The organism is Streptomyces sp. NPDC048462, assembly GCF_043200175.1.
Classification (GTDB): domain Bacteria; phylum Actinomycetota; class Actinomycetes; order Streptomycetales; family Streptomycetaceae; genus Streptomyces.
In genome coordinates, this window is record NZ_JBICXG010000006.1 from 1 (window position 1) to 163357 (window position 163357).

The following is a 163357-nucleotide window of genomic DNA, read 5'->3' on the forward strand; positions in this document are numbered from 1 at the left end:
CGACATCTGCCCACCCCAAACACAACGTCGGCCTGACCCACCAACGAGATGGATCAGGCCGACGTCACGACGAAGGGGCATTCGCCAACAGCATCCCATGTGCGGTGGGGGCGCCCCTCTCACGTTGGGACGGATGCGGTGCGGTGCGGCACTCAGCCGGCCGCGGCGATGCGGCCCGCCGCGCCGGATGCCTTGAGCTCGGCCTCGCGCCGCCGGCGGCGGGCGAGGGCCACGCGGCGTTCGGCAGCGGTGAGGCCGCCCCACACCCCGTACGGCTCGGGCTGCAGCAGGGCGTGTTCCCGGCATTCGACCATGACCGGGCAGCGCGCGCAGACCCGCTTCGCGGACTCCTCACGGGAGAGCCGGGCAGCGGTCGGCTCTTTCGACGGGGCGAAGAACAGCCCGGCTTCGTCCCGGCGGCACACCGCCTCCGAATGCCAGGGGCCTGCCTGGTCCTCCCGAGCGGGATTCCGCTGGGAAGGAACGGCGGCGACCTGCAGGGGCTGATGCGGCAGTTGCAGCACGGTCCACTCCTGACGACGGCTTCGCGGGCGAGAAGACGATGCAGCTCTCCCTACCCGCTGTGCGCGTGCCTATGCACTGAGTGGCACTCAGGTCCGGTCCGCGAAATTGCGGTCGATCGCGGTTTCGGCTGAAATCAGTTCCTCCCGGGACCGCCTCTCCGTCAGTGACCGAGGTGTTTGCGCAACCGGTCCTGGAGATCCGCGATGAACTTGCCGCGCTTGGGCTTTGCCTCGACGCTGCCGAACACCGAATAGCCGTTGACCACCACCACGGGCGCCTCCGGATCTCCGGATTCCAGCGTGACGACTTCGAAATTCCCGAAGATTCCCGTTCCGCTGCCGCGCAGCGAGATGTTCTCGGGAACCCGGATCTCGACACTTCCGAAGATGGAGGTCGCGTTGATCACGGTCAGACGCTGTCCGAAAAGCGCCTCGGTCAGATCGATCTCCACACTGCCGAACAGCGAGAACGCGTTCGTCCGGCCGCCGACCCGCCAACGTCCCCTGCGGGTGGAACTGCTGAAGACCGCGATCAGGTTGTCCGCCGGGCCCGCCGTCTCCTCGGAGCCGTGGGCGTACTGCGCGGTGGCGGGCCTGGTGGCCGCGCCGCCCGGGGCGGGCAGATCCCGTACCAGCGGCTCCAGTTCGCCGACGGTCTTGGCGCGGTAGACCGCGTCGACCCGCTCGCCGTGCTCGTCGGCGGTGAGCCGGCCCTCGGCCATGGCTTCCCGCAGGATGTCCGCGATCCGGTCCCGGTCGGCGTCGGAGGCACGGATACCGTCGGGTTCCGCCGGCGCGGTGGGCTGCTGGGGGTGCTTTTCGAGGTCCACCGGCCCAGCGTACCCAAACGCGATAGATCGCGACTAGGGTCTTTGCATTGACGGCGGGGCGCGGGGCCGTTCCCGGTGAGCCTTACCTCACAGGCTTAGCGCGCCTGCGGGGTCCTACCCTGGTGGGTGCGCTGTCCAAGGGAGGCCAGCCGCTGTCACCGAGTGAGGAATGGCCGTAATGCCAGAGTTTGCGTACTCCGATCTGCTCCCCCTGGGAGAGGACACCACGCCGTACCGTCTGGTCACCTCCGAGGGTGTCTCCACCTTCGAGGCCGACGGCCGTACGTTCCTCAAGGTCGATCCGGCGGCGCTGCGCACCCTGGCCGCCGAGGCCATGCACGACATCTCGCACTACCTGCGGCCCGCGCACCTGGCGCAGCTGCGGCGGATCGTGGACGACCCCGAGGCCTCGTCCAACGACAAGTTCGTCGCGCTCGACCTGCTGAAGAACGCGAACATCGCCGCCGCGGGCGTACTCCCGATGTGCCAGGACACCGGCACCGCGATCGTCATGGGCAAGCGCGGGCAGAACGTGCTCACCGAGGGCGGTGACGAGGAGGCGCTGTCGCACGGCATCTTCGACGCGTACACCAAGCTCAACCTGCGCTACTCGCAGATGGCGCCGCTGAACATGTGGGACGAGAAGAACACCGGCTCGAACCTCCCGGCCCAGATCGAGCTGTACGCGACCGACGGCGGTGCGTACAAGTTCCTCTTCATGGCGAAGGGAGGCGGCTCGGCCAACAAGTCGTTCCTCTTCCAGGAGACCAAGGCGGTCCTCAACGAGGCCTCCATGATGAAGTTCCTGGAGGAGAAGATCCGCTCCCTCGGTACGGCCGCGTGCCCGCCGTACCACCTGGCGATCGTGGTCGGCGGCACGTCGGCCGAGTTCGCGATGAAGACCGCGAAGTACGCCTCCGCGCACTACCTGGACGAGCTGCCCGCCGAGGGCTCCCCCACCGGTCACGGCTTCCGGGACAAGGAGCTGGAGGAGAAGGTCTTCGAGCTGACGCAGAAGATCGGCATCGGGGCGCAGTTCGGCGGCAAGTACTTCTGCCACGACGTACGGGTGGTCCGGCTGCCCCGCCACGGCGCCTCGCTGCCCGTCGCGATCGCCGTCTCCTGCTCGGCCGACCGCCAGGCCACCGCGAAGATCACCGCCGAGGGCGTCTTCCTGGAGCAGCTGGAGAAGGACCCGGCCCGCTTCCTCCCCGACACCACCGACGAGCACCTCGACGAGGCCGGTGACGTGGTCAGGATCGACCTCAACCGGCCGATGGACGAGATCCTCGCCGAGCTGACCAAGTACCCGGTCAAGACCCGGCTCTCGCTGACCGGCCCGCTGGTGGTGGCGCGCGACATCGCGCACGCCAAGATCAAGGAGCGCCTCGACGCGGGCGAGGAGATGCCGCAGTACCTGAAGGACCACCCGGTCTACTACGCGGGACCGGCCAAGACGCCCGAGGGTTACGCCTCCGGTTCCTTCGGGCCGACGACCGCCGGCCGGATGGACAGCTATGTCGCCCAGTTCCAGGCGGCCGGCGGCTCCAAGGTGATGCTCGCCAAGGGCAACCGGTCCAAGCAGGTCACCGACGCGTGCGACGCGCACGGCGGCTTCTACCTCGGCTCCATCGGCGGCCCGGCGGCGCGGCTGGCGCAGGACTGCATCAAGAAGGTCGAGGTCGTCGAGTACGAGGAGCTCGGCATGGAGGCGGTCTGGCGGATCGAGGTCGAGGACTTCCCGGCGTTCGTCGTCGTCGACGACAAGGGCAACGACTTCTTCACCGAGCCCGCCCCGGCACCGACCTTCACCAGCATTCCGGTACGCGGCCCCGGCCTGGCCTGACGGTCGCGCGGGTGAGGGGCCGCCCGGCCGGGCGGCCCCTCACCCGTCGAGCAGGCCCGAGGTCGCGACCAGGTAGCCGAGCTGGGCGCGGCCGGTGCTGCCGAGCTGCTCGGAGACCTTGCGCATGTGCTCCGCCACGCTGCGGCGGCTCATCCCGATCCGGCGGGCTATCGCGGCGTCCGTCTCGCCGTTGACCACCGCCCGCAGGATGGCGCGCTGCAGGTCGGACGTGATGACGGGGGTGCGCAGCGGCGCCCGCTCCGGGCGGACCGGCACCGCGCGGGCCCAGGCCTCGTCGAAGGCGCGGGCCAGGAACCGCACCAGCGACGGGTGCTGGACGCGCAGGGCGTGGTGCGGTTCGTCGGAGAACGGGACGAACGCCAGATCGCGGTCGAACACGATCACCCGGTCGACCACCTCGGCGAGGGTCCTGACCTCCGCTCCCGCCTCGGTCACCTGCTCGATGTACGCGAGCGTCGTACGGTCCGAGCGGACGGTGTGCTGGTAGATCGTCCGCTGCCGGACCCCGCGCCCCAGGTTGTCCAGGTCCCGGGTCAGCACCTCCTGGAGCACGCGTGCCGGGCGGCCGCCGCCGGGGTGCGCGGTGCGGACCTGTTCCCGGCAGCCGCCCACCGCCGCTTCCAGCGCCCTGCTGATGACCGCCTCCCCGGACAGCCGGGTGAGCGCGGGCTGTTCGCTGCGGTGCACGTCCGCGTACAGGGCCTCGAAGACGGAGAGCGTGGCGCGGGTGGCACGCAGCGCCCGGCGCCGGTCGAGGAGTTCCTCCTGGAGCGGGGCGAGCGCGGTGTAGGACGCGGTCTCCGGCGGTACGGGGACCATGAATCCCGGTGAGCCCCGGTCGGACACCATCAGGTGCAGGTCCCGCAGACAACCGGCCACCTCGCCCTGCGGAAGGCATCCCGTCACCAGTGCGCGCCGGTACGTCGCGAGCGCGCTCTCGCAGGGCCGTTCCGGACCGGCCCCGGCCCCGGTCCGTGCGCAGCTGCCGGCCGACGATTCGCGGCAATCGCATGCCGGTGGGCTGGAATGATCGTCCTTCACAAGTATGCAGATTACCTTTGTGCACAAGGGATGACGGCGGGGAGTTCGACGGTTCGGCAACTATGAACGGGTGACGCCCGGCCCCGACAACACCCTCAGCCGGCCGGACGCCGAATCGGCCGACTCGCGCTACGGAGTACGGCGATATCGATTCCTCGTGACCGGCTACGCCATCTCTTCGTACGGCACCTTCCTGAATATGGTGGCGCTCAATCTGTTCGTCTATGAGACGACCGGACGGGCTCTCGCCATGGGGCTGTTCATGGCGGTGCGACTCGCGTCGGGATTCGCCGCCGGGCTGACGGCCGGGGGTCTGCTCGCCCGATTCACGGCGAAGAGCGTGATGCTCTGGACGAATATCGCGCAGGCGTCGGTGATGCTGCTGCTGGTTCTCGCGCCGGACGGGCTGCGGACCGCCGCGCTGATCGCGGTATCCGTGGTCGTGGGCTCCTGCGGGACGCTCTTCATGGTGTCCCTGCGCAGCTCCATACCCGAGATGGTCGGCGAGGACCGCCGGTCGTGGGCCAACTCTCTCTCGATCACTGGTCGTTCGCTGGCCATGGTGGCCGGTTTCGCTTCTGCGGGCGTCGTCGTCTCGCTCGTCGGGTACACCGCCGCCTTCGTGGTGGACACGGCAACCTTTGCAGTCTGCGCGGTGACGGTGGCCCTGCTTCCCATCCCGGGCGGCGGCAAGCAGCGCGCCGGGGACGGGAGTACGGACCGGAGCGGGAAGGAACCGGGCGCGGCAGCCGGTGCGGAACCGGGGGACGGTGCGCCGGCCCGTCGGCGCGGGCCCGCCGCGCTCGCCGCACTGGCCGCCGCGCCCGGTCTGGCGCTGATGGTGGCGCTGCGAGGGGTGGACGCGCTGGGCTCGTCCTCGCACAACGCGGCGCTTCCGGTCTACTCCAGCGAGCTCGACGACTCGCGCCCCGCCGTGTTCGTCAGCGCCTTCTGGTGCCTGTGGGCGCTCGGCAACATCGTGGTGCAGCAGCTGATCCAGCGTCACGCTCGCCGTACCGCGCGGTCGGTGGGGGCGCTGGGCTTCGGCTGGGGCACCTGTCTCATGTCGGCGGCGTTCATCCTGGCGTTCGCGGGGTTCCCGCTGGTGGCCACGGCCGCGATCGCGCTGGTCGCGGGGGCCGCCGACGGGCTCACGGAGGTCTCGTACACCTCTCATCTGCAGACCCTGCCGGCCGGGCTGCGCGCCCACGCCTTCGGGCTCTCAGCCACGGTGGAGAACCTCGGCTTCGGCGCCGGAATGATCCTGGTCGCGGCCGCGCTCGACCGCTACACCCCGCTGACGGTCGTGGGCTGGTCCCACGGTGTCGCGCTCGTGGTCGCCGCGGTGTTCCTGATCCGGGTGACGGGCCTGCGCAAGTCCCCGCCGGTCCCGTCGCCGCCGTGACCGGGTCCGGCGCCGGGGCGCGTGCCGGTGCCGCCTGCGTACGGCCGAATTCAGCCAATTACGCGGGGGCCTGCGCCACGTCCCCGCGACGCCTCCCGCGCACAGGCGACAGCACGGGTACGGCTGTTGGCCGCACGCCGGTCACCGTTCCGGTGCCGGCCGGGCCGTCCCGCCGGGCCCCGCGGCCGCAACTGCCGGCCGAGGGCAACGGCGCCGCACCGCCGCATTCACGCAGCGGGCCGCCGACCGGGCTTGCGGGGTGCCCGGCAGATGCGGTGAGTTGTCCGCGTCGCAGGAGGATCCGCCCCGCCCGGCCCCACCTCGCGACGCCTCCCCGACCCGGGCATCCCGGCCCGGACGTCCAGAGCCGTGCCACCAACCCCGTACGCCCCACCCCGCACCACCGAACACCTTCACCGTCCCACACCGGAAAGGCGGAGACCGCATGACGCCGGTCCACCACCGCAGCCACGTCGATGATCTGCTCTCCTTCATCAGGGCCAGCCCCTCCCCGTACCACGCCGTCGCGAGCGCCGCCCAGCGGCTGGAGAAGGCCGGCTTCCGTGAACTGCGGGGCACGGACGACTGGACGGGCACCACGGGCGGCAGCTTCGTCGTCCGGGGCGGCGCGCTGATCGCCTGGTACGCCCCCGAGGGCACCCCCGCACACACGCCCTTCCGGATCATCGGCACCCACACCGACTCACCGAACCTGCGGATCAAACCCACCCCGGACACCGGCTCCGCGGGCTGGCGGCAGATCGCGGTGGAGATCTACGGCGGAGTGCCGCTCAACACCTGGCTCGACCGGGACCTGGGCATCTCCGGCCGGCTCGCGCTCCGAGGCCCCGGCGGCACGACCGACTCCCGGCTCGTCCAGATCGACGAACCGCTCCTGCGCGTGCCGCAGCTGGCCATCCACCTGGACCGGACGGTCAACGAGGGCCTGTCCCTGGACCGGCAGCGCCACATCGCCCCGGTCTGGTCGCTCGGCGCCGCCGAGGAGGGGGCGCTGCTGCGCCGGGTCGCGGCGGCCGCGGAGGCCGATCCGGAGGAGGTGCTGGGGTGGGACCTGATGCTCCACGACATCCAGCCGCCCGGATACCTGGGCGCGGAGCAGGAGTTCGTGGTCTCCTCCCGGCTGGACAACCTGGTGTCGGTGCACGCCGGGGTCACGGCGCTGGCCGCGACGGCGACGGCCGCCGAGGAGCAGCCCGCGTACATCCCGGTCCTGGCGGCCTTCGACCACGAGGAGGTCGGCAGCGGTTCCGACACGGGTGCGCAGAGCCCGCTGCTGGAGCGCGTCCTGAGCCGTTCGGTGACCGCGCGCGGCGGCAGCCCGGAGGACTTCTCGCGGGCGCTGGCCGGTGCCTTCTGCCTCTCCGCCGACATGGCGCACGCCGTGCACCCCAACTACGCGGAGCGGCACGACCCGGACCACCGCCCGCTGCCCAACAGCGGCCCCACGGTGAAGGTCAACGTCAACCAGCGCTACGCCACCGACTCGACCGGCATCGCGGTGTTCGCGTCGGCCTGCGAGCGGGCGGGCGCCCCCTGGCAGCCGTTCGTCTCGAACAACGCGATGCCGTGCGGTACGTCGATCGGCCCGCTCACCGCGGCCCGGCTGGGTGTCCCGACCGTGGACGTGGGAGTGCCCGGCCTTTCGATGCACTCGGCGCGTGAGCTGTGCGGGGCGGACGACCCGGGTCACCTGGCGGCGATCCTGGGCGCGTTCGTGACGTCCGGCTGACCCGGGGGCTGCGGGGAGGGGCGCGGTATCGCCCCTCCCCGCAGCCCGGGAGAACGGACCCGCTAGGCGAAGCGCTGGCTCGCGCCGCCGTCGCAGGGCTGGAGCCTCAGCGGGTCGTGGGCGCCCGCCAGGGTCGCGCACAGGCCCGTGGAGGCGGCCGGGCGCAGGGTGCCCGACTGCTGGGCGAACTTCTGATTGGCCGCGCCGGAGCAGTTGTAGAGGATGAGGGCGGCGCCCGCCCTGTAGTCGGCGCCCGGTACGTCCAGGCAGCGGTCGTGGCTCAGTTCCGTACGGACGGTCTTGGTGCCTGCGTCGTACCACCAGTCCTGGTTGCGGCCGCCGTGGCATTCCCAGCCGCTCACTCCGGTGTTGTTACGGGTGACCGAGGCGGGGGCGTCCAGGCAGGTGCCGGTGGCCCCGTTCTTCAGCGGCTTGAAGACGTCGTCCCAGGCGGTGGCCTGCAGCACGGGCTTTCCGGTGCTCGCCGGGTCGGCGCAGCTCGCCTCGCGCAGGCCCGAGTTGTAGATCTGGGTCAGGCAGGAGGCGAAGGCGCCGTGGCCGGCCGCGTTCGGGTGGAAGGACTGCCGCAGCGAGTTGGAGTCCGGCGGGAAGTGCGAGAGGTCGATGTAGAGGCCGCGGGCCCAGGTGGACTCGCTGCACACCTCGTGGCCGTGGAAGAGCCGGGAGTTGTCGAGGTAGACGGCTCCGGTGTCGGCGGCGGCCCTGCGCATGCCGCGCTCGAAGGCGGGGACGGCGGTGTTGCGGCCCCAGGCGGCGTCGGAGTCGTATCCGGCGCAGCCGCCGGGAAGCTTGCCGGGGAAGTTCGGGTTGTCGTAGAAGTCGGGGCCGATCGGGCTCGGGTAGCCCATGACGACGAGCTTGTAGTCGCCGTTGGCGTATCCGGCGTTCGACATGACGGTGCGCAGGTCGCCGACGGCCTTCTCGACCTTGGGGACGAGTCCGTCGACGCGGGCCTGCCAGCCGCCGGCGTACTTGGGCTCGCAGGTGCCCTGGAGGAGGACCCAGCGCTCGACGCAGTCCGTCATGACCGGACCGAACTGGAGGTCGTCATTGGCACCCGCCACCAGCACGATCATCTTGATGCGGGTGTTGCGCGCCTTGATGGCGAGGTTGTCGCTCTGCACCAGCTCGTCGGCGTACTGCTTCGAACCGCCGATGACGATGTTCCCGGTGTACGCGCCGGAGCAGGAGACGTTGTACGTGACGTCGGCCGGGATGCCGGTGCGGTGGATGGCGGAGTCGGGCGAGCGGTGGCACCAGTTGTCGGGGCCGTTGGTGCCCGCCTCGTACGTGCCGACGCCCTCGCCCGAGATCTCGCTGTCGCCGAGCGAGATCAGCCCGGTCTTGCGGTCGGTGAGCGGGCGCTCGGCGGGGTCGCCGTACAGCTGGGTGGCCTCGGCGGCGCGGACGGCCTCCAGTTCGGGCGGCAGTGCGGTGGATGAGGTGGTGCTGGTACCGGACTGTGCCGCGGCCGCCGGTCCGGCGGCCGCGGTCATCCCGCCCAGGGCCGCCGCCGTGGCGGCGACGGCCGCGACGGTACAGCGGAGTCTGAACCTTGTGCGCCTCATTGCGCCTCCCGAGATTGTTGTTACCCCCGGTATTTACTGGTCGGTAGCCGACTTGGGAATACATAGAACAAGACAAGTGCTCATCTTTTTCGCTTCCGCCCACCACTTCCAGGGCGGTCCTATGGAGGTTGAACGATGACGGACGAGGGAAAGACCGCAGCCGGCACCGAGGGCTACCGCGTCGAGCACGACTCGATGGGCGAGGTCAGGGTGCCCGCGGACGCGAAGTGGCGGGCCCAGACGCAGCGGGCCGTGGAGAACTTCCCGGTCTCCGGGCAGCGCCTGGAGCGGGCCCACATCGAGGCGCTCGCCCGCATCAAGGGCGCGGCCGCCAAGGTGAACGCCGAGCTGAAGGTGCTCGACCCGGACATCGCGCGGGCCATCCAGGACGCCGCGGCGGAGGTCGCCGGGGGCAGCTGGGACGCGCACTTCCCGATCGACGTCTTCCAGACCGGCTCCGGCACCTCGTCGAACATGAACACCAACGAGGTGCTGGCCACCCTCGCCACCGAGCGTCTGGGCCGCGAGGTCCACCCCAACGACCACGTCAACGCCTCGCAGTCCTCCAACGACGTCTTCCCGTCCTCCATCCACATCGCCGCCACGGGCGCGGTGACCGGCGAGCTGGTCCCCGCCCTGGACCACCTCGCGGCCGCCCTGGAGCGCAAGTCCGTCGAGTTCGCGACGGTCGTGAAGTCGGGCCGCACCCATCTGATGGACGCGACCCCGGTGACCCTGGGCCAGGAGTTCGGCGGGTACGCCGCACAGATCCGCTACGGCATCGAGCGGCTGTACGCCTCGCTCCCCCGCCTGGCGGAGCTGCCGCTGGGCGGCACCGCCGTCGGCACCGGGATCAACACCCCGCCCGGCTTCTCGGCCGCCGTGATCGCGGAGGTCGCCCGGGTCACCGGGCTGCCGCTCACCGAGGCCCGCGACCACTTCGAGGCGCAGGGCGCGCGGGACGGCCTGGTGGAGACCTCCGGCCAGCTCCGTACGATCGCGGTCTCCCTCACCAAGATCTCCAACGACCTGCGCTGGATGGCCTCGGGGCCGCGCACCGGTCTGGCCGAGATCAGCCTCCCCGACCTGCAGCCGGGCTCGTCGATCATGCCGGGGAAGGTCAATCCGGTCATCCCCGAGGCCGTGCTGATGGTCGCCGCGCAGGTGACGGGGAACGACGCGACGGTCGCCGCCGCAGGGGCCGCGGGCAACTTCGAGCTGAACGTGATGCTCCCGGTCATCGCGAAGAACCTGCTGGAGTCCGTACGCCTGCTCACCAACGTCTCCCGGCTGCTCGCCGACCGCACGGTCGACGGGATCACCGCGAACGTGGAGCGGGCCAGGGAGTACGCGGAGTCCTCGCCGTCCGTCGTCACCCCGCTGAACAAGTACATCGGGTACGAGGAGGCGGCGAAGGTCGCCAAGAAGTCCCTGGCCGAGCGGAGGACCATCCGCGAGGTGGTGCTGGACTCGGGGTACGTCGAGCGCGGGGACCTCACCGTGGAGCAGCTGGACGAGGCGCTGGACGTGCTGCGGATGACCCGCCCGTGACGCGCGTCGCTGCGGTGGGGCGGCTCGCTCACTAAGATCCCTCCATGACAGGTACCGGAGGGACCGAGCGCTGGGCGCCGGGTGATCAGATCCTGTGGCGCTACCGCGGCAACGGACCGGTGCGGCACGGTCCCGGGCCCGGCGGGGCGCGGAACCCGGTGCACATCTGCCGCCCCGTCACCGTCGTCCAGGACACCGAGGACCTGCTCGCCGTCTGGGTGGCGCCCGGCACCGAGTGCGTGAAGCCGGTCCTCGCGGACGGCACCGACGTGCACGCGGAGCCGCTCGCCACCCGGTACACCTCGCCGCGCACCACCGCCCGTTCGCCCTGGCTGGGCAACGGGGTGCTGAAGCTGGCCCGGCCCGGCGAGCCCTGGTCGGTCTGGCTGTTCTGGGAGCGCGGCTGGGAGTTCCGCAGCTGGTACGTGAACCTGGAGGAGCCGCGTACCCGCTGGGCCGGCGGCATCGACTCCGAGGACCACTTCCTGGACATCTCGGTCTACCCGGACCGCAGCTGGCTCTGGCGCGACGAGGACGAGTTCGCCCAGGCCCAGCGGGTGGGCCTGATGACCCCCGCGACCGCTCGGCGGGTCCGGGAGGCGGGGCGCGCGGCGGTCGGGGTGATCCTCGACTGGGGGGCACCGTTCCGGGACGGCTGGGAGGACTGGCGGCCCGATCCGCGGTGGCGGGTACCCGCGCTTCCGGACGACTGGGACCGGCTTCCGGATGACTGGGACCGTACCCCCTCCGCCATGCCGTCGTGAGACCCTTGATGCACCCCAGGGGGACGAACCCTGGATCGTCCCGAGGAGGGACGGTCCGCCCCACCCCGCGGGCGCCGCACACGAGCTGACCGTAAATCATCGAGTCATCGCACTGGTTGCACGCTTCATGACCGCATCAGTCGTATGAGTCGCACGAGTTGCCCGAATCGCATGAGCCACTACGAGGGGGTGGAGACGTGCTCACTGTCCGCCGCCCCACCGCCGAAAACGTTGTCACGGCTCCCGCTCACGGACGTCCGGTTTCGGCCCGGTGTTCCGGGGCATGCGGTGTCAGCCGTTGTTATTGCCGCTCATGCCGGGGCACAGTAGCGCCCCACAAGGTGATTGCCTCATACAACCGGCCCGGACGGACGGAACCCCAAGCGTGACGGAGCACCCCACCTCCCACGAAGGCCGGCAGCCTCTCGCCGCCCGGCCGCAGGAACGCGCCCGGCCGCGGCAGCGGGATGCCGCGTCGGCGGCCGCCGCTGCCGCCACGGCGATCCCGGGCCCGGCCAAGGGCCCCGGCCCCGGCACTGCCGGAACAGGCCAGGCGGCAGGACCGGACCCCCAGGCGGCGGCCCGCCGCGAGGGCGACCGGCTGCGCTTCGTGGGTGCCGCGACCCGCCGGATCGCCCGCGGGATAGATCTGGACGAGATCGTCCTCGGCCTGTGCCGGGCCAGCGTGCCGACGTTCTCCGACGCCATACTCGTCTACCTCCGCGACCCGTTGCCGGTCGGCGACGAGCGCCCCGTCAACCCGTTCGTGCTGCGGCTGCGCCGCTCCGACCGGCTGCGGCTGAGCGAGGAACTCGCCGACGGGCTGACGGAGAGCGAGCGGCTCCGGCCGGCCGCCATCGATCCGCAGACCGATCTGACGCCCGCCGCCGAACTGTGCGAGGTCCGCCCCGGCGGTGCGCTGGCCGAGGTGCTGCGCGGGGTGCGGCCGGTGTTCGGTGACTCCGCCGCGGCCCGCGCCGCCCTGCCCGAGCTGCTCGGCGCCGGCCGCACGGTGCCGTCCGGGCACCGCGCGATCCTGGCCCCGCTGCGCGGCCGGCGCCGGGTGATCGGCGCGGCGGTCTTCCTGCGCGGCACCGAACGCCCGCCGTTCGAGGCCAACGACCTGCTGGTCGCGGCCCAACTGGCCACGCACACCGCGCTCGGCATCGACAAGGCCGTGCTGTACGGGCGCGAGGCCTACATCGCGGACGAGCTCCAGCGCACCATGCTGCCCGACTCGCTGCCGCAGCCCACCGGGGTGCGGCTCGCCTCCCGCTACCTGCCGGCCGCCGAGACGGCCCGGGTCGGCGGCGACTGGTACGACGCGATCCCGCTGCCCGGCAGCCGGGTCGCCCTGGTCGTGGGCGACGTCATGGGCCACTCCATGACCTCCGCCGCGATCATGGGCCAGCTGCGCACCACCGCGCAGACCCTGGCCGGGCTCGACCTGCCCCCGCAGGAGGTCCTGCACCACCTCGACGAGCAGGCCCAGCGGCTCGGCAGCGACCGCATGGCGACCTGCCTGTACGCGGTGTACGACCCCGTCGCGCACCGCATCACCATCGCCAACGCCGGTCACCCGCCGCCCGTGCTGCTCCACCTCGGCGGCCGCGCCGAGGTGCTGCGGGTGCCGCCCGGGGCCCCGATCGGTGTCGGCGGCGTGGACTTCGAGGCCGTCGAGCTGGACGCGCCCGCGGGCGCCACCCTGCTCCTCTACACCGACGGCCTGGTGGAGTCCCGGCTGCGGGACGTGTGGACCGGCATCGAGCAGCTGCGCGAGCGGCTCGCCACCACCGCCCGGCTGACCGGGCCCGACCACTCGCCGCCGCTGGAGGCCCTCTGCGACGACGTGCTGGACATGCTCGGCCCCGGCGACCGGGACGACGACATCGCCCTGCTGGCCGCCCGCTTCGACGGGATCGCGCCGAGCGACGTCGCGTACTGGTTCCTGGAGCCGGAGGACTCGGCTCCGGGCCGGGCCCGCAGGCTGGCCCGCCGCGCCCTGAGCCGCTGGGGTCTGGAGGACCTGTCGGACTCGGTGGAGCTGCTGGTCAGCGAGGTGGTGACCAACGCCGTGCGGTACGCGGAGCGGCCGGTGACGCTGCGGCTGCTGCGGACCGACATCCTGCGCTGCGAGGTCGGTGACGACTCCCCGCAGCTGCCGCGCCAGCGCCGCGCCCGCGACATGGACGAGGGCGGTCGCGGACTGTTCCTGGTGAACCGGCTGGCCCGGCGGTGGGGCGCGACGCGCCTGTCGACGGGCAAGGTCGTCTGGTTCGAGATGCCGACCCGGGGACAGTAGCCGGAGCAGCAAGCGGGCGCGGCAGCCGGGCACACTGGCCCGGCGAACGTCCGGCGTCGAACATTTCCGGCCATCTCCTGACCCGGACCGCGCACAACCGGAACAGCGGAAGGGGCGGTGTACGAGGAGTCTTCCTCGTACACCGCCCCTTCCGGCGTTCCGGAGCCGGATCAGCGTGTCACTGCGTCAGGCTGTTGTCGCCGTTCGGCCGGTCGGCCCCGGGGTCCACCGGCAGTTCGGCCGAGTCGCTGGGGTCCGGATCGGGCGGCGGCTCGGTGGTCGGGTCGCCCGACGGGTCACCCGACGGAGAGGGCGGCGCATCGGACGACGGGGACACGCTCTCCTTCGGCGGATCCGAGGTCGGGGGCGCGCTGGTCGTCGGGTCGTCCGAGGGCGAGACCGTCTCGGAGGGCGTGATGGACGGGCTCGGTGAGGTGGTCGGGCTCGGCGGGGTGACCGCGGCCCCCATGTCGGTGTCGAGGTCGAACTCGCCCGGGTCGCCCATCGCCTGGGCGGTGAAGCTCGCCCAGATGTCGGCGGGGAAGCCACCGCCGTTGACCCGGCCGCCGCCGCCGGCTCCCTTCAGGGGCACCTGGGCGCCCTTGCCGATCTTCTTGGCGTCGTCGTCGGTGCGGGCGTAGGCGGCCTCGCCGAAGAGGCCCACCGAGGTGACCAGGCGGGGGGTGTAGCCGGTGAACCAGGCGGACTTGTTGTCGTCCGACGTGCCGGTCTTGCCCGCGATCTGCTGGTCGGCCAGCCCCTCGGCGTTGCGTACCGCCTCGTGGGCCGTACCGTCGTCGACCACACCGGTCAGCACGGAGGTCACGGAGTCCGCGGCCTGGCGCTTGATCACCTGGCCACCGATCGCCTCGGGCAGCTCGATCGGCTGCTCACCCTGCTTCTGGGCCGACTTCACGATCTGCGGCGTGACCTTCTTGCCGTGGTTGTCGAGGGTCGCGTAGACCCCGGCCATCTCCATCGGGCTCGCGCCCATGGAACCGAGGGTCTGCGCCGGCACGGCCGGGAGCCCCTCGACGTCCATGCCGAGTTTGCCGGCGGTCTGCATCACGCGGTCCATGCCGACGTCCACGCCCATCTGCGCGAAGACGGAGTTGATGGACTTGTTCATCGCGGTCTGGACGGTGACCTGGCCGTAGTCCCGGTCGTCCTCGTTCTCCGGCGCGAACGCGACGTCGCTGCCCTTGACCGGACGCTTGCTGGTGCCGTCGTAGCGGGTGTCGGCGGTGATCTGCTGGTCGTCCTGGGTCTGCGACTCCTGGTCGAGCGCCGCCGCGAGGATGACCGGCTTGAAGGTGGAGGCGGGCTGGTAGTCGCGCCGGGTGGCGTTGGAGATGTAGTGCTCGGTCAGTCCGCGTCCGCCGTACATGGCGAGCACCCGGCCGGTCTTCGGGTCGACCGAGACCGCACCGGCCTGGACGTCCTGGTCGAGCTTGCGCCCCTTGGTGTCCAGCTTGTCGGTCAGCTTGGCCTTGACCGACTTCTCCAGCTCCTGCTGCTTCTTCTTGTCGATGTTGACGGTGATCGTCCAGCCGCCGGCGTCGAACTGCGCGTCGGTGATGTGCTCCTGCTTCTGCACCGCCGCGCGCGCCGAGGCCACGATGTAGCCCTTCTGGCCGGAGAGCCCCTCGGACTGCTTGGGGGCCTGCGGGGCCTTGAACTTCAGCCCCTGGCGCTCGCCGGCGTCCAGCCAGTGCTCGTCGACCATGTTGTCGAGCACGTAGTTCCAGCGCTCCTTGACGAGCGCCTTGCCGTGGTCGGTGGCGACGGCCCAGTCGTACTGGCTGGGCGCCTGGAGCAGAGCGGCGAGGTAGGCGCCCTCGGTGACGTCCAGGTCCTTGGCGTCCTTGCCGTAGTACGCCTGCGCCGCGGCCTGGATCCCGTAGGCGCCGCGACCGTAGTAGCTGGTGTTGATGTACCCGGCGAGGATCTCGCTCTTGGACCGCTTCTGGTCGACCTTCAGCGAGATGACCAGCTCTTTGAGCTTGCGGGTGACCGTCTGGTCGGCGTCGAGGTAGTAGTTCTTGACGTACTGCTGGGTGATGGTCGAGCCACCCTGCTTGCCCTTGCCGGAAACGGTGTTGACCAGGCCTCGGGCGGTACCTTTGAAGTCGACGCCCTGGTCGTGGTAGAAGGACTTGTTCTCGGCGGCCACGAAGCTCCGCTGAACGTCCTTGGGCACCTCGGCCAGGCTCACGATCTCCCGGTTGACCTCGCCCGTCCGGGCCAGCAGTTTGCCGTCGGAGTACTTGTAGACGTTGGCCTGGAGCTTGGCCTGTGCGTTGCCCTCCGGCACCTGCACGACCATGTAGAGCACGGCGAAAGCGCCCATGCCCAGCAGACAGAGCCCGAAGGCCGCGCCCAGTAGTTTTCGCCAGGTGAAGAGTCTGCGTATGCCGCCCCTCTTCACGGCCCGCCGCGACCCGCGCCGCTGGGCTCGTCGCGCATCCGCTCGACCCATTGCTGTGTTGCTCCCGCTTCTCTGCTCGACCGGATCAGCTCGGACCTGCCAGCTAACACCCCTGGCAGGGACAGAAGCCCAGCGATCCGCCCTTTTCCGGGCGTGACAATCAGCACCCGCTTTCAAGGGAACCGACTCACGAGAGGTGCGCAGGGTTGTCACATGAGTTAATGTGTAATCACATTGCTAGCGCTGAGCTAGCCCGCACAAACGGGGGATTCCATGACTGATCCACACGTCTCGGCCACGCCCGCCACACCGACGCCGGACCTCACGCCGGACGCGCCGCAGATGCCGGAACCGCAGGTCCGGGAGACGACGGCGCACAGCATCCCGGGCGGCATCGGCCTGCTGCTCACGGTGATCGGGGTGATCGTCGGCGTCGGTCTCGCCATCGTCGGCGGTGTCATCGGGTCGAACGGGAACAACGGCGTCGGCATCCCGCTCTGCATCCTCGGCGTGCTGCTCGCCATCGCCGCGTTCTTCTGCATGGGCGGTGTGAAGATGGTCGCACCGGGCGAGGCCCGGGTCATCCAGCTCTTCGGCCGCTACGTGGGCACGATCCGCGCCGACGGCCTGCGCTGGATCAATCCGCTGACCTCCAGCCGCAAGATCTCCACCCGGGTCCGCAACCACGAGACCGCGGTCCTCAAAGTCAACGACGCCTACGGCAACCCGATCGAGCTGGCCGCGATCGTCGTCTGGAAGGTCGACGACACCGCGCAGGCGCTCTTCGAGGTCGACGACTTCCTGGAGTTCGTCGCCACCCAGACCGAGGCGGCCGTCCGGCACATCGCGATCGAGTACCCGTACGACGCCCACGACGAGGGCGGCCTCTCGCTGCGGGGCAACGCCGAGGAGATCACCGAGAAGCTGGCCGTGGAGCTGACCGCACGGGTGCAGGCCGCAGGCGTCCGGATCATCGAGTCGCGATTCAGCCACCTCGCGTACGCCCCCGAGATCGCCTCCGCGATGCTCCAGCGCCAGCAGGCGGGCGCCGTCGTCGCGGCCCGGCAGCAGATCGTGGAGGGTGCCGTCGGCATGGTCGAGATGGCGCTCACCCGGATCGCGGAGCAGGACATCGTCGAGCTGGACCCGGAGCGGAAGGCGGCCATGGTGAGCAATCTGATGGTGGTGCTGTGCGGTGACCGCGCGGTGCAGCCGGTCCTCAATACGGGCACGCTCTACCAGTGACCGAGGAATCGCCGCGGCGCAGGCCGCAGCAGTCGCAGCAGCGCAAGCAGATGCTGCTGCGGCTGGATCCGGCGGTGCACGACGCGCTCGCGCGCTGGGCGTCGGACGAGCTGCGCAGCGCGAACGCGCAGATCGAGTTCCTGTTGCGGCGGGCCCTCGCGGAGGCGGGGCGACTGCCGGGCGGGGCGGCGCCGATCCCGCGCCGGGGACGACCACCGAAGTCCCCCGAACCGCAGTGACGACAGCCCCGCGGGGGCCCGGACATCCGGGCCCCCGCGGCCGTCGGCCCCAGCCTCACCAGCCCGGACCCGTGTCCCGCACGGGCTCCGGCGGCGATGGAACAGCCGGTATACATGCCAGGTATACACACCGTGTACAGTGCGGCGCATGTCTATCGGCCACACCCTGCTCGGGCTCCTTGAGTCCGGCCCCCGCCACGGTTACGACCTGAAGCGGACGTTCGACGAGAAGTTCGGTCACGACCGCCCGCTGCACTACGGACAGGTCTACTCGACCATGTCCCGGCTCCTCAAGAACGGCCTCGTCGAGGTCGACGGAGTGGAGACCGGCGGCGGCCCGGAGCGCAAGCGCTACGCCATCACCGACGCCGGCATCACCGATGTCGCCACCTGGCTGGCGCAGCCCGAGAAGCCGGAGCCCTACCTCCAGTCGACCCTGTACACCAAGGTCGTGCTGGCCATGCTCACCGGCCGCAGCGCCGCCGACGTGCTGGACGCCCAGCGCTCCGAGCACCTTCGCCTGATGCGCATCCTCACCGACCGCAAGCGCCGCGGCGACCTCGCCGACCAGCTGATCTGCGACCACGCCCTGTTCCACCTCGAAGCGGACCTGCGCTGGCTGGAACTGACCGCCGCACGCCTCGACAAGCTCGCCGAGGTGGTGGCCCCGTGACCCCCGCCGGCTCCCTGCTCAGCGCGCACGACCTGCACAAGACCTACGGATCGACCCCGGCGCTCGACGGCGCCTCCTTCTCCGTCCACCCCGGCGAGGTCGTCGCCGTGATGGGCCCCTCCGGCTCCGGCAAGTCCACCCTGCTGCACTGCCTCGCCGGAATCATCACGCCCGACTCCGGCACCATCACCTACGCCGGCCGGGAGCTGTCCGCGATGTCCGACGCGGAGCGCAGCGCCCTGCGCCGCAGCGAGTTCGGCTTCGTGTTCCAGTTCGGCCAGCTCGTCCCCGAACTGACCTGCGTGGAGAACGTGGCCCTGCCGCTGCGGCTGAGCGGCGTCCGGCGCAAGGCCGCCGAGCGCACCGCCCTGGAGTGGATGGAGCGCCTGGAGGTCGACGACCTCGGCGCCAAGCGTCCCGGCGAGGTGTCCGGCGGCCAGGGGCAGCGCGTCGCCGTGGCCCGAGCGCTGGCCGCCTCCCCGAAGGTGATCTTCGCGGACGAGCCGACCGGCGCCCTGGACTCCCTCAACGGCGAACGCGTCATGCAGCTGCTCACGGAGGCGGCCAGGTCCGCCGGTGTCGCCGTGGTCCTGGTGACCCACGAGGCCCGCGTCGCCGCCTACTCCGACCGCGACGTCACCGTCCGCGACGGCCGGGCCCGCGACATGGAGCACGCCGTATGACACTGCTCGACCGGAAGGAGACCCCGGCCGCCCCGGCGGAGCGGTCCGGGCCGCCCCTCTCCCGCACCCCCGCACTGCTGCGCGACCTCGGGTTCGGCATCCGCTTCGCCGTCGCCGGCGGTCGCGAGGGCTGGACCCGCACCCTGCTCACCGCGGTCGGCGTCGGCCTCGGCGTGGCGCTCCTGCTCGTCGCCTCCTCCGTACCGCACCTGCTCGACCAGCGTTCCGCCCGGGACCAGGCCCGCAGCGAGACCAAGATCTCGGAGTCCCCCGACGCCTCGGCGCCGAAGTCGGACAGCACGATCGTGGTGGTCAACGCCGGGACCGAGTACCACACCCGGTCCATCGACGGCTTCCTCATGCGCGCGGACGGCAGCAGTCCGGTCGTCCCGCCGGGCATCGGTGAACTCCCCGCCCCAGGCGAGATGGCGGTCTCCCCCGCTCTCGCGGACCTCCTCGACGCCCCGGAGAACGCGCTGCTCAAGGAGCGCCTCCCGTACCGGGTGACCGGCACGATCGGCGACGCCGGTCTGGTCTCCCCCGGGGAGCTGCGGTTCTACGCCGGCAGCGACACCCTCACCACCGCCGCGGGCGGCCACCGGCTGGCCGGATACGGCGATCCGGGGCCGGGCAAACCGCTGCAGCCGCTGCTCGTCCTGCTGATCGCGATGGTCTGCGTGGTGCTGCTGGTGCCGGTGGGGATCTTCATCGCCACCGCCGTGCGCTTCGGCGGTGACCGCCGCGACCGGCGGCTGGCCGCACTGCGCCTGGTCGGCGCCGACATCCGGATGACACACCGGATCGCGGCGGGCGAGGCCCTCTTCGGCGCCGTGTGCGGTCTGGCCGTCGGAACCGCGCTCTTCCTGGTGGGGCGCCGGTTCGTCGGGTCCGTCGAGGTGTGGGACGTCAGCGCGTTCCCCTCCGACCTGGCTCCCGGCCCCTGGCTGATCCTGCTGATCGCCCTCGCGGTGCCGCTCACCGCGGTGCTTGTCACCCTGACCGCCATGCGCTCCGTGGTCATCGAACCGCTCGGGGTCGTCCGTCACAGCCGGGGCCGCAGGCGCCGCCTGTGGTGGCGGCTGCTGCTGCCGGCCGCGGGACTCGCGGTGTTCGGGTTCACCGGCAAGGTCGACCTGTACGACGGTGTCAACACCTACGCGGTCGCCGTCGGCGCCGTGCTGGTCCTGGTGGGGCTCGCCCTGCTCCTGCCGTGGCTGGTCGAGGCCGGCGTGAAGCGGCTGCGTGGCGGACCGGTGCCCTGGCAACTGGCCACCCGCAGGCTCCAGCTGAGCAGCGGGGCCGCGTCCCGCGCCGTCAGCGGCGTCACCGTCGCGGTGGCGGGTGCGGTGGCCCTGCAGATGCTGTTCGCCGCGATGAACGACGACTTCAACAGGGTGACCGGGCAGGACCCGAGCCGGGCCCAGTTCTACGCCTCGTCCGAGCACGTCACCGGTGATGCGGCCCTGCGCACCATCAAGGAGTTCCGCGCCACCAAGGGCGTGAAGAAGGTCATCGGCACGGTCGAGGCGTACGCCACCAAGCCGGGGACGTACAAGGACGACGAGATCCAGCCCACCACCTCGTTCAGCATCGGCGACTGCGCGACCCTGCGCGAGCTCGCCCGGATCGGCTCCTGCCGGGACGGCGACACCTTCGTCGTCCACCCGGCCGACAAGGAGATGGCCGGCTGGGTCGACGAGACCGCCCGCAAGGGCAAGGTGCTCGAATTCGACTCCTACGGCCGGAGCAAGCCGCTGCACTGGACGCTGCCCGCCGACTCCCGGACCGTCAGGAGCCGCACCGACCCGTTCGGCGAGGACCACTGGGGCATCATGGCCACCCCGGGAGCCATCGACGCGGGCACCCTGCCGGGCGCGACCACCGTCTCGCAGATCCGGATCGACAAGAGCGTCCCCGAGGTCGCCGAGTACGTGCGCAACACGGCGGCCCGGATCGACCCGGGCATGCGCCTGGTCACGCTGAACTCGGTCGAGCGCGACCGGCGTTACGAGAGCGTCCAGACCGGCCTCCAGGTGGGCGCGACCGCCGTCCTGATGCTGATCGCGGCGTCCATGCTGGTCTCCCAGCTGGAGCAGCTGCGTGAGCGCAAGCGGCTGCTGTCGGTGCTGGTGGCCTTCGGCACCCGCCGGGTCACCCTCGGCTGGTCGGTGCTGTGGCAGACCGCGATCCCGGTGGTCATCGGGCTGCTGATCGCGGTGGCCGGCGGCCTCGCGCTCGGCGCCACGCTGACCTGGCAGATCGACAAGCAGGTCTCCGACTGGTGGCTGTTCCTGCCGATGACGGGAGCGGGCGGGGCGCTCATCCTCGTGGTGACCCTGCTCTCGATGCCGCCGCTGTGGCGCATGATGCGCCCCGACGGGCTGCGCAGCGAGTAGCTCCCCCGACGGCCGGCCAGACCCGCGATCAGGTCCGGCCGGCCGTCGCCACGCGCACCGGCAGCGCCGCCATCGCCCCGCGCAGCGCCGCCGCGAACTCCTCGAACTCCTCGTGCCTGGCCGCCCCGGTCCGCATGCCGAGCGCCACCCGCCGGGCGGGCGCCGGGTCCGCGAAGTACCCGGTGGTGAGGGCCTCGTTGCGGGCGGTCTCGACCGTCACCGCGGTGCGCGGCAGCAGCGTCACCCCGAGCCCGCCGGCCACGAGCTGCACCAGGGTGGAGAGCCCGGCGGCGGTCGTGGTGACGGGGGCGCCCTCGGTGCGGCCCGCCTCCCGGCAGATGTCGAGCGCCTGGTCGCGCAGGCAGTGCCCCTCGTCGAGCAGCAGCAGCGGCAGCTCCCTGAGCGCCTCGCGCGGGACGTCGGCCCGTCCGCCGAGCCAGTGGCTGCGCTCCATCACCAGGACGAAGTCCTCCTCGAAGAGCGGGAGCTCGCTCACTCCGGGCACCCCGAGCGGCACCGCGAGCAGCAGCAGGTCGAGCCGCCCCGCCGCGAGCCCCTCCAGCAGCGAGGACGTCTGCTCCTCGTGCACCTGGAGGTCGAGGTCGGGGTAGCGGTCGTGGACCAGCCGCAGCACGGTCGGCAGCAGGTACGGGGCGACGGTCGGAATCACGCCGAGCCTGAGCACCCCGGTGAAGGGCGCGCGCACGGCCTCGGCCTCCTCCATCAGCTCACCGACGGCCTCCAGCACGACGCGGGCCCGCACCGCGAGCCGCTCCCCGGCGGGCGAGAGCAGTACCTTGCGCGTCGTACGCTCGATGAGCTGGACACCCAGTGCCTCCTCCAGCGCGGACACGGCCCCCGAGAGCGCCGGCTGACTCATCCCGATTGCTGCCGCGGCGTCCCGGAAGTGCAGATGTTCCGCCACCGCCGTGAAGGCGCGAAGCTGCGAGAGGCTGGGCTGTTTGGGCCGGTTGCCCTGGTTCATCTGCGCCACTGATAGGCACCTCCGATCATCACGACCGAGTGTAGCTATTTCCGTGATCAATGCACTCTGTGCCATGGTGAGGGCCGTCCAACCCTCAGGAACACCCCCAAAAAGGGTCTTCCTATGCTGCAAGGAGAGCGCGTGCTCACTGTCGGTGACAAGTTCCCCGAGTTCGACCTGACCGCTTGTGTTTCGCTGGAGAGCGGCAAGGAGTTCGAGCAGATCAACCACAAGACCTACGAGGGTCAGTGGAAGATCGTCTTCGCGTGGCCGAAGGACTTCACGTTCGTCTGCCCCACCGAGATCGCCGCGTTCGGCAAGCTGAACGAGGAGTTCGCCGACCGCGACGCGCAGGTTCTCGGCTTCTCCGGTGACTCCGAGTTCGTGCACCACGCCTGGCGCAAGGACCACCCGGACCTGACCGACCTGCCCTTCCCGATGCTGGCCGACTCCAAGCACGAGCTCATGCGGGACCTCGGCATCGAGGGCGAGGACGGCTTCGCGCAGCGCGCCGTCTTCATCGTCGACCAGAACAACGAGATCCAGTTCACGATGGTGACCGCCGGTTCCGTGGGCCGTAACCCCAAGGAGGTCCTGCGGGTCCTCGACGCCCTGCAGACCGACGAGCTGTGCCCCTGCAACTGGACCAAGGGCGAGAACACCCTCGACCCGGTCGCGCTCCTCTCGGGCGAGTGAGCTGATACCGACATGGCACTCGACGAACTGAAGGCCGCCGTTCCGGACTTCGCCAAGGACCTGAAGCTGAACCTCGGTTCGGTCATCGGGAACAGCGACCTGCCGAAGCAGCAGCTCTGGGGCACCGTCCTCGCCTGCGCGATCGCCTCGCGCTCGCCGAAGGTGCTGCGCGAGCTGGAGCCGGAGGCGAAGGGCAACCTCTCCGCGGAGGCGTACACCGCCGCGAAGTCGGCTGCCGCCGTCATGGCGATGAACAACGTCTTCTACCGGACCCGGCACCTGCTGTCGGACCCGGAGTACGGGACGCTCCGTGCGGGCCTGCGGATGAACGTGATCGGCAATCCGGGCGTGGAGAAGGTCGACTTCGAGCTGTGGTCGCTCGCCGTCTCGGCGATCAACGGCTGCGGCCAGTGCCTGGACTCCCACGAGCAGGTGCTGCGCAAGGCCGGCGTCGACCGTGAGACCATTCAGGAAGCCGTCAAGATCGCCTCGGTGATCCAGGCGGTCGGCGTGACGCTCGAGGCCGAAGCGGTCCTCGCGGAGTAACACCAGCGGTACCCACGTACGAGAAGGGCCCCGAGGACGACCGACCGTCCCCGGGGCCCTTCTTACGTGTCCGGGCCCGGGCCCTTCGTACGTGTCCGGACCGGGCCCTTCGTACAACTTCCTACGTGTCCGCCCGTACGGACTCCCGCCCGCTCAGGGTTCCTTCGGCGCGTCCGCCACCGGCTGCTCCTCGTCGCTGCCGTCGTCGACCGGCTCCGGCGGCGATCCGGGCGCCGGGGTCGGCGCCGTGTCCAGGGCCGTCGAGCCGTGCGGCGGCGGCGAGTGGCGCCGGGACTCCTCCTGGCCGTACGCCCGCAGATAGCCGACCACCGTATTGGTCACCGCCACCAGCGGCACCGCGACGACCGCACCCCCGATGCCCGCGATCATGCCGCCCGCGGCGACCGAGAGGACCACGGCCAGCGGGTGCACGCGCACCGCGCGGCCCAGGATGAACGGCTGCAGGATGTGGCCCTCGATCTGCTGCACCGCCAGGACCACCACCAGCACCATCAGCGCCGTGAACACGCCCTCGGTGACGAGCGCGACCACCACGGCCAGTGCCCCGGAGACCACCGCGCCGACGAGCGGGATGAAGGCGAAGAGGAAGATGAAGACGGCCAGCGGTACGGCCATCGGCACATTGAGGAAGTAGATCCCGAGGCCGATGAAGATCGCGTCGATCAGCGCGACGATGACGGTGCCCCGTACGTAGGCGGTCAGCGTGCGCCAGGCGCGCGGACCCGCTCCGGCGACACCCGGCCGCGCCTGCGCGGGCACGAGCTTGAGCACCCAGTGCCAGATGCGCTTGCCGTCGTACAGCAGGAAGAGCGTGGAGAACATCGCCAGCAGCATCCCGGTGAGGAGCTCCACCATCACGGTGACGCCCTGGAGTCCGGCCGAGGTGATCGCCTCGGTGTTGGTGCCGACGGTGTCGCTGAGGTTCTTCGCGACGTCGTTGATCTGCTTGTCGGTGACGTGGAACGGGCTGTCCAGCAGCCAGTTCTTGAGGTCCGCGATACCGTCCTGAATCTTGTCGGACAGGGTGTCGAGGTTGTCCATCACCTGCCACACCACGAACCAGCCGACCAGGCCCATGATGATGAAGCCCAGGACGGCCGTGACGGCGGTCGCCAGCCCGTGCGGCAGCCCGTACCGCCTCAGCCGGGCGACCGTCGGCTGGAGCATCGCGGTGACGAGCAGCGCCGCGACGAAGGCCAGCACCACGAGTTGCACAGCGCTGATGACCCGCATGAGCACCCACAGGGTGCCCGCGAGCACGAGCAGCCGCCAGCCGGCCTCCGCGGCGACCCGCATCCCCCAGGGGATCGCCGCGACCGGATCGGGGCGCGCGGCGACCGCGGGGGCGTAGTCGGGCGGCGGCGGCACATGGTCGGCGGCGCCCTTCTCGGCCCCGCTCCCCGGCAGTGCGCCGGCCGTCGCGGACGAACCCTCGCGCGCCGCCTTCTCGTCCTCGTCATCGGCCTCGACGCGACGTTCCTCCAGGCGCTCACCGATCTTGGTGAGTTCGGCCCCCAGCTGTCCCAGCCATCCCGGCAGTTTCGACATAACGTTTCCTCTACCCCCGTCCACTCTCCCCACCGCTCCCCCCGGGAACGGTCCCGCACGACCGTACATGCGCGAAGCCCCTCACCGTAGGACGGGGAGGGGCTTCGCGTGGTTGAGAACTGAACTGAACCTCGGGAGGTTCTAGTACCAGCTGTTGGCCTGCCAGAAGGACCAGGCGCCGCACGGGCTGCCGTAGCGGCTGTCCATGTAGTTGAGGCCCCACTTGATCTGGGTGGCCGGGTTGGTCTGCCAGTCGGCACCGGCTGACGACATCTTCGAGCCGGGCAGCGCCTGGACAAGGCCGTAGGCGCCGGAAGACGGGTTGCTCGCCCGGTAGTTCCAGGTCGACTCGTGGTTCACGATGTTGCTGAAGCACTGGAACTGGTCGCCAGGAACCATCTGACGAGCCATCGCCTGGACCTCGGCAACGGAGTACGAGCCCTGGGTGGCGAAGGCGGAGGCACTGCGGACCTCGGAACGGCTGGCGCGTTCGGCAGCGTCCTTCTTGTCCTGCTCGGCCTTCCGCTCCTGCACCAGCCGGTCCTCGGCCGCCTGCTTCTTCGACTTGGCGTCCTTGGCGGCCTGGATGCGGGCCGATTCCTCCGCGGACTTCTTCGCCGTCGCGTCGGCCGCGGACGCCTGGGCGTCGGCCTGCTGCGTCAGGGAAGCGGTCTGCACCTGGGCCTGCTGGCCCGCGGGGATGTCTGCGAGCAGCGTGGTGTCGGCTGCGGTGGCCTCGAAGTTGTTGTCGTCGACAGCAGGCGTACTGCCCGCTGCAACTCCCACGACGGCGCCTACGGTGGTTACCGCTGTGGCAGATGCCACGGCGAACCCCCGGACCGAGATCCGGCTCACACGGTGTCCTTCCAGCATCGCCCGCTTAGGTGACCTCGCGGGCGCAATCGTGCCCCTGACACTGGCCTCCCTACTGCTTGGGTCACGGGAGGCACGGGCCCGGTGGGCGACTCCCCGGAGGAAGCGCCGCGTGGTACTCGCGGGCGGCATACGGACGGCGATTGTTGAGTTGTCTGGTGCGTTGCACCTCTGGTGGTGCGGGTGTGCCGTATGCGGGGCCTGACGGAAGCAAGACTCTGCCGGAACGGGACACCACGAAGCAATTCTCTGTTGCGTGTGAAAGCTCACACCCCGTTTGGAGCACGTGAATTACGGAAATGCCACCGCAACGCAGTGCCGCCCGGCTAAGCTCCTTCGCTCGCCGGGCGGCACCAACTGTCCTATCCCGTGTCAGATCTGGCCTTCCTCCAGCATTTCGGTCACCAGTGCGGCGATGGGCGAACGCTCGGACCGGGTGAGCGTGGTGTGGGCGAAGAGCGGATGGCCCTTCAGTTTCTCCACCACGGCGACCACTCCGTCGTACCGGCCGACCCGGAGGTTGTCCCGCTGGGCCACGTCATGCGTGAGCACCACCCGCGAATTCGCCCCGATCCGGGACAACACGGTCAGCAGGACGTTCCGTTCGAGGGACTGGGCCTCGTCGACGATCACGAAGGCGTCGTGGAGGGACCGGCCGCGGATGTGGGTGAGCGGCAGCACCTCCAGCATCCCGCGCCCCAGGACCTCCTCGATGACCTCGCGCCCGGCGACCGCCGAGAGCGTGTCGAAGACCGCCTGCGCCCAGGGGCCCATCTTCTCGGCCTCGGAACCGGGCAGGTAGCCGAGGTCCTGCCCGCCGACCGCGTACAGCGGACGGAAGACCATCACCTTCTTGTGCTGCCCCCGCTCCAGCACGGCCTCCAGACCGGCGCAGAGCGCCAGTGCGGACTTGCCGGTGCCGGCCCGGCCGCCCAGCGAGACGATGCCGACGTCCTGGTCGAGCAGCAGATCCAGTGCGATGCGCTGCTCGGCGCTGCGGCCGTGGATGCCGAAGGCCTCCCGGTCGCCCCGGACGAGCCGGACGTTGCCCTCCGGCGTCACCCGGCCGAGCGCCTTGCCGCGCTCGGACTGGAGGACCAGCCCGGTGTGCACCGGCAGATCGGCGGCCTCGGGGACGTACAGCGTCTCCTCGGAGAAGAGGAGGTCCACCTGCTCGGCGGAGAGGGACAGCTCGCCCATCCCCGTCCAGCCGGCGTCGGTGATGGCGAGCTCGGCGCGGTACTCCTCGGCGAGGAGACCGACCGACGACGCCTTGATACGGAGCGGCAGGTCCTTGGAGACGACCGTGACGTCGTACCCCTCGGCCTGCAGATTGCGCGCTACCGCGAGAATCCGTGAGTCGTTGTCCCCCAACCGGTAGCCGGCGGGAAGTACGCCGGGATCGGAATGGTTGAGTTCGACGCGCAGCGTCCCGCCCAGATCCCCGAGGGGGATCGGGGCATCCAGCCGGCCGTACCGGACCCGGAAGTCGTCCAGCAGGCGCAGGGCCTGCCGGGCGAAGTACCCGAGCTCCGGATGGTGCCGTTTGGCCTCCAGTTCCGTGACCACGACGATCGGGAGCACTACTTCGTGCTCGTCGAACCGGGACATGGCGTTCGGATCGGCCAGCAGGACGCTGGTGTCGAGAACATAGGTGCGCCTGTCGGGCATGCGGCGCTTTGTGCTGGTCACCACGGAAGGACGTACCCCCTCGGACGAGGTTGGGGTGCGACGGCGTCGCGGAGCATCCCAAAGGGAGAGGACGGACCGGGCTTCGGCCACCTTGCGCGGGCCGAGCGCCGGCCCTCGACGTCAGCCGCACTGTATGTACGGTCCTTCGTGTGCAAAGGGCCTCCCGGGCGAGCGGACTCCATGCCGCTCACTTGGTGACGACATCCGCCTGGTTCCTGACCGGACGTCGACCTGACAGGGGTATGCCCTCGAACACGCGAAGCCATGCAGCCCGAGCCGCTCAAGCCCGTCCGTCCTCGTGGACGTCACCGGTACGGAAGGGGGCGGCGAGCTGGGCGGCGAGCTGGGCGGAATGCGGTGTCAGCCCCCGTAGCGGCGGTGTCGGGCCGCGTAGTCGCGCAGGGCCCGCAGGAAGTCGACCCGGCGAAAAGCGGGCCAGAAGACCTCACAGAAGTAGTACTCCGAATGGGCGCTCTGCCAGAGCATGAAGCCCGACAGACGCTGTTCGCCGCTGGTCCGGATCACCAGGTCCGGATCGGGCTGGCCGCGGGTGTAGAGGTGCTCGGAGATCAGGTCGGTGGAGACGATCTCGGCCAGGTCCTCGAAGGAGGTGCCCTTGGCGGAGTGGTCGAGCAGCAGCGAGCGCACCGCGTCCGCGATCTCCTGGCGGCCCCCGTAGCCGACGGCGACGTTGACCAGTATTCCGTCGACCCCGACCGTGGCCTGCTCGGCCTCCTTGAGGACCGTCTGGGTGTGCGCGGGCAGCAGGTCGAGCGTGCCGACGTGGTGGACCCGCCAGCGGCCGTCGGCGACGAGGTCGCGCACGGTGTTCTCGATGATGCCGAGGAGCGGGATCAGCTCCGACTCGGGCCGGTCGAAGTTGTCCGTGGACAGCATCCAGAGGGTGACGACCTCGACGTCGGTCTCACTGCACCAGCCGAGGAGCTCCTTGATCTTGTCCGCACCCGCCTGGTGGCCCTCCGCGGCCGTGCCGCCGGAGGCCTTCGCCCAGCGCCGGTTCCCGTCGAGGATGACCCCGATGTGCTTGGGCACCTGGGCGTGATCGAGGCGGGCCTCCACCCGGCGGGCGTAGAGCCCGTACACCAGGTCGCGCAAGTTCACTGAGTCCACCTCTCGGTTCCGTGCGGGCCCGCCCGCCGCCTCGCCCGGGGCTGTCCCCCTGGGGATCGTCGCACCGGTAAAGGGCCGATCGCCCCGCCGTGCCGTGGCAGTCCCGAAGCGGCCACATTACTGCGCAGGCGCCGCACCGGCCCAACCCGGCCTGTCACAAGTCCGTGATAAAGAGGGAAACGTGACTGAATCCTCTTCCTATTACCTGGCCGCCGGCACGCGCTACGACTCCATGGAGTACCGGCGCACCGGCCGCAGCGGCCTCAAGCTCCCGGCCGTCTCGCTCGGCCTCTGGCACAACTTCGGCGACGACCGCGCGCTCGACTCGCAGCGCGCCATCCTGCGCCGCGCCTTCGACCTCGGGGTGACCCACTTCGACCTGGCCAACAACTACGGCCCGCCGCCCGGCTCCGCCGAGCTCAACTTCGGGAAGCTCTTCCGGCAGGACTTCGCCCCGTACCGCGACGAGCTGGTGATCTCCACCAAGGCCGGGTACGACATGCACCCCGGCCCCTACGGCGAGTGGGGTTCGCGCAAGTACCTGCTGTCCTCGCTCGACGCCTCGCTGAAGCGGATGGGCCTCGACCACGTCGACATCTTCTACTCGCACCGCTTCGACCCGGACACCCCGCTGGAGGAGACGATGGGGGCCCTGGCCTCCGCCGTGCAGCAGGGCAAGGCGCTGTACGTAGGGGTGTCCTCGTACAACTCCGAGCAGACCGCCGAGGCGGCGCGGCTGCTCAAGGAGATGGGCGTACCGGCCCTGATCCACCAGCCGTCCTACTCGATGATCAACCGCTGGACCGAGGAGGACGGTCTGCTGGACACGCTGGAGGCGGCCGGCATGGGCTGCATCTCCTTCGTGCCGCTCGCCCAGGGGCTGCTGACCAACAAGTACCTGAAGGGCATCCCGGAGGGTTCGCGCGCCACCCAGGGCAAGTCCCTCAACCCGGACCTGCTCTCGGACGAGGTGGTGCGCCGGCTCAACGGGCTGAACGACATCGCGCACGGGCGCGGCCAGTCGCTGGCCCAGCTGGCCCTCAACTGGGTGCTGCGCGACAGCCGTATGACGTCGGCCCTGATCGGCGCGTCGAGCGTGCGGCAGCTGGAGGAGAACGTCGCGGCGCTGGCCGGTCCGGCCCTGACCGCGGCGGAGCTGAAGGAGATCGACACCTTCGCGGTGGACACCGCCGGGACCAACATCTGGGCCGGACGGGCCTGACGGATCCGAGAGGCCTGCGGGGCCCGGCGGGCCCCCGGGGAGGCGGTCCCGCGTCGCGTCAGCGGGCACCGCGCCCCCGTTTGCGCCGGGGCACAAAAAAACGGGCCGGTCCGTGGGGGGGGTTACGGACCGGCCCGAGGGGGGGTTTCCACCATAACCCTTCGTAAGTGCTGCTGCGTGCATCGCCGCCAAATAATTACTCTCCGAATGTGCGGGGCTCCGTTGTGAGCACGGAATACGGGCCTCCGGCCCCCTTCGACCTGCACGGACGTCCGGTGGCGTCGCCTTGACGCCCGAACCGCCCACGAGACATGCACAGGACGTGCACATTCCGGCTGCGGGCGGCCGGCCGCCCCGGTTCGCGGCACCGGCCGCAGCCCGCCGTCAGGTCGTGGACGCCGCGCCCCGGTGGCCCCGGGTGAACCTGATTCCCACGGTGTCCCCGCCGATGACCACGAAGCGGCCGCCCTCGCAGCGGATGACGGCCTCGTGGACCTCGCCCCGGTCGTCCCGGCGCTCCTCGGTGCTCAGCACCGTCCAGCCGCCGTCGGGCGGCTGCGGCAGATTCGCCATCGTGGCGAACTCCCACTGGGCAGCCGGTACACACCAGTCGGGGAGGTGCGGCCAGGTGCCGGAGCCGACGTGCAGGGTGCCGTCCGAGGCGCAGGTCAGAAGCACCGACTGGCTGTCGGACAGCAGGAATTCGACGGCCTCGGGCTCCCCCATCCGGCCCTCGGGCCGGTAGAACACGCCGAGAACGCCGACGATCCGGGCGCCTCTGAGCCATTCGGCGTTCCCCTGCCGAGGGCCGCTCGTGGCTTCCTCGTCGCTGCCGACCCTCATGGCGTGGCTCCTTCCCCGTGCGCTCAGCGACCAGAGTGCCATCCTTCGGGCTCGGGAAGGGGCTACGCGGGTGAGACCGGCCGCCCGGGTTTGCGGGCCTCGATCAGAAAGCGGGTGGTGTGGGCGACGAACGGCCCCTCGTTCTCGATCAGCCGGTGCAGTGCGGTGAGTTGCGGCCGGTACCGCTCGACGGTGAAGCCCGGCACCATCCAGATCACCTTGCGCAGGAAGTAGACGACGGCGCCGATGTCGAAGAACTCGGTGCGCAGCCGCTCGAGCCGCAGGTCGACGACTTCGAGACCGGCCGCCTCGGCGGCGGCGCGGGCCTGTTCCGGGTCGCGGCTGCCCCGTACCTCCGGCGGCTGCGGGCCGAGGAAGTACTCGACGAGTTCGAAGACGCTCGCGGGGCCGACCTGTTGGGAGAAGTACGTGCCGCCGGGTGTCAGGACCCGGGCGATCTCGTCCCACCAGGTGGTCACCGGATGCCGGCTGACGACGAGGTCGAACGCCGCGTCGCCGAACGGCAGCGGCGGCTCGTCCTCGTCCGCCACGACGGCCGCACCGAGCGGGTGCAGCAGGGCGGTGGCGCGGGCGACGTTCGGCGGCCAGGACTCGGTGGCGACGGTCAGCGGCGGCAGCTTCGGCGCGGCGGCGAGCACCTCACCGCCGCCGGTCTGGATGTCGAGCGCGGCGCTCGCCCGGCCCAGCCGCTCCCCCATGGCACGGGCGTAGCCCCAGGAGGGCCGCTGCTCGGTGGCGCGGCCGTCGAGCCAGGAGAAGTCCCAGCCCGCGACGGAGACGGTGTCCGCCTCGGTGACCAGGGCGTCGAACCGGGCGCGCCGGGCCATCTCCTGTGCCGACTGTGCGGCCTGGGCCGCGCTGGTGTCTTCGGGTGTTCCGGGCATACGGAGATCGTCTCAGCCGGACCCCGCCGCACGCGACCGTAATAGCGGCGGCCCGGCGGCCCTCAGGCGGCCAGTCCGCCGAGGAGGATTCCGAGCAGCGCCCCGGCGATCATGAACGGGCCGAACGGGATGCCCGTCCGGCGCCCGGCGCGGCGGGTGATCATCAGCGCCAGTCCGTACACCGCGCCGAACAGGAACCCGGCGAAGCCGCCGGCGAACACGACGGCCCAGCCGTACCACCCGAGCACGACGCCCAGCGAGAGCGCGAGCTTGACGTCTCCGAAGCCCATTCCGTTCGGGTTGACGAGGAAGAGCAGGAGGTAGAAGGCGCCGAGGCCGGCACCGCCGAGCAGCGCGGACAGCCAGGAGCCGCCGTGTTCCGGCAGCAGGGCGGCGATGCCCAGGAGGACGGCGGCCGCCCCGGCGGCAGGCAGCGTCAGGCTGTCGGGCAGCCGGTGGACGCGGTGGTCGACGGCCGCGAGGAGCACGGCGACGGGGACGAGCAGCAGCCACACGGCGAGCTCGGGGCGGATCCCGGTGGTCGCGGCGACCGCGGCGCAGCCGAGGGCGGAGACGACGGGCAGGAGGAGGGCGGGCGCGTATCGCGGTCCGCCCCGGCCCGGCGGCGTCGGGCGGGAGGAAGTGTCTGGGTGGGGGTGGGTGGCTGCGTGCGGGCCGGGGTCCGTCTGTCCGGTGACTGCCGCCTCCGCCGTTGCGCAGGCCGTGCAGAGGGTGGAGCCGAGCCAGCCGCGGGCCGGGCCGGTGAGGGCGTGGCCGGCCGGGCAGGCGTCGCGCCACGCGTCCTCGGGTTCGACGGAGAACCGGTAGGCGGCGCGCGGGACCAGCAGTCCGGCCGAGGCGCCCCAGAGGGCGGCGACCGCTATCAGCGTGGCGTACACCTCACCGAGCCTAAGGGCTCTCCCGGTGTCCACAGGACTCTGTTCCGGCCCGACCGGAGGCAGTTGGGGCTACCGTCGTGAACATGGCCCGATGGCGCAACGGCAGTGGAACGCTCACGTTCACGAACTCGGAGGGGGAGCGGGAGACGGAGATACCGCTGCGGATCGCGGCCTCGTACCGGCACCGGAGCCGTGGGCTGCTCGGGCAGGACGGCATCGACGGGGCGCTGCTGATCACGCCGTGCGGGAGTGTGCACTCCTTCCGTATGCGGTTCACGATCGATGTGGCTTATCTGGACCGGAAGTTGCAGGTGGTGGCGGTCCGCACGATGAAACCGGGACGGCTCGGGCTCCCCCGCCTCCGCGCCCGGCACGTGATCGAGACGGAGGCCGGCGCGATGGCCGGTTGGGGCCTGCGGCCGGGTGTGCGGGTGGCGATCGCGCAGGGCGACGGCTCCCCCGGTCACGGCGCGGGCAGCGTCTCCGATCACCTTCCGGGGAAGCCCTGAGCACGCCGTCCGTCGGGAGCGGCGCGGCCCCCTGCGCCCTGCACGGGCTGAGGTCCGCGCAGGTACTGGAGGTGTCCGGCGCACCGAACGGACCGTACCTCGGCCTCGGCCTGACCGGCGGGGCCCGGCTCACGGTCCTCGGGCCGGTACGGATCACGCACGGCCCGGCCGCCCCGTTCAGGAGCGGTTCACTGCGGCTGATGTCCAGTAGCGGCCATCACCTGAGCGTGCCGGGCAGGTGATGGCGCCGGCGCCCGCCGCCTCATCGGCGGGCGCCGACCGCCCGGTTCAGCGAACCCGGTCGTAGACCACGGCCATCTCCCCCAGCTCACCGGTCTCCTGGTGGCTGAGCTTCCACTTCGAAGCCGGCAGGCCGTCGTCGAACAACCGCTCCCCGCCGCCCGTGATCTCAGGCAGGATCAGGAGGTACAGGCGGTCGACCAGATCTGCCGCAAGCAGCTGCTTGATGACGCTCGGGCAGCTGTTGACGAGGATGTCGCCCTCGCCGGTGGCCTTGAGTTCGGCGACGACGTCTGCCGCCGGGGCGTTCACCACGCGGGTGCGTTCCCACGGCGCTTCGGTCAGCGTGGTCGAGAGGACCACCTTCTCCGTGTCCACCAGCCATTTCGCGTATCCGCGATCACGCGGGTCGGCGTTCTCGTCCTCGGCGACCGACGGCCAGAACCCCAGGAATCCCTCGGCACTGATTCGGCCGAGCAGTGCCGTCGTCGCGTTCTCCCAGGTGCGGGTGAGCTGGCCCCGGGCGACCTCGGAGGTCACGTAGGGCACGAACGTCCCGAAATCGCTCGGCCCGCCAGGACCGTGGTAACGCCCGTCGAGGGAGAGGCTCAGGTTCGCAGTCACCCTGCGGCCGGTCGAGTCAGTCATTTCGCGCTCCTCGTGTCGGTGCTGTCGGTGCTGCCGGCGCGCTCTGCGCGCTCTGCGTGCTCTGGGCGCTCTGGGTGCTCTGTGCCCTTGGTGTCGGGCCGCGTTTCCGCCGCGAGGTTCGCCGCCAGCTTGTCGAGGCTCTGGCCGAAGCCGATCTCGATGCCCGCTATGAAGTCGGCGGAGTCGACGGAGCTTTCGGCGATCCGCCAGTGCACGTCGAGGTCGGTCCCGGTGCCGGCGGGCCGCAGCCCCAGGTCGACGTGGGCGGTGAAGGCGAGGCTGCCGTCGGGGAGAACCGGCGAGAGCCGGTAGACGAGGCGCTCGGCAGGACGTATGTCCTCGACGGTCCCCTCCGCGCGCCCGACGACCTCGTCGGAACCGTCGGTGTCCTCGGCGTCGCGGTACTCCTGGACGATCCGCCCGCCTTCTCGGGCCTCGAAGACGAACTCGGATATGCGCAGGTCGTCGGGCGCCCACCACCGGCAGAGCAGGGCGGCTTCGGTGAGGTGGGGCCAGACCAGCTCGGGCCGGGGTGCGAGCGACCGGCGGAACGTGAACCCCCGGCCGTCGGCCCACCCTCGCTCCGCCGCCGCGGCCCGCTCCGCGATGACCTTCGCCGCGTAGTGATCGTGGGTTTCCTGGGGGCCGCCGGGCAGGGTCGCGGCGTCGGCGAGCCGGCCGAGCGCGGCCGCCAGCTTCCGCAGGGGGGCGGACCGGAGTGCGTAGACGCGGCGCTGGCCGCTGCGCCGGGAGGTGACGACCCCGGCGCGTTCGAGCGTCTGCAGGTGCTTGGTCGTCTGTGGCTGACGGGCCCCGGCGAGCTCGGCGAGAACGCCGACCGGGCGGGGCCGTTCAGCCAGCAGGCTCACGAGCCGCCAGCGCGTCGGGTCCGCCAGTGCGGCGAGGAGTGCGTCCATGAACAGAAGTATTCTCCATGACGCATATTCGTGTCAAGGAATACATGTCAGGGAGTATGGAGTACTGATCAGGTGCCGGTCACCCGGCTCACGGCGGGCCGGAGCCGAGCAGCGTCCACGCCCCGTACGCCGCCGAGGCCGCGGCGAGTGCCGCCAGGACCGTCGCCGTACGGGCGGCGGAGCGCAGCCGCAGCAGCGCGACGGCGGGTGGCAGGAGGAGCGGGAAGGCGGGCATCATCAGCCGGGGCCGGGAGCCGAAGTAGCCGGAGCCGATCAGCGAGATGACGACGACGGCGATGCCGTAGACGATTAAGGGGAGCGGCTGGCGCTGCCGCACGCACAGGTACACCAGCCAGCCGAGACCGGCCAGCGCCACGCACAGCCCGAGCGCCCCCGGCAGCGGAAGGCCGAGGATGAACCCGGCGAGGGCGGCGCCGCCGTCGATGCTGTTGCCCCACTGGGCCTGGACGTCGAAGTAGGCGAACGGGCTGCCTTCGCGTACGGCCACGAACACCACGTACCCGAGCCAGCCCAGCGGCGCGAGGGCCACTCCGGCGAGCATCCGGCCGTTGCGGCGGACGATGCCCTCGGTGGCACCGGCCCGGTACTCGCGTACGAGCGTGACGGCCGCGGTGATCGCGAGGGCGGCGATGAGCGCGGCGGCGGACGGGCGGGTGAGACCGGCCAGTACGCACAGCGCGCCGGCCACGATCCACCGCCGGGTCAGCGCCGCGTACAGCGACCAGGCGGCGAGCGCGGTGAACAGGGTCTCGGTGTACGCCATGGACTGGACGAACGCCGTCGGGTACGCCCCCCACAGCGCGGCCAGCACCACCCCGGTCCGGCGCCCGTGGAGCCGTGCGCCGACGGCGAAGATCCCCCAGGCCGCGAGGAGACCCGCCACCCACGCGACCAGCAGTCCGGCTCCCGCGACGCCGGGCGGGGTCACCTCCGCGATGCCGCGCTCCAGTGCGGGCAGCAAGGGGAAGAAGGCCAGGTCGGAGTGGATGCCGCCGTCGGGAAGGGTGACGGTGTACACGTATCCGTGTTCGGCGACCCGCTGGTACCAGACGGAGTCCCAGCGCTCGGCGAGCAGGTGGAAGGCGTCCTTCCCCGCTACGGACGCGGCCGCCCAGAAGACGACGAGCCCGACGAGCCGCACGGCCGCGTAGGCGCCGAGCGCCGGCGCCGCCGGGGCGAGCACGGCAAAGGCGCGGGCCCGGACCGGCCGGTGCTCCCGGGAGGGCTGCGGATGCGGATGCGGCCGGGAGCGGGTGGCCTGCGGGGAGGGTTCTGCGGACATACGGCCGATTATCGCCGTTCCGGGGTTCTCACCCGTGGCCGCCCCGGTCCGGGCCCCCTCGTCCGGCGGGCCCGGCTCACCCGGCGGGGCGGATCCGCGCGAATCCCGCCGCCAGGGCGGGGCCGAGCTCCTTGGTGAGACCGTGCCCCGGGCTGCCGGGAAAGGGCAGGTACCCCAGGAAGGAGGTCACCACGACCTCGTCGATCCCCGCGATCCCCCGAGTGAACTGCTCCTCCAGGAATCCCAGGGTGCGGCGCCAGTCCGGGGCGCCGACAGCTCCGTCCCCGTCCGCATCTCGGTCTCCGTCCACGTCCGCTTCCGCGCCCAGGTAGGACCGTACGGTCTCCCGCGTGACGTCCCAGAAGAAGACGTGCGGCAGCACCGTGTCCTCGTTGAAGACGTGCGCCTCGTACGGATCCCGGAACCCCGGGACCCGCTCCACCAGGTCGGTCACCAGTCGCACACCCTCGGCCCCGCGCCCTCGCGGTGCCTCAGTCACCCGGGCTCCTTCCGTAGAAGGGCCTGACGGTTCCGGCCAGCTTCCGCTGCACCGAGCGCAGCATCCGGATGGTCGGCTCGTCCGCGAGTCCGGTGGTCGTCGGCCATTCCACGCCGGTGCCCGCGAGGTCGCTGACGAAGACGAACTCCGTGGCCAGCAGTACGCGCGCCCAGTCGGCCGGGGCGAGCGGGCGGTCGGCGCCGAGCGCGTCGCGCAGCAGATGGGCCCGGTCGACGAGGTCCTGGGCATCCGCGAACCCCATGCCGACGGCGAGCCGGTCGCCGCACCGGGCCGGACCGCCCCATTCGAGGAGTGCCCGGCGCAGCAGCCGGGTCTCGTCCTCGGTGAGCAGCTCGCTCGCCGCCGCTCCCCGGCCCCCCGGCACCGGTACGACCGGAACGGCCCCTCCTGGATTCCCGTCTGCCTCGCGCCCGTTCACCTGCTGGGCACCTCACTGCCGTAGACGACCCAGGGCGCCTGCTCGAAGGAGCCCACTCCGAACAACTGCGGTTGCATGGAGGCGACCTCGGACCGCACGGCCAGGGTGTCCGGCCAGCAGTCGAAGTACACCGACCCCTTCACGATGAATCCCCGCCAGTCCGTCGCCGCCGACGCGCCCTCGCGGTCGAGCACGAAGCCGATACAGAGCACCGAGGCCCTGCCTATCGCCTCCCGTATCGCGCGCACGGCCGCTTCCCGTTCCTCGGGTCCGAGCGCGCCGAGGGCGAACTGCAGCGCGACCGTGCCGTCGTCCGTCCGCCGGACCCGGGTCGGGATCTCGGCTCCGCTGCTCACCCAGAGCAGGAAGTCGACCTGGTCCAGCCGCTGCAGTCCGGCCAGGAGCACCAGCTGGTCCCTGGTCACCCACGACTGGGTGCCCGGTGGTTCGGCTCCCGGGCTGACGAGCGTGATGCGCCGCGTGGCCGGGTGGGCGGGGCTTACGCCGGCCGCCTCCAGGTCCCCGAGCAGCGATTCCGCGTCGGGGCGGCTCCAGCCCACGTGATACGAGTAGAAGAATCCGTCACTCATGACACCGCACCCCATTTTAAGTGTGGCCACCCGCCCACCCGGACAGGCCGGTTGACGAGTGACCGCCCTACAGGTCAGGTAGAGCGTGAAGATCCCTGCGCACCGGAACACGCCCGATCGGCCACCTGGCGGCGGCAGTTGCGGACGGCTCGCGGTCGGTCACTCACGAGCCTAGTCAGCCCGGCCGCCGGGTGCATGGGTCCGGGGGCCCACACATGGGTCCAAGGGCACCGAGGTGGCATCAGCTCGCGCCGGACCGGCGGTAGCGGAGAGAACAGAGACCGGAGTCGCGTGGTGACAATGTGGGTCCAGCCGGTCAGCAGGGCCGAGGTGATGGCGTACGCGGACGGAATCCGGCGCGTGTACGCGGAGGCCTTCGCAGAGCCCCCGTGGCACGAGGACCCTGCCATGGCCGACGGCTACGCGGAGCGGCTGGCCGGGGACGCCCGCCGCCCCGGATTCGTGGCCGCGCTCGCCCTGAGCCGGGACGATCGCGCGAAGGGCGGTGCCGAGCCGTACGGCGATACGTACGGCGAGGGCGAAGGTGGCACGGTGGTGGGGTTCGCGACGGCCTGGACCACGCCCGCCCCGTACCCCGCCACCCGTGGCTACCCGCGTATCAGCGCCGCGCTGGGGGCGGAGCGGACAGCCGCGTGGCTCGTCGGCGCCCTCGAAGTGGACGAACTCGCTCTCGGTCCGCGAGCCCTCGGGGCCGGTCTCGCGGCGGCGCTCCTGGAATCCGTCACCGCACCCGCGGTGGACGGCCGTTGCTGGCTGACCACCTCGGCGCGCGCCGAACCCGCACTGCGCCTCTACCACCGGCTCGGCTGGCGAGCGGCGTTCGTTCCCCCGGAGGACTCCGACCTCGTGGCCTTCCTCGGACCACTGCACCCGCGCCCCGGGCCCTGATCCGCCCGGTCCACGGTCGATATACGGTGGACGGGCCGCCGGCGAGCCATCAGGCTGTACCGCGATGACACGCACCGATTCGCCTCCCGCCTGGGACGAGCGCACACAGCTGACCACTTTCCTCGACTACACCCGAACGACCGCACTGGCCAAGTGCGAGGGTCTCGCGCAGGAGGATGCCCGCAAGGCGCCGCTGCCGGGTTCGCCCCTGATGACGCTCGCGGGCGTGGTCAACCACCTCCGCTGGGTCGAGTACTACTGGTTCGAGGTGGTGTTCCTGGGCGGGGAGGACGAGGGCCCGTGGACCGACGAGGACCCCGACCGCGAGATGCGCATCGCCGTGGACATGCCGCTCGCCGACGTGCTGGCGGAGTACGAGGAGCAGTGCGCCCGCTACCGGGAGCTCGTCGCCGCCAACGACCTGGACACCCCGGCAACGCGTCCGCACAGCGACGGCCACCACCCCGATCTGCGCTGGATCCTCCTGCACCTCATCGAGGAGACCGCCCGGCACAACGGCCACCTCGACATCATCCGGGAGATCGTCGACGGCAGCACTGGCTCCTGAGAGCCCTCCCGCGGCCGAGTGGCTCCCGTGTCCGGACGGGGCAGGGTCGCAGTCGACGCCGGGAAACCCGCGTCAGGAAGTCCTCGCGTCGTGCTCCTCACGGTTGGCGAGGACTTCGTCCATGTGGGACTGCGCCCAGCTCCTCAGCCCGCGGGTCAGATGGTGGAGCGAGAGGCCCAGCCCGGTCAGGGCGTAGGTGACCGTGACGGGGACCGTGGGGGTCGCGGTGCGTATGAGCAGACCGTCGCGTTCGAGCGCCCTCAGGGTCTGGGTCAGCATCTTCTGGCTGACACCGGCCAGCAGTCGGGAGAGCTCGGAGTAGCGCATGGGCTTCGGGGCGTTCGACGCCCCGGCCTGTGCGGGTGTGTCCCCGCCAAGCGCGCACAGGATCAGGACAACCCATTTGTCCGAGATCCGGTCGAGGAGCAGGCGGACGAGGCCTAAGCACCACTGGGCGGGGAACCACCGGGCGGGGAACCACCAGTCGGGGAACCACCGGGCGCGGCGTCCGCCCCGAAGGCGTCCCCGGTCTCGTCACTCCGGCCACTCCGGCCACTCCCGTCGTGACCGTCACTCCCCTCGTGACCCTCATGGCCATCGCGGTTGTCGTCGCCGTCCGTACGGGGTCCGGTGCCTCCGTGCCGTACGCGGCCCAGCTCCACGTTGAACTGGGCGCCCGTCAGCAGCGCCAGGTTGGTGAACCACACCCAGATCAGGAACACCACCAGCCCCGCCAGCGACCCGTACAACCGGCTGTAGGAGCCGATGTACGTCGCGTACAGCGCGAATCCGGCCGAGGCCACCAGCCACAGGAGCGCCGCCAGCACTCCTCCCGGCAGTGCGCGGCGCGAGCCGCGTGCCGATGCGGGACCGGTCCGGAAGAGGACCGTGATCAGGCAGGCCACGAGGCAGAGCAGCACGGGCCACTTCAGCACCTCCCACACCGCGTCCCCCAGATGCGCCAGGCCGATCCGGTGCCCGAGCCAACGGGCAAGCGGGCCGGAGAGCACGAGGGCGAACGCACTGGCCATCAGGAGCAGCAGCAGCCCGATCGCCGCCGCCACGATGATGTGCGCCTTGCGCAGGGCGGGCCGGGTGTCCCGGACCCCGTGCATCGCGTGCAGCGCCCGCCGGAACACCGCCAGATAGCTGGAGGCGGACCAGACCGCGCTGAGGGTCCCCGTCGCGACCAGCAGCCACACCGCCGTCCGCTGCTCCGTGGCCGCCACGAGGGGCTGGCGCAGCGCGGCGCCGGACTCCGCAGGTGCGAAGGCCGTGATGTCCGCGATCAGCGCGTCGGTGGCCCGGGGATTGGCCAGCCCGATGACGGACACCGTGACCAGGAGCGCCGGGAGCAGCGCGAGGATGGCGTAGTACGTCAGGGCCGCCGCCCAGTCCGACAGGTCGTCGTTCCACAGGGAGACGGGAGTCCGCCGCAGCGCGACGGACCAGCGCCGCGCGGGCCCGGGGTGCCCGGCGGCCCGGGGCGGCGCCCCGGTGGCGGTGTCGCTGGTCTTGCTGAACACGGATGAGTCTCCGGGGACGTAGGGGACGTAGGGGACGTAGGGGACGTAGGAGGGTGGGCAGGCACAGCCGGGGCGCCTCCCGCCGCGCGGACGCGGGGGGACGCGGGAGACGCCCTGTGCTGCCTATCCTCTTCTGCTCCGGTTCGCCGCCGATACTCCGGTGGCCCCTCTCGCTCCCTCGCACTCCCCCTCACTCCCGCTCGGCTCAGCGGTGGCCGCGCCCGCCGCTCTCCTCCGCGACCCAGCGCGCCAGGGCGGTCAGGGTCGTCTCGGCGCTGTCCGCCATGTGCGCGAGCAGCGCGTCCAGCTCCGCGCGGGTGGTACCCAGCACGGGGTCCAGCCGCAGCAGCTGCCAGGACTGTTCCGCGACGGTGCCGGTTCCGAGCGGGCGGAAGGTCCAGCGCCACCGCACGACCTCCTCGACGACGAAGGAGAACGTGTCGCCGGGCTCGGCCTCCAGCACCTGTGAGCGGCTGGTCCACTCACGGCCGCCGCGCCGGTTGCGTCCGCCGAACCGGGCTCCGGGGTGCGGGCCGGAGCCGGCGTCGTAGTGCACCTCGCTCGCGCTCGGGCTCCAGGTGCCGATCATCTGCACGTCGCTCACGAGGTCGTAGGCGCGCGAGGGGGTGGCGGCGATCCACGCCTTCCTGGTGAAGCGGTAGTCCGCCGGGTCGAGGTGTCCCAGTGCGGTGCGGTCGGGAACGGTGGTGCTCATGGCACCTCCCTGGGCGGGGGCCCGACGGTCGCCGGGCCCCGTCGCGGCGGTCCGTCAGTGGTGGTCGTGGATGCGGGCGGTGAGCAGGTTGGGGTCCTGGCCGGTGAGATACGCGGCCGAGGTCACGTACGCGGTGTCGCCGCGCACGGCGACGGCCGTGGGGTTCTGCAGCCCGTCCCGGGCGCTGAGCACGATGGTGTGGGTGCCGTCGGGCTCGATCAGGGCGACCTCGTCGGTCTGGTTGAGGGCGGCGAGGATCCGGTCGCCGCGCCCGCTGAAGGTGAAGTCGTCGATTCCGGGCAGCTGTTCGGCCATGACCCGGGCGGCCCCCGCCGTGCCGTTCCGTCGCACCGGGTACCGCAGGACGGTGCCGCGGTCCAGGTTGGACACCCAGACGGCGCCGTTGTGCACCTTCAGCCCGTTGGCGCCGAGGAAGTTGTCCGGGGCCAGTTCGGCACCGTCGGCCCAGACCGTCGCGCGGCCGCCGGCCGCCGGTACGCGCCAGATGACGCCCCGGACCGAGTCGGTGACGTAGAGGCGGCCGGAGTCCAGCGCGAGACCGTTGGGCAGGCCGTCGGCCGGCAGTGCGGCGATGCGTTCCGGGTGGCCGCCGGGGGTGAGCCGCCAGACGCCGGTGAGGTCGTCGGTGCCCGTGGCGTACAGGAAGTACAGCGTGCCGTGGGCGTCCCTGACCAGGCCCGTGACCAGGGAGAAGCCGAGCGCGGGGGTGTGTACGCCGTCATCGGCCGGTACGGGCAGGGTCGCCAGCACCCGCACCTTGCCGTCGCGGGTCACCTGGGCGATCCGGCCCGCCTTGGAGAGGGACAGGTCGAGGTCGCCGTCGGGCTCCGCGACGATGTTCTCCGGCATCTGCCCGGCGTCCAGGTCGAAGTGCCCGGTGATCCTGGCGTGCGACAGGGGTGCGGTGGAGGCCGTCGCCGAGCCTGCCCAGCCGACGGTGAGGGTGACCGTCGCGATGGCGACGGCCAGTGCGTTGCGTGCGGACTTCGCGGACTGAGCGTACTTCGCTGACACGTTGATTCCTTGCGTGGTGGGGTCTGGACGAGCGGCATGGAGTGGGCGGGCGGGATGGGTACGGGACCCGGTCCTGTCGTCCGTCGACCGGGCCGGCTCGTGGCCCCACTGTGTGTCCGGGCTGCGGTGGGCAACCAGCCCCGGCTCTGCCTATCCCTGGCGGGGGCAGGCTGCGCGGGGTCCTGACCCCGGATACTCGGAGCCATGGACGCTCACGGACAGCTCGGCGCCTTCCTCCAGGCGCGGCGGGCGCAGTTGCAGCCTCAGGACGTCGGCCTGCCGACCTACGGGGACCGCCGCCGGGTGCCGGGACTACGGCGTGAGGAGCTGGCCCTGCTGGCGGGTGTCAGCGCCTCCTACTACACCCGCCTCGAACAGGGGGCCTCCTGCCACGCCTCCGTCGAGGTGCTGGACGCGATCGCCCGCGCCCTGCGCCTGGAGGAGACCGAGCGGCTGCACCTGCGCGACCTGGCCACCGCCTGCCGGCACCGGGTCACGGCCCGGCGCCCCCCGGCCGAGCGACCGGCCCAGGCCGTGCGCGACCTGGTGCGGTCCCTGGGCGAGGTGCCCGTCGTGGTGACCGGGCGGCGCAGCGACGTACTGGCCTGGAACGCCGCGGGGCACGCGCTGCTGGCCGGGCACGTGGACCCGACCGGTCCCGAAAGCCCGGCGGACCGCCCGAACATGGCGCGTCTGGTCTTCCTGGACGCCCACATCCGTGAGCTGTACGTCGACTGGGCGGCGAAGGCCCGGGCCGTGGTCGGCAATCTGCGACTGGTCGCCGGGCGGCATCCGCAGGACGCCCGGCTGACCTCGCTCATCGGTGAACTCACCACGCGGAGTCCCGAGTTCGCGGGGATGTGGGCCGATCACCGGGTCCGGGCGTGCGACAGTGCCGAGTACGAGCTGCGGCATCCGCTCGTCGGTTTCCTGACGGTCACTCAGCAGACGCTGACGGCGCCGTCCGAACCCGAGCAGTCCCTGGTCATGGTGACCACCGCCGCCGGATCGGCCTCCGAGGCGGCACTGAAACTCCTCGTGCAGGCCACGACGGCCGGGGCGTCCGCCTCGCGCCCGTCGGACTTCAGCGCCCCCGGTAGTGGTCCGCGACGGCGGTGAACGCGGCCTTCGGCTCCCACGGCAGCCCCGGCCCGGCCGCGTCGAGGCGGTCCTCGTACACCTTGACGATGCCGTAGCCGGCCAGGTCCAGATCGTCCCGGGGGTCGCCGTCGGGGCGGTGCACGTGGTCGTACAGGGCGAAGGTGAACACGAAGGCGCTGTCGACGCCCCCGGCCTCGAAGACCTCCAGCAGTTCGCTCAGGTAGGCGGCCTGGCCGGCCTCGTCGCGGGCGTACTCACCGTTCAGCCGGACGGGGCGACCGTCCTCCCCGTACTCGACGATCTCCAGCCCCTCCGCACCCCGGGCCCCCGCGCCCCGGTATCCGGCCGAACCGAACTCCGTGATCGCGACGAGCTTCCCCTGCGCCACGAGGTCCCGGACGCTGTCGGCGAACTGCCCGGCTGTCGCGGCGGACCGGTAGAGGTCCAGGGAGACGATGTCGAAGGGCGCCCAGTCGACGCATTCGAGCGGCACGGCGGCGTAGGTGACCCTGCCGCCGAAGCGCTCCCGGACGAGCGCCGCGGCCCGGCCGAGGAACTCGTTGACCCGAGTGCTCAGCGCCCCGAGGTGCTCACGCGGGAAGTCGGGCCTGCGGAGCGCGGCAACCCGCTCATCGAGGCTGCCACCGGGCAGGAACCCCGCATTCATCAGGCTCAGTTCGGCTCCGCAGACGAACACCACCTCCGCTCCCCGCAGCCGGAGCCGTTCCGCCCGCTCGGCGCAGTCGGCGAAGAGCGACAGCATCTCGTCGGCGGCCAGTTCGAGCGGATACGGGGAGAACCAGACCTCCAGGCCGAGATCTGCGGCATACCCCGCCGCGAGCTCCACCCGGTCCGGATCACCGCCCATGACCCGCACCGCGTTGCAGTGCAGCTCGTCCCGGATGACGCGCAGCTCGCGCTCGACCGTCACCGGGTCGAAGGACGCCCGGGACGTCACTCCGTTCCTGACGAAGCCGGTGTCGTAACTGATCCCTCTGGCCCGCATACGTCGCTCCCTCGCCACTTTCCTTCACCGCTACGGTACTGAACGTACCCTATTTGCGGCTGTGCTGAAACGGCAAGCAAAATGGGAGGGTACGAGCGGTACCGTCAGCGGGAGGCGCGATGGCAGCGGACGCGGTGGGGCAGCCGGTCACCGGGCAGACCCGGCGACGCGGAGCCGTCCTGGAGCAGGCGATCCTGCGCGCCGCGGCGGCCGAGCTGACCGAATCGGGGTACGCCGCCCTGACCATGGACCGGGTCGCCGCCCGCGCGGGCACCAACAAGAACGCCATCTACCGCCGCTGGCCGAACCGGCTCGCCCTCGGCATCGCCGCCTACCGGCAGCTGTCCACGACGATCCAGCCGCCCGACACCGGCTCGCTGCGCGGGGACGTCCTGGAACTGCTGCGCCGGGCCAACCGCAACTGGAGCTCGCCGTTCGGCACGATCCTGCGCGAGCTGATCTCCGCGGCGGGCGGCGCGTCCGAACTCCTGGCGCAGCTCCAGGACCAGTCCGGCGACGCCGCGGCCGCCCCCTGGCTGACGATCCTGGGCCGCGCGGTGGCCCGGGGCGAGGCCTCCCCGGAGGCGCTGCACCCCAGGGTCGCCACCGTGGCCATGGTGCTGCTGCGCAACGAGTTCGTCGTACGCGGGGTCCCCGCCGCACCGGACGACGTCCTCGTCGAGATCGTCGACGAGGTGTACCTGCCGCTGGTGCGGCGACGGGACCCGGCGACGCCGGGCTGACCAGAGGCCTCAGCCCAGGCCGGCCCGGACAAGCCCACACCGGCTCACATCAGCTGCCGTCAGCTCGCGTTCGCTGGAGGGGCCGGCGGCCAGGGCACGTCGGCCAGGAGGGGGACGATCGTCTCCTCCTCGTAGTCGAGGTGGGCGTTCAGCTCCGCCGACATCCGCGCCAACTCGACGCGGAAGCTGCCCGGTTCAGCGATCGCGATACCGGCGAGCAGCTCCACCAGCGCCGCCTGGATCCGGGCGACGGTGCGGTGTTCCGCGTCGAGCCGGGCGAAGGTGTCGCCCAGGTCTGGGTGGTACCGCGCGATCCCGGGGAACAGGTGCCCGTCCTCGCTGGTGTGGTGGAACTCAAGGGCCTGGCAGAACGCCAGGCAGCGCTGCCTGATCTGCAGCCCGAGGCCCGGCGCCGGCGGCTCGCCCGGTCCCTGGTGAGTCGCACGCTCGGCGAAGTGGGCGTCCGCCTCGGCCGCGACCTGCCGCAACTGGCCGCGAAGCCAGGTGTGGACCTCCATGACCTTGTCGGCCAGGGTGCGGACCTCGCCGGGCCGCCAGCCGTCGGGGTCGGCGCGCTCCAGCACGACGACGGGCAGCACCCGGTCGGTCCGGGCCTGGTAGTCGCCGTATCCGGGGGCGGACTCCACGGCGTGCGCGAACAGTTCGTCACGCCGCTCGCCCTCGGCGGGGACCGCGAGGGCCTGGAAGACGCTGGTGCCGATCTCCACCCGCACCACCGGGTGGGCGAGCAGGTTGTGGTACCAGGCGGGGTGGCTCGGTGCGCCGAGGTTGGAGCCGACGAGCAGGATCAGCTCGCCGTGGCGGACGTAGCCGAGTGGGGTGGTCCGCTCGATCCCCGACCTGGCGCCGGTGGTCGTCAGCAGGAGGAGGTCGCCGCCCGCGAAGGGGCCGCCGACCTCGCCCCCGTTGGCGCGGAACTCCTCGATGATCGTTTCATTGAAGGACGTGGGCATACGGATGCGTGTCTCCGGAGCTTCGGTGATGTCCGCAGTGACTGCGGGTCATGGCGTGTGGTGACGTGCCCAGGACGAAGCGGCCGCACAGCCTCCCGAACGGGGCGCGCGTGGGCGCCGGGCGGCACGGGAGAGGTAATATGCGCGGCCTCGCCGCGTCAGCCGCAGGGCGCGGAGTGATGACTCATGACGGACCCCTGGGTGAAGGGTGTTCGCCCGATCACCGGCCGGCCCACTGCTCTTTGGCCGGCGTCACGCGACACCGCCTCCATTACACGTAGCCGCCCGCCGCCTGTCAACGCGGCCTTCTGCCGTCGAGCGGCTTCACCGGACACCGAAGCTCACCCACCGCCCGGCGCGGGAGGGCGTGCCTGCCTGACTACTACGTCATCAACTCGATGTGGGGATGCTCGGGCGCAGCTGGGCAGACGAAGAGCTGCTGCCTGTAGCCGCTGCCGATCTGGACCGAACTGGGCTGGCTGGCGTCGAAGCGGGCCGTGCCGGGCGACGGTTCAGCGGCAGGCTCCTCGTACGGGGACCAGCTGCCCGCCTCGTCGTCCCCCTCTTCGAACGTGGCGATGGTCAGCAGGACTTCCATCCCGGTACCGCATTCGGGGCAGGGGCCGCGGGGTGGGGTCGGTGGAGTTCCAGGCGGGCCAGCCGCCGACCTTCCAGCCGGGTGCGCTGGACAGCACACAGTCGTAGTACGTCGACGGCTCCATGTCCTCTTCGTCCGCCTGTGGCACGCTCCACTGCCTGAGCTGCTCCTGCAGCTCCGTACTCAGTTCCAGGTGGTCGGGGTATTCGGTGACCTGTTCCGGGCGGAGCAGGCACGGGTCGGGCAGGTAGCCGACGAACTGCATCGCGGGTGGCTCAGGTGGCGCGCTGAGGATGTCGGTGACCGCGGCTGCCGACCGCCAGAACAACACGGTCCTGGGCATGATCGGATGGCCGAAGGGGCACCACAGGACCTGCAGCAGATCGACCCCCTCAGGCGTGCGCAGATCGGGCACATCCCGCGCGTACAGCTGAGCGACGGGCAGCATCGCCATTGAGTCGTCGTACTGCCGGTCCTCCGGCCTCAACGGATACTTCCGAGGCGGCCTGATTCGCTCAAGGGCCTCCCGCTCCTCCGGCCTCATGTCCCTCTCGCACGAGGCGGCATGGATCAGTCGCTCCAGCCGCACATCTGCCGGGAACAGGGCCGGGTTCATTCCGTCCACTTCATGAGGGCCTTCGCAGTGGGGCCACGGCTCGCCGGCGGGCCACAGCAGCGGCCCGCCGATCGAGCTGTCGTGCCACGTCGGCACCGCGGGGCGAGGGTGCAACCGGGTCGCCGTGCGCGCCAGCGGGGCCGGCTGAGGGAAGACCGCGGCAACATCGATCGGCCTTGGCGGAGTGACAGGCGTGACGTTCATGGCCACGATCCTGCCAACCCCCTCTGCCAACCGCCGGGCGCGTACCGCCTCAGCGCGGCAGCACCACCCAGGACTTGTTGCCGAGCCGCTCCGGTTGCGGAGCCTCGCACGTCCCCCACTCGCCTCCCCAGTCGTCCACAACGGCGGCCAGCATCCAGAGCGCACGCCGCCTCCGCACCTCGCAGAGCGCGGCCGTGTCCGGTTCGGCATGGTGCGGGTGCTGGTCCCAGACCAGGAGGCGGACCGCGTCGTCGCGGTGGCGCAGCGACACGTACAACTCCTTGCCCGGAGTCATCCTCGCGCCCACCGCGAGGAGTTCGGACACGGCGTGCGTCGCGGGCCAGACGTACCGGGCGAGCCCATGGGCCTCCAGGGCCGCTCCGACCGCCGTCCGGCCGATGACCGCGCTGCGGGTGCTGCCGGGCAGCGTGAGACTCAGCGTGATCCCGGCCCCGTCCCGCCCGGCGCGACTCCTCGGGCGCAGGTGGGGCCGCGGGCGCTGTTCCGCTGGGGCGAGGGCCGGACAGAGTGCGGCGAGTGGAGATGAGTACACGTTTGACTCCCCTTTTACGGGTGCGAGTTGACGGCGTCCCTCTTCCTCATGGGTGCGCACGAATGGCTTACGCCTTACGGACGAACAGTGGCCTGTCTCCCTGGCGCGGCCCCGCCCTTCCCAGGGAAGGAGGTAGCGGGCAGGCCCGCGCGATGCACTTCCGGCTCGTCGCTGCGTGAGCGGTGCGTTACTGAATGTAGCGCGTCAGGGGTCATATTGGCCACCAAGGTCGGAAAAAATGCCCCTCGCACACTCAGGTCGTCATCTACACGGCAGACTTCAAGCAGATGGCCACGGAAGGACTGACATGTCATCGCGAACCTCACCGACCGAGCGTCAGAGGCGCTTGGGGCGCGAACTCCGCAAGATGCGCCTGGCAGCCGAAGTCTCCGCCGAGACAGCCGCCGGTCTCCTCGGGGTCGACCGGTCCAGACTCTCCAACATCGAACAAGGCATCCGAGCCATCAGTGAGGACCGCGTGCTCACCCTGGCCCGCGCATGTACCTGCCAGGACCAGCCGTACGTCGAGGCGCTGGCCGCCATGGCGAGGCGCGCGAGGAGGGGCTGGTGGGAGCGGTATCGCGACTCACTCCCTGACGGCCTGCTCGACATCGCAGAGCTGGAGGCCCATGCGCTCCGCATGCGGAGTGCGCACTCCGTCCATATCCCCGGAATCCTCCAGACCAGCGATCACGCCCTGGCCGTCTTCCGAGTGGTCGTCCCAACCCTCCCGGAACACGAAGTCGCTCTGCGACTCGCGCACCGTGTGGAACGACAGGAGGTTCTGGAGGGCACAACGCCGCCCGAGTACACGGGTGTCATACACGAGGCCGCGCTGCGCATGCAGTTCGGTGGCCGCAAGGTCGCCCGCGTGCAGCTCGATCATCTGCTCACCGCATCAGAGAGCCTCCACGTCACCCTGCGGGTAATCCCCTTCGAGGCGGGCGCGTTTCCGGGTGCCGGTCAGACGGTCAACTACGCGGAAGGGCCCACGCCTCAGCTGGACACAGTGCAGGTGGACAGCACCCATGGCCCCGAATTCCTGGACGGGGAAGAACAGTTGGCGAAGTATCGTTCCCATCTCGACTGGATGGAGCGGATCGCTCTGTCGCCCCGGGAGTCACGGGACTTCATCCATGGCATCGCACGCCACCTATGAGGGAGCCACCATGCGGGACGTCACGTGGGAAGAGCCCTACTGCGGCGAGGGCGCCAGCTGCTTCAGGCTCGGCACGGACCAGGAGGGCAACGGGTACATCGCCGTCCTCGGCTCGGAGGAGCACTTCCTCACCGACAGCCGCGAGGCGCTCCAGCAGTTGATCCGCGACATCAAGGCCGGCAAGGCGGACCACTTGCTGTGACAGCGGGGGCCGATGCGACCGGGCCCGCCGCCGCCGGCAACGGATCAGCGGGTCTCGTCACTCACTCTTCGACGACAGGGGCGCCCAGGTGTAGCGGACGCGTACGCCCCGGTCCTGGAGCCAGGCGGTCTCGCGGCGGCGGAGTTCGGGCGCGGACTCCGGCGCGATGGCGCTGGGCCAGCGGACGAGTACCGCGGTGACATGGCCGGTTCTCACCAGCTGTCTCACTCGCCGCCACCCCCGGCGCTGGGCCGGGTCGGGCTCGCCGTAGGTGTCGGTGACGACCTCGGCGATGGTCAGCCCGCGCTCCTGCGCGAACGCGTGGCCCTCTGTCCGTGCGCGCTGCGTTGCCGCCCCGGGCGCGCGGGGGGCCCTGTCCGCGCATACGTACAGGACGACGGGAGACGCGGTTTCACCGTGGGGGGTCATGGGTGCCTTCTGTAGATGCATCGAGGAACGGGGATTCCTCGCCGCGCGAAGGAGGCGTAGCGGGGCCGTACGGTTTCGATCGGGGTTTCCGCCGTTGAGCGGGGAGACCGGCCCGGTGCGCGGCAGGCGGGGCCTGTCCGCGCCGCGTTCGGGGGGTCGCCGCCGGGGCGGGCGCCGCACTCGGCGCCGGCCCGCACCCATGTCGTCAGGAGTTGGCCGTCAACTCGACCCAGACGACCTTGCCTTCCGCACGCGCCGAGCGTGCGGAGCCCCAGCGGTCTGCGAGTTGGGACACGAGGAGTAGGCCTCGCCCGTTCTCCTCGTCCGGGCCGGCGAGATGCTCGGGCGCACGGACCGGGGTGTGGCCCTCGTCGTGGAGTTCGATACGCAGGCGCCGCTCGTCGTCGGTCAGCGTGAGGCCGCACAGGACCCGGCCGCTGCCGGTGTGCAGTACGGCGTTCGTGGTCAGCTCGGAGACCAGCAGTACCGCGTCGCAGCACGTGTCGCCCGGCACCTTCCAGGCGCGGAGCCGGTCTCGCACGGTGTCGCGGGCGGCTCTCGCGCTGGTGCGCAGGGCGGGCAGGCCGAACCAGTACTCCCGACAGGGCTCGGTCGCGGCTAAAGCGGAGGTCGCGGGCGGGGCCGGGGCCGGGGACGTGTACAGAGTCACGGATGTCGCCTTCCAGTGCCTTCCGGGGGGCAGGCGCGGTGTGGGGGTGCGGGCTGCGGCCCGATGAGAAAGAGGCGCGTGCCGAGGCAGGCCCCCTGCGGTGAGGTGCCGACGACGGCATCGGCATCACGCGTCCTGTCCGGACCGGATGCCGCGTCAGAGCTGCGACTTGACCACTCACATGTCAACTATCGCGTGATAGGACTCACGCTGCAACCGACTCCCTGATAATTTCAGCAGTGCCGGTATCACCCTGGCGTCGTCTTCAAGCCACTGTAAGAATGGTGTTGTTGATGAACTCTCAGGAGGTTGGGCGTGAGCGAAGCCCGTTCCGGCACCAGCGCGCCGACAGTCCTGCGCATGATCCTCGGGCGTCGGCTCCAGGACATGCGGCTCGGAGTCGATGCGTCGCTGGAGGACGCGGCGAAGGCTCTGCGCGTGACACCCCTGACGATCCGGCGGCTCGAGAAGGCCGAGGTCGCCCTGAAGCCGCTGTACGTCGAGAAGCTTCTGGAAACCTTCGGGGCGGACCGCCAGGAGATAGACGAGTTCGTCGACCTGGCCGAGCAGGCCAACGAGCCCGGCTGGTGGCACTCCTACCGCGACGCCGTGCCGAGCTGGTTCACCGCCTATGTCAGCCTGGAGACCGGCGCCCAGACCCTTCGCACCTATGAACCCCAGTACGTGACCGGCCTTCTGCAGACTCCCGACTACGCCCGCGCCGTCCTGCGCGGCGGGCTGCCGAACGGCAGCGACGAGGAGCTCACGCGCCGCGTGGAACTGCGGCTGCGCCGCCAGAGCCTGCTGGAGCGCGAGGACGCCCCCACGTTGTGGGTGGTCATGGAGGAAGCCGTCCTGCACCGGTCGGTGGGCGGCTCCGACGTGATGCGGGAGCAGATCGAGCGACTCCTCGACGTGTCCGAACTCCCGCATGTCAGCCTGGACATCGTCTCGTTCGACGCGGGTGCGCACGTCGGGGCGTGCGCCCCGTTCACGTACTTCCGGTTCGCGGAGCCCGAGCTGCCGGACATCGTCTACAGCGAAATCCTGTCCGCCTCCGTCTACCTGGACCAGCGGGTGGACGTCGTCGCCCATCTTGAGGCGCATTCCCGAATGGCGCTGCTGACGTCGTCCGAGGACAGCAGAGCGCTCTTGAACCACATGCGCAAGGAGTACTCGTGACGATCACCGACAAGTGTGTCTACAACGGAATGTCGGCCCGCGATCTCGGGGAACAGGGCTGGGAGCGCCCCTGGAGCGGGCCGAACGGCGGTCAGTGCGTCGAAACGAAGAAGCTCGCTGACGGCCGGGTGGCCGTACGGCAGTCGACCGACCCGGCCGGACCGGCGCTGATCTACGCGCCGGAGGAGATCGCCGCGTTCCTGCGCGGGGTCAAGGAGGGCATGGCCGATCATTTGGCCGCCGGGTGAACCGGCGGCGGACAGCAGGAACGCCGACACCGGTCCCGTTCCAGGCCTGCGGGCTGACAGACACACGGACGAAGGGGAGCACATGACCACCAGGCAGGCCGGCCGGGACCTCGACACGAGCAGGCCGCACTCGGCCCGGATGTACGACTACTTCCTGGGTGGCAAGGACCACTTCGAGATAGACAAGGAGGCGGCCCTGGTCGCCGCCGAGGCCCACCCCGGCCTCTTCGTGACCGCCCGCGAGAACCGGGCGTTCATGCACCGGGCCACCCGGGTCCTGGCGCAGGAGCACGGCATCCGCCAGTGGCTGGACATCGGCACCGGCATCCCGACCGAGCCCAACCTGCACCAGGTCGCCCAGTCCGTGGTGCCCGAGGCCCGGGTCGTCTACGCGGACAACGACCCCCTCGTCCTCAAGTACGCCGAACGCCTCATGCGCAGCACGACGCAGGGAAGCACGACCTACATCGAGGCCAACGTCAAGGACCCGGACGCGTTGCTGGACGCCGTGCGGGCATCGGAGGTCCTGGACTTCGACAAGCCCATCGCCCTCTCCCTCAACGCGCTCATGCACTTCATCACCGAGCCGAGTGATCCGTACGACGTCGTCCGCCGGCTCCTCGACGCACTTCCGGTCGGCAGCGCCCTCGCCATGAACCACTGCACGCCCGACTTCGACCCCGTCGTCTGGAACAAGGTCGCGGAGGTCTACACCAGCTCCGGGACTCCCGTGGAGTTCCGTTCACACAAGGACATCAGCCGCTTCTTCGACGGCCTCGACGTGATAGCCCCCGGCCTGTGCTGCTGCCACCGCTGGCGCCCCGCCGGACCCGCCGACGGCACGGAGCCCGCGGACGCCCAGATCGGCCTGCTGGCGGGCGTGGGCATAAAGCGCTGATGGGGTCGGCCGTGCCCTGGCCACCCCCAGCGGGCGGGGTGGCCAGGGAAACCCGGCCCTCGCAGGCCAGGGTGGTGGCCATGCTCGCCAACCTCCGCCGCGGGAAAGCTCACTTCATGCTCCGGCCCTGCTGCGTGAGCGGTCGGGGCGCATGCGAGCGTGGTGACCATGACCACCGACACACCAGCAGATGAGCGAGTCACCCGGGCATGGAGCCGGATCGTGGAGTGGCTGGCCGAGTACACCCCGCCGTCGTACGCGGCTCTCAGGCCCGGCGCCTCCGATGCCGACGTCGCGGCTCTGACAGAAGCTCTCGGCGTGAGCGTTCCGGAAGAGCTGGAGGCGCTGTGGCGGCTGTCCGCCGGTGAGGACGGCGTAGCGGGTTCGGGGCTCATGCTGGGCGACTGGGCCCTGATGCCGCTGGACGCCGTGATCAGGACCCACCGGATGCAGATGGAGATTCAGGAGGCGCACGGCGAGGGCGACGACGCCTTGGTGCTGTGGAAGCCGTCCTGGATACCGTTCTGCTCGTTCAGCCCCCACGACACCGTCCACGGCCTCTACCTCAACGGTGAGACCGGGGAAGTCTGCAAGTGGACCAGATACGGGGAGCGCGAGCAGGAGTACGAGTCGCTGCCCGCCTACCTGGAACTCATGGCGGTCAGCCTGGAAGCCCCTCTGGCGACGGCCGGCCCGGAGAAGCCCGGCATGAGCGGCGGCGCCCTCGTGTGGGGGCCGCCTCCCGACGAGGTGCGCGGGGAGCAGTGGCAGCACCACCTCGGTCAGGCCCCGCCGCGCCATCCCGCGAAGACGCCCGGTGCGATCCGGGAAGCCCTGCCCGTCGATGAGCGTGCGGAGTTCGATGCGCAGCGCGACGCGCTCGACCTGGCCGACCCCGAGCGCGTCACCGCCTTCCGGGACCACTGGTGGGAGCGCGCCGTGCGGGCCCAGGAGGAACTGGAGGACGCTGTCGCGGACGCGCTGGGCGGGAACGTCATGGTGGCCCCCGGCCGCCGGCTGGCGCCGGAGTACGAGGCCATGCTCCCGCCCGCTGTCCGCCACCGTCCGCCCTCCCTCGACGACATCCGGTCCGCCCTGCGCCACGAGAGCATCCGCGCGCGGTTCGACCGGGACCATATGGGCGCGATCCCGCCGCACTATCCGGCGCTGCTGCTGCGGTGGTGGGACCTCGCCCGCCTCCTGGCCGACCCTCGCGGAGAGCGGGCCGTACGCGCTGTCGTCCATGGCCGCCGCGTCTCCGGGTGACCGTGGCGGCGGTCACCGCTGTCGACGGGGCCGCTTGGCCGTCTCCTCGGAGATGGCCAAGCACTCGGCGAGCGTGACCCTGTAGTCCCTCGGTCGTGCGGTCGTGCGGTCGTTTAGGGTCTCGCGGCGCACGTCATAGCGCGTCGCGCTGACCAGCTGTTTCTCGGGAGGTCTCACGCAGTGACCGGGGGCTCTCGTCTCAGGATGAGCGGCATTTCCTCACGACCGCCCTGGCGCTCATGACGGTCGGCCGACGATGTGCTGACGGGCGTTCTTCCAGACCTCTTCGAATTCCTCGGAGGTGAGCGGCAGCGGGTCGTGGCCTTCCCACTCAGAGATGGGCAGTTCGGCAGTGATCCCGAATCTGCTGTCGTACTCGTCAAGGCGGCCCGCGTCGTGGGCTCGCTGCCATTCCTCGAGGGAAGCAGCCGCGATCGGGGTCAGCGCAGGCCCTTCGAGCTCGATCTGCCGGATCACCCAGCCTTCGGCATCGACCTCGAAGTAGAACCAGGTGTCTTCCTCGTCCCAGTAGCAGCGCATCCATGTCGTCACCGGTCAATGATGACGAGGTCCTCCGTCTGATACCGAGTCGGTGTCAGAGCCGTGTTGGAGAATCCGGCCATGCTGATTGCAACTGATGAGGTGGGGCGCGTGGTGAAGAAGCCCACGAAGCCGGCGATAGGCAGGATGCTGGCCAACCTGCAGCGGGGGAACGCGCATCTGGTCCTGGAGCGCGCGGAGGAGGACATCGAGGGCAACTGGTACATCCAGGTGCTGCTGCGCGACGACAACACGTACCAACTCGAGTTCCGGGACGGTGCAGCGGCCGAGCACTATCAGACGCGGACCATCTCCGAGGCGAAGATCCTTACCGCCTTGCTCGGCTGGGCTGCTGGCAGGACGGAGTGGAGAAGCGACTTCATGTGGAACAACATCGGCTCGGAGTTCGCGGACTGAGCGCTTGCCCCTCGATTCGCAGTGGCACTGCGCGTTGCCGCGTCCGAACCATGCCGGAAGATGAGGGCGTGCTGCCCTACGTCTATCGCGTCACCAAGTACGACCCCGCCGACCGTGATGAACACGGAAACTACACCGGTGCCGAGGACACGATCAGCGACCACGGTCAGGTCGAGGGTGCCTACCTTCAAGCGATCGCGGCGTTCGCCTCGGACACTGGCGTCGAGCGCCTGGCCGTGCGCGAGCCGCACCTCCCGGTGCCGTTCGTGAGCTTCGGACTGGAGCCACCGATGGACGGCTTCGGGCTGGACGGTCTCTTCCCGACCGGGCCGGATGGATTTCACGATGGTGCGGAGGTGTCGGTCGGCACCGCGATGGATCTTGTACGGATCATGCTGCGCGACGGTGGCGCCTGGTGCAGGCTGGAGGTGGAGGACACCTTCACGGTGCACGTGGGCTGGGACCAGTACCTGTACATCGGCAGCAGTCGCCCCTGCGAAACCGCGGTGGCCCGGACCCGCGCGCTCGGGTTGTTCCCGGGGCGGATCGACGCCTCTCCGTACGATTTCGAACCCGAGGACGAGGGCCCCCAACGGCCGGCCGACGACGAGTTCTGGGAACATCTGCGCTGGTCGATGCAGTGGGACAACTCCAGAGTCCTGGAAGAGCAGTCCGCGTACAACTCCGCGCGTTGGCACCGCGTCACCCCCGACAACCTCGACACGGTCCGCGCCGGGCTCGCTCCCCGAGCCCGGCTGGCCATCTGGCCGGACCTGTCCTCCGACATCGACGCGGTACTCGCCACGCTCCCCGCCGAGGGCCACGTCGAGTGTGTCTGGCAGGACAGGGACGGGCGGATGCACAGCGCCGACGCTGACGAAGACGAGTTCCCGGAGCTGGCCACCCGTCTCTCCGACGCTTCCGCCGCGATGATCCTGCCCATGGACGCCGACGAACGCGTCCCGCTGCTCGCCGCCGTCCTACCCGACAGCGACGGAGTGGTACGCGCCCGCTGGGAGATCGACCCCACCCCCAGCACCCGCAAATGGGCCTTCCTCAAGACCCTTCACCGAGGTGCGATCATCACCGGCCGGGTGACTCGGATCTCCGATTCCTGGGTCACCTTCGTGGACATTGGCGGCTTCGAGGCGTTCATCAATATCCCCGAGCTGTCGTGGCGGCCCGTCCGCCACCCCTCAGCCGTCGCTGCCGTCGGCCAGGAGATCAGCGCCGAAATCCTCCACGTGGACCCGATTCGCGAACGCGTGTCGCTGTCGCTCAGGGCCCTGCACGAGGATCCGATGCCGCTGCTCGCCGGGCGGGTCGGTCAGACCGTCGTCGGCCGCGTCACCAAGCTCGTGCCGTTCGGCGTGTTCGTACGCATTGAAGAGATGGAGAACGGTTTCGAGGGGCTGGTGCACAACACCGAACTGGGCGACGGACACCTAGACCAACCGCAGTTGGGCGTCCAGGTCGGCGACGCACTCCCCGTGAAGATCCTGGACGTCGACCCGGCCCAGCGCCGCATCACCCTCTCGCACCGGCAAGCGGTCTCCCCCGGCCAGGACGAACCCGGCGCCTGATACGCGCGTACCCCGCAGCTGGAACGCACAGCGCGTCTTCCTCCCCTGATTCCCACGTTCCTGGCCCAACACCGCGCACACGACAGGCTCGGCCAGAACGAGATCACGACGCCGACCGGTTACCATCCGAATCGTCGGAATCGAGCGACGTGGCAGCAGTCAGACGCTCAACGAACGCCTGGAAGTCCACGGCCAGCGAGAGCTCCGTGCCGCCGTCCACGTCGAACCACGTCACGGACGGCTCTCCGCGCTTCCCGCACACCCGATAGTCGAGAGTGATCCAGCAGTGACCATCACCGGACAACAGAACCAGAGGGGACGGAAGACCCCACTCCTGGACCAGATAGGCAGTGTCCAGCAAGGACGACTGGCCACCGTGGCCGATGCCCATCATGTCGTCAAGGGGAACGTGTTTCTCGCTCCACGACGTCGGGACATCGGTCGGGAACGCATTCCACAGCTCCGCCACCGCACCGCCGTTCCGGACCCGCAGGATCTCCAGCAACGAAGCCGGCAGACGGACGCCGAGCTGGCGCTCGGCATCCTGAACGACCGCGTCGGTCAACGGCGGCTGAACCCCGTACCGGCCCTCGCCCCAGAACGTCGCCTTGACCTCTTCGAATCGCGCCACGAACGCATCCTATGAACCCCGCCCACGGGCTTGACGATCTATAGGAGCTTCGACGGCTCCTCTTGGGGTGGACGGCCTTCATCGTGATCACGGTGGAGGCCGAGCCGACCCTGTATTCCGAGTCCCATCAGAATCACGGTGCGGATAGCCAGCCAGTTGCGGCCCTGACGACCCGCTTGCCGAGTGGCGTGAGTTTCATGGGGCGGCCTCGTTCGGCTCGTTCGAGCAGTGGGCCACCCAGTTCGCGGGCCAGCCGGTTGATCTGAGTGACGAGGGTGGGCCCGTTGACCCCCATGTCCCGGGCTGCCACGCCGAGGGTGGGGTAGGCGGAAGCCTTCACGAAACGCAGGAGTCGCTCTTCGGCGGCAAGGCCGTTGAGTGCGGGTTGCAGCAAGCGGGGAGCCTGCCTGGCCTTGTCCTCGATGCGGAGGCTCTCGTCATGGCTTGCGCCGCCGCGAGGACGCAAGGGGATCTTGTGCATCCTGGCCCACTTGGCGACGTTCGACATGGTCATGCCGGTCTCTTCAGCGATGTCAGCGAGGGTGCGACGGCGTGTGACGTACTGCTCGTGGAGCCATTCCCGGGTGATCTCCTGGCGGTGTCGGTACTCCTTCGGTGTGCGGATCGGGATCCTGTACTCGTCGGCGATACCTCTGACCACGTCGACCTTGACGCCGTAGAGCTCTCCGATGGCGCGCAGGGACATCCGCTGGTCGATGTAGAGCCGCGTGAAGGTGGCTGGGTCAAGGGCTGCGCGGACGGCATCGGAGACAGGAGCGGGCCACGAGCGTCGTTCGCTTGTATCGCGTGCCGGGTGCCGGTCGAGGAGGCAGCGCACGACGTCGATCGTCGTATGCAGGCGGGCGGCGGCCTGGGTGGCCGTCATTTCTTCGTGGCGGATCAGCCTGTGCAGTTCCTTGATGTCGATCTCGGAGGGGCGATGTCCGGGCAGGCTGAGGTCGTGGAGGAGATTGTCCGGCGGGTACCAGGTCACTGGTTCGTCGGTGATGCGGTTGCGATGTAGGAACTCCTCGGCCGCATGGTCGAGATGCACGAGGAGTTCCGGCGTCAACCGGCGGTATCGCATGGCGTGTTGGGCGCGGGCCGAGTCGTTTTCGGGGGCGCAGGTGGGTGGTGCCATTCGGGCTGGCAGGCCACTGATACGCAGGAACAGGTAGCTCCTGAAGAGCCGGGCAAGCGTGCCCGTGCCGCGGACGACGTCGCATTCTCTAGCGATATCGGCCCACTGTTCATCGGGGAGCAGGAGGCTGTAGTCGATGCGCTGGCGCCGTTGGTAGTCGATCGGGGCCGGGTGGGTGTCGAAGTAGTCCGCAATGTGGATCAGTGCGGCTTGGATATCCGGCCACTGCTGATGCTCTCGCAGGTGACCGAGCAGGCGGGAAGCCATGAATCCGGTCGTGGCCTTGCCCAGGCGTTCGGCGATGACGTCAATGGACTGGCGGTTGCCGACAAGTCCGAGGAGACAGGACAGGGCCGGCCTCATGATCCGGTAGTCGTGGAGCTCGAGCGGTACGAGTGAGTCTCCCCTCGTAGCGTGGAGTCCGTGACTGCAGGGGAAGTTGAGAGTCATGGCGGAGAAGCGAAGGGTGTTCAAGCCGGAGTTTCGTGAGGGGGCTGTACGGATCGTGACGGAGACCGGGAAGCCGATCCCCGAGGTCGCGCAGGACCTGGGGATCAACGAGACAACGCTGGCGAGCTGGGTCTCGCGGGCCAAGCGGGCCGGCAACGGCCGGAGCGAGAGCGAGGCCGAGGAGCTCGCCCGGCTGCGGGCCGAAAACGCGCGGTTGAAGAAGGACAACAAGGAACTCGGCATGGAGCGTGATGTCCTCAAACGCTGCATGGTCCTGTGGGTGAAGTAGCTGCCGCGGACCCGGCCGTCGTGGCCGGGGTCATCAGCGACCAGAGGACCGAGCACCACATTCCGCATACCGTGGCCTGCCGTGCACTGGGCGTGAGCGAGTCATGGTTCTACAAGTGGCAGACCCGCAAGCCCACCAGCCGCGAGCTGCGACGGCAGCAGTTGACCGACGAGATCAGGGAGATCTTCAAGGAGTCCGGCGGCACTTACGGATCACCGAAGATCTTCATCCTGTTGGTCCGTAAGGGCTGGCGCATCTCGGTGAACACCGTCGCGAGGCTCATGGCCGAACTCGGCCTGATCGCCCGCGTAGTGAAGCACCGCAAGGGCCTGACCAGGCAGGGGAAGCGGCCCGCTGCCCCGGATCACGTGAAGCGGGACTTCACGGCCGAGGAACCCGACCTCGTCTGGGTCGGCGACATGACCGAGATCGTCACCGCCGAGGGCAAGATTTACCTCGCGACGGTCATCGACCTGTTCTCGCGACGCCTGCTCGGCTAAGCGATGGACGCCCACCACGACGCGGACCTGGTGGTGGCCGCACTGAACATGGCCGGGGCCACCCGGGGCGGAGACGTGCGCGGAGTGATCTTCCACAGCGACCGCGGCTCGGAATACACGTCTCGGAAGTTCGGCCGTGCCTGCCGCAAGCTCGGCGTCTTCCAGTCCATGGGCCGCGTCGGATCATGCTTCGACAACGCGGTGAGCGAGGCGTTCAACAGCGTCCTCAAGGTTGAGTACGTCCACCGGCGCACCTTCGCCACCCGGGCCGAGGCCCGGATCAGGATCGCCACCTGGATCACCGACTTCTACAACACCCGTCGGCTACACAGCGTGTGCGACTTCAAGAATCCGATCGACTACGAACGCGAGTACTGGGCCGGCCTCACCGTGAGGCTGGCTGCATAGGAAGGACTCCACAGTTCGAGGGGATTGACACCCTTGAACCAGCGGAACGTTCGCCACGGCGTCGCCGATGCAAGGAGCTCGACGGGCACCTCGCTCCAGGCCCGGTCCTCGACCACCGCGCGCCCCTCGGGACGGACGCTCACAGACGCAGCGAATTCCCCCACCGCACACCCCCCAGCCACAGATCAACTTTCTGTGCAGCCAAGGTGCCAGCGCAGCGAACGCAGGCGGGATAGATCACCGTTCTCGTCACCCGAATAGGTGACGCTCCGACCTGCGAGTCTCACGGCGACGGCATAAATGCCGCCGCCGTGCAATTCTCACTGAGATTATGCAGCGAGTTTTGAGACCCTACAGGTCGTGCGGTCGTGCGGTCGGGTCAGGAGGAGCCTCCGCGCGGGAAGGAGACCTCGACGCGGCGGTTCTTCTTCCGGCCCTCTTCCGTGGTGTTGTCGGCGATCGGGTACTGCTCGCCGTAGCCGCGGATCTCGAAGGTGATGTCGGGCCCGAGTTGCTTCGACAGGACTCCGTTCACAGCATCGGCACGCTGCTTGGACAGAACATCTCCGTGAGCGGAGGACCCGAGGTCGTCCGTGAAGCCGAACACACGGACCTTGGTGGCATTCTGCTTCTCGATCTCGGCACTGATGGCAGCGATACGGGAGTTCGCCTCGGGGCTCAGCTTGGCGCTGTCCTTGCCGAAGAGCACCTCCGCCTGGAGCGCGAACTTCACACTGGCATTCGAATCCTCGCGGCGCTCCTGGCCTCCCTCATCCTCGACCACCTGAATGATGTCGAGGACTCTGGCCGGAGCCAGGGTGCTGCCCTCCGGCATCTTGAGGTCGGGGTCGTTCCCGTCCACCGCGACCGGTGGCGTTTCCGAGGCTTCCGTCCCCGGGGGCACGCTCGGGCCGTCATCCGCCTGGGCCGTCGGCGCGCCGAAGACCGACACACAAGACAGCAGGAAGGCAGTGACAACGACTGTTCCTGCAATCTGCCTCGGCTGACGCGGTGATGTGTGAGTCATGTCAGACATCATCCAGAGATCTTCAGCGAAGTGGTCGCAAACGTCGGCAGGGTGAGGTCGACCTCGGTCGTCGTGCTCGGTGGCGCCGGGAACTGCATGAACACCGGGGTGGACTTGCCAGGCTGGACCGCCGACATGTCCGAGGTGCACAGACACCGGCCGTCTGTGTCACGAAGGATGTAGTAGCGCTTCTTACCAGTCTTGTCCACCAGCGTCGCACCGGCGACGGAGTTTAGATTGCTGTTCACGATGGTGCTTTCGGTGCCGACCCAAGCTGAAGGGTTCACAGGCGTGTCGCCCTTGTTCGTCAGCTCACCCTGCACGGTGACGAACCCGCCCGAGTCGCGTTTCACCTGATTGATCACCAGCAACATGCCCTTGTCGCCCCTGGCTTGAGCCAGATTTGCATTCGGGTCCACTGGGTCCCCGGCGGCGGTGTCCTGCTGCGCCCCCTTGTCGCCGTCGGTGCCCCTTTCCGCAGGCTTCGAGGGCGCGGACGCTCCGGCGTCCTTCGCTCCCCCAGCGTCGTCCCCACCGCAACCAGTGACGATGAGGGCCAAGGCAGCCGCCATCGAGGCGGCCGCCACTGCCCTTTGGGACTTCGTGGTGCGCCGAATGCTCATGGGCTCAGAATCCTCTACTCGTCTGCTCATTGTTCGCTGTCAGTCGTCGGTCAGGTGCACGGCAAAGAGCAACTTGCCCAGTTCAGGGATAGGGCTCTTATCGGTCAGGTCGATCGTGACGTCCTGACCCCCATCACAACGGAACTCAAACGGCCCGAGTGCGCCGTTCGCATCGTCCTTACCCTTGTCGCCGTCGTCCTCGTCACTGCTCTCGCCCTGCCCGGGGTCAGGCACTTGAGGAGCGGACTTCAAGGTGCACCGAAACTCGATCACCGCTGTGGCCGATGCCGTGGCGTGAGCGTTCTTGGTCGAAGGGATCACCGAAGAACCCACTGTGTAGCGAGTCCTGACCTTGGCAGTGACTCTGTCCTGCCAGTACCCCTGTCGCCAGTAGAAGTCGGTCAAATCCGAACGATTCCTGGATGCAAGCCGAACGGCTTCGGACTCCCCCGCTCCGAAGTACTGATAGCCCCCCAAGAAATCATCGAGACCGTCAGGTTCCCGAAGCGCCTGGAGGAACGGCACTGTCAGGTCGTCGCGCGCCTGCTGGGCAGCAGCGAGTGCGGCAGCGTCGGCAGCACCCTGGGCCCCATTGCGTGCGGCCGCGGCCTGACCGACTGCGAAGAAGGCAAAAGCGAGAAAGAGCAGGCCCGTCACCATCACGATGTAGATGGGGAAAGCCTGCCCTGCCTCTCTGCGGTGCCTCGCAGCCACTAGCCTGCCTTGACCTGGGACACCAATGCAGTGATGCGAGTAGTGATCGCCGCGCCGATGCCCGAAGCCACCATGCCTCCGATGATCGCGACGATCACCAGGATGATCCCGAGGTACTCGAACGCCGTCTGGCCGCGGTCCGCGGTCCCGTAGCGCTTCTGGAGCCTCGATACCGCCGTGTTGGCCCAGCCGTTGACACGGGCGGCGGCCTTCAGAGTGATGTTCGACATGGTGTTCCCCTCCGGATTCGGCCAACCGATTGCCGGTGGGCGCGCAAGTTCCTTCGCTGCCAACCCCGTTACCGGCTTCCTCCCGGCCTCTGCCAAGGGTGACATGAGAAACATACGGCGGAACACCAATTGCGCCAGAGGGTCTCAGGGCCCTTTCCCGGGCCCATTCAGCCATTCGGGTACCGCTCCGCCCCCGCATGGCTACCTTCCCCGCTGCGGGCCGGGGCCCTGGGCGGGGGCCGTGCCCGGCCGGCGGGTGATCGATTCGCTTCGGCCGGCCCTGTGCGGCTTGGTGGAGATCCGGTTGAGGTGGCTCTTCGCGGTCTTCTCGCGGACGAAGCAGGTGGCGGCAATTTGCTGGTTGCTCATTCCTGACGCGATCAGCTCCATGAGCTCCACCTCCCTCGAACTATGCCTGTAGTAAAGCCTGTTACGGGTAACAGCCGCCCCCCGGTCACAGATGACTGTCCCATACCCAATTGCAAATGCGAAAGACCCTGTGATGCCCGTACGGAGCGATTCGCGGACGAGCACCTGGGAGGGCTGGGCGTGGCAGTGTGCTCATCCGCCTCATCCGGCTCATCCGGCTCATCCGGCTCATCCGCCGAGGAACGAGAAGTCGACGTCGGCCCCGTAGACGAATCCGACCGTGAGCAGCAGCAGGGTGCCGGGGAGCAGGAAGGTGGTGACCGCGAAGGTCGCCTTCGGGACGGCCTTGGCCGCCTTGCGGCGGGCGTTCTGGGCGTCGGTGCGGCGCATGTCGTTGGCGATCTGGATCAGCGTCTCGACGATCGGCGCGCCCAGTTCCTCGCCCTGCTGGAGTGTCGTGACGAACATCGCGACCTGCTCCGAGTCATTGCGTCTGCGGAGTTCCTCGAAGGCCTCGCGGCGGCTGACGCCCATGTCCATCTGGCGCAGGGTGATGCGGAGTTCGTCGGCCCAGGGGCCCTCGTACTTCTCCGCCACGCGTTCCAGTGCCTGCCGGAATCCGAGGCCCGCCGAGACGACGACGGCGAGGACGTCGAGGAAGTCGGGGAGGGTGCGCTCGATGTGGTCCCGGCGGACCCGGACGGCCGACCAGATGCCGACCTCGACCCAGAAGACGCCGAAGGCGACCAGCAGGACGGCGAGGAAGATCTGGCCGCGCATCAGCATCGTCAGGGCGCCGAACGCGCCGAGCGCCCCGTAGACGGCGCGGCGGGCGGCGTACCGGTCGATGGTGAGGCCGCCGGGGTTGCCGGCCATGTCGATCTGGCGGCGCTTCTTGCTGACGGCCTTGGCGCCCATCATCCTGAGCACCGCGGGGGCCCACCGCATGCCCATCCGGTCGATGACGGAGCCGACCGCGCCGGTGCGGGTGGAGCCGACCTCCAGGGCGATGGCGAGGTCGCCCGGGAGCTTGGCGTCGGCCCGGTACATCCGGATGCCGGCGATCGCGCCGTACACGGCGAGACCCACGACGAGTGCGAGCAACAGGTCCATGTCCGCTCCTCCCCTCAGACGTCGATACGGGACAGGCGGCGGATCACTACGAATCCGATCGCGTACAGGATGAGCGCGACGACGACCGCGGCCTGGCCGATCAGCGCGCCCGTCATCCGGTCGAGCGCGCCGGGCATCACGGCGTTCATCAGGAGCATGGCGGCGAAGCCGAACCCCGGGACGGCGTAGGCCGTGACGGTCACCTGGGAGAGCTGGGTCCTGACCTCGCGCCGGGTCTCCTTGCGCTCCTCCAGCGTCTCGGTGAGGTTGCGCAGCGAGCTGACGACCATGCCGCCGGCCCGGTTGGACAGGACGAGGGTGGTGACGAGGACGACGAGTTCGCGCGACGGCAGCCGGTCGGTCAGCTCGCTCAGGGCGTCGTCCAGCGATTCGCCCACGTCGAGCCGGCGCACGACCCGGGCCAGCTCCTCGCCGGCCGGGTCGTCCAGTTCCTCCGCCGCCATGGCGAGCGCGGTGCGCAGGGCGAGTCCGGCCTGGGTGGCGTTGGCGAGGATGCGGGAGAGCTCGGGGAGCTGGTTGATGAAGCGGTCGGTGCGCTTGGTCCGCTGCCAGTTCAGGAAGGCGTTGGTGCCCCAGAGGCCGATCAGGGCGGCCACGGGGCCGAAGAAGGAGGCCAGGACCGAGGAGGCGGCCAGCCAGAGCCCGGCCATGGCGATCAGTGCGTAGACGAAGAACTCGCCCGGCGTGATCTCCAGCCCGGTGGCCGTGAGCTTCAGCTCGATCCTGCGGCCGAGACCCGTCGTGCGCAGCCTGCGGTCGATGCCCTGGAAGCGGCGGTGGCGTCCCCCGGACGGCAGTTGGCCCGGGTGCGAGAGACGGTCGAGGAGTGCGTCGCGGTCGGCCTTCCCGCCGGCGTACGCGTGCAGACCCACGACGCCGAGTACGCCGCAGACGAGGGTGACGCCAATCGTGAGGAGGGCGGGATTGGTCATGGCGCGGTACCTACTTGGCCTCTCGGGTGGCGAGCTGTTCTTCGGACGTGGCGACCCCGAAGGCCTGCGGGATGGGCTGGCCGGCCATGTAGAGGCGCTCGGCGGCCTTCCGGGGCAGCGGGAGGTACTGGAACAGGCCGTGGACCCGGCCGTCGGCGGCCATCGGCCGGGCGTTGAAGCGGGCCACGCTGACGATGCGGTAGTTGTCCCGGCCGTGCGAGTCGAGCATGGCGATCTCGGTGACCTTGCGGGAACCGTCGGCGTGCCGGGTGAGCTGGACGATCACGTCGACGGCGCTGTTGATCTGGTCGTGCAGCGCCTCGAAGGGGATCTTGATCTCCGACATCGAGGCCAGGGTCTGCAGCCGCATCAGCGCGTCCTCGGCACTGTTGGCGTGCACGGTGGCGAGGGAGCCGTCGTGGCCGGTGGACATCGCCTGCAGCATGTCGAGCGACTCGCCGCCGCGGACCTCACCGACGACGATGCGGTCGGGGCGCATGCGCAGGGAGTTGCGGACCAGGTCGCGAATGGTGACCTGGCCCTTGCCCTCGACGTTCGCCGGGCGGGACTCCAGCCGGATGACGTGGTTCTGCTGCAGCTGGAGCTCGGCGGAGTCCTCGATGGTGACGATGCGCTCGTGGTCCGGGATCAGCCCGGAGAGCGCGTTGAGGAGGGTGGTCTTACCGGTACCGGTGGCGCCGGAGACGATGATGTTCAGCTTGGCCTGGACGAGCCCCGAGAGCAGCAGCAGCATCTGCTCGTCGAGCGAGCCGAAGCCGATCATCTCCGGGAGGGTGAAGGACCTGGGGAACCGCCGGATGGTGAGCGTCGCGCCGGTCAGCGAGAGCGGCGGAATGATCACGTTGACGCGCTCCCCGCTGGGGAGTCGGGCGTCGACCATCGGATTCGACTCGTCGACGCGGCGGTTGACGGTGGAGACGATGCGTTCGATGGTCTGCATCAGCTGTTCGTGCGAGCCGAAGCGCATCGGGAGCTGTTCGACCCTGCCGCCGCGCTCCACGAAGATCTGGTCGGGTCCGTTCACCATGATCTCGGTGATGGACGCGTCCTCCAGCAGTGGTTCGAGGATGCCGAGGCCGAGTGCCTCGTCCACGACCCGGCGGATCAGCTGGGCGCGTTCCACGGTCGACAGGACCGGGCCCTCGCGGCTGATGATGTGGCCGAGTACGCGCTCCAGGCGGGCCCGCCGGTCGGCGGCGGCCAGCGAGGACATCTCCGCGAGGTCGATCTCCTCGAGCAGCTTGGCCCGGTAGGAGGCGACCATGTGGCCGTCCTCCCGGCCCCCGCGGTGCTCATCGGGGGCGGTGATGCGTGCCCGCAGACTCATGGTGCCAACTCCTCGGTCCGGGTTGCTGGTGGTGCGGGGCTCAGTCGCGCGGCATGGTGGAGCTGCGGGTGGCCGTCCCCAGTGAGGAGAGGCCGGGGATGACGCTGGGGATGTCCACGTCGGCGGTGTAGGTGACGTCGCCGCCGCCGCCCGACGAGCTCCAGCTCAGGCCGTCCGCGAGCCAGCCGCTGATCGCGTTCGAGCCCGCCTGTTCGGGCGATCCGGCCTCCGGTTCGTCCTGCCCGGCCGTCCGGGCCGCGACCCGCGCGGCGGTGCCCGCCTGGTTCACGGTGTACGCGGCGATGCCGAGCTGGATGGCGCAGAGGCCGACCAGCAGCAGCAGCGGGATGAACCCCAGGTACTCGATGGCGACCTGGCCGCGCTCACGACGGGGCCTTCGTACGTTCCCGGTCATCGATCAGCCCTCCTTCACCGAAGCCGCTTCACCGGTGACCGTCGGCCCCCAGTCGAGTACGCCGGGCACCAGGACGGGCACGTCGAGGTGGACCCTGGCCCGGTACAGGCCGGGGCCGCCGTCGCCGCAGTCGATGGAGCCGCCCCGCCAGGCGTCGGGCAGGTCCTCGTCGGCCGCCTGATGGCAGGCGCCCGCGCGGTCCCCCTGCGATCCGCCTCCCGCCCGTGCCCCCATGTCCGCCGCGTTGCTCGCCAGGCTGAACGTGTAGCCGAACAGGGCGCACTGCCAGAGCGCGACGAGCAGCAGAATGATCAGAGGCGTCACCCCGACGAACTCGATCGCGGTCTGCCCCCGGTCGCGGTCACGCCTCCCGGCCGGGCCAGTGCCCGAGCCCGGCCCCGTGCCCGCGCCTATGCCGGCTTCCGCTGCCGCTGCCGCCGCCGTCCGCGTGGTTGCCATGGATCCGCCCGCCCCTCAGTCGGTTCTGCCACGGCCGGCGAGATCGCCGCGCCTGCGCGGACGGCCGACCGAGCCCCGGTCGGCCCGGTACTTCTCCTTGCCCGCCGGGGCGGCGGGGAGCTTCACCAGGCCCAGTTCCCCCGCCAGTGCCCAGAGCGCCTGCTTCACCACGCTCTTCTGGTCGAGTTCGTGCATCCGCCCGGCATCGACGGCGCTCTGGAGCTCCTTGAAATTGGCGGGGATCGCCGTACCGGCCATACGGGTCCCGGTGATCTTCCGGATCAGCTGCGGCTGGATCTCGGTGTTGCGGTTGAAGCGGTTGACGACCGTCGTCGTCTCCTCGGCCTTGCGGATCTGCAGCCGGTCCCACATCCGTACGATCCGCTTCGCGCCGCGCACCGCGACCACGTCCGGGGTGGTGACCAGGAGCGCGGTGTCGGCCATCTCGATGGCGGCGGCGTTGGCACTGCTCATCTGGCTGCCGCAGTCGATGACCACGGTCTCGTAGCGCGAACGCAGTGCGGTGACGATCTGCCGGGCCGCGCGGTCGCTGACCTCTTCGCCGCGCTCCCCCTCACCGGGGGCGAGGAGCAGCGCGACTCCGGTGCTGTGGCTGAACAGCGCGTCGGCCAGGACGCGCGGGGAGATGTCGCTGATCGCCGCCAGGTCGACGATGGAGCGGCGGAACTGCACGTCCAGGTACGAGGCGATGTCCCCGGACTGGAGGTCCATGTCGACCAGGGCGACCGTCCGTCCCGAGGCCTGGGCGGCGAGGGCGAGCTGCACGGCCGCGACGGTGGTTCCCACCCCGCCCTTGGCACCGCTGACCGTCACGACGGTGCCGCCCGGCCCGGTGAAGACGTCGCCGCCGACGCCGAGGTGCCGGCGTACGCCGACGGACCACTGGGCGGCCGACTGGACCCGGTTGGCCAGTTCCTCGTAGCCCAGCGGCAGGGTGGCCAGGCCGCGCGCCCCGGAGTCCATCGCGGCGGAGAACAGGCTGGCGCTCGCGTCGGCGGTGATGAGCACGACCCCGACGGCGGGGAAGCGCAGGGACACCTCGCGGATCAGCTCCAGGGCCGGTACCGGTCCGATCCGCTCGTGGACCAGTACCACCTCGGGCAGCTCGTCGAGCGACTCGCCCGCGAGACGCGCGAGTGTGTCGATGAGCTGGGTCGAGTCACCGACCGGAGCCGCTGGTTCCGCGTCGGGGAGCTGGCTGAGCAGGGTGGTGACGGACCTGGCCGCGTCGGCGTCACCGACGGCCGGGAGGATCCTCGTGGTCATCCGATCCTCACTTGTCCTTGTCGAGCGTGTAGGTGCGGTCGCCCGGACGGATCTTGCTGTCGCTGCCGGGGGCGACGAGCGCGAGGCGTACGTGCTGCGCGAACGATTCCGCGTACGCGATGCGCTGGGTGTCGAGGGTGTCCAGCGCGAAGGTGATCGGCACCGCCTCGGTGGCCTGGCTGCCCTTGCTGTCGCGGCTCGGGTCCAGCGGGGTCAGCTTGCCCACGTCCAGGACCTTGGCGTTGGAGACGATGACCTTGGACTGGGCCGGGTCGCCCTCGCGTTCGCCCGCGAACGTGGCGTAGACGTTGACCGTGGCGCCGGAGGTGATCTTCCCCGCCACGCCGGTGGCGGCGTCGATCATGATCGCGATCTCCTGCTCACCGGGCTTCAGGGCGGGGCGGGACTCCATCATGTCGGACTGGAGCAGCGAGCCCTTCTTGAGCGTGGTGAGGGCGATCTTGCCGTTGACGTCCGAGATGTCGGTCACCGCGTTGGCCGAGAGCCACCGCTTCGGCATCGACACCTTCTCGAACCTGTCCGGAGTCAGGCCGGTGAAGGGGGCTATGTCGCTCTTCAGCCGGTAGGCCGAGACCTCGGGTCCGACCTTCGAGTTCACGTCACTGATCACCGAGAGCACACCGGCGAAGGCGCCGAAGGCGCACAGGACCGAGAGCAGCAGGAGTATCACGCCACGGCGCTGTCGGGAGTTCATGGGCCGGACAACCTCGTTCGGGTCGGATGTGTGGGGGCGGACGGAGGGAAAGCGCGGGGGCGGGCTGTCTCGGCGTCGGGAGGCCGGGGCGCCGGGCCGGTCCGGGTGTGCGGTGCGGACGGGCGTCCGGACCGCGCGGGGGATCCGCGGAGGGGGAATCCGTGGCGGCGGGATCCCCGGCCGCTACGACCGCGGCGGTGCGGGCGCCCCTTGGTTCATGACACCCGACGACAGCATTCGGGTCTCGGCGACGGGAAGGGGTGAGGAACAGAAACCGCAACGATCACCGATCAGCTCCATTCCGCACCAGTGACAAGTCACTCGCCTTACTGAGGACACGAGTTGATACAGGACGGAGATATCCGGAAGGTAGGCGGCGAATTCGATCAGCTTCCCGGTTCCCCACCAGCGGGGCGATTCCGCGGGAAGTTTCGCTTCCTGAATCGCCTGCACCTTCCAGGCGGGCGCCAGGGTCTGCCGCACCCAATCGGACTGCAACTGCCCCACCGCCACCTGGAGATGGGTACCGAACTGGGGGCCGGCCAGTCGCTCGGCCGCCGGGCCGACCTTGACGAGCTGGGGATTGAGTCCCGCGAGTACGGCGAACTGGGAGCCGGGAACCCAGGAATGGGCGTGGGTCTTCAGGCTGACGGGGACGCGGTCGAGCCTGGCCACCGAATTCAACAGGGCGCCCGCGTGGATGTAATGGGACAGAAGCCGCACGGAGGAGGCGATCACTCCGGGGCTGAAGTCGCAGACGGACAGCTGCCGTAACTGCCTGACCAGCACCGCCACGCCCAGCGGCGGCAGATCCACCTTGAGCAGCGCGATGCGATCGCTCTCCAGCACCGACCGGACGGCATGGAGCCGCCGTTCGTGCGCGAGTGCGATTCCTGTCGGGTACACAGCGATTACGTACCCGTGCCGCTCCAGCATCATGTGCATGTCGCCGATCGCCAGGTCCATCGCCTGGGCATCGGGCGCCTGCAGTACGGCCGCTGTCGGCGTCTGCTGGTCTGTAGGCGGCAGGACCAGATCGGCACTGGTCACTGCTATTGCGGTCGGCACGCTGTTCCCCGTTCGGCTCCGGTCGGCGTCGCCTTGACGTCGGCCGCAATCGCTGCTGCGCCGCGCTTCCGCCTCAGCCCCTCCTCCAGCACTTTAACCGTGTCCTACACGGCAGAGAACACCCAAAGGAACCCGGTACAGCAGCACTCTCGCGCGGGCCGCACAACGCGCGGGTACGAAATCGGACCAAACCGAAGGTTGTTAACTCCCGTACCACTGCGGAGGGTTACTGTCAGGCATTCCCATTTCCGTACCGCTGGAATTCATTTGCGCACGTCACTGTGGATCTTGACATGTTCTCGCCACATCAGAACCCCTTGAGAACCGTTACTGTCCGGCCCCGCCGCCGACGTCACCCGTGAGTGGGTACGCACGCCGGGCGGCCGGTTGCCTTCCTCGGCCGGCGGGGTGCGCGAACAGCTGCCGCTGCCAGAGGTCTTGACAACTTGATTGGTCTGGACCAGTTTATCGGCCAGCGGTGGCCACCGTTCCTCGATTCCACACCCCCGACATCCCCGTGTCGCTCTCCCGCCATCCCCAACTCCCCCACGGAGGCAGCAAGTGGAACGTTCCCCCGTAACCAGCCGAAGAGGGCGCCGCACCCGTCAGGGGCTGGGCGCCGCCGTGGCCGTCGTCGCCGCGGGCGCCCTGAGCATCACCGGCCTCACCGGCAGCGCGCAGGCCGCCGACGTCAACGTGGCCAAGAACGCGGGCTTCGAATCGGGCCTCGCCAACTGGACCTGTTCCGGTGGCTCGGGCGCCACCGTCTCCTCCCCCGTGCACGGAGGCACCTCGGCCCTCAAGGCGACGCCGGCCGGGCAGGACAACGCCCAGTGCACCCAGACCGTCGCGGTCAAGCCCAACTCGACCTATGCGCTGAGCTCCTGGGTCCAGGGCGGGTACGCCTACCTGGGCGTCACCGGTACCGGCACCACCGACGTGTCCACCTGGACCCCCGGCTCCAGCAGCTGGTCCCAGCTGAAGACCAGCTTCAAGACCGGGGCGAACACCACCTCGGTCACCGTGTACACACACGGCTGGTACGGCCAGTCCGCCTACTTCGTCGACGACCTCTCGGTGAGCGGCCCCGACGGCGGCGGCGGAACGGACCCCGGCCCGGCCATCCCCGCGGCCCCGGCCGGTCTCGCGGTCGGCGCGACCACGGCCTCCTCCGTCTCCCTGTCCTGGAACGCGGTGTCCGGCGCCACCGGCTACACCGTCTACAAGGACGGCGCGAAGGCGACCACCACCACCGGGAACTCGGCCACCGTCACCGGGCTCACGGCCAACACCGCGTACCAGTTCACGGTGAGCGCCACCAACGCGGCCGGTGAGTCCGTCAAGTCCGCGACCGTCAGCGGCCGTACGGCCGTCGGCGGCGGCGGGACCGACCCGGGCGTGCCGTCCACCTCGGTGCCCAAGCACGCCGTCACGGGCTACTGGCAGAACTTCAACAACGGTGCCACCGTCCAGAAGCTCAGCGACGTGCCCGCGAACTACGACATCATCGCGGTCTCCTTCGCCGACGCCACGACCACGCCCGGCGCGGTCACCTTCAACCTGGACTCGGCGGGTCTGAACGGCTACACCGTCGACCAGTTCAAGGCCGACATCAAGGCGAAGCAGGCGGCCGGGAAGAACGTCATCATCTCGGTCGGCGGCGAGAAGGGCTCGGTCTCGGTCAACAGCGACGCGTCCGCGACCAACTTCGCCAACTCCGTGTACTCGCTCATCCAGGAGTACGGCTTCAACGGTGTCGACATCGACCTGGAGAACGGCGTCAACTCCACGTACATGACGAAGGCGCTGCGCTCGCTGTCACAGAAGGCGGGCTCCGGCCTCGTCATCACGATGGCGCCCCAGACCATCGACATGCAGTCGACCGCCGGTGAGTACTTCAAGACGGCGCTCGGCATCAAGGACATCCTGACCGTCGTCAACATGCAGTACTACAACAGCGGTTCGATGCTCGGCTGCGACGGCAAGGTGTACTCGCAGGGTTCGGTGGACTTCCTCACCGCCCTGGCCTGCATCCAGCTGGAGGGCGGCCTCGACCCCTCGCAGGTCGGCCTCGGCGTCCCCGCCTCCACCAGTGGCGCGGGCAGCGGCTACGTGGCCCCCTCGGTCGTGAACGCGGCCCTGGACTGCCTGGCCAAGGGCACCGGCTGCGGCAGCTTCAAGCCGTCGAAGACCTACCCCGGTGTGCGTGGCGCGATGACCTGGTCGACGAACTGGGACGCCAAGTCGGGCAACGCCTGGTCCAACGCGGTCGGCCCGCACGTGCACGGCCTGCCGTAACCCCGCCCGTCCTGCATCCATGACGCAGCAGCGCCGCCGCTCCCCCGGCGGCGCTGCTGTGTGTCAGGGAGCGCCTTTCAGCGCCGCCTAGTGCCGCGTCAGTCAGGGTTTGCCCGTCAAGGAGCGGCGTCAGGTGCGTGCTCTCGGCGTGCCGGCCGGAAGCCCTTGTACTGGATGTACTTGGGTTTTCGGCCGGTGCGGCGAGAGTGCGTGCCGGGCGTCGCGACGGGGCGGACCTTGGCTGCCTCGGCCCTAGATCACCAGGCTCAGCAGCGCCGCGACGACGAAGCCCGCCACGGACAGGACCGTCTCCAGCACCGTCCAGGACTTCAGGGTGTCGCGCTCCGAGATGCCGAAGTACTTCGACACCATCCAGAAGCCGCCGTCGTTGACGTGCGAGGCGATGATCGAACCGGCCGAGATCGCCATGATGATCAGCGCCAGGTGCGGCTGCGACATGCCCTGGCCCTCGACCAGCGGGACGACGATGCCCGCGGTGGTGACGATGGCGACCGTCGCGGAGCCCTGGGCGATGCGCAGCACCGCGGAGATCAGCCAGGCCAGCAGGATGACCGGCAGGCCGACGTCGTTGAAGGTGTCCGCGAGGGCGTCCGCGATGCCGCTGCTCTTGAGCACGGCGCCGAAGATCCCGCCCGCGCCGACGACCAGCAGGATGTTGCCGACCGGCTTGAGGGACGAGGTCGACACCGACTCCAGGGACTTGCGGGACCAGCCGCGCCGGATGCCGAGCAGGTAGTACGCCAGCATCAGCGCGATCGTCAGGGCGACGAACGGGTTGCCGAAGAACTCGACGACCGAGCGGAGCGTCGAGGGGTCGAGCGCGATGGAGGAGAACGTCGCGGCGAGGATCAGCACCAGCGGGGTGCCGATGATCGCGAGTACGGTGCCGAGCGCGACCGGGGCCTCCTGCGGGGTGACTCCGGCGGCGCGCTGTTCCGCGACGACCGCGGCCTTGGCCTCCTCGGCGGCCTCGACCATGTCCTGCGGGACGTCGACGAAGATCCGCTTGCCGATCCAGGCGGCGTAGACCCAGGCGGCCAGCACGGACGGGATGCCGACGACGGCGCCCATCAGGATGACCCAGCCGAGGGAGACGTGGAAGAGGCCTGCGGCGGCGACCGGGCCGGGGTGCGGCGGCAGGAAGGCGTGGGTCATGGACAGACCCGCCAGGAGCGGCATCGCGTACAGCAGGATCGACTTGCCGGAGCGCTTGGCGGCGGCGTACACGATCGGTGCGAGGACGAAGATGCCGACGTCGAAGAAGACCGGGATACCGAAGATCAGACCGGTCAGGCCCATGGCGAGCGGGGCGCGCTTCTCACCGAAGGCCTTCAGCAGACGGCCGCTCAGCACCTCGGCTCCGCCGGAGACCTCGAGGATCGCGCCGAGCATCGTACCGAGGCCGATGATGATCGCGATGTGGCCGAGGATGCCGCCCATGCCCGATTCGATGACCGAGACGGCGGCGGACTTCTGCACCGTGCCGAAGAGCTCCGTGACGGAGAGTCCGGCGCCCAGGCCGACGGCTATGGAGACGGCGAGCAGCGCGACGAACGGCTGCAGCCTGACCTTGATGATCAGGAAGAGGAGGAGCGCGATTCCGAGTACGGCGACGGTCAGGAGACCGGCCGTCCCGTCTATGAGGAGGAGGAGTCCACCGGTGTGGGGTGGCGTCTCGACCGGTGGGGGGCTGGCGGCGAGCTGCATGGGTAACTCCGTTGTCGTCCATGGGGCTTCGGGTAGGGAGGAGCGGGGGGCGGCCCCCGGCGGGGGGGGGGGGGGCGGCCGTGCTGGGGGGGTAGGGGGGGGGGCGGGGGGGGGGGGGGGGCGGGGGCCGCCCCCCCCCCCCCCGGGGGGGGGGGGGGGCCCCCCGCCCCCCGCGGGGTGGTGCGGTGGAGCGGGTGCGGCAAGGGGATCAGGCTCAGGCGGTCGGTATCAGCCGAGGACGGCGAGGGCGTCGATCTCGATGAGCAGGCCCTTGGGCAGTCCGACGTAGACCGTCGTACGGGCGGCGGGGGCGGCCTTGAGGTTCTGCTCGCCGAAGTAGGTGTTGTAGATCTCGTTCATCTCGGCGAAGTGGTCGACGTCGGTGAGGTAGACGCGCATCATCATGACGTCGTCCCAGCTCGCGCCGCCCTCCTCCAGGATCGCCTTGACGTTGGCGAAGGTCTGGAGGGTCTGCTCGCGCAGGGTGGGACCGGCCGGGGTGGGCGCCTGGCCCTCGACGGCGGGCAGGAAGCCGACCTGGCCGGCGACCTGGAGGATGTTCCCCTTCTTCACCCCGTGCGAGAACTTCGCGGGCGGGGCGGTGTGGGTGCTCGGGGTGAGTGCGGTCTTGTCGGTCATCGCTGATCAGGCTTTCTTGGGTCGGGTGGTGCCGGAGTACTCCCGGCTGATGGAGTCGGCGGTGCGCCGGACCAGTGGGAGCAGGGTGAGGAGTTCCTCTGCCGTGACGACCACGTTCGGTGCGGAGACCGACATCGCGGCGACGACGCGCCCGTCGGCGCCGCGAATGGGGGCGCCGACGCAGTTGATGGACTCCTCGTGGCCACCGAGATCGGTGGCCCAGCCCTGTTCGCGTACGGCGGCGAGTTCCTTGAGGAACGCGCCGGCGCCGGGGGTCGAACGGGACGTGTACATGGGGTAGTCGAGCTTCTCGGCGACGGCGCGCCGTTCCGGCTCGGTCAGGTCGGCGAGCAGGAGCTTGGCCACGGCGGCGACGGTGATCGCGACGGGCTTGCCGATCCGGGAGTACATCCGGACCGGGTAGCGGCTCTCGACCTTGTCGATGTAGAGGACCTCGTTCTCCTCGTACACCGCGAGGTGGACGGTGTGTCCGCAGCTCTCGTTGAGTTCGGCGAGGTGCGGGTGGGCGATCTCACGGACGTCGAGGTTCTCGACGGCCTCCTGGGCGAGCGCGAAGAGGCGGGCGCCGAGCCGGTAGCGCTGGTCCTGCTGGCGGTAGACGAGTCCGTGCTCGTGGAGCGTGCGCAGCAGCCGCAGCGCGGTGGACTTGTGGACGCCGAGCCGCTCGGCCACCTGCCCGAGGTCGGCGGGTCCCTGCGCGAGCAGCGGCAGGATGCTGAGCGCCCGGTCGACGGTCTGGCTCATTGCGTACGTACCTCCGTGTCGTCCCCCGTCCAGCCGGGGCCGAGACGCAGTCTCCCCCAGGCGGCGTCGTCGAGGGCCACGAGGTGGTCGGCCCGGTCGCGCGCGGGCGGGTCGGTGAGGTCGCCGGGGACGGTGAGGGCGGCGGCGGCCATCAGGTGGCCGTGCCGGGCGCGGTCGCGCACGGGCAGTCCGCGCAGGGTGGCGGAGAGGAACCCGGCCGCGAAGGCGTCACCGGCGCCGACGGGCGCGACGACGTCGACGCGCAGCGCGGGGACGTCGGTGACGGTGTCGCCCTCGATGACCGTCGCACCGTCGGCGCCGCGCTTGACGACCAGCACGGCCGGTTCGGGAAGCGCCGCGCGGATCGCCCCGGTACCGGTGATCCCCCAGGCCTCCTCCGCCTCGTCCTCCCCGACGAAGACGAGGTCCGCGCCCCGGGCCAGGTCCAGCAGGACGCGCGGGGAGGCGTCGCCCTCGCGCCAGAGTCCGGGCCGGTGGTTGACGTCGAAGGAGACGAGCGGGCGGCCGGGGCGCGGGGCGGTCAGCTCGCGCAGCAGCGCCAGGCAGTCGGCGGAGAGCGCGGCGGTGATGCCGGACAGGTGCAGGACCCGGCCCGCGAGCAGGGCCTCGTGGGGGACGTTGGCGGGGGACATCGCGGAGGCGGCGGAACCGGCCCGGTAGTACGCCACCTCGTGGATGTCGGCCGCGCGGTCGGTGGCGGTGCGGAAGTAGATGCCCGTGGGCCGGGCGGGGTCGCGCCGCACGGCGGAGGTGTCGACGCCGTAGCCGGCGATCGTGTCGACGAGGTGGTCGCCGAAGCCGTCGGCCCCGACCCGGCTCACCCAGGCCGCCCGGTGCCCCGCCCGGGCGAGCGCGCAGGCAACGTTGGACTCGGCGCCCCCGATGCCCCGCCCGAAGGACGGCACGTCGGCCAGTCGCCCCGGCTGCGAGGGCAGGAACGTCACCATGGACTCACCGAGGCACACGACATCTGTGGTCGCGGCGTCGGCGGCGGTCCTGGCCGGGGTTCCGGACACTCGGGGCTCCTCTGGGTCTGCGGGCGGCACCGGTTCTCACCATTGACCGGGCGTCGGCTCGGATGTTAGACAGCCCTGAGCGATATACGCAATGGGTGTTGCATATGCTGCAACGCAATACAGTACAGATGACCGACGACGACCCAAGACGATCTACTTCGATCGAGGAGGCCCCCATGGCTGCCGAGGCTGCCGACCGTCCCGTGGCCGGACTGGCCGGACTCGCTGATGAGCGGGTCGACCACCGGTTCAAGGCGCTCCCGCCCGACGCGCAGGGGCTGACCGTCGCCGAGCTGGCCGCCGAACGCCGCGACCTCTTCACCGGCGGGTTCACCACTCCCGTGCTCGCCCTGTCGGCCGAATCCGTCGAGCACAACCTCGCGCTCCTGGAGACGTACGCGCGCCGCCACGGCCTCGCGTTCGCCCCGCACGGCAAGACGTCGATGTCCCCGCAGCTGTTCGCCCGCCAGCTGGAGCACGGCGCGTGGGGCATCACCGCGGCCGTCCCGCACCAGGCCCGCGTCTACCGGGCCTACGGGATCCAGCGCATCTTCCTCGCCAACGAGCTCGTCGACGCCGCCGCGCTGCGCTGGCTCGCGGGCGAGCTGGACGCCGACCCCGGCTTCCGGTTCGTCTGCTACGTCGACTCGGTGCGCGGCGTCGAGCTGATGGACGAGGCCCTGCGCGCGGCCGGCGCCTCCCGCCCGGTCGACGTCGTCGTGGAGCTCGGTGCCGGTGAGGGCGCCCGCACCGGCGCCCGGACCGGGGCCGACTGCGCCGAGGTCGCCGACGCGGTGGCCTCGGCCGGGAGCCTGCGCCTGGTGGGCGTGGCCGGTTACGAGGGCGAGGTGCCCGAGGCCTCCGGCGAGCGGGTACGGGACTGGCTGCGCCGGCTCGTCGCGCTGGCCGCGTCCTTCGACGCGCAGGGGCGGTTCGCCGCGCTGGAGGCCGGTGAGCAGATCGTGATCAGCGCGGGCGGCAGCGCGTGGTTCGACGCGGTGGCGGACGTGTTCGCCGAGATCCCCGAACTGTCTTCCCCCGTATGCAAGTTGCTCCGCTCGGGGGCGTACGTCTCGCACGACGACGGCCACTACCGCCACCTGACGCCCTTCAACCGGGTCCCCGAGGAGGGCGCGCTGCAGCCCGCCTTCCGGCTCTGGGCGCAGGTCGTCTCCCGCCCCTCCCCCGGGCAGGCGTTCCTCAACGCGGGCAAACGGGACGCCGCCTACGACCTGGACCTGCCGCAGGCGCAGGTCGTGCGGTCGGGGCGGGACGGATCGGTCCGCGAGGCCTCCGGGATCGAGATCACCGGACTGTCCGACCAGCACGCGTGGGTACGCACGGCCGAGGGGGCCGAACTGGAGGTCGGGGACTGGGTCGGAATGGGCCTGTCGCACCCCTGCACCAGCTTCGACAAATGGCAGCTGATTCCCCTGGTGGCGGCGGACGGCACGGTCACCGACTACATCCGCACGTTCTTCTGATCCCGAAGACCGCCCTACCCGGCCCCTCGGGCGACCGAGGGGCGGGGGGTGCCGGGGGCCGGGCCCCCGTACTCCCCTGAAAGGCACTCCCATGGACCTGGTCATCCGCGACACCCGCGTCATCGACGGCAGCGGCACCCCCTCCTACCGCGCCGATGTCGCCGTACGCGACGGCCGCGTCGCGGAGATCCACCGCGAGGACTCCCCGGGCCCCCGCCCCTCCGCCGCCCGCACCCTGGACGCCGACGGGCTCGCCCTCGCCCCCGGCTTCATCGACATGCACGCCCACAGCGACCTCGCGCTGCTCCGCGACCCCGACCACAGCGCCAAGGCCGCACAGGGCGTCACCCTCGAAGTCCTCGGCCAGGACGGGCTGTCGTACGCCCCCGTCGACGACCGCACCCTCGCCGAGGTCCGCCGCTCGATCACCGGCTGGAACGGCGACGGCAGCGACATCGACTTCGACTGGCGCACGGTCGGCGAGTACCTGGACCGGCTCGACCGCAACTTCGGCGGCCGGGGCATCGCCGTCAACGCCGCCTACCTGATCCCGCAGGGCACCGTCCGGATGTACGCGGTCGGCTGGGACGACCGGCCCGCCACCGACGCCGAGCTGACCCGGATGAAGCAGCTCGTCGCCCGGTCCATGGCCGAGGGCGCGGTCGGCATGTCCTCCGGACTCACCTACACCCCGGGCATGTACGCGGACGACGCCGAACTCACCGAACTCTGCCGCGTGGTGGCCGAGCACGGCGGCTACTACTGCCCGCACCACCGCTCCTACGGGGCGGGCGCGCTGCGGGCGTACGAGGAGATGGTGACGCTCACCCGCACCGCGGGCTGCGCCCTGCACCTCGCCCACGCCACCATGAACTTCGGCGTGAACGAGGGGAAGGCGCCGGAGCTGCTCACCCTCCTGGACCGGGCCCTGGACGCGGGCGCCGACATCTCCCTCGACACCTATCCGTACACCCCGGGCTGCACGACGCTGGTCGCCATGCTGCCGAGCTGGGCGAGCGAGGGCGGCCCGGAGTCGATCATGGCCCGGCTGGCCGACGACGCGACGGCCGCCCGGATCCGCCACGACATGGAGGTCGTCGGGGCCGACGGCTGCCACGGCGTGCCGATCGAGTGGGACCGCATCGAGATCTCCGGCGTCAGCGTGCCCGGCCACGAGGCCTACGTCGGCCGTACGGTGGCCGAGTCCGCCCGGCTGCGCGGCGAGGAGCCCTGGGTGACCGCACGGCGGCTGCTCGTCGACGACCGGCTCGGCTCCACGATCCTCCAGCACGTGGGCCACGAGGACAACGTCCGGCAGATCATGCGCCACCGCGTCCACACCGGCGGCAGCGACGGCATCCTCCAGGGCGACAAGCCGCATCCGCGCGCCTACGGCACCTTCCCGCAGTACCTCGGCCGGTACACCCGGGAGCTGGGCATCCTCTCCCTGGAGGAGTGCGTCGCCCACCTCACCTCCCGCCCGGCCGCCCGGCTGCGGCTGGCCGACCGGGGCCTGGTCCGCGAGGGCTACCGCGCGGACCTGGTGCTGTTCGACCCCTCGACGGTGGCGGCCGGCTCCACCTTCGACAAGCCGCGCACCCTGCCGTTCGGCATCCCGCACGTACTGATCGACGGCCGTTTCGTCATCGAGGACGGCAGGCGGACCCAGACCCTGGCCGGCCGTTCGGTGCGCTCCACACCCCGCACCTAGGACCTTTCGTTTGGATCAGGCGCCCGCCGCCCGCTCCCGCGCCCAAGCCAGGTCCTCCTCGGTGGGGGCGTCGTCCTGGGTGAGCGCGCGGCGCCAGTAGCCGCTGAACTCGACGGCGGACCTGGGCAGTCCGCGCTCCTCGACGAGATGGCGGCGCAGCGCCCGGACCGTGCCGGCCTCCCCCGCGAGCCAGCCGGCCACGCCCTCGCCGGGCAGCGCGGCCGACCGGACCGCGTCCAGCAGCGACTCGCCCCCGTCCCGGTGCACCCAGCGCACCGTCACCTCGGCCGCGCTGTCGAACCGCTGCTCCTCGGCGGCGTCGGCCACCTCGGCGCAGACCGTCGCCCGCGCCCCGGCCGGCAGGGCTTCGAGGATCGTCCCGATCGCCGGGAGCGCCGACTCGTCACCGGCCAGCAGCAGGTGCCCGGCCTCGGGCAGCGGCCGGGCGTACGCCGAGGACGGGCCGACCATGCCGACCACGTCCCCCGGCTCGGCGGCGCGGGCCCAGCGGGTAGCGGGCCCGTCGTCGCCATGGAGCACGAAGTCGACGGCCATCAGGCCGGAACCGGGGTCGTACGAGCGGACGGTGAAGCTCCGCATGAGCGGCCGCTCCGCCTCGGGGATCGCGAGGTACGCCTCGTACCAGCGCATGCCGTAGGTGTCCTCGGCCTCCGGCTCCGGCAGCCTGGGCACGCGCTGTCCCGGCCGGGGGAAGCAGAGCTTCATCTGCTGGTCGGGCCGGTCCTCCATGAGTGCCGCCAGCGCGTCCCCGGAGAAGCTGATCCGCAGCATCCGCGGGCTGATCCGCTCGACCCGCGCTACTCGCACGTACGAAACAGCCAACGCCTGCACCACCACGGCCACACCACACCTCTCATCGGACCGGAAACCTCACGCTCGACACCCACGTTTGATACTTTACGTCGTAAGGATTTGCCGGGCCGAAGTTACTTTATGGCGTAAGGAGTCGCAAGTGGTGGTCTATGCCGGGCAGGGCGACGCCCGCCGGTCGATGTCACTGCTGTGGCGCTCGGCCGCACCGCCGGAGCCGGGCCGCACCGCCGGTCCCGGCCCGAGGCCGGGGCTGACGGTCGACGCGATCGTGACCGCCGCCATCGCCGTGGCCGACGAGGACGGCATGGCCGCGCTCTCCATGCGGGCGGTCGGCGAACGGCTCGGGCGCACGGCGATGGCGCTCTACACCTACGTCCCCGGCAAGAGCGAGCTGCTGGACCTGATGTACGACGCGGCGCACGCCGAACTACCCGCCGGCCGCGCCCCGGGCGGCGAGTGGCGGACGGACCTGACGGGGTGGGCGCGGGACACGCTCGCGTTCTACCTGCGCCACCCCTGGGTGCTCCAGGTCTCCCAGGCCCGTCCGGTGCTGGGCCCGCACGAGTACGCCGCACTGGACGCGCTGGTGCGCCTGCTGCGCGGCACGGGGCTCGACGCCGGGGTGCTCCGGCGCCTGGTCGGGACGCTGTTCCACTTCGTGCGGGGCGCCGCGCAGACCGTCGCCGACGCGCGCGAGGCGGCGTCGGCGACGGGGCGGCCGGACGAGGAGTGGTGGTACGCCCGCTCGGCGGCGCTCATCGAGCTGGTCCCGGACTTCGCGGACCGTTATCCGGAACTGAGCCGGATGGAGCGGGACTCGGCGCCGCCGCAGCCGGCCACCGACGACACGGTGCCGTATCCGGAGCGGGAGGCGCGGGAGATGTTCGACGCGGGCCTCGGCGTACTCCTGGACGGCGTCGAGGCGGCGGTCCGGCGGGGAGCCGGGCGGGCGGACCCGCCCTGACTCCCCCGCCACGCCATCGGTACCGGCTTCACCACCGGTACCAGCGGCCGCGACTGGTGCCGGACCCCGAACGCAGGAGGAAGCCGAGCAGCCACAGCACAAGCACGATGCCTGCGATCCACCAGAGCAGATTGAGCGCGAACCCGGCACCGAAGAGCAGCAGGACGATCAGAAGAACCACGAGCAGGGGAACCATGTTTATCAACCTCCGGAGACCCGGGTGCCCGGGTCCCGACGGTCCACACCTCGGCGCCTGAGCTCCTTCCCGACCGGGGCGGAATCGTTTCCCGGTCGCTTTGCCGGGCAACCGGAGGACATGAATACATCTGCGGCAGCACAAAGAGGCAAAGGGAAGGCCCGCCAGGCCGGCGACAGCAAAGCGGTCGAGGTGGGCGGACGCGCGGGGTTCATCGCTCGCGGAGTGATCTATTTCCTGGTCGGTTTCCTCGCGCTGCGGATCGCCTTCAACGGCGGCGGCAGCAAGAAGCAGGCCGACCGCGGCGGCGCCCTCTCTGAGATAGCCCAGAAGCCCTTCGGCTCGGTCCTGCTGTGGGTGCTCGGGACAGCCGTGGTGGGCATGGCCCTGTGGCGGCTGTCCGAGGCGCTGTTCGGGGCCCCCGGGGAGGACGGGGACAAGGCCACCAAGCGGCTCACGTCGGCGGGCCGGGCCGTGTTCTACGGTTTCGTCGCCTACTCGGTCCTGTCCTTCGCCGCGGGCAGCAAGAGCAGTGGCAGCGGTTCCAGCGACTCGAAGTCCCAGGACGTGACGGCGAAGGTACTGGACCTGCCGGGCGGCCGCTGGATCGTGGGCGTGGCCGGTGTCGTCGTGGTCGGCGCGGGCCTGTGGATCGCGGGCCGAGCCGTGATGCGCAAGTTCCACAAGCGTCTGCGGATGGAAGCCATGTCGCGGGTGCAGCGGCGCGGGGTCGACGTGGTCGGAGTCTTCGGTGGCCTCTCGCGAGGGATCGTCTTCGCGGTCGCCGGTGGATTCGCCGTGTCCGCCGCGCTGAAGGCCCGTTCCAGCGAGGCCAAGGGCATGGACGACACCCTGCGCTCCTTCGCCTCGACCCCCGCCGGGCCGTGGCTGCTGGCCCTGATCGCCGTCGGACTGGCGGCCTTCGGCCTCTTCTCCTTCGCGAACGCCCGCTGGCGCAAGATCTGAGATACGGGTGGGGCGGGGTGTCAGCTGCCGCCCGCCCCGCCCCACCCGGTCCACCTGACCGCCCGGCCGTCCCAGGCCGGGCGGTTCGTCGTGTCCGGGCCGTTACGGCTTGGGCAGCTCACAACCCGCTGCGTCCAGGTCGAACTTGTTGCCGGCACCGATGCACGGCACGATGCCGTAGGTCTCCTGGGCGTAGTTGATGCCCTCGCGGACCGTCACCTGGCCGTTCTCGTCGACCTCGCACGGGTTGTTGTCCGTGCACTCCTGCCCGTCCTCGTTACCGGTGTTGTTGACGGCGACGACCTTGCCGGTGGCGTCGTCGATCACCGGCGAGCCGGACGTGCCGCCGATGGTCTGGCAGGCGGAGGTGTAGCGGACCGAGTCCTTCCAGGTCCACTCACCCTCCTTCAGCCGGTAGACGAACCCGTCGACGTCGCAGCTGTAGGTGCGCTTCCAGTACCCGGACGCCACGGTGATCGCGGCGCCCTGCACCGGGTGCGCCGTGTTGAGCTCCAGCGCCTCGATCCCGTAGTCGCTCTCGATCTCGGCGTAGGTGGAGGTGAGTTGGTACACCGATATGTCGGTGTCCGTCATCGTCCCGTACGCGATCTTGCTCGCCCACACCGTGCCGAGGTCGCCGCCCGCGTTGTCCAGCAGGGTGAAGCTGCGGGTGGACGGCTGGTCGATCACGACCTCGCCGGGCCCGGGGAAGCCGGACTCCATGCAGTGCCCGTTGGAGAGCACGAGCGCGGGATCGTCCGGCTGGGAGCCGGGCGTACGGACCACCGATCCCGAACAGTTGCTGAGCGCCACGGTGCCGGCGAAGCCGACCGCCTTGGTCCGGGCCTTCGCCCGGACCGCCGTGTGGCTCGATGACGCCGCCGCCCTGACCGTGCTGGGCGCTGTCGCGTCGTGGCTCGTGGCCGCGGTCGCGGGTGCGGTGCCGGCTCCGAGGAGCAGCACGGCGAAGAGCGCACCGACGAGAGGCTTTTTCATGTGGGGGTCCCCTCAAGTGACCTGCGCAGAGCGTGTGGGGCCTCTGCGACCGGAGTTCTTCCGGTTTTGACATGCGCATGGTGGCGCATTGCCGGAAGTCGCACAAGGGGCGGATCAGGTCACCGGGCCCTGCCGGCAGGCGTGGACGACCGCCCGGACACGGTTTCGCGGCTGCGGATCCGGGCGGCTGTCAGACCCGTCTGGGAGGCTTGCGCCATGACTGACGCAGTGAAGGGCCCCGCGAGCTATTTCCCGTCGATCGAGCAGAAGTACGGCCGTCCGGTCGCGGAGTGGAAGGACCTCATCCGCGCCTCGCCGCTCACCAGGCACATGGAGATCGTGGTGTGGCTCAAGTCCGAACACGCGATGGGGCACGGCCATGCCAACGCCCTGGTCGCGCACACGCTGGCCGAGGACAAGGGCGAGTAGCCGGGACGCGGGCACGGGCCCGTCCCGGCTGCGTACCGTCTGGGTATGACTTCCGATCACGAGCACGTTCTCGACCTCGACGCCTACCTCGCCCGCATCGGCTGGAGCGGGGAGCGCCGCCCCACGGCGGCCGTGCTGCGCTCGGTGCACCGCGCGCACGCGCTGGGCATCCCGTTCGAGAACGTGGACCCCGTCCTCGGCACCGTGCCCTCGCTCGCCCCGGCCGATCTGGAGGCGAAGCTCGTCCGGGGTGATCGCGGCGGCTACTGCTACGAGCACAACACCCTGCTCACCGCCGCGCTGCGGGCGCTCGGCTTCGAGGTCACCCTGCTCTGCGCCCGGGTCGTGCTGGGCGCGCGCCCGGGGGACGTCCGGCCCCGGACACACATGCTGATGCGCGTCGGGGTGCCGGGTGAGCCGACGCCGTACCTGGCCGATGTCGGCTTCGGCGCGATCGGCTCGCTGCTTGAGCCGATCGCGCTGGCCACCGGGACCGAGCTGGAGGACGGCCCGCGCCGTCACCGGCTCGCGCACCCGCCGCACGACGGGCCGCTGGAGCTGTGGGAGCTCCAGGCCGCGACGGACGGCGGGGCGTGGCAGGCGCAGTACGCGTTCACGGTGGAACCCTTCGAGGCGCCCGACTTCGAGGTCATCAACTGGCACATCGCGACCAACCCGCGTTCGCCGTTCGCGCGGGTGCTGTACGTCCAGCGCACCACCGAGGACGCCCATCTGGCGCTCACCGGCCGCACCCTCGTGGTGACGGCGAACGGGGGCGGCCGCGAGGAGCGGGAGCTGGCGGACGGGGCCGAGGTGGAGCGGGTCCTCGCGGACGCCTTCACGATCAGGCTGCCGGAGGGGGCCCGACTGCCGGAGTGACGGCCGGGTGCTGGAGTGACGGTCGGGTGCCGAGTACCGGTCGGGTGCCGGAGCGAGGCCCGCCCGACGCCTCCGTGGCGCATCTCACCCGCCCCGCCCGCTCGCACCCCGGCCCCACACCTTTCCAAGCCCGTCCCCCGTCCGCGCCCCGGGTTCCCACGGTTCGCGGGCGGTGGGCGCATGGGATGGAAGCCGGGCGGGGCGGGCCGGACGACCCGGCTGGGTCAACCTGCGGGGAAAGGCCGGGCACCCCGCGAAACACAGTCGTAAGCTCGCAGACATGCAGGTCATCCAGTCCACGAAGCTCGCCAACGTCTGTTACGAAATCCGGGGCCCCGTGCTGGAGGAGGCGATGCGGCTGGAAGCGGCAGGCCATCGCATCCTCAAGCTGAACACCGGCAACCCCGCCGCGTTCGGCTTCGAGTGCCCGCCGGAGATCCTCGAGGACATCCTGCGCAACCTCTCCGGGGCGCACGGCTACGGCGACGCGAAGGGGCTGCTGTCCGCGCGGCGGGCGGTGATGCAGCACTACCAGACCAAGGGGATCGACCTCGACGTCGAGGACGTCTACCTGGGCAACGGCGTCTCCGAGCTGATCCAGATGTCGATGCAGGCGCTGCTCGACGACGGCGACGAGGTGCTCGTACCGGCCCCGGACTACCCGCTGTGGACGGCGTCGGTCTCCCTCGCCGGCGGCACGGCCGTGCACTACCGCTGCGACGAGCAGTCCGACTGGATGCCCGACCTCGCCGACATCGAGCGGAAGATCACCGACCGCACCAAGGCCATGGTGATCATCAACCCGAACAACCCGACGGGTGCGGTGTACGACGACGAGATGCTGCGCGGGCTGACGGAGATCGCCCGCCGCCACAACCTGGTTGTCTGCTCCGACGAGATCTACGACCGGATCCTGTACGACGGAGCGACCCACACCCCGACCGCCGCCATCGCGCCCGACCTGATGGTGCTCACCTTCAACGGGCTGTCCAAGAACTACCGGGTGGCCGGCTACCGCTCCGGCTGGATGGCGGTCTGCGGCCCGAAGGCGCACGCCTCCTCGTACATCGAGGGGCTGACGATCCTCGCCAACATGCGGCTCTGCGCCAACATGCCCTCGCAGCACGCCGTGGCGACCGCGCTCGGCGGGCGGCAGTCGATCAACGACCTGGTACTGCCGGGCGGCCGCATCCTGGAGCAGCGGGACGTGGCGTACGACCTGCTGACGCAGATCCCGGGCGTGACGTGCGTGAAGCCGAAGGGTGCGCTGTATCTCTTCCCTCGGCTCGACCCCAAGGTCTACAAGATCAAGGACGACCGGCAGATGGTCCTCGACCTGTTGCGGGCCGAGAAGATCATGGTCGTGCAGGGGACGGGGTTCAACTGGCCGGAGACCGATCACTTCCGGGTCGTGACGCTGCCCTCGACCGAGGACCTGACGGACGCGATCGGCCGGATCGCCCGCTTCCTGGACGGGTACTGCCAGGTGTAGACGGCAGGCGGAGCCAGTGCGGACGCGGCCGTGGCGAGGGTTCGCACCGGCAGATCGCGAATCTGGACAACTTTAGACTGAATCCAAGCTAGGATGGTTCCACAGCAACACCAGGAGGCCATCCATGTACGAACCGATCCGCACCAAATCGGTCCACACACCGGCCGACCACGCCGACTTCCCGCACCGCAGCCGCGAGGAGGAGCTGGACATCCAGCTCGCCGGACATCTGGCCGCACTGCTCGCGGTCACCGATGAGCTGGGACTCGGCGAGGCGGGCGACCGCATCGCCGAACAGGTCGCACGGCTGCGCGGCACACCGCCCGCCCGGCACGCCGGCCTGACCGAGGCCCCCGCACCGGCCCTGCACCGCCGCGCCCACGCCCTCGCGGGCCGCGCGCTGGTGGTGGCGGCGTCCCGCGCCGACACGGCCGCCGCGATCCTCTCGGCCGAGCGCATGGACGCCCACGCGGCGGCGGCCCCGGTCGCCACCGGCCCGTCGCACCTGGTCGGCGCCCTCTAGACGGCCCCGGTCCACGTGCCGTAGAGGCGTGTGGACCGGGTGCCACCGCACAACACCGACGGCCCGGCCTGTTCCGCAGTTCACGCGGAACGGGCCGGGCCGTCGGTCTGTCAGTGCCTGCTTGCCGTCACTGCCTGTCAGTGCTTGCCGCGGGTCCGGAAGCGGACCATGGCGAGACCGGCCAGGACCAGCAGTCCGGCGGCGATGCCGATGCCGGTCGTGGCGCTGCCGGTGTCGGCGAGGTCACCCGGGTGACCGGGCTTCCCGTGGTGCGTCGGGTGCGGGCCGGGACTCCAGGTCGGACCGTCCGAGTGCGTCCAGGTGGGAGCCGGGCGGGGCGAGTGCGTCCAGCTCGGGTGAGGGTGGGGCGAGTGCGTCCAGCTCGGGTGCGGGGTCGGCGTCGGGCTCGGGCTCGGGCTCGGGACCGTCACCGGGACCTCCACCTCGCAGGGCAGGTCGGGGGCGTCCTGCGCCGCGCAGCGCGCGCCGGGGGTGTCGGAGGTGACGGCGTTGCGCAGGACCGCGTCGCCGCTGTCCGGGTCGTCGACGGTGACCGTGTAGGTGATCGTCGCGGTGGCGCCGGGGGCCAGCTCACCGGACCAGTCGAGGGTGTTTCCCGTGACCTCCGCCGTGCCGGTGCTCGCGGTGGGGCCGGCGGTGATCTTCGCGTCGTCGAGCACACCGGACAGGTCGTCGGTGAGGTGCGCGGGGCTCAGGGTGGTCTCGCCGGTGTTGGCGGCGGTCACCGTGTAGGTGACGGTGTCGCCGGGCTCGGCGCTCGTCGGCGTGGCGCTCTTGGAGAGCTCCAGCACCTGCTCCTGGCGCTTCACGGGCACGGAGGCCGAGGACTCGTTGGAGACGACATCGTCCCCGTCGTGGTCTCCCTGCGCCGTGGCGGTGTTGGTGAAGGTGTCGCCGTTGACGACGTCTTCCTCGGTCAGGACATGGGTTCCCTCGCACACCATGGACGAGGTGCTGGAACCCATCACCCCGAGGGTGTCGCGGGGGCAGGTCACGTCGGTCACCGACGGGTCCACCACATGGACCCCGTCGAGCTGCGTGGTCCCGGTGTTGGTGACGAGGAACTGGTAGTGCACCGTGTCACCGGCCTCGAAGGGCTCCGTCGCCGCGTTGTCCGGCGGCGCCACCGTCTTGACCAGGTTCAACTGGTCCAGCCCGACGACGGAGTTGGCCTTGAGCCCGCGGATCAGGTGGGTGTCGATGCTGCCGCCGGTGGAGCCGGAGAAACCGAACTTGTACGTGGGCGGCGCGTCGGCCGTCATCTGCGTCGACAGGACGGGCTGGAAGCCGGCGCCGTCGTTGAAGTCGATCTCGACGTCCACGGTCGGCCGGGCGTCCGGGCTGACCATGATGTGCACGGTGCGCTTGGCGGGCAGCGGATCGGTGCCCTGGTGGCGGAGGCTGCCGGGCAGCGTGGAGCGGAAGCCCGACTCCTGGGTGTCGTCCGCCGCGATGGTGGAGTCGAGGTAGCAGTAGCCGTCGTCGCCCTGCCCGGGTCCGCGCAGGGTGACGGTGTCCGTCACCGGGAGCCCGCTGGTGACCGGTGAGCGCTGGGATTCGGGGCAGCCGTTGCCGCGCAGCTCCTCGTCGTTGGCGAAGTTGCCGTACGCGTCCAGGCCGACGCCGAGGTAGCCGCCGTTGACGCCGGGATCCAGATTGCGCTGGGCGTAGCCGAGCGAGCCGCCGTCGGCGCCCGCGTCGGTGAGGTCCACCGAGCCGTCGACCAGGAAGAAGCCGATACCGTCGGCGCCCGAGTCGTTGGTGCCGTACTGGTACTGCTCGAAGGTGACGTCGAGGCCGCCGTTGCCCGGGAGCGGCCGGTTGTAGAGCATCCCGCCGACCCGGTAGTTGGCGTGGTCGGTGAGCTGGAGCCAGCCGGGGGTCTCACCCGGGGTGGGCACCGGCGGGGTCGTCTGGGTGGCGGGGTCGTCGCACGGCCCGACCTGGGACTCGCCGGCGGGCGGCTCCGCCGAGGCGCCGGTCAGACAGGCGTTGTCCAGGGGGACGAAGCCGGGGTCGGGCACGGAGCTGCCGGTGAAGTCCTCGTCGAGCAGCACCGATTCGCCCACCGCCCGCGGCGAGGGCGGCGCAGCTGCGGTCGGAGCCGCAGCCAGGAGCAGGCCCAGGGCCGTTCCGGCGGACGCCATGACGGCGAGCGATGGGGCACGCCGCAGACGTTCATATCTTTTCATTACATTACGTTAAAAAAAGCCGCACAGAGTCCTAGTTGCGCACGTCGCCGACACGCCGCAACGGCGACCGAATGGCGGCGCCCTCCGAAGTGCGTCCGGATCAGGGCGCGGCCGAGGCGGACGTCCGGGCGGCCAGGGCGGTCGAAGGAACATCCCAGGACGGGAAGCGCAGGCCCTCGTGGTTCTCCCCCCAGGCGTGGAAGAAGGCCGCCACCAGAGCGACCGGGGACAGCACCAGCAGCGAGACCGTCACCACGATCAGGGTCACCGCCCAGCGCGGCATGCCGGTGCGCCGCCGCCGCGGCATGCGGGTGTGCTGATCCGGATACGGCGGTATCGCCGACAACGTCATGGCCCCCCACAACCCCCGCACCCCCCGGCACGGTCGGGTCCAACGTAGGCCGGGGCCCATCCCGCCGACAGCTCCGGCTGGTCACAGCCCGACTACGAACAGGGCCTGCCGGTCCACGCGCGGCAACCGCCTCCACGGGGGCGGCCCCCGGAACCGCATGCCGGTTCCGGGGGCCGGGGCCGTGTTCGTGCACGTCCCCACCGCGGCAGGCCGTTGACTCCACAGGTCGGGGCGGATGTCGGGAGCCGGGCCGCGGAGTTCGAAGGGCGGGCTCAGCCCAGGCGCTGGACCAGGGCGCGGTACTCGTCCCACAGCTCCTTCGGCGTGTGGTCGCCGAAGGTGTTGAGGTGCTCGGGGACCAGCGCCGCCTCCTCGCGCCAGACCTCCTTGTCGACCTTGAGCAGGAAGTCCAGGTCCGACTCGGAGAGGTCCAGGCCCTCGGTGTCGATGGAGCCCTTGGCCGGCAGGATGCCGATCGGGGTCTCGACGCCCTCGGCCTTGCCCTCCAGGCGCTCCACGATCCACTTCAGGACGCGGCTGTTCTCGCCGAAGCCGGGCCAGACGAACTTGCCCTCCTCGTTCTTGCGGAACCAGTTCACGTAGTAGATCTTCGGCAGCTTCGACTGGTCCGGCTTGTCCGCGCCGACCTTGATCCAGTGCTGCATGTAGTCGCCCATGTTGTAGCCGCAGAACGGCAGCATGGCGAACGGGTCGCGGCGCAGCTCGCCGACCTTGCCCTCGGCGGCGGCGGTCTTCTCGGAGGCGACGTTGGCTCCGAGGAAGACCCCGTGCTGCCAGTTGAACGACTCGGTGACCAGCGGTACGGCCGAGGCGCGGCGGCCGCCGAAGAGGATGGCGGAGATCGGCACGCCCTTCGGGTCCTCCCACTCGGGCGCGATGATCGGGCACTGGCCGGCCGGGACGGTGAAGCGGGCGTTGGGGTGGGCGGCGGGCTCGGGGGACTCGGGGGTCCAGTCGTTGCCCTTCCAGTCCGTGAGGTGCTTGGGCAGTTCCTCGGTCATGCCCTCCCACCAGACGTCGCCGTCGTCGGTGAGGGCGACGTTGGTGAAGACGGAGTTGCCCCACATGGTCTTCATGGCGTTGGCGTTGGTGTGCTCGCCGGTGCCGGGTGCGACGCCGAAGAAGCCGGCCTCGGGGTTGATCGCGCGCAGCCGCCCGTCCTCACCGAACCGCATCCAGGCGATGTCGTCGCCGATGGTCTCGACGGTCCAGCCGGAGATCGTGGGCTCCAGCATGGCGAGGTTGGTCTTGCCGCAGGCGCTCGGGAACGCGGCGGCGACGTACTTCGACTCACCGCGCGGCGGCGTGAGCTTGAGGATCAGCATGTGCTCGGCCAGCCAGCCCTCGTCGCGCGCCATGACGGAGGCGATGCGCAGCGCGTAGCACTTCTTGCCGAGCAGGGCGTTGCCGCCGTAGCCGGAGCCGTAGGACCAGATCTCGCGGTCCTCGGGGAAGTGCGAGATGTACTTGGTGGAGTTGCAGGGCCACGGAACGTCCTCCTGGCCCTCCTCAAGGGGCGCGCCGAGCGTGTGGACGGCCTTGACGAAGAACCCGTCGGTGCCCAGCTCGTCCAGGACCGGCTGTCCCATGCGCGTCATGGTGCGCATGGAGACGGCGACGTACGCGGAGTCGGTGATCTCGACGCCGATCGCGGAGAGCGGCGAGCCGACGGGGCCCATGCAGAAGGGCACGACGTACATGGTGCGGCCGCGCATGGAGCCCCGGAAGACGCCCTGGTCGCCCACGAAGATCTCCCGCATCTCGGCGGGGGCCTTCCAGTGGTTCGTCGGACCGGCGTCCTCCTCCTTCTCGGAGCAGATGAACGTACGGGTCTCGACCCGTGCGACGTCGCTCGGGTCGGAGGCGGCGTAGTACGAGTTCGGGCGCTTGATCTCGTCGAGTTTGGTGAACGTGCCCTTGGCCACGAGCTCCCCGCACAGGCGCTCGTACTCGGCCTCGGAACCGTCGCACCAGACCACTCGGTCCGGCTCGGTGAGGGCTGCGATCTCGTCGACCCAGGAGACGAGCTCCCGGTGATTGGTGGGAACAGTGAGGGGAGCCGCGATGTCGCGCGCCACGATCGCTCCTTGATGAGGGTGGGTGTTTGGTAGTTGCCCCGTGGGGGCCGCGACCCGGATGCTTCTACCCCTTCGAATTTCCCCTGGCGCTCATCCGGTGCCGACCGCACTCATTTGATCATCCGACCGTTCCGCCCATATGTCCAGAGGGCCGCCCACGTGAGCATCGCCACTCATATCCGCAACCTACGGTGGCGTAGGTACGATGCGGGAATGACTGCTGCCGCCGCCGCCGCGCCCGAACCCGCCGGGCTGGAACCAGCCGGAACCGATGCCGTCGAGCTGAAACCACGGATGCGCGGCTGGCTGCACGCCGGCATGTTCCCGGCGGTCGTCGTCGCGGGCATCGTGCTCATCGCCCTCACGGACACCACCCGCGGCCGGATCGCCTGCGGCATCTACATCCTGACCGCGTGCCTGCTGTTCGGCGTGAGCGCCGTCTACCACCGCGGCACCTGGGGCCCGCGCGGCGAGGCGGTGCTGCGCAGGCTGGACCACGCCAACATCTTCCTGATCATCGCGGGCACCTACACCCCGCTGACCCTGCTGCTCCTGCCCCGCTCCACCGGGACCCCGCTGCTCTGGGCGGTCTGGGGCGCGGCGGTCGCGGGGATCGCCTTCCGGGTGTTCTGGGTCGGCGCCCCGCGCTGGCTCTACACGCCCTGCTACATCGCGATGGGCTGGGCCGCGGTCTTCTTCCTGCCGGACTTCATGCGCACCGGCGGGATCGCGGTGCTCGTACTGGTCGTCGTCGGCGGACTGCTGTACAGCGCCGGCGGCGTCATCTACGGCATCAAGCGGCCGAACCCGTCGCCGCGCTGGTTCGGGTTCCACGAGGTCTTCCACTCACTGACCCTGGCGGCGTTCGTCGTGCACTACGTGGGCATCTCCCTGGTGGCGTACAGCCAGAGCTGACCCCTCACCGCCCCCACCCCCTTCCCTCTCATGGCCGCGACTCCCGAGTCACGGCCATGACGCATGTCAGGACACATTCGACGCCCTCGATTGACACTAACAACCTTTTGAGAGTTACTGTCACTTGACTGCAACTCTCAAAGGAGTAGGACATGAACCGACGCTGGTGGGCCCTGGGCGCGCTGGTGGCGAGCACGCTCGTCCTCGGCTTCGATATGACGATCCTCAACGTGGCGCTGCCGACGATGGCCGGTGAGCTGGGCGCCGGCACCGGAGCACAGCAGTGGATGGCCGACGCGTACGTCGTCGTGTTCGCCGCGCTGATGCTTCCGGCGGGACTGCTCGGCGACCGCTTCGGCCGCCGCCGGATGCTCATCGCCGGGCTCGGCGTCTTCCTCGTCGGCTCGGTCCTCGGCGCACTCGCCGGTGACGTGTCCACGGTGATCGCCGCCCGCTGTGTGATGGGTGTCGGCGGCGCACTCGTGATGCCGCTCGCCATCGCCGTACTGCCCTCGCTGTTCGGCGAGCCGAAGGACCGGATGAAGGCCATCGGAATCGTCTCGGCCGCCTCGGCGCTCGGCCTGCCGCTCGGCCCGATCCTGGGCGGCTGGCTGCTCGACCACTTCTGGTGGGGCTCGGTCTTCCTGGTCAACGTCCCGATGGTCGGCATCGGCATAGCCGCCTGCGTGTTCCTGCTCCCCGAGACCCGCGACCCGGCCTCTCCCCGGGTCGACCCGGTCTCCACCGCGCTGACCGCGACCGGCCTCGGCACGCTGATCTACGCGGTCATCGAGGCACCGGGCCGCGGCTGGGGCGACCCGCTGATCCTGGCCGTACTGGCCGCGGGCGCGGCCCTGATCGCCGCGCTCGTCATGCGCGAGCGCAAGGCACCCCGCCCGATGCTCGACCTGCCCCTGCTGCGGCAGCGGACGTTCCTGCTCAGCACGCTCGCCGCCACGCTCGTGATGTTCGTGCTGGCGGGGCTGATGTTCATCCTGCCCGGCTACCTCCAGGCCGTGCTGGGCAACGACGCCTTCGGCACCGGCTTGCGGATGCTGCCGATGATGGGCGGGCTGATCGTCGCCACCAGGGCCGGCGGCCCGGTCAACGCGCGCTTCGGGCCCCGCGCCGCGATGTCGGCGGGGCTCGTCGTGCTCGCCTTCGCCGCGTTCCTCGGCAGCCGCACGACGGTCGACAGCGGCTACGGCTTCACCGCGCTGTGGCTCTCCATCGCCGGGGCCGGCTTCGGCTTCGCCGTCGTCCCCGCCATGAACGCCGCGCTGGCCGCCCTGCCCCCGGACCGCTCGGGCAGCGGCTCGGGTCTGCTGATGACCGTGCGCCAGACCGGCAGCGCGCTCGGGATCGCCCTGCTGGGCAGCCTGCTCGCCGGTGCCTACGGCGACCGCCTCGACACGACGGGGCTGCCGGCCGCCGCCGCGGACACCGCCGGGGACTCGGTCGTCGCCGCCCACGCCGTCGCGGCGAAGCTCGGCGCACAGCGCCTCGCGGAGTCCGCCGACGCCGCATACCTGCACGGCATGAGCCTGGTCCTGCTCGTCATCGGCGCCACCGCCCTGGTCAGCGCCCTGCTGGTGGCGGCCCTCCTGCCCGGCACGAAGCCGGGACGCGACGAGCCCGCCGACGTGGCCGCCACCCCCGTCGATGCCTGACAATGGCGACCATGGCCGCCACTCCCCGTACCCCTTCCCTCACCGAGCCCGGCGCGCAGCCCCCGCTGGGACTGCGCGAGCGCAAGAAGCTCAGGACCCGGGTCGCCATCCGGCAGGCGACGTACCGGCTGATCGCCGAGCAGGGGTACGACGCGACGACCATCGAGCAGATCGCGCAGGCGGCGGAGGTGTCGCCGAGCACGGTGTTCCGGTACTTCGCGACCAAGGAGGACATCGTCCTCACCGACGAGTACGACCCGGTGATGGAAGCCTCGCTGCGGAGCCGGCCGGCCGATGAGGCGCCCCTGCTGTCGGTGCGGCTGATGATGATCGAGTCACTGACGTCGTTCATGGAGACGGAGAACGAGGAGCTGCGCCAGCGCACCCGGCTGATGGTGGAGGTCCCCGCCATCCGGGCGCGGATGACGGAGACCATGTCGGACACGGCGAAGATCCTCGCCCAGGTCCTCGCGGACCGCACCGGCCGCAGCGCCGACGACCTGAAGATCCGGATCTTCATCGCGGCGGTGCTCGGCGCGCTCCGCGAGGTGACCCTCTACTGGGGCGAGCACGACCAGGAAGGCGACCTGATCGCCATGATCAACGACGCTCTGGACACCCTGGAGGGCGGCCTGCTGCTCTAGGCCCTCTCGTTTGGATCATGCCCCGTCATCCCCGAGGGCACGGGCCAGCACCGCCGGGTCGGTCGTCGGCGCGTCGCACACGAAGTGCCTGCACACGTACGCGGTCGGCGCTCCGCCCAGCATCGGACGACCCGCCAGCAGCGGGAACTCCGAGCCCGACGTCTCCCCCGCCGCGACCACCGCGCCCGGCGCCCGTCCCAGCAGCGCCGTACGGTGCAGCTCACCGCCGACCGGCCCGGCGACGGCCACCTCGCGCGGGCCGTCGAGCAGCGCCTCGGCCACCGCGAGCCCCCAGCCGATGAACCGCGGCGCCTTCGGCCCGAGTGCCTTCACCACGCCCAACGCCTGCTCGGCGGCCGCGCGGTGGGGTTCCGATCCGGTGTACGCGGCGTACGAGAGCAGCGCCCCGGCCGCCGCCGTCCAGCCGGCCGGGGTGGCGCTGTCGGTGGGGTCCTGCGGGCGGCGGATCAGCTTCTCGGCGTCGTCCGCGGTGTCGTAGAGCTGACCGCCCTCGCCGGTGAAGTGCTGGAGCACGATGTCCAGCAGGAAGCCCGCGAACTCCAGCCAGACCCCCTCGCCGGTGACCGAGGCCAGCGCGAGGAAGCCCTCCGCCACATCGCCGTAGTCCTCCAGCACACCCGTGTGCTCCCCGGCGCGCCCGTCCCTGGACGTCCGGACCAGCCGGGCGACCGGGCCCATGTGGAGCCGCACCAGCAGGTCCGCGGCCTCGGTGGCGCGCTCGATCAGGTCCGGGCGGTCGAAGTAGGCGCCCGCCTCGGCCAGGGCGGCGATCGCCAGCCCGTTCCACGCGGCGACCACCTTGTCGTCCCGCCCCGGCCGGGTACGCAGCTCCCGGGCCGCGAGCAGCCGGGCCCGTACGTCGGCGGCCCGCGCCTCGTCCACCACCTCACCGGTGCGCGGCGGGTGGTGCGGTCCCTTCGGCGGCAGCTGGAGCACCGAGGACCCCTCCTCGAAGGTGCCCTCCTCGGTCACCCCGAAGTGCTCGGCCGCGAACGCGGCGTCGTCCTCGCCCAGCGCCTCGCGCAGCTGCGCCGGCGTCCAGACGTAGTACGCGCCCTCGACATGCTTGCCCTGCCCGTCCTCGCTGTCGGCATCGAGCGCGGAGGCGAAGCCGCCCTCGGCCGTACGCAGCTCCCGGACCATGAAGTCGGCGGTCTCCAGAGCCACCCGCCGGGCCAGTTCGGAGCCGGTCGAGCGCCACAGGTGCGCGTACACCCGGCACAGCAGCGCGTTGTCGTAGAGCATCTTCTCGAAGTGCGGCACGATCCACTCGCGGTCCACCGAGTAGCGGGCGAAGCCGCCGCCGAGCTGGTCGTACATCCCGCCCCTGGCCATCGCCTCGCAGGTGTCGGCCGCCATCTGGAGCGCACCGTCCGCGCCGGTACGGGCGTGGTGGCGCAGCAGGAACTCGATCACCATCGACGGCGGGAACTTGGGCGCGCCGCCGAAGCCGCGGTTCTTCTCGTCGTACTCCCGGGTCAGCCCGAGCAGCGCCTGCGCCAGCTCCGACTCGGCCGGCAGCCCCTCGCCGCCGTGCGCGAGGGAGCGCTGCGACAGGTCGTGGACGATGCGCCCGGCGACCTCCCCGACCTCGTCGCGCCGGTCAGTCCAGGCCGCGACGACGCCTTCGAGCACCTGCCGGAAGGAGGGCAGGCCGTGGCGGGACTCGGGCGGGAAGTACGTCCCGAAGTAGAAGGGTTCCGCGTCGGCGGTCAGGAAGACCGTCATCGGCCAGCCGCCCTGCCCGGTCGCCGCCTGCACGGCCTCCATGTAGACGGCGTCGACGTCGGGACGCTCCTCCCGGTCGACCTTGACCGGCACGAAGTGCTCGTTCAGATACGCCGCGACGTCGTCGTCCTCGAACGACTCATGGGCCATCACATGGCACCAGTGACAGGCCGAGTAGCCGACGCTGAGCAGCACCGGAACGTCCCGCCTGCGCGCCTCCTCAAAGGCTTCGGGCGACCACGGCCACCAGTCGACCGGGTTGTCGGCGTGCTGGAGGAGGTACGGGGAGACGGTCTGCGCAAGTCGGTTGGCCATGGCCCCAATCCTCGCGCACCCTCCCCCAGGACACCCGCGCGCCACGGGACGACGGGCGAACGGGCAGGTGAAGCGGGTGGTGCGCCCTGCCGAAGTCCGGCGGCCTACCGTCGGCCGACGGTAGGCTGACCCCAGCAGCGCCGGGACTGCCGAGGCTCCTCGAAGGAGGTACGCCATGACCGCCGAGATGGTGGCGCCCGCGTGGATGCACACGCAGATCAGCGCGGAGCAGTACGACTCCTGGTCCGAGGAGCAGTGCGCCGGCATCGAGATCGTGGACGGGATGGTCGTCGTGAGCCCGAACGCCTCCAAGCGCCACAACCGGCTGGCCCGCATCCTGGCCAACGCCCTGGACGCCGCCGCGGGCCCGGACTGGAACGCCGACACCGACTTCGACGTCCGCCTTCAGGACGTCCCCCTCACCAACCGCCGCCCCGACGTCATCGTCTACCGGGCGGAAACCATCGACCTCACACCTACCCGCCCCGAGCACGTCCTCCTGGTCGTCGAGGTCGTGTCGCCCGGTTCGGAGACAACCGACCGGATCGTGAAGGTGGACCAGTACGCCAAGGCCGGCATCCCCTTCTACTGGAGGGTCGAGCAGGCCGCCACCGGGGTTCCGATCGTGTACACCTACGTCCTCGATCCCGCCACCAAGGCTTACCGGGACGGCGAGATGTTCACCGGCACGGTGAGGGCCACCGCACCTTTCCCCATCACGGTCGATCTCGGGCTCTTGTAAAGTACCGATAAGCCGCCACGCTACCGACTCTGGACCATCCGCACTCGCCTCACGGTGTTTCGCCGACTCATCAGGGCATTCTCCGGCTGCGGATCGGATGTACCACGTGCGAATGCGACTCCAACTCGCACACGATCGCTTAGCCGCGCCCTGTTAAGAACTATTCAAGGGCACGTGGGCGGACGGACGCCAATAGGGAAGCCCTCCAAAAAAAGCGAGCCAATTCCTGTTATCCAGTTGCGGTTCATCAACCGTAACGGGCTGACATCACCGTCGGCGGCGATACAGGAGGGAACGGAAAGGTAGGCCGACCCTTACAAGTCGAGCGGAGAAGCTCGTGTGATGATCCTGGCTGTGCGGGACAGTGGAGGGGCATCCCGCACAGCCATGTCGGTTCAAGCAGAGCTCAGGTATGTGCTGATCGCCATGCTGGCCGCTCCAGGGCGGGAAAGCCGCGTTTGCGCCTTTGAGGCTACACAAGCCTGGACTCGCTGCCAGAGGAGGGTGATCGGCAGACCGCGTCGGCCACACCTGACGCGACGTCAGGAACCGACTCACGCGTCTCCGCCTCGGCCTTCCTCAGCTACCCCGTGGAGGGTGCGGTGATAGGCGAGCGCCTCCCTGTCGATCCGGTGTTCAGCGGTCTCGCGGAGGACGCCGAGCACGCTGCTGTCCGCCCGGCTCACGACGGTGAGGTCGTCGTTGATGACCAGCGCCCCCCTGTCCATGAGCACGTGGCAGTTGGGGCACAGGCACAACACGTTGCCGATCGTGTCCGCGCCTCCGTGTGGGCTTGGCAGCGACCGGATGTGCGCGGCTTCGGCATACGCGCTACCGGCGCTCAGCTGAAGGCGAACTCCGCAGACCTGGCACCTGAAGTCGTGGATCCGCTTGACGAGGTTGGCGACAGCCGTGCTGCGGACGACGCGCTGGATCGAGAGGGGCGACCGCACAGCGCCGACCGACCCCGGCCCGTCGGCCTCATCGGGTTGCGGACCGTCCGCCACACCCTGCTCGGCGGGCACCCGTCGGACGAGGCGGAACCGCCACACGCGTCGCCCGTCCGGACTCTGCTCGGACCAGTAGTCCTCAACCGTGTAGAGCCCGTCGTAGAGGTAGGCCCGGCCGCCGGCGGCGGTCGCGATCGGGCGCACCACACGGACGGGGGCCCGCGTGGACGCACTCGTCGCCAGTGCGGCATTGCCGCTGGTGAGTTGCTGGTCACCCGTCGCCCCCTCACCGGTGAGGACGATGACGTCACCGTGGTCCTCGTCGCGGGAGTGCTCGTCACTCAGGACGACCGACTCGGCTCCGCGTTTGCCGCCGCCCGCGATGGCGCTCATCAACTGCCGATGGACCCCGGCCCGGACCAGGCCTGCCCAATCGTCGAACCGACGCCCCGGGAGAACGCCCGGCACCAGACCGAACCCTGCGGAGGAGGACGGCATATCCCGCTCCGGCCCCGACTGCCCGGCGGGCAGGGCCGTGGCCAGTTCACGGACCCTGGCGCGTTCCGCGGATCTTCGCGCAGGAGTGGGGCCGCGGGGTCAGACGGCCGACCAGCCGTCGTCCACGGGGAGGATCGCGCCGTTGACGAACGAGGCGGCGTCGGAGGCGAGCCAGACGATCGCGGCAGCCTGTTCAGCGGCGGAACCGAGGCGGCCGATGTTCGTACCGATGAGCCGGCCGATGAGCGCGGGGCCGTGCGCGTCAGGGCGGCTGTCGACACTGATGCCGGTCGCCGTGGGGCCGGGGGCGATCATGTTGGTCCGGATGCCCTGCCCCCGGTACATCACGGCCAGGTTCTTCACCAGCCCGGTGATCCCGTGCTTGGCGGCGGTGTACGCGGCTCCTGCGGCTCCGCCGCGCAGGCCCGTCTCCGAGCCGGTGAAGACCAGACATCCGGTGCCGGCGGCCAGCATGTGCGGGAGCACTGCGCGGGTCAGGAGGAAGGGAGCCGTGAGGTCGATCCGCAGTACCCGTTCCCACTCCGCGTCGTCGGTCTCGTGTGCCGCCGACATGCGGTCCATGATGCCCGCGTTGTTGACCAGGACGGCGATCCCGCCGAACTCGTCGACCGCACGAGCCACCAGCGCGTCCACCACCCGCTGCTCCCCCAGGTCGCCGACGGCGGCGAGGGCGACACCCCCGGCGGCCGTGATCATACGGACCGTTTCCTCCGCGCCCTCCGTGTGGACGTCGGCGGCCAGGACGCGGTCGCCCCGGGCGGCGAAGGCCAGGGCGGCGGCCCTGCCGATTCCGGAGGCGGCTCCGGTGACGATGACGCTCCGGGGTGCGTGGGGGGCGGTGCCCGGCTCGGCTGGGGGCGTGGTCATGGGTGGTCCTCCAGAGGTGTGGCGATGAGTGGGGCCGGGGTGCCGGGAAGGGCCGGCATGAGGGCCGGCAGGCACCCCGTACGGCGACGGTATTTCGCCGGGCGCTGTCGTGCGTTGTGGGGCCCACCGGTGGGTCCGGGTCAGGCGCGAGGAGTGGTCCCCGGCCGGAGGACTTCGCCCATCGAGGTGTCGCGCCACTCCTTCAGCAGCTGGTGGAAGGCGACCGCGCCGTGCGGGTAGCCGCCCGGACCGTTGCGCCGGCCGCGGCCTTCCGCGTTGTAGTAGCCGGGGGTGCATTCGGCGTGGAACCACTCGTGGTCGGGGGCGTCCGCGGCCAGAGTGGCGAGCCAGGCGTCCTCGGCCTCGCGGGACGGCTCGATGCGGGCACCCGCTGCCTCGGCGGCGGCGACGAGCGCTGCCGCGTGCACCGCCTGCTCGTCCAGGATGTGCGAGAAGTTGACGCTGCTGGCGTTCTGCAGGGGGCCCAGCTGGATCAGGTTGGGGAAGCCGTTGCTGGTGAGGCCGTGGAGTGTGCGCGGGCCCTGCCGCGCCCAGCGGTCCAGCAGTTGGACGCCGTCCCGGCCGTGGACGGGGAGCCTGCCGGAGTGGATGCCGGAGGTCCCGACATTGAACCCGGTGGCGAAGACGAGGCAGTCGAGTTCGTACACCGTGTCGCCGACCACGACTCCGTCCGCGGTGACGCGCTCGATGCCGTGGGTGTCCGCGGTATCGACCAGCGTGACGTCGGCCCGGTTGAACGCCGGGTAGTACAGGTCCGAGAAGGTGGGGCGTTTGCAGGCGTAGCGGTACCAGGGCTGGAGCCTGTGGGCCGTCTCCGGGTCGGTGACCGTCTGCTCGACGCGGGAGCGGAGTTCGTTCATCTTGGCGGCGTCGGACGCCTCGTAGGCGGCTTCGAAGGGCTCGCGGTCGCCCTGGCGCCGGAAACTGGGCAGGAGCTTCTCCAGCAGTCCCGCCGAAGCGGTCCAGGCGTCGGCCACGAGGTCCGTCTCCGCGCTCTCACCGGAGACGATCCGGAGGTAGTTCTCGCGCCGTTCGCGGGCCCAGCCCTCGCGGTCGGCACCGACGTCCCCGGGGGTCGTGCGGCGGTTGCCCCGAACGTCCACGGTGGAGGGGGTGCGCTGGAAGACGTAGAGGTGTGCGGCGTCCTGGGCCAGCATCGGAATGACCTGGACCCCGGTGGCCCCGGTGCCGACGATGCCCACCCGCTTGCCCGCGAGGCCGCTCATGCCGCCCTCGGGGGTGCCTCCGGTGTAGGCGTAGTCCCACCGGGAGGTGTGGAAGGTGTGGCCCTTGAAGTCCTCGATCCCGGGAATCCCGGGAAGCTTCGGGTCGGTGAGGGTACCGGTGGCGGTGACGACGTACGTGGCCCGGAAGGTGTCGCCGCGGTCCGTGGCCACGATCCACTCCCCCGAAGCCTCGTCCCAGGTCAGGCCGGTGACTCCGGTGGAGAACAGTGCGTCCGCGTAGAGGTCGAACTTCCGCGCGATCCGCATCGCGTGGCGGCGGATCTCGTCGCCGGGGGCGTACTTCCACTCCGGCACGTACCCCGTCTCGTCGAGCATCGGCAGGTACACGTGCGCCTCGATGTCGCAGTGGACACCCGGGTACCGGTTCCAGTACCAGGTGCCCCCGAAGTCGCCGCCCTTCTCGACGACCCGGACCCGTTCCACCCCCTGCTGCCGCAGCCGCGCCCCGGCGAGGATGCCGCCGAACCCTCCGCCGATCACAGCGACGTCGACGGTGTCCTGGAGCGGGGCGCGCTCCACCGGTTCCTCGATGTAAGGGTCCGCGGCGTAGTAGCCGAACTCGGCTTCGGTGTCGCGGTACTGGGCGGCACCGTCCGGACGGACCCGCCGTTCGCGTTCGAGGCGGTAGCGGCGCCTCAGCGCGGCGAGATCAGGGGGGACCGGCTCGTGAGCATGCGTCAGGTGAGGGTTCGTCATGTGGGGTCTCGTTCCTCAGCGGTTGGGTCGTTCCGTCCAAGCGGACATCCGCTACGGTAACAACACCGGACAGCATTGTCCGGTTGGGTTCCGGTGCCTCGTCGGCATGCGGCCAGGGCGCGTTGGCGTCCCGGCGCGTCATGGGACGTCGGCTGCGCGACCCACGCGGCGGACAGGAAGAGTGATCCCCATGCAACGGCATACGGCCCGGTCCCTGGCCGCGCTCGCCACGATCGGCACGCTGGTTCTCACGGGCTGCGGCACGGAGAGCGCGGGCTCCGCGCCTGCGGCGGAGGCACCCGCCGGCGCGGGCAGGACCATCCACGCGCAGAAGTTCATGCAGCTCGCCCGGGTGCCCGGCGACACCGGCAGGGCGCTGCTGGAAGGCCCCACGTTCGGCAAGGACGGCGGCCTCTTCGTCGTCGACGTCACCGCGCCCGCCGGCGGGCCCAAGGTCATGCGGGTCGACGTCGGGAGGAGGACCGTCCGGACGGTCCACACAGACGACCGGGGGGCCTACACCTCCGCACAGTTCAGCCCCTACGACGGCCGGCTCTACCTCAGCGACTTCGCCCACGGCGAGATCGTGAGCCTGGCCCCCGGCGGCGGCGACAGGCAGACCTTCTTCTCCGGCAAGGTCGACGGGGCCCCGATGAACCCCGACGACATCGCCTTCGACGAGGCGGGCAATCTGTACGTCAGCGACGCACGCGGCATGTCCGAGGGCGAACCGGACGGACGGGTGGTGCGGATCAGCCGCGACGGCACGCGAGCCACCGTCCTGGCCAAGGGCCTCGCCGCGCCGAACGGGATCTCGTTCGACCTGGACTACGGCGGGCTGTGGTTCAGCGAGCTCACCGAGAACCGGATCTCCTACCTGCTCCTGGACGGGGAAGGGAAAGCGGCATCCCGTCACACCGCCATCCGCGTCGACGGCGGGATCGCCCAGACCGACTCGATCGCTGTGGACGCCGACGGCAACCTGTACCAGGGGCTGCACGGCCGGGCGGCGATGGCCGTGTACGACAGGCACGGCGACCGGCTGGCGACGATCGAGATCCCCTCGCGCGACAAGGGACTGGAGTCGGCGACGAACGTGGCCATCACGCCCGGCGGGACCAAGGCGTACGTGACGGTGAGCGGCCCGGCCGGCGGGTACCTCTACACCTTCGACGCACTCGCCGCCGGAATCCGGCAGTCCAACGGCGGCTGATCCCGGCCCTCAACCGCCGTAGGGCCGCACCGCTCCCACATCCACGCCCAGCAGCCGCCACGCCGCCAGCGCCCGCCGCTCCCGCTCCTCACGAGTGACGCCGGTGACGGCCGCGGAGACCATGGCGACCGAGAGCACCAGGTCGTCCCCGGCGCTGAGCCGGTGCCCGGCGGGCAGGTGTCTGCGCAGGGCGCTCTCGACGCGGGCGGACAGGGCCAGGGCGTGGGCCCGGATGCCGGACCGGTCGCCCGCCCGGACGGCGTGTAACAGGCCGATGAAGGCCGCCGACTCCGCGAGGTGCCACGTGAGCACGCCGAGGACATCGGCGAAGGCCACTCCTTCGGTGCCGGCCGTCTGCTCGACCTGGCGCACGTTCTCCTCCAGGACCGCGGCCACGGCGGCGGTCCGGTCCGGGAAGTGCCGGTAGAGAACGGCCTGCCCCACCCCGGCCCTGCGGGCGACCGCGGACAGCGGTGCCTCCAGGCCGTGCTCCGAGAAGATCTCCCGGGCGGCGGCGACCAGAGCGGCCCGGTTGCGGGCGGCCGCCTTCGGCCCGTCGTTCGTGGGCCGCCGCCCCTCCTGCCCGGTGTGCTCCGTCACCCCGGAAGAGTACCGGCCGGGCGGACGGGCCACCGGGGAGGCAAGTGGCCGGGCAGGTGGTCGTGGAGAAGTGGGCCGCTGGTCACGGAAGACGGCGTCGGCGGCCGCTGTGTCACGCGCCCTCGCGCTGTTCCTCCGCGATCTCCCCGGGCTCCGGTACGCGGACGCGGGCGGCGGGGTCCCGGTCGACGAGCCGGGGGCGTACGCAGGCGAGAGCCACGACCAGTGCCGCCGCTCCGCAGAGGCAGGTCAGCAGGAAGGCGCTGTGGTGACCGGAGCGCTGGGCCCACTGTCCGGCAGCCAGCGCGGCGACGCCCTGGCCGAGGATGAGGCCGCTGCCGAGGAGCGCCATGGCCTCCCCCATGCGCTCCATCGGGGCGACGCGTTCCGCCAGGGTGAACAGCACGATGAGGTGCGGGGCCACGGCGCAGCCGATGGCCGCGAGGGCCGCTGTCGCGCCGAGGAAGCTGCCGACGCCGAGGAGGGCCGGCAGCAGGAGCGCCTGCGCGGCGACGGCGAGGCGCAGTTGGAGGGTCAGCTCCAGGCTGCTCGGCCGCATCGTCATGAGCAGGCCGGCGAGTGAGCTGGTGACGGCCATGGCGCCCCAGACGAAGCCGGCCGTGCCGGTGTCGCCGAGGTGCGCGGCGAGCGCGCTCGTACCCGCGTTGGCACTTCCCAGGATCATGCCCTGGAGCAGTGCCATGGTGAAGAGCGCCAGCAGGGCCGGGAGGAGCAGCCGGGCGCCGGCGGCGTCCTTGGCGGGTGTTCCCCGGGGCGCGGTGGGATGCAGGGCGAAGAGTGTGCCGAACACGGCGATGAGCACTCCGGCCAGGACGAGTCCGGCCACGGGGTGGATGAGGACGACCATCACGCCGCCGAGGGCCGGTCCCGCCATGAAGCTCACTTCGTCGACAGCCGTGTCGAAGGAGAGTGCGCGACGGGTCAACTCGGCCCTTCCTGAGGTGTTCTCGCCGGCTGCGGGTTCTGTCAGGACCACCCATCGCGTACGGGAGAGCGGACCGATCTGCGGCACGGTGAGGCCGACGACGGCGGCGAGCGCGGCCTCCACCGCGAGCGGCATCGCGGCCAGTGCCGAGGCGACGAAGGCGGCGATGGCCACGGCGTTGGCGACGGAGGCGGCCAGGATGACCGGGCGGTGGCCGCGGCGGTCGGCGTACCGGCCGAGGAACGGCCCCCCGACGGCCTGCCCCGTCCACAGTGCTCCGGCGGCGACGGCCGCGGTGCCGATGCCGTTGAGCTCGGTGAGCATGAGGAGGGTGGCGGTGGGACAGATCGCGGCGGGCAGACGTGCCGCGAACGAGATCGCCGGAAGGGCGGGACCCGCGATCCGGGTAACTGTGCGAGGAGCCGGTACTGCTGACACGTGGGCACTCCCTTCTCAGGGTGCCGCGCCGCTCTTCACGCACGTCACCTGTGGCCAGGGCGCAGGCGGCCCGGCCACAAGGGGGCCGGCCGGGGCGGCGAGCGAACGAGGCGTCGCTCAACTCGGCTGTCAGGCAACCCTGTTCGGTCTGGCGAACCTAACCGGAGCCGTTCCGGTGGTGATGCCTCAGCCGCCGAATATCTCAGAGTGCGGACAATCTGGGAGGAGGACACAAATACCGGCTCCGTTCGCGGGCCGATCTTCGTCAGTTGTGTTCCTGTTGCGCGCGGCCGCCGCACCCTCGCGCTGACGGACCCCAGGCAGGACACTTGGCGGCGACGGCCGCCGAGCCTGGGGCGGTCGCCGTATCCGGAGGGGGACACACATGCGGGACAGCCATCGCGCGGATGCCGAAAGGCTGTTGGTACGGGCCGTGGAGGAGGAGGCCAGGCGCACCGGCGGCCGGACGGACTCCGACGTGCTGATGACGCGGGCGCGGGGCGCCCTGGACTCCATGGCCGCGGGGGCGGCCGAGGAGTACGCCTCGTACGTCCAGGCGCTGGACGCCGAGACGGCCGGGAAACAGAAGTTCAACCGGGCGGCGCTGGGAACCCCGCTGCTGGTGACGGGCGTTGCCGCCACGGCCGCCTTCGGGGCGGACCTGGCGCTCGGTACGGCGTCGGGTCTGGCGCTCGGCGCGGGAGCCGTCGTCGCCGTCGCGGGCGCCACCGCGACCGTCGCCAAGGTCACCGCCGCGCACTGGCCGGCCGCATCGCGCCGGGCGGGGGCACTCGGACAGCCGGGCGGGACCGAGCAGTTGCGGCTCCAGTGGCTGACGGCACTGGAGGTACGGGGCATCCGCCCGTTCCTCGACCAGCAGCGGATGCTGACCGCCTCCTCGCGCACCCCGGCGAAGAAGGCCGCCGCCGTCAAGGCCCGCACCGCGCCGGCCCTGCGCGGCGGGGACCGCAGTGCGGCGGCGCGGATGCGCTCGCTCCTGGAGCAGTCGTTCGGCCATCTCCCCTCACCGGAGGCCAAGTTCGCCGGCCGCCGGGCGGAGCTGGCCCGGATCGCCCAGTGGGTGCACGCGGCCCGTGCGTCGACGGAGACGAAGCCCACCGTGGTCGTGCTGCACGGCCCGCCGGGCGCCGGGCGCACCACGCTGGCCGTGCGGGCGGCCCATGACCTCAAGGACCAGTTCCGGGGCGCGTGCGTGGTGGACCTGCGCGGCGGCGCGGACGGCGAGCCGCCGCTGCCGACCCGGGACGCACTGCTCCACCTGCTGAACCGGCTGGGCGCGCCGCGCGAGCAGCTGCTGTTCCGGGACGGGGGCTCCGCAGGACGGTCGGCGGGGTCGTCCGCCGAGCAACAGGTGCGCAGGCTGAGCGAGTTGTACCACCAGCACCTGACCGGGACGCCGGTGACGGTCGTCCTCGACGACGCCGGCGACGCGGAGCAGGTCCGCACCCTGGTCCCGGAGCGTTCCGACAGCCTCGTCCTGGTCACCGCCCGCGAGCCGCTCGACCTGCCCGGGTCCCTCCAGGCGTGGGTGTACCAGCTGGAGGTCGGGGCGCTGGACCCGGCGGGCGCGGAGGAGCTGCTGCGCGAGGCCTCCCAGAACGAGGCCCCGGGGCCGTACGACTACCCGTCCACCGAGGCGATCACCGAACTGTGCGGCGGGCTGCCGCTGGCGCTGCGGATCGCGGGTTCCTCGCTCGGGGAGCGCGGCCCGAGCGCGCTGGCCGCCGATCTCGGCGCGTACGGACCGGTGACGCCGGTCGAGCGGGCACTGTGGCTGCGGTACACCGACCAGTCCGAGCCGGCGCGGCGGCTGCTGCGGCGGCTCGCGCTGGCCGGGCGGGCCAGTCTGGGCGCGGCGGCCGCCGCCGCGCTGCTCTCGGCCGACGAGCAGGAGGCCGGGCGGCTGCTGACCGCCCTGGCCGGGGCCGGGCTGCTGGACCACGTGCGCGGCTCCCGCTACCGGCTGCACGACCTGGTGCGGGGCTTCGCCCTGGCCCGGCTGCTCGACGAGGAGGAGCCGGCCGAGCGCACCGCCGCCCAGGAGCGGCTGATCGTGAACTACGCGGAGCTGGCCGGTGCGGTGATCCGGATGGTGGACGGCAAGATGTCCACCCGGGCCGGGCAGTTCGGCCCGCACGGCTTCACCTCGCTGGACGCGGCGCTGCGCTGGCTGGACGAGGAGTCGAGCTTCATCACCTCCGCGCTGCGGCACGCCGAGGGCGTCGACCAGGCGGCGGTGCTCGATCTGCTGGGCGCGCTGTGCGACTACTGCCTGCTGCGCGGCGACCTCTACCGCCTGGGCGAGATCAGCGAGTTGACGCAAGCCGTCGACCAGGGACTGCTGGAGCGGTCGGTGCAGTGGCGGACCGGGATCGCGGCCCGTCAGCTGGGCGAGCTGGACAAGGCCCGCACCACGCTGTCCTCCGTCGTCGGCCTGTACCGCGAGGCGCAGAACGACTCGGGTACGGCGCTGGCGCTCTGTTCGCTCGGCATCACCCTGCACCACCAGGGCAATCTGAGGGAGGCGGCGGCGCGGCTGCGGGAGGCGCTGGAACTGCAGACCTCCGAGGCCCAGGCCGCGGACCGGGCCTGGTCGATGCACGCGCTGGCCGCGGTGGAGCGCGACCGGGCCCACCCGGCCGAGGCGCTGGCGCTGCTGGACACCGCGCTGGTCCTGCACCGCGAGGGCGAGTCGCTGCACGGGGAGGCGTGGACGCAGTTCCAGCTGGGTCAGGTGCTCCTGCGGATGGGCGATGTGGAGCGGGCCGAGCTCGCGCTGCGTACGGCCCTGGATCTGTACGGGCGCACCCGTGACGAGCGCGGCGAGGCCTGGGCGCTGACCCAGCTGGCCCGCGCCCGGCTGCTGGACGGCGATCCGGTCCCCGCGGTCGAGCAGCTGAACGCCGCGCTGTCCCGGCACCGCGACAACGAGGACGCGCGGGGCGAGGCGTGGACGCTCTACTACCTGGGCCAGTCCCTGGAGGAGAGCGGCGAGACCGATTCTGCGGTGCGGCAGCTGGAGCGGTCGCGCACGATGTTCTCCCGGATGCGGGACGTGTACGGGCTGGCCTGCGCCCGGCACCACTCGGGCCGGGTCACCCGCGACCAGCGGGCCGCCCAGACGGGCAACCTGCGCAACTCCGGGTTCGCCCGCCAGCTCCTGGCGGACGCGCGGGCCGACTTCCGGCGGATCGGGGTCGCCCACGGGGAGGCCTGGACGTGTCTGGAGCTGGCCCTGATCGACGCGGGCAACCATCGCGCGCCGCAGGCGCTGGACCTGTGCGGCGAGGCGGCCGAGCTGTTCGACTCGTACGGGGACGGGCGCGGCGCGGACTGGGCCCGCTTCCTGCGCTGCACGCTGCTGCCGTACGCGTCCCCGGGCGGCATCGAGGTGGGCACGGTGGTGGCCCAGCAGGAGCTCGCCGACCTGGCCGCGGCCGGCCACCCCACCCGGGACGGCAAGCTGGAGGAGTGCGCGGAGGCGTTCCGGGTGGTCCTGAACCGGGGAGTCGACCTGGAGGACGGCTGGCAGGCCTGGCGGCTGGGCCTGACCCCGACCCGCCATGCCCGGGAGATCATGGGCGTCGCGGTTCCGGCGAGGCCGTGAACCGGCCGGCCGTGCCAGGCCCGCCCGGCCAACCCGAGCCCGCCCGGCGATTGAGAGCACCCCTCAGCCCGCCCGCCGCTCGGTGGCGGAGCGGCCACCGGGCCCCGGTGCCGCCCCGCCCGTCCCCGCTGTCCCGCCGCTACTTCCGCTTCGCGGAGCCCGGGGACCGCGAGGCGCCGGACGCCTGCGCTGTCCCCGGAGCCTCCGGGGCCTCCTCGAAGTCGACCTTCCCCATGTGCCGGTTCATGGACTTCATCAGCAGCCACACGCCGACGGCGAGCGCGGCGAAGACGATGAAGCCGAGGACCCCGGGGGTCACCTTGTTCTTGTCCAGTTCCTCGGCGAGCGGGACGAGGTGCGGCAGTGCCTGAGTCGCGTACATATCAGGCATTGTCGCGGATGCCCGCGAAGAGGTCGCTCTCGGGGAGGGAGGTATCGACGAGAGACTTCGCCAGCTCGTACTCCTCGGTCGGCCAGACCTCCTGCTGGATGTCCATCGGAACCCGGAACCAGCCGCCGTCCGGATCGATCTGCGTCGCGTGCGCGATCAGCGCCTTGTCGCGGATCTCGAAGAAGTCCGCGCACGGAACATGCGTGGTCAGCGTGCGTTCGGCGCGCTCGAACTCCTTCCAGCGCTTCAGCCAGTCCTCGTACGGGGACTCCAGGCCGCGGGCCAGCAGCGCCTCGTGCAGGGCCACCGTGCGCGGCTTGTTGAAGCCCTGGTTGTAGTAGAGCTTCTGCGGCGCCCAGACCGGGCCGTACTCCGCCTCGGGGAACCTCTCGGCGTCGGCCGCGCCCTCGAAGGCGATCATGGAGACCGTGTGGGTCATGATGTGGTCGGGGTGCGGGTAGCCCCCGTTCTCGTCGTACGTGGTGATGACCTGCGGCCGGAACGCGCGGATCTTCGCGACGAGACGCCCCGCCGCCGTCTCCTCGTCCTCCAGCGCGAAGCAGCCCTCGGGCAGCGGCGGCAGCGGGTCGCCCTCGGGCAGTCCGGAGTCGACGAAGCCGAGCCACTCCTGCTTGACGCCCAGGATCTCGCGGGCCTCGTCCATCTCCTTCCGGCGCACCTCGTGGATGTTCTCCTCGATGTACGCGTCACCCTGGAGTTTCGGATTGAGGATGGAGCCGCGCTCACCGCCCGTGCAGGTGACCACCAGCACGTCCACCCCCTCGGACACGTACTTGGCCATGGTGGCCGCGCCCTTGCTCGACTCGTCGTCGGGGTGGGCGTGCACGGCCATCAGTCGAAGCTGCTCAGTCAAGACTCGTTCCTCAGTGATTCGGTCGCCATCAGGTGCCGTCCCGCAGGGACGTCGGTGTGGGGTGGCGGTCGGGTGGCGGGTGGAGGCTTCTATAGTGACCGAACCGGGGGGCGGAAAATTCCTTCGATCCCCGGCACGGGAGGAACGATCATGACCGCGGTGCGCGAGGCGCCCCCCGAGAACCGCTACGGCCGCTCCGCGGACCAGCGTGCGGACCGCAAACTCAAGATCATCGGCTCGGTGCTGGGCGTTGCCCTGCTCGGCGTGATCGGCTGGATCGGCTACGACTACGTCTCGGGCCAGGGTGTCAGCGCCGAGGTGATCAAGTTCAAGGTCGTCTCGGACTCCCGGGTCGAGGTGCATCTGGAGGTCCGAAAGGACCCGGACGCCAAGGGCTACTGCACGATCCGCTCGCAGCGCGAGGACGGCACCGACGTCGCCCGCAAGGACTTCCGTTTCGACGAGAGGACCGACCGGATCGACCGCGTCCTCTCGCTGCGTACGACGTCCAGGGCGACCAGCGTCGAGCTGCTGGGCTGCACGGACGACGACGGGGCGTCGGGTTGACCGGCGCACGCACGTCCTGACCCGCTCTTGACGCCGCTGACCTGCGGCTCGACAGGATCGGTCAGTATCCTTCTCCCCCTTTTCCCGGCGAATTGTTAGGCTCGTGGTTTCGCCCACCCGTGGAAGCGCATGCTTCGGGGTAGGGCGATGCTTTGTATTCCCAGTACCGACGAGGAGCACCCTGTGACCCAGACCAGCGAAAACGTCACCTGGCTCACGCAGGAGGCGTACAACCAGCTCAAGGCCGAGCTGGAGTACCTGTCTGGTCCCGCGCGCACGGAGATCGCCGTAAAGATCGCGGCGGCCCGTGAGGAGGGGGACCTGCGTGAGAACGGCGGGTACCACGCGGCCAAGGAGGAGCAGGGCAAGATGGAGCTCCGGGTGCGCCAGCTGACCCAGCTCCTGGAGCACGCGAAGGTCGGCGAGGCGCCGGCCGACGACGGTGTGGTCGAGCCCGGCATGGTCGTGACGATCGCCTTCGACGGCGATGACGACGATACGACGACCTTCCTCCTGGCCTCCCGTGAGTACGCGAGCGCGGACATCGAGACGTACTCCCCGCAGTCCCCGCTCGGGGTGGGCGTGAACGGCAAGAAGATGGGCGAGACCGCGGACTACGAGCTGCCGAACGGCAAGACCGCCACGGTGAAGATCCTTTCGGCGAAGCCGTACTCCGGCTGATCCGCACAGCCCGGCAGAGAACAGCGGGCAGAGAACGAGAGCCCCGGCCGCAAGCGGCCGGGGCTCTCGCGCGTACTGCGGGCTCAGACAGCGACCGAGCGGTACTTGCGCACCGCCAGGGTCCGGAAGAACACGATGATCAGCACGGACCAGATCAGCGACGCCCAGATGGGGTGTTCCATCGGCCAGGCCCCCGTCACGGACTTCGGGACGCCCTCGATCGTGTTGCCGAACAGCTGGCGGGCCGCGGCCACCGTGGCGCTGAACGGGTTCCACTCGGCGACGTACTGCAGGAACCTCGGCATGCCGTTGACCGGAACGAACGCGTTCGAGATGAAGGTCAGCGGGAACAGCCAGATCAGACCGCCCGAGGTGGCCGCCTCCGGGGTGCGGACGGAGAGGCCGATCAGGGCGCCGATCCAGGTGAACGCGTAGCCGAGGAGCAGGAGCAGGCCGAAGCCCGCGAGCACCTCGCCGATGCTCTCGTGGGTGCGCCAGCCCACGAGCAGGGCGACGGCCGCGAGTACCGCGAGCGTGATGGCCGTCTGCACCAGGTCGGCCAGGGTGCGCCCGGTCAGCACCGCGCCCCGCGCCATGGGCAGCGACCTGAACCGGTCGATGAGCCCCTTGTGCATGTCGTCCGCGATGCCCGCGCCGGCGCCCGCGGTGGCGAAGGTGACGGTCTGCGCGAAGATGCCGGCCATCAGGAATTCCTTGTAGGCACCGGCACTGACGCCCGCGCCCGGGATGGCGATCGAGCCGCCGAATACGTAGGTGAACAGCACCACGAACATGACCGGCTGGATGATCCCGAAGAGGATCATCTCGGGAATCCGGGTCATGCGGATCAGGTTTCGCTGGGCGATGACCAGCGAGTCCCGGACGGACTGTCCGATGCCGCCGCTCGCCCGGGGGGCGCGGGTGGGGGCCGCATCGCTGAGGGCGCTCACTTCACGGCCTCCGATCCGGCGGCCTCGGCCTGTTCGTCCGCACCGCCGCCTTCGTTCTTCTCCTGTTCGGCGACATGGCCGGTGAGGGAGATGAACACGTCGTCCAGGGTGGGGCGGCGCAGCCCGATGTCGTCGATCTCCACGCCTCGGCTGTCGAGGTCGCGGATGATCTCGGCGAGGAGCTTGGCTCCGCCGTCGACCGGGACGGTCAGTTTCCGCATGTGCGGGACGACGGCGACCTCGCCCTTGCCCAGGCCGGCCAGGACCGCGCGGGCGGGGTCGATCTGGTCGGGCTGGTGGACGACGACCTCGACGCGCTCGCCGCCGGTGCGGGCCTTGAGCTGGTCGGAGGTGCCGCGGGCGATGACCAGGCCGTGGTCGATCACACAGATGTCGTGGGCGAGGCGGTCGGCCTCCTCCAGGTACTGCGTGGTCAGCAGCAGTGTCGTGCCGCCTGCCACGAGTTCCTCGATGACCTCCCAGAGCTGCTGCCGGTTGCGCGGGTCGAGGCCGGTGGTCGGCTCGTCCATGAACATGACCGGCGGGGAGACGACGAGCGCCGCCGCCAGGTCGAGGCGACGGCGCATACCGCCGGAGTACGTCTTGGCGGGCCGGTCCGCCGCGTCGGCCAGGTTGAACCGCTCCAGCAGCTCCGCCGCCCGGACCTTCGCGTCGCGCCGGCTCATCTGGTAGAGCTGGCCGACCATCTGCAGGTTCTCGCGGCCGGTCAGGTATTCGTCGACGGCGGCGAACTGGCCGGAGAGCCCGATCGAGCGCCGTACCTCGTTGGGTCTCTTCAGTACGTCGATGCCCGCGACGAAGGCGCTGCCGCTGTCGGGCATGAGCAGCGTCGTCAGGACGCGCACGGCGGTCGTCTTGCCGGCCCCGTTGGGGCCGAGAAGTCCGAGGACGGTGCCTTCGGGAACGTCGAGATCAACACCCCCGAGTGCTCGTACGTCGCCGAAGGTCTTCACCAGACCTTCGGCGTAGATGGCGCCTGGCATATGGGGCTCCCCCGGTGCGTTTGGGTGGCTTCCTCACAGATCCTAGATTTGCCCGTCCCCTCTTGCCCGGCGAACACCCGAAGCGAACGCGTGTACACCGACGGGCCAGGCGATGGCACAGTAACGCGATACATCGCGATACACAAGGTGTTCAGTTCAGTACGAGGTACCCCGCGTCGCGCAGCGCCGCCGCGACCTCCTCGCAGTGCTCCGGGCCCTTCGTCTCCAGATGCAGCTCCACCTCGGCCTCGGTGAGGCCGAGGTGGGGGTCGGTCCGCACGTGGCTCACGTCCAGGACGTTCGCGTCGGCCACCGAGAGCACGCCGAGCATCGTCGCCAGCGCGCCGGGCCGGTCCGTCAGCCGCAGCCGCAGGCTCAGGTAGCGGCCGGCCGCCGACATGCCGCGGGTCAGGATGCGCTGCATCAGCAGCGGGTCCACGTTGCCGCCGGAGAGCAGCGCCACCACCGGCCCGCGGAACGACTTCGGGTCGCTCAGCAGGGCGGCCACCGGGCTCGCCCCGGCCGGCTCCACGACCATCTTCGCCCGCTCAAGGCAGAGCAGCAGCGCGCTGGAGAGCTCGTCCTCGGAGACCGTACGGACCTCGTCGACCAAGTCCCTGATCAGCGGGAACGGGACATCGCCGGGGCGCCCCACCTTCATGCCGTCCGCCATCGTCTGGAGCGAGCCGATCGACACCGGGCGGCCGGCGGCCAGCGAGGGCGGGTAGGCGGCGGCGCCCGCCGCCTGCACACCGACGATCCGCACGTCGGGCCGGACCGCCTTCACCGCCACCGCGATCCCCGCGGCGAGGCCGCCGCCGCCGATCCCGACGACGATGGTGCGCACCTCGGGGCACTGCTCCAGGATCTCCAGCCCCACCGTGCCCTGGCCGGCGATGATGTCCGGGTGGTCGAAGGGGTGGATGAAGACCGCGCCGGTCCGCTCCGCGTACTCCTGCGCCGCCGCCAGCGTCTCGTCGACGACCTGGCCGTGCAGCCGCACCTGTGCCCCGTACTCGCGCGTCGCGGCGACCTTGGGCAGCGGCGCCCCGACCGGCATGAAGACCGTCGACCGTACGCCGAGCAGCGCGGACGCCAGCGCGACACCCTGCGCGTGGTTCCCGGCGCTCGCGGCCACCACGCCCGCCGCCCGTTCCACCGGGGAGAGCCCGGCGATCCGTACGTAGGCGCCCCGCAGTTTGAACGAGCCGGTCCGCTGCAGGTTCTCGCACTTGAACTGGACGGGAGCGCCCACCAGCTCGGTGAGATGGCGGCTGCCCTCCATGGCGGTGACCCTGGAGACACCGGAGAGCATCTTCTGCGCCCCCTTGATGTCGTCGAGGATCAGCGGGGGGAACTGGGTGGCCGGCGGGAAGTTCATACCGCAAGTCTTGCAGCCGGCGGGGGTGGCGGCCGCCGCGAGGATGCCGTCCTGCGCCGATGTCCGCAGGTTTGTGCAGCGCTGGTACGCGTTGCCCCGGGGCCGCGTACTCTGTCCCCCACCCATCCGACACCGCACGAAGAGAGCCCCAGGCCATGCCCCCTCAGGACATGACGACTGCCGCGTCTCCTTCCGGGGGCGCAGCCCCGGAGAACCCGGGTCCCGACCACCTCCTCGACGCCCTGCAGCACCAGGTGGCGGTCTTCGCCCGCCGTGCCGAGCAGACCCGCCTCGGCGGTGTCGGCCAGGTGCGCAACTCCATGGACCGGGCCGCGTACCTGCTGCTCAACCGGCTGGACCGGGAAGGCCCGATGGGCGTGAAGGCGCTGGCCGCCGGGATGGGGATCGACTCCTCGACTGTGACCCGGCAGGTCGCGCCGCTCGTGGACACCGGCCTGGTCAAGCGGACCTCGCACCCGGAGGACGGCCGGGCGGTCGTGCTCCAGCTCTCCCCGCGCGGCCAGGCCCGCCTGGACGAGGTCCGGGCCTCGCGGCGCGAGCTGATGTCCCAGGTGACGGGCGACTGGGACGCGGAGGAGCGGGACACGTTCTGCGCGCTGCTCACCCGCTTCAACGCGGCGCTGGCCGCCCGGCAGAGCGCGAACCAGCCGCCCGCCGCTGAATAGGACGCCCCGGCGGATCGGGGCGGTCCGGAACCGGGACCGTACCCAGGCCTTGACCGGGGGCCCGTGGAGCGCTCGGATAACAGGGTGCGAGAGCGCCAGGCGGGCCGACAGCGGCGCCGCGCCCAGGAGTTCGAGGCCTTCGTGGCGGGCGCGGCCGGCCGGCTGCTGCACGCCGCCACCCTGCTCACCGCCGAACCCGCCCGGCCGCCGGGTGCCAACGAGCGCGCGCTGCGGCTGCTGACGGCCGCGCTGGCACGCACGTACGCGGACTGGGACCGGCTGCACGGCGAGGACCCGTACGACCGCACCCGGCAGGAGCTGGCGGGCCGGTTCGCGCGGGAGGCCTGGCGCCACCACCACCCGCGCGGCGGGCTGCTGGACGGGCTGACCCCGCAGGAACGGCTGGTCCTGGTGCTGCGGCTGCACGAGGGCGTCCCCGAGGAGCAGACCGCGGCGCTGCTCGGACTGCCCGCGGACCGGATCCGCGCGATCTGCAACCGCTCGGTGGCCACACTGCGCGGCACCCGCGGCCCCACCGTCCGGCGGGAGGCCACGTCATGAGCGGGGCCGGCCGCAAGGAGGACGAGGTCCGGCGGATGCTGGAGGGACCGCATCCGCAGGTGCCCGCCGATCTGGCGGAACGGGCGGCGGAGCTCGGCGGCCGGGTGCTGCGCCGGCGGCGGGCGCTGCGCCGGCTGGGGCTGCTGGCGCTGATCGCCGCGGTGGCGGTGTTCACGGTGTGGGCGCTGATGGTCCAGCCCTGGCAGGCGCCGCCGGCCGAGACGACGCCGCCGCTGGGCGGCTGGTAGCCCCGGCCGGTGGGCCGTGCCGGATCTATCCTGGAGGGAAGCGGCCGGCGCCAGACAGGACCGGCCCGGAAGGCCGTCATGACCAGGAAGACCGCTGACTGTCGCAAGTATCCGAGCGAGTCGAACTGCTCGCTGACCATCTCCGGCGAGGAGGACGAAGTCGTGCGGGCTGCGACGGAGCACGCCGTCTCCGTCCACGAGCACGCCGACGGCCCCGAACTGCGTGAGCAGGTCCGGGCCATGCTGGAGGACGAGCGGGCCACCGTCTGAGACGGGTCCGACGCACCGGGGCGGGGCCGGAATTCCGGCCCCGCCCCAGGAGTGCCCGCGCGCCGTGGAGTGCCAGGCGTCGCCACGCGGACGGGACACTCGGGACACGCCTAGGGCCTCTCGTTTGGATCACGCCGGGCTCGCGGTGTCCGGCACGCACATCTGCGGCGTTGTCGTCGGTCGCCAATGCTCCGCATTCACTCCCTCCTCCGCCTTGCAGCCGCACGCACCGGACACCGCTCCCTGATCCGGCCTGATCCAAACGAAAGACCCTAGCCGAGCGCCTGCGTCAGGTCGGCCAGCAGGTCGTCGCCGTTCTCGATGCCGACGGAGAGCCTGACCAGGTCGGCGGGGACCTCCAGGGGCGATCCGGCCGCCGAGGCGTGCGTCATCCGGCCCGGGTGCTCAAGCAGCGACTCGACGCCGCCGAGGGACTCACCGAGCGTGAAGAGCTTCGCCCGGTTGCAGACGTCGACCGCCGCGCTCTCGCCGCCCGCGACCCGGAACGACACCATGCCGCCGAACGCCTTCATCTGCTTGGCGGCGACCTCGTGCCCCGGGTGGTCGGGCAGTCCCGGGTACAGGACGTGGGTGACCTTGGCGTGCCGGGTCAGCAGGTCGGCGACCTTGGTGGCGTTCTCGGTGTGCCGGTCCATCCGGACGGCGAGGGTCTTGATGCCGCGCAGCACCAGCCAGGCGTCGAAGGGGCCGGCGACGGCGCCCATCGCGTTCTGGTGGTACGCCAACTCCTCCGCGAGTTCCGGGTCGTTGACGATCAGCGCGCCGCCGACGACGTCAGAGTGGCCGCCCATGTACTTGGTGGTGGAGTGCACCACCACATCGGCGCCCAGCGCGAGCGGCTGCTGGAGGTAGGGGCTGGCGAAGGTGTTGTCGACGACCAGCCGCGCACCCGCCGAGCGGGCGACACCGGCGACGGCCGCGATGTCGGTGATGCCGAGCAGCGGGTTGGAGGGGGTCTCCACCCAGATCGCCTTGGTGCGCGGCTGGATCGCGGCGCGTACCGCCGCCACGTCCGAGGTGTCCGCGACCGAGAACTCCACGCCCCAGCGCGAGGCGACCTTCGCGAACAGCCGGAACGTGCCGCCGTAGGCGTCGTTCGGGATGACCACGTGGTCGCCGGGCGTCAGCAGTGTACGGAGCAGGCAGTCCTCGGCGGCCAGACCGGACGCGAAGGCGAGCCCGCGGCGGCCGCCCTCCAGGGCCGCCAGGTTCTCCTCCAGTGCGGTGCGCGTCGGGTTGGCGCTGCGGCTGTACTCGTAGCCGCCGCGCAGCCCGCCCACGCCGTCCTGCTTGTACGTGGACACCTGGTAAATGGGCGGAACAACAGCGCCGGTGAGGGGATCGGCGGTGTTTCCCGCGTGGATCGCGAGAGTCTCGAAGCTGTGCTGGTCGCTCATGGGGCCCGAGCGTAGTTCGTCACGAGGGCGCTCACTGAGCACCGGGGCCGTCCGGGGACAATGGGGGCATGGAGATTCTCTGGTTCCTGCTCGCGCTGTGCCTGCTCGCCGCCGTCGCCGGCCCCTACCTGCTGCGGCGCCGCGGCGGTATCCGGCAGGTGGCGCCCGGTTCCCCGGACGCCGCGGACCCGGACACCTACGGCTTCGCGCGCCAGGAGGAGCTGGACATCCGGATGCCCGGCCCCGACCAGGACCTCCTGGACGTCCTCGATGTCGTCCAGGGCACCCAGGAGTGGCGGGCCGCGTCCCAGCTGCTGTCCGGGACGCCGAAGGAGGGCGAGGTGCGGTGGCAGCGGGTACAGGCGTTCGCCGGGGCAGCCTCGCTGGAGCTGGCGCAGCGGCCGGGCGAGGGCGGGGCGTGGCTGCGCAAGTGGCGGGCCGAGTCCCCGAAGGACGCGGGCGGCGCGGCCGTGCACGCCGAGTTCCTGGTCCAGCAGGCCTGGCGTTCCTCCACCGTCGGCACGGACGACTTCCGGATCATCCTGGAGGAGGCCCGTACGGTCGTCGGCGAGGCGGCCCTGCTGGCCCCGGGCGACCCGGTGCCGTACCTGGTGGAGCTGGCGGCGGCCCGCGGGCTCGGCTACTCCCACGAGGAGTTCGACCAGCTCTGGGCGAAGATCATCGACCGGGCGCCCGCGCACATGGGCGCGCACATCGCGGCGCTGCACTTCTGGTGCGAGAAGTGGCACGGCTCCCGGGAGGAGGCCGACCGCTTCGCCACCTCGGCCGCGGCCCGCGCCCCGCAGGGATCGCTGCTGGCCGCGCTCCCGCTCTTCGCGCTGTACGAGCACCTGCCCGAGGTCAACCTGGTGCGGGGCTTCTACCAGAGCCAGTCGGTGACCAAGGCGGTCGAGGGCGCCCTGTACGCGGTCCACTCGGCCCGCCCGGACGACCCGATGCTCGCCCACGCCCGCCACCTGCTGGTCCTCTTCCTGGTCCGGATGGAGCGCTGGTCGGAGGCGATGAACCAGTTCGTCCACATCGACGGCCACGTGGGCGCGCTGCCGTGGACGGAGAGCTCCGACCCGGCAGCCGAGTACACCGTGTACCGGGCCCTGGCGGTGGCCGGCTACGAGGCGAACGGCGGCAGCCCGGCGACGCTGCCGCGATAGGGCGCCCGGCACGGCGGGTGTGCGACGGTGGGCAACGACACGGCGACCGACCGACTGACTGATGGGACCGGTACACCTCATGGCCCGACTGATACCCCTGATCCTGATCGGCCTCGGCCTCTACTTCTGGTTCAAGGCCCGCAAGCGGACCGCCGCCTACGTCGAGGACGCGGAGTCCGAGAACGGCACGCCCCGCCGCTGACCGTGGACGGCGCGGACAGCTGCGGGCGGCGGCGGAATCCTCGGCGCTCCGGGTGCGTTGTACGGACAGCACGCCGACCCTTGAGGAGCCCCCGCATGTTCCTGCACCGCCGTACCCCGCAGCTCCCCACTCCGCAGGAGGCGCTGCGCGGACGCCCCACCCCCGAATTCACCGTCCCGTCCCGCCACACGGTCCTGGCCAACCCCCTGCTGGGCCCGTACCCGGACGGCCTGGAGGTCGCGGACTTCGCGATGGGCTGTTTCTGGGGCGCCGAGCGCAAGTTCTGGCAGACGGAAGGCGTCTGGACGACGCTCGTCGGCTACCAGGGCGGCTACACGGAGAACCCCGCGTACGAGGAGGTCTGCTCCGGCCTGACCGGCCACACGGAGGCCGTCCGCGTCGTGTACGACCCGAGCGTCGTCACGTACGAGCAGCTCCTGAAGCTCTTCTGGGAGTCCCACGACCCCACCCAGGGCTTCCGCCAGGGCAACGACGTGGGCACCCAGTACCGCTCCGCCGTCTACACCCACTCCCCCTCCCAGGCGGCGACCGTGGCGGCGTCCCGCGAGGCGTACCAGAAGGTCCTCACCGGCTCCGGCCACGGCGAGATCACCACGGAGATCCTGCCCGCGGAGGGCCGCCCCTTCTGGCCGGCGGAAGCAGCTCACCAGCAGTACCTGGACAAGAACCCGGCGGGCTACTGCGGAATCGGCGGGACGGGCGTCTCGTGCCCGATCGGGGTGGCTCCGGCCGGAGAGTGACGCGCCTCCCCCTGCGCGAGGCGATACGGCCTCGTACAACCAAGCCCCGGCAGAGATCAGCCGGGGCTTGTCGCTCGTCTGGTGGCTCACAGGCTCCAGCACCGATGACTGGGGTACCTCACGCACAGTTCAGACAGACGCCTTCGCGCCGCCGATGAAGTCGTCCCAAGCACGAGTACCGAAGCTGAGGACCGGACCAGCAGCGTCCTTGCTGTCTCGGACGCCGATCCCGTCATCGAAGCGGGCGGTCTCCACGCAGTTGCTGTTGGCTCCGCTGTAACTCGACTTCTGCCAGTCAATGATTACAACCTGGAGGCCGGGGGGCAAGGTGTTCACTGATGCTCTTCCTTCTTGCTGGCGATGAGGGACATCGACTTGTTGAACGGCAACGCGGCTGCGGTCAACCGTTCGTACGCCTCGGAGTACCGAGCAACGTCCGCCTCTTCCTCGATATAGAGGCTGCTATCAAGGTGTTCGAGCAAGGTGACGTCGAGCGCCCGTTGACCGAAGCCCAGGATGGTGAAGCCGCCCGTTGTCCCAGGATGCAATTCAGCTTCCATCGGCAGCACCTGAATTCTGACGTGCGGATACTCGGCTACGTCCAGGAGGCGTTGCAGTTGATCGCGCATGACCCCAGCGCCCGGGACCCGTGCGGTGAGGGCTGCCTCGTGAATGATGGCTCGAAACGTCAGGGGCCTGGGTCGGCTGAGCACCGCCTGTCGCGCGATTCGTACCTCAACAAGAGGGTTGATCTCATCCGGCGTCGCGGACATGCTGATAGCCGTGATCGCTGCGCGGGCGTACGCGGCGGTTTGTAGCAGGCCAGGAATGAGCAACGGTTCGTAGGAGTTCATGGACGCCGCGTCGGATTCCAGGCTGATGAGGTCTGCGTATACCGGGGCCAGATCGTATGTCTGCCACCACCCACGCTTGCCCCCATCGCGCGCCAGGGTGAGAAGGAACGACCTGACGTCGTCGTCCTCAACGCCGTAAACGCTCATGAGTAGTTCAACGTCCGTTGGGCGTGCACCTCGGGTGGCACTTTCCAAGCGCGAAATCTTGGATGCGCTGAGCCCGGACCGGGTCTCGGCTTCATCCAGCGTGAGCGCAGCTTGTTCGCGCAATCGACGTAGACCTGATCCAAGTCGACGACGTCGCACGGTGGGCGCGGTCATGCCGTACCACCCCTCTGGTCCTTCTCCGGCAGTGCTACATGCTCGCACACGGGCCCGATCCCCCCACTCCGTCGAGTGTCAATATTGCCAACCTAGGCGACATGCTTGCCGATTCATCCGGCTAGGGTCACACTGAGTTGGCAAGCATCACCCGATTCTCGGTGTGAGCGACATGCCTGTGTCCGGTGCGCCCGGACGCAATGCAAAGCCCCGGCAACGGCTGTAACCGTCCCGGGGCGTGGCCAACGCTTTGAAGGAGCGTCCGCATGCATAATCTTATCGCCCGGTTACTCGAACGGGTGTGCCTACTTCTCGGCTTACGTCGCCGGGAGTTGCCGGCTGAGAGGTTGGCCCCTCGGGCGAACTTTCGGCCCGCGAGAATCGGCCCCCGCCGCCTTGTGATGTGCCGCTCCGCGATGCCGAAGAGCATGGTTCCGCGTCCACCCAACGGCCCGTACTCACAGGCCGCGTACGACCGTTGGGAGCGTGCGGAGATCCGGATGCGCCGAGAGGCGGCGGCGCGCGTTCTGGCTGACGTCGCACGGGATCGATGTGGGGCCCCGCGTCATCCACGGCGCGGCGAGGCGCTGATGGACTCCGCACTACCCCAAGGCGCCGACTACCCGGCACACAAGTCGCCGCTCACGTTCCCTCCGTGCGACTGCGGAGCCCCCGTCTGCCCGGATCGCCGCACTCCGCCCTACCCCGAGGAGTCGCGTCCCGCTCGCCCTGTCCCCAGGCCCGACAGCCCCCTCCTGCTCGGCCTCCGCTCACGAATCCGCGAGGAGAACCAGTTCCGCGCCTGGTTCCGGGAGTTGGGATGAACACCCCACGGCCGAGGGCCCCGACCCCGGCATCGGACCGCCCCTCCCCGACTGAGGCCACCCGCCCCAAGAGGCCATTCGTCCCGGCGGGCCTGCGGCCGGGGCAGGTCATGTACGAGCGGGTGAAGGGCATGCCCTGCATGGTGATCAGCGCGACTGGCACCCGCGTGCGCGTCGTACGGCCCGGGGGCCGGCCCTGGGAGACGGAGCTTAGGTTCCTCTTGCCGGGCACCGCCTACCACTGCCGACAACTCGACGCATTGGCGCGGCACGTCGCCTACCAGCGGCGCGGCGAAGAGCGCCCTTAGCGAATCGGCCCACAGCGCTTGTCGACTTGTCTCGGGACCACTTGCTGATCGTTGGGGCCGTGCGTGTCGACGCGAAGTGACCGCACGACTGGCTCAGTCCCACCGACGGGCGGGCCTCCGGGTTCGGCGGCTGATTTCCGCCAGCGCGTCGCCTTCCGCACTCCTACGGTGCCGCCATGTCATACCCCTTCGTCGGCATCATCGACCGCTATCTGCTCTCCGGCTCCGAGTTCGCCCACAGGCTGCGGACGGTACGGGCCGAGCAGTGGACGGCGCCCACCCCCTGCGCGGAGTGGGACGTACGCCAGCTCGTCAACCACATGACCCGGGGAAACCTCAACTACATCTCCCTGGTGAATGGTGGCCCGGCCGCCGACTTCCTTAGGCTCCGGGACGAGGACGCTCTGGGCGGCGATCCGGTGGGCGCCTACATCCGGTCGGTACGGGAGTGCGCCGACGCGTTCCGGAGGCCGGGCGCCCTCCAGCGGACTCTCGACTACCCTCTCGGCCCGGTGACCGGAGAACAGGGCCTCGCGGTCCGCACCACGGACGCGACCATTCACACCTGGGACCTGGCCCGAGCCGTCAACGCTCCCGAGATGCTCGATCCGGGGCTCGTCGCCTGGATCGAAGAGCATCTCGCCGAAATCTACGCCGGCTTGGCGGAGTCACCCGTCGCCGACGACACCACCCACCGCTTCTTCGCCGCGCCAGAGGCTCCGCCCCTGGCCGGGGAGGCCCGCCAAGCCCGGTTGCTGCGCCTGTTCGGCCGCTGAGCGACGGGCAAGGCAAGCTCGGCCTTCGGCATCTGCGGCCTGCCCAGCGTTTTTCACCGGCCCATGATCATCGCGCTCCAGTTCGAGGCAACCCATGGCGGGGATTCACTGGGCGCACCGCGCCCAGGTCAAGGCGGCCGCGGCACCTGTCGAGGAACGGGCTCGCTCTGGCCCGACTCCGTGAATCGCGGCCCATTCGGAGCCCCGATCCCGCCGGTGACCGGCCTGCGGGTGATCACTGGCTGATAGTGCATCAGCCGTGATGCACAGCGGCGCATGGTATGACAATAAGCTTTTTGGGTCTGTGGATACGGGGGACATAGTTGTGGCTGTCACAGTGCCGGATTGGGCGGACACGCTGCTGGATCTGATTGGTGTCGCGTGGCCGAACGTTGACGAGGATGCCTACCGGGACATGGCTGACGCGCTGCGCGAGTTTGCCGAGGATCTTGAGGACGACGGACAGGTCGCCAACAATCACGTCTCACGTTTGCTGTCGTCCGGGACCGGTGAGTCCATCACCGCTCTGAACGATCACTGGAGCAAGGTCAAGGGCAAGCACATCAGGGAAATCGCTGATGCGGCCCGGACGATTGCCAGTGCATTGGATCTGGCAGCGGGTGCGGTCGAAGGTATGAAGCTTGCCGCAATCGTGCAGCTCGGCTATCTGGCCTCGGAAGCCGGCATCGCGCTCTCATTGATCCCCGTGACCGGCGGACTGTCACTGCTCGTTGGCGCGGGGGCGATGCGGGCCACGCAGGAAGTCGTCAAGCGGTTGATCAAGGAGTGTGTCGAGGAAGCCGTCGGATATGTGGTGAGTGCGATGACGGAACCGGTGGTGGCCGCTCTTGAAGAGATGGCCGCAGACCTTGTCGTCCAGCTCGGCTCAGTGGCCATCGGGCTGCAGGACAATGTAGACCTCGGCCAGACCAAGGATGCCGGAACCGGCGGGTTCAAGGAGGGGGTGCAGTCGGGGAAGAACTCGATGCACCTTGCTTCTGCGGACGGCTCACCGGGAAGCGGTAGCGGGCTCAAGGATCTGCATATCGAGCACAGTGAGCATGATCGTGCCGCGACTCAGCTCAATGGGGTCAGTGTCTCCATCCATGGCAAGACCGCAGGGAAACTCACCAAAGCCAGGACTGCGCACGGCCGCACGCGTGGCCGGGACTCCATCGCCAGCGCCATCGATCCGGTCGCGGACAAGGCACTGGAAGCCCTGGGCAAGGCCACCAAGGCGATGGGCGAGCACGTAGGCACCACCCTTCCCAAGGCCGTCAAAGAGATATCCACCGCTCACAAGGCGACGGATGACGACATCCGTGACCGCTTGGCGCGCCTCCATCAGCGTGACAAGGGGCCCGGCACCGCAGCGGGCGGAACAGCCTCGGGAGCCGATCACCGCAAGAAATCAGCCGATTCCAGGGCCAAACCGGAGCCGCTCGACAAGGCCAAAGCCGACCCGCGACGCCACTCCATCCCCGGATCGAGCAAGACGTGCAAAAACGACCCGGTCGACGTCGCGACCGGCGAGATGATCCTGACCCACACCGACCTGTCGCTGGCAGGTGTCCTGCCGCTGATTCTGGACCGGACGCATCTGTCCAACTACCGCCACGGTCAATGGTTTGGACGCACCTGGGCTTCGACTCTCGACGAGCGTATCGAGGTCAATCACATATCCCCTGGAGCCGTCTGGGCCCGCCAGGACGGCTCCCTGCTCATCTACCCTCGCGTTCCGCAGCCGGGCGGCGATCCTGTTCTGCCTGCCGAAGGCCCTCGTCTCTCACTCGCCTACGACCAACAGGATGAGGACAAGACCACCTACGTCGTGGCCGACTCCCGCACCGGCACCACCCGTTACTTCACTGGCAGCCCCTACCAAACGTCGAGCGCGTACTGGCTGACCGGCATCGAAGACCGCAACGGTAACCGGATCACCATCACGCGGAGCTCCGACGGCGCCCCGGCCACGGTTAGTCACGACGGTGGTTACACCGTCCAGGTCACCACCAGCGGCGAGCGGATCACCGCACTTCACCTCCTTACGCCCGACGGTCTCTGCGAGCTACGACGATTCCGCTTCAATGGCGACGGTCACCTGAGTGAGATCGTTAATTCCTCCGGGCTGCCACTACGCCTCACCTACGACCACGACGGCCGCGTCACCTCCTGGACTGACCGCAACGACTCAACCTTCCGCTACGTCTACGACGCCGCGGGCCGCGTCTGCGCCACAGAAGGACCAGACGGAATCCTCTCGTCGTCCTTCCATTACGGCGGCGTGGACAGTCAGACCCGGCACCGCATCACCCGCTACACCGATTCCACTGGTGTCACCAGCGTCTTCCACATCAACGAAGCCTTCCAAGCCGTCGCGGAGACAGACCCCCTCGGCAACACGACTCTCTTCGAGTTCAACGCCCAAGACCAACTCCTGGCACAGACCGATGCCCTCGGCCGCACCACACGCTTCGAGCGCGACAACCGAGGAAACCTCACCGCCCTCCTCGCCCCCGACGGCGTGCGCACCACCGCCACCTACAACGTCCTGGGCCAGCCCCTCACCATCACCGAGCGGGGTGGCATCACCCGCCGCTTCACCTACGACGAGCACGGCAACCGCACCAGCGTCACCGAACCCGACGGCGCCACCACCAGGTACGAGTTCGATCTCTACGGTCACCTCACCGCCATCCACAGCCCCTCCGGCACGACCTCCCGGATCGTGAACGACAACGCAGGCCTTCCCCTGCGGATCACCGCGCCGGACGGCGCCCAGGCTCTCTGCGCACGCGACCCCTTCGGCCGCCTCACCACCGTCACCGATGCCCTCAACAACACGGTGCGCATGGGATGGACCACCGAAGGCGGACTCTCCTGGAGAGAACTGCCCGACCTCACCCGCGAGGAGTGGACGTGGGACGGGGAGAACAACCTCGTCACACACACCGACCGCATGGGACGCACCAGCACCCACACAGCCACCCACTTCGACCGCCGGTCCTCCACCCACACCCCAGAAGGAACCGACTACAAGTTCACCCACGACACGGAACTACGCCTGACGAAGGTCACCAATTCCCAGGGGCTGGACTGGAACTACACCTACGACGCAGCCGGCAGGCTCGTCTCCGAATCAGACTTCGACGGCCGCACCCTCACCTACGAGCACGACGCGGTCGGTCGCCTGACACGCCGCACCAACGCAGCCGGACAGAGCCTCACCTACGAACGCGACGTCCTCGGCCGCGTCATCCGGCTCCTCCACGACGACGGCACCGCCTCCACATTCACCCACGGAGAGAGCGGACACGTCACCCGCCTCACCAACGCCCACACCGACATCACCCTCGATCACGACCCCACAGGCCGCATCGTCACCGAGACCGTCAACGGACGGTCGCTCTCCTTCGCATACGACTCGGTCGGCCGCCGCACCCACCGGCGTACCCCCTCAGGCGCTCGGAGCACCCTTACCTACACACCGCACGGCCTTGCCACCCACAGCACCGGCAACCACACGTTCCACTTCACGCGCGATGCCCTCGGCCGCGAGACAGCCCGCACACTCGACTCCCACGTCACACTCCGGCAAGTCTGGGACAGCGTCGGCCGTCTCGACCGCCAGTCCCTCACCACACCGGAAACAGAGATCCTGGAACGGACCTTCACCTATCAGGCCGACGGCACGCCACTCACCGTCAGCGACAGCAGCGCCGGAACCCGCACCTACACCCTCGACACCGCCAGCCGCGTCACCGCCGTCCACGCCCACGGCTGGACCGAGCAATACGCCTACAACACCAACGGCGACCAAACCAGCACGGCCCTCCCGGCACAGGCACCCCATCAGGAAGACGCCGGCACCCGCCGCTACAACGGCACCCGCCTCACCCACGCCGGCCGCACCGACTACACCTACGACGCACAGGGCCGCATGACCCGGCGTACCACCCGCACCCTGAGCGGGAAGACCCTCTCCTGGCACTTCACGTGGAACGCCGAGGACCGGCTCACCCAGGTCCTCACCCCGGACACCGACACCTGGCACTACCTCTACGACGCGCTCGGGCGCCGTACAGAAAAGCAGCGCACAAGAGTCGACGGGACGCTCACGGAACGGATCACCTACTGCTGGGACGGAGCCCAACTCGCAGAGCAGAACAACGGCACCACCACCATGGTCTGGGACTACGCCGGACTCCGACCCCTGGCGCAAAGAGAATCCAAACACTCACGGGACGAGACCGACCGGCGCTTCTTTGCCATGGTCACCGACCTGGCCGGCAGCCCCAGCGAACTCGTCGACCCCGATGGCCACATCGCATGGAAGGCCCGCAGCACCGCCTGGGGAGCCACCCAGTGGAACCGCGGCAGCATCGCCTACACGCCGCTGCGCTACCCGGGCCAGTACTTCGATGCCGAGACGGGCCTCCACTACAACGTCAACCGCTACTACGACGCCGGCCTCGGCCGCTACATCACCCCCGACCCCCTGGGCCTAGCTCCCGCCACCAATCACTACGCCTACGTCCCCAACCCCTTCACGATGGCCGACCCTCTCGGCCTGGCCGGATGCACGGCCGACCCCACCTGGGGCGGAAGAGTCACGTTCACACGGGACGAACACGGCCGCCCCTTCGAAATGAACGCGACGGTCACCCGGGACATGCTCGACGAGGGAACCGACGCCCGCCAGGCACTCCATCCGCCAGGCTTCCTCGGCGGGGTACACAACCAAGCCCGCGGACACATGCTGGCCAACCGGCTCGGCGGCTCGGGAGACACCCTGGACAACCTGTTCGCTATTACACAAAACCCTACGAACACTCCCGACATGCGCGGCTACGAGGACGTGGTCTACCGGGCCGTGAAGAAGGACGGAGTCGCCACCTATAACGTCTACCTCGAATACAGCGACGACCAGAAGGACTCCGTCCCCAAATACATACAACTCGAGGCCTTCGACAAGAAGGGCAACCTCATTGTTGATAAAATCCTGGACAATCCCGCTCATGGCCAGCAGCAGAGACATCGCCGAGGACTAGTCCCATGACCCTTATTAGCAACCTCACCCAGCTCTCTCCTCCGCCTTCCACCACACCGCCCCCCAGCAACTGGCCGGAAGTGGAGGGCGTCCTCGGAGTAAGCCTGCCCGCCGACTACAAGGAGATCGCCGACACCTACGGGCCCGGAGCCTTCTGCGGTTACCTCCACCTCTACCACCCCGCCGGGGCAACAGAATGGGTCAGCCTCACCGGGCCCATGCCCGCCACCATCCGCACCCAGCTCGAACAATCACGAGCCCAGGGCGACCCATCCGTCCCCTGCGACCCGCAGGACCTGTTCGCCATCGGAGTCACCGACAATGGCGAATACCTCTTCTGGATCACCGACCCCACCGACGCTCCGGACACCTGGCACGTGGCCGTCAACGAAGCGCGCGGCACGCGCTGGTACATCCACGACGGCAACCTCACCGACTTCCTCACCACCGTGCTCAGCAGCCGAGCCACCATCCCCATGTTCCCCAAAGACCTCCTCGACCACGGTCCTGTCTTCACCCCGACCACGCCCGCCACCCACCAACCGGCTGCCACGCAGCCGCAACACCCCACCACCGAGCCGAATACCGCCCCCCAGACCCAGGACGTCCGCACCTGGGCCCGCGCTCACGGCTACGACCTTCCGGAACGCGGACGCGTCCCCGCAGACATCATCGACGCATGGAAGAATTCGAACCCGTCGAGTTGCTGATCGTTCCAGAACAATGTTCTAGCGCGTGTGTTTTCCCAGCACCCTCCGGTGCCGCATTCCTCTGGTGGTCATACGGGTGATCTCCTACGGGGCGTGCCACTTCACGCGTGGTGGATGGAGCACGTCCGTCGGGCCGGAGTGACGGCTGCGTGCCCGTCGGCTCGTTGAATCCGCGGGCGGCCCGGCTCCGGACCGAGCAGCGGAGCTCAGCGGGTCGGACCCGGCTCGGGCGACGGCTGCCACTCCCGCCTGATCAGCCCGTAGACCCACGAGTCGGAGACCTCGCCGTTGACGACGCAGTCCTCCCGCAACGTCCCTTCCCGCACGAATCCGAGCTTCTCCAACACGCGGGCGGAAGCCATGTTGCGCGTATCGGCCTCGGCTTGTACGCGATTGAGGTCGAGGGTGTCGAACGCCCAACGCAGCAGGGCGTGGGCGGCCTCGGTCGCGTAGCCGTGGCCCCAGGCCGCTTCCTCGAAGCAGTAGCCGAGTGACGTGCTGCGGTATTCCGGATTCCAGTTGTTCAGGCTGCACCAGCCGATGAACGCCCCGACGGACACACGGTCCACGGCCAGTCGCGCGCCGGTGCCCTCCTGTGTCATCTGTCGGCAAGCCGTGATGAACTTCGCGGCTCGCGCGCGTTCGCTCCATGGTGAAGGCCGTGGTGCTCGGCGGCGGCGCCTTCGGGCTGTACCGGGTGGGCCATCCGGTCGCCGCGGTGGTCCTGGCCGTCGTGATGGTGGCGAACACGGGCCTCGCGGAGACGTTCCGGCGAGGACCCGGAACGCCCTGAGGCCCGGCCCCACCGTGGGCCGGGCCTCGGGAGCGGGCGGGATCAGATCAGGCCCTGCGCCAGCATCGCGTCCGCGACCAGCTCGAAGCCGGCGATGTTGGCGCCGACCACGTAGTTGCCGGGGCAGCCGTAGCGCTCCGCCGTGGTGTAGCAGGAGTCGTGGATGTGACGCATGATCTCCGCGAGGCGCTCCTCCGTGTGGGAGAAGGTCCAGGAGTCGCGCGAGGCGTTCTGCTGCATCTCCAGGGCGCTGGTGGCGACGCCGCCCGCGTTGGCCGCCTTGCCGGGGGCGAAGGCCACGCCCGCCTCCTGGAGGACGCGGACGGCCTCGGGGGTGGTGGGCATGTTGGCGCCCTCCGCGACGGCCTTCACGCCGTTGCGTACGAGGGCCAGCGCGTCGGCCTCGTGGAGTTCGTTCTGCGTGGCGCAGGGCAGAGCCACGTCGCAGGGGACGTTCCAGACGCCCGCGCCCTCGACGTACTTCACGTGCGCGCCGCGTCGCTCGGCGTACTCGGAGATGCGGCCCCGGCCCTGCTCCTTGATCTCCTTGAGCAGGTCGAGGTCGATGCCCTTGTCGTCCACGACGTAACCGCCGGAGTCCGAGCAGGTGACCACGGTCGCGCCGAGCTGCTGGGCCTTCTCGATCGCGTAGATCGCGACGTTGCCCGAGCCGGAGACGGCGATGCGCCGGCCGTCGAGGGACTCGCCGCGGCTGCGGAGCATCTCGGCGGTGAACATGACGCAGCCGTAGCCGGTCGCCTCCGTACGCACCAGGGCGCCGCCCCAGCCGAGGCCCTTGCCGGTGAGGACTCCGGACTCGAAGCGGTTGGTGATCCGCTTGTACTGGCCGAAGAGGTAGCCGATCTCGCGGCCGCCCACGCCGATGTCCCCGGCGGGAACGTCGGTGTACTCGCCCAGGTGGCGGTGGAGCTCGGTCATGAACGACTGGCAGAACCGCATGATCTCGGCGTCCGAGCGGCCCTTCGGGTCGAAGTCCGAGCCGCCCTTGCCGCCGCCGATGGGCATGCCGGTGAGGGCGTTCTTGAAGATCTGCTCGAAGCCGAGGAACTTCACGATGCCCAGGTTGACCGAGGGGTGGAAGCGCAGTCCGCCCTTGTACGGGCCGAGCGAGCTGGAGAACTCCACCCGGAAGCCCCGGTTGACGTGGATGTCGCCCGAGTCGTCCGACCACGGCACCCGGAAGATGAGCTGGCGCTCCGGCTCCGTCATGCGTTCGATGATCCGGGCGTCCACGAACTCCGGCCGCTGGGCCAGCACCGGGCCGAGCGTTTCGAGAACCTCCCGTACCGCCTGGTGGAACTCCTTCTCGCCCTGGTTGCGGCGGAGGATCTCCGCGTACAGCGGCTCGATGACGCGGTTCTCGGCGGCGTGCGGGATTGCTGAGTCAGGGGTGGCCGTCATCTGATCAAGACCTTCCATGGGTCGGCTCGCCACGGCACCCCGTCCCGGAGGGCACCAGGTCCCCCTCCATGCCGAGGGCGTCACCTGGACAGCACGCGTACCGCGCCCATGACTGCGACGTGCAGGACCGTTATGGCTTCCCGAGTGTCCCAGTGGGACCGCCGAATCCTCCATGCCCATCCACATAGTGAATTCCGCCGTACCCGTTAAAGGCCGGTCGCGGAAGCCTTGCTCCGGGCCGGTTCCGAGCGGAACGACCGGGTCGGGGGGTATGCCCGGACACTCCCCGAAGTGGTGAACCTCACAACACCCCGGCCTCGGCTGTGAGGTCCGGGTGCCCGGCCCTCAGTACTCGCGCGGGGTGCGCCGCATCCACAGGCCCACGCCCGACACCAGGACGACCACGCCCGAGACGACGCTCAGGGCGATGTGCAGGCCCTCCTGACCGTCCATGAGGTTGAGGGAGACGTTCGCGACGAGCGCGAGGAGGAGCAGGGTCCAGAGCAGCGGCTTCACGGGGTTCCTCCAGGGGAGACGGGTCACGGGGCGGCCGGGTCGGCGTCCGGCCGCGTCACCCATCCTTCCGGGCGGCGGGCTCCGGAACGAGGGCGCCCGCACCCCGACCGTGGGTGTAGCGGGCTACACCATCCCCGGGCCGCTAAGGCGTGTTTCGCAGCGCCGCGGCGGTCGTCCGCGCGTCGTAGTCCCGTGCGACGCCGTCCACCAGCACCAGGTCGCCCGCCATGTTCCGGGTCCGCAGCGGGGCCAGTTCCTGGTAGGCGGGCGAGGCGAACCAGGTGCGGGCCGCCTCGATCGCGGGGAACTCCAGGACGACGAGGGCGCCGCGCCAGTCACCCTCCATGACCTCGACCGGGGTGTTGTGGACGAGGAAGCGGCCCCCGTACGGGTCCATCGTCGACTGGATGCGCTCGATGTACTCCAGGACCTCCTCGTTGGGCGGGCCGTCGGGGTGCAGGTGTGCGATCGCGTACGCGGTCATGGTCACGTCCTCCGGTCTTCCGTCCGCTGGTGCACACCATGCTGCCGGGAGCGGCGGGGAGCGTCGATTACCCGTGAGGTAAGCGGGCGGGCGGCCGGTACGGACACCGCCTGTACGGACCGGGCCCGCCGTGACGGGCGATCAGACATGATGCCGTCATGAAGACTTCACGGGGGAACCACGGCGGCCACGGGCCCGGCCGGCAGCCCTACGGGCCCGCGTCACCGGCCGGCACCACGCTGCTCGGACACGGGCAGCCGAGGCCCCCGCACATACCCGGCCGGACCGGGCGGTCCGGGTATCGCACACCGCCCCGGGCCGGGGAGACGCGCCGCTATCTCGCCGTGGGCCTCGACTGCTATCTCTGCCTGGTCACCGCCGGGTTACTGGCCCGGCCGCTTGTGGCCTCGGCGCCCCTGCCCGGGGATGTCGCCCTGCTACTGGGGCCGGTGCTCGCCATCTCCTTCCTCAACCAGGTCGTCCTCACCGCGCTCGTCGGCGCCGGCGCCGGAAAGCTGATCATGGGCATCCGGGTGGTGAGCCTGCCGGACGGCGGCCGCCCGGGGCCGGGCCGGCTCGTACGGCGCTGGCTGCACGGCCTGTGCTGGCTGCCGCTCCAGCCCTGGTACGGGCTGCGCGCCCGCCTCGCCCGCGGCGACGACGGCCCCGGACCCGCTCCGCGCGGCTGCGAGGAGGGCGATCCGTACGCGGAGCCGTACGCCGACCCGGCCGGGGTGCGCCAGGTCCGCCGCAGCGATCTGGCCGCGCACCGCCGGGCCGCAGCCGGACGGGCCGCCCGAGGCTGACCCGCCCGCCCACAACCGGCTTACGCGCGAGGGGCGTTCACGCCGCCGCGTTCTCCGTGATGGTGACCTTGCCCTTGCGGATGGTCGCGAGCCGCGGGGCACGGCGGGCGATCGCGCTGTCGTGGGTGACCATGACGAACGTGAGCCCGTGCTCCTTCCACATGGTCTCCAGCACCTCCATGATCTCGTCGCGCATGGACTCGTCGAGGTTGCCGGTGGGTTCGTCCGCCAGCAGCACCTTGGGCTGCTTGACCAGGGCCCTGGCTATCGCCACCCGCTGCTGCTGACCACCGGACATCTCGCCGGGCAGATGTCCGAGCCGCTCGCCCAGGCCGAGCCCCGACGTGACGACGAGCGCCGCCTCCCTGTGGCGCTTGCGCCGGAGGTAGGTGAAGAACGTGACTCCTCCTCGCCCTGGAGGGCGGGGCTTTTCGCTATGCCGTGTTGACGTGGCGACGGACCAGCCCGGCCCGTAGGACGTTGAGTGCCCCGACTTCGTCGGCATGAGCCCGGTGGCCGCAGTCGACGCAGTGGAACTTCTCCTGTGTGGGCCGGTTCTCCTTGGCGGTGTGCCCGCATGCGGGACACGTGCGGGAGGTGTTGCGGGGGTCCACGGCCATCACTTCCCGCCCGGCACTCTCAGCCTTCGCGTTCAGGATCGTCAGGAACACCCCCCAACCGGCATCAGCGATCGAACGGTTCAGCCCGGCCTTGGCCGCCGCCCCGTTCGGCAGAAACGCGCCCGCAGTTTCGGGGTCGGGCCTCGGCGCGGGGGCCTTGCTCATGCTGCGGATCCTGAGGTCTTCGTGCGCGATGAAGTCATGCGCGCGGACCAAGCCGAGCGCGGTCTTGTGCGCGTGATCGAGCCGCTGACGCCGCACTTTGCCGTGCAGGGCCCCCACCCTCGCCACCGCCCGCTGGTGATTGCGGGTTCGGTCCCTGGCCCTGCACCGGGAGAACCGGGACAGGGCCCGCTGCGCGGCCTCCAGTTTGCAGGCGGCCCTGCGGGCATGGCGCGGGTTGGGGATGTGGGTGCCGTTGGAGTCGGTGAGGAACGAGGCGATCCCGAGGTCGATGCCGATGTTCGAGCCGGTCGCGGGCAGTGGTTCGGGCAGGGGCTGTTCCGTGGTGATGACGACGAACCATTTACGGCCCTCGCGTTTCACGCTGACGGTCTTGACCGTGCCGGGCACCGGGCGGTGCTGGTTGACCTTGACGTGACCGACGCCCTGGAAGCGGACCCGGGTGACCGGGTCGTGCGGGGTGGAGTTCCAGCGGCAGCCGTCGCCGTCGCGGGGGAAGTCCACCGTGTCGAACCAGTTCACCCCGCGAAAGCGCGGGTAGCCGGGCTTGTCTCCAGCCTTGACCCGGCGGAAGAACGCCGTGAACGCCTTGTCCAGGCGGCGGAGTGTGGCCTGCTGGGAGCTGAACGACCAGCGGCCCTGCCGTTCGGGGTCGAAGACCCGGATGTCCTTGAGCTGCCCCGACTGCATCCCGTACCTGATGCTCGTCCTGGACGGGTGGCGGTAGGCGTCGCGGCGTTCCTGCAACGCACCGTTGTAGAGCGAGCAGTGATCACGCAGCATCTCACCGAGCGCGACCGCCTGCCCCACGGTGGGCCGCAGAAGAAACTTGTACGCACGAATCAACCAGCCCACCCCCTCCAACCGGCGCCGGAGAACCAACGTACCGGCGGCGAACATCAACACGACGGAAACCAAAACCGCTTCACTCGCAGGAGTGACAACGCCTGCCAGCCCTTCGAGGCAGAGTTGCCCGAGCGCCGTGACGACCTCCTGAAGACCAGCTGCCGTTTCCTTCCTCCGGGCCTCTGCCCCACCGGGTTCACCGATCTCATCAACCCGGCGGTCACGCGCGGCTGCTATGGAGCGGTTGTGATGACGGGTTCAAGGCCACGATGAGAGACGGATGAGAACGCTCCGCATACGCCGCAGGCGGCGGCACCCGTGATCCGTGGGGATCGGGTGCCGCCGCCTGCGTCGAGGGGGGCCGGGGGTGGGCCGGGCGTCCGCTCAGGCTCCGGAGCCCGCCGTCCACTGGGCCCAGCTCATGTTCCAGCCGTTGAGTCCGTTGTCGGGCTGGATGGTCTTGTCCGGGGAGTTCTTGATGACGACCACGTCACCGATCATGGAGTTGTTGTAGAACCAGGCGGCGGGCTGGCCGGCGTCGCCCGCGCCCTTGACGTCGGCGAGGCCGACGCAGCCGTGGCTGGTGTTGGCGGTGCCGAAGATGCCCTTGCCCCAGTAGTTGCCGTGGATGAAGGTGCCGGACGTGGACAGCCGCATGGCGTGCGGCACGTCCTTGATGTCGTACTCACCCTTGCCGTCGTCGTCGGTGAAGCCGACCGTGGAGCCGTCCATCCGGGTCTCCTTGTACTTCTCGGAGATCACCATCTGTCCGTTGTACGTGGGGTTCTCGGGCGATCCGGCGGAGATCGGGATGGTCTTGACCGTCTTCCCGTTCTGGGTGACGGTCATCGTGTGCGTCTTGGCGTCCACGGTGGAGACCTGGTTGCGGCCGACCTTGAAGGTGACCGTCTTCTGCTGCACGCCGTAGACGCCGTCCGCGCCCTCGACGCCGTCCAGCGCCAGCTTCAGCGTGACGGTGGAGCCGCCCTGCCAGTAGTCCTCGGGGCGCAGGTCCAGGCGCTGGGCGTTGAACCAGTGGCCGACGACCTGCTGGCCGCTGCTGGACGTCACGGTGATGCCGTCCAGGACGGCCTTCTTGTCCGTGATCGCCTTGTTGAAGTTGATCGAGACGGGCATGCCGACGCCGACGGTGGAACCGTCCTCGGGGGTGAAGTTCCCGATGAAGCTGTTGGCGGGCGACACGGTGGTGAACGAGGAGTTCTCGTGCGCCTCGCGGCCCTTCGAGTCCTTCGCCGTGGCGTTGATCTTGTACGTGGTCGAGCGCTCCAGCTGGGCGTCCGGCTTCCAGGTGGTGCCGTCGGCGGAGAGGGTGCCCTTGACGCCCGCACCTGCCGCCGTGGTCATCGTGACGACCGTCAGCTTGCCCTTGGCGACGGTGACCTTCGCGTCGTTGTTGATGCTCGCGTTGGTCGCGCCGTTCTTCGGGGAGATCGCTATCTGCGCCTCCGAGGTCTCCTCGGCCGCCGCCTTGTCGACCTCGGCCGCCTGTGACTTCTTCGAGCTGTCGGGGCTTGCGCCCTTGTCGCCGTCGTCGCTGCAGGCCGTGAGCACCAGCACGCCGCCGAGCAGTGCGGACGCGGCCATGAGGCCCTTGCGCCGCTTGCTGTCCGTCATCACACGCTTCTCCATCGTTGCCGAAATCCCCAAAAACCCCGAGCCAGGCCGTTGACCGGCGATACCCGTCAATGTTCCAAGAACCCCCTGAAAGGGTTACCCGTTCCACATCCGCTGGAGATGTGGGGAACACCACTCATCGACGTACGGGTCTCCACGGTGGTTCCCGTGCTCCACCGCGTAGGTGCCGCCGGTGTCCGGCCGGTTGCGCGGCAGCTTCGCGATCCGGTGCGCCGGCTGTCCTGCCCACCGGCCCCGGCCCGCCGGAGACGGGCCGGGGCCGGTGGTTGTCCACCCGCTACGCCCGTCGCTCCGCGCCGCCGTCGTCGTCGTTCTCCTCCCCATTGTGCGGGACGCCGACGGCGTCCACGTCGCCGTCGTCCCCGTCCTCTTCGTCATCGTCGTCGTCGAGGTCCCATCCGTCCGGGTCCTGCGGGTCGTAGGCGATGCTCTCGCTGCTCCAGGAGGCCTGGGTCAGCTCGACCCCGGGCACCTCGCTGACCAGGTCGAACGGATCGATCAGCGAGGCAAGGGCCTCCGCACCGTCTTCCCGGACGGCGCTCTCGGCATGCGTACGCTCCTCGGCGGAATCCCCGCCGGGCTCGCCGTACTCGGCCGCGAGGCTCTCCAGAGCGGTTCCGCTCAGGGCATCGGCGTCGGTGATCTCCAACACCATTTCGACCCGAAGGCGAACATAACGTGATGTCTCAGAAGTGCTCATGTGCCGGAGCGTAAGCTCCCGGCCGCCTCGGCTTTCCTGCGACCCGCTGCTTTCACTAGCATCGGTCGCAGGCCTAACTCACGGCTGTCACAAGGGGGATCGATTCCGTGGCCAGCACCCGCCGCCCGCTCCTGACCGCCACCGCCGCGGGGACGCTGCTGTGCGCCCTCTGGTTCGTGCCGACAGCCACCGCGACCGGCGATACGGGCGGTGACCGGGGCACCCCGGACCGGACGGCCGCCATCGACGCCATCGACGCCATGGGCGCCACCGGCGCGGACGGCGCGAGGCTCGCGGACACCGGGACCGGCACCGACACGACCCCGTACCTGATCGGGGGCATGGCGTTCCTGGGCATCGGCGCGGGCTTCGTCACCTACTCCGTACGCCGCACGGGCCCGCTGCCCGCGCACTGACAGTCACGCGGCAGCGGGCGCCGGGCCGCTCCTGGCCGGCCACGGCAGGGTCTTTCGTTTGGATCAGGCGAGCGGCCCCGTCACCGGCTCCACCGCCGCGACGAGCCCGCCCGCGCGCACGAACGCGTCGGCGGCGGCCAGGTCCGGCGACAGGAAGCGGTCCGGCCCCGGGCCCTGGACGCCCGCCGCCCGCAGCGCCTCGATGGCCGCGAGCGAGGCGGGCGCCGGAGTCAGCCCCTGTGCGGCACGCAGCTCGATCGCGCGGGTCGCCGCGTACAGCTCGACGGCGACGATCCGGGCGAGGTTGTCCACGGCGGTACGGAGCTTGCGCGCGGCCGACCAGCCCATCGAGACGTGGTCCTCCTGCATCGCGGAGGACGGGATCGAGTCCGCCGAGGCCGGGACGGCGAGCCGCTTCATCTCGCTGACCAGGGCCGCCTGGGTGTACTGGGCGATCATCAGGCCGGAGTCGACGCCCGCGTCGTCCGCCAGGAACGGCGGCAGCCCGTGCGAACGGTTCTTGTCCAGCAGCCGGTCGGTGCGGCGCTCGGTGATCGAGCCGAGGTCGGCGGCGACGATCGCGAGGAAGTCCAGGACGTAGGCGACCGGCGCCCCGTGGAAGTTGCCGTTGGACTCGACCCGTCCGTCGGCGAGGACCACCGGGTTGTCCACGGCGGCGGCGAGCTCGCGGTCGGCGACCGTCGCGGCGTGCGCGACGGTGTCCCGGCCCGCGCCGTTGACCTGGGGGGCGCAGCGCACCGAGTAGGCGTCCTGGACGCGCGGCGCGTCGCCTGTGACCTCGGCGTGCCGCCCCGTGAGGCCCGAACCGGCCAGTACCCGCAGCATGTTGTCCGCACTGGCGCCCTGGCCCGGGTGCGGGCGGATGGCGTGCAGTTCGGGGGCGAGGACCTTGTCCGTGCCGAGCAGGGCCTCCAGGGAGAGGGCCGCGGTGATGTCCGCCGAGGTGTAGAGGCTCCGGAGGTCGGCGATGGCCATCACGAGCATGCCGAGCATCCCGTCGGTGCCGTTGAGGAGGGCGAGGCCCTCCTTCTCGCGCAGCTCGACCGGGGTGATGCCGTGGGCGGCGAGGAGCTCGCCGGCGGGGCGCACGGTGCCGTCGGGGCCCTCCGCGTCGCCCTCGCCCATCAGGGTCAGCGCGCAGTGCGAGAGCGGTGCCAGGTCGCCCGAGCAGCCGAGCGAACCGTACTCGTGAACGACGGGTGTGATCCCTGCGTTCAGGACGTCGGCCATGGTCTGCGCGATCTCGGGCCGCACGCCCGTGTGGCCCGAGGCGACCGTCTTGAGCCGGAGGAACATCAGCGCCCTGACGACCTCGCGCTCGACCCTCGGGCCCATGCCCGCGGCGTGCGAGCGGACGATGTTGCGCTGGAGCTGGGCGCGGAGCTCGGGGCTGATGTGGCGGCTGGCGAGGGCACCGAATCCGGTGGAGACGCCGTAGACCGGCTCGGGTTTGGCGGCGAGGGCTTCGATGACCTCGCGGGCCGCGGCGAGAGCGCCCACCGCGGCGGCGGAGAGCTCGACGCGGGCGTTGCCCCGGGCCACGGCGATGACGTCCTGGGCGGTGGTACCGGACGTCCCCACCACGACTGTATGCATATCCATATTCAGAAGCGTACGGATTGAATCTCTTCATGTCACTAGTGGTCGCCGGGTTGACCCCTTACCGACCGGACCTCGCGGCTCAGGGACTCAGCCGCTCAGGGACGGTTGCCGCGCAGCCGGCGGCGGTCGTGGGCGGCCTTGGGCGGGGAGTCGGCCAGCCGGATCACCTCGCCGTCGCGCCCCGCCACCACGGGCCGCAGCGAGCGGGCCGCCTTCGCCCGGTACTGGGCCGCGTCCGCGAGCCGGAACAGCCGCCGGGCGGAGACCACCGGGCCGATCGGGTCGCCGGTGGAGGCGATCCCGCAGGCGACCCCGTTGCCGAACTCCAGCTCGGCCGCCCGCTCACAGAGCTCGGTGGCCACCGCGACCACCTCGTCCGCCGTCGGACCCACCGCCAGCAGGCAGAACTCGTCCCCGCCGAGCCGGGCCGACAGCGCCCCCGGCAGCATCGCGCCGCACCGCGACAGCACCGAGCCGAAACGTTCCAGCAGGCGGTCGCCGACCGCGTGGCCGTGAGTGTCGTTGACCGCCTTCAGCCCATTGAGGTCACAGACGGCCAGGCTCACCACCGAACCGTCCACCCGGTGCCGCTCCACCGCCTCGTCCAGGCGCATGTCGACGGCCCGCCGGTTGGCGAGGCCGGTCAGCGGATCGGTGAAGGCGAGCTTGCGCACCTCCTCCAGCCGCTCCGTCTGGGAGATCCCGGCGGCCACGACGGCGGCCAGCACGGTGGCGAAGTCCGCGTCCGCCCGCCCGAACACCGGCTGCCCCACCGGCCGCGCCACGTACAGCTCGCCCCAGGCCCGGCCGTGCAGCACGATCGGCGCCACCACACAGCAGCCGCGCCCGCGCCGGCGCAGGGCCGCCACCCGCTGATGGCAGTAGCCGTGCCCGTAACCGCGCGCACCCGCCGCCCCGGCACCCCGCCCGCCGCCCGAGGGCTCCGGCTCCACCGGGCCGTCGGCCGTCTCCACCCAGGCGTCCGGCTCACCGCCCCCGGCCCACCGCTCATGGAGGAACTCGGTGATCTCCGGGAACTGGTGCACCGGGTAGGTCTCCTCGTCGGGGAACTCCTCCTCCCCCTCCGCCCGGTCGCCCGCGTTCACCAGGACCCGCAGCCGGCCGCGCCCGCGCTCCCAGACCGACAACGCGGCGAAGGAGCCGCCCAGCGCCTCGCACGCCCCCAGCGCGGCCGCCCGCCAGCATCCCCGCGGGGTGTGCGCCGCCGCCATCGCCTGTGCAAGCGAAACCACGGCCCGGAGCCGCGCATCATCACCACCCATCACCCCAGCCTATGTAGATTTGTGGTGATTTGATCAGTTTGCGGTGACGATCATGCGCGTTGCGTCGCCATGCGATCACTCAACGTGACGCATGCGTCATTCTCCGGGCCACTGCGGCTTCCGCTTCTCGTTGAACGCGGCGACGCCCTCCGCACGGTCCCCGGAGAAGGCCACCGACCGCCACGCGGAGTCCTCGACGTCCAGGCCCGCCCGCAGATCGAGCCCGTGCCCCAGCCGCAGCGCCCGCTTGGCCGCCCGCAGCCCCACCGGGGAGTTGCCCGCGATCCGCCCGGCCAGCGCCAGCGCCTCGGACCGGTCCTCGCCCGCCGCCACCAGCTCGTCCACCAGCCCCAGCTCCCGGGCCTCGGCCGCCGCCACCCGGCGGGCGGTGAAGATCAGCTCGGCGGCGCGCGCCGCCCCGATCCGGCGCGGCAGCAGCTGGGTGCCGCCGCCGCCCGGGATGACCCCGACCGAGACCTCGGGCAGGCCCACCAGGGCCGTGGCGTCGGCCACGATCAGATCGCAGGACAGCGCCAGCTCGAAGCCGCCGCCGAGCGCGAAGCCGTGCACCGCGGCGATCGTCGGCATCGGCAGTTCGAGGACGCCGGTGTAGGCGGCGCGCGCCGTGGGCCGCTGCCGCACCAGGTCCGCGTCGGTGAAGGAGTTCCGCTCCTTGAGGTCCGCCCCCACGCAGAAGGCCCGTTCGTGGCTGGAGGTGAGGACGGTGACCCGCACGTCCGGGTCGGCGGCGAGCGCGGCACAGGCGGCGCCGATCGAGCGGGCCATGTCCGTGGACACCGCGTTCATGGCCTTCGGCCGGTCGAGGACCAGCTCGGCGACGTGCTCCAGTCCCTCGTGACCCCGTACGACGACGAACTCCCCGAACCGCTGCTCGGACGTGACGGTCATGGCTGCACCCCTGTCGGTTAACGAGCGTTACCGGAGGGATCCTAGGGCCCGTCTTCAAACTGCCGTCGTCGCCCGAAGGGCGGCCGGGCGGCGTCAGGTGCGTGCTCTCGGCGTGCCGGCCCCAGGCCCCTGTACTGGACGTACCGGGGTCTGGGGCCGGTGCGGCGAGAGTGCGTGCATGGCGCCGCCCGGCAGACGGCAGTTTGAAGACGGGCCCTAAGGCTCTGCCGGGGCAGCCCGTCAGGGGCGGGTCAGGAGCTGCCGCGGCGGGCCAGCAGCCACGGTTCGACGACACCGAGGCCACGCACCGGGCGCTGCCACATCGGCTGGAGCCCGTAGCGGTACTTGGGTACGGGCCTCGGCTCCTCGCCCTCCGCGCCCTCCCGGCCGGCGCGCTCGGCGGCGGCCGCGGCCTCCTCGGCGGCCCGCGCCTCGGACGCGGGGGCGTCGCCGGTGCGGGTCAGCTCCTCGGCGAACGCCCCGTCCACCAGGACGGCGTCCTTCGGCGCTATCGAGGTGAGCCGGCTGGCGAGGTTCACGGTGGTGCCGAACACATCGCCCATCCGGGTGGTGACCGTGCCGAACGCGATGCCGACGCGCAGTGCGGGCATCGACTCGTCCAGCGTCATCGCCTCGACGAGGCGCAGCGCGATCTCGGCAGCGGTGCCCGCGTCGTCGGCGGCGTAGAGGACCTCGTCACCGAGGGTCTTGATGAGCCGGCCGCCGTGGGCGGCGACCAGGTCGGCGCAGGTGGTCTCGAAGGCCTCGACGAGTTCGCCGAGCTCCTCCTCCTCCAGGCGGCGAGTGAGCCGGGTGAAGCCGACGAGGTCGGCGAAGCCGACGGCAAGGCGGCGGTCGACCATCTCGTCGTCGTCCGCCGCCTGCACGACCCGGCCGGTGGCGGCGGCGAGCTGGCGCCGCCACACGTAGACCAGGAACTCCTCCAGCTCCGGCAGGAGCAGCTCGACCAGCGGGTAGGTGACCTCGGTGCGAGTCATGCCGGGCTCGGGCGGCTCGGTCAGGCCCTCCAGGAAGGAGTCGATCTGCCACTCCGCCAGCCGGGCGGTGGTCTGCCCGGTGGACCGGGCGACCTGGATCGCCATCGGCTCGCTCAGCAGCCCGGCCTCGACCAGACCGGACAGCCGGCGCAGCGCCAGCACGTCCGCCTCGGTCAGCGCCTTGGCCTGGCCGATGTCGGCGAAGCCCATGGCCCGCCAGAACCGGGATGCCAGGTCCATCGAGACGCCGGCGGTCCGGGCGGCCTGGAACGGGGTGTAGCGCCGGTCGGCGCCCAGGATCAGCGCTTCCAGCCTGATCGCGAGGGGATCGTCGGTCGGCTCGGCCGTGTGGTCGACTTCGTGATGGGGTGTCGCGTGGACCGATGGGTCCGACGAGGGCTCCGAGTCATCGCCGGAGGTCGTGTCGTCGACGGTCACCAGCCGCCTCCTGCCCGTTCCCTGCGCACTGCCCTGCCGATCTGTCGGTGGATCGCCTCAACGATACGGCAGGTGTGCCCTGCCTCACGTCCTCAGGCCGTCTCGACCTGGGGCGCGCCGCTCAGAAGCTGTTGTCTTGCTCCGGTTGGATCAGGCCGAGGGGGGTGGTGCCTTCGGATCCAAGGCGGAGGAAGACAACAGCTTCTCAGGTCAGACCGCCCCCGGCTCCCCGCAGGTGGACGATGTCGCCCGCCGAGACCGGCTCCTGGAGGCCGTCGCCGGCCGACAGGACGAGGCGCCCGTCACCGTCGATCGCCACCGCCTCCCCGGTGAGCGTGCGGTCGCCCGGCAGCTGGGCGCGCACCGTCCGCCCGAGCGTCGCGCAGCCGGCCGCGTACGCCTCCTGGAGGCCGCTCGCGGCGGCGTCCCCGTCCGCCGCGCGCCATTTGCCGTACCACTGCTCCAGTGCGCGCAGCACGCCCCTGAGCAGCGTCTCGCGGTCCGTGGAGACCGCTCCGGCCAGGGCGAGCGAGGCGGCCGTGGGGGCGGGGAGCTCGTCCTCGCGCAGGGAGACGTTGAGGCCGATGCCGATGACGACGCCGTCCCCGGCGCGTTCGGCCAGGATGCCGCCCGCCTTGCGCTCCTCGGCCCCGACGGTGACCAGCAGGTCGTTGGGCCACTTCAGTGCCGTGTCGACGCCCGCCGATCTCGCCAGGCCGGTCGCCACCGCGACCCCGGTGAGCAGCGGCAGCCAGCCCCACCGCTGGACGGGGACCGCGCCGGGCTTCAGGTAGACGGAGAAGAACAGGCCCGAGCGGGCGGGCGCGGTCCAGGTCCGGTCCAGGCGGCCCCGGCCGGCGGTCTGCTCCTCGGCGACCAGGACGGCGCCCTCGGTCAGCCCGGCCGCTCGCGCCGCGAGGTCGGAGTTGGTGGACCCGGTCGAGTCCACGACGTCGAGGGCGCTCCACAGGCCGTCCGGCCGGAGCAGACCGCGGCGCAGCGCGGGGACGTTCAGGGGCGGCCGGTCCAGGTCCGACCAACGGCTGTGAGACGCATCCGAGGGTGTCATGCAAGCCACCCTAGGTGTGTCAAACGACGCACTGCCGAACCGTATCCGCGCCGATACGCTACGGGGCAGTAGCTGTTCATCCGCTGATCAGCAGCACAGTCGTCCCCGTGACCAGGCAGGGAGCCGCAACCCGATGTCCGAGCCGGAAGAGACCGACATCCACACCACCGCGGGCAAGCTCGCGGACCTGCAGCGCCGTATCGAGGAGGCGACCCACGCGGGGTCCGCCCGCGCGGTGGAGAAGCAGCACGCGAAGGGCAAGTTGACGGCGCGCGAGCGCGTGGACCTGCTGCTGGACGAGGGCTCCTTCGTCGAGCTCGACGAATTCGCCCGGCACCGCTCGACGAACTTCGGGATCGAGAAGAACCGGCCCTACGGAGACGGTGTCGTCACCGGGTACGGCACAGTCGACGGCCGCCCCGTCTGCGTGTATTCGCAGGACTTCACCATCTTCGGCGGCTCGCTCGGCGAGGTCTACGGTGAGAAGATCGTCAAGGTGATGGACTTCGCGCTGAAGACCGGCTGTCCGGTCATCGGCATCAACGACGGCGGCGGCGCCCGCATCCAGGAAGGTGTGGCGGCGCTGGGCCTCTTCGCGGAGATCTTCCGGCGCAATGTGCACGCCTCGGGTGTCGTCCCGCAGATCTCGCTGATCGTCGGACCGTGCGCGGGCGGCGCGGTCTACTCCCCCGCGATCACCGACTTCACGGTCATGGTCGACCAGACCTCGCACATGTTCATCACCGGCCCCGACGTCATCAAGACGGTCACCGGTGAGGACGTCGGCTTCGAGGAGCTCGGCGGCGCCCGCACCCACAACACCACCTCCGGGGTGGCGCACCACATGGCGGGCGACGAGAAGGACGCCATCGAGTACGTCAAGTCGCTGCTCTCCTACCTCCCGTCGAACAACCTCTCCGAGGCCCCGGCCTTCCCGGAGGAGGCGGACCTGGCGGTCACCGACGAGGACCGCGAGCTGGACACGCTCATCCCGGACTCCGCGAACCAGCCGTACGACATGCACACCGCGATCGAGCACGTGCTGGACGACGGTGAGTTCCTGGAGACCCAGGCCCTGTTCGCGCCGAACATCCTCACCGGCTTCGGCCGGGTCGAGGGCTATCCGGTCGGCATCGTCGCCAACCAGCCGCTGCAGTTCGCCGGCTGCCTGGACATCAACGCGAGCGAGAAGGCCGCGCGCTTCGTCCGCACCTGCGACGCGTTCAACGTGCCGGTGCTGACCTTCGTCGACGTGCCCGGCTTCCTGCCCGGCGTCGACCAGGAGTACGGCGGCATCATCCGGCGCGGCGCCAAGCTGATCTACGCGTACGCGGAGGCGACGGTCCCGCTGATCACGGTGATCACCCGCAAGGCGTTCGGCGGCGCGTACGACGTCATGGGCTCCAAGCACCTGGGCGCCGACATCAACGTCGCGTGGCCGACCGCCCAGATCGCCGTCATGGGTGCGCAGGGCGCCGTCAACATCCTGCACCGGCGCACGATCGCCGCCGCGCAGGACCAGGAGGCGACCCGCACCGAGCTGATCGCGGACTACGAGGACGCGCTGCTCAACCCGTACGTGGCGGCCGAGCGCGGCTACGTGGACGCGGTGATCATGCCGTCCGACACCCGGGCCCACGTGGTCAAGGGACTGCGGCAGCTGCGGACCAAGCGGGAGTCGCTGCCCCCGAAGAAGCACGGCAACATCCCTCTCTAGAAAGGGCTCTGGCCATGATCAAGGTCGTACGGGGCAATCCGACCCCGGAAGAGCTGGCAGCCGCGCTCGCGGTCGTCCAGGCGCGCGCCGCCGCGGTGGCCGCCGTGTCGTCCGGAGCGCCGGAGCTGCCCGCGCGCTGGTCCGACCCGGGCCGGGTCGCCCGGCGCGGCCGCCATCTGCCGGGGCCGCGCGCCTGGGCACGTACGTACTGGCCCGGGTAGCCGGGTACGCCCGGGGCGGTTGTTGAGTACTCGTACTCAGGCGCGGGCCCGGTCCGCCGCAGCAGGATCGGAAGCATGCTGTGGTCCGATCCCGAGAACAAGCCGCCGAAGGAACTGCGCGACGCCCAGGACATGATGCGGCGCGTGGGTCTGGTGCTCGCGCTGGCCATGGTGGTCGCCATGTTCGTGAGCGGCACCCGCTGACAGGGCGGGCACCCTCCCCTGGGGGCACCGTGCCGGGGCCACCCGCACCGGCTGATTTGTACGATGGCGCGCATGACTGATCCCGCGCCCCGCCGCCTCGTGCTCGCCTCCGCCTCGCCCGCCCGCCTCGGTCTGCTCCGGCAGGCCGGGTTCGCTCCCGAGGTGATCGTCAGCGGGGTGGACGAGGACGCGCTGAGCGCCCCGACCCCCGCCGAGCTGGCGCTGGTGCTGGCCGAGGCCAAGGCCGCCGCGGTGGCGGCGCTGCCGGAGGTCGCGGGGGCCCTGGTCATCGGCTGCGACTCGGTCCTGGAGCTCGACGGCGAGGCGCTCGGCAAGCCGGCCGACGCCGAGGAGGCCACGGCCCGCTGGAAGTCGATGCGGGGCCGGTCCGGGGTGCTGCGGACGGGTCACAGCCTGACGGACACCGCGGCCGGGCGGACGGTCTCACAGACCGCGTCCACGACGGTCCGCTTCGGTGAGCCGACGGACGCCGAGATCGCCGCCTACGTGGCCTCCGGCGAACCGCTGCATGTGGCGGGCGCGTTCACCCTCGACGGGCGCTCGGCGCCGTTCGTGGACTCCATCGACGGCGACCCGGGCAACGTCATCGGACTCTCGCTGCCCCTGCTGCGGCGGCTGCTCGGCGAGCTGGGGATCACGGTCACCGAACTCTGGGCCTGAGCGGGGGCGGTCCGGCCGGGTCCGGGGGTCGTCTCCGGGCCGGAGAGGGGGCCGTCCGTCAGGCCGGGGCCGGGGCCACCGGCTTCTCGGCCTCCGCCCCGGCGGCCGGTGCGTCCCGGCCGGGGCTGTACGCCACCAGCGTCAGCACGATCAGACCGAGCACCACCATCATGAACACGAACGCGGTCCAGCCGATCAGTCCCACCGCGAGCGCACCCAGCACCCCGTGGATGACGGCGCAGCAGATGAGGACGATCCTGGCGATCCGGCCCGGGGCCCGGTCGCGGATGCCGCTCAGCAGGAGCAGCACGCCGCACAGCAGCAGGAAGAGCCCGGAGACCCCGCCCAGCACCCAGGCTCCGTTGGCCATGAGATCGGGATCCGTCCCCGCGAGGGACATGTCCTGGTTCTCCACGAACGTCGCCATGACACCGTTGACGATCACGATGCCCACGGCCTCCGCGAACAGCACGATCGCGGATATGTATGCCACCGTCCGTCGCATCACGGCGCTCACCCCCTGTTACCTGCAGTACGTGCGATAGCGCGGACCCTACTAACCGGTAATGCTCGGGACAAGGGGTTCGACCGCCTTCGCGTCCCGGCGGCACGCGCGGGGGCCGCCAGTTGCGCGAGCCGCCGGCCGCCGGGCAAAGAAACGCGCGGCCGTTAGTGGGAATCAGACAAAGAAACACCGGGCGTCGCTGCCCTTACCGACAGAGACCTGGACCACACCTCGTGGCTACTGTGCGGTTATGGTTCCCGGCGTACCGTGGTTCCACAAGGGATTTCGCGACTTGAGCAGGCCTCGAATCACACTCCGTGTGGGCAAGCTCACCGTTGGGGACGGGTCGTAGGGCCGTGTCGGTAGTCCCTAAACTCAGCTTGTTTCAAGGAGGGAGCCATCGTGCGCAAGGTGCTCATCGCCAACCGTGGCGAAATTGCTGTCCGTGTTGCCCGAGCTTGCCGGGACGCGGGAATCGGGAGCGTGGCCGTCTACGCGGACCCGGACCGCGACGCGTTGCATGTACGTGCGGCCGACGAGGCATTCGCGCTGGGCGGTGACACCCCGGCCGCCAGCTACCTGGACATGGCCAAGGTGCTCCAGGCTGCCAAGGACTCCGGGGCGGACGCGATCCACCCGGGATACGGGTTCCTTTCGGAGAACGCCGAGTTCGCGCAGGCCGTGCTGGACGCCGGGCTGACGTGGATCGGTCCGCCGCCGCAGGCGATCCGGGACCTCGGTGACAAGGTCGCCGCCCGTAACATCGCCCAGCGTGCCGGTGCCCCGCTCGTCGCGGGTACCCCCGACCCGGTCTCCGGTTCCGCCGAGGTCGTCGCGTTCGCCGAGGAGAACGGGCTGCCGATCGCGATCAAGGCCGCCTTCGGCGGTGGCGGGCGCGGGCTGAAGGTCGCCCGGACCCTCGATGAGATCCCGGAGCTCTACGACTCCGCGGTCCGGGAGGCCGTCGCGGCGTTCGGGCGCGGCGAGTGCTTCGTGGAGCGCTACCTCGACAAGCCCCGGCACGTGGAGACCCAGTGCCTGGCCGACACCCACGGCAACGTGGTCGTCGTCTCCACCCGTGACTGCTCGCTCCAGCGCCGCCACCAGAAGCTCGTCGAGGAGGCCCCGGCCCCCTTCCTGTCCGAGGCGCAGAACGCGGAGCTGTACGCGGCGTCCAAGGCGATCCTGAAGGAGGCCGGCTACGTCGGCGCCGGCACGGTCGAGTTCCTGGTCGGCGTGGACGGCACGATCTCCTTCCTGGAGGTCAACACCCGCCTCCAGGTCGAGCACCCGGTCACCGAGGAGGTCACCGGCATCGACCTCGTGCGCGAGATGTTCCGCATCGCGGACGGCGAGGAGCTCGGCTACGACGACCCCGCGATGCGCGGGCACTCCTTCGAGTTCCGGATCAACGGCGAGGACCCGGGCCGGGGCTTCCTGCCCGCCCCCGGCACGGTCACCCTGTTCGCCCCGCCGACCGGCCCCGGGGTCCGCCTCGACGCCGGCGTCGAGTCCGGCAGCGTGATCGGCCCCGCGTGGGACTCGCTCCTCGCGAAGCTGATCGTCACCGGCGCCACCCGTGAACAGGCACTGCAGCGCGCGGCCCGCGCCCTGGCCGAGTTCACCGTCGAGGGCATGGCCACCGCCATCCCCTTCCACCGCGCCGTCGTCGTCGACCCCGCGTTCACCGCCGACCCGTTCACCATCCACACCCGGTGGATCGAGACCGAGTTCGTCAACGAGATCCCGGCCTTCGCCGCGCCCGCCGAGGCCGACGCGGACGAGGAGTCCGGCCGCGAGACCGTCGTCGTCGAGGTCGGCGGCAAGCGTCTCGAGGTCTCGCTGCCCTCCTCGCTCGGCATGAGCCTGGCCCGCACCGGTCTCGCGGCGGGTGCCAGGCCCAAGCGCCGCGCGGCCAAGAAGTCCGGCTCGGCGGTCTCCGGCGACACCCTCGCCTCCCCGATGCAGGGCACGATCGTGAAGATCGCGGTGGCGGAGGGCCAGGAGGTCAAGGAGGGCGACCTGATCGTCGTCCTGGAGGCCATGAAGATGGAGCAGCCGCTCAACGCGCACCGCTCCGGCACGGTCAAGGGCCTGACCGCCGAGGTCGGCAGCTCGCTGTCGTCCGGTGCCGTGATCTGCGAGATCAAGGACTGACCCCCGCTCCTCGCGTTCCCCGGCGCCCCCGTCATGTCGTACGACGTGACGGGGGCGCCGGCCGTTGTCCGCCCGGAGCCTGCGGGCTCCCTGGCCACTGGGCCGGACGGGCGATGGCATCCTGGACCCCCGCGGCGGAATCAGGGAGGACTGCGCGATGGCGACGAGCACAGCAGCGACACCGGCCCGGCCCATGCGCGCCGACGCGCGCCGCAATTACGACCGGCTGCTGGCCGAGGCCCGCACCGCCTTCGCGGAGCACGGCACGACGGCGTCCCTGGAGGATGTCGCGCGGTGCGCGGGGGTGGGGATCGGCACCCTGTACCGGCACTTCCCGACCCGGCACGCGCTGATGAGCGCCGTCTTCCAGGAGGCGGTGGCCGACCTCATCGCCCGCTCCCGCGAGCTGGCCGGGGCGGAGCGGCCGTGCGACGCGCTGGTGGAGTGGCTGGGCACGATCATCACTCATGCGGGTGAGTATCGCGGGCTGGCCCAGGCCCTCATGTCGACCTGCCGGGACGAGACTTCTGCGCTGTCGCGGTGCAATGTGCCGATGCGCCGTGCGGGTTCGGTCCTGCTGGCCCGTGCGCAGACGGGCGGGGCGGTGCGGGCGGACGTGTCCATCGACGACCTGATGCAGCTCACCAACGCGATCGCGCTGGCCGCCGAGCAGTCGCCCGACGATCCGGGCCTGGCGGACCGGCTGCTGGCACTGACGGTGCAGGGACTGGGCGCGGCACATCCGGGCCCCTCAGCGGCCTGAGGAGCGGCGGTACGGGGGCAGCGCCCCCGACACCCGGACCTCCGCCGAACCCGCTACCGGCGGCGCAGGTCCGCCACCCGTGCCCGGTCCGCCTGGCCCTGCTCCGCCAGCACCGAGGAACCCCGCAACGGCTGCGGCCCGCCCCCGTGCGTGCGCCGCTGACCCGGCAGGGGCATGTCCCGGCGGTTGCCCCGCCCGGATGGCCCCTGGTCGGACGAGGCCGGGGCCGGGGCGCCCGAGGGGCCCGCCACCGCGATCTGCACCCCCTGGTCCGCCAGGGCCTGCAGCTCAGCCGCCGCACGGTCGTCGTGCGCGGCCGGCTCGTCCGTCACGAGCCGGGTGATCAGGTCGGTCGGCACCGTCTGGAACATGGTGTCGGAGCCGAGCTTGGTGTGGTCGGCCAGGACCACCACCTCCCCGGCCGCCTGAACCAGCGCCCGGTCCACGCTCGCGGAGAGCATGTTGGACGTGGAGAGCCCGCGCTCGGCGGTGAGGCCGCTCCCGGACAGGAACGCGCGCGAGACCCGCAGGCCCTGGAGCGACTGCTCGGCCCCGCTGCCCACCAGCGCGTAGTTGGAGCCGCGCAGGGTGCCCCCGGTCATCACCACTTCCACCCGGTTGGCATGGGCCAGGGCCTGGGCGACGAGCAGCGAATTGGTGACCACGGTCAGACCGGGGACCCGCGCGAGCCGGCGGGCCAGCTCCTGCGTGGTCGTACCGGCGCCGACCACGATGGCCTCGCCCTCTTCGACGAGACCTGCGGCCAGATCGGCGATGGCCGTCTTCTCCGCGGTGGCGAGATGGGATTTCTGCGGAAAGCCAGACTCCCGCGTAAAACCGCCCGGCAAGACCGCACCGCCGTGCCGGCGGTCGAGGAGTCCTTCTGCCTCCAGTGCCCGCACGTCCCGCCGTACGGTCACTTCGGAGGTCTGGACGACGCGGGCGAGCTCACGGAGCGATACCGCCCCGTTGGCGCGCACCATTTCGAGGATCAATTGACGACGTTCTGCAGCGAACACGAAACTGACAGTAACGCCATCGCCCGATAGTTCTCAGCAGTTTGCGCTGAATTGCAGAAGTTGTTCATACAAGGGGCCGCCAAGTGGTATAGGCGGCCCCGTTGTTGTTCCCTACTGATCGCGGGTGGTCGCGGAACCGCCCGAGTTGCCGGAGAATGCCGGGCCCGCCGGGGGTTCCGCAGCGCGGTTACGCCTCGCCCGCCTGCTTACGGGTGTGCAACTGGCGGGCCACTTCCGCGATCGATCCCGACAGGGACGGATACACAGTGAAGGCGTTTGCGATCTGTTCCACCGTCAGATTGTTGTCGACCGCGATCGAGATGGGGTGGATCAGTTCACTCGCCCGGGGCGCGACCACGCAGCCGCCGACCACGATGCCGGTGCCGGGGCGACAGAGTATTTTGACGAAGCCGTCCCGGATGCCCTGCATCTTGGCGCGCGGGTTGCGCAGCAGCGGCAGCTTGACGACCCGGGCGTCGATCCTGCCCGAGTCGACGTCGGACTGGCTGTAGCCGACCGTGGCGATCTCCGGATCGGTGAAGACGTTCGAGGAGACCGTCTTCAGGTTCAGCGGGGTGACCGCGTCACCGAGGAAGTGGTACATCGCGATCCGGCCCTGCATCGCGGCGACCGAGGCGAGCGCGAAGATCCCGGTGACGTCACCGGCCGCGTAGACACCCGGGGCGCTGGTGCGGGAGACCTTGTCGGTCCAGATGTGGCCCGAGTCCTTGAGCCGGACCCCGGCGTCCTCCAGGCCCATTCCCGCGCTGTTCGGGATCGCGCCGACCGCCATCAGGCAGTGCGAGCCGGAGATGACCCGGCCGTCGGCCAGGGTGACCTCGACGCGGTCGCCGACGCGCTTGGCGGACTGGGCGCGGGAGCGGGCCATCACGTTCATGCCCCGGCGCCGGAACACGTCCTCCAGGACGGCGGCCGCGTCCGGGTCCTCGCCCGGAAGCACCCGGTCGCGGGAGGAGACGAGCGTGACGCGCGAGCCGAGGGCCTGGTAGGCGCCGGCGAACTCCGCGCCGGTGACGCCCGAGCCGACCACGATGAGCTCCTCGGGGAGCTCGTCGAGGTCGTAGACCTGGGTCCAGTTCAGGATCCGCTCGCCGTCGGGGAGCGCGTCCGGGATCTCCCGGGGGTGGCCGCCCGTCGCGATCAGCACGGCGTCGGCGGTGAGCGTCTCCTCCGTGCCGTCCGCGGCGGTCACGACGACGCTGCGCGAGCCGTCGGCGGCCTGGAGGCCCTCGAGGCGGCCCCGGCCGCGCATCACCCGCGCGCCGGCACGGGTGACGGAGGCGGTGATGTCGTGGGACTGGGCGAGCGCCAGGCGCTTCACCCGCCGGTTGACCTTGCCGAGGTCGACGCCGACCACCCGCGCGGCCTGCTCCAGGTGCGGGGTGTCGTCCGCGACGATGATGCCGAGCTCCTCGTACGAGGAGTCGAAGGTGGTCATCACCTCTGCCGTCGCGATCAGGGTCTTCGAGGGCACGCAGTCGGTGAGCACCGACGCGCCGCCGAGGCCGTCGCAGTCGACGACGGTCACCTCCGCGCCGAGCTGGGCGCCCACCAATGCCGCCTCGTACCCGCCGGGTCCGCCGCCGATGATCACGATCCGGGTCACGAAAAGTCCGCCTCGCGTTTCGTCCCGCGGCCGTCTGCTGCCCCGGCCGGGGTCCAGGGGGTCGCCCCGGGTGAATGCAGTACGTACTTCATTGTCCCGCACGCGCCAAGGTGCTTCGCCCCGGGGCCCTCCATACGTGCGCCGGGCCGCCGGGGCGGGGGCCGGGCCGAGCGCGGCGCACCCCCCGAGCGGGCGTCTTCCTCACCGGAATCGACCTCACCGGTGCCACCTCCCGTACCCTCGACCCCATGTCGCTCTACGCCGCATACGCCGGCAACCTCGACGCGCGGCTGATGACGCGCCGCGCACCGCACTCGCCGCTGCGCGGAACCGGCTGGCTGAACGGCTGGCGGCTGACCTTCGGCGGGGAGCAGATGGGCTGGGAGGGCGCGCTGGCCACGGTGGTCGAGGCGCCGCGCTCGCAGGTCTTCGTCGCCCTGTACGACCTGGCCCCGATGGACGAGGACTCCATGGACCGCTGGGAGGGCGTCGGCCTGGACATCTACCGGCGGATGCGGGTCAGGGTGCACACCCTGGACGGCGAGGAGCCGGCCTGGATGTACGTGCTGAACGGCTACGAGGGCGGGCTGCCCTCGGCCCGCTACCTCGGCGAGATCGCGGACGCCGCAGACTCGGCGGGCGCCCCGCACGACTACGTGATGGAACTCCGCAAGCGCCCCTGCTGACCCCCGCCGGCCGGGCCTTCTGTGCGAAAGCACGAACGGATGCCCCGAGTCTCTGTGCGGGAACATCTACGCGCGTAGGGAATCAGCGGTTACGCTCATCCGCGTGAACGCATCAGTTATTCCGGACCACATCCAGGGCGACCCGCGCGCCGCCGCCGCCGACGCCGCCGCCCGCCTGCGCGAGCTGACCGGTGCCGAGACCCACGACGTCGCACTCGTGATGGGCTCCGGCTGGGCACCCGCGGGCGATGCGCTCGGCATCCCGGAGGCCGAGTTCCCGGTGACCGCACTGCCGGGCTTTCCCGCCCCCGCCGTCCAGGGGCACGGCGGCACGATCCGCTCGTACCTGATCGGTGAGAAGCGCGCCCTGGTCTTCCTGGGCCGCACGCACTTCTACGAGGGCCGCGGCGTCGCCGCCGTGGCGCACGGAGTACGCACCGCCGTCGCGGCGGGCTGCAGGACCGTCGTCCTGACGAACGGCTGCGGCGGGCTGCGCGAGGGCATGCGCCCCGGGCAGCCGGTCCTGATCAGCGACCACATCAACCTCACGGCGGCGTCGCCGATCATCGGCGCCAACTTCGTCGACCTGACCGACCTGTACTCGCCGCGGCTGCGCGCGCTGTGCAAGGAGGTCGACGAGACCCTCGAAGAGGGCGTGTACGTGCAGTTCCCCGGCCCGCACTACGAGACGCCGGCCGAGATCAACATGGTCCGGACGATGGGCGGCGACCTGGTCGGCATGTCCACCGTCCTGGAGGCCATCGCGGCCCGGGAGGCCGGGGCCGAGGTCCTGGGCATCTCCCTGGTGACGAACCTGGCCGCCGGGCTCAGCGGGGAGCCGCTGAACCACGAAGAGGTGCTCCAGGCCGGCCGCGACTCCGCGACCCGGATGGGCTCGCTGCTGGCCCGCCTGCTGGACCGCATCTGAGCGGCTGCCCGTTCCCCGGCCCCCGGGCCCCCGCTCCCCGACAGCCGGAGGGGCTCGTCGCGCCCCACCCCCCGAAAGGCGGACCACCGTGACCACGCAGGACCTCATCGCGCGGGCCAGGACCTGGCTCGACGAGGACCCCGACCCCGAGACCCGCGAGGAGCTTGCCAAGCTCATCGAGACCGAGGACCTCGACGAGCTCGCCGGCCGCTTCGCCGGCACCCTCCAGTTCGGCACCGCGGGCCTGCGCGGTGAGCTGGGCGCCGGCCCGATGCGGATGAACCGCGCCGTCGTCATCCGCGCCGCCGCCGGGCTCGCCGCCTACCTGAAGGACCAGGGGCAGGCGGGCGGCCTCGTCGTCATCGGCTACGACGCCCGCTACAAGTCCACCGACTTCGCCCGCGACACCGCCGCCGTGATGACCGGCGCCGGACTGCGCGCCGCGGTGCTCCCCCGCCCTCTCCCCACCCCCGTACTCGCCTACGCCATAAGGCACCTGGGCGCCGTCGCGGGTGTCGAGGTGACCGCGAGCCACAATCCGCCGCGCGACAACGGCTACAAGGTCTACCTCGGCGACGGCTCGCAGATCGTCCCCCCGGCGGACGGTGAGATCGCCGCCGCGATCGCCGCGGTCGGCCCGCTCGACACCGTCCCCCGTCCCGACGACGGCTGGGAGACCCTCGGCGACGAGGTGCTGGACGCCTACCTGGCGCGTACGGACGCGGTACTGGCCGCAGGCTCGCCCCGTACCGCCCGCGTCGTCTACACGGCCATGCACGGCGTCGGCACCTCGGTGCTCACCGCGGCCTTCGGCCGGGCGGGCTTCCCCGCCCCGGTCCTCGTCACCGAACAGGCCGAGCCGGACCCCGCGTTCCCCACCGTCGCCTTCCCCAACCCGGAAGAGCCCGGCGCGATGGATCTCGCCTTCGCCACCGCGCGCCGCTCGGACCCCGATCTCGTCATCGCCAACGACCCGGACGCCGACCGCTGCGCCGTCGCCGTCCCGGACCCGGCGGCCGAGGGCGGCTGGCGGATGCTGCGCGGCGACGAGGTCGGCGCGCTGCTCGCCGCGCACCTCGTCGGACGCGGTGTCACCGGCGTCTTCGCCGAGTCGATCGTGTCCTCGTCCCTGCTCGGCCGGATCGCCGCGAAGGCGGGTGTCGGCTACGAGGAGACGCTGACCGGCTTCAAGTGGATCGCCCGGGTGGACGGTCTGCGCTACGGCTACGAGGAGGCGCTCGGCTACTGCGTCGACCCGGACGGGGTCCGCGACAAGGACGGCATCACCGCCGCGCTGCTCGTCGCCGAACTCGCCTCCGTCCTCAAGGAGCGGGGCCGCACCCTGCTCGATCTGCTGGACGACCTCGCGGTCGAGCACGGGCTGCACGCGACGGACCAGCTGTCGGTGCGGGTCGATGACCTGTCCCTCATCGCGGACGCCATGCGCCGGCTGCGAGTGCGGCCGCCGGCCGCACTCGCGGGCCTGGCCGTCACCTCGGCCGAGGACCTGTCGAACGGCACCGAACTGCTGCCGCCCACCGACGGGCTCCGCTACCGGCTGGAGGGCGCCCGGGTGATCGTCCGCCCGAGCGGCACCGAGCCCAAGCTCAAGTGCTACCTGGAGGTCGTGGTGCCGGTCGCCTCGGCCGACGGGCTGCCTGCGGCCCGCGCGAGGGGCGCCGAGTTGCTGAGCGGCATCAAGCGGGACCTGGCGGCCGCCGCCGGGATCTGAGCCGGGAGGGGCGGCGGGAAGGCCGGACGCCTCCCGCCGCCCCTCTCCGGCTGTGTCCGTACGCCCGCTCAGCCGGCGAAGCGGGCCATCCACGCCTCGACGTCGTCGGCCGACCTCGGCAGGCCGCCGGACAGGTTCTCGTGGCCGTCCTCGGTGACGACCAGGTCGTCCTCGATCCGGACGCCGATGCCGCGCCACTCCTCGGGCACGGTGAGGTCGTCCGGCTGGAAGTACAGACCGGGCTCGACGGTGAGCACCATGCCCGGCTCCAGCACGCCGTCGACGTACGCCTCGTTCCGGGCGTGCGCGCAGTCGTGGACGTCCAGGCCGAGCATGTGCCCGGTGCCCGCCATGGTGAAGCGGCGCTGGAGGCCGAGTTCGTAAGCGCGCTCGGCCGGACCCTCGATGAAGCCCCACTCGACCAGCCGGGCCGCGAGGTGGCGCTGGGACGCCTCGTGGAAGTCCCGGTAGGCGGCCCCCGGCTTCACGGCCGCCATGCCCGCCTCCTGCGCCTCGTACACCGCGTCGTACACCTTGCGCTGCAAGGGGGTGAAGGTCCCGTTGATCGGGAGGGTGCGCGTGACGTCGGCGGTGTAGAGGGTGTGGGTCTCCACGCCCGCGTCGAGCAGGAGCAGGTCGCCGGGGCGCACGGGGCCGTCGTTGTCGGTCCAGTGCATGATCGTGGCGTGCTCGCCGGCCGCGCAGATCGAGCCGTAGCCGACGGCGTTGCCCTCCAGGCGGGCGCGGCGGAAGAAGGTGCCCTCGATCCACCGCTCGGACGAGGCGACCGCGCGGGAGAGTTCACCGATCACGTCGGTGAATCCGCGCACGGTGGAGTCGACGGCCTTGCGGAGCTCGGTGATCTCCCATGCGTCCTTGACCAGGCGGAGGTCGCTGAGCGCCTCCTCCAGTTCGGCGTCGCGCTCCTCGTCGGTGGTGACGGCGTCCTGAAGGGACGGGTCGATGCCCCGGACGATCCGGGTCGGCGCACCGGTCCCTGCGGCCAGCGTGTCGGCCGCGGTGCGGACGTCGCGGCAGGGCAGGCCGAGTACGCGCTCCGACTCCGCGAGCGAGCGGCGCCGGCCCATCCACAGCTCCGCCGTGGGGCCGGTCCAGAACTCGTCGTTGTCCCGGCTGTCGCGGGGCAGCTGGAAGCAGTAGGCGTCGTGGCCGCCGTCCGCGCGGGGTTCGAGGACGAGGGCGCCGTCCCGGGCCAGGTCGCCGGCCATGTGCGCGTAACCGGTGTAGGGCCGGAACGCGTAGCCGTCGTCGTTGGAGCGGACCTTGAGGTTCCCCGAGGGGATCACGAGGCGCTCGCCCGGGAAGCGCGCGGAGAGCGCGGCACGGCGGCCGGCGGCGTACGGGGCCTGCTCACCGAGCTGGAGGTCGTGCCGCTCGGTGTCCGCCCAGCCCGTCCGCATCAGGGCGGACAGCTCATCGGAGATCCCTGCGTAGAGACGGTTCTTCCGGCCTTTCGCCACGTCGTGCACCTTCTTCCGGTGGGTTCCTCGGCGGCGGGGGACGTGCCGGCCCGGTGCGGCCGGGCCGCCCTCGCTGCCCGCCGGTCGTCGGCGGCATCCGGACGCTATCGCCCACCGCGCACCGCCGGGGCCAAGGAGTGCCACTGGCACGGATCGGCCATTCGCCGGCCGGGCCCGTTGGACAATGGGGGCATGACGAACGAGAAGCTCGGTGCGGCGCTGCGGCTCCTCGGGCTCGGTCACCCGGCGGCCGAGGTCTATCTCGCGCTCCTGGGCCTGGCCCCCGCGCCACTGGCCGCCGTCGGCGCGGCGGCCGGCCTGGCGGGCCCGGAGCTCGACGCGGCGTACGGCGCGCTGGTCGACGCCGGCCTGGCGAGCGCCGCCGGGGACGACGGGGACGTGGTGGCCCCGGTGCCGCCGGCCGCGGGGCTGGAGATCCTCGCCCGGCACCGGGCGAGCGAGGTCGAGGCGTCACGCATCGCCGTCGGGGGCGCGTTCGACTCGTTCCGGCGCCAGCGGCTGGCGGCGTACAACGACCACCTCGTCGAGGTCGTCACCGGCGACGCCGTCGGCCCCAGGATCCGCCGGGCCTGGGCGAGCGCCCGCGAGCAGATCCGGCAGTTCGAGTCACCGCCCTACTTCCCGCTGCCCGCCGCCACGGACGACGCGCTGGCCACCCTGGCGCGCGGTGTCACCCAGCGCGTCGTGTACTCGCGGGAGTCACTGGAGCACCCGGGCCATCTGAAGGACGTCATCGAACCGTGCGTCAACGCCGGCGAACAGGCCAGGGTGCTGCCGTCCGTGCCGGTCAAGCTCGTGATCATCGACGACGCGTACGCGCTCGTGTCGCTGTCGATCAAGGAGGCCGATGTGCACAACACCATGCTGGTCGTGCAGCCGTGCGGACTGCTCTCCGCCCTCATCGCCCTGTTCGAGCAGTCCTGGCAGAACGCCCTCCCCTTCCACGGCAGCACCGCCCGCCCCGGCGGCCTCCCACCCGCCGACCGCCGCCTCCTGTGGCTCCTGGCGGGCGGCGCGAGCGACGAGACCGTCACCCGCGAACTGGGCATCAGCCGCCGCACACTGTTCCGCCGCATCCAGGTCCTGATGGCCCGCCTGGGCGCCGCCAACCGCTTCCAGCTGGCCCTGCAGGCCCAGCGCAACGGCTGGCTGTGAGGGGCGGGTCACCCCGGCCGGAAGCGCCCGCTCAGCCCGTCGCGCCCAGCACCACCAGGAGCACCGCGCCCACAACTGCCGGTGCGATGACCTCGTACGCCCAGCGCACCGAGGAGACGACGTCGCCCGCCACGGGCTTGTCGCCCGCGCGTTCGGCCAGTTCGCGCAGGTCCACCACGGCCTGGTCGGCGCCCGCGGTCAGCGCCTTGGTGGCGCGGACATCGGCGGTCACCGATGTCCGGCCGTACGGGTCGTCCGTCGCCTGGCGGGACTGGAGGCGGGCGGCCTTCTTCCGCCGGCGCAGGGAGACCGGGACCGCCCAGAGCTGGTACTTCGTACCGGTCTGCGTGAACAGCTCGCTGGAGTAGCCCGCGCGCACGTTCGCCACGTCGGTCCACGGCAGCGTGATCGTGCGGAACGGGTTGCGGATCCGGATGCGCCGGTCGTTGGCGAACACCACGGGGCGCACGGTGAAGGCGATCACCAGGGGCACCGCGGTCAGCAGCCCGGCCAGCGCCAGCCACGGCACCCGGCCCTCGCCCCGGATCGCGGCGTCCAGACCGATCCAGAGGATGAGCAGGAGCAGCAGGGCGCCCCCGACCAGCCCGGCGGGCGACCGGAAGGTCCGGTCGGCGTAGGTGGGCTCGGCGGGTGGCGTGGGGCTCGTCATGAGCCCGATTCTGCCTGACGGGCGCAAGGGATGCGGGGGCGGCTTCCCGACCGCCGGTCGCCCGGCGCGGCCGAGCCGGGCGATACGCGAACGGCATGGGCCCCTGTACAGGCCGCTACGCGCGTAGATATGCTCATCTGGTGACCATGCCCACCACTGCACCTTCATTCGTCGACGCGACGGCGTCCGACAGTGCGCTGCGCCGCTTCCTGCACGGGCTGCCCGGCGTCGACGCCGTCGGCCTCGAAGCGCGCGCCGCCTCGCTCGGAACCCGTTCGGTCAAGACGACGGCCAAGGCGTACGCCATCGACCTCGCCATCTCGATGATCGACCTGACGACGCTGGAAGGCGCGGACACCCCGGGCAAGGTCCGGGCGCTCGCCGCCAAGGCCGTCAATCCCGATCCCACCGACCGCACGTCGCCGCGCACCGCCGCCGTCTGCGTCTATCCCGACATGGCGGCGACCGCGGTCGCCGCCCTGGCCGGCTCCGGCGTGAAGGTGGCGTCCGTCGCGACGGCCTTCCCGGCCGGCCGGGCCGCACTCGACGTGAAGCTCGCGGACGTCCGCGACGCCGTGGCCGCCGGGGCCGACGAGATCGACATGGTGATCGACCGGGGCGCCTTCCTCTCCGGCCGCTACCTGAAGGTGTACGAGGAGATCCTCGCCGTGAAGGCGGAGTGCGGCTCCGCCCGGCTGAAGGTGATCTTCGAGACCGGTGAGCTGTCCACGTACGACAACATCCGGCGGGCCTCCTGGCTCGGGATGCTGGCGGGCGCGGACTTCATCAAGACGTCGACCGGCAAGGTCGGGGTCAACGCCACCCCCGCGAACACCTTGCTGATGCTGGAGGCGGTGCGCGACTTCCGGGCGCAGACCGGTGTCCAGATCGGCGTGAAGCCGGCCGGCGGCATCCGCACTTCCAAGGACGCGATCAAGTTCCTGGTCCTGGTGAACGAGACGGCGGGCGAGGACTGGCTGGACAACCACTGGTTCCGCTTCGGCGCCTCCAGCCTGCTGAACGACCTGCTGATGCAGCGCCAGAAGCTCAGCACCGGCCGTTACTCCGGCCCCGATTACGTGACGGTGGACTGATACCCATGGCATCCGCATTCGAGTACGCACCCGCCCCCGAGTCGCGCTCCGTCGTCGACATCGCGCCCTCGTACGGCCTGTTCATCGACGGTGAGTTCACCGAGGCCGCCGACGGCAAGGTCTTCAAGACCGTCTCGCCGAGCAGCGAGGAGGTCCTCTCCGAGGTCGCCCGCGCCGGCGCCGAGGACGTGGACCGGGCCGTGAGGGCCGCCCGTCGCGCGTTCGAGAAGTGGTCGGCGCTGCCCGGCTCCGAGCGCGCCAAGTACCTGTTCCGGATCGCCCGGATCATCCAGGAGCGCTCCCGCGAGCTCGCCGTCCTGGAGACCCTGGACAACGGCAAGCCGATCAAGGAGACCCGCGACGCGGACCTCCCGCTGGTCGCCGCGCACTTCTTCTACTACGCGGGCTGGGCCGACAAGCTGGAGCACGCGGGGTTCGGCCGGAGGACGACAGACGGGCACGCCGGCGCGAACCCGCGTCCGCTCGGTGTGGCCGGCCAGATCATCCCGTGGAACTTCCCGCTCCTGATGCTCGCGTGGAAGATCGCCCCGGCGCTCGCCACCGGCAACACGGTGGTCCTGAAGCCCGCCGAGACGACCCCGCTCTCCGCACTCTTCTTCGCGGACATCTGCCGCCAGGCCGGGCTGCCCAAGGGCGTCGTCAACATCCTCACGGGCTACGGGGACGCCGGACAGGCCCTCGTCGAGCACGGGGACGTCAACAAGATCGCCTTCACCGGCTCGACCGCCGTGGGCAAGGCCATCGCCCGGAGCCTCGCGGGCACGGACAAGAAGGCCACTCTGGAGCTGGGCGGCAAGGGCGCCAACATCGTCTTCGACGACGCGCCGATCGACCAGGCCGTCGAGGGCATCGTCACCGGCATCTTCTTCAACCAGGGCCAGGTCTGCTGCGCGGGCTCGCGGCTCCTCGTCCAGGAGTCCGTCCAGGACGAGGTGCTGGACGCCCTCAAGCGCCGGCTGACCACGCTGCGCCTGGGCGACCCGCTGGACAAGAACACCGACATCGGCGCGATCAACTCCGCGGAGCAGCTCGCCCGGATCACCTCGCTCGTCGAGACCGGCGAGGCCGAGGGCGCCGAGCGCTGGTCCGCCCCCTGCGAACTCCCCTCCTCGGGGTACTGGTTCGCGCCGACGCTGTTCACCGGCGTCACCCAGGCGCACACCGTCGCCCGCGACGAGATCTTCGGCCCGGTGCTCTCCGTGCTGTCCTTCCGTACGCCGGACGAGGCGGTCGCCAAGGCCAACAACAGCCAGTACGGCCTGTCGGCCGGCATCTGGACGGAGAAGGGCTCCCGCATCCTCGCGGTGGCCAACAAGCTCCGGGCGGGCGTCGTCTGGGCCAACACGTTCAACAAGTTCGACCCGACCTCGCCGTTCGGCGGGTACAAGGAGTCGGGCTTCGGCCGCGAGGGCGGCCGACACGGTCTGGAGGCCTACCTCGATGTCTGACCAGCGACTGAGTGTCTTCAAGACCTACAAGCTGTACGTCGGGGGCAAGTTCCCCCGCTCCGAGAGCGGCCGGGTGTACGAGGTGTCGGACTCCAAGGGCAAGTGGCTGGCCAACGCGCCCCAGTCCTCCCGCAAGGACGCACGCGACGCGGTCGTCGCCGCCCGCAAGGCCTTCGGCGGCTGGTCGGGCGCGACCGCGTACAACCGGGGCCAGGTCCTCTACCGCGTCGCGGAGATGCTGGAGGGGCGCCGCGAGCAGTTCGTCCGGGAGGTGGCGGAGGCCGAGGGACTGTCGAAGTCCAAGGCCGCAGCCGTCGTGGACGCGGCGGTGGACCGCTGGGTCTGGTACGCGGGCTGGACCGACAAGATCGCCCAGGTCGTGGGCGGGGCGAACCCGGTCGCGGGGCCGTTCTTCAACCTCTCGACGCCCGAGCCGACCGGTGTCGTCACGGTCCTGGCCCCGCAGGAGTCCTCGTTCCTGGGCCTGGTCTCGGTGGTCGCCCCGGTGATCGCGACCGGCAACACCGCGGTCGTCATCGCCTCGGCCGACGCCCCGCTGCCCGCCCTGTCACTGGGCGAGGTGCTGGCCACCTCGGACCTGCCGGGCGGGGTCGTCAACATCCTGTCCGGGAAGACCGCGGAGCTCGCCGCGCCGCTCGCCTCCCACCAGGACGTGAACGGCATCGACCTCACGGGGGCCGACGCGGATCTGGCGAAGGAGCTGGAGATCGCGGCGGCCGACAACCTGAAGCGCGTCTCCCGCCCGCCCGTGCCGGGCGCCGACTGGTCGGCCGACCCGGGCACGCACCGGCTCACCGCGTTCCTGGAGACCAAGACGGTCTGGCACCCGACGGGCGCGCTGGGCGTGTCGGGCTCCTCGTACTGACACGCTGACGTACACGCGGGAGTGGGGGGGGGGGGCGCGCCCGCCCGGGCCCCGGCGCCCCCCCGGGGGGCGGGGGGGCCGCCGCCCGCGCGGCCCCCCCCCCGCGCCGGGGCGGCAGGGGGCGCCCGCC

159 protein-coding genes and 2 pseudogenes are annotated in these 163357 nt (G+C 70.7%); 74 read left to right on the forward strand and 87 right to left on the reverse strand.

Features of this window, described 5'->3' with window-relative positions:
- Positions 1-152 precede the first annotated feature (152 nt).
- Positions 153-524, reverse strand: coding sequence for a WhiB family transcriptional regulator (locus tag ACGFU6_RS12790; RefSeq protein ID WP_123523830.1), 372 nt, complete (start codon positions 522-524; stop codon positions 153-155).
- 161 nt (positions 525-685) lie between these two features.
- On the reverse strand, positions 686-1354 hold the full coding sequence (locus ACGFU6_RS12795; RefSeq protein ID WP_393610328.1) for a DUF1707 domain-containing protein: 669 nt from the start codon (positions 1352-1354) through the stop codon (positions 686-688).
- Positions 1355-1532: 178 nt separating this feature from the next.
- Here ACGFU6_RS12795 and ACGFU6_RS12800 point away from each other — a divergent pair, with 178 nt between their 5' ends.
- Positions 1533-3200, forward strand: a complete 1668-nt coding sequence (locus tag ACGFU6_RS12800; RefSeq protein ID WP_393610329.1) for a fumarate hydratase — start codon at positions 1533-1535, stop codon at positions 3198-3200.
- A gap of 39 nt (positions 3201-3239) precedes the next feature.
- On the opposite strand, the gene ACGFU6_RS12805 is transcribed toward ACGFU6_RS12800, so the two are convergent.
- Positions 3240-4262 (reverse strand): LuxR C-terminal-related transcriptional regulator, encoded by a 1023-nt coding sequence (locus ACGFU6_RS12805; protein ID WP_393610331.1) that lies wholly within the window; start codon positions 4260-4262, stop codon positions 3240-3242.
- Positions 4263-4419: 157 nt separating this feature from the next.
- On the opposite strand from ACGFU6_RS12805, the gene ACGFU6_RS12810 reads away from it, so the two are divergent.
- Together ACGFU6_RS12810 and ACGFU6_RS12815 are read left to right on the forward strand one after the other, a co-directional pair.
- The gene (locus ACGFU6_RS12810; protein ID WP_393610789.1) at positions 4420-5667 is read left to right on the forward strand and encodes an MFS transporter; all 1248 of its coding nucleotides are present in this window, start codon (positions 4420-4422) and stop codon (positions 5665-5667) included.
- Positions 5668-6112: 445 nt separating this feature from the next.
- Positions 6113-7417: a M18 family aminopeptidase gene (locus tag ACGFU6_RS12815; protein ID WP_393610332.1), complete on the forward strand. Its 1305-nt coding sequence runs from the start codon at positions 6113-6115 to the stop codon at positions 7415-7417.
- A 62-nt stretch (positions 7418-7479) separates the two neighbouring features.
- On the opposite strand, the gene ACGFU6_RS12820 is transcribed toward ACGFU6_RS12815, so the two are convergent.
- Positions 7480-9006 carry a ricin-type beta-trefoil lectin domain protein gene (locus ACGFU6_RS12820; protein WP_393610334.1) on the reverse strand — a complete coding sequence of 509 codons (1527 nt, stop codon included), beginning with the start codon at positions 9004-9006 and terminating at the stop codon, positions 7480-7482.
- Between the two features lie 135 nt (positions 9007-9141).
- Here ACGFU6_RS12820 and ACGFU6_RS12825 point away from each other — a divergent pair, with 135 nt between their 5' ends.
- The 3 genes from ACGFU6_RS12825 (at position 9142) to ACGFU6_RS12835 (ending at position 13623) form a co-directional block, all read left to right on the forward strand.
- Positions 9142-10557: a class II fumarate hydratase gene (locus ACGFU6_RS12825; RefSeq protein ID WP_393610336.1), complete on the forward strand. Its 1416-nt coding sequence runs from the start codon at positions 9142-9144 to the stop codon at positions 10555-10557.
- A gap of 44 nt (positions 10558-10601) precedes the next feature.
- Positions 10602-11321, forward strand: coding sequence for a DUF402 domain-containing protein (locus ACGFU6_RS12830; RefSeq protein WP_393610337.1), 720 nt, complete (start codon positions 10602-10604; stop codon positions 11319-11321).
- A 385-nt stretch (positions 11322-11706) separates the two neighbouring features.
- A complete protein-coding gene (locus ACGFU6_RS12835) occupies positions 11707-13623 on the forward strand; it encodes a SpoIIE family protein phosphatase (protein WP_393610338.1) in 1917 nt (638 codons plus the stop codon).
- Between the two features lie 178 nt (positions 13624-13801).
- Here the strand turns inward: ACGFU6_RS12835 and ACGFU6_RS12840 are convergent, their stop codons facing one another.
- Positions 13802-16102 (reverse strand): transglycosylase domain-containing protein, encoded by a 2301-nt coding sequence (locus ACGFU6_RS12840; protein WP_393610340.1) that lies wholly within the window; start codon positions 16100-16102, stop codon positions 13802-13804.
- A 222-nt stretch (positions 16103-16324) separates the two neighbouring features.
- On the opposite strand from ACGFU6_RS12840, the gene ACGFU6_RS12845 reads away from it, so the two are divergent.
- The 5 genes from ACGFU6_RS12845 (at position 16325) to ACGFU6_RS12865 (ending at position 21287) form a co-directional block, all read left to right on the forward strand.
- On the forward strand, positions 16325-17296 hold the full coding sequence (locus ACGFU6_RS12845; protein ID WP_393610341.1) for an SPFH domain-containing protein: 972 nt from the start codon (positions 16325-16327) through the stop codon (positions 17294-17296).
- Positions 17293-17535 (forward strand): hypothetical protein, encoded by a 243-nt coding sequence (locus ACGFU6_RS12850; protein ID WP_393610342.1) that lies wholly within the window; start codon positions 17293-17295, stop codon positions 17533-17535. Before ACGFU6_RS12845 ends, ACGFU6_RS12850 begins: the two co-directional genes overlap by 4 nt.
- Positions 17536-17683: 148 nt before the next feature.
- Entirely contained in the window at positions 17684-18208 is a 525-nt protein-coding gene (locus ACGFU6_RS12855) for a PadR family transcriptional regulator (protein ID WP_123523842.1), read from the forward strand.
- Entirely contained in the window at positions 18205-18891 is a 687-nt protein-coding gene (locus ACGFU6_RS12860) for an ABC transporter ATP-binding protein (RefSeq protein WP_393610344.1), read from the forward strand. Before ACGFU6_RS12855 ends, ACGFU6_RS12860 begins: the two co-directional genes overlap by 4 nt.
- Entirely contained in the window at positions 18888-21287 is a 2400-nt protein-coding gene (locus tag ACGFU6_RS12865) for an ABC transporter permease (protein WP_393610346.1), read from the forward strand. Before ACGFU6_RS12860 ends, ACGFU6_RS12865 begins: the two co-directional genes overlap by 4 nt.
- A gap of 28 nt (positions 21288-21315) precedes the next feature.
- Here ACGFU6_RS12865 and ACGFU6_RS12870 read toward each other — a convergent pair whose 3' ends face one another.
- Complete coding sequence (locus ACGFU6_RS12870; RefSeq protein WP_393610347.1) at positions 21316-22281, reverse strand: hydrogen peroxide-inducible genes activator; 966 nt, start codon at positions 22279-22281, stop codon at positions 21316-21318.
- A gap of 132 nt (positions 22282-22413) precedes the next feature.
- Here ACGFU6_RS12870 and ACGFU6_RS12875 point away from each other — a divergent pair, with 132 nt between their 5' ends.
- Both ACGFU6_RS12875 and ACGFU6_RS12880 read left to right on the forward strand, forming a co-directional pair.
- On the forward strand, positions 22414-22968 hold the full coding sequence (locus ACGFU6_RS12875) for a peroxiredoxin (protein WP_103759525.1): 555 nt from the start codon (positions 22414-22416) through the stop codon (positions 22966-22968).
- A 12-nt stretch (positions 22969-22980) separates the two neighbouring features.
- Complete coding sequence (locus tag ACGFU6_RS12880) at positions 22981-23514, forward strand: alkyl hydroperoxide reductase (RefSeq protein ID WP_393610349.1); 534 nt, start codon at positions 22981-22983, stop codon at positions 23512-23514.
- Positions 23515-23667: 153 nt separating this feature from the next.
- Here ACGFU6_RS12880 and ACGFU6_RS12885 read toward each other — a convergent pair whose 3' ends face one another.
- The 4 genes from ACGFU6_RS12885 to ACGFU6_RS12900 form a co-directional block, all read right to left on the reverse strand.
- Complete coding sequence (locus ACGFU6_RS12885; protein WP_393610351.1) at positions 23668-25083, reverse strand: AI-2E family transporter; 1416 nt, start codon at positions 25081-25083, stop codon at positions 23668-23670.
- A gap of 141 nt (positions 25084-25224) precedes the next feature.
- Entirely contained in the window at positions 25225-25938 is a 714-nt protein-coding gene (locus ACGFU6_RS12890; RefSeq protein ID WP_393610353.1) for a transglycosylase SLT domain-containing protein, read from the reverse strand.
- Between the two features lie 390 nt (positions 25939-26328).
- Complete coding sequence (locus ACGFU6_RS12895) at positions 26329-27651, reverse strand: PhoH family protein (protein WP_024492152.1); 1323 nt, start codon at positions 27649-27651, stop codon at positions 26329-26331.
- Positions 27652-28008: 357 nt separating this feature from the next.
- Positions 28009-28770 (reverse strand): isoprenyl transferase, encoded by a 762-nt coding sequence (locus ACGFU6_RS12900; RefSeq protein ID WP_389687628.1) that lies wholly within the window; start codon positions 28768-28770, stop codon positions 28009-28011.
- A gap of 190 nt (positions 28771-28960) precedes the next feature.
- Here ACGFU6_RS12900 and mgrA point away from each other — a divergent pair, with 190 nt between their 5' ends.
- Positions 28961-30001, forward strand: a complete 1041-nt coding sequence (gene mgrA / locus ACGFU6_RS12905; RefSeq protein WP_393610355.1) for an L-glyceraldehyde 3-phosphate reductase — start codon at positions 28961-28963, stop codon at positions 29999-30001.
- A gap of 384 nt (positions 30002-30385) precedes the next feature.
- Here the strand turns inward: mgrA and ACGFU6_RS12910 are convergent, their stop codons facing one another.
- The 3 genes from ACGFU6_RS12910 to ACGFU6_RS12920 all read right to left on the reverse strand — a co-directional run bounded on the left by ACGFU6_RS12910 (position 30386) and on the right by ACGFU6_RS12920 (position 32648).
- Entirely contained in the window at positions 30386-30844 is a 459-nt protein-coding gene (locus ACGFU6_RS12910; RefSeq protein ID WP_123523849.1) for a hypothetical protein, read from the reverse strand.
- Positions 30845-30906: 62 nt separating this feature from the next.
- On the reverse strand, positions 30907-31749 hold the full coding sequence (locus tag ACGFU6_RS12915) for a class I SAM-dependent methyltransferase (RefSeq protein ID WP_393610357.1): 843 nt from the start codon (positions 31747-31749) through the stop codon (positions 30907-30909).
- A gap of 62 nt (positions 31750-31811) precedes the next feature.
- Positions 31812-32648 carry a prepilin peptidase gene (locus ACGFU6_RS12920; RefSeq protein WP_393610358.1) on the reverse strand — a complete coding sequence of 279 codons (837 nt, stop codon included), beginning with the start codon at positions 32646-32648 and terminating at the stop codon, positions 31812-31814.
- Between the two features lie 83 nt (positions 32649-32731).
- On the opposite strand from ACGFU6_RS12920, the gene ACGFU6_RS12925 reads away from it, so the two are divergent.
- On the forward strand, positions 32732-33157 hold the full coding sequence (locus tag ACGFU6_RS12925) for a DUF192 domain-containing protein (RefSeq protein WP_393610359.1): 426 nt from the start codon (positions 32732-32734) through the stop codon (positions 33155-33157).
- A 71-nt stretch (positions 33158-33228) separates the two neighbouring features.
- Entirely contained in the window at positions 33229-33399 is a 171-nt protein-coding gene (locus ACGFU6_RS12930; protein ID WP_393610360.1) for a hypothetical protein, read from the forward strand.
- Between the two features lie 46 nt (positions 33400-33445).
- Here ACGFU6_RS12930 and ACGFU6_RS12935 read toward each other — a convergent pair whose 3' ends face one another.
- From ACGFU6_RS12935 to ACGFU6_RS12960, 6 genes are all read right to left on the reverse strand, one after another.
- Positions 33446-34045, reverse strand: a complete 600-nt coding sequence (locus tag ACGFU6_RS12935; RefSeq protein WP_393610361.1) for a dihydrofolate reductase family protein — start codon at positions 34043-34045, stop codon at positions 33446-33448.
- Positions 34042-34962, reverse strand: coding sequence for a metalloregulator ArsR/SmtB family transcription factor (locus ACGFU6_RS12940; RefSeq protein ID WP_393610362.1), 921 nt, complete (start codon positions 34960-34962; stop codon positions 34042-34044). The genes ACGFU6_RS12935 and ACGFU6_RS12940 overlap by 4 nt, the downstream gene beginning before the upstream one ends.
- An 88-nt stretch (positions 34963-35050) precedes the next feature.
- The gene (locus ACGFU6_RS12945; RefSeq protein ID WP_393610364.1) at positions 35051-36265 is read right to left on the reverse strand and encodes a hypothetical protein; all 1215 of its coding nucleotides are present in this window, start codon (positions 36263-36265) and stop codon (positions 35051-35053) included.
- A 76-nt stretch (positions 36266-36341) separates the two neighbouring features.
- Entirely contained in the window at positions 36342-36764 is a 423-nt protein-coding gene (locus tag ACGFU6_RS12950; protein ID WP_393610366.1) for a hypothetical protein, read from the reverse strand.
- A complete protein-coding gene (locus ACGFU6_RS12955) occupies positions 36757-37149 on the reverse strand; it encodes a hypothetical protein (protein WP_393610368.1) in 393 nt (130 codons plus the stop codon). The genes ACGFU6_RS12950 and ACGFU6_RS12955 overlap by 8 nt, the downstream gene beginning before the upstream one ends.
- 50 nt (positions 37150-37199) lie before the next feature.
- On the reverse strand, positions 37200-37793 hold the full coding sequence (locus tag ACGFU6_RS12960) for a hypothetical protein (protein ID WP_123523854.1): 594 nt from the start codon (positions 37791-37793) through the stop codon (positions 37200-37202).
- A gap of 300 nt (positions 37794-38093) precedes the next feature.
- Here ACGFU6_RS12960 and ACGFU6_RS12965 point away from each other — a divergent pair, with 300 nt between their 5' ends.
- Together ACGFU6_RS12965 and ACGFU6_RS12970 are read left to right on the forward strand one after the other, a co-directional pair.
- The gene (locus ACGFU6_RS12965; protein WP_393610791.1) at positions 38094-38702 is read left to right on the forward strand and encodes a GNAT family N-acetyltransferase; all 609 of its coding nucleotides are present in this window, start codon (positions 38094-38096) and stop codon (positions 38700-38702) included.
- A 64-nt stretch (positions 38703-38766) separates the two neighbouring features.
- Complete coding sequence (locus tag ACGFU6_RS12970; RefSeq protein WP_393610369.1) at positions 38767-39270, forward strand: DinB family protein; 504 nt, start codon at positions 38767-38769, stop codon at positions 39268-39270.
- A 72-nt stretch (positions 39271-39342) separates the two neighbouring features.
- On the opposite strand, the gene ACGFU6_RS12975 is transcribed toward ACGFU6_RS12970, so the two are convergent.
- The 4 genes from ACGFU6_RS12975 to ACGFU6_RS12990 form a co-directional block, all read right to left on the reverse strand.
- A complete protein-coding gene (locus ACGFU6_RS12975) occupies positions 39343-39699 on the reverse strand; it encodes a winged helix-turn-helix transcriptional regulator (RefSeq protein WP_393610792.1) in 357 nt (118 codons plus the stop codon).
- Between the two features lie 11 nt (positions 39700-39710).
- A complete protein-coding gene (locus tag ACGFU6_RS12980; RefSeq protein ID WP_393610371.1) occupies positions 39711-40796 on the reverse strand; it encodes a YihY/virulence factor BrkB family protein in 1086 nt (361 codons plus the stop codon).
- Positions 40797-41001: 205 nt separating this feature from the next.
- Complete coding sequence (locus ACGFU6_RS12985) at positions 41002-41511, reverse strand: SRPBCC family protein (protein WP_393610373.1); 510 nt, start codon at positions 41509-41511, stop codon at positions 41002-41004.
- Between the two features lie 54 nt (positions 41512-41565).
- Positions 41566-42546 (reverse strand): SMP-30/gluconolactonase/LRE family protein, encoded by a 981-nt coding sequence (locus tag ACGFU6_RS12990; protein ID WP_393610375.1) that lies wholly within the window; start codon positions 42544-42546, stop codon positions 41566-41568.
- Between the two features lie 204 nt (positions 42547-42750).
- Here ACGFU6_RS12990 and ACGFU6_RS12995 point away from each other — a divergent pair, with 204 nt between their 5' ends.
- Positions 42751-43665 carry a helix-turn-helix domain-containing protein gene (locus tag ACGFU6_RS12995; RefSeq protein ID WP_393610377.1) on the forward strand — a complete coding sequence of 305 codons (915 nt, stop codon included), beginning with the start codon at positions 42751-42753 and terminating at the stop codon, positions 43663-43665.
- Here the strand turns inward: ACGFU6_RS12995 and ACGFU6_RS13000 are convergent.
- Entirely contained in the window at positions 43631-44653 is a 1023-nt protein-coding gene (locus tag ACGFU6_RS13000) for a hypothetical protein (protein ID WP_393610379.1), read from the reverse strand. The genes ACGFU6_RS12995 and ACGFU6_RS13000 overlap by 35 nt on opposite strands.
- A gap of 119 nt (positions 44654-44772) precedes the next feature.
- On the opposite strand from ACGFU6_RS13000, the gene ACGFU6_RS13005 reads away from it, so the two are divergent.
- Positions 44773-45396 (forward strand): TetR/AcrR family transcriptional regulator, encoded by a 624-nt coding sequence (locus tag ACGFU6_RS13005; protein ID WP_393610381.1) that lies wholly within the window; start codon positions 44773-44775, stop codon positions 45394-45396.
- Between the two features lie 59 nt (positions 45397-45455).
- Here ACGFU6_RS13005 and ACGFU6_RS13010 read toward each other — a convergent pair whose 3' ends face one another.
- The 3 genes from ACGFU6_RS13010 to ACGFU6_RS13020 all read right to left on the reverse strand — a co-directional run bounded on the left by ACGFU6_RS13010 (position 45456) and on the right by ACGFU6_RS13020 (position 48341).
- Entirely contained in the window at positions 45456-46370 is a 915-nt protein-coding gene (locus ACGFU6_RS13010) for a nitroreductase/quinone reductase family protein (protein ID WP_393610383.1), read from the reverse strand.
- Positions 46371-46882: 512 nt separating this feature from the next.
- Positions 46883-47422, reverse strand: coding sequence for a hypothetical protein (locus tag ACGFU6_RS13015; RefSeq protein ID WP_393610385.1), 540 nt, complete (start codon positions 47420-47422; stop codon positions 46883-46885).
- A 415-nt stretch (positions 47423-47837) separates the two neighbouring features.
- Positions 47838-48341: an ATP-binding protein gene (locus ACGFU6_RS13020; RefSeq protein ID WP_393610387.1), complete on the reverse strand. Its 504-nt coding sequence runs from the start codon at positions 48339-48341 to the stop codon at positions 47838-47840.
- Between the two features lie 307 nt (positions 48342-48648).
- Between ACGFU6_RS13020 and ACGFU6_RS13025 the strand changes: the two genes are divergently transcribed.
- Both ACGFU6_RS13025 and ACGFU6_RS13030 read left to right on the forward strand, forming a co-directional pair.
- A complete protein-coding gene (locus ACGFU6_RS13025) occupies positions 48649-49500 on the forward strand; it encodes a helix-turn-helix domain-containing protein (RefSeq protein ID WP_393610389.1) in 852 nt (283 codons plus the stop codon).
- A gap of 10 nt (positions 49501-49510) precedes the next feature.
- Positions 49511-49702 carry a hypothetical protein gene (locus tag ACGFU6_RS13030; RefSeq protein WP_393610391.1) on the forward strand — a complete coding sequence of 64 codons (192 nt, stop codon included), beginning with the start codon at positions 49511-49513 and terminating at the stop codon, positions 49700-49702.
- 57 nt (positions 49703-49759) lie between these two features.
- On the opposite strand, the gene ACGFU6_RS13035 is transcribed toward ACGFU6_RS13030, so the two are convergent.
- Both ACGFU6_RS13035 and ACGFU6_RS13040 read right to left on the reverse strand, forming a co-directional pair.
- A complete protein-coding gene (locus ACGFU6_RS13035; RefSeq protein ID WP_393610392.1) occupies positions 49760-50131 on the reverse strand; it encodes a hypothetical protein in 372 nt (123 codons plus the stop codon).
- Positions 50132-50336: 205 nt separating this feature from the next.
- A complete protein-coding gene (locus tag ACGFU6_RS13040) occupies positions 50337-50801 on the reverse strand; it encodes an ATP-binding protein (protein WP_393610393.1) in 465 nt (154 codons plus the stop codon).
- Between the two features lie 315 nt (positions 50802-51116).
- Between ACGFU6_RS13040 and ACGFU6_RS13045 the strand changes: the two genes are divergently transcribed.
- The 4 genes from ACGFU6_RS13045 (at position 51117) to ACGFU6_RS13060 (ending at position 54395) form a co-directional block, all read left to right on the forward strand.
- Complete coding sequence (locus tag ACGFU6_RS13045; RefSeq protein ID WP_393610395.1) at positions 51117-51983, forward strand: helix-turn-helix domain-containing protein; 867 nt, start codon at positions 51117-51119, stop codon at positions 51981-51983.
- Entirely contained in the window at positions 51980-52231 is a 252-nt protein-coding gene (locus ACGFU6_RS13050) for a DUF397 domain-containing protein (protein WP_371630424.1), read from the forward strand. Before ACGFU6_RS13045 ends, ACGFU6_RS13050 begins: the two co-directional genes overlap by 4 nt.
- Positions 52232-52313: 82 nt before the next feature.
- Positions 52314-53129, forward strand: a complete 816-nt coding sequence (locus tag ACGFU6_RS13055) for an SAM-dependent methyltransferase (protein ID WP_393610397.1) — start codon at positions 52314-52316, stop codon at positions 53127-53129.
- A gap of 168 nt (positions 53130-53297) precedes the next feature.
- Positions 53298-54395 (forward strand): SMI1/KNR4 family protein, encoded by a 1098-nt coding sequence (locus tag ACGFU6_RS13060; protein WP_393610399.1) that lies wholly within the window; start codon positions 53298-53300, stop codon positions 54393-54395.
- Positions 54396-54632: 237 nt separating this feature from the next.
- On the opposite strand, the gene ACGFU6_RS13065 is transcribed toward ACGFU6_RS13060, so the two are convergent.
- Positions 54633-54935 carry a hypothetical protein gene (locus ACGFU6_RS13065; RefSeq protein ID WP_393610794.1) on the reverse strand — a complete coding sequence of 101 codons (303 nt, stop codon included), beginning with the start codon at positions 54933-54935 and terminating at the stop codon, positions 54633-54635.
- Between the two features lie 81 nt (positions 54936-55016).
- Here ACGFU6_RS13065 and ACGFU6_RS13070 point away from each other — a divergent pair, with 81 nt between their 5' ends.
- Positions 55017-55352, forward strand: a complete 336-nt coding sequence (locus ACGFU6_RS13070; protein WP_393610401.1) for a hypothetical protein — start codon at positions 55017-55019, stop codon at positions 55350-55352.
- A gap of 50 nt (positions 55353-55402) precedes the next feature.
- A complete protein-coding gene (locus ACGFU6_RS13075) occupies positions 55403-56935 on the forward strand; it encodes a S1 RNA-binding domain-containing protein (RefSeq protein WP_393610403.1) in 1533 nt (510 codons plus the stop codon).
- A 103-nt stretch (positions 56936-57038) separates the two neighbouring features.
- Here the strand turns inward: ACGFU6_RS13075 and ACGFU6_RS13080 are convergent, their stop codons facing one another.
- Positions 57039-57566 (reverse strand): SMI1/KNR4 family protein, encoded by a 528-nt coding sequence (locus ACGFU6_RS13080; protein WP_393610405.1) that lies wholly within the window; start codon positions 57564-57566, stop codon positions 57039-57041.
- 133 nt (positions 57567-57699) lie between these two features.
- Positions 57700-59070, reverse strand: coding sequence for a LysR family transcriptional regulator (locus ACGFU6_RS13085; RefSeq protein WP_393610407.1), 1371 nt, complete (start codon positions 59068-59070; stop codon positions 57700-57702).
- An 85-nt stretch (positions 59071-59155) separates the two neighbouring features.
- Here ACGFU6_RS13085 and ACGFU6_RS13090 point away from each other — a divergent pair, with 85 nt between their 5' ends.
- From ACGFU6_RS13090 to ACGFU6_RS13100, 3 genes are read left to right on the forward strand one after another with little or no spacing between them, the layout of a single operon-like run.
- Entirely contained in the window at positions 59156-59446 is a 291-nt protein-coding gene (locus ACGFU6_RS13090; RefSeq protein WP_393610409.1) for a transposase, read from the forward strand.
- The gene (locus ACGFU6_RS13095; protein ID WP_393610410.1) at positions 59434-59946 is read left to right on the forward strand and encodes an IS3 family transposase; all 513 of its coding nucleotides are present in this window, start codon (positions 59434-59436) and stop codon (positions 59944-59946) included. Before ACGFU6_RS13090 ends, ACGFU6_RS13095 begins: the two co-directional genes overlap by 13 nt.
- A 3-nt stretch (positions 59947-59949) precedes the next feature.
- Positions 59950-60354 carry a transposase gene (locus ACGFU6_RS13100; RefSeq protein ID WP_393610412.1) on the forward strand — a complete coding sequence of 135 codons (405 nt, stop codon included), beginning with the start codon at positions 59950-59952 and terminating at the stop codon, positions 60352-60354.
- 379 nt (positions 60355-60733) lie between these two features.
- Here ACGFU6_RS13100 and ACGFU6_RS13105 read toward each other — a convergent pair whose 3' ends face one another.
- From ACGFU6_RS13105 to ACGFU6_RS13165, 13 genes are all read right to left on the reverse strand, one after another.
- Entirely contained in the window at positions 60734-61393 is a 660-nt protein-coding gene (locus ACGFU6_RS13105; protein WP_393610414.1) for an OmpA family protein, read from the reverse strand.
- Positions 61390-62004 carry a hypothetical protein gene (locus ACGFU6_RS13110; RefSeq protein ID WP_393610415.1) on the reverse strand — a complete coding sequence of 205 codons (615 nt, stop codon included), beginning with the start codon at positions 62002-62004 and terminating at the stop codon, positions 61390-61392. Before ACGFU6_RS13110 ends, ACGFU6_RS13105 begins: the two co-directional genes overlap by 4 nt.
- Before the next feature lie 39 nt (positions 62005-62043).
- Positions 62044-62664, reverse strand: a complete 621-nt coding sequence (locus ACGFU6_RS13115; RefSeq protein WP_393610796.1) for a pilus assembly protein TadG-related protein — start codon at positions 62662-62664, stop codon at positions 62044-62046.
- Positions 62665-62717: 53 nt separating this feature from the next.
- Positions 62718-62948 carry a hypothetical protein gene (locus ACGFU6_RS13120; RefSeq protein ID WP_393610416.1) on the reverse strand — a complete coding sequence of 77 codons (231 nt, stop codon included), beginning with the start codon at positions 62946-62948 and terminating at the stop codon, positions 62718-62720.
- A 201-nt stretch (positions 62949-63149) separates the two neighbouring features.
- The gene (locus ACGFU6_RS13125; protein ID WP_393610417.1) at positions 63150-63338 is read right to left on the reverse strand and encodes a LuxR C-terminal-related transcriptional regulator; all 189 of its coding nucleotides are present in this window, start codon (positions 63336-63338) and stop codon (positions 63150-63152) included.
- Between the two features lie 207 nt (positions 63339-63545).
- Positions 63546-64430: a DUF5936 domain-containing protein gene (locus ACGFU6_RS13130; RefSeq protein ID WP_393610419.1), complete on the reverse strand. Its 885-nt coding sequence runs from the start codon at positions 64428-64430 to the stop codon at positions 63546-63548.
- Between the two features lie 14 nt (positions 64431-64444).
- Positions 64445-65383 carry a type II secretion system F family protein gene (locus tag ACGFU6_RS13135; protein ID WP_393610421.1) on the reverse strand — a complete coding sequence of 313 codons (939 nt, stop codon included), beginning with the start codon at positions 65381-65383 and terminating at the stop codon, positions 64445-64447.
- Positions 65384-65393: 10 nt separating this feature from the next.
- Positions 65394-66731, reverse strand: coding sequence for a CpaF family protein (locus tag ACGFU6_RS13140; RefSeq protein WP_393610422.1), 1338 nt, complete (start codon positions 66729-66731; stop codon positions 65394-65396).
- A gap of 40 nt (positions 66732-66771) precedes the next feature.
- A complete protein-coding gene (locus tag ACGFU6_RS13145) occupies positions 66772-67146 on the reverse strand; it encodes a TadE/TadG family type IV pilus assembly protein (RefSeq protein WP_393610424.1) in 375 nt (124 codons plus the stop codon).
- A gap of 3 nt (positions 67147-67149) precedes the next feature.
- Entirely contained in the window at positions 67150-67605 is a 456-nt protein-coding gene (locus tag ACGFU6_RS13150; RefSeq protein WP_393610426.1) for a TadE/TadG family type IV pilus assembly protein, read from the reverse strand.
- 15 nt (positions 67606-67620) lie between these two features.
- Positions 67621-68892, reverse strand: coding sequence for a CpaE family protein (locus ACGFU6_RS13155; protein WP_393610428.1), 1272 nt, complete (start codon positions 68890-68892; stop codon positions 67621-67623).
- A 7-nt stretch (positions 68893-68899) separates the two neighbouring features.
- Complete coding sequence (cpaB, locus tag ACGFU6_RS13160; RefSeq protein WP_393610430.1) at positions 68900-69607, reverse strand: Flp pilus assembly protein CpaB; 708 nt, start codon at positions 69605-69607, stop codon at positions 68900-68902.
- 183 nt (positions 69608-69790) lie between these two features.
- Entirely contained in the window at positions 69791-70657 is an 867-nt protein-coding gene (locus ACGFU6_RS13165; protein ID WP_393610432.1) for a hypothetical protein, read from the reverse strand.
- A gap of 579 nt (positions 70658-71236) precedes the next feature.
- Between ACGFU6_RS13165 and ACGFU6_RS13170 the strand changes: the two genes are divergently transcribed.
- Positions 71237-72973, forward strand: coding sequence for a chitinase (locus tag ACGFU6_RS13170; RefSeq protein ID WP_393610434.1), 1737 nt, complete (start codon positions 71237-71239; stop codon positions 72971-72973).
- Between the two features lie 252 nt (positions 72974-73225).
- Here ACGFU6_RS13170 and ACGFU6_RS13175 read toward each other — a convergent pair whose 3' ends face one another.
- The 4 genes from ACGFU6_RS13175 to ACGFU6_RS13190 all read right to left on the reverse strand — a co-directional run bounded on the left by ACGFU6_RS13175 (position 73226) and on the right by ACGFU6_RS13190 (position 77142).
- Positions 73226-74701: a GntP family permease gene (locus ACGFU6_RS13175; RefSeq protein ID WP_393610436.1), complete on the reverse strand. Its 1476-nt coding sequence runs from the start codon at positions 74699-74701 to the stop codon at positions 73226-73228.
- A gap of 228 nt (positions 74702-74929) precedes the next feature.
- A complete protein-coding gene (locus tag ACGFU6_RS13180) occupies positions 74930-75340 on the reverse strand; it encodes a RidA family protein (protein WP_024493266.1) in 411 nt (136 codons plus the stop codon).
- 6 nt (positions 75341-75346) lie between these two features.
- Positions 75347-76105 (reverse strand): IclR family transcriptional regulator, encoded by a 759-nt coding sequence (locus ACGFU6_RS13185; protein WP_393610438.1) that lies wholly within the window; start codon positions 76103-76105, stop codon positions 75347-75349.
- The gene (locus ACGFU6_RS13190) at positions 76102-77142 is read right to left on the reverse strand and encodes a sugar kinase (RefSeq protein ID WP_393610440.1); all 1041 of its coding nucleotides are present in this window, start codon (positions 77140-77142) and stop codon (positions 76102-76104) included. The genes ACGFU6_RS13185 and ACGFU6_RS13190 overlap by 4 nt, the downstream gene beginning before the upstream one ends.
- Before the next feature lie 176 nt (positions 77143-77318).
- Here ACGFU6_RS13190 and ACGFU6_RS13195 point away from each other — a divergent pair, with 176 nt between their 5' ends.
- Together ACGFU6_RS13195 and ACGFU6_RS13200 are read left to right on the forward strand one after the other, a co-directional pair.
- Complete coding sequence (locus ACGFU6_RS13195) at positions 77319-78626, forward strand: amino acid deaminase (protein WP_393610441.1); 1308 nt, start codon at positions 77319-77321, stop codon at positions 78624-78626.
- 91 nt (positions 78627-78717) lie between these two features.
- Positions 78718-80337: an amidohydrolase family protein gene (locus tag ACGFU6_RS13200; protein ID WP_393610443.1), complete on the forward strand. Its 1620-nt coding sequence runs from the start codon at positions 78718-78720 to the stop codon at positions 80335-80337.
- 15 nt (positions 80338-80352) lie between these two features.
- Here the strand turns inward: ACGFU6_RS13200 and ACGFU6_RS13205 are convergent, their stop codons facing one another.
- On the reverse strand, positions 80353-81192 hold the full coding sequence (locus tag ACGFU6_RS13205) for a siderophore-interacting protein (protein ID WP_393610798.1): 840 nt from the start codon (positions 81190-81192) through the stop codon (positions 80353-80355).
- A 118-nt stretch (positions 81193-81310) separates the two neighbouring features.
- Here ACGFU6_RS13205 and ACGFU6_RS13210 point away from each other — a divergent pair, with 118 nt between their 5' ends.
- Positions 81311-82135, forward strand: coding sequence for a TetR/AcrR family transcriptional regulator C-terminal domain-containing protein (locus ACGFU6_RS13210; protein ID WP_393610445.1), 825 nt, complete (start codon positions 81311-81313; stop codon positions 82133-82135).
- Positions 82136-82163: 28 nt separating this feature from the next.
- Here ACGFU6_RS13210 and ACGFU6_RS13215 read toward each other — a convergent pair whose 3' ends face one another.
- Positions 82164-82331: a hydrophobic protein gene (locus tag ACGFU6_RS13215; protein WP_393610447.1), complete on the reverse strand. Its 168-nt coding sequence runs from the start codon at positions 82329-82331 to the stop codon at positions 82164-82166.
- A gap of 120 nt (positions 82332-82451) precedes the next feature.
- On the opposite strand from ACGFU6_RS13215, the gene ACGFU6_RS13220 reads away from it, so the two are divergent.
- Positions 82452-83297: a DUF1206 domain-containing protein gene (locus tag ACGFU6_RS13220; RefSeq protein ID WP_393610448.1), complete on the forward strand. Its 846-nt coding sequence runs from the start codon at positions 82452-82454 to the stop codon at positions 83295-83297.
- 102 nt (positions 83298-83399) lie between these two features.
- Here ACGFU6_RS13220 and ACGFU6_RS13225 read toward each other — a convergent pair whose 3' ends face one another.
- Positions 83400-84293 (reverse strand): serine protease, encoded by an 894-nt coding sequence (locus tag ACGFU6_RS13225; RefSeq protein WP_393610450.1) that lies wholly within the window; start codon positions 84291-84293, stop codon positions 83400-83402.
- A 216-nt stretch (positions 84294-84509) separates the two neighbouring features.
- Between ACGFU6_RS13225 and ACGFU6_RS13230 the strand changes: the two genes are divergently transcribed.
- The 4 genes from ACGFU6_RS13230 (at position 84510) to ACGFU6_RS13245 (ending at position 87616) form a co-directional block, all read left to right on the forward strand.
- The gene (locus ACGFU6_RS13230) at positions 84510-84722 is read left to right on the forward strand and encodes a DUF4287 domain-containing protein (RefSeq protein WP_393610451.1); all 213 of its coding nucleotides are present in this window, start codon (positions 84510-84512) and stop codon (positions 84720-84722) included.
- 45 nt (positions 84723-84767) lie between these two features.
- Positions 84768-85601, forward strand: coding sequence for an arylamine N-acetyltransferase (locus tag ACGFU6_RS13235; protein WP_393610453.1), 834 nt, complete (start codon positions 84768-84770; stop codon positions 85599-85601).
- A 280-nt stretch (positions 85602-85881) separates the two neighbouring features.
- Positions 85882-87093 carry a pyridoxal phosphate-dependent aminotransferase gene (locus ACGFU6_RS13240; protein WP_393610455.1) on the forward strand — a complete coding sequence of 404 codons (1212 nt, stop codon included), beginning with the start codon at positions 85882-85884 and terminating at the stop codon, positions 87091-87093.
- Between the two features lie 124 nt (positions 87094-87217).
- Positions 87218-87616 carry a hypothetical protein gene (locus ACGFU6_RS13245; protein WP_123523912.1) on the forward strand — a complete coding sequence of 133 codons (399 nt, stop codon included), beginning with the start codon at positions 87218-87220 and terminating at the stop codon, positions 87614-87616.
- Positions 87617-87753: 137 nt separating this feature from the next.
- Here the strand turns inward: ACGFU6_RS13245 and ACGFU6_RS13250 are convergent, their stop codons facing one another.
- From ACGFU6_RS13250 to ACGFU6_RS13260, 3 genes are all read right to left on the reverse strand, one after another.
- Complete coding sequence (locus ACGFU6_RS13250; protein WP_393610456.1) at positions 87754-89784, reverse strand: hypothetical protein; 2031 nt, start codon at positions 89782-89784, stop codon at positions 87754-87756.
- 145 nt (positions 89785-89929) lie between these two features.
- Positions 89930-90136, reverse strand: a complete 207-nt coding sequence (locus ACGFU6_RS13255) for a hypothetical protein (RefSeq protein WP_393610457.1) — start codon at positions 90134-90136, stop codon at positions 89930-89932.
- 317 nt (positions 90137-90453) lie between these two features.
- Positions 90454-92280 (reverse strand): phosphoenolpyruvate carboxykinase (GTP), encoded by a 1827-nt coding sequence (locus tag ACGFU6_RS13260; RefSeq protein ID WP_393610459.1) that lies wholly within the window; start codon positions 92278-92280, stop codon positions 90454-90456.
- A gap of 213 nt (positions 92281-92493) precedes the next feature.
- On the opposite strand from ACGFU6_RS13260, the gene ACGFU6_RS13265 reads away from it, so the two are divergent.
- From ACGFU6_RS13265 to ACGFU6_RS13275, 3 genes are all read left to right on the forward strand, one after another.
- Positions 92494-93195 (forward strand): hemolysin III family protein, encoded by a 702-nt coding sequence (locus ACGFU6_RS13265; RefSeq protein ID WP_393610460.1) that lies wholly within the window; start codon positions 92494-92496, stop codon positions 93193-93195.
- A gap of 152 nt (positions 93196-93347) precedes the next feature.
- A complete protein-coding gene (locus tag ACGFU6_RS13270) occupies positions 93348-94865 on the forward strand; it encodes an MFS transporter (protein ID WP_393610462.1) in 1518 nt (505 codons plus the stop codon).
- Between the two features lie 11 nt (positions 94866-94876).
- Positions 94877-95509, forward strand: coding sequence for a TetR/AcrR family transcriptional regulator (locus ACGFU6_RS13275; RefSeq protein WP_393610463.1), 633 nt, complete (start codon positions 94877-94879; stop codon positions 95507-95509).
- A gap of 15 nt (positions 95510-95524) precedes the next feature.
- Here ACGFU6_RS13275 and ACGFU6_RS13280 read toward each other — a convergent pair whose 3' ends face one another.
- Positions 95525-97573 (reverse strand): thioredoxin domain-containing protein, encoded by a 2049-nt coding sequence (locus ACGFU6_RS13280; RefSeq protein ID WP_393610465.1) that lies wholly within the window; start codon positions 97571-97573, stop codon positions 95525-95527.
- Between the two features lie 175 nt (positions 97574-97748).
- On the opposite strand from ACGFU6_RS13280, the gene ACGFU6_RS13285 reads away from it, so the two are divergent.
- A complete protein-coding gene (locus ACGFU6_RS13285) occupies positions 97749-98315 on the forward strand; it encodes a Uma2 family endonuclease (protein WP_393610467.1) in 567 nt (188 codons plus the stop codon).
- Positions 98316-98869: 554 nt separating this feature from the next.
- Here ACGFU6_RS13285 and ACGFU6_RS13290 read toward each other — a convergent pair.
- The 3 genes from ACGFU6_RS13290 to ACGFU6_RS13300 all read right to left on the reverse strand — a co-directional run bounded on the left by ACGFU6_RS13290 (position 98870) and on the right by ACGFU6_RS13300 (position 102615).
- Positions 98870-99763: a YDG/SRA domain-containing protein gene (locus tag ACGFU6_RS13290; protein ID WP_393610469.1), complete on the reverse strand. Its 894-nt coding sequence runs from the start codon at positions 99761-99763 to the stop codon at positions 98870-98872.
- 99 nt (positions 99764-99862) lie between these two features.
- Positions 99863-100651 (reverse strand): SDR family NAD(P)-dependent oxidoreductase, encoded by a 789-nt coding sequence (locus ACGFU6_RS13295; RefSeq protein ID WP_393610471.1) that lies wholly within the window; start codon positions 100649-100651, stop codon positions 99863-99865.
- A gap of 140 nt (positions 100652-100791) precedes the next feature.
- A complete protein-coding gene (locus ACGFU6_RS13300; protein WP_393610473.1) occupies positions 100792-102615 on the reverse strand; it encodes a flavin-containing monooxygenase in 1824 nt (607 codons plus the stop codon).
- A gap of 190 nt (positions 102616-102805) precedes the next feature.
- On the opposite strand from ACGFU6_RS13300, the gene ACGFU6_RS13305 reads away from it, so the two are divergent.
- Positions 102806-103828, forward strand: a complete 1023-nt coding sequence (locus ACGFU6_RS13305; RefSeq protein ID WP_393610475.1) for an SMP-30/gluconolactonase/LRE family protein — start codon at positions 102806-102808, stop codon at positions 103826-103828.
- Positions 103829-103837: 9 nt separating this feature from the next.
- Here the strand turns inward: ACGFU6_RS13305 and ACGFU6_RS13310 are convergent, their stop codons facing one another.
- Positions 103838-104428, reverse strand: coding sequence for a TetR/AcrR family transcriptional regulator (locus tag ACGFU6_RS13310; RefSeq protein ID WP_393610476.1), 591 nt, complete (start codon positions 104426-104428; stop codon positions 103838-103840).
- A 112-nt stretch (positions 104429-104540) separates the two neighbouring features.
- Positions 104541-105812, reverse strand: coding sequence for an MFS transporter (locus ACGFU6_RS13315; RefSeq protein WP_393610478.1), 1272 nt, complete (start codon positions 105810-105812; stop codon positions 104541-104543).
- 385 nt (positions 105813-106197) lie between these two features.
- On the opposite strand from ACGFU6_RS13315, the gene ACGFU6_RS13320 reads away from it, so the two are divergent.
- Positions 106198-109440: a tetratricopeptide repeat protein gene (locus tag ACGFU6_RS13320; protein WP_393610480.1), complete on the forward strand. Its 3243-nt coding sequence runs from the start codon at positions 106198-106200 to the stop codon at positions 109438-109440.
- 139 nt (positions 109441-109579) lie between these two features.
- On the opposite strand, the gene ACGFU6_RS13325 is transcribed toward ACGFU6_RS13320, so the two are convergent.
- Positions 109580-109822 (reverse strand): hypothetical protein, encoded by a 243-nt coding sequence (locus ACGFU6_RS13325; RefSeq protein WP_393610481.1) that lies wholly within the window; start codon positions 109820-109822, stop codon positions 109580-109582.
- 1 nt (position 109823) lies between these two features.
- Positions 109824-110705: a mycothiol conjugate amidase Mca gene (mca, locus tag ACGFU6_RS13330; RefSeq protein ID WP_393610483.1), complete on the reverse strand. Its 882-nt coding sequence runs from the start codon at positions 110703-110705 to the stop codon at positions 109824-109826.
- A gap of 150 nt (positions 110706-110855) precedes the next feature.
- Here mca and ACGFU6_RS13335 point away from each other — a divergent pair, with 150 nt between their 5' ends.
- Both ACGFU6_RS13335 and greA read left to right on the forward strand, forming a co-directional pair.
- Positions 110856-111272 carry a DUF4307 domain-containing protein gene (locus ACGFU6_RS13335; RefSeq protein WP_393610485.1) on the forward strand — a complete coding sequence of 139 codons (417 nt, stop codon included), beginning with the start codon at positions 110856-110858 and terminating at the stop codon, positions 111270-111272.
- A gap of 183 nt (positions 111273-111455) precedes the next feature.
- Entirely contained in the window at positions 111456-111953 is a 498-nt protein-coding gene (gene greA, locus ACGFU6_RS13340) for a transcription elongation factor GreA (protein WP_024488974.1), read from the forward strand.
- A gap of 83 nt (positions 111954-112036) precedes the next feature.
- On the opposite strand, the gene ACGFU6_RS13345 is transcribed toward greA, so the two are convergent.
- The 3 genes from ACGFU6_RS13345 to ilvA form a co-directional block, all read right to left on the reverse strand.
- Complete coding sequence (locus tag ACGFU6_RS13345; RefSeq protein WP_393610487.1) at positions 112037-112903, reverse strand: ABC transporter permease; 867 nt, start codon at positions 112901-112903, stop codon at positions 112037-112039.
- Positions 112900-113907, reverse strand: coding sequence for an ATP-binding cassette domain-containing protein (locus tag ACGFU6_RS13350; RefSeq protein ID WP_393610489.1), 1008 nt, complete (start codon positions 113905-113907; stop codon positions 112900-112902). Before ACGFU6_RS13350 ends, ACGFU6_RS13345 begins: the two co-directional genes overlap by 4 nt.
- 151 nt (positions 113908-114058) lie before the next feature.
- On the reverse strand, positions 114059-115288 hold the full coding sequence (gene ilvA / locus ACGFU6_RS13355) for a threonine ammonia-lyase (protein ID WP_393610491.1): 1230 nt from the start codon (positions 115286-115288) through the stop codon (positions 114059-114061).
- A 155-nt stretch (positions 115289-115443) separates the two neighbouring features.
- On the opposite strand from ilvA, the gene ACGFU6_RS13360 reads away from it, so the two are divergent.
- From ACGFU6_RS13360 to ACGFU6_RS13375, 4 genes are all read left to right on the forward strand, one after another.
- Positions 115444-115974: a MarR family winged helix-turn-helix transcriptional regulator gene (locus tag ACGFU6_RS13360; RefSeq protein ID WP_123523929.1), complete on the forward strand. Its 531-nt coding sequence runs from the start codon at positions 115444-115446 to the stop codon at positions 115972-115974.
- Positions 115975-116058: 84 nt separating this feature from the next.
- Entirely contained in the window at positions 116059-116535 is a 477-nt protein-coding gene (locus tag ACGFU6_RS13365) for a sigma factor-like helix-turn-helix DNA-binding protein (protein WP_393610493.1), read from the forward strand.
- Positions 116532-116783, forward strand: coding sequence for a hypothetical protein (locus tag ACGFU6_RS13370; protein ID WP_393610495.1), 252 nt, complete (start codon positions 116532-116534; stop codon positions 116781-116783). The genes ACGFU6_RS13365 and ACGFU6_RS13370 overlap by 4 nt, the downstream gene beginning before the upstream one ends.
- 78 nt (positions 116784-116861) lie before the next feature.
- A complete protein-coding gene (locus ACGFU6_RS13375) occupies positions 116862-117053 on the forward strand; it encodes a DUF1059 domain-containing protein (RefSeq protein ID WP_393610497.1) in 192 nt (63 codons plus the stop codon).
- A 272-nt stretch (positions 117054-117325) separates the two neighbouring features.
- On the opposite strand, the gene ACGFU6_RS13380 is transcribed toward ACGFU6_RS13375, so the two are convergent.
- A complete protein-coding gene (locus ACGFU6_RS13380; RefSeq protein WP_393610499.1) occupies positions 117326-118471 on the reverse strand; it encodes a cystathionine gamma-synthase in 1146 nt (381 codons plus the stop codon).
- A gap of 68 nt (positions 118472-118539) precedes the next feature.
- On the opposite strand from ACGFU6_RS13380, the gene ACGFU6_RS13385 reads away from it, so the two are divergent.
- From ACGFU6_RS13385 to msrA, 3 genes are all read left to right on the forward strand, one after another.
- The gene (locus tag ACGFU6_RS13385) at positions 118540-119643 is read left to right on the forward strand and encodes a hypothetical protein (RefSeq protein WP_393610501.1); all 1104 of its coding nucleotides are present in this window, start codon (positions 118540-118542) and stop codon (positions 119641-119643) included.
- 79 nt (positions 119644-119722) lie between these two features.
- Positions 119723-119845 carry a hypothetical protein gene (locus tag ACGFU6_RS13390; RefSeq protein ID WP_260146783.1) on the forward strand — a complete coding sequence of 41 codons (123 nt, stop codon included), beginning with the start codon at positions 119723-119725 and terminating at the stop codon, positions 119843-119845.
- Between the two features lie 95 nt (positions 119846-119940).
- Positions 119941-120606 carry a peptide-methionine (S)-S-oxide reductase MsrA gene (gene msrA, locus ACGFU6_RS13395; RefSeq protein ID WP_393610503.1) on the forward strand — a complete coding sequence of 222 codons (666 nt, stop codon included), beginning with the start codon at positions 119941-119943 and terminating at the stop codon, positions 120604-120606.
- 129 nt (positions 120607-120735) lie between these two features.
- Here msrA and ACGFU6_RS13400 read toward each other — a convergent pair whose 3' ends face one another.
- Both ACGFU6_RS13400 and ACGFU6_RS13405 read right to left on the reverse strand, forming a co-directional pair.
- Complete coding sequence (locus ACGFU6_RS13400) at positions 120736-120942, reverse strand: DUF397 domain-containing protein (protein ID WP_393610504.1); 207 nt, start codon at positions 120940-120942, stop codon at positions 120736-120738.
- Complete coding sequence (locus tag ACGFU6_RS13405) at positions 120939-121781, reverse strand: helix-turn-helix domain-containing protein (protein ID WP_393610506.1); 843 nt, start codon at positions 121779-121781, stop codon at positions 120939-120941. The genes ACGFU6_RS13400 and ACGFU6_RS13405 overlap by 4 nt, the downstream gene beginning before the upstream one ends.
- A gap of 1308 nt (positions 121782-123089) precedes the next feature.
- Between ACGFU6_RS13405 and ACGFU6_RS13410 the strand changes: the two genes are divergently transcribed.
- From ACGFU6_RS13410 to ACGFU6_RS13420, 3 genes are all read left to right on the forward strand, one after another.
- Complete coding sequence (locus tag ACGFU6_RS13410; RefSeq protein WP_393610507.1) at positions 123090-123689, forward strand: TIGR03086 family metal-binding protein; 600 nt, start codon at positions 123090-123092, stop codon at positions 123687-123689.
- Between the two features lie 325 nt (positions 123690-124014).
- Positions 124015-128748, forward strand: a complete 4734-nt coding sequence (locus tag ACGFU6_RS13415) for an RHS repeat-associated core domain-containing protein (RefSeq protein WP_393610509.1) — start codon at positions 124015-124017, stop codon at positions 128746-128748.
- A complete protein-coding gene (locus tag ACGFU6_RS13420; RefSeq protein ID WP_393610510.1) occupies positions 128745-129449 on the forward strand; it encodes a histone-like nucleoid-structuring protein Lsr2 in 705 nt (234 codons plus the stop codon). The genes ACGFU6_RS13415 and ACGFU6_RS13420 overlap by 4 nt, the downstream gene beginning before the upstream one ends.
- A 206-nt stretch (positions 129450-129655) precedes the next feature.
- Here the strand turns inward: ACGFU6_RS13420 and ACGFU6_RS13425 are convergent.
- Positions 129656-130102: pseudogene (locus tag ACGFU6_RS13425) on the reverse strand (GNAT family N-acetyltransferase); the annotation flags it as partial.
- Between ACGFU6_RS13425 and ACGFU6_RS13430 the strand changes: the two are divergent.
- Positions 130102-130242, forward strand: coding sequence for a hypothetical protein (locus tag ACGFU6_RS13430; protein ID WP_393610800.1), 141 nt, complete (start codon positions 130102-130104; stop codon positions 130240-130242). The pseudogene ACGFU6_RS13425 and the gene ACGFU6_RS13430 overlap by 1 nt on opposite strands.
- A 42-nt stretch (positions 130243-130284) precedes the next feature.
- Here ACGFU6_RS13430 and gdhA read toward each other — a convergent pair whose 3' ends face one another.
- The 3 genes from gdhA to ACGFU6_RS13445 form a co-directional block, all read right to left on the reverse strand.
- Complete coding sequence (gene gdhA / locus ACGFU6_RS13435) at positions 130285-131664, reverse strand: NADP-specific glutamate dehydrogenase (RefSeq protein ID WP_393610512.1); 1380 nt, start codon at positions 131662-131664, stop codon at positions 130285-130287.
- A 345-nt stretch (positions 131665-132009) separates the two neighbouring features.
- Positions 132010-132180 carry a hypothetical protein gene (locus ACGFU6_RS13440; RefSeq protein WP_393610513.1) on the reverse strand — a complete coding sequence of 57 codons (171 nt, stop codon included), beginning with the start codon at positions 132178-132180 and terminating at the stop codon, positions 132010-132012.
- 142 nt (positions 132181-132322) lie between these two features.
- Positions 132323-132664 carry a DUF1330 domain-containing protein gene (locus ACGFU6_RS13445; protein WP_393610514.1) on the reverse strand — a complete coding sequence of 114 codons (342 nt, stop codon included), beginning with the start codon at positions 132662-132664 and terminating at the stop codon, positions 132323-132325.
- A gap of 158 nt (positions 132665-132822) precedes the next feature.
- Here ACGFU6_RS13445 and ACGFU6_RS13450 point away from each other — a divergent pair, with 158 nt between their 5' ends.
- Complete coding sequence (locus ACGFU6_RS13450; protein ID WP_393610516.1) at positions 132823-133470, forward strand: RDD family protein; 648 nt, start codon at positions 132823-132825, stop codon at positions 133468-133470.
- 37 nt (positions 133471-133507) lie between these two features.
- Here ACGFU6_RS13450 and ACGFU6_RS13455 read toward each other — a convergent pair.
- The 4 genes and pseudogenes from ACGFU6_RS13455 to ACGFU6_RS13470 form a co-directional block, all read right to left on the reverse strand.
- Positions 133508-133807 (reverse strand): annotated as a pseudogene (locus tag ACGFU6_RS13455) (ATP-binding cassette domain-containing protein); the annotation flags it as partial.
- 97 nt (positions 133808-133904) lie between these two features.
- Positions 133905-135119 carry an RNA-guided endonuclease InsQ/TnpB family protein gene (locus ACGFU6_RS13460; RefSeq protein ID WP_393610518.1) on the reverse strand — a complete coding sequence of 405 codons (1215 nt, stop codon included), beginning with the start codon at positions 135117-135119 and terminating at the stop codon, positions 133905-133907.
- A 384-nt stretch (positions 135120-135503) separates the two neighbouring features.
- Positions 135504-136769, reverse strand: coding sequence for an Ig-like domain-containing protein (locus ACGFU6_RS13465; protein ID WP_393610520.1), 1266 nt, complete (start codon positions 136767-136769; stop codon positions 135504-135506).
- Positions 136770-137052: 283 nt separating this feature from the next.
- Complete coding sequence (locus ACGFU6_RS13470; RefSeq protein WP_393610521.1) at positions 137053-137475, reverse strand: hypothetical protein; 423 nt, start codon at positions 137473-137475, stop codon at positions 137053-137055.
- 107 nt (positions 137476-137582) lie between these two features.
- Here ACGFU6_RS13470 and ACGFU6_RS13475 point away from each other — a divergent pair, with 107 nt between their 5' ends.
- Entirely contained in the window at positions 137583-137891 is a 309-nt protein-coding gene (locus tag ACGFU6_RS13475) for an LPXTG cell wall anchor domain-containing protein (protein WP_393610523.1), read from the forward strand.
- A 63-nt stretch (positions 137892-137954) separates the two neighbouring features.
- On the opposite strand, the gene hutH is transcribed toward ACGFU6_RS13475, so the two are convergent.
- The 5 genes from hutH to ACGFU6_RS13500 form a co-directional block, all read right to left on the reverse strand.
- Entirely contained in the window at positions 137955-139514 is a 1560-nt protein-coding gene (hutH, locus tag ACGFU6_RS13480; protein ID WP_393610524.1) for a histidine ammonia-lyase, read from the reverse strand.
- A gap of 95 nt (positions 139515-139609) precedes the next feature.
- The gene (locus ACGFU6_RS13485) at positions 139610-140797 is read right to left on the reverse strand and encodes a diguanylate cyclase domain-containing protein (RefSeq protein ID WP_393610526.1); all 1188 of its coding nucleotides are present in this window, start codon (positions 140795-140797) and stop codon (positions 139610-139612) included.
- A gap of 96 nt (positions 140798-140893) precedes the next feature.
- On the reverse strand, positions 140894-141706 hold the full coding sequence (locus tag ACGFU6_RS13490; RefSeq protein WP_393610527.1) for an enoyl-CoA hydratase/isomerase family protein: 813 nt from the start codon (positions 141704-141706) through the stop codon (positions 140894-140896).
- Between the two features lie 251 nt (positions 141707-141957).
- On the reverse strand, positions 141958-143142 hold the full coding sequence (locus tag ACGFU6_RS13495) for an adenylate/guanylate cyclase domain-containing protein (protein ID WP_393610529.1): 1185 nt from the start codon (positions 143140-143142) through the stop codon (positions 141958-141960).
- Positions 143143-143347: 205 nt separating this feature from the next.
- Positions 143348-144211: a biotin--[acetyl-CoA-carboxylase] ligase gene (locus ACGFU6_RS13500; protein ID WP_393610531.1), complete on the reverse strand. Its 864-nt coding sequence runs from the start codon at positions 144209-144211 to the stop codon at positions 143348-143350.
- Between the two features lie 133 nt (positions 144212-144344).
- Between ACGFU6_RS13500 and ACGFU6_RS13505 the strand changes: the two genes are divergently transcribed.
- The 4 genes from ACGFU6_RS13505 (at position 144345) to ACGFU6_RS13520 (ending at position 147034) form a co-directional block, all read left to right on the forward strand.
- Positions 144345-145928, forward strand: coding sequence for an acyl-CoA carboxylase subunit beta (locus ACGFU6_RS13505; RefSeq protein ID WP_123523949.1), 1584 nt, complete (start codon positions 144345-144347; stop codon positions 145926-145928).
- A 14-nt stretch (positions 145929-145942) separates the two neighbouring features.
- Entirely contained in the window at positions 145943-146149 is a 207-nt protein-coding gene (locus ACGFU6_RS13510) for an acyl-CoA carboxylase epsilon subunit (RefSeq protein WP_393610533.1), read from the forward strand.
- 75 nt (positions 146150-146224) lie between these two features.
- Positions 146225-146353 carry a morphogenic membrane protein MmpB gene (gene mmpB, locus ACGFU6_RS13515; protein ID WP_260255621.1) on the forward strand — a complete coding sequence of 43 codons (129 nt, stop codon included), beginning with the start codon at positions 146225-146227 and terminating at the stop codon, positions 146351-146353.
- A 63-nt stretch (positions 146354-146416) separates the two neighbouring features.
- On the forward strand, positions 146417-147034 hold the full coding sequence (locus ACGFU6_RS13520; protein ID WP_393610535.1) for a Maf family protein: 618 nt from the start codon (positions 146417-146419) through the stop codon (positions 147032-147034).
- Between the two features lie 58 nt (positions 147035-147092).
- Here ACGFU6_RS13520 and ACGFU6_RS13525 read toward each other — a convergent pair whose 3' ends face one another.
- Positions 147093-147551 carry a hypothetical protein gene (locus ACGFU6_RS13525; protein WP_393610536.1) on the reverse strand — a complete coding sequence of 153 codons (459 nt, stop codon included), beginning with the start codon at positions 147549-147551 and terminating at the stop codon, positions 147093-147095.
- 390 nt (positions 147552-147941) lie between these two features.
- Here ACGFU6_RS13525 and ACGFU6_RS13530 point away from each other — a divergent pair, with 390 nt between their 5' ends.
- Both ACGFU6_RS13530 and ACGFU6_RS13535 read left to right on the forward strand, forming a co-directional pair.
- Positions 147942-149696, forward strand: a complete 1755-nt coding sequence (locus ACGFU6_RS13530) for an acetyl/propionyl/methylcrotonyl-CoA carboxylase subunit alpha (protein WP_393610537.1) — start codon at positions 147942-147944, stop codon at positions 149694-149696.
- Positions 149697-149853: 157 nt separating this feature from the next.
- Positions 149854-150459 carry a TetR/AcrR family transcriptional regulator gene (locus ACGFU6_RS13535; RefSeq protein WP_393610539.1) on the forward strand — a complete coding sequence of 202 codons (606 nt, stop codon included), beginning with the start codon at positions 149854-149856 and terminating at the stop codon, positions 150457-150459.
- 53 nt (positions 150460-150512) lie between these two features.
- Here ACGFU6_RS13535 and ACGFU6_RS13540 read toward each other — a convergent pair whose 3' ends face one another.
- Both ACGFU6_RS13540 and ACGFU6_RS13545 read right to left on the reverse strand, forming a co-directional pair.
- Positions 150513-151478, reverse strand: a complete 966-nt coding sequence (locus ACGFU6_RS13540) for a DeoR/GlpR family DNA-binding transcription regulator (protein WP_393610541.1) — start codon at positions 151476-151478, stop codon at positions 150513-150515.
- 187 nt (positions 151479-151665) lie between these two features.
- Positions 151666-153105 carry an NAD(P)H-quinone dehydrogenase gene (locus tag ACGFU6_RS13545; protein WP_393610542.1) on the reverse strand — a complete coding sequence of 480 codons (1440 nt, stop codon included), beginning with the start codon at positions 153103-153105 and terminating at the stop codon, positions 151666-151668.
- 248 nt (positions 153106-153353) lie between these two features.
- On the opposite strand from ACGFU6_RS13545, the gene ACGFU6_RS13550 reads away from it, so the two are divergent.
- From ACGFU6_RS13550 to ACGFU6_RS13560, 3 genes are all read left to right on the forward strand, one after another.
- Positions 153354-153791, forward strand: coding sequence for a gamma-glutamylcyclotransferase (locus ACGFU6_RS13550; RefSeq protein WP_024490113.1), 438 nt, complete (start codon positions 153354-153356; stop codon positions 153789-153791).
- A gap of 103 nt (positions 153792-153894) precedes the next feature.
- Positions 153895-154719 carry a purine-nucleoside phosphorylase gene (locus ACGFU6_RS13555; protein ID WP_393610543.1) on the forward strand — a complete coding sequence of 275 codons (825 nt, stop codon included), beginning with the start codon at positions 153895-153897 and terminating at the stop codon, positions 154717-154719.
- An 88-nt stretch (positions 154720-154807) separates the two neighbouring features.
- The gene (locus ACGFU6_RS13560; RefSeq protein ID WP_393610544.1) at positions 154808-156451 is read left to right on the forward strand and encodes a phospho-sugar mutase; all 1644 of its coding nucleotides are present in this window, start codon (positions 154808-154810) and stop codon (positions 156449-156451) included.
- Between the two features lie 68 nt (positions 156452-156519).
- Here the strand turns inward: ACGFU6_RS13560 and ACGFU6_RS13565 are convergent, their stop codons facing one another.
- Positions 156520-157932, reverse strand: a complete 1413-nt coding sequence (locus ACGFU6_RS13565) for an aminopeptidase P family protein (RefSeq protein WP_393610545.1) — start codon at positions 157930-157932, stop codon at positions 156520-156522.
- 192 nt (positions 157933-158124) lie between these two features.
- Between ACGFU6_RS13565 and ACGFU6_RS13570 the strand changes: the two genes are divergently transcribed.
- Complete coding sequence (locus ACGFU6_RS13570) at positions 158125-159108, forward strand: LuxR family transcriptional regulator (RefSeq protein ID WP_393610547.1); 984 nt, start codon at positions 158125-158127, stop codon at positions 159106-159108.
- Positions 159109-159139: 31 nt separating this feature from the next.
- Here the strand turns inward: ACGFU6_RS13570 and ACGFU6_RS13575 are convergent, their stop codons facing one another.
- Positions 159140-159778 carry a PH domain-containing protein gene (locus ACGFU6_RS13575; protein ID WP_393610548.1) on the reverse strand — a complete coding sequence of 213 codons (639 nt, stop codon included), beginning with the start codon at positions 159776-159778 and terminating at the stop codon, positions 159140-159142.
- 146 nt (positions 159779-159924) lie between these two features.
- Here ACGFU6_RS13575 and deoC point away from each other — a divergent pair, with 146 nt between their 5' ends.
- The 3 genes from deoC to ACGFU6_RS13590 are packed head-to-tail and all read left to right on the forward strand — an operon-like array spanning position 159925 to position 163227.
- Positions 159925-160872 carry a deoxyribose-phosphate aldolase gene (gene deoC / locus ACGFU6_RS13580; protein ID WP_393610550.1) on the forward strand — a complete coding sequence of 316 codons (948 nt, stop codon included), beginning with the start codon at positions 159925-159927 and terminating at the stop codon, positions 160870-160872.
- Positions 160873-160877: 5 nt separating this feature from the next.
- Entirely contained in the window at positions 160878-162341 is a 1464-nt protein-coding gene (locus tag ACGFU6_RS13585) for an aldehyde dehydrogenase family protein (protein ID WP_393610552.1), read from the forward strand.
- Positions 162334-163227: an aldehyde dehydrogenase family protein gene (locus tag ACGFU6_RS13590; protein ID WP_393610554.1), complete on the forward strand. Its 894-nt coding sequence runs from the start codon at positions 162334-162336 to the stop codon at positions 163225-163227. The genes ACGFU6_RS13585 and ACGFU6_RS13590 overlap by 8 nt, the downstream gene beginning before the upstream one ends.
- Positions 163228-163357 lie beyond the last annotated feature (130 nt).

What these genes read in the sequence shown, in the direction of transcription:
- ACGFU6_RS13320 (WP_393610480.1), top strand. Translation starts at nt 106,198, where the DNA reads ATGCGGGACAGCCATCGCGCGGATGCCGAAAGGCTGTTGGTACGGGCC.
- ACGFU6_RS13535 (WP_393610539.1), top strand. Translation starts at nt 149,854, where the DNA reads ATGGCGACGAGCACAGCAGCGACACCGGCCCGGCCCATGCGCGCCGAC.
- ACGFU6_RS13200 (WP_393610443.1), top strand. Translation starts at nt 78,718, where the DNA reads ATGGACCTGGTCATCCGCGACACCCGCGTCATCGACGGCAGCGGCACC.
- ACGFU6_RS13370 (WP_393610495.1), top strand. Translation starts at nt 116,532, where the DNA reads ATGAGCGGGGCCGGCCGCAAGGAGGACGAGGTCCGGCGGATGCTGGAG.
- ACGFU6_RS13245 (WP_123523912.1), top strand. Translation starts at nt 87,218, where the DNA reads ATGTACGAACCGATCCGCACCAAATCGGTCCACACACCGGCCGACCAC.
- ACGFU6_RS12970 (WP_393610369.1), top strand. Translation starts at nt 38,767, where the DNA reads ATGACACGCACCGATTCGCCTCCCGCCTGGGACGAGCGCACACAGCTG.
- ACGFU6_RS13155 (WP_393610428.1), bottom strand. Translation starts at nt 68,892, where the DNA reads ATGACCACGAGGATCCTCCCGGCCGTCGGTGACGCCGACGCGGCCAGG.
- ACGFU6_RS13505 (WP_123523949.1), top strand. Translation starts at nt 144,345, where the DNA reads ATGTCCGAGCCGGAAGAGACCGACATCCACACCACCGCGGGCAAGCTC.
- ACGFU6_RS13285 (WP_393610467.1), top strand. Translation starts at nt 97,749, where the DNA reads ATGACCGCCGAGATGGTGGCGCCCGCGTGGATGCACACGCAGATCAGC.
- ACGFU6_RS13115 (WP_393610796.1), bottom strand. Translation starts at nt 62,664, where the DNA reads ATGGTGACGGGCCTGCTCTTTCTCGCTTTTGCCTTCTTCGCAGTCGGT.
- ACGFU6_RS13465 (WP_393610520.1), bottom strand. Translation starts at nt 136,769, where the DNA reads ATGGAGAAGCGTGTGATGACGGACAGCAAGCGGCGCAAGGGCCTCATG.
- mmpB (WP_260255621.1), top strand. Translation starts at nt 146,225, where the DNA reads ATGCTGTGGTCCGATCCCGAGAACAAGCCGCCGAAGGAACTGCGCGAC.
- ACGFU6_RS13280 (WP_393610465.1), bottom strand. Translation starts at nt 97,573, where the DNA reads ATGGCCAACCGACTTGCGCAGACCGTCTCCCCGTACCTCCTCCAGCAC.
- ACGFU6_RS13150 (WP_393610426.1), bottom strand. Translation starts at nt 67,605, where the DNA reads ATGGCAACCACGCGGACGGCGGCGGCAGCGGCAGCGGAAGCCGGCATA.
- ACGFU6_RS13090 (WP_393610409.1), top strand. Translation starts at nt 59,156, where the DNA reads ATGGCGGAGAAGCGAAGGGTGTTCAAGCCGGAGTTTCGTGAGGGGGCT.
- ACGFU6_RS12840 (WP_393610340.1), bottom strand. Translation starts at nt 16,102, where the DNA reads ATGGGTCGAGCGGATGCGCGACGAGCCCAGCGGCGCGGGTCGCGGCGG.
- cpaB (WP_393610430.1), bottom strand. Translation starts at nt 69,607, where the DNA reads ATGAACTCCCGACAGCGCCGTGGCGTGATACTCCTGCTGCTCTCGGTC.
- ACGFU6_RS13420 (WP_393610510.1), top strand. Translation starts at nt 128,745, where the DNA reads ATGACCCTTATTAGCAACCTCACCCAGCTCTCTCCTCCGCCTTCCACC.
- ACGFU6_RS12855 (WP_123523842.1), top strand. Translation starts at nt 17,684, where the DNA reads ATGTCTATCGGCCACACCCTGCTCGGGCTCCTTGAGTCCGGCCCCCGC.
- ACGFU6_RS13385 (WP_393610501.1), top strand. Translation starts at nt 118,540, where the DNA reads ATGGAGATTCTCTGGTTCCTGCTCGCGCTGTGCCTGCTCGCCGCCGTC.
- ACGFU6_RS13240 (WP_393610455.1), top strand. Translation starts at nt 85,882, where the DNA reads ATGCAGGTCATCCAGTCCACGAAGCTCGCCAACGTCTGTTACGAAATC.
- ACGFU6_RS13305 (WP_393610475.1), top strand. Translation starts at nt 102,806, where the DNA reads ATGCAACGGCATACGGCCCGGTCCCTGGCCGCGCTCGCCACGATCGGC.
- ACGFU6_RS13070 (WP_393610401.1), top strand. Translation starts at nt 55,017, where the DNA reads ATGCTGATTGCAACTGATGAGGTGGGGCGCGTGGTGAAGAAGCCCACG.
- ACGFU6_RS13130 (WP_393610419.1), bottom strand. Translation starts at nt 64,430, where the DNA reads ATGGACCTGTTGCTCGCACTCGTCGTGGGTCTCGCCGTGTACGGCGCG.
- ACGFU6_RS13275 (WP_393610463.1), top strand. Translation starts at nt 94,877, where the DNA reads ATGGCCGCCACTCCCCGTACCCCTTCCCTCACCGAGCCCGGCGCGCAG.
- ACGFU6_RS13025 (WP_393610389.1), top strand. Translation starts at nt 48,649, where the DNA reads ATGTCATCGCGAACCTCACCGACCGAGCGTCAGAGGCGCTTGGGGCGC.
- ACGFU6_RS13110 (WP_393610415.1), bottom strand. Translation starts at nt 62,004, where the DNA reads ATGAGCATTCGGCGCACCACGAAGTCCCAAAGGGCAGTGGCGGCCGCC.
- ACGFU6_RS12800 (WP_393610329.1), top strand. Translation starts at nt 1,533, where the DNA reads ATGCCAGAGTTTGCGTACTCCGATCTGCTCCCCCTGGGAGAGGACACC.
- ACGFU6_RS13295 (WP_393610471.1), bottom strand. Translation starts at nt 100,651, where the DNA reads ATGACCACGCCCCCAGCCGAGCCGGGCACCGCCCCCCACGCACCCCGG.
- ACGFU6_RS13120 (WP_393610416.1), bottom strand. Translation starts at nt 62,948, where the DNA reads ATGTCGAACATCACTCTGAAGGCCGCCGCCCGTGTCAACGGCTGGGCC.
- ACGFU6_RS12820 (WP_393610334.1), bottom strand. Translation starts at nt 9,006, where the DNA reads ATGAGGCGCACAAGGTTCAGACTCCGCTGTACCGTCGCGGCCGTCGCC.
- ACGFU6_RS13010 (WP_393610383.1), bottom strand. Translation starts at nt 46,370, where the DNA reads ATGCCCACGTCCTTCAATGAAACGATCATCGAGGAGTTCCGCGCCAAC.
- ACGFU6_RS13230 (WP_393610451.1), top strand. Translation starts at nt 84,510, where the DNA reads ATGACTGACGCAGTGAAGGGCCCCGCGAGCTATTTCCCGTCGATCGAG.
- ACGFU6_RS13215 (WP_393610447.1), bottom strand. Translation starts at nt 82,331, where the DNA reads ATGGTTCCCCTGCTCGTGGTTCTTCTGATCGTCCTGCTGCTCTTCGGT.
- ACGFU6_RS13325 (WP_393610481.1), bottom strand. Translation starts at nt 109,822, where the DNA reads ATGTACGCGACTCAGGCACTGCCGCACCTCGTCCCGCTCGCCGAGGAA.
- msrA (WP_393610503.1), top strand. Translation starts at nt 119,941, where the DNA reads ATGTTCCTGCACCGCCGTACCCCGCAGCTCCCCACTCCGCAGGAGGCG.
- ACGFU6_RS13035 (WP_393610392.1), bottom strand. Translation starts at nt 50,131, where the DNA reads ATGACCCCCCACGGTGAAACCGCGTCTCCCGTCGTCCTGTACGTATGC.
- ACGFU6_RS13405 (WP_393610506.1), bottom strand. Translation starts at nt 121,781, where the DNA reads ATGACCGCGCCCACCGTGCGACGTCGTCGACTTGGATCAGGTCTACGT.
- ACGFU6_RS13300 (WP_393610473.1), bottom strand. Translation starts at nt 102,615, where the DNA reads ATGACGAACCCTCACCTGACGCATGCTCACGAGCCGGTCCCCCCTGAT.
- ACGFU6_RS13030 (WP_393610391.1), top strand. Translation starts at nt 49,511, where the DNA reads ATGCGGGACGTCACGTGGGAAGAGCCCTACTGCGGCGAGGGCGCCAGC.
- ACGFU6_RS13065 (WP_393610794.1), bottom strand. Translation starts at nt 54,935, where the DNA reads ATGCGCTGCTACTGGGACGAGGAAGACACCTGGTTCTACTTCGAGGTC.
- ACGFU6_RS13175 (WP_393610436.1), bottom strand. Translation starts at nt 74,701, where the DNA reads ATGCAGCTCGCCGCCAGCCCCCCACCGGTCGAGACGCCACCCCACACC.
- ACGFU6_RS13195 (WP_393610441.1), top strand. Translation starts at nt 77,319, where the DNA reads ATGGCTGCCGAGGCTGCCGACCGTCCCGTGGCCGGACTGGCCGGACTC.
- ACGFU6_RS13290 (WP_393610469.1), bottom strand. Translation starts at nt 99,763, where the DNA reads ATGCCGTCCTCCTCCGCAGGGTTCGGTCTGGTGCCGGGCGTTCTCCCG.
- ACGFU6_RS13585 (WP_393610552.1), top strand. Translation starts at nt 160,878, where the DNA reads ATGGCATCCGCATTCGAGTACGCACCCGCCCCCGAGTCGCGCTCCGTC.
- ACGFU6_RS13450 (WP_393610516.1), top strand. Translation starts at nt 132,823, where the DNA reads ATGAAGACTTCACGGGGGAACCACGGCGGCCACGGGCCCGGCCGGCAG.
- ACGFU6_RS12935 (WP_393610361.1), bottom strand. Translation starts at nt 34,045, where the DNA reads ATGACTGACTCGACCGGCCGCAGGGTGACTGCGAACCTGAGCCTCTCC.
- ACGFU6_RS12830 (WP_393610337.1), top strand. Translation starts at nt 10,602, where the DNA reads ATGACAGGTACCGGAGGGACCGAGCGCTGGGCGCCGGGTGATCAGATC.
- ACGFU6_RS13265 (WP_393610460.1), top strand. Translation starts at nt 92,494, where the DNA reads ATGACTGCTGCCGCCGCCGCCGCGCCCGAACCCGCCGGGCTGGAACCA.
- ACGFU6_RS13335 (WP_393610485.1), top strand. Translation starts at nt 110,856, where the DNA reads ATGACCGCGGTGCGCGAGGCGCCCCCCGAGAACCGCTACGGCCGCTCC.
- ACGFU6_RS13075 (WP_393610403.1), top strand. Translation starts at nt 55,403, where the DNA reads ATGCCGGAAGATGAGGGCGTGCTGCCCTACGTCTATCGCGTCACCAAG.
- ACGFU6_RS13350 (WP_393610489.1), bottom strand. Translation starts at nt 113,907, where the DNA reads ATGCCAGGCGCCATCTACGCCGAAGGTCTGGTGAAGACCTTCGGCGAC.
- ACGFU6_RS13470 (WP_393610521.1), bottom strand. Translation starts at nt 137,475, where the DNA reads ATGAGCACTTCTGAGACATCACGTTATGTTCGCCTTCGGGTCGAAATG.
- ACGFU6_RS12865 (WP_393610346.1), top strand. Translation starts at nt 18,888, where the DNA reads ATGACACTGCTCGACCGGAAGGAGACCCCGGCCGCCCCGGCGGAGCGG.
- ACGFU6_RS13185 (WP_393610438.1), bottom strand. Translation starts at nt 76,105, where the DNA reads ATGAGCCAGACCGTCGACCGGGCGCTCAGCATCCTGCCGCTGCTCGCG.
- ACGFU6_RS13005 (WP_393610381.1), top strand. Translation starts at nt 44,773, where the DNA reads ATGGCAGCGGACGCGGTGGGGCAGCCGGTCACCGGGCAGACCCGGCGA.
- ACGFU6_RS13085 (WP_393610407.1), bottom strand. Translation starts at nt 59,070, where the DNA reads ATGAGGCCGGCCCTGTCCTGTCTCCTCGGACTTGTCGGCAACCGCCAG.
- ACGFU6_RS13485 (WP_393610526.1), bottom strand. Translation starts at nt 140,797, where the DNA reads ATGGGTGGTGATGATGCGCGGCTCCGGGCCGTGGTTTCGCTTGCACAG.
- ACGFU6_RS12960 (WP_123523854.1), bottom strand. Translation starts at nt 37,793, where the DNA reads ATGAGTGACGGATTCTTCTACTCGTATCACGTGGGCTGGAGCCGCCCC.
- ACGFU6_RS12925 (WP_393610359.1), top strand. Translation starts at nt 32,732, where the DNA reads ATGGCCCGATGGCGCAACGGCAGTGGAACGCTCACGTTCACGAACTCG.
- ACGFU6_RS13060 (WP_393610399.1), top strand. Translation starts at nt 53,298, where the DNA reads ATGACCACCGACACACCAGCAGATGAGCGAGTCACCCGGGCATGGAGC.
- ACGFU6_RS13140 (WP_393610422.1), bottom strand. Translation starts at nt 66,731, where the DNA reads ATGAGTCTGCGGGCACGCATCACCGCCCCCGATGAGCACCGCGGGGGC.
- ACGFU6_RS12910 (WP_123523849.1), bottom strand. Translation starts at nt 30,844, where the DNA reads ATGAGGGTCGGCAGCGACGAGGAAGCCACGAGCGGCCCTCGGCAGGGG.
- ACGFU6_RS13490 (WP_393610527.1), bottom strand. Translation starts at nt 141,706, where the DNA reads ATGACCGTCACGTCCGAGCAGCGGTTCGGGGAGTTCGTCGTCGTACGG.
- ACGFU6_RS13575 (WP_393610548.1), bottom strand. Translation starts at nt 159,778, where the DNA reads ATGACGAGCCCCACGCCACCCGCCGAGCCCACCTACGCCGACCGGACC.
- ACGFU6_RS13105 (WP_393610414.1), bottom strand. Translation starts at nt 61,393, where the DNA reads ATGATGTCTGACATGACTCACACATCACCGCGTCAGCCGAGGCAGATT.
- ACGFU6_RS13000 (WP_393610379.1), bottom strand. Translation starts at nt 44,653, where the DNA reads ATGCGGGCCAGAGGGATCAGTTACGACACCGGCTTCGTCAGGAACGGA.
- deoC (WP_393610550.1), top strand. Translation starts at nt 159,925, where the DNA reads ATGCCCACCACTGCACCTTCATTCGTCGACGCGACGGCGTCCGACAGT.
- ACGFU6_RS13510 (WP_393610533.1), top strand. Translation starts at nt 145,943, where the DNA reads ATGATCAAGGTCGTACGGGGCAATCCGACCCCGGAAGAGCTGGCAGCC.
- ACGFU6_RS13015 (WP_393610385.1), bottom strand. Translation starts at nt 47,422, where the DNA reads ATGGCGATGCTGCCCGTCGCTCAGCTGTACGCGCGGGATGTGCCCGAT.
- ACGFU6_RS13135 (WP_393610421.1), bottom strand. Translation starts at nt 65,383, where the DNA reads ATGACCAATCCCGCCCTCCTCACGATTGGCGTCACCCTCGTCTGCGGC.
- ACGFU6_RS13180 (WP_024493266.1), bottom strand. Translation starts at nt 75,340, where the DNA reads ATGACCGACAAGACCGCACTCACCCCGAGCACCCACACCGCCCCGCCC.
- ACGFU6_RS13410 (WP_393610507.1), top strand. Translation starts at nt 123,090, where the DNA reads ATGTCATACCCCTTCGTCGGCATCATCGACCGCTATCTGCTCTCCGGC.
- ACGFU6_RS13250 (WP_393610456.1), bottom strand. Translation starts at nt 89,784, where the DNA reads ATGGCGTCCGCCGGAACGGCCCTGGGCCTGCTCCTGGCTGCGGCTCCG.
- ACGFU6_RS12815 (WP_393610332.1), top strand. Translation starts at nt 6,113, where the DNA reads ATGACGCCGGTCCACCACCGCAGCCACGTCGATGATCTGCTCTCCTTC.
- ACGFU6_RS13360 (WP_123523929.1), top strand. Translation starts at nt 115,444, where the DNA reads ATGCCCCCTCAGGACATGACGACTGCCGCGTCTCCTTCCGGGGGCGCA.
- ACGFU6_RS13570 (WP_393610547.1), top strand. Translation starts at nt 158,125, where the DNA reads ATGACGAACGAGAAGCTCGGTGCGGCGCTGCGGCTCCTCGGGCTCGGT.
- ACGFU6_RS12945 (WP_393610364.1), bottom strand. Translation starts at nt 36,265, where the DNA reads ATGTCCGCAGAACCCTCCCCGCAGGCCACCCGCTCCCGGCCGCATCCG.
- hutH (WP_393610524.1), bottom strand. Translation starts at nt 139,514, where the DNA reads ATGGATATGCATACAGTCGTGGTGGGGACGTCCGGTACCACCGCCCAG.
- ACGFU6_RS12880 (WP_393610349.1), top strand. Translation starts at nt 22,981, where the DNA reads ATGGCACTCGACGAACTGAAGGCCGCCGTTCCGGACTTCGCCAAGGAC.
- ACGFU6_RS13375 (WP_393610497.1), top strand. Translation starts at nt 116,862, where the DNA reads ATGACCAGGAAGACCGCTGACTGTCGCAAGTATCCGAGCGAGTCGAAC.
- ACGFU6_RS12845 (WP_393610341.1), top strand. Translation starts at nt 16,325, where the DNA reads ATGACTGATCCACACGTCTCGGCCACGCCCGCCACACCGACGCCGGAC.
- ACGFU6_RS12995 (WP_393610377.1), top strand. Translation starts at nt 42,751, where the DNA reads ATGGACGCTCACGGACAGCTCGGCGCCTTCCTCCAGGCGCGGCGGGCG.
- ACGFU6_RS13380 (WP_393610499.1), bottom strand. Translation starts at nt 118,471, where the DNA reads ATGAGCGACCAGCACAGCTTCGAGACTCTCGCGATCCACGCGGGAAAC.
- gdhA (WP_393610512.1), bottom strand. Translation starts at nt 131,664, where the DNA reads ATGACGGCCACCCCTGACTCAGCAATCCCGCACGCCGCCGAGAACCGC.
- ACGFU6_RS13500 (WP_393610531.1), bottom strand. Translation starts at nt 144,211, where the DNA reads ATGACACCCTCGGATGCGTCTCACAGCCGTTGGTCGGACCTGGACCGG.
- ACGFU6_RS13270 (WP_393610462.1), top strand. Translation starts at nt 93,348, where the DNA reads ATGAACCGACGCTGGTGGGCCCTGGGCGCGCTGGTGGCGAGCACGCTC.
- ACGFU6_RS13550 (WP_024490113.1), top strand. Translation starts at nt 153,354, where the DNA reads ATGTCGCTCTACGCCGCATACGCCGGCAACCTCGACGCGCGGCTGATG.
- ACGFU6_RS12965 (WP_393610791.1), top strand. Translation starts at nt 38,094, where the DNA reads ATGTGGGTCCAGCCGGTCAGCAGGGCCGAGGTGATGGCGTACGCGGAC.
- ACGFU6_RS12915 (WP_393610357.1), bottom strand. Translation starts at nt 31,749, where the DNA reads ATGCCCGGAACACCCGAAGACACCAGCGCGGCCCAGGCCGCACAGTCG.
- ACGFU6_RS13225 (WP_393610450.1), bottom strand. Translation starts at nt 84,293, where the DNA reads ATGAAAAAGCCTCTCGTCGGTGCGCTCTTCGCCGTGCTGCTCCTCGGA.
- ACGFU6_RS13100 (WP_393610412.1), top strand. Translation starts at nt 59,950, where the DNA reads ATGGACGCCCACCACGACGCGGACCTGGTGGTGGCCGCACTGAACATG.
- ACGFU6_RS13590 (WP_393610554.1), top strand. Translation starts at nt 162,334, where the DNA reads ATGTCTGACCAGCGACTGAGTGTCTTCAAGACCTACAAGCTGTACGTC.
- ACGFU6_RS13220 (WP_393610448.1), top strand. Translation starts at nt 82,452, where the DNA reads ATGAATACATCTGCGGCAGCACAAAGAGGCAAAGGGAAGGCCCGCCAG.
- ACGFU6_RS12940 (WP_393610362.1), bottom strand. Translation starts at nt 34,962, where the DNA reads ATGGACGCACTCCTCGCCGCACTGGCGGACCCGACGCGCTGGCGGCTC.
- ACGFU6_RS13390 (WP_260146783.1), top strand. Translation starts at nt 119,723, where the DNA reads ATGGCCCGACTGATACCCCTGATCCTGATCGGCCTCGGCCTCTACTTC.
- ACGFU6_RS12985 (WP_393610373.1), bottom strand. Translation starts at nt 41,511, where the DNA reads ATGAGCACCACCGTTCCCGACCGCACCGCACTGGGACACCTCGACCCG.
- ACGFU6_RS13055 (WP_393610397.1), top strand. Translation starts at nt 52,314, where the DNA reads ATGACCACCAGGCAGGCCGGCCGGGACCTCGACACGAGCAGGCCGCAC.
- ACGFU6_RS13145 (WP_393610424.1), bottom strand. Translation starts at nt 67,146, where the DNA reads ATGACCGGGAACGTACGAAGGCCCCGTCGTGAGCGCGGCCAGGTCGCC.
- ACGFU6_RS13445 (WP_393610514.1), bottom strand. Translation starts at nt 132,664, where the DNA reads ATGACCGCGTACGCGATCGCACACCTGCACCCCGACGGCCCGCCCAAC.
- ACGFU6_RS13125 (WP_393610417.1), bottom strand. Translation starts at nt 63,338, where the DNA reads ATGGAGCTGATCGCGTCAGGAATGAGCAACCAGCAAATTGCCGCCACC.
- ACGFU6_RS12885 (WP_393610351.1), bottom strand. Translation starts at nt 25,083, where the DNA reads ATGTCGAAACTGCCGGGATGGCTGGGACAGCTGGGGGCCGAACTCACC.
- ACGFU6_RS12825 (WP_393610336.1), top strand. Translation starts at nt 9,142, where the DNA reads ATGACGGACGAGGGAAAGACCGCAGCCGGCACCGAGGGCTACCGCGTC.
- ilvA (WP_393610491.1), bottom strand. Translation starts at nt 115,288, where the DNA reads ATGAACTTCCCGCCGGCCACCCAGTTCCCCCCGCTGATCCTCGACGAC.
- ACGFU6_RS13255 (WP_393610457.1), bottom strand. Translation starts at nt 90,136, where the DNA reads ATGCCGCGGCGGCGGCGCACCGGCATGCCGCGCTGGGCGGTGACCCTG.
- ACGFU6_RS13235 (WP_393610453.1), top strand. Translation starts at nt 84,768, where the DNA reads ATGACTTCCGATCACGAGCACGTTCTCGACCTCGACGCCTACCTCGCC.
- ACGFU6_RS13520 (WP_393610535.1), top strand. Translation starts at nt 146,417, where the DNA reads ATGGCGCGCATGACTGATCCCGCGCCCCGCCGCCTCGTGCTCGCCTCC.